This window comes from Acinetobacter sp. ANC_7504 (assembly GCF_056779995.1).
This window is the reverse complement of the sequence record NZ_JBWYIZ010000001.1, coordinates 461,373-692,058: the sequence shown is the minus strand read 5'-3', so window position 1 is coordinate 692,058 and position 230,686 is coordinate 461,373. Positions and strand designations below refer to the sequence as shown.

The window sequence follows — 230,686 nt, the reverse complement described above, 5'->3', positions numbered from 1 at the left end:
TCATCCTGAATATCAGCGCCACGGAAAAACGGCGTAAGGTCCACACCAAGAATGGTCTTGGTATGACTAGCAATCTGCTTATCAACATCCTTGCTGGTATCCATAACCACTTTAGTGGCCAAAGATACCGACACTTCCATGGTGTACTTCACCATCTTTTCACGTAACGCCGTGAATAGGTCTGTCACCCAGCTATCACCAATGTTGTGACCTACCGTAGGTAAAACTAAATCTTTGGTTTGGTCTTGGCAATATTTGGAGATTTCCAAAAGCTGACGTGTATAAAACAACTCAACACGGCGATTGGCCTTGACCGCCTTAGGCTTAGCCTTGCGACCTTTCTTGCGTTTCTTGATCTGCTGAAGCTGAGGCTTAAGGATCTGTATGATCGTCGTCATTTGGCTTCACCATGGTTTCCAGCAATTTGATGTGTTTTTCATCAATGACTGAATAAACGCCGTCGATATTAAGCTGACGAGCGATCTGCGGTTCAGTGATGATGCCCATATTGAGATACTTCTCATCGCGCTCAGCATTGGCTTTTTCCACTTCCGCACGGACTTTCGCATCTAATTGCCAAAGCGGATTAAATACCACATCCAATTCAGGAAATTGACGTCCGAACGTAGACTGACAGATCACGGCGAGGAACTTCATCAAGATCGGCTTGAGGTCCCATTCCTGCTTAGTGGCAATCGAGTCATAATAATTACGAGTGTCATGCTCACCAGTGGCATTCATACCTGCAGGTGATTGGCCAAACAGAATCGTATAAGGGATATCTGCCGCGCCTGCTGTCTGGACTGAGAATTCACGCATCATGTCAGGCAAGCCGCCGAAACTATACGTTTTTGATTCGTACTTTTCTTCAGCATCAAGGACTAACATACCGTTTAGGCTTTTCATCAGCCCCACAGACATGAAACGTTCCATGACGCCTTTCATATCCTCTCTAATCTTATCGACCAAGTTCGGCGTTTGAATGACATCAATCTTTGATTCATGAATAAGGCTAGCAGATCCACGCTTCACGCTGGCATGATCCAGCAGATCCTCATAGACTTCTTGCAGAATGCTTTGTGGCTCTTCATTCACCACATCAGCATGAGCAATGCGAATTAGACGAGTATGGTGAATGCGCTTTTTCGCTTCATTCCCCATTTTCATTTCGTAAAATTCAGGCTGTTTTAGCAATCCACAGCATGCCGACGGCGGTAAATAACTTTTTTTATCCGCCGTGATATATTTCTTTTTCACGACTGTGAAGAATTCCAAACGACCTTGGCCGAGTTTTGAAATATCTAAAGGTTGGTCTAAGGCAGCGCCGTCAGCCGTTCCAAGCAGGATATACACAACGCCGTAGAGGCGAGAAAGGATTAAGCCCGATAAAAGCACATGCTCTAAGTGAAACGCCTTACACGCTTCTTCAAGGCGTTTTAAATCATCACCTTGAATGCCTTCATAGAACCATCCAGCACGCAGCATGTCAGATGCAGGACGATTGACAATACGGCGTGCAAGCCAATTCTGATACACCGCTTCAAGTTGATCATCGTCAATGTCTTTACGGACAAACTTGCCACCTGTGGCTTTGTCACGCTCGGTACCAATATTGGATACCAAGTTTGTATATGCACCAGCATCACCAATAGCGTTTATTGCCTGTTTTACTGCGTCAGCTACAAGCGTTTTAATTTTACCGCCTGTATCAGACTTTTTATCTTTAGCCATAAATACCTCTAATCAAATACAGTCGGCTTTTTCGCAAGTGAGTCATTAATCGCATCGATGGTAGGGTCCCATTGGTCATCATGCTCATGTGTGAAGTCAGCTTTTAGGCCCTCGATTTCTTCAACATAATTCAATAACCATGGTGCACTCACAGGTAGAACAACACGGCGATCTTCAACATAGAACACCACATCCATAGTACGAGTCAGCTTGTCTATATCACGCTGAATCGCTTTGATCGGTAATGTGGTTTCACGCGAAATGTTTTGAATCAGCATCGTTCCAGATGCTTTATCCTCGATGGCCATGTATCGAAGCTTGCCGATCTTGGTATTGCTTTCCTTATGCTTATTGATGAAAGCCTTAGCTTCCTTAATCAGCTCAGGTGCTTCCCATTTGCCACGGCGCACATCGATGATGTACAGGCGATTGTCATAACCAAGCCCTGCACATAAGAACACTGAATAGTCGTTATGCTCTTTGGTTTTTTGCGCCGTATCTGCCCATATCGCACGCCACTTCAGTGGAGGCAATTCAAGATAGCGATCAAACCATTCAGCTTTAACAAGGTCACCGCCAAGCTTTTTAGGTTCTTGCTGGTACTGACTGCGGAACGTATAACGCGACACTGTAGCGCCGTCTTTGTCCTGACCGCCTTTCTCTAACTGCAGTAATGACTGTAACGACTCTTTCAGTGGCCAATAACTCTGACGTCCTTTCTCATCACGCTCGACATCACGTGGTACCTTACGGCGTATATGCTCAGGCAATGAGTTGATATAGTCATCATCAATCAGTGCTGGTATCGAGATCTGATGCCATTTCCCTGGCACGTTGCCAGTCATCACAAAGTTGGTCGGATCCTCAACGTGTAAACGCTGCATGATCAGAATAATCGGAGTAGTTGATTTGGCTTTACGTGAGTTGACCGTGTTCAGAATCTTACGATTTGCCTTGTTACGTGCCGTCTTACTAAATGCATCTTCAGGCTTGAGTGGATCGTCCAGAATAATCGCACCGGTAAAGCCAGCATCTGCCAAAGTACCTGCACGGCGGCCCGTAACTTGACCACCCATCGAAGCAGAATAGACGTGCCCCGCTTCATAGCCATCTACAGTAGTTTTCCAACTTGCCTTAGCATCGGTACTGGTCGAGATCTTTACAGGCCATAAGCCCTGAAATTCGACCGATTTCACGATGTTTCGCGCCGTAGATGACACATCCTCTACAAGTGACTGCGAGAATGACAAATATAAGAATCGTGAACGCTGATTACGTGCGATACCACGTGCGATCAAATTGGTCAGTAATTCAGTCTTGCCTGAACCTGGTGGAACGTTAATGACTAGGTTTTCAATGCGACCAGCAATGACTTCATCAATTGCCCATGCAATATATTCATGGTGCCAATTGACTGAGAACTTAAACCCCATACGAGGCATGAAAAAACGGCGTGTGAAAAACAAATGTTCACGTTCGCATTTCTCACGTTCGATCTTTATCTCAAGCGGTCTAGTATTTACTTTCGAGTTCATCTAACACCTGCTTCACTAATTCAGGGCTAGCATCCACGTAGGTAACATTTTCGCTTTGTAATGGCCCACCACCTGCGCCAGTCAATTCTGTTTTATTGGTGTACTTGCCACCGACGTCTTCAGCCACCTGTTTAAGAATGGTCAGCTGTAAAATAGGGTTACGTTTGTTCTGTGGGTTATTCAGCAAGTTCTCATAATGACGTAAGCGCACGGCGAGATTCGCCAAGGGCATTTCATCTGTGTTTTTACGGAACTGCTCCCGGGTTTTATAAAACTCGTCAGCGAGTGCCTTACTGAGGTTTTGCCCTGTCCGTTTGGTCGGGTCGTATGCCTCACACTGCTGACGTGAAATAGTGATGCCAAACTCTTGTTGGACAAGCTCAACGGTTTCAGTAGGTGTATTCCACTGCGCTAAGCTACGTACGATAAAGAGTTTGTGCTTTTGATTTAGCGTTGCCATTGCTCTTTATCCGTCCAACTTCGTCCAACTTAATGGACAAAAAAATTTAAACGACCTTCAGGAAGCAAGTACCACACGCATGGTAAATATCGGCTCTTGAAATTTCAGGTCGCTGTTTCGCTGCATCAATCATGGTTTGAACTTCTTCGCTTGCACCATAACGGCGTACCACACCAGTGAATTCCTCCACGTCATGCCCTTTGATCTCAAGCTTTGGTAAACCTGTTTCACGGTTAAATTGTGGATTACCCCATTCATCACGCTTATGTGCAATGTGGTAAAGCTCATGCTCAACCAGTGCACAAAAGGCAATATCATTCGCCACTTGGGCAAATTTGGCATCAACCGTAATGAGATATTCAGGAACTTGACCAAACCATTGTTCAAATTGTTCCTCTTGGCGTGCTTTCTTCCATCCACCCACATTGATCATGACTTTCTCAGCTTGACCAACGACAAAACGCCCCTGTTTGATAAATCCGCCGTTTGCCCACATCACGGCGATCTGTGGCCAGTAAAATGAGTCCAGATGAATATGATCAGGGTTAAATACTTCAGAATGTTCATTTAGGAATACAGCTTTAATCCATGCCCATAGTTCTGGTGCAGGCATAAAGTTAGGTGTATCCAAATCGAATATTTCTTTTGGTGGGTATGGTCGAACTGGTATGGCTTGTCCGACTTCATTGCTCATTGCAGTACGTTCCGTAAGTTTCGGATGCGCTCCTTAAGCTCAATCATGATTTCATCAATCGCAATCATTTGATGACGCTTAAGACCTGAACGGCTGAGGTTTTGATATTTCGCCAGCTCCGCACAACAGAACTGTAAATCTTGTTTAGCTTGCACACGATCTGTCATATAAGTCCCTACCGCGTTAATACAATATTTCAAACAAAAGAAACCCCACTAACAATTACGTTAGTGAGGTTTAGTGCCGTAATAAGTTCGGCCAGTACTTCAAAAAGGGCTTGCTCTTACCTGCGAGCCCTTTAGGTTGGCATGGTGCAAATACATGCATGCGTTAGAAATTCAAGTTAGATGTTAAACATCCAAGTTTATTGAAAGGAAAACGCAATTCCGTATTTCAACTTGAACACTTCCGTTTTGCTTACGGTTACAACCCAAGATCACATTAACACCCATTTAAACTTGAAATTTAAAGTTAATGTAAGGGAATTTATTTAGTGTTTTAACTTGCTAATTCAATGAAAGATTAATTATGTAAATAATCCAATCTCAATTTATTTGTGATTTTAAACACAATAAAATTAACTGATAGATATTCATTAACTGTTAATAATTTAAAAGGCAAAAAAATACCTCCTGGGTGAGGAGGTAAAATTGAAGAACAGGTTAGGTCCTGTGCATAAATAATATTCAATTTCTAAAAGCGTAGCATTAGCAATAAGTTACAATATTATATTAGAAGAATTCATTAACCCGAAGATTTTAATTCAAGCTGTCTATCATCTTGAGTAATCTTAATTTTAATATTTTGATAAGTACGCTTACTAGGATTCATAGCGGATCCTACTACCTCTTCAAAAAACCTTCTATCTTTCATTAACTCTGCATATAGCTTGTAGCCTATCAATATTCTTTCAGGTTTTTTATTATTCGCTAATGTTTCTTTAAAAATATTGTTTAACTGGTTTACATCTACCATAAATAAAAATTAGCTCTAAGTTTAAGAAGCCCATTATGCCTTATTTAAAAGTTCAAACAATGACAACTTCCTGTTATTAAAGCTTTCAGAACAAACAAACGTTTAAAACATTATACTTCGTAACTTTATCACCCAAAAAAAGAAATATTGATAACAAAAAAAGCCCACCATTTGGCGAGCTTTTAAATTAACTTCATGTATCAACGTACACTTCGGTCACTATAGCTGAAATATGCCATAACCCTTGTGCAAGGTCAAACATTCATCATTGTTTTTGAACAGTATGTTCGTTAGTATTTTTAGTAACCTCATCTCGCTGCTCAATGATGTCTGATTACAAGCTAACCTTAAGTGAATATTTATCCACTGTTCAAGAAGTTATACGGGTCACCTTTGATGAACCTGTTTGGGTCAAAGCAGAGATAAGAAATTTAAATATTAAAAGCGGACATTATTATCTTGAGCTGGCTGAAAAAGAGGAAGGTTCAGACAAAGTAATCGCAAGTTGTAAAGCGACTATTTGGAAGTCTTCTGCTCAAAAGATGGTTCTAAAGTTCGAACGTGAAAGTGGTATTGAGTTATCTCGAGATCTTAATGTTCTGATAAAAGTTAAAGCCAAGTTTGACCCTCAATATGGTTTCTCAGTTAATGTAGAAGATATTGATTCAAGCTTTACGTTAGGTGACATAGCACGGCGTTATCAGCAGACATTAGAAAAATTACAAACCGAAGGTCTTGCAGATAAAAATAAACAGCTACCTACGCCGTTTGATATTCAAAATGTCCTGGTCATTGCACCTGAAAATGCTGCAGGTTTAGGCGATTTCAAAAAGGATGCTGACGCATTAGACAAATCCGGTGTCTGCCATTTCGTTTATCACAGTGCAACTTTCCAAGGCAATACAGCTCCAACAAGTATCCGAGATTCTTTAATAACTGCCCTTAAGCAATGGGTCAAAGATTATGAAGTTGCCCCTGATCTCATCGTTCTTATTCGCGGTGGTGGATCTGTAAATGATTTAGCATATTTAAATGATTTTGATTTGGCAGCTCTGCTTTGTAAGCGTTCCGTCCCTATCTGGGTCGGTATTGGCCATGAAAAAGACCGAACGATTTTAGATGAAATTGCACATCGATCTTTTGATACACCCAGTAAGGTTATTGGAGGTATACGTAATTTGATTGTAGAGCGTGTCCAAGATGTAACTGATTCTTTACAAATTATTAAGTTGTTATCTCAGCATCAGATCACGGCGTATCAAAGCCAGAATGATCAACACATAAAGTCAATCAAGACACTGGCGAATAATCAAATTAGTTTAACTAATCGAAATTTAGACTTAATTAAAGACACCACTCAATATTTAGCTCAGCAACAGGTTAAGCTGGCTTCTCAGCAAGTTGAATCTCTCATGCGCGAAACATTACTTCAGAATCCCAAAAATGTTATGGCCAAAGGTTTTGGTATCGTCCGTAGCCAAGGCAAAGCCATACGTTCTATTCAACAAATATCAGGTGATAGCATTCAAGTAGAATTACAGGATGGTATTATCAATGCCAATGTGACTCAGGTATCTAGCAATGACTAAGAAAGAATTAACGTTTAAAGAAGGCTATGAAATTCTCAAAAAGAACGCCGAGCTCCTTGAGTCTCAAGATGAACCAGATATTGATAATTTGATGAAAATTGTTGAAGAATCGATGTCAGCATATAAAGCCTGTAAATCACGTGTAGACGCCGTTCAACAAGCTTTGAATGAGACATTTAAGGATTGAAATGCATAATTCACTTGAAAGCTTCTTAAAAAGAATATCTTTTTTCCTTATTTATTTACCAGCACTCATTTATGGTTGCCAAATTGCTTATTTTTCAGGAATAAGTGAACCGTTGGGAATAGACATCTCATCCTTAGGAATGAATTATTTTGAGGTTTCATTTTTTGGTTATTTAAATCTATCTACTACGTTTTTAGATAATTTAAATAAACTAGTATTATTAATTGCATTTTCTATATTGTATTTAGCCATAGCATTTTTATTACATGTTTTGGCGATTCACCCTTCAGAAAAAGAAAATGAAAAATTCAGAGTTGATGCACTATTATCTAGTTTTGAATTTCAGAAACCGATTATTTACTCTAAGTTTGTCAAAATGGTTAATTCATTTTGGTTTACCACTACTATCTATTTCTTTATATTTATTTTTAGTCTATTTCTCATTTTTACATTCTATAATAAAGGTAAAAAAGATATTATTTCTACTGTTGATAAGATTAAGACATCTGAAATTTGTGAATACACTACTGGTTATATCAAACAAAATAACGAACAATTCAGAGTCAAACCTATTCTGTGTGGCAACTATAAATGTTATGGAATTAACTTAGATAGACTTGAAGTAATCACTTACCTCCCTGAAAACTATAGTCAATTTTTAAATGTCCCAAATAAATTTAAATAAATGAATACTTCAATAACGGTTAATAAAGCACCTTATTTGGTGCTTTTTTTATATCCAACAAACCCATACCGACTATGCAAAGCAGCTAAACCGCACTTAACATCCATTCTTGAATCTGCTTGAGTACGATTTTCACGTACCATTTCAGACCAAGAATTCCCATAAAAATATCGATCAATAACTGCATCCATCCAATCATCTAAAATTTCAGATTGTCCCTGCATATCTAATATTAAACGCTGTACGGCGCGTGCTTCATTATCATCAATCTGACACACAATTTTTGTCTGCTTTAATTTTGGTAATTGATAATCACCAGTCAGGAAGTCAACAATGATTTTTGATTCCTGTAGATTGGTCAGTTTTTTCTGTTTTCTTTTCTTAGTGGCATTATCCATGGCCACTGCAATCGGATTAATACTTTGGCTACATGTACCACTAACTGAATTCATCCATGCGCCGAATTGGTGTAACCATCCTTCTAAATCAAAACGTGACCAATCTATTGTTTGTAAAATATGTTGTTTCGTTGCCTCTGCTACAACCATGACTATTCCCCTACCATCTTCTCAATTTGTTGTATTGCTAAACCTGATTTCACTTGTTCTGTACTAAACCGTAATATCTGGTAACCCATCATTGTTGCTGCGTTGTATTTTTCCATATCGTCGATATACCCCTTGCCTCTGGTATGGCGTCCACCGCTCCATATACCGCCTTCGACCTCAATCAATATTTTCTTGCCGATTAGGTGAAAATCAGCTTTCCATTTGCGTTTGGGATGGAACCTAAATTCCTGCTCAAACTGAATTTTCACCGCACGTAATTGCATGGCCAGTTTGGATTCACCCACACTTTCACGTGCTGCTTTAACCGTGGGACGCTTACGCCCCTTTTTCGGTTTTTCGATTCCTAGCATCTTGTGGTATTCAGCCAATGAGTAACTCGTCATTAATCACCACAAGTCCTAATAGTAAAAATTTGTTTTGTTTTTTCTGTCGGCGTAAAACCTGCCGGTGTCGCATCATCTCGGGTTACATAGCCAGCTCTTTCCAACTGATCTAAGTAGCGTTGTGCGGTACGACGTGTTTTTCCAATCCATCCTAAAACATCAGTAGCACTTGTTTTTCCACGTTTAGCCATCATTTGACGCAATACCAGTAGCATCTGCTCACCTTGAGCCACCGCATGTTGTGATCGGCACCAGTCCATCGTTTGGAAGTCATGCACTACTTTTTGCTGTGCCATATCCTTTCCCCATCAACGGATCCAAAACCACAGATCAAACATGCAACGTCATAATCATGTTCACATGCTTCAAGCCCAATTACTTCAACATCACTTGGTGAGCACATAAACGGCGTACCGTCATTCAATCGACCAAATACGTACCCATCTTCAAGGCGATCTATTACGCCGTGGCCAGTGAAGCGATTGCCTGAAAACTCAGTACGTGATTCAGAAACAAAATCCACTTTTACACTATTTCCTACATGCATCGTTTAGCCCCCAAACTGATCTACAACGCATGATTTGATTCGTGCATCTTGCCAATTACACTCAACGATATTTAATCCCTCGTGCTGGAATCTAGACCACAGTCGGTCACCCAAATCTTCTTTAAGTTTTTGAACTGTCAAATTAGAAATTAACATTGTGGGTTTGGCTTCGTCGTACCGTGAATAAAGAACCTTGTGAACCAGCTGGAGTCGATTTTCATGGCGATCATGCAAACCATATTCATCAAGTATTAAAAGATCAGTATCGGTGAATCGATAAATCGCTGCAGCTTCACTGTCATCAGCTTTCTTCCAAGCATTTGCAATTTCATTAGCCATATCTTCTGAAGTTATGTATCTAACAAATAAACCCTTGTTAAGTAGTGTTCTTGCAGTCGCACAGCCCAAATGCGTCTTCCCTGTCCCAGTCTTGCCAGACAAAATCAAGTTTCTTTTTTCACCATCGATCATTGCCTTTGAAAACGATATGCAGCTTTTGAGTGCAAAATTTTGTCCAGGTAATTCTGTCGTATAGTTTCTGAATCCAGAATGTGTGTGACGATGTGGAATCATGGCACCAGCGAAATGAAGTTCACGAACTCGTTGATCAACTTTCTCTTGATGGTTTTTATTTGATTCTGCTACTAATTTTTTGGCACATTCAGGACAAATTTGATTCGGTCCTGCCTGAATTTTTTGGATCTTGTGCACAGTGCAGTAGGCTGCAACTTGCTTGAACTTCATTGAAATCATGTCGTTCATACGAAATCCTCTGGTATTTCAACCGCTGATACTTCACCCTGATACTGTGGAATATCAGCCCAGGCATCATTAACGTTGCGTCCATGATTTTGTGATAGTCGGCTGCCTAATTTTTCAGTCTCTCTCACAGCTTTCGAAATTTGTTTTTCAAACTCCTGAATCAACCAAGCTGCAAATTTTCTCGTTTTTTGGTTTTCAGTGAGATTTATTTTGTTTTCCCAATGAGCATTAAAATTTCCTAGGTGAAAATTGAAATCAGGAAGTGCGATTATTTCATCTGCTCGATTACTGAATTTTGTTTGAAAAATTACTGTCTTCAAAAAATTTAAATTTGGATTCCACTGTTCTGAGAAATCGTTTTTTTCGTGCGCGTTTTCTTGTGTGTGTGTTTCTTTAATATTTTCTTTAAGTGTTTCTTTAATAGGGTCCCGTTTGGCGGTACTAGTCCCGTCACCTTTCACGGTACTAGTCCCGTCCCGTTTAGAGGTACTACCCTTAAATGGTACTAGTCCCTTTTTGCGGTACTGGTTAAGCGTCAAGAAATACTCATTTAAACATCCTGTTTTTCTCTCAACATGAATTAAAAAACAGTCTTCAAGTTCTTTAATCGCTGACATAGCGGTATCACGTTTTTTTAAACCGCAATACTTTTGAAATTGAGTGATTGAAATAGTGTGAGATTCACGCCCAAAACCTAGAGTTTGGCGAACAATGAACATTAAACACTTGAAAGCTTTATCACTTAAATCAGCCATAATCTCGCCATCAATAAGCAAATTAGGCATTCTTGTGTAGCTCTCGTCTTTGTCAGACATAGCATGTCGCTCTTTCTTGGGGAATTGAACCACTTCACCTTGCGAATCAAATGGATCATGTGCTAAATTTGATTTCATATTCATATTTGATTTACCTTGAATTGAATAACCTGAAGAAGCCTGACCTCGACCGTCAGGCTTTTTCGTCTACGCATGCATGAATTTGTGAATCCAGCTTTGCTAAAAATAAGTGCAGTTGATTTATGACTTTGGACATGTCCAAGGCTTCTCCTTGTGTAATTCGTCCATCCGCCATCATTTCTCTAAATACTGCACATACATCCCCTCCGCCCTTACCTATGCTTAAAACTAGATCAGTCAGCGCCGTATCTCTACATTCTGGAATCTGAGGAAGATCAATTGAGACCTTTCCGTGTTCAGCATTAAGTGCTTGCAAAATCCTGCAATCCCCTGTGATCGCGATTAACTTTGAAGCTTCGACTAGCGTTAGATGATGTGTTTCCGTATTTGGATTGACTTTACTGTTCAACACAGCAGGACTTTTAATACCAAGACGTGGCGCGAGTGCATTTGCTCCGCCTGGATAATCGTGAACTGTGTTATATGCAGCATCAGTGATGTTCATTCGTATTCCCTTTGAACGTGTTTTTAGGCAGATGCTTTATTACTATTTTCAGCAGAACGTTTGATAGGTATTTGGCCTTTTGCTAAATCCCTAATTTGATATTCACGTGCCAAAGGAATTTTATGCTCTGACCATTGACTAATGGCTTGTGAAGATACTTCTAACTTTGCTGCCAGATCAGTAACACTGCAATTTAATAAATTCAGTGCTTCTTGTTTTGTCATTGATTTTGCCCCTAAAGGTAACTTTACTTACTTTATTAAACAACATAAAACTTACCCAGTCAAATGGTAAGATTACTTACATCAAACTTGGTTAAAAAATATGGAAACTCTAGGTAGTCGCTTAAAATCGCTTAGAAAGAATAAAAAAATAACTCAACAACAATTAGCTGATGCTATAGGCGTATCTAAGACATCTGTTATTTATTGGGAGAAGGATGACAACACTCCTAAGCATGATAGTCTCATGGCACTTTCTAATTTTCTGTCAGTTTCACCTGACTTTTTATTATCTGGAAATACTACTGTTAATTTGGATTCCAATGTCGCTTCTCCATTCTCCATCATTGGTCGCCTAGTTCCAGTCATTTCGTGGGTTCAAGCTGGATCTTGGACTTCAGTTGACTCAGTACCTAATGGCACACAATTTGAAGAATGGTTACCCCCTAACCCTAAATGCGGAAAGAATGGGTATGGATTGGAAGTCGTCGGAGAATCTATGATGCCTGACTTTAGACCAGGCGATAAGATTTATGTAAATCCTGATTTTCAAACGGCGGATTTGAGAACAGGTGATCTTGTGATCGTTTCCTGTGAAGGTGATGCTGAAGCGACGTTTAAAAAATTAATACTAGAAAGTGGCAATGTTTACCTACAACCTTTAAACCCTCACTGGCCTGAACAAACAATCGCTTTAGTTGATGGGTGTAAGTTAGTCGGTAAAGTTGTTGGGTTGTACAGGGATGTTTAAACGTTGAGTTACTGTTGGCTTGGGGGATATTAGATGTGCAAACGATAGAAATCAATTCCCACAAGATCAGCTATGTGCTTTATCAGCACAACCTTCTGACAGTGGGACTTCAGACGGGTGAAAGATTTCTGTATCGCCTGATTGAATCTAGCACATTTGTTAAATTTATGGATTCGGCCGATAAAGACAGATTTTATAAAACAGAAATTGAAGCGAATAAAAAGTTTAAGCGTATTCAGCTTTTTATTTAATTAAAAAAACCGCTATATACGGCTTGGGTTTTATAATAATGGAGATGGGGTATGCTTAAAGTTCTTTCCGAGAACTCTTATCAAGCAACACTTGCAGAAATTGATTTGGGTCAAATTGGAGCTACTAAAAAAGCGAGCATTCTTTGGGAGGATGGGGTCGCAAGAAGCAGCTATGTAAAAGTTTATCAGCCAGAAGAGCGTTGCAGAAAACTTTGCAATGAGGCGATTGGGTTTATACTTGGCAATAGCCTGGGCTTGTTGCAACCCACCCAAGCTGCATTAATGCCAATTCCCGAATTCATAAAACCTGAATTTGACTTGATTTCAGATATTTACTCAGAAAATCAAGTGTGGGCTTGGGTCACAACAGAGTGTGGAAATTCTCTAAAAGCTCAATTTCGAATTAAGTCCACCCCCCTCCCTCATAAAAAAGAAAAAAATAATATATTTCTTTATGAATGCTTAAATTTTCTAGCCAAAAAGGAAGGCTTGCCGCCCATAATTGCATTTGATGACTATATTGCGAACAACGATAGAAATATTGGAAATCTAGTTATTGACCTGGATGGATCGATTGGGATTATTGACCATGGTGAAGTGTTAGGGAGGATTGATTGGCTGGAATATTTGTCATATCTTTATGATGATGAATATTTTGACAATGTTCTTTTAAAGATTGTGGATGACTTCTCTCCTTCTAAGTTCCAAATACGAGGGGCTTCGGTTTTAGCTAGCAAAGAGCACACCTCTGCTTATAAAAATTCTAAAGATGATTTGGAATACTGGTTGCGAGTACTTTTGCAGCTTAGTAAAAAAGATACGTTATTCCAAGAAAAGTGCTTGGCACGTCTGTTAAAATATTTATCAGTCAGAAGCTTAGAGCCTTCTGAATCATTTGCACAAAGAATAGGATTGGTGGCTTAAATGAATAATCCTAGTTTAAATCAATTAATAAAAAGTGTTACCAACCATCATGTTAATGGTGAGTGGATGGTGATCCAATGGACTCCCAATATTACTACTCGTGAATCATTTAATCTTGGTGTTGCGATCGATGCTGATGGGGCAAAATTTATAAAAACCATAGATCAGGATAACTTTTCAAGATTTGCTTGCATGTTTGGTGAGGATATTCTAGATCACGTTAAAAAAATAACTAAAATTGCAGAGTTAGCTTTTAATAATAATATATACGATCTATCAGATCAGATACGCTTTGATAGACGTGGCCCAATTAAGGGTATTAATGGTGCTTCACTGGTTGAACATCTTTTTGAATTAACTGTACCATTAGGTAGACCTAAACTCCCTTCAAAGCGAGTTAATTCTGGATTTTCGGCTATTAATTTACAAAGCTTAAGCAACAACATAATTGATGAGCTTAAGTTCCAAAATGGATTAAATTACTCCGAAATAGTAGCTCAAAATTCAAATATCACTATTAATGATAAATCCATTTATATGCCTTTAAGACCTAAAAACAAGAGGATTGTGGGCAATTGGGCCTCTGTAGTGTACGCGGATATTAAAAGAGTTAAGACGGATTATTTGCAAGCTTTAAATGACCTTAGAACAGTTTCTAGCAGCTTAGATAGAGCACCTGCCTTATTCATTCTCAAACCAACACAAGAGAATTTTAATAAATTATCTCAGGCGCGAAAAGATGCGTGGGATGAGGCTGTAGACAAGCTTGATAGCTCTCTCAAACCTCAGGGGATTGAGCTTTTTTCCAGAAGCTCTTCAGCTGAATTAGCCCTTGATATTAATAACTGGTATAAAAAAGCAGGTTAAATTTTTAAATACTAAAAACCCCATCCAACCCACCCCCGCGGTGGGTTTTCTTTTATTAACCAGTCTAATAGACTAACAATAATTTAGAAGAACTCAAACATATGGAAACTATCTCATTTTTGTGTCTAATCACTTTTGGAATTTTTGGATGTTATGAAGCTGAAAAAGTAGACCCAGAACGTGAAAAACTACTATTGCAGTTTAAAGATCTCGATTCAACGTTTATGTCGTACCAAGCTCAATTGGTTGCACCTTCAACCCCAAATGAGATTCGTAAACAAATTATTTGTAATGAATTCCCTTTTACCTATGAACAAGAATACATGCCTTTAATGATCAAACTTGACGGTACTCATGAAAATGAGTATTCAACTGATCTAATAAACGCATTTGACACATACAAAACGAAATACAATATTCAATGTTAGTAAGTTTAAAAGGCCTATTATTTTTAATGGGCCTTTTACTTATACATCTTCATGTCTTTAAATTATTTCAAAGAAAAAATTAAACATAACGTGTGAATTATCAGAGTTAATCAAAGAATTAACTCTAACTACAAACCCGACGCAGTCCTTAAGTACAGATGAGTGAGAGTAAATTAAATGTATGGCTTTCCGAAACAACCTAATTTTCAGTCAACTAAAATTCCAAAACTCGATTTAACTTTAGATGAAATTAAATCAAAGTCTGATGAAGAGCTTTTGAGATATTTAAGTGGAGAAAATAGCCCTGGAATAATACCAGCACCTTTACTTCAGGCAATCAGTTACGAGCTAACATCAAGACAGATACAAATAGCAAGTAAACCTCACTGGACGGTGACCCCTACATTTATCGTTGGATGTATTGCATCTATCCTGGCGGCCATATCGATTCTTGTTACTATCTATTTTTCAGTTTTTTATAAGGCAGAAAATAATAATAAACATACAAATCAAAGTTACACTGTTGAAAAAAATAGTAGCCCAAAGCAGGCGCTTAACAACTAAAGATTCATCTTCAGACATCTGAAATAGCTCCAAACAACCCACCCAGTGTGGGTTTTCTTTTGCCTAGTATAAAATAATTAAAGCAAAATAGTAAGTTTAATTACCAATAGTATTGACATTAAAAGTAAGTTATCTTACCTTTATCTCACAGACAACAAAAAAGCACACCGATCTTCGACCCCCGATGTGCTTTTGCAAACTGCGAGATCAATTATGAATCTAAATTTCACCCCATTCAATACCGTCGCCGTAAGTTTATTAGTTTCTAGTGTAACGATTGGTGCATTAGTCTTCACTAAACAACCTCAAGCGACAGATTTGAAGCTTAGCTACTCAAGCTATATACCTAATCAAACATCAGTTGCAGCCCTAAAACTGACCTCTGAAACGACTGGCTACGCTGTAATACGTTTTGATGAATACACACTCGATGTGTCATTTGACTACGAAAAATTTACGAATGATTACGGCGTACCTGGTAGTGAATTTGATGATGCAATGATTACATCGCTGACGATCGACAAAATTCACGATGTATTAGGTAATTCAGTAACAGATTTCACAGATCACAATGACCATTACAACATTAATCAAATGTTGATCACTCACATGCATAAGAATCGCATGTTAGGGGGTGTGTAATGTCGACTGTATTTTTTAAAAAAGCGCAACGTAAAAATGCAAAATTACGCCTTGCTCTTGCTGGGCCTACCGGTTCAGGTAAAACCTTAGGTGCACTTCTTTTGGCTAAAGGAATTGGTGGGAAAATTGCTGTCGCTGATACAGAAAATAGTAGTGCTGAGCTGTATGAAGATATTGTTGAGTTTGAGCATGCGAACATTCAACCTCCCTACACTCCTGAAAAGTTTATTGATGCTATTCATGCTGCAGAAAAAGCAGGTTTCGATACCTTAATTCTGGATAGCATTACTCATGAATGGTCCGGCGTTGGCGGTTGTTTGGAGATTGTAGACAAACTTGCCAGCACAACTTTCAAAGGTAATAGCTGGGGTGCATGGAGCCAAGTTACACCAAGACACCGTAAGTTTATCGATGCAATGCTTCAATCTAGCATCAATATCATTGTGACCATGCGCAGCAAGATGGATACGGTTCAGGTTGATGCAGGTAACGGTAAAAAGAAAGTAGAAAAAGTGGGGATGAAAGCTGAACAGCGTGATGGTATCGAATATGAGTTCACCACCGTTCTGGATCTAACTCACGATAACTATGCAGTTAGAACAAAAGATCGTACCCGCATTTTTAATGAACCCATGCTTCTTTCTGAACAGGCTGGTGTACTACTTAAACAATGGTTGAACTCTGGATCTGCTAATGCGTGTATCAATGGCAATCAATTCTTAGAACTTGAGGCACTTATGCAACAAGCTGGAATTGATATTGAAAAGTATTGTGCCAAACGAGGTCTAAATAGTCTTCACGATGTTCAACAGCAGAAGTTTGATGAAACAAGCGCAGGCATTCACGCAATCATCCAGCGTAACCAACAAGCACAACGAGCTAATGAACAGCAGCTACATGCTGAAAATGAAGCACGTCTAGAAAATGATTATCAGGCTGCGTTGAGAGATATTCGGAATGCTAATCACGTCAATGATCTAAATCGGCCTGCGGACTACTTCAAAGGCACAAAGTACGAACAACAAATTTTAAACGCCTGTCAGGCGAAATCAGATATGGAGGGATGGTCAGCATGAAAATTTTAAATGGTAAAGAAGCCTTTGAAGCAATGATGGCTGGTAAAAAAATTCTGTGCCGTGCCATTGGTGATTTACTTGAATTCAACGATCTGGAAAATTTTCCGGCAACTATCTTTGCAATGCCTGGCTATGAGTTCTCTATCAAAGTTGAAACTATGGAGTTGGCAGGTATTACTTTTGCTAAGCCTCTAACGCTTGATGATGTAGTGGAAGATCAGGAAATCTTTATTGTTCATCCTGATCACGTTTCCCTGGTTAAATACAGTAAACAGAATGAGGAATATTTTGCTTGTGTGCGTAATGGTTTTGCTCAAGCAGATAATAAAAATGCAGTGTTACAACTAGAGGCAATCGGTAAGCTATTTGGTCGAGTCATTTGTTATTCACCAACAATCGATAATACAGGTAAGGCCAAAAAGAAACGATCAACCAAAGCTAAGAATGATGTAGACCAGGTCAACACACCAGTTACCCAACAGCCTGAGCAGGAAATTAAAACCATTTATGGATCTGATGTTAATTCTGAAGAAGTTTTTAATACGTATAAATCAGGTATCACTAACACCAGTAGCACTGAAACTATCGATGGATTGGTTTTCCAGGTCAAAACAGACCCAATATTAAGTGCTGACCAGATAAATGAATTGGTGAATTTTGCTGAAACACATCGAAAACAATTGAGTGATGCAGTTGAGCAAGATGAACCTGTGCTTGATGATACGGATCCTGCGATTCGGAGATTTATCGAAGCTATTGATAAATGTAATTCAGATTATGAGTTGCAAGGTGTTGAGCGCAACCTGGAAGGCAATAAAGACAAACTTGCTGATGATGATTACCAGGATCTGGTCAATCGTATTGCTGGTAAACGTGAAAGTTTCTTTGATACCAAGCAATCAGGTGTACATCATACAGAATCATCAACCGGCAATTTAAGTATTGCTGAACTTAAACGACTGCAGGAAGAAGCTGAAAAGCTAACACAAAACAAGGATCAAGATGCAGATGGAGAATATCAATCATTGCTCGCTGATCTAGTTGATCGTGCCAGTAAGGCCAATACACCTGCTGAAGCCAATACCTTAGTTCGATACACCAAAACATGGACAGAAGAGCAACGCAAACCACTGCTTGATGCCATCCATAAACGCTTAGTTCAGCTGAATGATTCAAATGAACAACCATCACTGGCGGTACGTATTCAACGAGCTGAGGATCTGACTGAACTGGATGTTCTAGAGATTGATGTATCTGCATGTGATCCGGTTATTCAACCTAGATTAATAGATCTTATTGAGCAGCGCCGTATTGAGCTTGAATCACTTACTGAAGCTGGTGAGCCACAATGAAATTCAACTATTCCTCTATTACCCGAACACTCACAGTGTTCGGGACGCGAATGACCCATATTTTCGAAAATGTTGGTATTGGTGAAATTGATTCTTTGGTCATCAATGCAAAGTTTAAAGAAGCAACTTGGAGAAAGTAATGAAAAAAATTTATGTATCAGATTTTCAAAATGAAAAACAAATACAAACAACAGAGGTGTTTTCATGGCTTTGAAAAGTTTAAAAAATATCAATGAGGATGAACGATCTAAATTATTAAAACCTTTTTTAGATGCTCCAGATGATCAAAAGTTTGGACAAGATTTGGTAGCTCTATATTTAGATTGTTCGCCTTGGACTTTAGCTAGAATGCGCTGTGATGGGTCTGAACTTCCCTACACCAAAATAGGTCGTCGAGTTGCTTATAGAAAAGCTGATGTACTCGCTTTCGAAAAAAGGAGAACTGTGACCTGCACTGCTCAATACGTATAATTAAGAAGGCAGGTTTATCCTGCCTTTAATTGTTTGAGTCTTTCATCCCAGACACTTTCGTAGTTAAAACAATCAATTTTTCCTTGGTATACAGCCTCAATCATATTCATGGATGCTCTTAATTCCTCCATCGGGATTTGAACATATCCACCTGTTACATCTAAACGCGGTTTAGCAGTATGGTTAAGCAGTCGTTTAGTCACATAGATATTAAATCTTAGTAAGTTACATATCGTCGCGAAGGTGCGTCTAAAATCATGCATCGATACATAAAAATTAACTTGGGTACCTATTTTCTTGAGTGCAGTATCTACTACAGTAGCGTGAATATTATGAGAAGTTGGAAGTTTAGTCGCTGGGAACACCCAATCATTTTCTTTTAGTAAGTATCTTTCTTTAAGTATGGATAGTAAGTGGTCCCCTACTGGAAACTCATGATTTGAACCATTTTTCGTATCTCTAAAAATAACTATACCTTCTTTAAAATTCACATCTTCCCATTTAAGACCACAGACTTCTTGGCGACGGCAACCGGTATACATGGTAAATAAAATGATATCTCTATGCGTGTTGGATCGTGCAGTATTTTCTAAATTGAGCTCATCCTCATAATTTAGAACGGCGTTGTAGTATTTATGAATGATACTTTTATCTAAATGCCTATTACGACTTTCAATCTTATTCCAACCTTTAGTTACGGCAATAATATCTACCGGATTGCTTTTTAAAATTGGGTTTTCATCGGTTGAATAAAGTACATGAATATATTTCCATACCGTGCCAAGCAATGAAATAGCACCATTGGCTGATGACTTGCTGAGCTCAGATACTTCGATAAATTTATCCAGGACTTCTTTTTTTGTAATTTCAAAGAGCTTTCGATCTGACCACTTTAAGTATAAATCAAAGTATTTTTTATACTGTCTAATTGTTTTAGGTTTGAAATCATTTCTATCGATATAAATCTTTAATGCTTCATCAACAGTGATATTTAAAAAATTATTTACGCTGACTTTTTCATTTGGACTAATGTATTCCCCATTGGAGATTTGAGCCAAGATCATTTGGGCTTTTGCTCGAGCAGAATTTACGGATATTTCATTCGCTTTCCCAATCACGACTCGATAAAGTTTACCCTCGTGTCTACGTTCAACAATATAGGATTTTGATTTCGTGGTGATTCGAATCGCGAAACCGATCAAATCTGTATCTCTGATAATTTTTTGACCAGAATCCGTCAATGGGATAGCATCAACATTAGACTTGTTGAGTTTCATGATTAATCCAATAAACCTTCAGTAAGTTTATTAAATCATGCTTCTCAACAGTCTACAAATAGTCTACACGTGATTTTTTAAGACTTTTATAGCATCGTTAAAATTAATATAAACTACTAATAAATATATAATTTTAAGTTAAGAATAATCCACAATGGTGTTATAGAAAAAGTAGAATCCACCTAACCTACTTTGGATTGGGAATGTTTGGTGCATATTGAACCGTGCTTAATTTCGAATAGAACTATATTATAAAATAGATAATGAATAGTGATGAGAATAAGAAAGGCAGCTCAAGGCTGCCTTTAAATTAATTCAGTGCGATGACTTTAACTAAGATTGTTTGTGATTCTTCAAAGTCATCAAATATTTGCTTTCGATTAAGTTCTTTTGACTTCACTTTAAACTCATGATTCTGGTACTGAATGACTGATGGAATTGAATCGAAATACGCATAGTCTGCCTCGATGGTTTCTTCAAACAATGGAGTGCCCAATTGATAGTCTTTGCTCTTCAGCACCACATATTTCACAGTCGTTTTCATTTCATACTCTTTTATTAACGCTTTATTTTTAGTTATATCACCTTTTGAAAAGTGTTCAATCAAAAATAGAAGCGTTTGACCATAAAGGACTCAATCAATTATTTTTTACCACCTTTAAACTTAATTCAAGCAACCTGACAAGCATCACAAAAAGAAAAATAGCAAAACACGACAATAAATATATATTTTTTGATAACTAGTTAACATTTATATGGATTATATGCTAAATTTAGCATATACAAAAACAACATCTGTTTAACTGGTTGATAATAATGAAAGTTCAATTTATATCTATTCTTACTGCTCTTTCACTGAGTGGGTGTATCGTTGTATCCAATAAACCAAATGCAAGTTCTGCAAAAGCTTATGCATCTAATGTTATTGATTTTAAACCTTCAGAAAATGCCAAGCGAATTGAAACACGTGGTCAGGTGATTTGTGAACCGTCAAAACCATGTACTGAGTTAACATTTGATTGGAAACAGCAGAGCAATAACTTATTTAGAGTACATACCAATCTATTTGATCGAAAATCTTTTGATATCAAGCAAGTGATCTTCACGCTAGATGGTCAAACTTATCCTTATACAACTTTAACTCAAACCAATACACGATCAGTCAACAATTCCGATCTCATTAACTCTTCAAATTACATTGATGTACCAATGAATTTTGTCGTTATGTTTGATCAGTCTAAATCTATCGATATTGCTGTAGTGACAGATCAAGGTGCTATTACGCATAGCATTTTAAAAGATGGGCATGCATCGTTTGCCTATCAAACATTTAAAAGTGGCTACCAACAATTTAAGCAAAAGTAAAAAAAGACCCACTATGGGTCTTTTTTAATCATCGATACAAAACTGCAACGTGTTATTAGACTTCTAGGCATTTCATTTTTTAGAATTTTTCGTTAGATTTAACAAATTGTGTACACAGTTATAATAAACAAGACAATAGGTAAAATCATGAAAATCAAACTAGCGCTTATTTCAGCATTGGTTGTATTAACAGGTTGTGCAGGAAGCTATCCAGAACGTGTTGTAACCAAAGGACCTCTCATCTGTGCTACTGATGAAATTTGTCCTGAACTTGCACTCCGTTGGAATGATGAAAAGCGTAATGGTTTTAAAATAACTGCAGATGTAAATGACACTGTACAGCACGATATAAAACAATTGAACTTTATTGTTGATGGTCAACCTTATGTCTATTCAACAATTCAACCAACCCAATATGCAACTGCAGCCGGTGTAACGAATTCATCTAATTTTATTGTCGTTCCTGTAAGTTTTTTAAACTCATTTAGAGACGCAAAACAAATTGATCTAAAAATCGTGACAGCTAACGGCGAAGTGACTCGTCCCATCCTGCAAGCTGACGGTCAGAAGTCTTCTGCTTACTTAACATTTATCAAAGGTTATACAGGTCAAACTATCGAATAAATGAATTATTCACTAAAAAGCCAGTTCGTTGAACTGGCTTTTTTTTAAGGCTTACAACTTTTTTGATAACTTGTTCCTAAATCTTGGAATGATAACTCAAAAGAATTTCTCATTTTTTTTGCAAATAATGCTTCTTCTTTTGCTTTAGCCATATGAATATTCTTTTGTGCTAATCGTTCTAAAGCATTTAATGCATCTGCATATTCACAAGCTCTTTGAATGATCAACGAAATATTCTGCTTACTATCGACCGATTGATGTAATCGAATTTGACTCGCTTCAATTTCGTTATAAATTGACTTCACTTCAATATCAAACTGAGATTGTGTTAAGCCATTCGCATAACTATACGATAATCCGCATAAGACCATCGCCCCAACCAATATCCTTATTTTCAATTGAATTCCCCATAAAACGTTCAATTGCAATTTTAAAATTATATTAAAAAGCCAGATCAATTATCTGGCTTTTTACATCATACGCTTTTTTACTTTGGTTAAATTGGCTCAAATGGCGCAACAACGTCGGCATTTTGGGCACGATGACGCATAAAGTGATCCATTAACACGATTGCAAGCATCGCTTCAGCGATTGGTGTCGCACGAACACCCACACAAGGATCGTGACGACCTTTAGTAAGAACATCCGTATCTTCACGATTAATGGTAATCGTTTTGCCTGGTGTGGTAATAGAAGCAGTAGGTTTTAGTGCAATTGATACACGAATATCTTGACCACTTGAGATACCACCTAATATACCACCAGCGTGATTCGCTAAGAAGCCATCAGTTGTCAGTTCATCACGTGTTTCATGACCAAATTGTTCAGCCACGCCAAAACCATCACCAATCTCTACACCTTTAACCGCATTAATTGACATCATCGCATGTGCGATATCAGCATCTAAACGGTCGAAAACAGGTTCTCCCCAGCCTACGGGTACTTTAGAAGCAATAATTTCAAGTCGTGCTCCACAGCTTGTTCCTTTTTCACGCAATGATGTCACAAGTGCTTCAAAGCGTGGTACGGCATCAACATCACCACAAAAGAATGGATTATTCGGCACTTCATTCCAATCTAATTTTGCTGTTTTTTCAGTTCCGATTTGAGTTACATGCCCACGGATTTCAATACCAAATTTTTCAAATAAGAATTTTTTAGCAATTGCACCCGCTGCAACACGCATCGCTGTTTCACGTGCGCTTGAGCGACCACCACCACGGTAATCACGGAAACCATACTTTTGTGTATAGGTATAGTCTGCATGACCTGGACGGAAAGTTTGTGCGATATTACCGTAATCTTTAGATTTTTGGTCTGTATTACGAATTAAAAGACCAATGGATGTCCCAGTGGTTTTACCTTCGAACACACCTGAAATTATTTCAACTTCATCTGGTTCTTTGCGTTGTGTTGCAAATTTAGAGGTACCTGGTTTACGACGATCTAAGTCTATTTGTAAGTCCTCAGCTGATAACTTCAGACCTGGTGGAACTCCATCTACAATCGCCATCAAACCCACACCGTGAGATTCACCACAAGTTGTTACACGGAACAATTGTCCAATACTATTGCCAGCCATGTTCAACAACTCCTTTATACTTGAACAGATTGAATGAATAAATCACGATATTGACGGCATTGTGCTGCAGTCAGTGCAAAAATACCTGACCCACCACGTTGGAATTGCAACCAGTAGAAATCAACAGTATTAAAGTTTTGCTTCATCGCCCATTCTGAGTTGCCCACTTCAATGACGATTAAACCATCTTCAGTTAAATAGTCTGCGGCTTGAGCCAGCATTTTACGCACAAGATCCAAACCATCTTGACCCGCTGCCAATGCCAACTCTGGCTCGTGATGAAACTCATCTGGTAAATCTGCCATATCTTCAGCATCGACATAGGGCGGATTAGAAACAATTAAATCATATTGATTTTCGGCAGGTATTTTAGCGAAAAGATCAGATTCCAATAAAGCGACTTGATACTGTTTATTGTGATGCTCACAGTTGATTTGTGCAACTTCAAGGGCTTCTTTTGAAATATCAGTAGCATCGACTTCAGAATCAGGGAATGCATATGCCAAAGCAATTGCGATACAACCAGAGCCAGTACACATATCCAAAATACGCTGTGGAGTTTTAGGATTTGGATTCACTGGCAAATTATTGACCGCCTCACCCATTTCACCATTTTCAGTCAAACAATAAGGTGCAAAACGGTTTTCAATCAGCTCAACGATTGGTGAGCGTGGAATCAGTACACGCTCATCTACATAAAATGGTTTACCAAAGAAATAAGCAAGATTTAATAAATATGAAGTAGGAACACGGTCATTGATACGACGTTCGAGTAAGCTCAAGAATTCCGCAACTTCGCTTGGCAGCAATTTTGAGTCTAAAATCTCAGCATCGGCATTCCAGTCTAGTGACAAAGTTTGTAAAACTAAAGCAGAACTTTCAGCAAAATAATCTTCAGTACCTTGACCTAAGTGTGCATCGTATTGACGTAATGCTGTAACTCCAAAACGAATAAAATCTCGAATAGTTGTTAAGTTTTCAGCGGCTTCCTGTAGATGTTCAGGGCTAATAGTCGGTCGATCCACTTAAGGCGTCTCCAAGGTCAATTTTTTAAAAACGCTCTATGATACCTTGTTTTATCCTATTAATAAAAAGTTCTATCCGTGTTATTCGGCAAATTTGTATTGAAAATTTGAATAGTTAGAATTATCCATTGAATAAGGTCTACTCATTCAGGTTTTAAAATAGCAAGAAAGTTGATTAAAACTAACGATATTGAAAATAATCGTGTATACTCGAAGCCAACTAGAAAATTTATGTTGTTTCATTAAATCTTTTATTTCGCAGTGTTAGTCATAATCCTACGTTTGGTTTCAGATTTTAAGTTTCATTTTTTTTCCAAGTTACATCATTGAGTTCAAACTCATAACATTAAAGTTTTATTAGGATTCCTATTATGTCTAATACTGTTAAAGGTACAGTTAAATGGTTCAACGAAACTAAAGGTTTCGGTTTCATCCAACAAGAAAACGGTCCTGACGTTTTTGCTCACTTTAGCGAAATCAAAGGTTCAGGCTTTAAAACTTTGGCTGAAGGCCAACAAGTTGAATTCAGCGTAACTCAAGGTCCTAAAGGTCCTAACGCTGTTGACATCGTAGCAGTTTAATTAACTGTTAAAAAAAGCGGGCTTTGCCCGCTTTTTTTTGACTCTCGAAAAGCTCACCAGACTTGAAAAAGAAAATTTAGACTCAAACTAATAAAAGTTAAAGTGAATTTCAAAAGTTAAAGTATGAGTTATAAACACAATAATTTAATGGCAATCCGTCAAAATTACTGGAGTGATGATTCTTCCCCTCGTGTCACAACAGAAAAACAATTTCTTAAGCAATTTTTGATGGATCATCAAGTTTTTGAAAATCCAAGTTTGGATGATGTTAAATATTTTGTCTTCAGCTTACCTAGCGTCATTATTATCAAAGCATATGCCCTTGGATTTATTCATGAAACTGTTGTCAACTTAATGAAGTTATTCATCTCTGAGTATCGCGTGCCTCTGTCTAATCGAGCTCAACTCCCAGTTAAATATCGACTTTAAAAAGCTTAGGCTATTTCAGTTTGAATAAATTGACCATTTATACACCTGATATTGAAATACTTGAACTATTTTAATACGTTCATAACATGTAATATTCAATACAATGATTTCTCTGCGCGATTCGCTTAAAGGACCTAAACTTCATGTCAGATCAGAATGAAAAGCTTAAACAATTAAAAACTTCTTCAATGGATCGCCGTCTTTCGATTGCGAAAGCTTCTCTACTGGCTGGCACACGCTGGGCTGCTTCAAGTGCGAGTTCTATTTTTTCAAGCGAAGAAGAAAAAGAAAAAAAACGTAAACAAGCGATGAAAGAACAAGCTGACTATCTCGTTGCTGAAATCGGTAAATTAAAAGGCTCTATCGTCAAAATTGGTCAAATGATGGCGTTATATGGTGAGCATTTTCTACCTGAAGAGATCACGCAAGCTTTAAACACTTTAAATAATCAGACCGTTGCCCTCGCGTGGCCTGCGATCCATGAGCAACTGCGCAACCAACTTGGCTCTAAACTCGATGATCTCACTATTGATCATGAGCCTTTAGGCACCGCATCATTAGCACAGGTTCACCGTGCAACACGTAAGTCTGATGGTCTTGAATTGGTGCTCAAAGTTCAATATCCCGGTGTAGCAAGCGCAATTGACTCAGATATGAGCTTGTTTAAGAACATGCTCAAACTTACACGCATGGTTCCTCAAACTCGTGAATTTGATCAATGGTTTGATGAGGTTCGCGAAATGATGCACCGTGAAGTAAATTACAAAATTGAAGCTGAAACAACACGTCGTTTTAGAGCGCGTTTAAAAGATGATCCGCGTTATGTTGTTCCACAAATTATTGATCAATATTGTACAGATCGAGTGCTTTGTATGACTTTTGAGCGTGGTGTTCCGATTAATAGCCCAGTCATGCTTTCACTCCCTCAGGAACGTCGCAACAAATTAGGTGAAGCATCGCTTGAAATTGCCGTTCGTGAAGTGTTTGAATGGGGCGAGATGCAGACTGATCCTAACTTTGGTAACTACCTAGTACGCTTAGGTGACGGCGTGCAAATTGAAGATAAAATCATTCTTTTAGACTTCGGTGCGATCCGTCAATTTGATGATCAACTCCTCAAGGTAGCTCGTAATTTAATTACCGCGGGCTATCATCATGATGCTCAAGCCATGGTCAATGCTATGACAGGTTATGAGTTTTTCGATGCAATGCCATTAAGCATTAAACCTGACATGGCAAAAGTGTTCCTTCTAGCTACTGAAGCTTTTAGTACTTATAGCAATAATCCAGACCTACCAACAGGCATTATGGATGAACAGCAGCGCTATGATTGGAAACAAAGCCAACTGCATAGCCGTGTGATGCAACGAGCATCCAAGTCGATGGCATCGCGCTATTTTTCAGTTCCACCGAAAGAATTTATGTTCATCAGTCGTAAGTTCATAGGTGCATATACATTCATGACTGTGATCGAAGCAAAAACAAATGTGCGCAAAATGATCCAATCATATGTTTAAGGAACAAAGACCATAGTGATCTATCGTGTCACTATGGTCAATTTATTAAATAAAAAATTTAATTACTAAAAAGAATATATCTTAAATTTCATTAGAATACCTATTCAATTACCATTTATCTGTTTGGTCAAAAAAGTCTTTTAAGCTAGTCATTTTCGACATAGTCATTTCACTAAACACATGTCACGATCTTGTTGTATAACAAAACCATCAGGGAATTTACAACAATGAATGATATCGCAAACAAAGCGCAAGGTTTAGGCTTAGCCTTGATCACTAAGCTCGCAGGCAGTGATTTAATCGATCAATTAAAACTAAGAAAAATTATCGAACGCTCGCTTTATCAAGGTTCTAAGGCTGGATTTAAAACCTTGGGCTCTACACAGAAAATTTTTAAACAAAAATCAAATACTCCGACTCAACGTTTATCCAATCAGCAAAAAGGGTTATTTGATCTCAGCCTTTCTGAAGAACAACAGATGACTGTTGATGCGATGCAACAATTTGCTCATGAAGTTCTCTACCCCCTAGCACATACAGCCGACCACCAAGCTACTTTTCCAGAAAACTTATGGGCTCAATTTAAAGATTTAGGTGTCAATTATTATGCATTGCCTGAACAATACGGCGGCGTTGCTTCAGAAAAGAATGTGGTTACAAATGTGCTGATCGCAGAGCAACTTGCACAAGGTGACTTCTCATTAACAGCTACATTACTCTCCACGTTCTCAGTCATTAATGCAATTACACAGTGGGGTTCAGCAGAGATTCAAAATAAGTATTTGTCGGCATTTAGCGAACAAGATGATCTATTTGCAACTTTTGCTGTTCAGGAAAATACACCTGCTTTCAACCCTTTCCAATTAAAAACAAAAGCGACACGCCAAGGCGATCATTTTGTCATTAATGGTGAAAAAACTATCGTTATTCTAGGTGAGCAGGCAGATCTTTTATTGGTTTCCGCAGATTTAGATGGAACAGCTCAGGTTTTCATTGTTGAGCGAAATGAAACGATTTCATATAAAGCAAATCCAGCAATGGGGCTGAAAGCAACCCAATCTGTGAGCCTAAAATTTAACAACACACCAGCATTTAAACTAAATGAGCAAGATTTTGATTATTCAGCGTTCATTGATCTGGGCAATTTAATGTGGTGTGCAATGGCAGTGGGTACATGCCAAGCGGTTAAACAATATTGCATTCAGTATGCCAATGAACGCACTGCATTTGGTGAACCAATATCCCACCGTCAAAGTGTTGCATTTATGATCGCGGATATGGCTATTGAAATTGATGCTATGAAAATGTTGGTTTTGAATGCTGCAAGCCGCGCAGAATCAGGTTTATGTTTCCATCGTGAAGCATACTTAGCACGAATTTTGTGTGCAGAAAAATCAATGAAAATTGGCACTGATGGCGTACAACTCTTAGGTGGACATGGCTTTACCAAAGAACATCCAGTTGAACGTTGGTATCGGGATTTGCGTGCTACTGCCATTATGCATTCTGGTTTACATGCTTAATCAAATAATAAAAATTTAAGGACAAAGATGATGAATTTAGAAAATCCGAAAAAATTTAAAATGCTTGTTGATCAAGCTCATCAGACAGCGTTAAACGTGCTTCGCCCTATTTCACGCAAATATGATAAAGCTGAACATGCTTATCCCAAAGAACTCGACATGTTAGCATCCCTATTGGATGGTATGAATGAAGGTGGCGATGGCATGAATGCTGGCGCTGCCGTCAATAAACGTGGAGATACGACTCAAGGCAACAAAAATGGCGTGAACATGTCTACTGCTTTGGGTGTAATTGAGATGTGTTATGGCGATACTGGTTTATTACTTACCATGCCTCGCCAAGGATTAGGTAACTCTGCAATTGCTGCTGTAGCCAATGAAGAGCAACTTGAACGCTTCAAAGGAACTTGGGCTGCGATGGCAATTACCGAGCCAGGCTGTGGATCTGATTCTGCAGCAATACGCACCACAGCGACTAAAGATGGTGATGATTATATTTTAAATGGCGAGAAAATTTTCGTCACTTCTGGTGAACGAGCTGATTCAGTCGTGGTTTGGGCAACACTCGATAAAAAACTTGGGCGTGCAGCAATCAAATCATTTGTTGTTCCTAAAGGCACGCCTGGCATGACCGTTGAACGTCTTGAACATAAACTCGGAATTAAAGCTTCAGATACTGCTGTCATTCGCTTTATCGATTGTCGTGTCCCTGCTGCAAATTTATTAGGTAATGCTGAAATCGATGTTGCAAAAGGTTTCGCTGGCGTCATGGAAACTTTTGATAATACACGCCCTCTTGTGGCCGCAATGGCAGTTGGGTGCTCTAAAGCGTCTTTAGAGCGTATCAAGGAAATTTTTAAAGACCAACTAGATGCTGAATATGCCACCCCCTACCTTCAATCCTCAAATATTGCAGCTCAGATTTATCGTATGGAAGCAGAATGGGAAGCTGCTCGTTTATTAACCCTAAAAGCTGCATGGATGGCTGACAATAAAAAGCCTAACTCGCGTGAAGCTTCAATTGCAAAAGCGAAAGCTGGACGAATTTGTAATGAAATTACATTGAAGTGTGTCGAACTTGCTACAAGTGTAGGCTATACCGAAGATGAGTTGTTGGAAAAATGGGCGCGTGATTCCAAAATACTAGATATCTTCGAGGGTACACAACAAATTCAACAGCTTATTGTTGCGCGCCGTGAACTTGGAAAATCATCAAGCGAATTGAAATAAATCACGTTGAATTAAACTCAACTCCGATGAAACTTAGATATACTCTGTGAAGATTTACTAAGTTTCATCGATTATGTACTTTATTCGAACTATTCAACCCCAAGATAATCCCCATATTGCAAAAATCATTCGTGAAGTCTCTGTGGAGTTTGCTCTCGCTGCTGAATCAGGCTTCGCAGTAGCAGATCCAATTCTAGATCAACTCTATGACGTTTATACAAAACCTCACTCCATATATTGGGTTATTAGCAATGACCAACACGAGGTCTTTGGTGGTGGGGGCATTGCACCTTTGCTGGGCCACGAAAACACCCTAGAGATACAAAAAATGTATTTTATGCCCTCAATACGAGGTTTGGGTTTTGCAAAACAAATTCTAGAAAAATGTATCCAATTTGCACGAGATCAGGGTTACACGCAAATTTATCTCGAAACCACAGCATCTCTCTGGCAGGCTGTAAAATTATATGAAAAATTAGGTTTTCAACATCTACAACACCCATTAGGAAATACTGGACATAGTGATGCATGCGAAATACGCATGTTAAAAGTATTATAAAAAAACCGACCCATGGTCGGTTTTTTTATTTTTGAGTGTTAGCCCAATAATTTATCAATAACACCAAATTTTTTAAAAATTTTTGCTCGTCGTTTTGGATGAATATTGGCTTTATTTAAATCGCCACCATAATGGTCAAATACGCGCTTATCCATAATTTTAAACCATAACTTAGGTATTAAAACTGGGATCAACATCGTCGCATATCCACTTGGCAACACTGGCGCTTCTTCAAAGTTTCTCAATGCTTGGAATGGTCGTGTCGGATAAGCATGATGATCCGAATGGCGCTGCAACTGGTATAAGAATAGATTGGTTGTGATGTTATTATTATTCCAACTATGTTCAGGCATAGTGCGCGAGTAACTTCCATCCTCCTTCTTTTCTCGCAATAAGCCATAGTGCTCAAGATAGTTGACCATTTCGAATAAAGTCACACCATAAAGTGACTGAATGGCTAAGAATGGTAAAATTTTCTTACCATACAGTTTTAGCATCGTTGCGTGAAAAGTTGCACTAATGGCTGCGCCGTGAAATAGCTCATTTTTCAGTGAAAAGAACGACTCACCCTTACGATTTAATCGATGTTTTTCAATCTGTATTGCTGACTTCAAGCCACCGCTAATGGTTCTTGGAAGAAACTCATAAAAGGTCTCACCCATCTTAGAGGTCGCTGGATCTTCTGGAGTAGCTGCGCGCTTATGATGCCCATATGGGTGCTCAATACGGAAATGATTGTATCCAAGTGGTGCTAGTGTCACGTGTGACCAATAATGATCTGCACGCTTCGGTCGATGGCATAGTTCATGGGCAGTATTCACACCAATACCGTTGATCAACCCCATAGTACAACCAATCAACAACTGATCCAACAATGGGGTTTCTTTACGAGAGACCACGTACCCAGCAAAAAAATTGGCTGCATATTGTAAAGGAACAAACATTTTTACTATACGATCATAGTAAGGATCACTGACTAATTTTTTGATCTGCTCATCACTCGGATTATTCTCATCAGTACCGACCAAAGCATCAATGGTGGGAATAATTACGTGTAATAATAAAGGTCCACCTAATGCAAACAATTTTTTAGTTGCTTTAGGTCCGTATTGATATCCAGCCAAAAAGCCCATCCCTAATACAGGTAGTGCTGGACTAAGCAACCATAAGTAACGCTTCTTATCCAGTTGTAAGCCTTGCGCTATCGGGTTCTGACTCAATAACTCTTCAACTTTTACCTTTGCATTCACTTGCCATTTTCCTTTTCTATTTCTTATTTTTATCTTTGTTCATTTCAAATTTCAAATACAGTCGTAATCGTCCAAAAAAGCTATTGAGTCGTATTTCCACAACGATTTTGAAGCTAAAATACATTATATAAATCTTTACACATGTTAAGATTCAGCAATTGTAAGCGTATAGGGAATATACGAAAAACATGGATGCCCTCAGTCAAGTTTTTGAAGATATTCACCTCAAAAATACGGAATATCTCTACCTTCAAGCACAAGGTAAATGGGCTTTTGAGTTAAGTCATCAAACAGCCATGATTACCTATATTTTATTATACGGTGAAGCCTTTTTTAAATTTCAAAATGGCGAACAGCTACACTTAAAAGCTGGAGATATGGCAATTATTCCTTCTGGAATGTCACATCAAGCCTATAGCCATCAAGAACAAAGATTAGTCAACATTACTCAAATAGAACATTTATTTAAAGGTTTAAGAGATGATGAAATTATCCTCGGTGACGAAGATGATAAATCTGAGAAATCTCTCATCTTCAGTATACGATCTAACATGGACAGTATTATGGGTGGACCATTGATTCAAGCCTTACCCACTTATATCCATTTAAACAATGCACTGAATGCTAGAGAGCCGGAGTGGTTAAGGATCGGGCTTTATTTCGTGGCTGATGAAACCAAGATGAACCGACCTGGTCGCCATAAGATTATGGATCACGTGGTGAGTATTATGTTAATCGAATGCGTGAGAGATTACATTTCCACGCTTACAGATCAGAATAACTGGTTAAATGCACTTACTCACCCAGAATTGAGCCCTGCATTTTCAGCGATTCACAGCCAACCAGAACGAAACTGGACTGTAGAATCATTGGCAGAAACTTGCTTTATGTCACGTTCAAAATTCGCTCATTTATTTCAAAATATGGTGAATGAAACACCATTAGCATACTTACAGAAACACCGTTTAAGATTAGCCAGTCAACTTTTACGCTTGAGCCAGCTTTCAATCCAACAAATCGCACACAAAGTTGGTTATTCATCAGAGACTGCATTTAGTCAAGCCTTCAAAAAACATTATCTATGCAGTCCAAGCCAATATCGTAATACTTATTTGAATTAATCGAATTGAATAAATCATAGCAAAAAAAAAGCACCGAAGTGCTTTTTTTTATGAAGATAGAATTACTGGTGAGTTACTTGATTTTTGCAACTGACTTTAAATACTCAGTGTAATCTTTAAGTAATTGTGTACCACGATAGTTTTGATAAAGCTGTGCAAGCTGCTGTTTTTCTTCAGCCGAAATCGAATCCATAGATGTTTTTTTTACCTCAGCCACACCGATAATTACCATTTCATTTGGTAATTGAGCTGTAGTCACAGACCACATTCCTGCTTTAGGTGCAGGCACACTAAATGCAGCACGTTCAATTTCTCGTTTAAGACCTTGAGAACGAGTAAAAACACCAGCATTTACGAAAGATTGCTGATGCTTAGTTAAAACCTGCTGTGAAGGTAGTGTTTTAAAATCCTTTAACATTGCAGCAACTTTTGCTTGAGCAGCTTCATATGCCTTTTGATTCAACAGCTTTTCCTTAACCTTCGCTTTGGCTACTGATAAAGGTTGAACACCAGCTTCACGGTATTCACGAACTTTCAACCAAACTGTATCACCATTCGCCAATTGTATATTGCTGGTCGCGTTACGATCACCATTTTTTACATCTTGACTAAAGATCTTAGCTTTTACAGCAGGATCCGCTAGGACTGTATTTTGAGTGGCAAGAGTTACATTATTCGCAGTAACCAATTTAGCCGATTTTAATTCCTGAGGGACTACATCTAATGCATCGCTACTTACAACGAGCTCATTCAAACCATTTACTAGATCAGAATAAGCATTGGCATTTTTAGATTTTAATAAATCAGCCTCAAGACGTGCTTTTTCAGACTCAAAACTAGCAACATTCACTTGAGCAGCTTTAGCTTGAATAATATGTACACCAAAATCGGTTTTTACTGGCTTAGTAATCGTACCTTTTGAAGCTTGAACTGCATTATCAAAAGCATCACCAAATACACCGGCTTCATAACCATCAACTCGACCCGCATTATCTTTGGAACTAGAATCTTCAGAATACTGTTGAGCAGCCTCTGCAAAAGATAATCCTGATTGAATTTTTGCATAGACATCATTGGCTATTTTTTCAGCCTCAAGCGCAGTACGATTATCTGTTGTAATCAAAATATGTTGGACTTCAACTTTGGCATTTTTATTTTGTTGAGTTACATATTGATCATAAGCTTGTTTTAATTCTGCATCTGTAACAGTTGTTGTGGCATTTGCTACCATAGCAGGCGTTACCAATACATAATCAAGATCAACTGAGGCAGGTTGCTTAAACAGCACTTTATGTTTTTCATAATAATCAGCGACTTCAGCATCAGTTATTTTTACAGACGTTTTGTAATCATCCAATTTTACAGATGACATAAATAACGTACGTTGCTCACCTTGTAGATTTGCGATTTGCTGAATATCACTTTGGCTTACCAAAGAATTATCACGAATGCTTGAAACTAACATTTGAAGCGCATGATCTTGTCTTAAATTTTGGATTAGACCCTGGCTCGTCATATTAATTGATCGAAGATAGTTTTCATAAGCTTGTTGTGAAAATTTACCATCAACCTGCAGACTTGGCTGTTGAGCAATCATTTGTTCAATCTGAGCATCACTTAAACTGATGCCTAACTTTTCAGCCTGCTGAACCAATAAAGCACGATCAATTAAACTATCTAGAGCCATTTGTTCAATATACGATTGATTCAGAAGTGATTCATCACCTTGAACCATTTGTAAGAATTGATCTTTATAATTCTTCGTTTGAACTTCTAGCTCTTTATTAGAAATTTCTAAATCATTAACGGTTTTAGCAATCCCATCTTTGTTTCCGCCACCGAAATAGCCTTCAATACCGACCAATGCCAATGGTGTCAAAAATAATACTAGAAGGACTTTGCCGAGCCACCCTTTAATGAGTTTACGAAACGATTCCATAGGTATTCCAATATTTTATTTCAAAGCGATTCTAACTGATAATCTAAACCGAATATATCAGATGAAGCCATAAATTTTCTTTTTAATAAAAAACGCGCCAAGTCGGCGCGTTTTGGACTTAATAAGAATTAAGCTACAGAATCTTTTAAACCTTTACCAGCTTTAAAGCTAGGAACTTTGCTTGCTTTAATTTGTAATTCTTCGCCAGTTTTCGGGTTACGACCAGTGCGTGCAGCACGATCTTTAACGCTGAAAGTACCAAATCCTACTAAAGTAACAGAGTCACCTTTTTTCAGCGCTTCGCCAATAGAAGCAATAGTCGCGTCCAATGCCTTACCAGCATCAGTCTTAGACAATCCCCCTTTCTCTGCAATTGCATCAATCAATTCTGATTTATTCATGAAGATTACGTCCTCTTATATCGTTTGTTTAAAATCCAAGGCTTGTATTTTAAAAGGCCATGACGACTTTATAGCAATGCTTTGGGGGGAAACGCAATACTGCTCGACCTGTTTTGATCAAAATAAGCGACAAAAAATACCAAAATTACAGTTTTATCTCTAAATCCATCATTTTTTTTCGAGTTTAGCTCGTAAAGCTTGATTTTCAGCAATGAGCACATCTAATTTCTGGTGAATATCTAAAATCATATTCTCAAGATGTTGTACATCTTTAGTTGAGACGAGCCCAATACGATTAAGCGAAGTACTCACCCCGTGATCTAAAAGTTTTTCCACCTTATCTTTTTTATCCGTAACAGACTCTTTAGTTTTTTCCGCAACTTTGTTTACTGTTTGATCAGTAAATTCAACCGTTTTAGATTCAAGCTCTTCACCAACTTTGACTAAAGAGTCAAACATTTTATTACCTTCTTCCTCTGCGCGAGAAAAAGCACCTAAACCAGCAAGCCAAATTTGTTTAGTATATTTACGAAAATCAAGTGTGGACTTACGTTGATACTTTGTTTTACGTGAGTTTGCAGGTTGTGAGTTGTCCATTAATTCCTGTTCTTTATTGTTATTTACATCTTGATCCACCGTTACACTCCTGTATATTTTAGCCTCTAAACTGACTATTCGTGCATAAAATACATTGATAATATCAAATATCGCTATTGAACCTTGTTCAAAACTGTTCTACAAAGCAATGATAAATGATGTAATCTTAGACTTAATTTAAGTTTGTGTTAATAGAACTTTTTAGATTTATTAAATTTGAATAGGATTTATTTATGAGTGAATCGCAACAACAACAAGGTCATACCCGTTTGTTGCTTAACATTGTTATGTTAGTTTTAGAGACATTCTATTCTTTCGTCTTGAAACATGACCGTGTTGTTCGCCTTCAAGCAAAAAAATTTGTAGAACAACAAATTACAATTAAAATGAATAGCTATATCCCCTATTTTGACTTTTATATCCAATTTACGGATAAAGGCATCTTATTTGACCTTCAAGCGCCAGAAAAAGAACCTGACCTCAAGGTAAGTAGTACTTTAGTCGATATCATTCAAATTTTCGGGTTTGCAAACCGCAGAAGTTTGAAAAAAATGCGTATTGAAGGTGATCAAACCCTTAAAGACGAATTCAGAGATTTAGCATTGCATCTCTCAACACCGAAATTACTTGCAGATTGGAAAAATTGGTTAACAACAGCTTCTGAAGACCAAGATACAAAGGCTTCGAGAAAACGCATTGCACCATTACTTGAAAAAATTGACTTACAAAGATCTAAAATCAATACACTTCAAGTAGAGGTAAAACAATATAAAAATCGTATTCGTCGCATGCAATCCAACCAAAAACGTATCAACATTGCATTCGGGATAGTTTCGGTTCTATTCGTGGCTTTAATCGTGTATAATTTATTGAATATTTATTAAAATAATAAAGTTTTATCTGTTTGAATCCTCGCCATATTTAATTCCGATTAATTTAGTTGGTTTTTAGAAAAAATACTTGACTAAATTAGTCGGAATTCATAAAATTTCATCATCTAGCCTTTTACACGTGTATCGAATCATGCGCTTAACCACTCGCGGTCGCTACGCAGTGACTGCATTACTTGATCTAGCTTTGCAGCCGACTGAACAAACCATTACTTTGGCAGAAATTGCTACTCGCCAAACTATTTCTGTGGCTTATTTAGAACAACTATTTGCTAAATTAAAGCGTCATGGCTTGGTTTCGAGTGTACGTGGTGCTAATGGTGGATACCATTTAGCGCGTAATGCTTCTGATATTACGGTCTTAGAAATTATTGAAGCTGTAAACGAAACTGTTGATGCAACACGTTGTGACCACAAAGGTAACTGCCAAAATGGCGCAATGTGTCTAACTCACGATTTATGGCAAGAACTCTCCCTCCACATTGCCGATTACTTAGCTAAAATCTCTCTTGCTGATTTAGTTGCTCGCGATAACGTTCAAACTGTTGCGATCCGCCAGAATACAGCTCCATTAGATTCAGCCCTTTTATCGGTTACAGGTATTTGACATGAAACGTCCAATTTATCTTGATTATGCTGCAACGACTCCAGTCGACCCACAAGTTGCTGAGCGCATGATGGAATGCCTTACATTCGATGGGACTTTTGGTAACCCTGCATCACGTTCGCACGCATATGGTTGGCAAGCTGAAGAAAAAGTTGAATACGCTCGTGAGCAAGTTGCAAATCTTGTAAAAGCAGATCCACGCGAAATCGTTTGGACATCTGGCGCTACAGAATCTGACAACCTTGCACTGAAAGGTGTTGCACAGTTCTACGCTTCAAAAGGCAAACACATCATTACGAGTAAAATTGAACATAAAGCAATTTTAGATACTTGCCGTGAATTAGAACAAGAAGGCTTTGAAATTACCTATCTTGAACCAGAAGCTCAAACAGGTCTAATTACTCCTGAAATGGTTCAAGCTGCTTTACGTCCAGATACAATTCTTGTTTCATTAATGATGGTCAATAATGAAATTGGCACTGTGACTGATGTTGCCGCTATTGGTGAATTAACTCGTGCGAATAAGACATATTTCCACGTAGATGCCGCTCAAGCTGCCGGTAAAGTTGAAATCGATTTATCAACCATGAAAATTGATTTAATGAGTTTCTCTGCTCACAAAATTTATGGCCCTAAAGGTATCGGTGCACTTTACGTACGTCGTAGTCCACGTGTGCGTCTTAAAGCTCAAATGCATGGTGGTGGTCATGAGCGCGGTATGCGTTCTGGTACGCTTGCAACTCACCAAATCGTTGGTATGGGTGAAGCATTTGAACTTGCAGGTAAAAACCTAGTTGCTGAACAAACTCGCTTACGCACTCTACGTGACAAACTTTGGAATGGTCTACAAGATCTTGAACAAGTTTTCTTAAATGGTCATCCGACTCAAAACGTAGCAAACTACTTAAACGTAAGTTTTAACTTCGTTGAGGGTGAATCTTTAATGATGTCACTTAAAGATGCTGCTGTTTCATCTGGTTCAGCTTGTACTTCTGCAACATTAGAACCTTCTTATGTTCTTCGTGCATTAGGCTTATCTGATGAGTTAGCACACAGTTCAATTCGCTTCAGTTTTGGTAAATATACGACTGAAGAAGACATTGATCACGTACTAGAAGTGACAAAAGCTGCTGTAGAAAAATTACGTGACCTTTCTCCACTTTGGGATATGTACAAAGAAGGGATTGATCTGTCGAAAGTTGAATGGACAGAACACTAATTTAAACCAAACACATGCATCTTATTAAGCTTAAATATTGAAATTTAATAAGATGCACCCATATTAAATATTATCAGCCGACCCTGAGGTTTGGAGACGCATCATGGCTTATAGCGAAAAAGTGATTGATCATTACGAAAATCCTCGTAATGTTGGTGTTTTAGATAAAAACGCAGAAAACGTAGGTACAGGTATGGTCGGTGCACCAGCTTGTGGTGACGTTATGCGTCTTCAAATCCAAGTGGATGAGAATGGTGTAATTGAAGAAGCTCGCTTCAAAACTTACGGATGTGGTTCTGCAATTGCTTCAAGTTCACTTGTAACTGAATGGCTAAAAGGTAAAACTTTAGACCAAGCACAGCAAATCAAGAATATTGATATTGCAAATGAACTTGCGCTTCCTCCTGTAAAAGTACACTGCTCTGTACTTGCAGAAGATGCAATTAAAGCTGCTGTAGAAGACTACCGTAGCAAAAAAGCGAAAGCTTAATTTAGCGCTTGATGATTGAATGGAGTTTTCATGATCAATTTAACTGAAAATGCTGCAACTCATATCAGCAATTATTTATTGAATCGCGGTAAGGGTGAAGGTATTCGCGTTGGTGTGAAAACTTCAGGTTGTTCTGGATTGGCTTATGTTCTCGAATTCGTTGATGAAGTTGACGAACATGATCAAGTCTTTGAACAGTTTGGGGTTAAAGTTTTCGTTGATCCGAAGAGCCTTGTTTATCTAGAAGGTATGGAAATGGACTATGTTAAAAATGGTCTAAACGAAGGTTTTGAATTCAACAACCCAAACAAAAAAGGTGAATGTGGTTGTGGTGAATCTTTCACTGTTTAAGATAATCATTCTCTTTTTACCTGATTAAAACAGTGCCCTGCACTGTTTTAATTCTATTCAGCGCCCACTTTTATTTTTCACTATTTTGGAATTTCCAATCCATGAATCATTTTGAGTTGTTTAATCTCCCTGTAGCACTCGATATTGATTTAGCAACTTTGAAAGCTAACTTTCTAAAATTGCAGCAACAATATCATCCAGATAAAGCTGAAAATAAAGACCAAGCCTTGATCAAATCTAGCGAAATCAATCAAGCTTATAAAGTTTTATCTCAAGTTGACAGCCGTGCTGGATATTTACTTACACTCAAAAAACAAGACTATCATTTAGATCAATCCATCAATGATTTCGAATTTTTACAATCTGCATTAGAAATTCGTGAACAGTTAGATGAAGCTCAAAGTTCTGAACAACTTTCATCTTTAAAAACTGAAGTGCAACAATGGATTGATGGTTTAGTTCGCGAATTCAAAATAGACTATGAAGCTGAAGATTGGGCTGAGTCTCGCGATACTGTTCGAAAATTACGTTTCTTCCAAAAAGTGATGAATGATATACATCAAGCTGAAGATCGTATTCTCGATGATGAAGATTTTGACTTAGATGACGAATTCTAATTTTATTTTTTTGTTTTATTTTCAAGGGATTTAACACATGGCACTCTTGCAAATTGCTGAACCTGGACAATCAAGTGCGCCACATGAACATCGCATTGCTATTGGTATTGATTTAGGTACGACCCACTCTCTTGTAGCAACTGTGCTTTCTGGCAAACCTAAAGTTCTAAACGATGAACAAGGTCAAGTGTTACTTCCTTCTATCGTACATTATGCTGAAAACTCTACTGTGCTCGGCAATGACGCAAAACCGTTTATAACTCGTGACCCACAGAATACTATTGTCTCTGTAAAACGTTTTATGGGACGCTCAAAAGCTGATATTAAATTTCAACACCCATATCAATTGGTGGGTGAAGACAATCAGATGCCTGCTTTTGAAACAGCGCAAGGTCGTAAAACACCTGTCGAAATTTCTGCTGAAATTCTAATAAATCTAAAAGATCGTGCTGAAGCAAGTTTAAAAAATCCCATAAATGGTGCTGTCATTACAGTACCTGCCTATTTTGATGAAGCACAACGTCAAGCAACACGAGACGCTGCACAGCTCGCTGGTTTAAACGTACTGAGATTATTAAACGAACCTACAGCAGCAGCTGTAGCGTATGGTTTAGATCAAGCAACAAATTTAAGTACAGATCAAAATTATGTGATTTACGACTTAGGTGGTGGTACTTTCGACGTCTCCATCCTACGTTTCTCACAGGGTGTATTTGAGGTACTCGCTACAGGTGGACACACTGCACTTGGAGGCGATGATTTAGATCGTCTTATCGTCAAGTGGGCTAAAAAATCACTCAATATCGAGACCTTAGATGATAACGAGTATGCACACTTCCTTGTTGCAGCACGTAAAGCGAAAGAAGCTTTATCGGACCAAGATCAAGTTAATCTTCAGCTTTTAGAAAACGAATTAACTTTGGATCGTTCAACGTTTGAAAGCATCATTAAAGTTGCTCTAGATAAAACGATTTCAGTGTGCAAACGAGTATTACGTGACGCTAAATTGAAATTAGACGATATAAAAAATGTCGTTTTAGTAGGTGGCTCTACTCGCTCTTATGCGGTACAAAAAGCTGTAGCAGAAGTATTTAGTCAAGAACCCCTGTGTACCATTAATCCAGATGAAGTCGTTGCAATCGGTGCTGCAATTACTGCCAACCAATTAATTGGTAATAGTACAGATGGTTCTCTACTACTTGATGTAACACCATTATCACTTGGTATTGAAACCATGGGTGGACTAGTAGAGCGATTAATTTCACGCAATACTGCAATTCCTGTCGCTCGTCGTCAAGAGTTCACCACGTATCAAGATGGTCAAACTGCGATGTTAATCCATGTTGTCCAAGGTGAGCGCGATTTAGTAGAACATTGCCGTAGTCTCGGACGTTTTGTTTTACGCGGCATTCCACCGATGACTGCTGGTCAAGCACGCATTGAAGTGACTTATCAAGTCGATGCTGACGGTCTCTTATCGGTATCTGCTCGTGAAACAACATCTAACGTCTCAGCTCAGATTGATATTAAACCATCATACGGTTTATCTGATACTGATATGGAGCGCCTACTGGTTGATGGTTTTAAATTTGCAGCAGAAGATAAAGCCCTTCGTCATTTACATGAAACTAAAGTTGAAGCTCAACGAGAACTTGAAGCTCTTTCTCAAGCGCTTAAAGCTGATATTAAACTCTTGACTGAACAGGAAGCTCAGGATTTAATTTCTGCACAAACTCATTTGGCTCAACAACTTGAAACTTCTGATATTGAAGCAATTGAAGCTGCTGTTACTGCGTTAAAAGTTCATAGTGATGCATTTGCTGCAAAACGAATGAATCAACATATTGATCATGCTCTCAAAGGCACTAAGCTTGACGATTGGTCAAACTCAAACTAAACATAGGTAAAAATTTATGCCACGTATTAAAGTTCTTCCACATGCGCAAATTTGCCCTGAAGGTGCTGAGTTTGAAGTTGAGCAAAATGCCAATCTTTGCGAAAGCCTTCTAAAAAATGGTATTAAAATTGAACATGCTTGTGATATGTCTGCAGCTTGCACGACCTGCCATGTCATTGTTCGTAAAGGTTTTGATGGTCTTGAAGAAATGAATGATGTAGAAGCAGATTTACTCGATCGTGCTTGGGGTCTAGAGCCAGATTCACGTCTTTCTTGCCAAGTAAAAATTGAAAATGATGATTTAGAAGTTGAAATTCCGAAGTACACGATTAACCATGCTTCTGAAAATCATTAATCATTTGTAAAACCATATAAAAAAGGTCACTTAAGTGACCTTTTTATTTATGTAGATATAAAATCCTAATTTAGATATTTTACTTCATCAGATAATTTTAACTTCACAATACCAGAAGAGTTGGTTAAATCCTGCTGAAGTTTAATACGTTCAATCATTTTTTCTAAAACTGCGATTAATTCAGCATATTCGTAATTTTGTACTTCTTCCATATTCAGCACCAGTTGAAACCCTTTGTACTCGTAATCAAACCAATGTTGATGGGTTTGCTTGGTGCTATATTTTTCCATGACCTGCCAACTTTTAATTGAACCATGAATCCCTTTCAGCTCTATAGGTTCCTGAGGTGCACAAAGATAATAGTTTTTAACTAACTTATAAGTCTCATCCGAGATTAAAATTTCATCAATTTCTGCAGCATTTTGAAGTCTTGCAGCTAAATTTGCATCCCGCCCAACAATGGTATATGCCATTCGATGAACTGCGCCATAGTTACCAACGTGACAATAACCTGTACTAATGCCCATACGTATATGCAGTGCTGAGTATCCCATTTTCACCCAGCGTTCACGCAAAAATTTCATTTGTTGACGCATTGCCATCGCCATATCGATGCAATTTTTGGCATCCTGCTCAACCCCTTGCGAACCTGGATCTCCAAAGAAAATGAGAATCGCGTCTCCCATAAACTTGTCAATTGTTCCACCATATTGCTTGGCAATTTCAGTCATATGGCTCAGATAGTCATTCAAAACAAAAGCTAAGTCATCTGGAATAAGAGTCTCTGAAAGCTCAGTAAATCCCTGAATGTCAGAGAAAAAAATCGTAATTTTTTTTCGTTTATATTCAAGTTTCGCTTCAGTTTCACCACGCATGATTGATTGCCACAATTGAATTGGTGCATAGCGGCTTAACTGATTCGATAACTCAATATATCGATTCATTTCTTTAAAATAAGTTTGACGTTGAACATCTAATTTTTTTACACGTCGATTCTGATAATAATTAGCAAAATTCACAAAAAGAATCGCACATATACACGAGACTACGGACAATTCGATTGAAGTTTGCTGGAAATAATCTTCAAAACCAAAAATAAAAATTGTACAAATATAAAAAACAATGATCGCAACTAAAATTGCAATCGAACTCACCATCATCGAAATTTTATTATTAACGGCGGTAAACACCAATCCAAACAGGAAAACAAATGTTGGCAACAAACTTAAATGCACTGCTGCTAAGGCGGTAGCTACAACAACAACATCAATAATAAAGAACGCAAAACGTCTGGTTTTACTACCATAACGATATTGGATACTGTGTGAAATTCGGGGTGCCAATAGAATCAGCAAGAAAATAAATAGAGGGTATAAAATCTGATAATTTTGGTTTTGTGAAGTGAAATAATAGATCACAACAAGAATCGCGATCATCACATACCCCATCATCCTGAGGAGTACTTCAAACTGCTGTGGCTCTTTATCCAGCATTCGTTCAAATGGCAATTGCTATTACCTCAATTCACATTATTTTTATTCTTCCTTGAAATTGACGTATTTACTCCATACGCCAATCGAAAGGCATGTCACCTTGACCACGTAGCGCGAGCATGAGCGTTTGACGCATATGCGCTAAAACATCATTACTGTAAGGAACTGCAGGTGAAGCACCCCAAACAGGCTTAGGCCATGCAGAATCATTCTGATAACGAACTACATGATGAAAATGAAGTTGAGGAACCATATTTCCTAGTGCTGCAACGTTCATTTTATCCGCACGGAAAACTCGAGATAATTGACTAGATAACCAGCTAGATTCTCTTAAAAATTGTTCTTGGTCTGCTTGGCTTAATTCATATAATTCAGTTACACCAGGAACACGCGGTACCAAAATCAACCATGGAAATTGCATGTCATTCATTAAACGACAAGTTGAAAGTGGAAAGTCGCCAACAAAAAAAGTATCTTGAGCAAGTTGTGGATGCAAACTAAACATATATTTATAAATGACGCAAAAATTAAATGGATAGCTAATACTAACACAACAGTTTTAGACTGAGTATTATTAGTCATGTGTTTCGATACAAAAAAATATGTATTTCATTGATTTGAATCTCACTCATTCATTGCAATGCATCGCTAAAAAATCAACCTATAAGGTTGACTGTCAGCCAGTGCATTTTGAGCAATGAACAAGTCTAGATTCAAGCCCAACTTAGATCAGTTGAGCCCTCTCATCAACTCATCTAAAAGATCATTAATAAACTGAATTCTTTTATCATTTTCCTCAAGCATAACCATCACTTTCAGACGTTGACCACCGTCCATTCTAAAAAATGTCGGATGTTTTTGCATCATTTGGATAATACTCATCGCTTGAACAGGAGTATCAGGTGAAAATTCAATTTGGCCACCCTGCTTACTCAAATCAATTTTGGTAATACCTAATTTTTCTGCTTTTATACGCACCTGATGAACAGTAAAAAGATATTTCACTTGTTGAGGTAGCACACCAAAACGATCGATAAGCTCCATACGGATATGATCGAGTTTTTCTTGTGTATCCGTATTACTAATTCGCTTATAGAACAATAAACGCTGATGCACATCACCTAAATATTCATCTGGAATTAATGCAGGCATATGTAAACTAATTTCAGCCGTGAGTGACAAAGGGGCATCAAAGTTAGGAGTCTTACCATTTTGGATAGCTTTAGTCGCTTTCTCAAGCATTTCCATATATAGACTATATCCAATTGCATGCATTGAACCACTTTGTTGCTCACCTAAAAGCTCGCCTGCTCCACGTATTTCTAAATCCTCTGTTGCCAATACAAAACCAGCGCCTAAAGTAGAAGCACGCTGAATGGCATCAAGTCGTTTTTCAGCATCACCTTTTAAGCCTTTAATAGACGGAACCATCAGATACGCATAGGCTTGATGATGAGAGCGCCCCACACGACCACGCAGTTGATGAAGTTGTGCCAAACCTAGCTTGTCTGCTCGCTCGATGATAATTGTATTGGCATTTGGTACATCAATTCCCGTTTCAATAATGGTCGAACACACCAATACATTATATTCTTTATGATAAAACTGCTGCATGACCTGTTCTAACTCACGCTCACGCATTTGACCATGCGCAACTGCAACCCGAGCTTCAGGAACTAACAACCGAATATTTTCAGCCGCTCGTTCAATGGTATCCACTTCATTATGCAAAATATAAACCTGACCACCACGTAATAGTTCACGCAAGATCGCCTCTTTCATCGTGGCATCGGTCTGCTCATTGACAAAGGTCTTAACAGCGAGACGGCGTGCAGGTGGTGTAGCAATAATTGAGAGGTCACGCATACCTGAAAACGCCATATTTAAGGTACGCGGGATTGGCGTAGCGGTTAGCGTCAGCATATCTACATCGGCACGCATCGCTTTAATACGTTCTTTATCTCGCACACCAAAGCGATGTTCTTCATCAACAATCATCAATCCAAGTTGTTTAAACTGGACATTTTCCTGCAAAATTTTATGCGTTCCAATGACGATATCAACTTTACCCTCTGCCAAATCTTCGATCGTTTTTAAGTGTGTTTTATTTGAGCCAAATCGAGATAAAACTTCAATACGGATAGGCCAATCAGCAAATCGATCTTTGAAAGATTCATAATGCTGTTGCGCAAGTAAAGTTGTTGGAACTAAAACAGCAACTTGCTTATTGTTCTGTACAGCAACAAAAGCAGCTCTCATCGCCACTTCTGTCTTACCAAATCCAACATCACCACAGACTAAACGATCCATTGGTTTAGCTTGTTGCATGTCGTATAAAGTCGCTTCGATAGCATTCGCTTGATCAAGCGTTTCTTCATAAGCAAAACCACTAACAAACTGCATATAAGTAGTGTGATCTAATTCAAATTGAATACCTGGTTTTGAGTGGCGTCTTGCTTGAATATGAAGAAGTTCGGCTGCAACATCATGTATTTGCTCTAGTGCTTTGCGCTTAGCTTTATTCCAAGCATCAGTACCAAGTTTATGCAGTGGTGCTAAATCAGGATCACCTCCACTGTATCGACTAATCAGATGCAAATTGGTGACAGGAACATAGACTTTGGCATCATCAGCATAATTAAGTTGCAAAAATTCGTGGTCTTGCTCATCAATACATAAAGTCACTAATCCCGCATAGCGACCTACACCGTGATCAATATGAACTACAGGAGCACCTATACTTAATTCAGTTAAACTTTTAACTAAGAACTCTTCAGAAACTTCATGCTGGCGTTTTCTACGGCGTTGTACAACACGATGCTCATAGAGTTGATTTTCTGAAATGACAGATATTTGTCCTTTAATCTCCAAGCCACGTTCAAGTGGTGCATGCGTTACTGCTACTGAATATTGTTGATTAATAAACTCCTGATAATGCTCTACAACAGGAATTTCACCCATACTTGCTCGCAAGGAGTCCTTTAACGATTCACGACGTCCCGCACTTTCAGCGACGAGTAAGACAGGGTGTTGCGCAGCATCAATAAATGATTTTACAGCATGAAATGGCTGTTGATGTTTAGGCTCTACCGCTAAACGAGGTGGCTGTTCAGCAGAGGTATTAATTACACCCGCTTTAGGTTCAAAAACTTCGTCAGATGCGATAATACGAGGAAACTGATTGAGTTGTTCAAAAATTTGATTTTGTTGAAAGAAGATTTGTTCTGGAGCTAATAAAGGTTGATCAACATTATGACGTCGGTCTTCATAACGCTGATAAATATCTTTCCAAAATTGAGTTAATTCACTTTCAATATTGCGATCTGTAATGACAATGGAATGTTTTGGTAAGTATGATGTAATACTACTTTGTTCTAGCATTTCTTTTTTTGAAAAAAACAGCGGAAAGTAATAGTCCAATCCCGGTGAAGATATACCCTCCATTACATCCTGATAAATTGGATTTTTTTTCGGGTTCGCCGTTGGAAACTCTTCAGCATAACGGTCTCGAAATTGAGCTCTACCTTCTTTTAAAGGAAACTCTTTAGCTGGTAAAACCTTAAAATGTTCAAGTTTCGTCGTGGTCCTTTGAGTTTCTGGATCAAAAAATTTTAAAGAATCAATTTCATCATCAAACAAATCTATTCGAATTGGAGCATCTTGCCCTGAAGCAAAAATATCAACTAAACTTCCCCGAACAGCAAATTCTCCATGATCATATACAGTATCGACCAAATGATAACCAGCCTGAATCAGGCGTTGTTTCTGCTTTTCTAAATCAAATTTTTGCCCAACGCTAATATCAAAATGCTCCCCTAACACCCAAGACGTCGGCGCAACACGTTGTGCCAAAGTTGTGCTTGAAATGAGTAGTATCCCTTTTGTTGGCATATTAGAGAGCACTGATAATCTTTCTGAGACAATATCTTGATGCGGAGACAACCGATCGTAAGGTAAGATCTCCCAATCTGGAAAGATGGTGGGCTTCACACCATAAAATTCAAGTTCACTCTCAAGTTGAGCTAAATGTTGATTATTTCTAGCTACCAGAACAAAGAGTCGATCAGAGTTTTGACTTATTTCTTTTAAAAGCAAAGCGATGGCAGAGCCTTTAAGCGCCCCTAACCATCTTTTTTCGCCAGATTTTATTTGTGATAGATTAAGTTGAGAAATTTCTTTTTGGAACATGAAGATCGCTTTAAAAGTCTGGTAGGACATTGCACTATTTTATCATGTTCAAAATCGAGAATGAGTTATTTTTAGATATCACAAACATTCAGTCGCAAACATTAGCGCTCACGTTTGAATTCACGATAATAATCATTGAGCAATATCACGAATTTTTTTAACTGTTCTAGATTCTGTTGATTATTACCTAATCTCGTTGTAAAACGACCTGTATTCAACTCGAGATCTATTTTCTCTTTGATCAACATTCCCCGATAAAATAAATTTTCCAAATCATCAAAACGAGTAACCTTTCGGTTCGAAAAATATGACAATCTTTCATTTAGTTCATTCAAAACAACGTCATCGATAATATATCCTAATTCAGGATCATGACGAATTTGATGAGTCTGTAAATAAACTTGCTCAGCCGATGGTTTTTTTTGAATCAAATCAGAAATTTTTTTAAACATAGTTTGGGAAGAAAAGCTGAAAACTCAAAATGATGGTCTATCTTAGCATCTGGTCACGAATACACCTATATTCATGACCAAAAAGCACTCAAACTAAAATTAACCGTAATTTTTTCTTAAATATTCTACAATCTTCTTCGATTCGAACAATTTTACGCCTGTGTTAGGATCAACTAAGTACGGGACTTGTATATCCTGCCCCTTGCGATTCATTACCTTTACAACCTGCTCGCGTTTACCGCCAGCCAAAGGAATATATTTCCCAGGCTTCAATCGTAAAATCGCTGGTCCTTGATCCTGCCAACGCTCTTTAGCGACATTATGAAACTTAAATGGTAATTCAAGTTCTGTGAGTTCAGCGCGCACGATTCTGGTGTATGGACTCGCTTCAAACCCCCACAGCTCAATTAAATGCTCGGGTTGTGGTCTCTGCTTAATCGCTTTATTTATAAAAATCCCACGAGCACCATTAATCAGTGTTCCAGCTAGAGCAACTACAGGCAATTTGGGGTAATGTGAGAATTGCTTCGGTGTTTGACCTGTCTCACCATAATGCTTAAAAAGATAGTGAATAATATCCTGAGACTCGTAAAGTTTAGCCCCAGTATTTTCATCAATTAAAAAAGGAAATTGAATCTTACCACCAAGTGTTTTTACTTGATCTCGATAGACCCTTCCACCTTTCGGACAAGGATACACTTCGTAGTCAAGATTAAGTAAAGTCAACACCTCTCTTACACGACGACAGAATGGTGATCCTTCAAATTCGTAAAGCTTTAATGCTTTTTCTGGCTGTTTAGGAAACGGTGTACCTGAAGTCCCACGTCCACCTTCTGCAACAGCTGAAGCTAGCGCCTGAGCCACTTTTAATTGATGAATCACCATACTGATTACCTCGTTTTTGTTTTATTTAAATTAATCGACTAATTTTGTCTTGGACACAATAATTCCATTATTGTCTGCATAGATATAATCACCTGGTTGGATTGTGATATTTCCAATCTGAATCGTGATATTGGTTTCGCCCACCCCTTTGCGATTACTTTTTTGAGGTATAGCCGCAAGTGCGTGCACGCCTAGATTTAAACTCGCAATGGCATCAACATCTCTAACACAACCATTAATAATGACACCACTCCATCCATATTTAACGGCAGACTCAGCAATCATATCTCCCATCAATGCACAACGCATGGAAGAACCACCATCTACAACTAAAACTTTGCCTTGCCCATCTGTAGCGAGTAACTCTTTTACTCGTGAATTGTCCTCAAAACATTTAACAGTGACAGCTTCACCCCCAAAGCTTTTTACACCGCCGTAACTTTTGAAGAATTTTCCATCAATAGATGGATACAATACTTGAATATCTAAATCAGGATGGTCATCCAGTAAATCACACGTCACAAATGTTGGCGTTGTCACTTTTTATACCCTCAGTTATGTTTTTGAATCTCTAAATTATCATAAATCTTAATTTTTTCATTTTGAGTTCTTGCGCTCACGACCATAGTATTAGCGACTTGCTCTGCTGTCACTGGCTTATATTTGAATGTATTTGGCAGAAATTGCGATACTCGCTTGAAAATACTCTGAGAAATATCTTCGAGTGTCCTTGTTTCAGCTCTTTCACCAATTAAGAGTGAAGGTCGAATGATCGCCAATTGATAGAGTGATAATGATTTTAGATAATTTTCTAACTTTCCCTTCACTTGATTATAAAAGAAATGAGATCTTTCATTCGCACCTTCCGCACTTACAATTGCAAAAAAAGTATCGGTATTCACAAGCAAATCAGCAAAATGAGCATTTATCTCAAAATCGATATTGTAAAAATTTTCTTTAGAGCCTGCTTTTTTAATTGTACTTCCTAGGCAACTAAACGCATGTGAGAATCCAGAAGCGTCCTCATCATTTAACATTAAAAAGTCATCAATGACCAACTGATCAACTTTAGTGAACTTTTCAAATTGTTCATCATGCTTACGAACAACTACGACAATTCTTTCGCAATCTACCAATTGATTCAAATGATTTACCAAAGATCGACCAACTAAACCAGTTGCCCCTATAACTATTGCACTTTTAATATTTTTAATCATTTTTTCGCCATTCCTTCCAATATTCATATAATCTAACGCGCTAACCGCATTTTATCTGCATCAAAAATGTTGTCAAAGCATGTCAAGACTTGACTTTGCCGCATCATTTAATCACAATATGGCACTTGTTTACGGGCTGGTGTAAATTCTTCTAATGTTTGTATTTAGTTGAAATTTCAGCCCGCCCAGACCAATCAATTTCAAGGAGTGCACGAGTGGCAAACTCTGCTCAAGCAAAAAAACGTGCTCGTCAAAACGTTAAAGCACGTAAACACAACGCAAGCTTACGTTCTATGGTTCGTACTTACCTTAAACGCACAGTAGCAGCGATCGCTGCGGGTGACTATGCAGCAGCTTCTGAAGCTTACAAAACTGCAGTACCTGTAATCGACCGTATGGCTGATAAAGGTATCATCCACAAGAACAAAGCTGCTCGTCATAAGAGCCGTTTAAATGCACAAGTTAAAGCTTTAGCTTCTAACTAAGTTGCGTTAAAAAAAGCCCTTTAAGGGCTTTTTTTATATCTTAAATTTATCAATAATGCTTAAAAAATATTAAAATTACTATCTTTCTTGCTCTATAAATTCACGAATAGACAGCTCATTAGATTCACCACGCCATATCCATTTCAATTTTGCATCTATAAATGCTTCACCTTCAAACCAAACAAACAAACCTTCCATCATTTCTGGCCAATCCTGCTGACTAATCTGTGTTTTACCTGAAATTACAGCCAGAATACCAGCGAGAATAGTGTCATGGCTAACCGCCAAACTTAATCCATGATTCTGTTGAGGGTGAGTTTGATAAAGCAAATGTAAAACATCAATCACACCTGTAATTGGCTGCTTCATCCCAGGTAAAGTATTGTTTACAAAGCTATTGATAAATCCCAAAGCACCTTGTTGCTTAAAATATGGCGCAGCTTGCTCGATATCTAAAACGAAGCTACCAGGCTCGACCAAAAGCCCCTGCTCAACAATTTTAATATGATGGGTATTTGACTTAGGATTGATTTGATCAGCACCTTGAATCATCAGTGCTGCAGTATCAATACAACGTTGAATTGGACTAGAAATACAGTGTTCAATCACACGATCTGTTTGATCAATAAGATAAGCCCCCCAAGCCTGCGCCAGATCCTTACCTTGATCTGTTAATTGCAAATCATATCCAGCGAGTCCTTGGCCCACCACCATTTCACGAATTGAGTGGCGAGTAAATAGTGTAACAGGCACAGCAACATCGGGCAGTAAATCAACCGCTCTGAGCATACTTGGAGGAAGCAACTTCAGCGACATAATAATTCTAATAAATGAAATTAATTTGACTATAACACGATGAAATTATAGTTCCACTCCCCTAAAGTACATTTGACAACGCATCTAAAGCCAATTGCCTCATTTCAGGATCACGATAGGCGATAAAACCATTATTCAAAACAGTATCACGCTGATTATAGGTAAATGGCACAGAATCCAAGGTCAACAAACCACCTCCTATGCTCTCTAGCAAGCCTTGTCCAGCACTAGTGTCCCACTCGGAGGTTGGATGAAATCTTGGGTAAATATCTATTTCACCCTCAAGCATCATACAAAATTTATAAGCACTTCCAGCTTCACGACGTATAACCGGTATTTCTCTTTCAATATAATCAATATAGTGTTGATACTTAGGATTTTTACTACTATGACTCAGCCCAATTTGGATGGCATCGACTGGTGAGGCTTTAAATTTGCAATATTTTTCCCAAATATTGTTCATAAATGAATATTTATAAGGAAGATCTGTCAAATAGCCCATATACATAACTTTCTCAGTCGGTACAACTATGACTGAAAATACAGTTTGATGGTTCTGAATAAGACTCAGATTAATTGTAAATTCATCACGTTCATGAATAAACTCCTTCGTACCATCCAAAGGGTCTAGCATCCAACATTGAGGCCATTCATGTCGCTCTGAATAATCACTTTCTTCAGAAATGATCGGAATATCAGGTGTAAGTTTTGCAAGCTCTCTGAGCAGATATTGATTGACCTTTAAATCTGCTTGAGTTACAGGAGAATGGTCATCTTTTTCGTTGATTTTAAAATCACGTCCAGCACAATAGTTTTGATATTCTTCTAATAATATTTGGCTTGCAACAGCCAAAATCGGAACCAAATTTAACATTTGTTGATCTTGGGGAGCATGCGTTGTGATAAACATGGATAAAACCTATTTTTTCTGGCGCTACACACTCTAAGCACGACGATCATATTAAGAACCTCAGCCTAAAATGCAGCGTGATTTAATTTGCATTGTTGGATTTATATTTATAGTAGCAAACCTATAAAATATAACCACTTTGAAACACATAACCCATTTCAATCATAAGAACTCTAACACTTTTAAAACAAAATCCGAAGCGTGATTGCCAACAACCCTCAATACATCTTAAATAACACCCGCAATAGTTCCAAAAATCAGAGCGCCTTAGAGTCAGTATCAACATAAAAAAACAAGCCTTCTTAAAGAAGGCTTGTTTTTTATTTTTGCTCTTTGACTGGACTTTCAGGCTGTTCATTCGGTTTTTTTACAGGCTCTTTATTTTTAAAAGAGTCCTGATTCCCTTTATCCTCATTAGATTCTTTGTGTGGTTTCGAACTATTATCATGTTTTGTCATACTTCAAACTCCTATGCACCATTTTCAAAAAATATGATGCTTTCATAGCGACTTCTATACTATTTTTGTATTCATTCTTAAGATCTAAATTTGTGACCTTACACATCCAATTCGATATAATACGAATGGAATGAAATATAGAAGTCACCACGCACACCCATTCTTGAAGTTCAATTTTAAAATGCTGATGCGAGTCCAACCTTTTGCATCAAATGATGGTGTAAATCGATATTTAAATAACACCCATTTTGTTGTTTTTATTTGTGCTAAATTGCAACAATACCTGAGGAAAGATGAATGAATAAACCCATCATCATGTTCGACATGGATGGAACCCTACTCGATCTTGCTTTTGACGATTTAATTTGGAATCACAAACTCCCTGAGCGACATGCCAAAACTCATCAAATCAGTTTAGAGCAGAGCAATCAAATTCTATTTAAATTTTATCAAGATCATAAGCACACGCTCGATTGGTATTCTACGCGCTTTTGGACAGCCAAAGTCGGCGTTGATACTTTTCAGCTTCAACACGATCACAAAGAATTCATCAAGCCGAGACAGGGATGCATTGCGTTACTATCAAGCCTTAAGCAAGCTGGATACCGAATATGGTTAGTCACCAATGCTGATGAAAGAGGTTTGGCATTGAAAATGAATCAAGTTGACCTCACCTCTTATTTTGAAGTGATGATCAGTAGTGAAACAATCGGTTTTGCTAAAGAGCGTTTTGAATTTTGGGATCAATTACAGCAAATGCACCCATTTGAACCTCTTCACTGCGTTCTCGTTGATGATACAGCGGTAGTACTCGAAGGTGCTAAATCTTTTGGTATTGAACATCTAATCACAATTACCCAACCATCTAGCGCTCAACCTGAGCGCGAAAGGTCTAAACTTCAGTATCCTGCAATTAATGATCTAAGATCATTAATCCCCTATTTAGACCAAATTAACCATGAGAAAGAAATGAATGTCAAAACAGCATGAAACTAAAATCACAGATTCAATGCGAATTGATAAGTGGCTTTGGGCAGCACGCTTTTTTAAAACCCGCTCAATTGCCAAAGCAGCAATCGAAGGTGGTAAAGTTCATCACAACAATGATCGTGTTAAAGTTTCCAGAGAAGTACGTGTAGGAATGGAGTTAACGATTCAGCAGGGATTTGAAAAGAAAACCGTCATTGTGAAAGCATTATCATCTGTACGAGGCGGGGCACCTACTGCACAATTACTCTATGAAGAAACTGAAGTCAGTATCGCGCGTCGTGAGTTGCTTTCTGCACAAAGAAAATTGCATAATCTTGCACGACCAGATCATCGACCAAGCAAAAAAGATCGACGTGATATTACAAGATTCCGTCAACAAAATGGTCAGCAATATGACGAAGTTTGGTCATACGATGATGAATAAGTTAAAGCGACAAATACTGTCGTTTTGAAGTTTAAAATTATAGAACAGTCCGATTTTTTCTGTCACTATAAATGCCGTGGACATTAGACTTAATTAAAGACATCCACTTAAGTTATCAGTGATTTACATCGTTTTGAGGTTATGAGATGGATGATAATAAAAGCAAAGCACTGAGTGCTGCTTTAAGCCAAATTGAAAAACAATTTGGTAAAAATACGGTAATGCGCCTTGGTGACAATACTGTTCAAGCTGTAGAAGCTGTATCTACAGGCTCTCTTACACTGGATATCGCATTAGGTATTGGTGGTTTACCTAAAGGCCGTATTATTGAAATTTATGGTCCAGAATCATCAGGTAAAACCACCATGACACTTCAAGCGATTGCGCAATGTCAAAAAGCTGGTGGTACTTGTGCATTTATTGATGCTGAGCATGCTTTAGATCCTCAATATGCTCGCAAACTTGGTGTAGATATCGATAACTTATTGGTGTCACAACCTGATCACGGTGAACAAGCACTAGAAATTGCAGATATGCTGGTACGATCTGGCGCTATCGATTTAATTGTTGTCGATTCTGTAGCAGCCTTAACCCCTAAAGCCGAAATTGAGGGTGAAATGGGTGACTCTCATATGGGTCTACAAGCACGCTTGATGAGCCAAGCATTGCGTAAAATTACAGGTAATGCAAAGCGCTCCAACTGCATGGTGATCTTCATTAACCAAATTCGTATGAAAATTGGAGTCATGTTTGGAAGTCCAGAAACCACTACTGGTGGTAATGCGCTCAAATTCTATGCTTCTGTACGCTTAGATATTCGCCGCATTGGTCAAGTGAAAGAAGGCGATGAGATTGTTGGTTCTGAAACACGCGTTAAAGTGGTGAAGAACAAAATGGCACCTCCTTTCCGTGAAGCATTATTCCAAATCATGTACGGTAAAGGTACAAATCAGCTTGCTGAATTGGTCGATCTCGCTGTACAACAAGAACTTGTTCAAAAAGCTGGTGCTTGGTATTCATATCAAGGCAACAAGATTGGACAAGGTAAGAACAACGTGATTCGTCACCTTGAGGAAAATCCTCAACTTGCACAAGATCTTGATCGCATGATTCGTGAACAGTTGTTAACCACAGCGACACCAGCTCCAACTGAAGAAAATGACGAAGAAGCAGATTTATTTGAAGTATAATTTTTCAAAAATTTGAAATCGAAGCGCCCAAATTCTGGGCGCTTTTGTTTAAGTGCATGGATTTAAAATGTCAGAGAAGTTTCCCAAGTTCATTCATTATGAGCAATTAAAATCAATAATGAATGAAGATGAACCTCAACATCTCATCAATGATCAACACTCGGCTAGTCAACACCTAACCGATCAAGCACCAGATGAATGTGATTTAGATGATACTCATTCATCAGTTCTAGCACAGAATAAAGGCTTAACAGGGACTCGTTTGAGATCGTATGCATTTGCAGTCTTAACTCGCAAAGAATACTCAAAAAAAGACTTAATTGATAAACTTGCTTTGTATGCACAAAATAAGGAAGAGGTTTTGAGCTTAGTTGATGAGCTAGCGCGAGAAAATTATCAAAGTGATGCTCGCGTTGCAGAAATGACGGTACGCAGCCAATTACGTAAAGGAAAAGGTCCAAATCGAATAAAGCTAGCGCTTAAAAGCAAACACGTTGATAAAGCCTTGGCTGAACCAGAAATGGAAGAAATAGATTGGTATGAACAAGCATACTTATTGAAGGTCAAAAAATATGGCTATGAAGTTGCTCAGGACGCAAAATTAAAAGCAAAACAAATTCGCTTTTTACAATATAGAGGCTTTGAAATGGATGCGATTATGAAAGCTATAAAAAGAAAAGAGAATGAAGAATAAGAAATAAAATTATTATAATGGTGGCAACCCTACTAGCAAAACTCCGGCACATCATAGTTCTGATACCGTTGCTACCTTCCGGTCCTGGCGGGGTTCTCAGAGTACAATTGCGAAGCCACCAGCAGGGCTACCATTGCAAGAACAGAGTATAGAGATTTTTAACGATCTTGCAAGACCATAATGGGCTTTAAAGGCACTAAAAAAGTTCAAGTGAATATTTACTAATCTATTAACAACAAACTTGATATTTTTCATCTAAATAACTTCAACTTAAATTTCTTCATTTATACAGTTTCATTGTAAATTTATATTGATTTTAAATGCTATGACGTTTTTAATGATCTGATTATTAAGAATTGAAAATACTCAAAGTTCAAATTTGAGTATGGACACAAATGGAATAATGAACATGCTCAATAAGCGTACTTTTCTTGCACTAGCATTGATGAGCTCAACATCAGTTTTTGCCAATATTCCTATCGAATCAAAAGGATTAAGCCAAAATTCGAGTTTGAACCAAACAGCAGTCGCAGCGAATAACACCGCTACAGCCCCTACCAACACCAGTTGGCAGCTTATCCAACAAAGTCAACGCTTAGAAAATCAAATTCGTGCACTTCAAGGCAAATTAGAAGAACAAGAACATCAAATTAATCAACTGACCAACGAATTAAAAAATCGCTATACAGATCTAGATCAAAGATTAGAACTCCTTCAACAAAAAATTGATCCTGTGGAAGAGTCCAATATCGAGGATCCTAATGCTGCACCACCCGTTCCTAATGAGTCAACTGCACCAAGCACTAGCACTAACTCAAATACCACAGCATCACAAAATGCAACGAACTTGAATCAAACCAACCAACAAGAACTTGATAAAGCAGCTTATACAGTTGCCTTAGATGCATACAAACAAGGTGGCGCAAAAAAAGCCATTGCACCTATGCAAAACTTTGTACGTAATAATCCAAATAGTGTGTATACAGGTAATGCCTATTTTTGGTTAGCTGAATTCAATTTAGCAATTGAACCACCCAATTATGAAGAAGCAAGAAAACACTATGAAACTGTCGCGTCGAAGTTTCCAAATTCAGGAAAAGCAGCGCGATCTTTATATCAGCTGTATAGCATCGCGAAAGATGTAAATAAAAACGCTCAAACTGCTGAAATTTATAAAAATAAACTACTGAGCACCTATCCTGACTCTGAAGAAGCTGGATATTTCAAAAAAAGTTGAATAAAAAAAGACATCATAAGATGTCTTTTTTTTCTAGCAAAAGCTCTTAACGAACAATACCGCGCTTAGATTCATTTAGAGAATCTATGAGGAGCTGAGCTTCAGAAACATTTGGTAAAATTTCAGCAGTAATCTGCTCAATGGCTTGTTGTGTCGTTAGACCACTTTTATAAATTAACTTAAATGATTCTCGCAAACCATTGATTACATCTTTTGACCAACCCTTACGACGCATACCTTCTACATTCATTCCAAATGCATGCGCCGGATTACCAGACACCATCACATAAGCAGGAACATCCTTCAAAATCAATGATGCTCCACCAATCATGCTGTATGAGTCGATCTTACAGAATTGATGAATACCGGAGTTGCCACCGACAACAACGAAGTCACCAACATGCACATGACCTGCGACACCAACATTGTTTGCAAAGATGTTGTTATTACCCACCACACAGTCATGCGCAATATGCGTATTGACCATCAACAGATTATTACTACCAATTTTAGTAATACTTTGATCCTGCACTGTACCGCGATGCAGACTGCAATGCTCACGAATTTTGTTGTTGTCGCCAATCTCAAGCCAAGTTTCTTCACCAGCATACTTAAGATCCTGACACACCTCACCCACACTGGCAAACTGGAAAATTTCGTTTGATTTACCGATGCGGGTATATCCACCAACCACCACATGAGAATGTAACACTGTCCCACTATCAATCGTCACATGAGGACCAATAATCGAATAAGGACCAATTTTTACATCAGAAGCAATCGTTGCCGTAGGATCAATAATTGCTGTAGGGTGGATTAAATCACTGTTACTCATGCTTGCTCTAATTTCTGATGAGAAATAATAATTTCAGCTGTCGCTGCAATTACACCATCAACGCTCGCACTACAAAGATACTTGTAAATACCACGTTTCTGCATTACAAGCTCTGATTTTAACACGAGTTGATCACCAGGAACGACTTGTTTTTTAAAACGAACTTTTTCAGCGCCAGCGAAAAGAAAAAGTGAACCAGGTTTGGGTTTTTCATTGTTCATGATAAAGCCAAGCACGCCAGAAATTTGTGCCATCGCCTCAACGATTAAGACACCCGGCATGATTGGATAACCTGGAAAATGACCTTGCATAAACTCTTCATTTATGGAGACATTTTTAAATCCGACAATTCCATTCTCAGTCACTTCTGTAACACGGTCTACCAATAGAAATGGATAACGATGCGGCAAATATTCACGAATTGTTTGAATATTCATCGGCAATTCAGGAATTGAAAAAGATAAAGTAGACTCTGTCATATTATTTACGCAATTTTAAAGTTGATTCGATTGACTCTAACTGAGCCTGCATATCATCTATTTGTTTGACTAATTTGGTCAATGGCACATCTGCTAATTGTCTTAGACGAACAACTGTTCGTTTCCAACGAGAATTTTCGAGCAATCCCATTCCTGAAGAATATGTACCAGCTTCTAAAATGCTACCTGTAACCATTGACATTCCAGTTAGCGTCACATTATCTACAATTTTTAGATGTCCTGAGATACCACAAGCACCTGCAAGGATACAGTTTTTGCCAATCACAGTACTGCCCGCAATACCGCATTTTGCAGCAATTGCAGTATTTTCACCGATTTGAACGTTATGTGCGACTTGCACAAGATTATCAATAATCACACCATCATGAAGTATAGTGTCATCCAAAGCGCCACGATCAATACTACAGTTGGAACCAATTCTGACATCATTTCCAATTTGAACAGACCCGAGTTGAGCAATTCGGTTCCACTTACCTTGATAAGGAGCAAAGCCAAAACCCTCTCCTCCAATTACGGTATTCGCATGGATACGAACACGTTTAGCAATTTTAGATCGACCCGTAATCGTGACATGCGAATCAATGAAACAATCCTCACCGATTTCAACATACTCATCAATTTTAGTTTGCGAATGAATGACTGTATTTGAACCAATCACGGCATGCGGGCCAACCACCACATAATGTCCAATATATACATTATCCCCTATCATAGCACTCGGATCGATTACTGCGGTGGCCTCGATACCACGTTGCACAGTTTTAGATTCGAACACATGAGTTAAAATCGCGAAAGCAAGATACGGATTTTGTACGACAATAAAATTATTATGCTGATTAAGCTGAGCCTGCATCTCAGAAGTGACAATTAAGGCACCTGCTTGAGATGAAATCGCTTCGTCTAAATACTTATCAGAATTTACAAAAGAAATTTGGTTTGAGTTCGCTTGAGTTAAACTTGCAAGACCCTCTAGCAACAGATCTGCATCACCAATAACTTGGCCTTGTACAAGTTTGGCCAAGTGATCGAGACGAAATTGATTTGATTTCATTGACTATTTGATTGCATTAACCTTTTGAATCATTTTAGCAGTTAAATCGTATTTTGGGTCATATGCCAAGGCAGCATTTTTATTTAAAACTAAATCAAGATTATTTTCTTTGCGCAATTGTTCAGCAACTTGTTTAATTCTTGAGTCGAAAACTTTATTTGTATTTTGAATGGTACTTTGAACACGTGATTGAACAATCTGTTGCAAAGATTGAAATTCGTTCATCTTCGTTTGATATTGAGAGGATAGTTTCTGAGCATTCGATTGATTGGCTTGAGCTGATTTAGCCAACGCTTCAATTTCTTTACCCAATTGTTCTAATTTTAACGTTTGCGGTTTAATTGACTGCTCAAGCTGAGTATTCTGCTGTTTTAAGTACGTGCTATTTTCTACCACTTTTTCCAAATCGATTACCCCATATCCTGCTGCATGCGCAAAGCCAACTACAGATGTGAGTAAAACCGTTGATATCATTGTTTTAAATATATTCATTATTATTCCTTAAAGGCAAAAGGCCGTACTAGAAAGTACGACCAATTTCAAACTGAACAGACTTAGTTTCATCACCAGGCTTATCATTCAGTGGGTACGCATAGCTTAATGATAGTGGACCAATCATCGTAATCCATGTGAAGCCTACACCAACACTATAACGCATATTCCCGGCATCGAAGCCAAAGTTATCTTTACAGTATTGTCTCGCACCAACTGGAGTTGCTGGAGAATTACCAAAATATATGTCCCCAGTTGGAACATCACATTGAGTGTCGAACACTTGAGCGCCTTCTGCAAAGATCACAGGACGTACTTGGCGTGCCCAATCACCTTTAAATGGTACTGGTAAAATCAATTCAGTACCAAATTGCACTAATGCATTACCCCCCACTTCTTCAGGGTTTCTATCTTCTCGAGTTAAAGCAGCATCTGTAATACTCGGGTATTTTGGACCTAATGTACTATTATCAAAACCACGGACAGACCCATAGCCACCAGCGTAATAGTTTTTATAGAATGGTAAATCATTACCGAAACCTAACTTACCATAACCACGCCATACAAAATCCTTACCTATCGGAATAAAGGCTTGCGTATCGTATGTAACCTTCTGATATTCAACATCACTACCTGGCAATGCAATCTCAGCATTAACACGATGAGACATCCCAGACGTTGGGAAGCGTGGATTATTTAATGTGTTATAAGACCAACCTAAATTTAAACTATAAGTAAAGAAATCACCTTTGAACTCAGTGCCAATCTCATCAGTTTCATTAACACATAATGTTGGGTCATCTTTACTATACTCGAGACAATATTTCTGAGCTTTCGTTTGTCGACCATCATTTGCAAGCAAATAATCACGCACATATGTAGAAACAAATGGACCAGTCGTTACTTCAGTTTGATCAATATTAATACCAGCACTTAAGCTCTGATTCTCATCAATTGGGTAACCAAAGCTCAGACCACCACCAAAACTATCCGTAACATAGTTGTTAACGTTATAGTCTTCGTCTAATTTCGTCTTACGATAATAGAGATTGTAACCACGGCTGACACCATCAATTGTAAAGTATGGATCAGTAACACTTAGGTTATAATAATCTTGTGTCTCAGAACGAGAAAGATCAATCGCTACACGGTTACCTGTACCTAAAAAGTTAGTTTGACTTAAACCTGCTTGGAACGTGATACCGCCATTTTGCGAATAACCCACAGCTAAAGTACTTGATCCTGAGTGTTGTTCTTCAACAGCGATATTCAAATCAATCTGATCAGGCGCCCCCGGAACACGTACCGGCTTAACATCTACTTTACTGAAAAATCCAGTACGCATTAAACGGACTTTTGAAAGATCAATTTTTTCGTTACTCGCTAATGCACCTTCCATCTGGCGCATTTCACGACGTAAAACTTCATCAGCAGTCTTGGTATTACCTGTAAAATTAATACGTCTAACCGTAACTTGCTGACCCGGATTGATGTAATAATTCAAATTAACTTTTTTTGTTTCATTGTCAATTTGAGGCACAACATTAATTTCAGCATAGTAATAACCAGCATTACCATACTTACGCTGTAACAACTGTTTTACTGCATTCACCAACTCTTGTGAATAAGTTGCATCATCTTTATAAATCTTTAGTGCACGAAGATCTTCGTCTTTATATAAAGCATCACCTAAAAATTTGGTTTCACCAAATTTAAATTGCTCACCCTCATTCATTGAAACTTCAATGAAAATATTTTTTTTATCTTCACTGATATTCAAATTAGAGTTGGTAATTTCAAAATTGATATAACCTTTATTAAGGTATAAAGCTCTTAATGCTTCAAGGCTTGCTGCCATTTTTTCACGCGCGTAGCGATCATTTCTGGAAATGACAGATAACCATCCGCTTTCCTTGACAGCAAAGACTTGCTTAATTTCATCGTCTTTAAATACAGTATTACCAATTAAATTAATTTCAAAAACTTTAGCTGGTTTACCTTCAATGAAATTAATATTGACATCTACACGGTTATTAGCTTTTGCAACAGTTTCAACCTGAATATCAGCATTGTAGCGACCTTGTTGTGAATACTGTTGTTCAAGCTCGGTTTCTAGCGTCTGAAGTGCAGATTTAGTGAGCACCTCACCTTCAGCTAGACCCATTTTCTTCAAGCCCTCTTCCAAGGCTTCTTTTGGAATGAGCTTATTACCCTTGAAATTAATTTTAGAAATAATAGGACGTTCAACGACTTTGAAAACCAAAACATCGTTTTCTTTGAAAGCTTGAATATCATCAAACGAATTAGAGGCATACAACGCACGAATCGCATTCGCAATCACTGGATCATTAATGCGATCCCCAGCATTCACCGGTAACATTGCGAGTACATTAGCTTGCGTTAGTCGAACTAATCCATCAACACGCACATCCCGCGCGATAAACTCGTCTGCTGCATATACTTGTTGTACTGCTGCCATTGCGCTAACGAGTGCCAATGGCATAAATAAATGTTTGTGCTGCATGCCTATTGTTTTCCAGTAAGTTAATTATCCATCTATAACGCTTATAAACGCATAAAATCATTAAATATTGCGAGAAACATCATACTTCCCAGCAACACCATACCAATTTTTAATCCAACCAATTGTATTTGTTCAGAAACAGGTTTACCACGAATTAATTCAATTATGTAATAAACTAAATGCCCACCATCCAACATCGGAATCGGAAGCAAATTTAATATACCCAAACTTACACTCATTAATGCCATAAATGAAATGAAAGTTTGCCACCCCATTTCAGCACTTTGACCTGCAACTTTAGCAATCGTAATTGGACCCGAGAGATTATCCAACCCAATCAATCCACGAATCATTTTGACAATTGAGCCAAGTATCATAGAAGATAATTGACCCGTTTTTTCAACCGCAACCACGAAAGCTTCCGCTGGATTATATTGAATTGTATGCTTATATTCAGCAGGAATATTGATCTGACCAGATTGAGCTTGCACTCCCAACATTCCTGCCGTATTGCCCATATTGTCACGCTTTCCTTGCGGCATGACCTTTAATTGAACAACCTCGCCTTGACGCATCACTTCAATATTCAATAGTTTTTCTGGTGATTTTTGTACTATATCAACAACTTCAAACCAATCGTTAATTTTTTTATTATCAATCGCGACAATTACATCACCTTCCTTCATCCCTTGGCGTATAGCAGCACCATCTTCAGATAATTTATGCACAACTGGTTGAACATGAGGTCGATATGGTAAAAACCCCAAGACATCCAAAGGTGATTGAGACTGATCTTTTAGAAATTGCTGAATCGGTAAATTAAAAGTTTGCACCTGACCATCACGATCAGCTTGAATTTGAATCGTACCAGTTTCACCTACGCGATCAATCAGCGCATAATTCAATTTTTCCCAAGTTGGCGTTGCAGTTCCATCCACTGCTATGATTTTATCACCAGAACGCATCTCTACTTGTGCGGCTGGCGTATTTTCAATCACTTTACCAATTCGAGTGTTTAATTGTTCTTGTGCTGGTAAGAATAGAATCCAAAACAGTAAAACGGCAAAAATTAAATTAACGAGGGGCCCCGCAGCAACGATTGCAATTCGTTTTAAAGGGGATTGCCGATTAAACGCATAAGGTAAATCTTCTGCACTTACATTACCTTCACGCTCATCTAGCATTTTTACATAACCACCTAAAGGCAATGCAGAGAGCTGATATTGAATGCCTGACTTTTTAGAGGTCCACTTTAGAACTGTTGGACCAAATCCAATTGAATAAACAAGAACCTTAACGCCAAGTTTTCGTGCTACCCAGTAATGTCCAAATTCATGAATTGCAATCAATGGACCTAGAAGCAAAATAGCCGCGACGATAATGAAAAGTATATTCATCTTAGGTACCCAGTGAATTCGTGAGTTGAATAGCATAGCGACGTGCAAGCGCATCAGTCTCTAAGATTAGCTCTAAAGAATCAGCATTTGAATTTTGAACATGATTCAAAGTGGATTCAACAACTTTAGGAATATCTAAAAATTTGATTTTATTTTTTAAAAATGCTTCAACCGCGATTTCGTTTGCAGCATTTAAGATCGTAGGCGCCAATCCTCCAGATTTCATTGCTTCACGAGCCAATTGCAGCGCTGGAAAGCGCACAGTATCAGGCTGCTTAAAATTAAGCGTATCGTTTACAAATAAATCTAGCGGAGGAACATGTGTTTCAATCCGATTTGGCCATGCAAATGCATGTGCAATCGGCGTACACATATCAGGATTACCCATTTGAGCCAAAGTACTACCATCAACATACTGAACCATTGAGTGAATAATACTTTGTGGGTGCACAACCACTGTAACAAAATGTTCTTGAATTGAAAATAAATGACAGGCCTCGATCAACTCGAGACCTTTGTTCATTAGCGTTGCCGAATCAACTGATATCTTCTGGCCCATTGACCAATTAGGGTGCTTACAAGCCTGTGCAGGTGTCACCTTACTGAGCTCATCTAGCGTATGATGCAAAAATGGACCGCCAGAAGCAGTCAACAAAATTTGTGAAACACCTAACTGGGGTTTACCACCTGTATCTAATTGTAAATAATTTTGAGGCAGGCACTGAAATATTGCGTTATGTTCAGAATCTACAGGTAATAATAAGGCTTTATTCTCTTTAGCGGCCTTCATCATGATGTCACCAGACATCACCAACGATTCTTTATTTGCTAGAAGAACACGCTTACCAGCTTGAACAGCAGCGAGTGTTGGCAATAATCCTGCCGCACCCACTATCGCCGCCATCACGATATCAACCTGAGGATGCTCAGCAACAGCGATTAAACCCGACTCATCAGAGAGAATTTCGGTTGAAGTGATATTTTTTAATTTGAAAAATTGATGTAGTTCATCCACCTTGCCTGAAGGTACAACAGCATACTGTGGATGATATTGTAGACATATTTCGCTTAACTGCTCTACACGACTAAATGCAGATACCGCAAAAACATTGTACTTCTCTGGATGTCGATCAATGACTTTTAAGGTACTTTGTCCAATTGAACCCGTTACACCTAATATACATACTGATTGAGACATCTATAAATCTACACCAACAAGTTTTAAAACAAATATTCCCGCAGCAAAAATAGGTGCGGCAGCAAGCAATGAGTCAATGCGATCTAATACACCACCATGACCAGGCAAAATACGACCTGAATCCTTAATACCTGCACGACGCTTAATCATTGATTCAAATAAATCACCTTGAACTGAGCTAAATACTGTCAGCACAGATAGGAGTAAAAATAGAATATGCTCTACTGCGGTTAAATCTAAATAGTTAAATTGTACAAATAAGATAACAATGATGACTGTAATTACACCACCGATTAACCCTTCAATAGATTTATTCGGGCTCACCTCAGGTGCAAGCTTACGCTTACCAAGCTTCCTACCTACAAAATACGCCCCACTATCAGCACCCCACACTAAGAGGAATAGATACATGAGCCACCAAGGTGAACTTATCCAGACTTCGTATATTGCCGATACTGCAGCGCTAATAATCACTACACCAATCCAATTCAGTGAAGTGTTATACCACGCATCATAAAGAGGATATTGCTTAACCCAATAAATGGTAATAACCCAAGTAATAATCGAAGCACTCCACAACAGCAGTACTAGATCATCAAAATAAAGCGCAATTGCAGAAAATACCGCAGTGATTACACCAAAGCATCCTGCTTTAAATTTATTCACTTGATCAGTTTGACGAGGCATGAGTTTAAACCACTCATAGCCAGCCCCCCCGGCAGCGATAATCATTAACGCTAACATTGGATAAATGGATGTAGTTGCAAACATACAGCTCAAGACTACAGCCACTAAAATCAATGCGGTAATTATCCGCTCTAACATTATTAGTTCTCTATTTTCTCTTGTTGGACCTGCTCAGAGGTTTTTCCAAAGCGCCTTTCACGCCCTAAAAACACACCAAAGGCATGATCCAATTCTTCTGTTGTGAATTCTGGCCACAACGTCTCAGTAAAATACAACTCAGCATATGCAGATTGCCATAATAAAAAATTAGACAATCGATAATCACCACCAGTACGAATCAATAAGTCGACTGGAGGTAAGTCACCTAAACTGACATGCTGAGCAAACAAATCAACATCAACTTGATCAACATCAATTTTTTGTTCTTTGACGAGTTGTGCGATTGTTTTAGCAGTTTGTGCGATATCCCACATTCCACCATAGCTCACAGCAATTGTGAGCGTCATTTCTGTGAAAGTAGCAGTCCTTTGTTCTGCTTGCAACATTAATTGTTGCAATTCTGGCGATAAACGAGAGCGATCCCCGATGAATCTAAGCCCAATCTGAAACTTTATCATTCGAGGAATTTGTTCATTAATCGTCTCTTCCAACAGTTTCATGAGCAAATCAACTTCGTATTGAGGTCGATTCCAGTTTTCACTTGAGAAGGCATAAACAGTAAGTGCTTTTACACCCACTTTACGACAATGCTCTACAATCGGATCAAGGACATTTTTTCCTTCACGGTGTCCATCACCTTTTTGTAGATGTTTCTTTTTTGCAAAACGATTGTTGCCATCCATAATGATGGCAACATGTTGAGGCAGAAGCTCTGCTGAGATGGTCATTATATAGCTTAGACCTTCATCAACTCTGCTTCTTTTGCTGCTAAACGCTTTTCAACTTCAGCAACAAATTTATCTGTGATTTTTTGGATTTCATCGCCAGCACGACGCTCATCGTCTTCAGAAATTTCTTTTTCTTTCAGCAACGCTTTAATATCACCTAATACATCACGGCGAATATTACGAATCGCAACTTTTGCATTTTCAGCCTCGTTACGTGCCACTTTTTGCATATCACGGCGTGTTTCTTCAGTTAATGCCGCCATTGGTACACGAATTGAATCAGCAGTAATTGGGTTCAAACCTAAATCTGACTCACGAATTGCTTTATCAATTGCAGCAACCATAGTGCGCTCGAAAGGTTGAACAAGCAATGTACGCGAATCTTCAACACCAATGTTAGCAACTTGGTTTAATGGCACATCAGAGCCATAGTAAGGAACCATTACGCCGTTAAGAATTGATGGATGTGCACGACCTGTACGAACTTTAGCAAAACCATGCTCTAATGAGTCCAATGATTTATTCATGCGCTCTTCAGCATCTTTTTTAAGATCGTTAATCATGTGATCTTCCTTACCTAATTCTCAAAATTTAAATCAAAATAGTGTTTAGTATAAATAGCTTTGAAAGCCACGTACATCAATTAGTAACGTGAGTACCTTCTTTTTCACCCATAACCACTGACAATAACGCACCTGATTTATTCATATCGAATACTTGAAGTGGAACATTATGGTCACGGCATAAGCAAATCGCGGTTAAATCCATTACACCAAGTTTCTCATCTAAGACTTGGTCAAATGTTAATGCATCATATTTAACAGCATCTTCGTATTTGCTTGGATCTTTATTGTAGACACCATCTACCTTCGTCGCTTTAAGAATTAAGTTGGCCTCAATCTCAATACCACGTAAGCAAGCAGCGGTATCTGTCGTAAAGAATGGATTACCAGTACCCGCCACAAACACACAAACTTCACCATTATTTAAATGACGAATCGCATCACGGCTAGAATATGATTCTACAACTGTACCGATTGGTAATGCTGACATTAAACGGGTTTTAATATTACGACGTACCAATGCATCTCGTAGCGCCAAACCGTTCATCACAGTTGCTAGCATACCCATTTGATCACCTGTTACGCGACCAACCAAACCATCTTGCTGTAATTGGCTACCACGATAAAGGTTACCACCACCCACAACGATACCAACTTGCACACCTAGACCAACCAAGTGAGCAATAGATAAAGACATTTGATCAAGCACTTGTGCATCAATACCCATATCTTTATTGCCTGCTAGCGCTTCACCCGAAAGTTTTAGCAGAATACGACCAAAGCGTGGTTTTTTAGAATCTAACATCACAAACTCCAATATCCGAATTCATTTATAAGTATTACTTCAAACAATTATGCGGTTTTAATTTCAATCAATTCTGCATAAAGGTCGTATTCATCCGCATCAGTGATTTTAACAACCAGTAAATCACCTGCTTTAATCATGCTCTTATCAATATCTTCCACAAAGACATTTCCATCAATTTCAGGGGCATCTGCATAAGAACGCGCCACTGCAACTGGAAACTCTTCTTCTAGATCATCAACCAGCACAGTCATGGTTTGACCAATACGCTTTTGTAGTTTTGCAGCAGAAATTTCTTGCTGAACCTGCATAAAGCGTTCGTAGCGTTCCTGTTTAATTTCTTCAGGCACATGATCTGGCAGATCATTTGCAGTTGCACCTTCAACTGGAGAGTATGTAAAACAACCAACGCGATCGAGCTGAGCTTCTTTCAACCAATCTAGAAGTTGCACGAAATCTTCTTCAGTTTCACCCGGGAAGCCAACAACAAATGTTGAACGAATGACTAAATCAGGACACTTTTCACGCCAAACTTTTAAACGCTCTAGCGTGTTTTCACTATGCGCTGGACGCTTCATTAGTTTTAAAATTTTAGGGCTAGCGTGTTGGAATGGAATATCTAAGTAAGGCAAGATCTTACCCTGTGCCATCAAATCGATAACCGCATCAACATGTGGATATGGGTAGACATAATGCAGACGCACCCAAATACCCAATTGACCTAATGCTTCACACATATCATAGAACTTAGTTTTTACAGGCTGACCATTCCAAAAATCAAGCTTGTATTTTGTATCTACACCATATGCCGAAGTATCTTGAGAAATAACCAAGACTTCCTTTACACCAGATCGTTTTAAAGCCGCCGCTTCTTCTAATACAGAACCAACTGGGCGAGATACGAGATCGCCACGCATACTTGGAATAATACAGAAGGTACAACGGTGGTTACAGCCTTCAGATATCTTTAAATATGCATAATGTTTTGGTGTTAATCGAATACCTTGTTCTGGCACAAGATCAATAAACGGATTATGTTTAGGAGGTTCAGGAACATATTGATGCACAGCTTCCATTACTTCTTGATAAGCTGCTGCACCAGTAACTTTAAGTACGTTTGGATGCATTTGACGAATTTTTTCTTCATCTTTACCCAAACAACCTGTTACGATGACGCGACCGTTCGCACTCATCGCCTCACCAATCGCGTCTAATGACTCTTGTACTGCAGATTCAATAAAACCACAGGTATTAACAACAACTAAATCAGCACCGTCATAATCCGACGCTACATCATAACCTTCAGTTTTTAACTGAGTAAGAATTCGCTCGGAATCTACCAATGCCTTAGGACAACCTAAAGAAACAAAACCGACTTTGGGGGATTTCATGAATCTGCGCTCCACTAGAATCCGCGTATTGTATGTCTTTTCAATTCATAAAAACAGTTGAAAACCCCACTCTTTGCATAACGCACCAAAATATTCCCATAAATTTTAAAAAATATTGCAATCGCACCAATATGATGCATTATTAAATAAACCCAACTTTGCATGAATATTTTGCAATCGCTTCGCGCTTTTTTTCTTAATAAATGAGTTCATTTTAGTTGTTTTTAACGATTTCAAACAAAGTTGGCTCATATTTTGCTTTATTTGAGGACGTTAAAATTAAATAACTCCCTCTTTGTGAGCAGTGATGGAAAAATACATAGATGCAATTGCTCTATTTTAAGACAGGATTTTAAGGTTAATGAATCAACAACCAACGATTGATTACCGTTTACTCGTAGACAACTTGAGCACTGCGATACTTTTAGTCGATAGTGAATTAAATATTTTTTATTTAAATTCCTCATGTGAAGCACTCTTTGATATCAGCTTATTAAGAGCATCAGGTCAATCTGTGCTCAGTATTTTACAATCTCCAGGTGATTCATTTAACACAGAAGAAGCACTCACGAATACATTACTCACGGGGCAAGCTTATACCCGCCGCGAAGCGACTATTATTGTGAACTTTAAAGATGTACATGTTGACTATTCTGTTGCCCAACTTAACACTGGCAAAAGTTATCACCCCCTCCTTCTGATTGAACTCAATCCAATTGATCGAATGTTGAAAATTTCTAAAGAAGAAAATTTTATTCAACAACATCAGGTCGCACGCCAATTAATCAGAGGTGTCGCGCATGAGATTAAGAATCCATTAGGGGGCATACGTGGCGCAACTCAATTATTGGCACGTAGTTTAAATGATCCTGAATATAAAGAATTTACGGACATTATTATTAGTGAAGTAGATCGCCTGAGAAATCTTGCTGACACAATGCTCGGTTCTCGGCAGTTACCAAGCTATGAACCTGTAAATATTCACGAGCCTTTGGAACGCGTTCGTTCTCTGATTGTGAACCAAACAAAAAAGAAAATTAAAATTACTCGTGATTATGATCTTTCTTTACCTGATGTTGAAGCAGATCGGGATCAACTTATTCAAGTGATGTTGAACATCAGTGTAAATGCTATTCAGGCCATGACTGAAAATAAAGAGTTTTTTCAAGACACTCAACCTGAATTAACCCTGCGTACACGTATTCATCGCCTTGTCACGATTAACGGAACTTTACATCGCTCAACTGTTCGAATTGATATCGAAGATAACGGCCCTGGCGTTCCAGAGGAAATTTTAGAGTCCGTATTTTATCCATTAGTCACAGGACGCGCTAAAGGAACAGGCTTAGGTCTGAGCATCGCACAAAATATTATGCATCAACACAATGGAATGATTGAATGCCAATCCGTTCCGGGCAAAACCGTATTTAGTCTTTATATACCTTGGGAGTTAAACCATGTCGCGAAATAAAATTTGGGTAATAGATGACGATCGCGCCATGCGTTGGGTTCTAGAAAAAACATTTAAAGAAGAAGGTTTAGATGTTACCAGTTTCGAAGAAGCTCAATCTGCACTGGATCAGTTACTTGATGATACACCTGATGTAATTTTGACAGATATACGGATGCCAGGAATTGATGGTCTTAGCTTTCTCGCTAAAGTCAAAGGTCATTATCCTGATCTACCTGTGATCATCATGACGGCACATTCGGATCTAGAGTCAGCAGTATCAAGCTATCAAACGGGTGCTTTTGAATATTTACCAAAACCATTTGATATTGATGAGGCTTTAGCACTTGTCAATCGTGCCATCATGCACATTAATAAGCTCCAACAACAAGAATCTGCGAAATCAACCGTACAGCCAATTCAATCAACTGAGATCATTGGAGAATCTCCTGCAATGCAGGAAGTCTTCCGAGCAATTGGACGTTTGTCGCAATCACACATTACGGTATTAATTAATGGTGAGTCAGGTACAGGTAAAGAGTTAGTCGCTCATGCATTGCATCGTCATTCACCTCGTAGCAGTAAGCCATTTATTGCGCTTAATATGGCTGCCATTCCGAAAGATTTGATTGAAACTGAATTATTTGGTCATGAAAAAGGTGCATTCACTGGCGCTAATACTCAGCGACAAGGTCGTTTTGAGCAAGCCAATGGCGGTACATTATTCCTTGATGAAATTGGGGACATGCCATTCGAAACCCAAACGCGTTTATTGCGTGTTTTAGCTGATGGCGAGTTTTATCGCGTCGGTGGACACATTCCAGTGCGTGTTGATGTCCGCATTGTCGCTGCGACTCACCAAGATCTAGAAAAATTAGTACATGATGGACGCTTCCGTGAGGATCTTTATCATCGTCTGAATGTAATTCGTATTCATATTCCTAAACTTGCTCACCGCTCGGAAGACATTCCGATGCTCGCACAACACTTTCTCGCACGAGCAGGTAAAGAACTTGGTGTAAGTCCAAAGATTTTACGTACAGAAACTATTGAATACATGAAACAGTTGCCTTGGCAAGGTAATGTACGTCAACTTGAAAACACATGTCGCTGGCTGACAGTGATGATTACTGGAAGAGAGGTTTACCCAGAAGATCTTCCTTCTGAGTTAAAACAACTACCAATCCAAAAATCTGATGATCCAAATCATCCACACAATCAAGCAGATCGTATCGCTATTCAGCATTGGGATGAGTTGCTTAGTCAGTGGGCTGTACAAAAACTCAAAAATGGCGAAATGAAATTATTGGATATCGCCACGCCTATGTTTGAACGCACCTTAATTAATGCTGCACTACAACAAACTCGAGGAAGAAAACGCCATGCTGCTGAGCTTTTAGGTTGGGGTCGCAATACCTTGACTCGTAAGCTAAAAGAATTAGGAATGGATACTGCTGAAGATGATGAAGATGAAGCTGTAAGCACTACTGCCGAGTAAACTTCTAGATTTAGGTTAATCAACACATTTGATTAACCTATTCTTCATCATAATTCTAAAATTTTAAATCATGCTCAATATAAAATACAAAAAGATGAGTCCAAATGAACAATAATCACTTAAAGCATAAAACTTATCTAGGTATCATCTTCTGCCTTATTTCTTCACCCTCCTTTGCCACAGTCGGCGGTCCGGAGACAATAGAAGTACTAGGTTCAGATATTAAAGATCAGAAAATATATTATTTACGCCATTACCATGATGAATCTGGTCGACCACCAACACTTTATTATTATTTGCTCAACAGCAGAAACCCACATAAAGCGATTGAGGTTCAATCCATTTATACCCCATTAAATAGCCGAAATCACATTACTGAAACTCAGCATACGCTTCGCAAAATTCAAAGTATTCAAGCTCGCCTTGTCAAACCAGCGCCATTAAGCCCTAAGACTGCTAACCTAAAATTAAATAAACAAAGAGAACAGACTGGAAATTTTTGGTTAAACGTGCCTGAAATTAAAGTAAGTAAATTCCAATCTCAGGTACAACTCAGCCAAAGTTCTAAACCTTCAATGTATGAAAGCCAACAATTCGATAATATTCGATATCATCGTAATTTACCTCAGATCAAAAAACTTTACGCATTTCCTCACACTTTCCCCAATTATCGCGTTGCAGTTATTAGTTATATGGGTATTCCTACTGAAACAGGCTACGAAAAACAAGATGCCATTTTACTCTGCTCAACAAAATAAAAAGCTCCCGAAAGAGCTTTTTATTATGCTTTTCAAACACGCTGTTCAATTGGTACAACTTTGCGTAATTCAGGTCCTGTGTAATCTGCACTTGGTCGAATAATACGGTTGTCCGCACGCTGCTCCATCACATGTGCCGCCCATCCTGTTACACGAGACATCACAAAAATTGGCGTGAATAGCTTCGTTGGTATACCCATAAAGTGATAAGCAGAAGCATGGAAGAAATCAGCATTACAGAATAATTTTTTCTCTCGCCACATGACTTCTTCACAACGTACTGATACTGGATATAAAACAGTATCTCCTACGTCCTTAGCCAAGCGCTCAGACCATACCTTAATAATCCCATTACGTGGATCATTGTCTTTGTAAATTGCATGACCAAAGCCCATGATTTTTTCTTTGCGTTCAAGCATACCCAGCATTTCGCGCTCAGCTTCTTCAGGAGATTTCCATTGCTCAATCATATCCATTGCCGCTTCATTTGCACCGCCATGCAGTGGACCACGCAAAGAACCAATCGCACCTGTAATACACGAATGTAAATCTGATAACGTCGAAGCACACACACGTGCCGTAAATGTTGAAGCATTAAATTCATGTTCTGCATAGAGAATTAAAGAAACATTCATGACTTGTTCATGCAATTCATTAGGTTTTTCGCCACGCAATAAATGCAAGAATTGAGCACCAATTGAGTCGTCATCAGTATTTTCTTCGATACGAACACCATCATGGCTATATCGATACCAATAACAAATAATGGCTGGCAATGTTGCCAAAATACGATCAGCTATATCTTGCTGTTCACCAAAGGACTGTTCTGTTTCTAAGTTACCCAACATAGAAACACCTGTACGCATAACATCCATAGGATGTGAATCTGCTGGAATACGCTCAAGCACTTCTTTTAGTGCTTGTGGTAATGCTCTCAGTGATTTTAGTTTTGCTTTATAGTCCGCAAGTTGTTGCGCCGTAGGTAGTTCACCAAAGAAAATTAAATATGCAACTTCTTCAAATTGGCAATTTTCCGCCAAATCCTGAACATCATAACCACGATATGTTAAGCCTGCACCACTTTTCCCAACGGTTGAAAGTGCTGTTTTACCTGCGACTTGTCCACGCAATCCTGCGCCAGTCAATACTTTTCCTTCAGCCATTTTTTTATTTCTCCTGAGTGAATAGCTTATCTAGTGTGTTTTCGAAAGTATGATAATCAAGGAACTCGTATAATTCTTTTCGTTGTTGCATTTTATCAATAACATTCACTTGCGTGCCGTCTTTACGAATTGAATGCATCACTTCTAATGCTGCTTTCTGCATCGCACGTGTCGCAGACAATGGGTATAACACCATTGAAATCCCCTGTTCTGCTAGCTCTTCGGTTGTATAATAAGGGGTATCACCAAATTCAGTGATATTCGCTAGCACAGGCACACCTACAGCATCACAGACTGTTTTATACATCGTTATATTAGTCATCGCTTCCGCAAAAATAGCATCAGCTCCAGCTTCAACACATGCACATGCACGATCAATGACGGCTTGAAGCCCTTCTTTTTGCAGCGCATCCGTACGTGCCATGACCACAAAATTAGAATCAGTTTTTGCATCAACAGCAGCCTTAATACGGTCTACCATTTCTTGTTGTGACACAATTTCTTTATTCGGACGATGTCCGCAGCGTTTTTGCGCAACTTGGTCTTCAATATGAACAGCAGCAGCTCCAGCAGCGATCATTTGCTTGATACTTCGTGCAATATTAAATGCACCGCCCCAACCTGTATCAATATCCACAAGCAAAGGCGTATCTACACGTTCAGTGATACGACGAACATCTTCAAGCACATTATCTAAACTCGTCATTCCCAAATCAGGAAGACCATAGGAATAGTTTGCAACACCTGCGCCTGATAGATAAATTGCTTTATAGCCAACTTGTTTTGCCATCATTGCTGCATATGCATTTACAGTTCCGATGATTTGTAATGGCTTTTCCACTTCTAATGCTTGTCTAAATCTTAAGCCTGCAGACGATTGTTCTGTCATATTCCTTTCCACAGTGTTTACTATAATTATCGAGTTTTTAGTATATCTATAAATTTAGTTTGATATATGACCGTTTAGTATTTTTGCTCTAAAACTTTAGTCATATAAAAATGAATTATCATTCATTTTTTGATTTTGTTATTATTTTGAGTGTCAGGCGTTAAGTGCTTTAATTTGTTATACTCCATCTCCAATTTCATTTTCGCTATTGATACTGCATGCAACATCCATTTCCGCATATTGAAACTTCTGGTTGTGATATGCCCCATACTCGCCGTGGTCAAGAACGACGTTTAGCATTATTGCTAAGCGCTAATACGCTATTCTTGGAACGTGGCTACGATGCTGTGTCTTTGGATGATATTGTTCAACATGCTGGAGGCTCCAAAGCATCTATTTATAAATATTTTGGCGGCAAAGAAGGCCTTTTTACTGCTATATGTGATTATCGACGTGAACTCTTTTTTAAAGATATCTGTGTTGCATATGATCCAGATCATGGCGATTTTAGATCTTATCTGATACATACACTACTTAACTTTCATCGCCACATTAAAAAAGAAGATCACACTGCCTTTATGCGCCTCGTGATTGAGCAATCCCAAAAAAATCCAGAACTTGCTCTTTATTTGCACGAAAAAGGCCCTAAACATATCCAGTTAGCGATCGCAAATGCATTAGAAAATGCGCATAAACTTGGTGTGTTAAAATGTGAAAATCCTTTATTTTCTGCTCAATTATATTTTGGAATCTTAAGAAATTTAGAATGGAAAATTTTAATGGGGATACCAGTACTTGAAACCGATCAAGAAACCATCGAATACATCAGCTATTCTGTCGATCGCTTCCTAGATGGGCACCAAAAAGTCTAGTTTTTTTGCAATTCTCTTTACATATAGTATATTAGTCGATTCTCGTTTTTTTTCATCAACCAACAATTATTGGTCGTCTCATTCACTATTTTGACGAAACAATGATTGTGGAGTAACCATGGCTCTACGACATTTTCTTACTTTACGTGACCTTTCAACTGCAGAATTAAATCGCATTATTGATCGTGCTATAGAATTAAAACGCATGCAGCATAATCATGAAGTCTACCAACCCTTTGTTGGTAAAGTAATGGGAATGATTTTTGAAAAATCGAGCACACGTACCCGTGTTTCTTTTGAAGCTGGTATGACCCAATTTGGTGGTAGCGCAATTTTCCTCTCGTCCCGGGATACGCAATTAGGTCGCGGCGAACCGATTGAAGATTCAGCTCGCGTTATTTCAAGCATGCTTGATATTGTGATGATTCGTACTTTTGGCCACGATATTGTCACACGTTTTGCAGAATATTCTAAAGTCCCAGTTATTAATGCACTGACCGATGATCACCACCCTTGCCAATTGCTTGCTGATGTTCAAACATTCGTAGAACACCGTGGCTCTATCCAAGGCAAAGCCGTTGCGTGGATTGGTGATGGTAATAATATGTGTAACTCATATATCGAAGCTGCACATATGTGGGGCTTTAAACTTAAGATTGCATCACCAAAAGGTTATGAACCAAAACCTGAATTTCTCTCTGAATTCGCGCACTGCGCCGAAGTTGTAGACTCTGCTGAAGATGCTGCAGTGAATGCCGACCTTATCGTTACTGATGTTTGGGCCAGCATGGGACAAGAAGAAGAGCAAAAAATTCGTGAAAAAGCTTTTGCTGATTTTCAAGTCAATGAACGTCTAATGGATCTTGCTCATCCAGACTGTTTATTTATGCACTGTTTACCTGCCCATCGCGGTGAAGAAATTTCAGAAAATATGCTCGATCACAAAAATGCTGTGGTATGGGATGAAGCTGAAAACCGCCTTCACGCTCAAAAAGCACTTGTTGAGTTCCTCATCAATGAAAGCTTAAAAAAAGATTAATTTCATCCACTAAAAAAGCACCCTCGGGTGCTTTTTTATTTTCTAAATCTTAATGATCATCTTTTAAATATTTAGGTTCTTTGGGAAGTTGCCAACTACAAAAGAAACATACGATTAAAATAATGATCACGTAAATAAAAAATGAATTTTCAATTCCTGCGGCCTTAAACTGCAAGGCAACAGAAGGTGCAGAACCACCAAATACGGCATTACCTATCGCATAAGAGAAACCTACACCCAATGCACGTACATGCGGAGGAAACATTTCAGCTTTTACAATACCGCCAATAGAGGTATACAAACTAAGCAATAGCATCAGGAAAATCAGTAGCATCGCGACAATGAATGGAGTTTCGCTGAAATATCTCATCCCGATTGCCATGACTGGATAGATAAATATAGCCATCAGACCACTAAATAACAGCATAGAATTTCTGCGACCAATACGATCTGACAATGCACCAAAGAATGGTTGCGCCACCATGAGTACAAAAATGCAGGCTGTCATCATCAACCCTACCGTTTTAGGATCTATTCCAATATTGGTAAGGTAAGTTTTTGAGTAAACTGTAATCACATAGAAACTAAGAGAGCCTGCTGAAGTATAACCAACTACCAAAAGGAAAGTTTTCCAGTGATTTTTAAAAAGCTCACGAAGTGTACCAGAATCTTCTTTATCACTTTCATCACCGGATAAAGTCTCTTCTAATCTACTTCTCGCTAATAAAGATAAAATTGCTGCAACACCACCAATAATAAATGGAATTCGCCATCCCCCATCATAAAGCTGCTGTTCAGACATAAAAGCTAAGAATATTACACCCAATAAACTTGCAAGGAGTTGACCACCCGTGAGCGTTACGTATTGAAATGATGAAAAAAAGCCACGTTGACCTTTTAAACCCAATTCACTCATATAAGTCGCCACAGCACCATATTCACCACCAACGGATAAGCCTTGAAGCAATCGAACCATTAATAATAAAAACGGTGCAGCCATACCCACTTGCTCATACGTTGGTAACGCTGCAAACATGAAAGAACTTATAGCCATCAATATAATTGAGATGACCATTGATTTTTTTCGACCGTGTTTATCTGCAATTCGACCAAAAAGCCAACTACCGATAGGTCGCATAAAAAAGCTTGCTGCAAATACACCCCACACATAGATGGCTTGGGTAGAACTATCCATATCTGGCGCAGTTAAAGCTTGGGTAAAATATACAGCAAATACTGCATATATATAAAAATCAAACCATTCAACTAAATTACCAGAAGCTGCACCAATAATTCCTTTGATACGGCTGGTTTTTTCTTGCTTGGAATATGTTGTAGACAAATGAAAAATCCTTATTCTAATTACATTGTTTATTGTCGAATAATGATGAAACTCTGAAGTATTTCAAAATTATAGGCGGAAAATATATGCCTATTTCATGCCAATTTAAAAAGCCTTTATGTAAATTTTATTAAATAGGCTTCTAAATTTTTCTCAAAAATATTCAAGGTCGATTTATTATTAATTTAATTAAACAGACTTTCTCCTATAACAACTCACCGAATTAAGCCTTGTGGCTGTAAAATGATAATCAGCGCCCCGAAAATAACCACTCCGCCACCAATGATATCCCATTTAGTAAGATCCATTTGATCCACAAACTTTAACCACAACAATGCCGAACAAATATAAATACCCCCATATGCAGCATATATTCGACCTGATGCTGCTGGATGCAAAGTCAATAACCACACAAAAGCAGCGAGTGCGACAAAAGTGGGTAGCCACAACCAATGCGAACGCCCTTGATTTAGGATCAAATATGGAAAGTAACACCCTAATATTTCCATCAGTGCTGTCAGAAAAAATAAAGCTGTCGTAGATATTACTTTTGTAACTTGTATGTCCATACTTTCACCCAAAAATTAAAGCCCGTTTAAATAAACGGGCTTTAATACAATTAATAACACACTATGCTGGTTCAGCTGCAGAATCTTCAAATACTTCCAACTTTAATCCAACGGCTTTGCCATCTTCTTTTTTAACTGTTACTGCTACATTACCGCCGTTTTCAGCCAGCTCACCAAATAAAATCATTTCAGCAAGCGGCTTTTTCAAATGCTCTTGAATCAAACGCTGCATTGGACGAGCACCCATCAGACGATCATAACCGTTTTCACTTAACCAATCTCGTGCAGACTGATCTACTTCTAAAACAACTTTTTTGTCATCAAGTTGAGCTTGAAGTTCTGTAAGGAATTTATCTACTACAGAATCGATTACTGTCGTAGGTAGAGCTTTAAATTGAATAACCCCATCTAAGCGGTTTCTAAACTCTGGTGTAAATGCCTTCTTCATTGCTTCCTGATTATCACGACTATTATCTTGCTCTGTAAAACCAATACTTGTACGGGAAATACTTTCAGCGCCAATATTCGTTGTTAACACTATAATGACATTTCTGAAGTCTGACTTACGACCATTATTATCAGTTAATGAACCATGATCCATGACTTGCAGCAATAAATTAAACACATCAGGATGTGCCTTTTCAATCTCATCCAATAACAATACACAATGTGGATTTTTATGTATTGCGTCAGTCAGTAAGCCACCTTGATCAAAACCAACATAACCTGGAGGTGCACCAATTAAACGTGAAACCGCATGGCGTTCCATATATTCAGACATATCAAATCTGACTAGTTCAACACCGAGTAGTTTTGCAAGTTGTTTTGTTACCTCAGTTTTACCTACACCAGTAGGTCCTGCAAATACAAAACTACCAACTGGCTTATCTGGTGCTTTAAGCCCAGCTCGTGACAATTTAATTGCAGAGGATAATGCGGTAATTGCCTCATCTTGACCAAATACAACTCGTTTAAGATCACGCTCTAAGTGCTCAAGTACAGATTTATCATCTTTAGACACAGTTTTAGGTGGAATTCGTGCAATTTTCGAAACAATATCTTCAATATTTTCAACTGTAATCAAAGTGTTATCTTGATCAGCTCTCAAACGTCGTTGTGCCCCTGCTTCATCTATTACGTCAATCGCTTTATCTGGGAGGAAGCGATCATTGATAAATTTAGCCGATAACTCAACTGCAGAAACAAGAGCTGCATCATCATATTGAACTTTATGAAATTCTTCAAATTTAGACTTGAGTCCACGAAGAATATCAATTGTTTCATTAATTGATGGCTCATTAACATCAATTTTTTGGAAACGGCGTGATAATGCATGATCTTTTTCAAAAACTTGACGATATTCTTGAAACGTTGTTGAGCCAATGCAACGTAAAGTACCATTTGCCAATGCAGGTTTGATTAAATTCGATGCATCCATAGTGCTACCCATACTTGAGCCTGCACCAATGATCATATGAATTTCATCTATAAACAAAATTGCTTCGGGCTTCTTCTTTAGGGCATTTAACAATTGCTTTAATCGTTTCTCAAAGTCACCACGGTATTTTGTACCTGCAACAAGTGCACCGATATCCAAACTATAGACTTCCGCATTCAGCAGTGGCTTTGGTGCTTTATTGTTAACAATCAGCCAAGCCAAACCTTCTGCTATGGATGTTTTACCCACACCTGGATCACCCACCAAAAGCGGATTGTTTTTACGACGTCGACATAGAATTTGAGCTGCACGCTCAATTTCTTTTTCACGACCAATCAAAGGATCGGTTTTACCCTTTAAAGCTTCTGCATTGAGATTTAGGGTATAAAGTTCTAATGGACCTGCATTTGCTGAGGCTGAGTTTTCACCATCTAAGTCATCCGTTTCTTCTTCAGCTGGAACATCTTCCTTACGCGCACCGTGTGAAAGATATTGAGTTAAAGTAAGACGATTGATTTGGTGGCGTTTTAGCAAATAAACCGCAAATGAATCTCTTTCTGAGTACATTGCAACCAGTACATCTGCACCTTCAACTGTCCGATCTCCACCACTAGACTGAACATGGAAAATTGCACGTTGCAATATACGATCAAAGCTTTCTGTAGGATGAGGCGCTTGCTCAGCATTATCGCCTAATTTAGGCGTATGTTGCTCTACATACTCTTCAAGTTCTTTACGCAAACTGACAATTTCTGCACCGCAGGCTTTTAGTGCATTCACGGCAGAATCATTATCTAAAAGTGCGAGTAACAAATGTTCAACTGTAAGAAACTCATGTCTCTTTTGACGAGCCATGCTAACAGCCAAACGCAGTGATACTTCTAATTGACGACTGAGCATGTGATCCCCTTATTCTTGTGGCTCGATCTGGCAAAGCAATGGATGACTTTGAGAGCGCGCATAATTGTTGACTTGATTCGCCTTGGTTTCAGCAATGTCTCTAGGATAGACACCTGCGATACCTTTCCCTTGATAATGTACTGTTAGCATTACTTCGGTAGCTTGGTCAAGATTCAATGCAAAGTATTGTTGTAAAATTTCAATTACAAAATCCATTGGCGTGTAATCATCATTCAACAATACCACATTGTATAAGGGAGGTCGCTTAAATTGCGGTGGTGCTGTTGCTACAGCTAAATCGCCATCGGCTTCATCATTTTGTGCATCACTCAATCGTGGATTGAAGTGCCAATCCACCAATCCAGATTGTTGAAATGATAATTTAATGTCATTGAGACATTTATGACGTTTATTACTTCGCATAGCACTCTATAATCTATTATTGAGAATTTGCCGCAGCTTGCGGTACTTCAGCTGCAAATGCAGCAGTTGATTCGATTGCTTCACCACGTTGCCAACTAAAGCGCTTGGTTTGAGCACTTGAGCCTTTTACACGGATTTCAATAAATTGGGGCGTAAAGCCTTTTGGCATCGTCCAACGACCAGTTAATCGCTGATAATGGTCGAAATCGAATGATTTTTCTGAAATTGGAACAACCAAGACTTCCGTACCTTGAATTAATCTGATTTCAATTTCACCAGATGCTTTACGTTTATTCGGACTGACTTGAACTAAATCAACCTGATATTCATATACATTTTCTGGAAGCGACTTAACAGCTAAATTTTGCACTGTTAAACTTAATCCACCACGTTGTCTCAGCACTTCTCGGAAAATCGCACTCTGACCTTCAATTTGAAGTTTTTCAGCGTTGGCTTGATTTAATGCAGCATACATATCATTTGAGTTAGTTACAGCAACATCACGTTCTTGAACTGAGGTATTTAATTTCTTATTCAGCTCAGATAATTCTTTTTTTTGTTTTTCGACAACTTCAACCAATTGTTCCGCGTCAGCATCATAACCAACTACAGTTAGACCTTGACGATGACCAACCGTATAGCCCAGAAGTAAACTGCCTGCACATAAGATGATTCCACCCGCCATAAGGGGTTTATTCGATTGAAAAAAACCGATATTTTTTTCATCTTTATGCTGTGACGTATTATTTGATTCTGAGTTTTGCATCGTCATCTCTAATTTATAAAATCAAAACACACATTTAACTGCAAAGTTAAATGTGTGTGAAGTCAAAAAAGGTTTTTTATGGTAATAAACCAATCACGTTAAGGCCTGCATTTTCCGCAAATCCAAACATTAAATTCATGTTTTGAACAGCTTGTCCTGCTGCACCTTTCACCAAGTTATCTTGGGCAACTAAAATGACTAACTTTGTTGGTTGTGGTTTATACAACGCAATACGTAAATCATTTGATCCACGAACAGAACGAGTTTCTGGTGAACTTCCTACCGGCATAACATCAACAAACTGCTCGTTTTGGTAGAACTGTTCGTAAATTACTTGCAAATCGGCTTGCTGACCTGCTTCTGTTAAGTCGATATATATTGTAGATAACATGCCACGAATCATCGGCACCAAATGCGGAACAAAAAGGATATTGTCAAATACACCTTTCTGTCCCGATATATTTTCAAGCGCTTCAACAATTTCAGGATGATGGCGATGCCCTGCAACACCGTAGGCTTTGAAGTTATCAGCATTTTCAGTATAGATCATGCCTAAACTTGCTTTGCGTCCAGCTCCAGATACACCAGATTTTGCATCAATAATAATACTTTCAGGTTTTACCAATACTTCTGAAGATCTCAGTACAGGCGCCAAACCAATTTGAACTGTCGTTGGATAACAACCAGGATTACCAATCACTTGAGCTTGTTTAATTTTTTCACGATTGAGCTCAGAAAGCCCATACACTGAATTTTTAAGTAGATCTGGACAAGCATGCTCCATACCGTACCATTTTTCAAATTGCGCTAAATCCTGCAAACGAAAGTCAGCGGCTAAATCGATTACTTTTGTATTCGCTGCTACTAATTCTTCAGCGTGTTTCATCGCTACACCATGTGGTGTCGCAAAAAACACAACATCGCAAGACTTTAATAAATCTAAGCTTAAATCTGAAAACTCTAGATCGGTATGACCACGTAAACTTGGAAACATATCATCGACACGACGACCAGCCTCAGTACGAGAAGTCAGTGCTTTCACTTGAACATTTGGGTGTCGCAGCAAAAGACGCAAAAGTTCAACGCCTGTATATCCTGTACCACCAACAATACCAACTGAAATCACGATATCTACCTCTAAATGACTGTATTCGTTACAGGCAGTAGTATGACAGGAACTTGTGACTTTCTGAACCCTTTCATATGGGAATGCTGTTATTTTATAAGTTTAATAATTTAGATGGCTCTGTTAAGCATCTAATAAAGTCTATCATGTGACTTCATTGATTTACCTGCCAACTCAAATAGCATAAATACAGTGCAAATATAAACCCTGGGAGAGCAAGAAATACGATCGGATCCTGTTTCACAACAAAAGGAGTTACTCCCCATACCGAACATAACCCTCCACTCACGGAAAGCAATTTAGAAATCTTTTTTTTGATTTATCTATAAAATTGCCATGATCAATAATATCAACCACGCTATAGCCCCGCCAAAAAGCGATAAATAGTTCGTCCAATGAAAGTGAATAGGATTACTCGGGTTCAGTAGAATATACATGAGGATGCTATAAAGCATTAAAGCAGGTATTGACAAAATTAGAATCAAAAAAACACACACCAATTCGTCTTATGAGCATATTAGAGACAAACTAACCAAACAGAGCAATCATGATAGCCAAAATTTAGAATACCAGTCGCCAGATCAGACTAATTGACTAGCGCTAAACAATTGATTTTTTAATATCGACAAAGCAATCCCAGCATAATAATTAATTATGCATCCACCAATATGGCAACGGCGTTATTTTTAATTTTTTTCGGTTAAGTTTAAAATCTGGATCATACTTCGCCACTTCCGCCCAAAACTGAGCACTATGATCAAAATGCTTTGTATGTGCTAATTCATGCACACAAACATAGCGTGTTATTTCCTGAGGAAAAAGCACCAAAGCACTATTCAACATAATGTCATGACGTGCTGTACAACTTCCCCACCGCGTTTTTGGCTGACGAATCTTACAGCCACGATAAGCTAAACCACACTGATCAGATACTTGAGCCAGATATACAGGCAGATGCTGTTTAGCATAATCAATAACAAAGGCTTTTAAATATTGTTGAGGCTGACGATCACTCACACTCAGCTCATTCATCACTGAATCAAACTTATAGTTTAATTTCTGCTGAATATATTGAATTTGAATAGGATTTTCTAAATTAAATAACTGTAAAGATAAAGGTAAAACGTGATCAATCTGTTGAATTTTACTTTGTTGTGCCTGCCAAGTTTGAACAATCCAAGCTTCTGAATCTTGAACAAACTGTTGTATTTGTTTATGGGTACAAAACCATGGCGCAGTCACACGAATTGACGTTCCATCTATACGTAGACGTAGTCTTTTCGATCGAATACTTTTGGTGATTTCAATATCAGGAAGGTCGGATAAAGTCATTGTTATTCTTTAATTATTAAATCCCCATCTCCCCCTTTAAGAAAGGGGGAAGAAAAGCCCTTCTATTTAAAAGAGGGAGTTTGGGGAGAACAGCTCGTCAAGGAGTTAAAATTAAACTGCTGTACGCTCTTCAATACCATTGTTGGTCGCAACAATCGCAATGTCTGCTTTATTCAAAGCAAAGATACCGTTGCATACCACACCAGGAATATCATTCAATGTTTTTTCAAGCTCAAGTGCATTTAAGATATTTAAGTTATGCACGTCTAAAATCACGTTACCATTGTCGGTCACTACACCTTCACGATACGCTGGGTCGCCACCTAAAGAGACAATTTTACGAGCAACAGCAGAACGTGCCATTGGAATCACTTCAACAGGAAGTGGAAAATCACGCCCCAACTGATCTACCCATTTCGAATCATCTACGATACAGACGAATTTTTTTGCAATCGATGCCACGATTTTTTCACGTGTCAATGCCGCACCACCACCTTTGATCATGTGCATATGACGATCAATCTCATCTGCACCATCTACATATGCATCAAGACCACCCACTGAGTTCATATCTACCACTTCAATACCCAGCTTCTTCAAACGCTGTGCAGTCGCTTCCGAACTTGCAACTGCAGCTTCTAATTGAAGTTCAGGAAGTAAATCAATCAAAAAGTTAACAGTACTGCCTGTGCCTACGCCTAAAATGCCCCCTTTCGGTAAGTGTTTTAAAGCTGCTTGTGCTGCTGCTTGTTTTTTCTCATCTTGGGTTGCATATAGACTCATGACTTCACTCAACTAATTTGGACTTTTGCAGTTATTTTAAACCGCTAAGCCTTATGGTTTGTTACAATAAGCGCCTATTTTAAACTGTTAGATGGAAAATTAACATGCTGTCTCGTTTGGTTCGACAAATTTTACAAGCAACGGTATACGACGTTGCTATCGAAACCCCACTCGAAGCGGCACCACGAATTAGTGAACGTCTTAACAATAATATTCGTTTTAAACGTGAAGACCTACAACCCGTATTCTCCTTCAAACTCCGCGGTGCCTATAACAGAATCAGCCAACTTCCTAAAGCTCACCTAGAACGAGGTGTCATTACCGCTTCTGCTGGTAACCATGCTCAAGGCGTAGCACTCTCAGGAAAAAAATTAGGAATTCGCGCGATTATTGTGATGCCCAAGACAACACCAGACATTAAAGTCCAAGCTGTAAAGCGTTTAGGTGGTGAAGTCGTACTTCATGGTGATTCTTTTGATATCGCAAATAAATACGCAATTCAACGTGCGCAAGAAGAAGGAATGACTTTTATTCCGCCTTATGACGATGAACTCGTTATGGCTGGTCAAGGTACAATTGCCAATGAAATTTTACGTCAATGGCGAGATGTGGATTATGTATTTGTTGCCGTTGGTGGTGGCGGTTTGATTGCAGGCGTTGCTGCTTACCTTGGTGATGTAGCACCGCATGTCAAAGTTATTCCTGTGGAATATGACGAGTCAGCTTGTTTAAAAGCTGCTTTAGAAGTAAATGAACGTGTAATTCTGCCTTCAGTTGGTTTATTCGCCGATGGTACAGCTGTGGCGCAAATCGGTGAAAAACCTTTCGAAGTGATTCGTCTGCAAAAATCTGACAATTCAGGTCCAATCGTAGAACCAGAAGTTGTTCTTGTGAATACTGATGAAATATGCGCAGCAATTAAAGACACCTATGATGAATGCCGTAGTATTGTTGAGCCGTCAGGTGCGATGGCACTTGCTGGTATTAAAAAATATGTGGCTGAGCACGGCTTAGAAGGTAAAAACATCGTTTCAATTGTATGCGGTGCAAATATGAACTTTGACCGTTTACGATATATTGCAGAACGAACTGAATTAGGTGAACGTAAAGAAGCTATTTTTGCTGTCACGATTCCTGAACAAAAAGGTGCATTCCTCAATTTCTGTCGTGCCCTTCAAGGTCGAAATATTACTGAATTCAACTACCGTGCAAGTAGTGCGACTGCAGCGCAAGTATTTGTTGGAATTAGTTTAAAAAGCGGCGAAAAAGAACGTCAAGAAATATTCGAGACATTAAAGTTTCAGTACGATGTGGATGACTTATCTGATGATGAAGTTGCCAAATTACATATTCGCTACCTGATCGGTGGTCATGCTGATATTGAAAATGAACGTTTATTCCGCGTTGAATTTCCTGAACGTCCAGGTGCATTATTAACATTCTTGGAACGTCTTGGTCCAACGCATAACATTACCCTGTTCCATTATCGTAATCATGGTGCGGCTGAAGGTCGTGTATTGGTTGGACTCGAAGCTGAAGATGCACAACAAAACCCTGATGGTTTAGTTGAAACATTAGAAAGTATCAATTATCCATACGAAGAAATTACCAATAATCTTGGTTATCAACGTTTCCTCAAATAAAATCAATACAGCCTGTCATTTTGACAGGCTTTTTTAATTCAATAATTGATATACAATTAAAATCGAAAGATAGAAAAAACGATCACTTTAAAATTTTAGATATTAAGATAAATCATGCAAATATGGTTCAGTTTTGTAGTAATTCCTTTTCTCATGTGGATCATCTTTTCCGCAATTCTGTTTATTTCGAAATATCTATATCCTGAAGTTACCACCGTAAGCAAATTCCTCGAAGTTTTTATTTTTTTAGGTTATGCAGCACTACCCTATATCATGTTGGGATTAGCACCTATTTATCGTTATCGTATGACGTTGATATATATGATGGCAATTGTGCTCATGACAAGTTTCGTTCATGCTAACTTTATGATCGATCATATTCATTTAACTTATATTTACTTAGCACTTTCATGGACATTGATTTCAATTACGATTTACTATTTTTATAGTGATCACAAATAATCCTCAATAAATGAATTGAATCAACTCAGATCAACAAGATAAACTCACTCGAAGCGAAATTAAAATCAAATCATTACTTTCTGATCTTTAAAATTTTAGGATATTCAATGGCGCTATTTGCAGTAATTGGCTTAGGCAGCTTTGGTGGTACAGTTGCATTAGAACTCACTCAATTAAAACATGATGTGATTGGAATCGATACTGAAAAAAAATACGTTGAAAATATCTCTGATAACATCAGTCATGCTGTCATCGCCGATGCCACAGATGAACATGTACTTCGAGAACTGAATGTACAGAATTGCGATGCCGTCGTTGTCGCAATTGGAGAAGATATTGAGGCCAGTATTCTATGTGTCCTCAACCTTAAAAATTTAGGCGTAGAAAAAATCCTAGTAAAAGCAAAATCGAAAGCCCATCATATGATTTTGACGCATCTCGGTATTGGTCAAATTATTCATCCAGAAGAAGACATGGGTATTCGCGTTGCACAATCATTAAGCTACCCAATGGTTAGACGCTATATGGCGTTGAATGATGACCGTTATATTGTCAAAGTGGAAGTGGGTGAAAAACTACAAGGTGTAGAATTTAAAGATATCATGGAGCACAGCGACGGCGTACAAACATTATTATTACAACGTGGCACACATGTAATTTATGACATCGCACCTGGTACATTGCTGCAAAAAAATGACATTTTAATTGTTGAAGGTCCTGTCAATCTTTTACGTAAACTCTCATCGAGATTTATTTCGAAATGATGAAATTTTATGATCAATTGATCAATAAAAAAACGCAAAGTATTAATTTGAGTCCACCAAGTTTGCTTGCTTTGGGCTTTCTCAGTTTTATTATCATTGGAACATTACTGCTAAAACTTCCCTTTGCACACGAAGGAAATGTCTCTTGGCTAGAAGCCTTATTTACCGCCACGTCTGCTGTGACAATTACGGGACTTTCTGTGGTCAATATTGGCGAGGCATATACGACTTTTGGTCAGTTCATCATTATGCTACTCATCCAATGTGGTGGCTTAGGATTCATGACCTTCGCAATTTTGGCTGCTTTGAGCCTTTCCACTAAACTTGGTTTAAAGCAACAAGTGATGGCTCAAGAAACAATTGGTCAAACCAGTTTAGCAAGGGCCTCGTTCACTGTTAAAGCCGTCTTATTGTATTCTCTATTTTTCGAAGGGATTGGAACATTCATCCTGACATTTACATGGCTTCAATACTACGATTTTAGTGATGCTCTGTTTTATGCAGCCTTTTACAGTATCTCAGCATTTAATAATGGTGGTTTCTCTCTTTTTCCAAACAGCTTAATGAGCTTTTCAGGTCAATATGCTGTAACACTGACCATAAGTATGTTGTATATCATTGGTGGAATAGGTTTTGTGGTACTTATGGATATCAAACGCGCTCATAAGTGGAAAAAACTCTCAACAAACAGCAAACTCATTCTTTCTACTATCGCAGGACTCAATCTATTTGCCTTTATTATGATTTGGTGTTTAGAAGCAAATAATCCATTGACCCTCGCCCCAATGTCAATTGGAGACCAAGCATTAAATGCTTGGTTTCATGCCACAGTACCACGATCCTCTGGATTTAATAGTATTGATATGGCCAGTATGAGTGATCCAGCAACCTTGGTGACTATGCTATTAATGTTTATTGGAGGCGGATCTTTAAGTACTGCTGGTGGTATTAAAGTAGGTACATTTATTATTGTTGTATTGAGTGTGATCACGTTTTTGAGACGAGCTGACGAAGTCACTGTTTTTAAACACTCGATTCCCGCAACGGTCACCTATAAAGCTCTTGCGGTCATTAGCATAACTGCTATGCTCATTTTCATTGGTTTCTTTACGCTGTTAATTTTAGAGCCTAATAAACGTTTTCTAGATTTACTATTTGAAGCTGTTTCCGCGGCTTGTACAGTCGGATTATCTAGAGGTATTACTTCAGAATTACAACCTGCAAGTTTATATATGCTCATGATACTGATGTTTGCGGGTCGTCTCGGTCCTTTGACATTGGCTTATTTAATTGCAACCCCTAAAAAAAGCAGGTTGAGTCATCCTAATGCTGAAATCCAAGTGGGTTAGATAGAATTCACTTGGATCTAAGGTGAAGTTGATCGATAAAACACGAACCAATCCAAAAATAGATCAGATGTTTATAGCCATAAGTGCGTTTTATGATAGCCATGATTTCTTTATGCAAAGCATTGAACTTATCATGAATTAACACAAACTTAGAACTTTGCAATCAATAACCCAATATAAAGAAATTAAAAGACTCAAGGTAACTCCAAGTCTTTTCACCATATGCGTGTGATTAAAAAAATTATGATTGGAAACCAATATAACGATTGAGGTTTTCGACACCCAATGCAACTTTATAAATTTTAAACTGAGCTAAATCAGAACGTGTAATCTCAGTAAACACATCCGAGTTTTCATCATCTGCATGAATTTCATCTACTGTGCGAGGCATAGTTGCTTCAAATTCATCTGAAATAAATTCAAATCCCAAGTCCATAGCAATAAACAATGTATGATCACAAGGTTGAATATATTGCTCTTCATTCCAGTCGATAACAGCGTGTTGACAATGCGGGCACTGTACATTTTCTTGAGGATCTTGAAGTTCAATTGTTGTATAAGCCATGTCAACCTTAAGTATTACGTGCTATAAAACATAAGTTTAACCATTGCTTTTAGATTTTTAAATAGCCCTCTTTATTCATTACTACATATAACAACCTTAGATTTTAGAGAAAACACAGCAACTCAATTGACTATTCAGAACAATAATGTATTTTTTAACAAAACGTCGCATATATGGAATGAATCCATGCTTTCAGATTTAGATGATTTTTATTGCTTTGCCCTTGTTGTCGAACATGGTGGTTTTAGCGCTGCCGAGCGAGCAACTGACATTCCCAAATCAAAATTGAGTCGACGTGTTTATAATTTAGAAGAAAATCTCGGTGTAAGGCTTATTCAACGTAGTTCACGTCATTTTGCTGTCACTGATATTGGGATGAACATTTATCGCCATGCGCAAGTAATGATGAATGCTGCCCAATCTGCTCATGATTTGGTAGATCATTTAAGTGAACAACCAAGAGGCTTAATTCGTGTCAGTTTACCCGTATCAATTGCCCAGCATGAAATGACCAAAATACTGCCAAATTTCCTTAAGCAGTATCCTGAAATCAAAGTTCAATTGATGGTTACTAATCGACGTGTCGATATCATCAATGAAGGAATTGATTTAGCGCTTCGTGTTCGCTCAAGTTTAGATGATGACCCAAGTTTGGTCATTCGAAAATTTGAAAATATTGAACAACATCTTTTCGCCAGCCAGGCTTATCTCAATGAATTTGGATCTATCAAAAAACCTGAAGAACTCTCAAATCATCGAATATTAAGTATGGTTGATGAACATACTGATCAACAACTCGTACTACATGATTCAAACAACAAATCGATTAAAGTCAAAGTGAGTCCAGTCGTGATGGGCTCTGACTTACTTATGCTTGCACAACTTGCAAGTGACAATTGTGGGGTAGCATTACTCCCAGACAGTATTGTTGAAGATTATATTAAAGATGGGCGTCTTGTTAAGGTTCTGCCTAACTGGAATGCACCACACGGTATTTTTCATGTGGTTTACCCTTCTCGCCGTGGTTTATTACCAGCTGTACGAGTGTTCATCGACTACTTAGTTGAGCACCTCACCAAAAGATAGTCACAACAGCATAAAGATTTAGAAGAATGTTGGCTTATTATTTGCTACCATTCACTCTGCTTTGTGCTAGTTTTTTTAGATTTTTATGACTTCTATTTATCAACAACAACTTGATGCAAAAATTGAACGTATCCGCAATCAATTTGCTGAATATCAACCACCTGAACTAGAAGTTTTTTCATCTCCTGAAAAACATTTCCGTATGCGAGCTGAGTTCCGTATTTGGCATACAGAAGATGATATGTTTTATGCCATGTTTGAACGCACGGAAGATGGTATTCAAAAGAAAGTTGTACGTGTTGATGAGTTTCCAATCGCGGATAAATCTATTAATGATTTAATGCCAGTTCTCCTGTCTGAACTAAAATCAAATGCAGTGCTCTCTAAGCGTCTGTTTGAAGTACATTTTCTTTCAACGTTGAACGGTGAAATGCTGGTTTCATTGATTTATCGTTGTCCGCTTGATCAAGACTGGGAACAACTAGCAAAAAATTTATCTTCAAAACTCAATATTAAGATTATTGGTCGCAGCCGTGGTCAAAAAATTGTATTGACGGATGAATATGTAGTTGAAGAATTACAAGTATTTGACCGTAAATTCAAATATAAGCAAATTGAAAGTAGCTTCACGCAACCTAATGCGCAAGTTTGTCAAAAAATGCTGGAGTGGGCATGTAATGCAGCTCAAACCAGTGATAAAGATCTTTTAGAGCTTTATTGCGGTAATGGTAATTTTACCCTTCCATTATCGCTAAAGTTTAATCGCGTTCTAGCAACGGAACTGGCTAAATCATCAGTTTATGCAGCGCAATGGAATATTGAGCAAAATCAAATTAATAATATTCAAGTTGCTCGCCTTTCAGCTGAAGATTTTACCTTAGCATTCAATGCAGAACGTGAGTTTAGACGTTTACAAGAAGCCAATATTGATATTCAAAGTTATGACTTCGATACTGTATTTGTTGATCCACCTCGTGCAGGCATTGATGATGATACCTTGAAGCTGCTTCAACGCTTTAACCGTATTATTTATATTTCATGCAATCCAGATACTTTGCACGACAATTTAAAGATGTTATCGGAAACTCATAAAATCACTAAATTTGCGCTGTTCGATCAATTTCCTTATACCCACCATGTCGAGTCAGGCGTTCTTTTAGAGAAAATTTAAACAATTTATTTCTTACTAAATGGACAGTTCTTACACTGTCCATTTTTTATGCTTTTTGAATTTCACTTAAAAATCATATGAATAAAGAAAAATTTAATTTTTCAATGTCATAATTTCGTTAAACTTTAAGTTTATCATCGAAATATTTATTTTAAAATGTGCCTTAAATCACGATTACAAACTTGCATTAAATTTTAAATCGACTATATTTCGACCTATCTTTGGTTGCAAATGAAGGCTCTATGAGTTTTTGGCAAAAGCTGTTTTCATCAGATTCGCAGCAGAACGAGCATAAAAATCAAATTGCTTGTGTTGAAAATGATTGTTCATGTAAGACTAACGATCAGTTGATCGAGGCTTTACAAAAGGCATCAGATGAAGATGTAATCCGCGGAATCAAAAAAGTTCTTATTTCGCGTGGCTATTCAAAAAAAGATCTTACTGATTTATTGAGTAACAAAATCACCCTTCAGTAAAGAAAAAAAGCACTGCATAGACAGTGCTTTTTTTATGATAAATTTTCTGTTCAATTTAAAAATGTTCAATTAAGATAAGCTCATAGGATAATTAAAAATACATTTGGGGATTCAATGAAAAATATTCTATTCATTATTTTAGGGGCGACTTTCATATCGCTTAGTGGTTGTAATAAGCTACCTTCAGCATGTGAGGAAGTTTGGGGCAACATTGAAAAATTAGCGAAAGAGAGCGGTATTCCTCAAACTGCCATAGATCGTCAAAAAATCGAGTTTGAAGAGCAAATTAAACAGCTTCCTAAAGAAGATGCAATTAAAAATTGTGAAGCACAAAATGCTTTCTTCTCATAACTTCATTTGAGTTGAATAAAAAATTTAGGCACCTTTTTTAGGGTGCTTATATTGTATTTATACCTCATTATTTATTTCCAATTCGGTTATACTGTGGACTCTCTTTCAATAAATGTACATCTGTAAAGTTATTGGAATATTTTATAAATGCGGTATAAACACGTCAAAACATTCCCTCTTGGTGCTCACTTAATTGTTAAGCATTTTGGTTATTCACATCATGGTATTTATGTGGGTAAGGGTCGTGTTATTCATTATTCAGGTTTTGCTCATCTCTTTAAAAAACATCCGATCGAAATTACATCTCTGCAAAAATTTGCACATGGCAAAAAAATTACGATTCGGCATTATAGCACCCCCAAATATTCAGGTCGTGCTGTCGTAAGACGAATGCGCTCTCGAATGCATGAAAATAACTATCATCTCATTATTAATAATTGTGAACACTTATGTTCTTGGGCGATCACGGGCATCGAAAGTAGTCCACAAGTCATCAAAATGATGAATAGACTCACCACTATTGGTTATATCAGCTCACTCATGAGCTACTTAAATAGTCTTCTTTTAACTTTAGCAACCACCTGTTTTGCTTTGGTATTTTATATTAAGAAAAAGTTAAATGATCAGCGCAAACTGAAAGGCCCTGTGTATATCGCTTTACAGCAACATCAGAAACTAAATCAAAAAAAAGCCCCGCTTAAGCAGGGTTTCGAGGAAAACAAAGTTTCAAATTAACCTTTCGGTTGAATTAAATATGCGCTTGAAAATCCAAATAGTCAAATATATATTTGAAATATAATGTTATTTTAGTTTTTATTTATAACTTATTAAATTATTCTTAAATACTCACCTTTATCTAATCATGTGAATTTAATCACAAAAATCATTTATTAACCTAAATTTGAATAAAAAAAAGCCTGAATCAATCAGGCTTTTTTTGATATTACCAAACTTTATTTTGCAGGCTTAAAACTATCTTTTAAATCCAAAATACGGTTAAAGACAGGTTTTTCAACAGTATGATCAAATTGATCAGCGACAAAATAACCTTCACGTTCGAATTGGAATCGATCTTCAGGCTTCGCTTGAGCTAAAGCAGGCTCAATTACCGCTTGAACAATTTTTAGAGAATCTGGATTTAAATTCGCTAAGAAATCATCGTCCGCATCAGGTGCGGCTTCAGTAAATAGACGATCATAAATACGAACTTCAGCAGGAATCCCTTTATTTGCAGATACCCAATGAATAACACCTTTGACTTTACGACCTTCTGGATTCTTACCTAAAGTATGCGGATCGATAGAGCATTTAAGTTCAACAACTTCGCCATTTTCATCCTTAATCACTTCATCACATTTAATCACATAAGCATGACGTAAACGGACTTCACCACCAGGAATTAAGCGTTTAAACCCTTTAGGCGGCTCTTCCTCAAAATCTTTACGATCAATATACAATTCAGAAGTCAGTGGAATTACACGATCACCCATATCAACATTTGGATGGCGTGCGTGTGTTAAATCCATATCCTCTGGAAGGTTGGTCAATGTCACTTTAAGAGGATTCAATACCGCCATACCACGTGCAGCAGTATTTTCTAATGATTGTCGAATGCAGAATTCAAGCATTGCAACATCGACAATACCATCAGTTTTAGATACGCCCACACGCTTACAGAAATCACGTAAGCCTTCTGGAGTAAAGCCACGACGACGCATTCCCACGACTGTAGGCATACGTGGATCATTCCAACCATTGACGTAACCACCTTCGACCAGCTTACGTAATTTACGTTTTGAGGTGATGGTGTAATCAACATTCAAACGGCTTGATTCGTACTGGCGTGGAACTGCTGGAGAATTTACCTTAGCGACAACCCAATCATAGAACGGGCGATGGTCTTGGAATTCAAGCGTACATAACGAGTGCGTAATGCCTTCAATCGCATCAGACAAAGGATGAGCATAGTCATACATTGGATAGATTTTCCACGTATCGCCTGTTTGATGATGCTCAGAATGTAAAACACGGTAAAGAATTGGATCACGCATATGTACGTTCGGTGATGCCATATCAATCTTGGCACGAAGTACTGCTTGGCCTTCTCCAAGCTCACCATTACGCATTTGTTCAAAACGTGCTAAGTTTTCTTCAACCGTTGCATCACGTTGCGGAGAATTTTTACCTGGTTCTACAAAATTTCCACGATTCAGCTTAATTTCTTCAGGAGATTGCAAATCGACATATGCATCACCTTGTTTAATTAATTGAATCGCCCATTGATACAATTGATCAAAGTAACTTGATGCGTAGCGTGGTTCACCATTCCAGTCGAAACCGAGCCATTTAACATCGTTCGCAATACCATCTACATATTCTTGTTCTTCTGCATCTGGATTTGTATCGTCAAAACGAAGATTACATAAACCAGAAAATTCTTCTGCAATACCAAAATTCAGGCAAATCGCTTTAACATGTCCAATGTGTAAATAACCATTAGGCTCTGGTGGAAAGCGCGTCACGACTTTATCTGTACGCCCTGCTGCAAGATCTTCTGTAATTACTTGACGTACAAAGTCTAAGCCCGGTTGTTGTTCTTGCTGCGCAGCATCGACTGATGGATTGTTAGTCGTCGGGGTATTTGGCAGGGATGAAACAACATCATTCGGCTTCATAGTTGATAAATCACTTCTATAAGATAAAATAGGATAATTAAAACGCTATCTTCATATTATTAACAAAGAAAATAACGTTTTTGCTTGCCTTGTAGTTTACAGTTTGCTTATGCTTCTCTCAACCACAAACCCATGGCTTTTTGTCCATGATCAGGAGATTATAGAATGAGTTTTCCTCAAGTCGAATTAAACACCAATAAAGGACGTATTGTTCTAGAGCTTAACTCTGAAAAAGCACCTAAAACTGTTGCTAACTTTTTAGAGTACGTTCGTGATGGTTTTTATGATGGCGTAATTTTCCACCGTGTAATTGACGGTTTCATGATCCAAGGCGGTGGCATGGATGAAAACTTCAAAGAAAAAGCAACTCGCGATTCTATTGAAAATGAAGCTGACAACGGTTTAAGCAATGACGAAGGTACGATTGCTATGGCACGTACTCAAGCTCCTCACTCAGCATCTGCACAATTCTTCATTAACGTGAAAAACAATGCTTTCCTTAACCATACGGGTAAAACAGCTCAAGGTTGGGGTTATGCAGTATTTGGTAAAGTTGTAGAAGGTATGGACGTTGTTAATGAAATCAAAAGTGTTCGCACTGGCAACCGTGGCTACCACGCTGACGTTCCACTAGAAAACGTTGTGATCGAATCTGCTAAAATTATCTCTGAATAAAAAACCTACCCCTTAACTTATTAAGTTTTCAAGCACTGCTTTAAAACGAATATCATGTTCAAGGGATCGTTTCCCCATCTAAAGTTGATGGGGATGTAGGCAAATAAGGAATATTAAGTGACCTATCTGTTTATTTCAGATTTACACCTGTCACCTGAACACCCTCGACTCGTTCGAGGGTTTTTAGATTTATTAGATCATTATCAAGACCAGCAAACCCAACTCTATATTTTAGGTGATTGGTTTAATGCATGGATTGGTGATGACTATACAGCTCCTTGGCTCGATGAAATCGTTGAACGCTTAAAAAGATTTACTGCACAGGGAAATCAAGTTCTATTTTCTGTCGGCAATCGTGATTTTGCGCTGAATCAATTTTTTTTAAATAAATTTGATGGCATCTTATTGTCCGAAGTCTCTAACTTAAAAATAAATGACGTCCAAATTCGTATAGAACATGGTGATTCGCTATGTACAGACGATGTCGCCTATCAACGTTTTAAAAAAATAATCAGAAATCCACTCCTCATTTGGATACTGCGGAAAACCCCACTTTCTTTTCGTACTCAACTTGCAAATGGATTTAGAAAAAAAAGCCACGAATCAAAAGAATTTAAATCTTATGATGTCATGGATGTAAATCAAGATGCTGTCCACGATGCATTGAAAGAAGTTGATTTACTAATTCATGGTCATACGCATCGCCCTCAAATCCATATCTCTCAAGATAAAAGAAGAATTGTCTTAGGCGACTGGCGTTTGGATCAAGCTCAAATTTTGGAAATTAATCAATCGAAATTCTCTAAGCAGTCAATCAATGATCTGACACTGAAAACATGGTCTTATTAGTTCCTCTATTTTTATAATGATCTCATCAACCTTTAAATTGAAATTTCACTCAATGTTTGAATATTAATCAGTATGTTTTGCTTTAAGTTTTTCTGCATATGATAATAACGACTCAATTCAATTCGTGAGTTTGTCATGTCTAATTTCAGCAATATTACTGTTCAACACCATGAAGATGATAAAGTGTCATTATTAATCGATGGTAAAGCAATCTCAGAACGTTATGATGTACGCCTAGATGCCACAATTATTGATGAACTCAAAAATCTTGCTGATGGCGCCGCATTGACAATCTTTGAACAATTTATATTTTCCCATCAAGATCTCAACTTTGAGCACTCATATCAATATGTGACTAACATCGTAAACCATAATAACGATTACGAATTGATCACCAACCTTGTCTACAAAATTAAAGCCGCAGACCAAGCACCGATTGAACATAATATCAGCAAGAATGGTCAACCTATGACTGAAGAAGATGTGCGCGCATTTATCAACCAACAAATTGCAATGTCATTAGAAAAATATACTGATTTAAAATATGCCTATTGATTTAAAGACAAGTCAGATTTTTCATATCATTTAACATCAACTATAGAAAATATTTCAGTTCGGATTCATTTAAAATTTTTAGATGAATATATTGTGAATAATCGGAGGATAATATGGATCTGTTAAACATCTCCCAATCTCGCTACACCACCAAAGCATACGATTCTTCAAAAAAGATCCCTCAAGAAAAGTTTGAAAAATTATTGGAATCTTTAAGGCTCGCACCTTCATCTATCAATATTCAACCATGGCATTTCTTTGTTATCGAAACTGATGAAGCCAAACAGCGCATTGCTAAAGCACTGGTTGGTAAGTATGTTTATAATGCACCGAAAGTCCTTGAATCTTCACACACAATTCTGTTTTGTACGCATAAAGACATTACAGACTCTCATCTAGATCAATTATTAAATCAAGATGAAATCAGCGGTCGTTTTAAAGATGACCAAGCAAAACAAGCTCAAAAAGATACGCGCTTAGGCTATGTTGATTATTATCGCAACGAAAAAGGCGATATCCAGCGCTGGTCTGAAAATCAAACTTTTATTGCACTTGGGCAAACCTTATTTGCAGCAGGTTTAGAAGGTATTGATGCCACTCCAATTGGAGGATTCGATGAAAAAATTATCGCTGAAGAGTTAAATCTTGACGCAAAAGGCCTGATTCCATCAGTGTTATTGGCGCTTGGTTATCGAAGTGAAAAAGATTTTAATGCCAAATTACCTAAATCTCGTTTGAATGCAGATCAAGTTTTCACTCGACTATAAATGTATTTGCCACAATAGCTTTCATGCTATTGTGGCTTTTCATTAAGCCGCTATTTTCTGTGAAATTTCTAAACTGATCATTGCAGCAGTTGCAGCTGACAGCGTCCAACCCAGATGCCCATGACCGGTATTATAAAAGACTCTCGGATGCTTCCCTTGTCTTACCACTGGCATCATATTCGGCATCATCGGTCTTAATCCAGCCCAAGGGACACAATGTTCAGTTGAAATATCAAAATTATGATTCACCCAATGAACCAAAGGTTGTATGCGATCCATACGGATGTCTCGGTTATAGCCATTAAATTCTGCAGTACCAGCAATTCTTAAACGATCTCGACCTAATCTCGACGTCACAATTTTTGCACTTTCATCCAATAAACTTACCCATGGTGCATGTTGTTTGCTATGTTCATCATTCAACTGAACTGTAATCGAGTACCCTTTCACTGGATAAACATTGACACGATCTCCAGCCTGTTGTGCTAAATGATAGCTTCCAACTCCACCACAAATGACCATTGCATCAGCTTGAATAAATCCATCGGGTATATCTCTACTTTTAGGATCACAAGCGCGATATTTAGCTGAAACTTGTTCTGTTGAATGATCCAGATTTAAATCTTCAACTTCTACACCGTATAAAAATTTCCCACCTTTATTCGCCACCACTTGGGCTAAATGCGTGGTGTATTTGTGTATATCTCCTGTGGCATCGTCAGGACAATAAAAACCACCGTAATATTCTCCCTTCAAACTTGGTTCAATACTGTGAATTTCTCCATTTGTAACAGCGTGACGCTCTAATCCACCTTTGCATAACAAATCATTCACTCTTATTGCTACATCATAATCCTGCTGATTATGATAAAAGTGCAAAATTCCACGCTTTTCCAAATCGAATTGAATATTTTCTTTCTGTGCAATTTCGAATAGCCGTTTTCTTGCCAATAATGCCAGCCTTACCGTTTCTTGTGTGTTGGCTTCGTAATGCTTGATATTACCCATAAATTCAATCAGCCAAGCGTATTTATGCAAATCAAAAGATGGGTTGAGTAATAATGGTGCATCTTTTTGGGTCATCCACTTGATACCCTTCAGTACCGTTGCTTTCTGATTCCACACCTCTGCATTACATGCAGAGAGTTGACCTCCATTCGCAAATGAAGTCTCCATTGCTGGGTATAAGTTTTTATCCAAAATCGTGACTTGATAACCAAGTTCTAACAATTCGTAGGCAGTGGTTATTCCTGTAATGCCAGCACCAATCACCATAATATGTGACATAAAAGCTCCTTGAAAATTTTATATTTTCAATGCCCCATCTGTCACGGTACCTGAGAGCTTCGGAAATCTTCATAACATATGATTATTTCCATCCCCTTCGGTGAGTCTAAACATCATTAGACTTCTCTCCAGATGATTGAGAATAATTACAGTCCTTTTGCCTGAGAGATTCCGGGGTCGTTGCTCCTTCGGCGGATCTACAGAAGACCTCTCTCCTGCAATATTCGTTTAATTCTTATTCAGCAATTAATATGCCATAGTTAATTTTTTTATACATCTACGAAAATCAATTTTAAAAAATATTTTTATACAAATGGATAACCAAGTTTAAGACAACAGCTAAGACAGGAATTTTTAGCTTGGGAAACGTTACAAAGATCATTGTTTAGCTCAAATTTTCTCTACCATCGATAAAAATTTAGTTATTACAAAAAAATGAGGAAATAAGTTAATTTTTTTAGAGTTACTCTCTCAAATAGCATAGATCAACTTCCATCTACACTTTCATCTTCTTCAGCATAAAAGTGTAATGACTGATTAGAGCAATCATTGAAACTCAAAGTTTCAATAGATGTGAGAGTAAGCAGAATGTGAGTTGAAAATTTGCTGTCAACCCCAGATGTTTTAGCGATGAGTATGTATAGACATTACAATGCCCATACCTGCAAGCGTTGCAATGACTGCCGTACCACCATAACTCATGAGTGGCAATGGATCACCCGTTACTGGAAGTATTCCACTCACCATTCCACTGTTCAAAAACACAAAGAAAAAGAAAGTTAAACCTGCCGCACCCGCATAAAGACGTCCAAAATTATGGAAGCTGTTCATGGAAATAATCAAACAACGAATAATGATCGCAGCAAAAATAACAAATAATACGAACACACCAAAAAAGCCAAATTCCTCTGCATAAGCAGACATAATAAAGTCTGTATGATGTTCGGGGAGATAACCTAAATGAGACTGTGTTCCTTCATTAAAACCTTTACCAAATAGTCCACCAGAACCAATCGCAATTTTAGACTGAATGATATTCCACCCTGCACCTAGCGGATCTGATTCAGGATCAAATAAAGTTAAAATTCGCTTTTTTTGGTATTCCTGTAGAAAGAAATTCCATAATAATGGTGCAACCACTGCAAACCCAGCGACCACAGCCCCAATCAAACGCCAAGAAATACCACTTAAAAAAATGACAAAAATTCCGGGAATAATTAATCCAATGTTTAAGTCAGGCTGTAATGCGACTAAAACAAAAGGAATCATCATCAGAAATAATGCAAAGAGAATATGCATAAATTTGGGTGGTAAAGTCCGCAGACTGAAAAACCAAGCCATCATGAGTGGCATCGTAAATTTCATAAATTCACTGGGCTGCACACTCCCTAATCCAGGAATAGAAATCCAGCGTTTTGCGCCTAAGCGGACATCACCAATTAGCAATACCAAAAGCAGAAGCACAATCGAAAATGCATACAGATAAGGACTGACAATTTGATAAACTTTTGGAGGAATTTGTGCACAAATAAACAGCAAAATAAAGCCGATACCAAAACTGGTCGCCTGACGAATCACCATGCTTGAATCATGATTGGTTGCACTATAAACAACCATGAGTCCAAAAGCTGCGTTTAATATCAAAAAACCAAGTAACCATGGATCTAAATGTAATTTAGTCCAACGTGACGAATCATGTTTGATTGTTCGTCCATCTCTCAAGGCATGACGCAAAAAACGGTACTGTTGTGAAGGTATCATTGGCTGAATTGCATATTCTAAGTGGCGTTATTATAAGACAATGTTTTGGCTATTTAAGCAAAGTCCCAAACATAAAACTAAATTATTTCGAGTCAGACTGTGACTGAAGAATCAGACGAGCAAGTTCTAAATCTTCAGGATAAGTAATTTTAATATTATCAGATCGTCCAATCACCACATCTACTGGATGATGAGCATATTCAAGCGCACTCGCTTCATCCGTGATTGTGATCCTGTGAGTTAAAGCGTGTTCAATGGAAGTTTTTAACAATTTAATGGTCGACAATTGTGGAGTTTGTGCTTGCCACAATGCACTTCGATCTACAGTTTTTTCAATAGCACTCGACGGATCTACTCTTTTTAAAGTATCTCGCACAGGCGTTGCTAAAATTGCGCTATGCTTAGATTCAATAACATGGCAAATTAAAGACTCTAAATTGCTCAAGCTGACACAAGGTCGAGCAGCATCATGCACAAACACCAGATCATTTTCATCTGCAATATTGGTTAAATACTTTAAACCGTTAAGTACAGAATCAACCCTCTCCTGACCACCTAAGCAGAAATGAAGGATTTCCGATTTAGCAAATTGAAGTGTCTGAGCAAATTGGTCATGCTCTGAGATGGCCAATACATAGCCAGCAATAGGCAATTGAGCAATACGTTCTACAGTATGCTCAAGTACAGTTTTATTCTGGATAATTTGATATTGCTTTAACGCTGATTTGGAAAATCGACTACCAGAACCTGCTGCCGGAATAATAGCCCATAATTTACGGTTGTTCAGATTCAGGTTGTCTAGACTCATTGGTTCTTAAATCTACGTTAGCATTTGGGTCGATGTAAATCGGCTTATAATTCGTACTGATTGTACTCATTTGAATAAACGTTTCATGAGGCTTAATTAAGCCAAGATCTAAACGTGCATGTTCTTCAATCGCCTCTACACCATTTTTTAGATCATACACTTCAGCAGCCAGAATACGATTACGCTCTTTTAACTCTTCATTTGTTTCAGCTTGTTGATTCATTTGCTGAAGTAGCGCCTGATGAGGGAAATATCCTCCTTCACCGAGCCAAAAGCGATATTGAAAGATGGCAATTAAAATTATTGCCACCAGCAAAATCACTTTACTTGAAGTAGTTTTAAAGACGTCTAACATTATATTTGAGGCTTAGTTAACATCATGAAATTAGAGCACTAATATACCCTAAAACAAAGAAAGGTAGTATGTGTAACTGTGTTAAATATGCAAATGTTAAACAAATTCACATTGATTGATTTCTTTTAAAAATATGTACTGTTAAATATCAAAAGTTATTGAATATTCTAGAGTCATTATATTTACACTTTTTATTTCATAGCTTAATAACAAAAAAAACCACTCTTTACAGAGTGGTTTTTTGAAATTCAAAATAATCTAAACGATTAATTTAAACCTTTAAACTCAGCTTTACCGCGGTAAATAGCATTCGTTAATTCTTCAATACGAAGTAATTGGTTGTATTTCGCTACACGGTCAGAACGGCAAAGTGAACCAGTTTTGATTTGACCAGCACCAGTACCTACTGCAAGATCCGCAATTGTAGAATCTTCAGTTTCGCCAGAACGGTGAGAAATCACTGTAGAGTAACCATTTGCTTTAGCAAGATAGATCGCATCTAAAGTTTCAGTCAACGTACCGATTTGGTTATACTTAATCAGGATAGAGTTACCAACTTTTTCGTTGATACCACGTTGAAGGATTTTAGGATTTGTAACAAACAAATCATCACCAACCAATTGAATCTTGTCGCCAAGAATCGAAGTTAGGTAAGACCAACCTTCCCAATCAGATTCATCTAAACCATCTTCAATAGAGATAATTGGATATTGGTTTACAAGACCTGCAAGGTAGTCAGAGAATTGGTTGTTTGTGAATGCTTTATTGCCTTCACCAGCAAGGATGTACTGACCATCTTTGTAGAATTCTGAAGATGCACAGTCAAGCGCAAGCATAATGTCAGAACCCGCTTTGTAGCCAGTTTTTTCAATTGCTTCAAGAATAACTGTAATTGCTTCTTCGTTTGAACGTAAGTTCGGCGCGAAACCACCTTCATCACCAACAGCAGTATTTAAACCTTGTTTCTTTAAAACTGATTTTAAAGAATGGAAGATTTCTGCGCCTGCGCGAAGTGCTTCAGAGAATGAAGTGAAGCCAACTGGCTCAATCATGAACTCTTGGATATCAACGTTATTGTCCGCATGTGAACCACCGTTTAAGATGTTCATCATTGGAACAGGCATTGTTAAAATGCTGTTGTTACGAAGGTCTGCGATGTATTGGAAAAGAGGAGTTTTCTTTTCGTCAGCAGCAGCACGCGCAGCAGCCAAAGACACTGCCAAAGTTGCGTTCGCACCTAATTTTTCTTTGTTTTCAGTTCCGTCTAAAGCGATCATCGTATTATCGATGTCTTTTTGTTCGAATACTGATTTACCCACTAACGCGTCACGGATTAACGTGTTTACGTTGTTCACAGCTGTTTTAACACCTTTACCTAAGTAACGTGCTTTATCGCCATCACGAAGTTCTAAAGCTTCACGAGAACCAGTTGAAGCACCAGATGGTGCACATGCACGGCCAACTACGCCAGATGCTAAGATAACGTCTGCTTCGATGGTTGGGTTACCACGAGAGTCCAAAATTTCACGTGCACGAATGTCAACGATTTGGCTCATGAACAATTCCTCAGTTGATTAATAAAACGATGCGTCTAACGCTGCATCAGTGTGTATCTAATTTTTTGAAACCTTTAACCAAGGTATCCAATTCTTTAAGCTGAGCTAAGAATGGCTCAAGTTGAGACATTCGAAGAGCGCAAGGTCCATCACATTTTGCTTTTTCTGGATCAGGATGTCCTTCCAGAAAAAGACCTGCTAGACCTGTAGCCATACCCGCACGCGCTAATGTCGTAATTTGTGCGCGACGACCACCTGCTGAATCTGCACGACCACCTGGGGTTTGAAGTGCATGTGTCACATCAAAGAAGACTGGCACATTCATTTCTTTCATGATGTCGAAACCAAGCATATCGACAACTAAGTTGTTGTAACCAAATGCTGAGCCACGCTCACATAAAATCAGCTTGTCATTCCCGGCTTCCAAACATTTATGCAAGATATGACGCATTTCATGCGGTGCTAAGAATTGCGCTTTTTTGATATTGATAATGGCTTGAGTTTTTGCCATCGCCTCAACAAGATCTGTTTGACGGCTAAGGAAAGCAGGTAATTGAATGATGTCAGCCACTTCAGCCACAGGTGCTGCTTGATATGGTTCATGAACATCTGTAATGATCGGAACATTAAAATGTTTTTTAATGTCAGCTAACCACTCAATTCCTTTTTCAAGACCAGGTCCGCGGAAAGAATTTAAGCTCGAACGATTTGCTTTATCAAAGCTTGCTTTGAAAACATATGGAATATCCAAACGTTTGCAAATATCAACATAAGTTTCTGCAATTTCAAAAGCTAAATCTTTTGATTCAAGTACATTCATTCCGCCGAATAATACAAATGGCAAATGATTTGCCATTTGTATATCGCCTAAACGTACAATTTCTTGTGCTTTTAATTGTGACATTTAAACTTCCTAGTTATGTCCTAAGACATTCATTATTTCGATTTTTGATACTGTTTTTTAGCAGCATCAATAAAACCAGCAAATAATGGATGACCATCACGTGGAGAACTTGTAAATTCCGGGTGGAATTGTACAGCAATAAACCAAGGATGTTGAGGAATTTCAACAGTTTCAACTAAACGTTGGATTGGCGAATAACCAGAAATTTTCATGCCTTTTTCTTCTAAAGCAGGAATATAACGATTATTCATTTCGTAACGATGGCGATGACGTTCAATAATTTCTACTGAACCATACACTTCTGCAGTTTTAGTGCCTTCAACCAATTCTGATTTTTGAGCGCCAAGACGCATTGTTCCACCAAGGTCAGAATCTACAGAACGTTGCTGTACTTCACCACGTTCGTCTAACCATTCCGTAATTAAACCAATTAAAGGCGATTTAGTTGAACGGTTAAATTCTGTTGAGGTTGCATCTGCAATACCAGCAACATTACGTGCGTATTCAATGACCGCAAGTTGCATACCTAAGCAAATACCAAGGAATGGAATTCCATTCTCACGTGCGAATTTAATCGCTTGCATCTTACCTTCAGTACCGCGCTCGCCAAAACCACCAGGAACTAAGATTGCGTCAGCATCTTTCAACACTTCTGCTACATCTTGGCTTTCAAGTTCTTCGGCATTGACATAATCAATTTGAACTTTAACGCGGTTTTGGATACCCGCATGTAAAAGTGCTTCGTTCACAGATTTATAAGCATCTGGAAGTTCAACATATTTACCCACCATCGCAACACGAACAGTGTACTCAGGGTTTAATAATGCTTCTACGACATTATCCCAATCTGAAAGATCGGCTTCTGGTAAATCGTTATAACCAAAACGCTCGCAAATTAAATCATCAACGTCTTGTTCATAGAACGTACGTGGAATTTCGTAAATTGTGCGTGCATCTTTACACACCACAACTGCACGAGCTTCTACGTTCGTGAACAACGCAATTTTACGCTTTGTATCAGCATCAACATCGTGTTCAGTACGACAGATCAAAATATCTGGTTGAATACCGATTGAGAGTAATTCTTTCACCGAGTGCTGAGTTGGTTTTGTTTTCAACTCTGCAGCTGACTTGATATATGGCAACAACGTTAAATGCATCAGCATTGTGCGTTTGTGACCAAGTTCAACCATTAACTGACGAACAGATTCCATGAATGGGAGAGATTCAATGTCACCTACTGTACCGCCAATCTCAACAATAGCAACGTCATAGCCTTCGCCAGCGCGAAGAACACGTTCTTTAATATTGTCTGTAATGTGTGGAATAACTTGAACTGTTCCACCAAGGTAATCACCGCGACGCTCTTTATTTAAAACGTCTTGGTACACGCGACCAGATGTAAAGTTATTAAGCTTGGTCATTTTCGCACGACGCAAGAAACGTTCGTAATAACCCAAGTCTAAGTCAGTTTCCGCACCATCCTCTGTGACAAAAACTTCACCATGTTGGAACGGGCTCATCGTCCCTGGATCGACATTAATGTATGGATCCATTTTCACCATGGTTACTTTTAATCCACGGGCTTCTAAAAGTGCAGCAACTGAAGCAGCTGAAATACCTTTACCTAGTGATGAAACAACACCACCAGTAACGAAAATAAAATGGGTCATTGGGTTTCTCGTACAATCGAGCCTAAATCGGCCTGCAATGTTGCGCAATTTTACTTTACTCTGTACCTATAAAGCAAAGTCAATCCGCATCAATTCAAAGAACAATAAACAATTGGTTATTCTATCATCATTTCCAATAAAGATTCACGCACACTTTCAGTGATTTTCATCTGTTAATTTGCTGTTATACTACGTTAGTCGATCTAGCTAGTTTGTTTTGAGCAACTATGAATAAAAAACTTTTAATCGGTGGTGCAATCTTATCTGCACTCCTCGTTACTGCATGTGTAAAAAAAGAAGCGCCTAAGGAAGAAGAACAGGAACAAACTGTTGAAACAACTGAACAGGCAGAACAAATTGAGAACATAGAGATTTCTGAACCTGAAATCGAACCTGAGCCACCAACTCAAGTTGAAATTGAGCATCAGGAGACAAACAATACGTCAGCGACTATTCGTCGTGAATACCGTGATGCTCCTGCACAAACGAATCCTGCGCCAGCACCAACTGTTGAAAATGTAGAACGCCCTACACCTTCTCCAAGTGCATCAACGGGTGGTTCTCAATCTGAAGATGATGCTGTTGCCGCTGCTATTGCTGCTGCTACCCCTGCTTTAGAAAACTAATTTTCAAATTAAAAAACCGAGTGACATGACTCGGTTTTTTTATGTCAACATGAATGAAAGTCAAATTGTTATTCATTTATAAACAACAAAAATTGTCAAGCTTTCTCTAATTCTAAAAAAAATTCTGCAATTAATTTGTGTGCCCAAGATTCTGGATTTTTATTACCTTCATAGAAACAGCAATGGCTTCCTTTTTTTGTGGTCACTACAGCCATGTTCGGCATATGTTGAATCACTTCTTTATAAGGCTCTAAATTGCGGATATGGCATACTGGATCGTCTTCCGAATTTAAAATCATCAACGGCACTCTAATCTTCTCAAAGACATAGATGGGATTTGTCGCTTTACAATATGCGTCATAATTTTCAAATCCAGCGAACTGATAATATGTTTTTTCAAAATCAAATAAATCTTTAGCAACACTCAGTTGCTTTAAACTTTCTAAATTTCGCCAATGTTGCTCATACGGTTTTAAAAAATGTGCATTTAACTTTTTTGCCATCAAACGGCTATAAAAAGGATGAACATTTGAAAAACCAGTTTCCGTATTGTATCCAGGACAAAGTGCGAAAGCCGCTTGAATTGGTGTGGAGCTTTCTTCCTCACCTAAATATCGAACCAATAATCCAGTTCCTGCTGAAGACCCAACTGCATACAATTTAGAATATGGTAAGCGCTGTTGAATACGTTCGATCTGCTCTCTTAGATCTTGCGTGTTTCCAAAGAGATTAATTTTAGGAACTGAAAGTGGTAGACCTGCATGCCCTCGTCTTAAACACAATGCGATACGCCAACCAGTTACTTGATGTAAGTCTCTGACCAATTCTCTCATACTGGCTGGGCTTCCAGTAATGGTATGTAGCACTAAAATAGTAGGTGTTTCCGCAGGCAGATGCATACCATACCAAGCAATACCCGTCGTTCCCCCATCAGACATTGTTAACTGTTCAATGAAGTCATATTCTAATTTTACGGTTTTCTTTCGAATTTTATCAAAATACACTAAGTGAGCATGCGTATTCGAGAGCCACGGCGTTGGTCTATATTTATAATGCAAACGTTTCAAGTTTGAAATCACATGCGCTAACTCACCTTGCGGATTAAAATAGATTGAAGGTATAGCTGCACCAGTAAAATAATCAAATTGGGTTTGAGTGAATTCCTGCACCCACTTGAAACGCTGATTAAGATTCATACAGACTCCGAATTTACTTATTCCAATTCATAAGCCAAAAACATGCCTAATTTATTTTGGTAGAAATTGAGCCATACGTTGGCCCATTTGCAACGCCAAAGCTTCTAAACCACTTTTAGGCCGAATCATCACCTCAAAGTCAATAATTTGACCTTGCTCATTAAACTGGATCATATCAATGCCTTTTAATGTTTTTTCACCCACATTTGCGGAAAATTCAAGCACAACACTGAGCCCATCTGCTGTATAGAACTCACGGTGATAACGAAAATTTTCAAAGATCTCAATCACATTGGTCAAAATAAAAGTAACAACTTGTTTGCCTGGATAAGGCTTAAATGCGACGGGTGATTTAAATACGACTTCTTCAGACAAAAGCTCATTCAATAGACTTAAATCACGCGTTTCAAGCATATGGTGCCAACGTTGAATAGATTTTTGTGTGGTTTCGAGTGTCATTTTTATGTCCTTTTTGTTGTATCAGTCCAATCTTTTAGAAGAAAAGGGAGAATACTGCGTCAAGGAGAGGTCTCATTCAATTAAGTACCCTCTCCAAATCCTCTTCTTGCACTTTCATCTAGAATACAGGAGAGAAATTTTCTGGCTTAAATCTTGGCAGCCAATTCAGCGCCTTGACGAATCGCACGTTTTGCATCTAGCTCACCCGCCTCTTTCGCCCCACCAATTAAATGAACTTTTTTACCTACCTGCTCGAGTTGATCAAACATAGCCGTATATGATTCTTGACCTGCACAAATCACCACATGATCCACGTCTAAGACGGTTGTTTGTTCGTTGATTGTGATATGTAAACCTTGGTCATCAATCTTGTTATACGTTGCACCTGGAACCATTTTTACATCGCGATTTTTTAATCCAGTACGATGAATCCAACCCGTCGTTTTACCCAAGCCTGCACCAACTGAAGTCGCTTTACGTTGTAATAAGTAGATTTCACGTGATGGCTGTTCAACTTGAGCAGGTTTTAAACCTCCTACATTAGAATATGATGTATCAATTCCCCATTCATCATAAAATTTTTGAGGATTCAAGCTTCCACTTTCCCCCTCATGGGTTAGATACTCAGCAGTATCAAAACCAATACCACCAGCACCAATAATCGCAACACGCTGTCCGACTGGTTTTTTCTCTCTTAAAACTTCGATATAAGACAACACTTTTGGATGATCAATTCCTTCAATATCTAAATGTCGAGGTGTCACACCTGTAGCGACGACAATTTCATCAAACTGATCTGTATTGAGCTCTTCAAAAGTTACTGTATGATTAAGTTTTAATTGAATTAAAGGTTGCAGCTCAATTTTTCGCTTAAAGTAACGCAATGTCTCATAAAACTCCTCCTTTCCTGGAATCGTTTTTGCAATATTAAATTGCCCCCCAATTTGATCGGCTGCTTCAAAGATGGTGACTTGATGACCACGGTCAGCTGCATAAGTAGCAAAACTCAATCCTGCAGGACCTGCACCAATGACAGCAATTTTTTTAGGCGTATGGGTTTCTTTAAAAATGAGTTCAGTTTCATGGCATGCACGTGGGTTAACCAAGCATGACGCAATTCTGAGTGAAAAAATATGATCCAAACACGCTTGGTTACAGCCAATACACGTGTTGATTTCGTCACTTCTACCCTGTTCAGCTTTTAGTACAAATTCTGCATCTGCAAGCATTGGGCGAGCCATAGAAATCATATCTGCATGACCTGAAGCTAACACGTGTTCAGCCATTTCAGGGGTATTGATACGATTTGAGGTAATCAATGGAATATTAACTTCACCTTTTAGCTTTTCTGTCACCCATGTAAATGCTGCTCGAGGTACTTTCGTTGCAATCGTGGGTATACGCGCTTCATGCCAACCAATCCCTGTGTTAATGATAGTCGCTCCGGCTTTCTCAATTTCTTTTGCAAGATGGATGACCTCCTCAAGCGTTGAACCGCCCTCAACCAAGTCGAGCATCGAAAGTCTATAAATGATAATAAAGTTTTCACCCACCTCTGCACGGGTACGTTTTACAATTTCAATCGGCAAACGAATGCGGTTTTCATAACTCCCACCCCATTCGTCATCACGGTGATTGGTACGTGCTGCGATAAATTCATTGATGAGGTAACCTTCAGACCCCATAATCTCAACACCATCATAACCTGCATATTGAGCCAGCTTTGCACAGTTAGCAAAATCATCAATGGTTTGATGAACTTCAGCCGAGCTTAAAGCATGAGGTTTAACTGGATTAATTGGTGCCTGAATTGCTGATGGTGCAACGTTTTCAGGCTGATATGAATATCGACCAGTATGCAAAATCTGCATTGCAATCTTACCGCCAGCATCATGTACTGCTTGTGTAATGATTTTATGTTTCTCAGCTTCAGCAATCGAGTCTAATTTTGACCCTCCCGCAAAAGTCACACCAGCATCGTTGGGTGAAATTCCCCCCGTCACGATAAGACCGACCTGTCCTTGAGCACGCTCAGCATAAAATGCGGCCATACGTTCATAGCCACCTTCAACCTCTTCTAAACCTACGTGCATTGAACCCATCAATACACGATTTTTTAAAGTGGTAAAACCTAAATCTAGTGGTGCAAGTAAGTTTGGATAATTTGACATTCTGACCTCATGGCTCGCGTTTGCTTGCTATTATTGTGTGTTTCATGCAACTTGTTGCATAAATATATATTCTAATTTTGCTTTTTATGCAACATGTTGCATAATTAAGTTGATTCAACATTTTACGATATATGATTTATGTCTTTAGCACATGTTTTGTTGACCAGTCTCATTGAAAAACCAAGTACAGGTATTGAACTTGCACGTCGCTTTGACCGTTCTATGGGATTCTTTTGGAATGCAACTCACCAACAAATCTATCGTGAACTCAATGCTATGCAAAAAAAAGGTTGGATTTCGACTATTGATGAAGGTGATCCCAACTCGAGAAAGAAAAAATATAAAGTTGATGCTCTAGGTCGAACTGAACTTGCCAATTGGATGGTACAGCATAGTGAGCCTGCCCAACTCAGAGAAGAATTGATGGTGCGTTTAAGAGCTGAAGCACAACTAGGTGGTAATAATGTGCTGACAGAATTGGAGTCTCATTTAGAAATTCATAAAAATAAGTTAAAAATATACCAAGCGATTTACGACAAAGATTTTGCCAATAAAAATAATGATGATCGTACACTCTATATTCATAAAATGATTCTTCAATTAGGCATTGAATTAGAGCAAGGTTGGATCAGTTGGTTAGAACGTGTAATTCCACAATTGAAAATAATGAATACAAAATAAAGGATATATCTATGCCATTTTATACCATGCAAGATGACGAAAAATTATATGTTCGTGAAATAGGTCAAGGTGAACCTGTTTTGGTGCTATCTGGTTTAGGAATGCAAAGTTGGCAATGGATTCCTTTTTTTGCATTTAATTTAAAGAAATATAAATTTATTATTCCTGACTGGCGTGGTTTTGGTGGGTCTAAGCATTGTAAAATTCCAGATGCTGATGCTATTTCAAGTCACTGGAACGATATTCAGGCATTGATCAGTCAACGCCCTAGACAACAATATAAAGTGATTGCTTATTCTATGGGGGCAACTACTGCCATGCATGGTATGCAATATGGTCAATTTGCTGATCAAATCCAAGCATACTTGCATATTGATCAAACCCCTAAAATACCTTCTGATGAAACTTGGAGTTTCGGGCTATTGGGCGATCGCTATCCAGAGTTCAAAAAGCTACTCATCGAACTTTCTTCTTTTTTACATCAACATGAAAATTATCAAAACCTGAGTGAATTACCTACTCACTTAAGCCGCGAATTAGTCGAGCTTTGGGTTAAATTTTTATCTTTACAAGATAATCATCAATTGAGCGCTAAAATTTTTAAAACAACACTCAATCAACCGAAAATTCAAAAGTTAATCCTCCCTATGCAACGTCTCGACTATATGCGTTGGTACATTGACAACTATCTAAACCATAAAGAAGATTACAGAGCCGCGATCTCAAAGTTAGAATGTCCAGCAACTTTTTTTATCGGCGCTAAATCCGCACTCTATCCAGCGCAAGGGCAAAAGCTCATTGCTGAATCGGTTAAAAATCATCGTATCGTACTGTTTGAGCGCTCAGGGCATACGCCTTTGATCAATGAACCCATTAAATTCGCACAAGAAATTTCTAAATTTCTGAATCAAACTATATAAGCTCTAATGAATATTTGAATATTAAGTTGATCCAGACGTCATACGTGGGCATAAAATCAATAGGATGGAGATTGGATGAATCAGTCTAAAACAAAGCTTGTGATTTTTTCGGGTGCTGGTATGAGTGCTGAAAGTGGTATCAATACATTTCGAGATAGCGATGGACTTTGGGAAAACCATCGCATAGAGGATGTCGCAACGCCCGAAGCTTGGCGTAACAATCCTGTTTTAGTACAGCGCTTTTACAATGAACGGCGAAAAAAAATTTTAGCATCTGAACCTAATGCAGCACATCTTGCGATTGCAGCACTTGAACAACATTATGATGTACATGTGATCACGCAGAATATTGATGACTTACATGAACGCGCTGGAAGCAAAAAAGTACTACATCTTCATGGAAATATAAGACTGGCCAAAACCTCAGGGCCAGATGCTCAATTCACAGACAAATTTTACACAATTGAAGGTACTGAACTGGATATTTCTCGTGACTTCTGTGACGCTGGATATCCGCTTCGTCCACATGTCGTATGGTTTGGTGAATCCGTTCCCGCTTTTGAAGAAGCAGAAGTGATTTGCCAGCAAGCTGAAATCTTTGTTGTGATTGGAACAAGCTTAGCTGTTTATCCTGTTGCAAGCTTAGTACACAGTATTTCACCAAGCTGTGATGCGTATTATATCGACCCTAAAGCCGATCTCGGCCGTGTGCCACAACACTATACATGTATCTCAAAATCAGCAACCGAAGGAATGCAAGATTTGGCTAAACTTCTTTCTTCAGTTCAGCCAAATTGAGGCATGGGCTTATTTGAGTTTATCAAAATAAGGTTTTAACCATCGATATAACAAGAAGCCAATTAAGACAATCAAATACAAAGGCCAAATCATTAATAAAAACACCAAAAGATCGAGCACAAATTGTCAGCCATATTTGATGCTATTCCAAGCACGCTGAATAAAGTGATCACCATTTAATCGCGCCACTGCATCAATATCAATATCAACCCTTTCTCGGACCAGTGTTGGTTGATTCAGTTGTAAACTGATCGTACTGAATTTAACACGGTCTTGAACTTCGAGTTGAGTGAGCCGTGTGATTTCATTCAAATGAGCTGGTCGTGCTTGACTTGAAATAGTCTGTTCTTGATTCATTTTTTCTTGAAGAAGCTTCAATTCAAAACGTTGTGCACTATAGCGTTGCTGATTCAGAAAAAACATTAAAGGTAAAAGTTGATTAACAACATGTGGGGCACGCTCACTCGGTACACGTAGCACCATAAAAGATATAGGTTCAACTTTTTCAAATACTTTTACTTTACCTTCTGAAATATTCTGACGTTTAAGATCAACCACATTGAAATCAATATCTTTTCTTTCAATAAATCCGCCTGCTTCAAGGGTTATTTTTTCAATCTCTAAACTGCTTTTCACCACATCTTTAACGGTAAAGTTAACTTGCTCCTCTCGAACCATACGACGAGTAAGTTCAACCGGATTAACATCTTGATTTAATATGACCTCAGGTTTTTGCTCCTGGACGGGCAAAGTATTTGGTTCAGCCGCTTCTTGCATATCAACTTGCGTATCAGCAGTATTTTCTTGAACTGCTTCAGCAGAGCGTTCCTCTATTTTTTTGAACAGGATGCCAGCAACATCGAACACAGCAGCGTGCTTATTACTATTCTTTTCATTCATTTTCTCTAAATTATAATTTTGTATTGATGGCTCGTAATTTTAATTATTATAAACATTCAATTAAGAAATTATACTTAAAAGTTTCAATGAAAATGGCATACCTCATTGAATGAAATATGCCATCAATTTATATTCAATTGACTTTCAGATTCTACCTACTCTATTAACTTACTTTGTCCATGTTCATATCATCGACAACATGACCCGCGATCTCAGACACTAAATTTTCAAAAGAGAAAATTTGATTTAACTGCTCTTTCGTCAAAAGATTCTGCTCAATGACAACTTGCTGAATGGTTTTATTTTCTGCAAGACAAACCTTCCCAATTTCATCACATTTGGCATGACCTAGAATCGGATCTAATAATGTGACGATACCAACACTTCGCATCACTGCATCGTAACAAGTCTGTTCATTTGCAGTAATACCTTGAATACACTTGTTTTCAAGTGTTTGCATTGCTTGAATTAATAAATTGGTTGATTCATTCATGGTCAGTGCAATTACAGGTTCCATGACATTTAATTGTAATTGTCCCGCTTCAGCTGCCATGGTCACTGTCAAATCATTACCAATGACTTTAAAAGCAATTTGATTCACTACTTCAGGAATAACTGGATTGATTTTCGCAGGCATAATGGATGAGCCAGCTTGTAATTCAGGTAATCTAATTTCAGCTAATCCCGTACGAGGTCCTGAACTTAATAAGCGCAGGTCATTACAAATTTTTGAGAGCTTGACGGCTAAACGCTTTAAAGTACTTGATAGAATAATAAATACGCCACAATCACTGGTGGCTTCAACATAGTCTTCAGCACCTTGTAATTTCAATCCAGTAATTTGAGAAAGCGTTTGAACCACTTCTAGTGCATATCCATGAGGTGTGTTCACACCCGTTCCAATCGCAGTCGCACCCAAATTTATTTCTAGCAGTAAATGACGCATCTTTTGGATGAGGCGATAGTCTTCTTTTAATAGCGTCGCAAATGCACGAAACTCTTGTCCGAGTGTCATGGGTACAGCATCTTGGAGTTGAGTTCGCCCCATTTTAATTACGTGTTGAAATTCAGATGCTTTGATCTCAATAGCAGCGATTAATGAGCGAACTTGAGACAATAAATCTTCTAAACTGTAATATGTTGCTAGTCTCAATGCAGTTGGATAAACATCATTGGTCGATTGCGATTTATTCACATGGTCGTTTGGATGAATTACATCATATTGACCTTTAGGCAAGCCGAGATGCTCGAGTGCAAGGTTAGCCACCACTTCATTACTATTCATATTAATAGAAGTTCCAGCCCCACCCTGATAAATATCAATTGGAAATGATGATTTCCAACTTTCAGGCTGCTCAATCAGTTGATCACAAGCCCATTGAATCGCTTGGCTGACATCTTGACTTAATTTGGAAAATTTTAAATTTGTCTGTGCTGATGCTTTTTTTACCTGTGCCAATGCACGAATAAAATGTATGTTTTCACCTATTTGTTGATGCGAAATCTGAAAATTCTCCATCGCACGCAGGGTATGAATCCCATAGTAACGATCGAAAGGAACCGCTTTTTCACCGAGCAGATCATGCTCTATTCTTGTTTTATCAAATTGAACCGTAGACACTTTTATTACTCAACAATAATGCACCATTATCGTGCAATATCGATAATAGGCTTCATGCTTATTTTCACTATTGATTTAATACTTCTTTATGCAATAAAAAATTACAACTTCGCTGTTTAAGTGACAAATGTAACTTTATGTTAAAAATAATCATTTATAGAATTGTTTTAAACCTCAAAGTAAACTTTTTTGAAAAAATAGTCTTTGTAACCAAAATTACATTCAGTTTCACTAAACAACTATAAATCTCACTCAAATGTAACAGAGCGTAATTTTCAAAACGTGCTTGAATCAGCTCCTCGAATAATTCGATTAAAAATTCATCTCGGAAAGATGGTCATTTAGGACAGACAAAGGATGGCATAGCAATGAGCCAATTAAATCCTACGCTAATCACATTTATTTTTTATATTGTGGCGATGCTTGGCATTGGGCTTTATGCCTACAAAGCCACGAATAATTTTGATGATTATATTTTAGGTGGTCGGAGTTTAGGCAGTGTCGTCACTGCATTATCCGCAGGTGCATCAGATATGAGTGGCTGGTTACTCATGGGCCTACCTGGTGCAATTTATCTCTCAGGTTTATCCGAAGCTTGGATTGCCATTGGTTTAATTATCGGTGCTTGGTTGAACTGGCTGTTGGTCGCGGGTCGTCTACGTGTTCATACCGAAATACAACATAACGCATTGACTCTCCCCGACTATTTCACCAGCCGCTTTGGTGATCGGAAAAAAGTTCTTCGTATCATCTCAGCTTTTGTAATTTTGATTTTCTTTGCAATTTATTGTGCCTCTGGCATGGTCGCAGGTGCACGTTTATTTGAAAGCCTATTTGGTTGGGATTACAACACAGCCCTATGGATTGGAGCAGTGGCAACGATTAGTTATGTCTGTATTGGCGGTTTCTTAGCCATCAGTTGGACAGATACATTCCAAGCAGGCTTGATGATCTTTGCGCTTTTACTTGCTCCAGTAATGACTTATTTAGCCATTGGTGAAAATGCTCAGCAAGTTAGTGTCATTGTGGAATCCGCACGCCCATTAGCGAATAATTTACTTTCAGATCTCAGCACTGTAGCAATTTTATCTTCAATGGCATGGGGACTTGGCTACTTTGGTCAACCACATATTCTTGTGCGCTTTATGGCAGCAGATTCCGTGAAGTCTATTCCAGCAGCACGTCGAATTGGAATGACATGGATGATTCTATGTCTTGGTGGTGCAGTCGCTGTCGGTTATTTCGGAATCGCTTACTTTGATACGTTTCCTCAACTCAGTGCTGCAGTCAATGCAAATCCTGAAACTGTTTTTATGGAATTAACTAAAATTTTATTTAATCCATGGGTTGCAGGAGTGATTCTTGCAGCGATTCTTGCTGCAGTAATGAGTACCCTAAGCTGCCAACTATTGGTATGCTCTACCACGCTTACAGAAGACTTATACAAAGCATTTATTCGTAAATCTGCCTCACAAACCGAGCTGGTTTGGGTAGGTCGTTTGATGGTATTAATCGTTGCGATTATGGCGATCTTCCTTGCAATGAATCCGAACAGCAAGGTACTCGGTTTAGTTGCTTATGCGTGGGCTGGCTTTGGTGCAGCATTTGGACCACTGATTATCCTTTCTCTCTTCTGGAAGCGAATGACCATCAATGGTGCATTGGCAGGTATGATTGTTGGTGCTGTTACCGTCATTGTATGGAAAAACACCATGGCTGATACTGGCGTCTACGAAATCATTCCTGGCTTTATTTTATCTTGGGTGAGTATTATGGTGGTGAGTTTATTAGGCCGCCCGCCAGCGCAAGATGTGACTGACCGTTTTGATGAAGCTCAACAGAAATATGAAATTGAAATGCAAGAAATCAAAAATGGAAGGTAATGAGAAATAAAAAATTAAGGGGCTTATAGCCCCTTTCTTATACATTTACTTTTTAAATGTTTGCTTAAGTTGCACTTGCGAAGATTCCTTAATAACTTCCATCACTGGATAGCTACGGGTTTCTTTGATGCCAGGCAGTTGCCATAAAACCTGTCCAGAGATCTTACGAAACTCTTCCATGTTGGCGCAACGAATTTTAACTACAAAATCAAACCCACCGCTGATCATGTGACATTCAACAATTTCAGGGTAACTTCTGACTGCATCAGAAAATTCTTCTAATACATTTGGAGTTGTTTTATCTAATAAAATTTCGACAAATACCACAAAACTTCGATTCAGCAGATCTGGATTTAACTTGGCTTCATAACCTGTAATATATCCATCTTTGGTTAGTTTTTGTACTCGAGCAAGCGCTGCTGTGGGAGAAAGATTGACCATTTCAGAAAGTTTTATATTTGATAGACGCCCATCTTTTTGCAAGATATCTAAAATTTTTAAATCTGTACGATCCAAGGTCATCATTTGAGTCTGCATGCGAATTATTCTCTAAATTTAACTCTAATTATAGTGAGTTATGCACCATATTTTCTGTAATTATAAATTAAATAAACCTTAAAGATAAATCTATTTCATTGTCACAGGACGCTGGCGTATATCTCATGGAACAACTTAGCTCACCCCTTTCTCGCCCAATAGACATTCAAGACATTACTGAATTTAAAGATAAATCAGATCTAGAATTAGAAATAAATCGTGCATGGCGCCGTGATGAATCTGAATGTGTCGAAACACTTCTCGAACAGACCGAGATTGATCAAGAAATTTCAGACAAAATTTATCAATTAGCCTTCAATTTAGCGCATTCATTACGTGAACGTAAAGGGTCAGCGGGCAAAGCAGGCATTGTACAGGGTTTATTACAAGAATTTTCATTATCTTCACAAGAAGGTATTGCGCTCATGTGTTTAGCTGAAGCGCTGTTACGTATCCCTGATAAAGCAACACGTGACTTATTGATCAAAGACAAAATCAACCAAGGCAATTGGAAAGATCATTTAGGTCAAAGCAGCCTAATGTTTGTAAACGCGGCAGCATGGGGCTTAATGTTAACTGGTAAGTTAATGGAAACACCTAAAGCAAATAGTCTATCTGGTCTTCTCACAGGCATCTTGGCACGAAGTGGTCGTGGCATTATTCGCAAAGCCGTTGATGTTGCTATGCGTATGATGGGTGAACAGTTTGTGACAGGTGAAACCATTGATGAGGCGTTAAATAATGCCGAACGATTAGAAGAACAAGGCTTCCGTTACTCATATGATATGTTAGGTGAAGCAGCACTTACAGATCATGATGCGGAGCGCTATTATCAAGATTATACAAATGCGATTCATGCGATTGGTAAGGCATCGTCTGACAAAGATGTTTACGAAGGCCCCGGTATCTCAATCAAACTTTCAGCACTTCATTCACGTTATCAACGCTCGCAAATTGACCGTGTACACGATGAGCTTTATCACAAAGTCTTTAATCTAGCGGTTCTAGCGAAACAATATGATATTGGTCTAAATATCGATGCTGAAGAAACTGATCGGCTGGAAATTTCATTGGAACTTCTTGAACGCTTATGTTTCGAACCAAAATTGAATGGCTGGAAAGGCATTGGATTTGTGATTCAAGCTTATCAAAAAAGATGTTTTTACGTGGTCGATTACATCATTGATTTAGCTAAGCGTAGTCAAAAACGTTTAATGGTTCGTTTAGTCAAAGGCGCCTATTGGGACAGTGAAATTAAGAAAGCACAAGTTGAAGGCATGACCGATTATCCTGTCTTTACTCGAAAAGTGCACACAGATTTATCTTATATTGCATGTGCTCGCAAACTTTTAGCCGAACCAGACTTTATTTATCCACAATTCGCAACACATAATGCACAAACCTTAGCCACTATTTATCATTTGGCAAATCCTGAACAATATTATAAGGGACAATACGAATTCCAATGTTTACATGGCATGGGTGAACCACTTTATGAACAAGTCGTCGGTTCTAAAGCAGATGATAAACTTGGCGTACCTTGCCGAATTTATGCACCTGTCGGAAATCATGAAACCCTTTTGGCTTATTTGGTTAGACGATTGCTTGAAAATGGGGCAAACACGTCTTTTGTAAATCGTATTGCTGATAAAACACTCAAAATTGATGACTTGATTGAAAATCCACATCAAACCATTGATGTCACAAGTCGAATCGAAGGCAAAGTTGGATTAAAGCACCCTGCTATTCCATACCCGAAACATTTATATGCTGATCATCGCCCTAACTCTCTTGGAATTGATCTTGCAAATGACCAAGACCTTGAACATTTGAATCATACTTATCAACAATGGTCTAAAGTTCAAATTAAAGCCACCCCAATGGGTCTGAGATTAGATGAATCCGTACACGATACAGAGTCAATTGCAATTCTCAATCCTGCAAACCATCAAGATATTGTCGGTGAAGTGACGGAAACTCATGCCATGCAAGTGGAAATGGCGTTAGTTAATGCGACTGAAGCACAGCAGGATTGGCAAAATTTAGATAAAGATCAACGTGCAGAATATTTAATTACCGCATCCAATGTGATGGAGTCTCGACTTGAAGAGCTGATGGTTCTGCTCAGTCGTGAAAGCGGTAAAACATTTGCCAATGCGATTGCTGAAGTACGCGAAGCAGTAGATTTCTTACGCTACTACGCAGCACAAGTGAAAGATCTAGAACACAAAGCCGTTATTCAACCCTTAGGTACAGTACTGTGTATTAGTCCTTGGAACTTCCCATTGGCAATTTTTACAGGTCAAATCGCGGCGGCACTTGTAACAGGGAATACTGTAATCGCCAAACCAGCGGAGCAGACCCCTTTAATTGCCTCAATTGCAGTTCAGATCCTTTGGGAATCTGGCGTACCACAATCTGTCTTACAGCTCTTGCCAGGACGTGGTGAAACAGTGGGTGCACAACTCAGTAGTGATCATCGTATTCAAGGTATTATGTTTACAGGGTCAACTGAGGTTGCGAAAATTTTGCAGAAAACCGTTGCAAAACGACTGAATCAATTTGGTCAATCAATACCTCTCATTGCAGAAACCGGCGGTCAAAATGCCATGATCGTAGATTCTTCTGCCCTGACTGAACAAGTGGTATTAGATGTTGTCAGCTCAGCATTTGATAGTGCAGGTCAGCGTTGTTCAGCACTGCGAATTTTATGTGTTCAAGAAGATAATGCGCATACCGTGATCAAAATGCTCAAAGGTGCAATGAAGCAATTGCGTGTCGGTATTCCAAGTTTATTAAAAACTGATATCGGACCTGTAATTGATCGAGAAGCAAAACAATCCATTGATCAACATATCAATAAAATGAAATCTTTGGGCTATCCCGTTCAACAACTCATGTTGGATGAAGATGACTCTCATCTCAAGCAAGGGACATTTGTTAAACCGACTTTGGTTGAGTTACCACATTTAGATGATCTTGAACGTGAAGTTTTTGGTCCAGTACTGCATGTCATTACTTATAAATATGGCGAACTTGATCGACTTATTGATCAAATCAATGCCAAAGGCTATGGTTTGACTATGGGCTTACACACGCGTATCGATGAAACCATACAAACCGTAATTTCAAAAGCAGAAGTTGGAAATCTCTATATTAACCGCAACATTGTAGGTGCTGTTGTCGGTGTACAACCCTTCGGTGGAGAAGGTTTATCTGGTACAGGTCCCAAAGCTGGTGGACCGATGTATATTTATCGGTTAATGCATGAATGTACACATAAAAAAATTGAACAACCTTATGCAACGAGCAAAGGCGTTGAATTGACTGAACATCAAAACTTATTGAATCAATATAAAGATTGGGTCAATAAGTCATTTCCTCATTATCAAATGAAGGTGTTGCAACCAAGTTGTGTCGGACATAGCTATGAATTACAAGGACCAACAGGTGAAAGCAATCAATATGTTGTGTTACCGAGACATCGTGTTTTAAGCTTGGCAGATCAAGAAATAGATCAGATTCATCAACTTCATGCCATTCTCACGGTTGGCTCTCAGCCAACTGTTCTAGGTGAGAATACGTTTGTTTTAAAATACTTACAGTCTATGCCTAAAGAGGTCGCTCAACGTATCGCCATTATTGCTGATATTGAGACAGGTAGTTTTGATGCAATTCTACATCATGGCACCAAAAATCAACTGTTAAAATTGCAAGATAAAGTGGCTCAGCGACAAGGTCCGATCATCGGAATAACACATCTAGAGCCTGGTAATTATGACATTCCTTTAGAACGCTTCTTTATTGAACGTGCAATTAGTATTAATACCGCAGCTGCAGGTGGTAATGCGAGTCTAATGACCATGCAAGCTTGATTCTGTTGAGTCAAAAAAACCAGTGCATTGCACTGGTTTTTTATTTGTGATTTAAACAGCAAGCATACTATTTAAAGTTTCAGATACATTTTTAGATTTCACGATAGGTTTCAATGCTTCGAGTTTCGCTTTGACTTCGGCTTGTTGAGGATGGGCTAACGTGTACCAACGTGATAAAAGTTGTAACAAACGTGAGCCTACAATCGGATTCTTTTCATCCAAATATTGAGCCAACTGAATAATATGATCTACCCCAAAACTCCAAGTATTGACAGGGTTTGAATTTAAACCACCAGTTACAGCACGGATTCGATTAGGTACTTTAAGATCGTAATCAGCATGTGATGTCAGTTTTTGAATCGTTTCTGCTGTCGCTTTCGGATGAGCTGCTTGGATCATAAACCACTGATCCATTGATAGAGCCTCATCTTTAAAACGCGTATAGAAATCTTCTAAAATCTCAACAGCTTGCGGTGCATCATTCCACACCAACACTTTTAAAGCACCTAAACGTTCAGACATATTACGTGTTTGACGATACTGTTGCTCAGCTAAATCAAATGCAGCCTCATCTCCTTGACGCGCAATAAATGAAAGCATGATGTTCTTTAAAGCACGTGTACCCATAGCTTGGGAAAAATCTGACTGTATTGCTGGATCTAATGATAAATAAGTCTCTTTAGCAAAATCACCTAAACGGCGAGACAAAGTATCTAATAGAGCGTTACGCTTTTCATAGATCGCTGTCGGTTGATAATCGTAGTCAATACGGCTACCCAAATAACCTTCACTCGGAACATCAAATAAACGTGAAGCTAACAGCGGATCTTGCTGAATTACTCTAGGTAGCGTTTTTAACATCGCTTCAATATATATGTCAGCAGGTTGGTCATTTAATAAGATGCGCTCAAGCAATGTTTGCGTCGCTTGCCACTGATTAAAGCCATTGGTTTCGTACTGTAATAAGAACGCAAGCTGTTCATCAGTATAATTAAACTCTAAATTCACGGGTGCAGAGAAATTTCGTAATAGTGAAATTACAGGCACCTTCTCCACATTTTTAAACTCGATCGTTGCTTCATCATTCGTGAATAAGTAAACACCATCTTTGACTTTATCTTCAACCAAAGCCGAGCATTCAAGTTGAAGTTGCTCACCAGTGTGTTCATCAAACAAAGCCAAAGCGACAGGAATTGGAACCGCTTTTAAGTTTGGATATTTTGGATGTGGTTTTAAACTTTGCTTAAATTTTAAACGATAAGTTTTTTGCTCAGCATCATACTCACCTTTAGCTTCAAGCTTAGGTGTGCCCGGTTGGTTATACCAACTTAAAAATCCTGATAAATCCACACCAGAACCTGCTGATAATGCAGCAACCCAATCTTCCACAGTCACAGCTTGACCATCATGGCGACGGAAATACTCATCCGTTCCTTTACGGAATTTTTCTTTACCTAATAAAGTCGCCATCATTCGGTTAATTTCTGCACCTTTTTCATACACAGTCGCTGTATAGAAGTTATTAATTTCTACGAAATGATCTGGACGTGGAGGATGAGACAATGGGCCTGAATCCTCAGGGAATTGGTGCGCTTTAAGCACTGCTACATCATCAATTCGTTGAACAGCAGCAGACTGCAAATCCTCAGAAAAAGATTGATCACGGAAAACGGTTAAACCTTCTTTCAAACAAAGTTGGAACCAGTCTCGGCAAGTGATTCGATTACCCGTCCAGTTATGGAAATATTCATGAGCGATAACAGATTGAACACGCATAATCGCAGCATCAGTCGTGTATTCTTCATCAGCTAAAACACATGATGTGTTAAAAATATTAAGCCCTTTGTTTTCCATTGCACCCATATTGAATGCACTGGTCGCGACAATCATATAATTGTCTAAATCATAAGGTAATCCATAGTGCTCTTCATCCCAACGCATAGAATGTTTAAGTGCTTCCATGGCAATATGGCACTTAGGAATATCTTTTTCTTCAGCATAAATTTCTAGAGCTACATCACGACCTTCAGAAGTGACGTAACGATCTTTTAAAACCGCTAAGTCTCCAATGACACATGCAAAGAGATAGGCTGGTTTCTTGGTTGGATCTTGCCAAATGGTATAATGACGTCCTTCGCCTACTTCACCCGCTTCAGTTAAATTACCATTCGCCAGTAGGACTGGAAATTTCTTATCCGCTTCGACACGTGTTGTGAAAACAGACAGCACATCTGGACGGTCTGGATAGAACGTAATTTTACGAAAGCCTTCTGGTTCGTTCTGTGTAACAAACAGATCAGATGCTGCTTGGTATAAACCTTCAAGTTGTGTGTTTGATTCAGGATGAATTTCAACGACTGTAACGATGCATGCATCATCAGGTGCATCTTTAATCACTAACTGTTCATCATCTAGATGATATTGCGAAGAATCTAACTCTTGACCATTCAGTGTAATTGACTTCAACTCAAGCTCACGACCAAGCAACACCAAATCACCTTCAGTCTGACGTTGCATTTTTAGTGTGCCTGTCACCATCGTATGATCGTCATAGACTTGGATATTTAAATCAATCGAATCCACGACAAATGCTGGCTTCTGATAATCTTTCAAAAAAATCGTTTGATCTGCTTCGATCACTGGATTTGCCGCGATATTCATAACTCGTCCTATAAGCTGTTCTTTACAGCGATTATGCTTTTATGTGAAGTCAATTGATCATAGGTCAAAATTGACGAATTGTCTGTGTTTGACGCTCTATTTAATATGGGTCTATTCATGTTTTTTTCAATTTAATTTATTTGTAGTAACAACAGTTTGCTTCTTTATTACCCGTTTCAAATATCTTGTCTAAGTACGATAGAAATGTAACAAAAATTCACTTCTTTATTTTCAAGCATAATTATTGCTTCAGTTTAAGAGCGGTAATCATCAAAAAACTTATAAATCATAAATGAGGTGAAATATGCTCATCAGGGACCACATAGTCAGAGTAGAAAACATCAAAACCATGCAGATGATGGATGCTGCTAAAATTGATCATCGCGTGATTGCAGCATTTTTAACCAGCGAGGGAATGCCTATTGAAACATCAGAAGTCACAGCTGTATTGAAAAACTATGATGCACTCGGAATCAAGAGATTATCTCAAAAGAAATCTCAGGTACTGATCCAAGCTAAAATGCAACATTTTTCCGATTCAGAGCTCCCTTGCCCTTTAACCTATTAAATCCTCCATCTAGGTCGATCTAACATTTGAGGAAATGATTTTCCGGTTCGATCTATTCATATATTTCACATAAGCAGGCATTCACCTGCTTATTTTATTGATCGCAACACCAGTCAGATTTGTTTTCAATACTGACTCAATCAAGCGATGTTGAACAATCGTGTGTATAATTCTTTCATCTTGAAATTAAAGTGCTACCATGTTGCAAATTCTCCAAAAAAATGCTGATGAAAGTAGTTTCTGTCCACTTTGTCAGGCCAGTATGTACTTTATTGAAGCAGAAGAATTTGATAAAGAAATCCTATTCCATCAATGCTCTCACTGCCACCATCAAGTCTTTCAAGATGAAAACCGCAACTGTCATTGTGAGCGTTGCACAGCAAAACGAAAGAAAATGATGCAGGAAACTCGCATTCAAGAACAACGTAAAATTGCATCGAAGAATAAAGACATACAAGAACTCGATTTGCATCAACTGAGCTTTATGCACAAGTTGTTTTTACTCTCAATATTAGATCAACAAGTCCATGAGCATACCCAACATCAAGAATTCATTGATTGGGAAAATATTAAATATCACACCATTACCCCAAGTTATTTATTTCAAAATTATTTGATGAAACAACTTTTGAAAGACAATATTCTTGTCCCACGTGACTTTTCGAGTGAACTCAGTCAATACTATATTAATGTCCGTCTTGACGGCTATTCTGAGCCGAGCTTGTTTAGTATTACTCAAGCATTACGTCAGCTCTTTTATGAAAATCTGAGCCAAGGTGTACCATTTAAAAATAGTGATGAAGTCAAAAGTGCACTCTATACTCTGTTGTACCAAGAAATTATTCAATTTGCGCAATACTACTGTCGTACTTGGGGCGTTCAAATTGCTGGAAATCAGAGTTTTCAAACCTTTTGTTTTAGATTATTAGACTCACTCGCTGTGGGTCAAATCTATTATTTAGTTCAAACTGCGCTTGAATATTTGCACCATAAGAAAGCACTCCAAGCCCGTAATGAAAATTTTATCAATACCAACCTTTTAAAAAAGACCTTACAGCAATATCGTGAACGTTCTTTAGCTGAAAAATGGGAAACCTCAACACTGCCAAGGCTACCTAACTTACCTTTAAGTAAAATGAGCGAAATCTTATTTTTTCATTTTATGGGCTATGATGAATCAATCTTTTTTCAACCCGTTTGGCGATCGTGGAGTAAAATTGAGCCACGTTTAAATTTCTACTCACAAAAACGTTGTATGAATTGTGGCTCAAATGAACTTTCTGTGGATTATGATGCAGATGACTATGTCAGTTTAATTTGTCGTAATTGTAATCACCAAGACCACTATTTTACACGCTAGCGAACGACTATGAATCATCCAGAAAACTTGATAGCAAATGCTCCAAAAGATATTGAGGTTCAAACCCAAGAGATTCTTAAACAGGTCATTGAAGCATGGAATCTGTTAAAAACCACTCAACCTTTAGTGCATTGTATGACCAATCAGGTTGCTGCCAACTATGTCGCAAATGTACTGTTAGCTGCTGGTGCCTCACCTGCCATGATTGATAATCCTTTTGAAGCTGAAAGTTTCGTGAGTATTAGTCAAGCTTTAAGTATCAATTTAGGGACTCCTCATACAGAACAAGTTGCCGCAATGAAAATTGCCACAGAAACTGCTCACAAAAAAAATATACCTTGGGTATTAGATCCTGTTGGCTATAGTGCTGTTTTGCCATGGCGCAGTGAAATTACAAATGATTTATTGCGGTTTAAACCCACCATTATCCGAGGTAATGCTTCAGAAATTGGGAGCTTAGCTGGACAACAAAATCAATCTAAGGGTGTAGACAGTACCCTCGATAGCGCTGCCGTAGTAGAACAGGCAAAAACTTTATTAGATTACTCTGAATGTATCGCAATTTCTGGCGAATCTGATTTTATTCTTTCTAAGTCTTATGGATGTATGGTTAAGATTAATGGAGGTTCACATTTACAGCCAAAAGTTACCGCTACAGGATGCGCCTTAGGTGCATTAATTGCTGCTTATGCTGGCGTAACAAACCCAACCATTGCATGTATTGCTGCCCATGTACACTTTGCCATCGCAGGTAAGCTCGCTTATACGCAGGCTCAAACTGTCGGAAGTTTTAATGTCGCTTTCATCGATGAACTCTATAGCTATTCGGCTGAAAAAATTCAAAACAGTGCAGATATCGAAATACTGACTTTTGCTGCATAACGATAGGCTGAAGATCACTTCAGCCTTTTTAGTCTTACTTCTGAACTCTACCTTTACGATAATGCTCTTTTGGCATTTCCGCTAACTCAATGATCAATTGAACCGTTAAGCCTTGAGCATGATAACCATTAAAGCTATGAAGATACTCATTTAAGCGATCTGAAATAAGATTCTTTTGCTCTTCATTACGCCCCGTCATGATCCCTAAACGAACATGAATATAGGCTTGAGGCTCTTCGCCAAAACCAATCAGGAAATCACTATTAGCACGAATACGTGATTTGATATCAGAAGGATGCCCCACTAGACCTGTATCAAATAAAGCGTGGTTTAAGCCTAAAAGTAACGCTTGCGCATCTAAATTTTGGATATTATCCGAATACTCAACGATCATCTGTGGCATCTTAATTCCCTTTGCTTGTGTGTTAAAAAATCAATTTCAAATGCGTAACTCATTATTCAATGAATAATAAGGCTAATCTCACTTGGTCATAGCCCATACGCGGATTGGTATTTTCCACGATCGGACGCAACTTGATCGCACCATCTTCACCGAAATGTTCAGGACTCTGTCTTTTAAGTAATTTTTTATAGATTTTACGTACTTGTTCAACGACTTCATCCCCAGGATGAGCAACCGAGATATCTAACCCCTGCTCACGATGGAGTTTGCCTAAGTGGTTAATAATGGTTGCTGGCGTTAAACCACGCTCAACCGCAATATCCTGAATTTCATAACCATTTTCAAAGAGTTCGCGAGTTTCATCGAGAGTCGCGGTGGCATAATTGGCTTTGCCTGCATTTTTGGCAATTTTTTTCTCATTACGACTAATCTCAAGCTCATTGAGTGTGCCACCACAGTGCCGAATAAATGCCTTATGTTGCGCTTCTAAATCAGCATCACCAAAATGCGCTTCTGCTTCATCAGAGAGTTCTTGAAATCTTCGGTCGGCTTTAATTGCTAAACTGTCTAATTCTAATGCTTGCTCATTGAAGCCGAGCAACCTCAGACCATCAATAGATTTCAAACGAGATAAGGCGACATAGCCCTGACCCTTTTCAAAGGTATTCGCCAAATTGATTTCCGCCGCCGATAAAGTCATCCCTTGAGACTTATGAATAGTAATCGCCCAAGCTAACCGCAAAGGAACTTGGGAAAAACTCGCGATTGTCTTTCCTGCATCATTATCAACAGACCAGGTTTCAGGTTCGACCACCAGAACAGTGCCGTCTGTTAATTTAACTTTAGGTAATACCCCGTGATCATCTACTTCTTCAAAGCCAATGACTTCACCAAGGCTGCCATTGATATAACCCACATCAAAATTGTTTTTTACAAACATGACTTTGGCATGTTTCTTTAAGGTCAATTCTTCTGGTGCACGTACGGAAGATTTTAATGTCTCGATTAATTTTTCATTACCATCCATTTGTGCACAAAATTGATGACCATCCCCATCAATCTCATTTAAATGACGGTAATTAATGGCATCAACATCCATATTATGGGTATACAAACGTGTAAATGTTTCACCAATATCTTGCTCACGGGTTTGTTGTAAAGCTTGAATATGCTCAGCTTGAATATTTTGTGCACGAATTGCATTCAAAATATCATTCAAGGCTGAGTCATCTTGTCGATGTTGTTCAGTTAAATAACAAACACGAAATTTCGCCTCTACCCAAGCTTGGGACATAAAACAGAATTTATCTCGATTTTTTTCGTCATTGCGTCCGACTGGTGGTAACTGGAAGAAATCTCCAGCGGCAATCACCTGTATGCCACCAAATGCTTCATCAGACTCTTTAAAAAACTTGAGCACTTGATTAACTAAATTAAGCTGCTTCGCATGTAGCATCGAAATTTCATCAATGATCAATACCTGCGCATTTTCTAAATGCTCTTTAAGATATTTGCGCTCTTTCATGCGCTTTAGATCATCATCTGATAAAAAATCTTTGATCCCGATCCCCGCCCACGTATGAATGGTCATCCCATTCATGTGTGTGGCTGCAATGCCTGTAGATGCAGTAATGGCGACTGAAACTTTTCGTGCCTTAAGATAATTAATATATTGATTAAGCGTATACGTTTTTCCTGCACCCGCAGAACCTGTCAAAAAGACATTTTCTCCTGCTTTCATTAACTTCAGTGCAGTTTCTTGTTTCATATGTGCTTAACCTAATTTAAACGCTCATAGCCTAACGACATTTCATCAAAAAGTTAAGCCAAAAATCAGTCTTATGATCATGTTAACGCGTGAATACGTCCATTTAAGGCGCATCAGTTGTTGATTTGTTCAGGATCTCCAAAATTCCAAATCAACATTTCATTGACTTGATGTACAAACTCTTTGGCTTCCCTCACAACCTTTAGATCAGCAACTTCGTTATTGGGCAAACGCAGTTGGTCAAAATGAAGCTGATCGAATTTAAAAAAACAACCGAGTGTCAAATGCTGTGAGGGATCATGTAAATTTGACATATGGAACGCCACATATTCACCATCAATAATTCTTTGGGTATAAGATAAAGCCAGACAATGTTGATAATTTACAGACTCTTGAATAATTTGCTCTAATTCATTCAACTCCACAAATTTCCAATTCTCTGTATACATGACTGCTTGAGGTGATACTCGTTTCCAATGACTTTCAGCATGTCTCAATTTCAAAGTCGTCAATGTATCCACATAATGTAAATGCTGATGCCAACGTATTGCTTGCTGATACCATGCGGGCCATGTCATATTTTTCGAAATAGTTCTATCTTGTTGGAAAAAATCAATGAGATAATCTGCGACATAAGAGTCAAAAATACTATTGCTTCGATTATATTGAGAGTTTGGATGTTTAAAGCGCTGCCTAAACTCATCTAGATTGATATGATACTGCTGCATCAAGAAATGAAAATGCGTTTGATGTTGTGTTGAGGGCTCAATAAATTTGATGATTTCATCAGGTAGATCTTTAACTAAGTCATTTAAAAACAACATATAAGACTGCATCACTTGAGAAATACGTTTAAAGACATATTTCACTGAACTCAATCCTTGCTGATCCAATGACCATAACAAGTCCAACCATTCATTAAGATATAAAATAGAAGCCGTGAGAGGTTGTGATTTTTTAGAATATTGAACATTTAGCGGCTCATGCTCAGCAGATAGTTCAAACCATGATTGTTGCTGTGAAATACGTAAACACTCAGAAATAAATAAACGACCGATAACCTGTTCAAAATATTGAATCGAGAGTTGTATGACATGCGGATGTACTTTAGAGCAATCCACAAAACTTAAAGCGGTGACGGCCAATCGAATATTGGGATCTTTTAAATTTTCACTTACCCAGTCGATGACAAGATAATCTTGTTTAAATAACCAATTCACTGCTCTTTTGTGTATAAACAGTGGCGACTGTTGCGCTATATCTTCTACCCAATACTGCACATCTTTATTTAAAAAATTTTGTTTATTGAAAATATCTTGATACTGCCAATACCCTCGTTTGATCCAACGTGTAAAACCTAATAAATGCGGTGTTTGCTCGTTATGCTGTTTGAGTAAATTGAAATCAGGCTCTAAGTCTACCAATTGAGATAAGCTAAATTGTTCTTCGAAAGAAATTTGTGCCATACGATATAACCGTTTTGGCAACATTAATTCTGCTGAAGTGCTTAACCGATCGTATACTGGAATCAATTTTTGCACTGCAAGAAAATTATCTCCCATGACTGAATTGACCAAACACAGATGTTTAAAATTTAGTTCAACTTCCAGAGGTATTTCAGCACCAAATCGACTGAAATTCAGCAAATGAGGTTCATCATAATACTCACTTTGCATCATGATTCGATCTAACTGCATCGCTTGCTGATCGGTCAAATTATAGAGGCACTGTTCAACACGATTTTCTCCATCGACCCATTTAAAGACTTCTTCAACCAGCATTTGACGAAATAACTGCACTTTCGTTTTTAAATATAAAGAATGATGTGAGGCCTTATGATTAAAGATAAAACTAAAATCATTGAACATAAAATCCGCAATTTTTTGAATCTCGACATTTGTGCAAGATGTATAAAATTGAATTTTATAATCATCGATACACTCAACTGTGAGCAGTCCATCTGCGATCACTAAGCTATTATTTTCCTGATCAATTACGAATAAATTTTCAGGCGTAATCGTCCATAGATATAACCACTGATCCTGAAATACAGCTTTGAGTGTATCGCAATGATCAATTAATGCCTGTGCAGTATATTGATGACGTTGCTTTGGATTTTGCGGAGGACACGCCAGCATACAGTTTGCCTAAATATGAAAGACTGGAAGATTTTTAAAAATAACAACGATATAACCACATTATTCTATCTTAAAATGAGTTGTGCTATTCAGATTCTGTAACTTTTGTATGAGTCACATTAGCAGTTCGTATCATGCAGCAATTATATGAAAATTTCTTGAAAGTAGGTTTGACTCACTGCTCTGACTGTATTAAAACAATTTCATACTAAGAACTTTAGAGACAATAATGAAAACAGTGGTGATTACAGGTGGAAATACAGGAATTGGATTAGCGACAGCAAAAAAATTTGTTGAAGATGGTCATCACGTCGTGCTTGCTTGTCGTAATTTGGATAAAGCTCAGAAAGCTAAAGCAGAAATCAGCACCAAAGGTCATGGTCAAATTGATATTGTAGAATTAGATTTAAATGATTTAAATCAAGTCAAATCTGCAGCACAAACTTTAAAAGAAAAATATTCACAGATTGATATTTTGGTCAACAATGCAGGTCTGATGACGCCTAAATTAGAAGAAACGGCTAATGGTTTTGAAAAACAAATAGGTGTCAATTATCTAGGACATTTTGTGTGGACAATACAATTGTTACCTTTACTTCAAAACGCGCCTTCAGGCCGTATCATTCATCTTGCATCCATGATGCATGTTCTGGGTAAAATTGACACACATCAATTTAAATTTCATTCTGTTAAAAAGTATAACGGTGTACTCAGCTATGGAAATAGTAAATTAGCAAATTTACTATTTAGTCATGCCTTAGCTGAAAAGCTCAGAGGCACATCTATCACCAGTAATGCAATTCATCCAGGTGGTGTGGATTCCGAAATTTATCGCGAGCTTCCTAACTATCAATATCGCGCTTTAAAATTGTTCTTAATCTCACCCAACAAACCAGCAAATCTTATTCATCAAATTGCGTTATCACCTGAATGGTCTAAGAAAACAGGTCAATACAAAAGTTTGCAAACACCAGCTTTTCAATCTGCACATGCAAAAAATCGTAGTTTAGCTCAGCGATTGTTTGACGAGACAGAACAACTTTTAAAAAAATATTTATAATCAACCTAAACAGTTTTAAATCAGGGATTGAATCAATAGATGATCGAAAAAAAGAGTGCTGAGACAACGCTACACTACCAACCCGACATTTTAGGTGAAAAATTTGAGCAACATATTTTCAAATTTTCGCCTGATTATGATGGTGAGGTTATTGCAACATTAGTACGTCGTCCATCAGATATTCCATCAACTAAAGCTGTGCTGTATATCCATGGCTTTATTGATTATTTCTTCCAACAAGAAATGGCGAAAAAATTTAATGCCCAAGGTTTTCATTTTTACGCCATTGACCTTAGAAAATACGGTAGATCACTACTTCCGCATCAAAAACCTTATTTTGTGAAAGCCCTAACCGAATATGATGAAGATATTCATGCCGCATTGAATACAATTCAAAGTGAGGGAAATGAATCGGTATTATTATGCGGTCATTCTACAGGCGGTTTAACTGCCACTTATTTTTCAATTCGACACCCTGATCATCCATTGATTAAAGCAATCTGGGCCAACAGCCCATTTTATGATTTCAATATGAATGTCTTGAAAAAAAAATATGCGCTTCCAATGATTGCAAAATTAGCTCAGCAATTTCCGTTGATGCAACTACCAAGTGAATTAAATAAATTTTACGTGAAGAGTTTGCACGAAAATTTAAATGGCGAATGGAGTTTTGATCTCAAGCTTAAACCTAAAACCTACACCAAAGTGTATTTGAGTTTTATCGGTGCTGTTGTGAAAGCACAACAGAAAATTCAATCTGGTCCTAAAATTTCAGTTCCGCTTCTTGTTATGCACTCAAGTCGCACGACCAATCCCAAGAAATATAATATTGATGTTCAGACCTCTGATGTGATTTTAGATGTAAAAACTATCGAAAAATATGCTAAAGCATTACAAGGTGATGTCACTGTAATGACAATTAAAGATGGTCTGCATGATTTGGTTCTTTCAAAAAAACTGGTTCGTCAGCAAGTATATGACCAACTCTTCGCTTGGCTTGCTTCAAAAAATCTCTAAATTCTGTTCATCTAAGACCTCATTTTACTGGTCTTGATTGTTAATGTGTATTGATCAAGCTGAATGGACTTTCTCTTGGTCATACAATATTTCTATTCTTCAACCTTCCCATCTCTTCACAGACCTTTGCGACCAATCTCCTTTTCACCCATTTGAAATATTATTTCTTGCTTGCTGTTTCTTGTTTTGAGCCATGGAGAAATTGGGTTGGTATTTGGTAGGTACACATCTTCTCAAGCGTGTCCAATACTGCAAACACGGTAAATATCGCCGAACACAACAATAAATGGTAAAAGGAATCTCACCATGGCTTTTAAAAATATTGCAGACCAAACAAACGGGTTTTATATCCCTTGTGTTTCACTTTTCGGACCAGGTAGTGCTAAAGAAGTTGGAAGCAAAGCTCAAAATTTGGGCGCTAAAAAAGCACTGATTGTGACTGATGCAGGTTTATACAAATTTGGTGTCGCAGATATCATCGCTGGCTATTTAAAAGAAGCGCAAGTGGAGAGCTACATATTTGCAGGTGCTGAACCTAATCCGACTGATATTAATGTTCACGATGGTGTGGAAGCCTACAATAATAATGCTTGTGATTTTATTATTTCTTTAGGTGGTGGCTCTTCACATGATTGTGCTAAAGGTATTGGTTTAGTGACTGCAGGTGGTGGGCACATTCGCGACTATGAAGGAATCGATAAAAGTACCGTTCCGATGACACCTCTTATTGCAATCAACACAACTGCAGGAACTGCTTCGGAAATGACGCGTTTCTGTATTATTACCAATACAGAAACTCATGTAAAAATGGCAATCGTCGATTGGCGTTGCACTCCACTCATTGCCATAGATGATCCTAAACTGATGATCGCAAAACCTGCAGCATTGACAGCTGCAACAGGTATGGATGCGCTTACTCATGCCGTCGAAGCCTATGTTTCAACAGCAGCAAACCCAATTACAGATGCCTGTGCTGAAAAAGCCATCAGCATGATCAGTCAATGGCTGAGTCCTGCGGTTGCTAATGGTGAGAATATTGAAGCACGTGATGCAATGAGTTATGCACAATATTTGGCAGGCATGGCATTTAATAACGCCTCTCTAGGTTATGTACATGCCATGGCTCACCAATTAGGCGGTTTTTATAATCTTCCGCATGGTGTGTGTAACGCGATTTTACTCCCACATGTCTGTGAGTTCAACTTAATTGCCTGCCCTGATCGTTATGCCAAAATAGCTGAATTAATGGGTGTAAATATTGAAGGATTAACCATTAATGAAGCTGCATATGCAGCAATTGATGCGATAAAAATCCTCTCTCAATCTATTGGCATTCCAACAGGATTAAAAGAGCTTTCGGTTAAAGAGGAAGATTTAGAAGTGATGGCTCAAAATGCACAAAAAGATGCCTGCATGCTCACTAACCCACGTAAAGCAGATCTCCAACAAGTCATCAACATTTTTAAAGCTGCAATGTAAACTTTTGAGTTGCTAGATCTAAAAGAGAATCTGGATACACTTCAGATTCTCTTTTTTACTCTTTGATTCTCAATCGAATCTGATAGTGCATTACATCAGGAACGGCGGCGTTAAATTTTTGTAGGTATAAATAAATGAGGATAAAATACGTTAACAATACGAAGAATATGCTTTAGGCCGTTGTGTTTTACTTTAATTCGGCTCAATTACGATAGTGCTGTAAAAGTTGTTGCGTTGAATAATCTTGCGGTGACAACTCCATTAAACGCTCCATTGCATCAACTGCATCAGGATTTCGTGCAATGTATTTTAAAAGCACTTCAACATCACAATAGTTAAAAATTGCTTCACTCAAACGCGAATCTAAACAATTTCGCCAAGAACATAAGAATGGGCTTTCTGTTTTTGCGAGCATTACACCATTGACCTGCTGTAAAGCTTTATCAATAAATCCAACGTCTAAAGCATTTTCGATTCGGAGGAAATCAGCCTCAATATGAGCCAGTAATTTATAGGGTCTTGAGCCTAACATTCCACCCAATAAATCTCGAAGCTGCGACATTTCAGCTTTTAAAGTTCCCATGCTTACCTTTCGCTCCCCATACAAAGCTTGATGAAGCGAATCTAAGCTAAGCCCTTGAGGACATAATGCCAATATTGTCAAAATTTCAATCTGTCTAGGTGTAACCACCAAGGTACGTCCGTTAAATATGACTTGAGGAATTCCAAAGGTACGAATAAATAAATGTTGGCGTTGATAATTCAGTAATGCTGATTGTATTAAAGATGCACAACGTTCTGCTGCGAGTAGTCCAAAACTATTGTGATGATCCCATGTCGTTGATAAATCTAATACACCAATGAGTTGCTTCGAAAATGGATCAACAATTGGTGCTGCATAGCACACCCAATCATGAATAGACTCCATATAGTGTTCATTTGAAAACACACAACTCGATTTTTCAGTTTTCAAGGTTAATGCTAAAGCATTGGTTCCAACCACTTCCTCCCGCCATTGACCGCCTTCAATAAAGTGAACACGTTCTGCAGCCTTACGCATTTGTTGACTAGCTTCCGTCCAAATAATGGTGCTGTTGATATCGCCTACCGCAAGTACCATAGATGATTGTTGTGCAACATGTTTTAACTCTTGTTCACATATTTTCAATGCTTGATTTAGGCTGTGACTTTCAACAGTACTCGTTGTGATCAACGGCGCTACCATTCGCTCTTTCGGAATTTCTGCCAACTTCGATCTTTGCCAAGACTTTAAAATATGCTGACCAAGTTGTTTCGCCTGTACAGTTGAAAGACTGATTTTCTCTCTAAGTGTTTCTATTTGTTGTCTTTGCTTGATAAGAGTCTGCATTGAGTTCATTCCTTATTATCTCAACATTTCCCAATATGCATATGTTGTACTTATTATAGTTATAGTATTTGTTGATCAGTTGTAAACCTTCATCATTCCAACCTTTTTCCAACCTTATTGTGGTTATGTTAACTCATCAATAATAGAAGATATCTAATACCAAAGACGAAGATATTTTCCATAACTTTACAGCACAACCAAAGGATGGACACTATGCGCTACGCTGATCCCAATCAACCAGATTCTAAAGTTCAATTTAAAGCACAATACGAAAATTTCATTGGTGGGAAATGGGTTCCTCCAGTAAAAGGTGAGTATTTTGATAATCTTTCTCCCGTAGATGGGAAAGTTTTTACTCGAGTTCCCCGTTCTTCAGTCGAGGATATTGAACTCGCTTTGGACGCAGCTCATGCCGCTAAAACTGAATGGAACAAAACGTCTGCAACAACTCGCTCTAACATTTTATTAAAAATAGCAGATCGCTTAGAAGAGAATCTAGAATTACTTGCTGTGGCAGAAACATGGGACAATGGTAAACCTATCCGTGAAACCTTAGCTGCAGATATTCCACTGTGTATTGACCATTTCCGCTATTTTGCTGGCTGTATCCGCGCACAAGAAGGTGGTATTTCAGAAATCGATGAAGATACTATCGCTTACCATTTTCATGAGCCGTTGGGTGTCGTTGGACAGATTATTCCATGGAACTTTCCGATTTTAATGGCGGCGTGGAAACTTGCGCCTGCATTAGCAGCGGGGAACTGTATTGTCTTAAAACCAGCTGAGCAAACTCCTGTCAGTATTCTAGTTTTAGTTGAACTGATACAAGATATTTTACCACCAGGTGTGCTGAATATCGTCAATGGTTATGGTGTTGAAGTAGGACGCCCTCTTGCCACAAATCCACGTATTTCAAAAATTGCATTTACCGGCTCAACTGCAGTCGGTCAATTAATTATGCAATATGCCACCGAAAATATTATTCCAGTGACATTAGAACTGGGTGGCAAATCTCCAAATATTTTCTTCGAAGACATCATGGATAAGGATGATGAATATCTAGATAAAGCGCTTGAAGGTTTTGCCATGTTTGCCCTGAATCAGGGAGAAATTTGTACTTGTCCATCACGCGCTTTAGTCCAGGAAAGTATTGCTGATAAATTCTTAGAGATGGCTGTAGAGCGCGTGAAGCGAATTAAAACAGGACATCCACTTGATACAGAAACCATGATTGGTGCTCAAGCCTCGCAAGAGCAACAAGATAAAATTTTAGGTTGTATTGCGACAGGTCGTGAAGAAGGTGCTCAAATTCTTACAGGTGGTCAAGCACGTGAAGAAATTGGACAAGGTTTTTATATTGAGCCGACGATTTTCAAAGGCAATAACAGCATGAAAACATTCCAAGAAGAAATTTTTGGACCAGTTTTGGCTGTGACAACATTTAAAGATTTCGACGATGCCATCAAAATTGCCAATGACACCATTTATGGATTAGGTGCTGGTGTTTGGTCACGATCAGCGCATACTTCATATCGTGCAGGACGTGCAATTCAATCAGGTCGAGTCTGGACAAATTGCTACCATATCTACCCTGCTCATGCTGCTTTTGGTGGTTATAAAAAATCAGGGATTGGTCGTGAAAATCATAAAATGATGCTGGATCATTACCAACAAACTAAAAATTTATTGGTGAGTTACTCAACTAAACCAATGGGTTTCTTCTAAAACAATAGCTAAAGAAGCGGCTGATTGCCGCTTCTTTTCTGCTACAGGAGCTTAATGGATTAGCTGGCTTGTAGACTTTTCATATCAATCACAAAACGATATTTCACATCACTTTGAAGCATTCGCTCAAATGCCTCATTAATATTTTGCATATCAATGACTTCAACATCTGACACGATATTGTGCTGACCACAAAAATCAAGTAGTTCTTGAGTTTCTTGAATCCCACCAATCACCGATCCAGCGATTGATCTTCTTCCCATAATCATGGGCACGGAATTGCTGCTAAATTCTCCGAGATAGCCTACCAATACTAGTGTCCCACTCAATGAAAGTGTCGGAATATAAGGCTTTAAATCATGATCATATGGCACAGTATCAATAATTAAATCGAACTGATTTTTCACTGATTTCATTTGTGTTGGATCTGTTGATAACACGACATGATCTGCACCTAAATCTCGTGCATCCTGTTCTTTATTTGCTGATCGTGTAAATAAAGTCACTTCAGCACCAAGTGCATGAGCAAGTTTAATCGCCATATGACCTAAACCACCGAGTCCAACAACAGCCACTTTAGAGCCTTCACCGACATTCCAATGTTTTAACGGCGACCATGTAGTGATCCCTGCACATAAGATAGGTGCAATGGATTGAGTATCTAAATTTTCAGGTACTTTCAATACAAAATCTTGGCTCGCAATGATCATTTGTGCGTAGCCACCATAAGTAGGTGTTTGATCATGACGATCTAAACTACCATACGTTTGTGTATTGCCAGCTTCACAATATTGCTCCAAACCTTGGTGACAAGCTGAACAAGTACGACATGAATCTACCATACACCCGATTCCGACCAGATCTCCAACCTTAAACTTAGTTACAGATGTTCCGATGCTTTTTACACGACCAATTACTTCATGACCCGGTACAATTGGGTAACGACTAAAACCCCAATCATTACGCGCTTGATGTAAGTCAGAATGACATACACCGCAGTATTCAATATCAATAATGACATCATCGGGGCGAGCTTGACGTTGCTGGAAAGTATATGGAACCAGTGGACTTTTAGAATCAAGCGCTGCGTAAGCTAAAACATTATGGGTCATCGTGAATTCCTCAAGCTATTAATTTCGTACTCTCTTATTCGTTATATCACATCAATATTTTTAATAAATTTAGCTGAGTCTCAATCTAATTTCTTTTTCACTTATTTTTGTAATTCGCGCTCTACGAAATGCAAGCGATCTTGCCCCCAGTACATATTTTCCCGTACAAAAAATGTAGGTGCTCCGAATACCCCTCGTTGTACGACATGGTTTGTTTCATCAATCAATTTTTGTTTTACTACCTGATCTTGGCTTAAATCCAAAAGTTGCTGACCGTCGATTGCATCCCCTTGAAATAAATTTATCAGAACTTCTGGATCGGCTAAATTCAAGGGCTTTCTAAACATCGCATCGAAAAGCTTGGTCAAAATCACTTCAAAATATTCATCATGATAGATTTTGACTCCCGTTAATATACGCATTAAAGTCAATGTATTCATTGGAAAATATGGATTCATCTGCATCGGGATCTGATAATAATCTGACCAACGACTTAAGTCTTGCATTGAATAGATCCCTTTAGCAGGCACCTCAATTGGACTCTTGTTACCAGTCAATTTAAAAATTCCACCCAATAAAATTGGTGTGTAATCAATCACTGCATTATATTTTTTGGTGATTTCTTGTAGCTTGTAAAAAGCCAAATAACTAAATGGACTGCCAAGGTCGAAATAAAATTCAACTTTTTGTTGTTGTGTAGTCATGTCTTATCCTTATTAAATATGATTACCACTGTTCAGACCATGGACGCAAATCCAATTCATGTGTCCAAGCATCTCGTGGTTGATGAGCAATATGCCAATAGTTATCAGCTATATGTTGAGGATTTAAAATACCGTCATGCTGTTTTTTTTCATACAAATGAGGGAAAGTATCTTTAATAAAATCAGTATCAATCGCCCCATCAATAATGACGTGCGCAACATGAATATGATGAGGCCCTAACTCTTTTGCCATACTTTGGGCTAATGCTCTTAACGCATGTTTAGCGCCAGCAAAAGCGCTGAAATATGATGAACCACGGATGCTTGCTGTTGCACCAGTGAAAATGATAGTGCCGCGCTGCCTTGCGACCATCCGTTTAGCGACTTCACGACCATTTAAAAAAGCACTAAAACAAGCCATTTCCCAGATTTTAAAATATTTACGTGCTGTTTCCTCTAGAATGCTACACGGCACATTTGCTCCAATATTAAAGACCAATACTTCAATCTGACCAATGTCACGTTCAATTGTGTCAATCAGTTGAATCACTTGATCTTCTTTTCTTGCATCTGAAGCAAATCCATAAGCTTTACCACCGTGTGCTTCAATCTCTCGGATGACAAGTGCAAGCTTGTCTGCATTGCGTCGAGTCATACAAGCAGTATATCCACCTCGTGCAAAGCGTTTTGCGATCTCACTGCCTGTGGCATCTCCTGCACCAATGATCAGTGCGACCTTGTTATATGTTGATTTTTCTTCTGAATGATTAATTTCTGACTGCTGATCGTTCATCATCTCTCCATTAAATAACGATCGTTATTATAACGATCACTATGTTATAGTTTTGAGGCACAGTCAATGGTTATTGAATATTCAATATGAGATATAAAGCAGGATATAAAGAAGAAAAACGTCGTGATATTTTAAAAACCAGTGGTGAACTTGCAAAAAAACAAGGTTTTAACAATACTGGGGTTGATGGTTTTATGCACGCTGCAAATATGACCAGCGGTGCTTTCTATTCTCACTTTTCTTCAAAAAACGACTTATTTAAAGCCTTAATCGAATCTGAAATCGGAGCAAGTATTCAACAGTGGGAAATGAATCCTCATCAAGATCCAGAATCTTGGTTAGATTTTGAAATGAACCGATATCTTTCTCTATTACACGTTCAACACCCAGAAAAAGGCTGTGTTTTACCCTCACTTGCTGCTGAAGTTTCACGCGCTGATGTTGACATTAAACAATGTTTTGAAAAAGAACTTCAGCGTGGTTACAAACTATTTGCGCAGCATGCTCCAGAACCTGATTTCGCTTGGGCAATACTCTGTCAAATGGTGGGCTCCGTACTATTAGCGCGTGGAGTTCAAGATGAACGCTTAAAAAAAGATATTCTCAATTCTAGTCTAGCGATGCTTAAGAAATTATTAAAAAAAGAGATTGCGAAATAAATCGTTTTATATTGTTTTATGGACGAAACCTTAGTTCCAAAAGTTCTATACTATAATCTCCTCATCATTCTTTTAAGAACGTCACATCATGAGAAAGCTTCCTGAAACAGTATATGCAATACAGCATTTAGCCTTTGAAGATCTAGGTTCTTTTGAGGAGACACTATATCAACTGGGTTATCGGGTCAGATATTTTGATGCAGGTGTGGATGATCTTTCAGTAGCCTTAAAGTACGAAGGTCTGACCATTATTTTGGGTGGACCGATTGGTGTTTATGAGACAGAAGATTACCCTTTCCTACAAACAGAAATAGACTTACTTAAAGAAAGATTAAAACTCCAACGCCCTACGCTTGGCATCTGTCTAGGTGCTCAACTCATTTCAAAAGCCTTGGGCGGTGCAGTATATGCTGGCCACACTAAAGAAATTGGCTGGAGTACGGTAGATATTATAAATGAACAAGACAACCTTCTAAATTCTTTACATGGTGTACCAGTTTTGCATTGGCATGGTGATACCTTTGATCTTCCCTCGCAATCGAAACTTCTGGCGAGCACTCAAATTTATAAAAATCAGGCTTTTCAAGTTGGATCTAATATTTTAGCACTCCAGTTCCATCCTGAAGTGACCTCAGATAGTTTAGAGAAATGGTTGATTGGTCATACTTGCGAATTGCGTAAAGCGGGTATAGATATTACTCAATTACGTGCAGATAACCACCGTTATGCTGAAAAGCTAGAATCTGTGGCAGGTTCAATCTTAAGCCGTTTTATTGAACAGATTAAAATGATTTTGATTTGATAGCCTTGAACCCAACTGTAGATCAGGATATTGGGTTGTGCTATACCTAAATTCAATATCCAAAAATTATAATGAAGATATAAATGTCACCACTGTTCAGTTTAGCCATCATTCATTTCTTTGCACTTATTAGTCCTGGACCAGATTTTTTATTTGTCACGCAAAGTGCGGTTCGACAGTCTCGCATACATGCACTTTTTGCAGCATTAGGAATTTCTCTTAGTATTTTAGTTTGGGCAATTTGTGCTATGAGTGGATTACACTATCTATTCCAAAAAATGGCTTGGCTCCAAACAATTATGATGATTTTAGGAGGGGTTTATCTCATTTATTTAGGCATTCAACTCTTTAAATCAGGGCTAACGAAATTAGAACCTGCTTCAGCTTACGTTACAAAAGGCATAGTCAAGAAAAAATACAGTTCTTTACTGATTCAAGGCTTTCTCACCAATATGGCAAATCCTAAAGCATTAGTTTACTTCAGTAGTGTTTTCGCGCTTGCGATGAATAGTGATGCAACTCTGATACAGCAGAGTTCACTGTTAATGTTAATTTTTGTTGAAAGCTTGATTTGGTTTGCGATAGTTGCTTTTATTTTTTCTGCTAAACAAGTAAACACAATATATCAAAAAATCAGCAAGAAGATTGATCTTATAACAGGTAGTATTTTTATCAGTTTTGGATGTTTCTTAATTTTTAATCGTGATTAAAAAAGCACCCGTAGGTGCTTTCTAAAATGTACTGTTTTTGAAGAATATTATTTCTTATCAGTTGCGACTGAAGCTTCAGTCGTAATATTCACCGTGATTTTGTCGCCTACATTAGGCACATATGCTCCAACACCGAATGCAGAACGGTCAAATGAAGTCGTTGCATTGAAACCAATAGACTGCGCTTTCGTCATAGGATGTTCAGCTTGTTTATTCAAAACAGCATCTAGTACGACAGGCTTAGTAACATTTTTAATCGTTAGATCACCTGTGATCTTATACTTGTTCTTACCATTTGGTTGAACTTTAGTACTTTTAAAAGTGATATTCGGATATTTTTCAGCATCAAAGAAATCTGGTTTCAATAAATGTTCATCTAATGCTTTGACATTTGTATTGATACTTGAAAGTGGAATTGTGACATTCACCGCTGAATTCGCAGGCTTTTCATTGTCTACTTTGATCGTTCCTTGGATATCGCTAAAATTACCTGATGGTGTAGAAAAGCCAAAATGATCCCAAGTAAATACTGTCGCTGTATGAGTTGGATCAATTTTATACTCAACTGGTTTAGCAAATGAAACTGTTGCTACAGAAAGCACTACGGCACTTAACGCTATTGTTTTAAAGTTCATCAATTTTTCCTCAAATTTTTTAAAACATTTATGAAATGGATAGTGAATAATGTATAGCATTCTGAAATTCTTGCATCAGTACAGATAGAACAGTTTGTTGCAAGATTAGAACGCACCTTAAGAAGGTGTCACTTTTATCAAATCAATTTGATCAGATTATGACTATTACTTGTGTATAGATCATGTTTTTCATCTTTAAGCTTTCTCCTAATAAGCAGTTAACATCAACTCATATCTTAAATATGAGATTAAATTAAAAATTTATACAATATACTAATATTTTGTCTCATTTATAATACTAAAATTACCACTTTGAACTGGAGAATAATGATGAGTGAACAACAACAAGCGATTGATAAAGCGCTTAAAACTAAAGCACCTAAAGATGTCGTATTGGCTTTTTTATATAATACTGATAAATCAAGAGTAGCGATTGCTTCAGAAAAGTTAGTGGCTGAAGATGCCATTTATACTTCGCTAAATTTCAACAATCCTGAACTTAAACAAATTGAACCTTGGGCTGGTACTTCTACAGGTCGTGATGTCTATATATATACTTTTTCTAATGTCGGAACTTATTGGACGATCGATGATTTTCAAATCACAGATATTTTAGCTGAAGATGAAACAGTGGCTGTATTCGGACAATTTACCTATACATCTGTTCACGCTAAGCGCACTTTTACTTCACCATTTTCAATTAAAGCAATAGTTAAAGATGGCTTAATCACGTATTTCCAGTTTATGGAAGATACTTATGCTTCAGCTGCATCTTTCAGAGTAAGTGGTGAATGGACAATTCAACAAAATGCTGATCCAAAATTAAATTTTACCGTGTCTGAAACTACGGCTAATTAATAAAAATAGGCTATTAAAAAAGCCTCATAGGAGGCTTTTTTATGACTGTTAAAGCTTTTCAATCAGAATACGATCAATCTGTTTTAATCCTGAAGTTTTTTCACGATTTTTTCGACGTACTTTAATGATTTTCTCTTCTGCCATATCTTGTAGCAATAACTCTACTGCTACCATCGCTTCAAGTGGTAAGTCTTCACCAATCCACTTTTGCTCACCCGCATCCATTAAAGTAATTTCATCACTAATTTGCTCATACAAACTCATTGCGCTACTCACTTCCAATCTGAAATCTAGGGAATGAATGTATCTATATAGATACATAAAAATAAAAAGACGCCCCACAGTTGGGACGCCTTTTAAAAAACTTAATTCTAAGAATTAAGCAGTAATTTCTTTCACTGCTGCGACAACTGCTTCAGTCGTAATACCAAAGTGTTGGAACAAATCTTTCGCTGGTGCAGATTCACCATACGTAGTCATACCAATCACACGACCATCAAGACCTACAAATTTCCACCAGTAGTCAACATGCGCCGCTTCAACCGCTACACGCGCACGGATATTAGATGGAAGAACTGCCTCACGGTAAGCAGCATCTTGCTTAACAAATTCTTCAGCACATGGCATAGACACAACACGCACACCTTCAAGCTGTGCATAAGCTTCCATTGCCAATGCAACTTCCGAACCTGTTGCAATGATAATCGCTTTCAATTCGCCTTTTTCTTCAGCCAATACATAACCACCTTTCGCAACATCAGCAATTTGTGCCTCTGTGCGTGTTTGGAATGCTAAGTTTTGACGAGAGAAGATCAACGCAGTTGGACCTTCAGAACGTGTTAACGCAGATTTCCAAGAAATTGCTGCTTCAACTGTGTCACATGGGCGCCATGTGTTGAGGTTTGGTGTACCACGTAAAGATGCGATTTGTTCAATTGGTTGGTGTGTTGGACCATCTTCACCCAAACCAATAGAATCGTGTGTGTAAACATGAATCACACGTTGTTTCATCAATGCAGACATACGTACTGCGTTACGTGCATATTCCATAAACATGAGGAATGTTGCTACGTAAGGAATGAAACCACCGTGAAGTGCAACACCGTTTGCGATTGCAGTCATACCGAACTCACGTACACCATAGTGTACGTAGTTACCTGCAGCATTGTCTTGAACGCCTTGTGCGCCTTTCCAAAGTGTTAAGTTAGAACCTGCTAAGTCAGCAGAACCACCTAAGATTTCAGACAGCATTGGGGCAAATGCTTGGATTGCATTTTGGCTTGCTTTGCGTGTTGCGATGGTTTCAGCTTTTGCGTTTACTTCAGCAATATACGCATCCGCTTTTGCAACGAAGTCAGCAGGTAATTCACCGCTTAAACGACGTTTAAGATCAGCCGCTTCAGTAGGATATTTTGCTTCATATTGTGCAAATACTTCGTTCCAAGCTGCTTCTGCTTGTTGACCTTTTTCTTTCGCGTCCCATGCAGCATAAACGTCAGCAGGAATTTCGAATGGACCTTCAGTCCAACCCAACGCTTCACGTGTTAATGCGATTTCGTCGTTACCCAGTGGTGCACCATGGCAATCTTCTTTACCTTGTTTGTTTGGTGAACCTAAACCAATAATCGTTTTACAGATAATGATTGTTGGTTTCTTCGTTTCAGCTTTAGCTTCTAAAGTTGCCGCACGTAATGCATCTGCATCGTGACCATCAACTTTCAATACTTGCCAGCCGTAAGCTAAGAAGCGTTGTTCTGTATCGTCAGAGAACCAACCTTCTACTTCACCATCAATTGAAATACCATTGTCGTCATAGTAAGCAATTAATTTACCTAGACCTAAAGTACCTGCCAATGAACATGCTTCATGAGAAACACCTTCCATTAAACAGCCGTCACCTAAGAAACAGTAAGTGAAATGATCAACAACTTTAATGTCTTCTTTGTTGAATTGCGCTGCTAAGGTTTTTTCAGCCAAAGCAAAACCAACAGCATTCGCGATACCCTGACCCAATGGACCAGTGGTTGTTTCGATACCAGGTGCATAACCTAATTCTGGGTGCCCCGGTGTTTTAGAATGCAATTGACGGAATGCTTTTAAATCTTCAATTGAAAGATCATAGCCAGTCAAATGTAATAATGCATATTGAAGCATTGAGCCATGACCATTTGACAATACAAAACGGTCACGGTTAGCCCACTGAGGGTTTGTCGGATTGTGATTTAAGAATTCACGCCATACAACATCAGCAATATCAGCCATCCCCATTGGTGCACCTGGATGTCCAGAATTTGCTTTTTGCACAGCATCCATTGCAAGTACACGAATTGCGTTAGCAATGCGACGTTCATTCAGCGGGGTTGTCATAGATCAGTGTCCGATAAATTAAAGATGGGAAATGAATAAAATTCAAAAACTGGGTGTATTGTCTTAAAAAAATCAAACAGCGTAAAGCCCAGAAACGTATATTTCAGCCCTAAAGCGAAAAAATTCATACAAAGCGAGTCGGTTTTATCGATATTCAATTCAATCCAATATTTTTTGGTCGCTTGGCCTATTTTTAAAGTACTGATGTTGAATCATATATTCACAATCTTTCGAAGCGACTTAAGCTGTTTTTTATTTCAGTTCAGTTTTAAAAAGAATAAGTCTTGTACAAAAGTTTTCGCTTATCAATTTAACAGATGATGATATCAATTAAAAAAACACAAAAATGACATAAATTCATGCTTTTTAGTCAGGTTGAGCTAGTCCTTAACGTTAAGTCGATGTACCATATTGCGTCTTTAGAAATAACTGTGATAGGACTTATGCGCGAGTACGCTGTATTTACTTCAGAATCTGTAAGCGAAGGCCATCCAGATAAAATGGCTGACCAAATCAGTGATGCTATTTTGGATGCAATCTTAAAAGAAGACCCTTATGCGCGGGTTGCTTGTGAAACGCTTGTAAAAACAGGTGCTGTTGTTCTTGCAGGTGAAATCACAACAACTGCAAATGTAGACTTTGAAGCAATTGTACGCCAAACCGTAAACGGCATTGGATACCATCATTCTGATTTAGGTTTCGATGGTTCAACTTGTGCTGTTATCAACATGATTGGCAAACAATCTCCTGAAATTGCTCAAGGTGTAGATCGTCAAAAACCTGAAGATCAAGGTGCTGGCGATCAGGGTTTAATGTTTGGCTACGCGAGTCGCGAAACAGATGTTTTAATGCCTGCTCCTATTTCGTATGCGCACCGTCTTATGGAAAAACAAGCAGAACTTCGTCGTAACGGAAATCTGCCCTGGTTACGTCCAGATGCGAAAAGCCAAGTGACTTTTGCATATGAAAATGGCGTACCTGTTCGTTTAGATGCGGTCGTATTATCGACTCAACACGATCCTGAGATTTCACAGACTGATTTAAAAGAAGCTGTCATTGAAGAAATCGTGAAAAAAGTGATTCCAGCAGATATGTTCCATGCGGATACCAAATTCCACATCAACCCTACTGGTATGTTTGTGATTGGTGGTCCAGTCGGTGACTGTGGTTTAACAGGTCGTAAAATCATTGTAGATACATATGGTGGTATGGCTCGTCACGGTGGTGGTGCTTTCTCTGGTAAAGATCCATCTAAAGTAGACCGCTCTGCTGCTTATGCTGGTCGATATGTTGCAAAAAATATTGTTGCCGCTGGTTTAGCCGATAAATGTGAAATTCAAGTGTCTTATGCGATTGGTGTTGCTGAACCAACATCTATCTCAATCAATACATTCAATACTGCTAAGGTTTCTGAAGAATTGATTATTGCATTGGTACGTGAGCATTTCGATTTACGTCCATATGGTATTACACGTATGTTGAATCTCATTCAACCGATGTATAAGCAAACTGCTGCATATGGTCACTTTGGTCGTGAAGGTTCTGATACTGCATTCACTTGGGAAAAGACTGACAAGGTTGAAGCGCTTAAAGCATCAGCTGGTTTGTAATTTCCAAATAAAAAAAGCCCACATCAATGTGGGCTTTTTTTATAGATTCAATTTGCTTTATCACTTTGATGAAGCGTGTCCAAAAAGGACTGCTTCACAGGAACATTTTGGTTATCTTGTAAATATAAATGGGCCACTTTAAACACAATGGCTGCGGCTAAACACGCAATAATACAAAATATCCAAAAACCATAAGGTGTTCTGATATTTTGTGATCCGCATTCAGAACACACTTTGTCTGTCGAAGCAACCACCTTGTCGCAACACGCACAATGATACTGATACAGCATACTCATCCTCCCGATTTGACTGTCTTTTTTATTTTTATCCACATCACCTTAGAGGCTAATATTTATACTATATAAGCCTTCACCAATAATCAACCTCATGATGTAGCTATAAAACAGCAACCATCTATGACTTCATTCAATATTTTGTATTATCAGATATCTATGTGAATTTTTTTTGACAACCTGCTCTATCATTCTTTTTTCTTCTAGATATTATGCATATTTTATTCACACACTCGCCCATCAAATCTGCATAGAAATCATAAATTGAAGTAAAATAATCGTAGTGAAAAATGATGATATGACTATGGTTCAATTAATTAAGAAAGGCGGCTTGAGAGAAAGAGCAAATAGAAGTCGCTCTTATCAAGGTTCTGAAAATACTGAAGCAACTTTGCGACCAAGACGTTATCAGCAAGACACGCTCGTTCTGACTCAAACAGAAGAGTTAGATCAGGATTCAGTTAAGCAAAATAAGCGCATCGATCCACAACCAGACTGCAAAGATCAAAAATAGACCACCCGATGCCATATCTATGTAATGCCCTGAACGCTGGTAGAGCTGTTTAATTTTAGGTCGTGCTAAAACGACCATCAAAAACGTAAAGGTTAAAAACGTTTGAATCGGAATAATGACTGCCAGTTGTATTTTCAACATCTCTGGTGCTGAAGCAGTTAAGGCAAGTGAAAATACACTACTAAAATAAATCAGTGTTTTAGGATTGGATAGGTTTGTAAACAACCCCATCAGAAAGTATTTTTCAGCTTTTAAAGGTAACTGATTTTCATCAATTGCATCAAGTTTGAAAGACTTATAGGTTTGCCAACCACCCTTTAGCATCGCCCAGCCCATTTTTGCCAAAAATAAACCACCGACTAACATTAAGACTTGTTGAATCCATGGGAATTGGGCAATCAAAAGTGCAAAACCTGATAAAGTTAAAATCACCCAAAATAAAATTCCAATAGAAATACCTAAAATAACTTTCAACATGTTTGCGATTGTGGTTGACGCTGCGCATTTGGCAATCAACAAAATATCAGGTCCAGGACTCAATTGAGCAACAAGATGTAGGACACAGATGGTAAGTAATAGAGACATAAATCAAAAATGAATAAAAATTGTTTGAATTATACTGTTTTTTAGAAAAATCGAGATACAAAAATAAAAAAACCAGACATTACATCTGGTTTTGAACATGCGCAATTTACTTTTGATTAACGTCTTTCATTTCAATTTTCTTTGCTTCAGGTGTAATTTCTCTTGCTTCACCATCAATGATAGTAGAGTCATTTGAACCACGACCGTGCTGCTGGCTTTGCATTTCTTGCATTTGGCGCATTAAATCTGCAAATGGATTCTGACCATTTGCTTGACCACCCATGCCGCCCATATCTCCCATCATACCACCCATCATTTTTTCCATCATGACTTGCTGACGCTTCATCATGGTTTTCATCATCACCGCTTTAAATGCTGTTTGAACAGGTGGAATTAGAATAAGTAAGGCGAATAGATCGGAAATTAACCCCGGAATCAAAAGGAAAATACCCGCAATAATTTTAGGTAAGTTATTGGTCAAATTCGGATCAGCACTCATATGACCTTGTTGCATTTGCTGCATCTGTGGCATTAAACCTGATGCATGAGAACGAACCATATTTAAACCAATAAAGAATGCAGCAATAAACCAGAAGAATACATACCACATACTTCCGACTAGATCACCCACACCGACCCATACGAAGATTTCAAGGACTATACCGATTAAAACAATAAGAGCTAATTTCATGAAATGTAATCTAATCTCAAAAATTTAAATATAGGGTCGTAATCATCTGCTCAATCTGTATCAAGCTTTTTTCATACGCTTATGTAACAATATGGGCATTATTTTATTTTTAAAGTCATGGAATGTCATTAATTATCGGAATTGATCCTGGTTCACGTCTAACAGGTTACGGTATTATTCAAAAAGAGGGGCAAAAACTCACTTTTGTTGATGCTGGAACAATTCGCACTGAAACACCTGACATGCCTGAGCGTCTAAAACGAATTTTTTCAGGCATTGAAAGAATCGTTAAATTTCATGGTCCTACCGAAGCTGCTGTGGAACAGGTCTTTATGGCGGTCAATCCTGACTCTGCCTTAAAACTTGGTCAAGCACGCGGTGCAGCTATAGCGGCATTGGTCAATTTAGATCTACAAGTGGCTGAATATACTGCGCGTCAAATTAAACAATCTGTTGTTGGCTATGGCGCTGCTGATAAAGAACAGGTTCAAATGATGGTTATGCGCATACTTAATTTAAGTATTAAACCACAAGCCGATGCTGCAGATGCACTTGCCGCAGCAATTTGCCATGCACATGCCTCTGGCAGTATGAGTAAATTGGCTGTCTTAAATGCTTTAGGTGGAATGGCACGTGGACGAAGCCGCAGCAGTAGTCGTCGACGTTAAAAGTCTCTCGACACTCAATGCACTTATTGGCGAATTTGAAAGTTATCGAAATCACGCTCTTTGATGTCAATTAAGTCTTCATAGAAGATTTGCTTAACTTTACTATTATGAGGCCCTGCCATGGCCAGTTTGATCATGTCATTGACATCTTTATATGTGCCAACAATGATAGCTTCCACATCCCCATTATCCATATTTTTAACGTAACCAGTTAAATGCAACTTTAAGGCTTGTTCCATAAACCAGCGACGAAATCCGACCCCTTGAACAAGACCTTGTATCGTTAATTTTAAATATCGCATATCTATCCCTGAATTTTATTTTAGATTTACTATTTGATAAATCGCTTGAGCCATATTCTGAGCTAACAAACCACGTTCACCCTGTTGAGCCAATACATCACCTGCCATGGCATGTAAGTTAACAATTTCATGAAGTTGAATGGAATTAGACAATTGTCCTTTAAGACTAGCAATCATTCCTGCAAGGATATCCCCCATTCCACCTGTACCCATTCCTGGATTACCTTGAGTGCAAATCCAAATGGTTTGCTGCGCGTCAATCGTTAAACTTCCTGCACCTTTTAATACCCATTCACCAGCATACAGTGTTTGTAATCGTTTAATTGCTTTGATGCGGTCATGCTCAACTTCCGCCACGCTAGAGTGTAAAAGTTTTGCAGCCTCACCAGGATGTGGCGTTGCGTAAGTTCTCTCATTGAGTCGAATGGGCTTTTCAGATAAGAACCACAATGCATCAGCATCGAGTACAGTCGGTTTGTTCGTAGAGGACAGAATACTCATCCATTGATCATATTGCTCAGCTGCCCAATCATCGCGTCCCAACCCCATTCCAAAACAAATCGAATCGACTTGCTGTAGCAAATTTTTTCGTTGTAATGGATCGAAACGATTAATATCCTGCACCATTACATTGGGAGATCGTGACAAAATTGCTGAATGATGTTTAGCATCACACACGATCGTGACTTTACCCGCCCCAGCGGCAAATGCAGCTTCAGCCGCCATAATCACCGCACCTCCCATTTGTGCATGACCGCCAATCACGAGCACATGCCCATACGTCCCTTTATGTCCTGTAGAGTGTCGTCGCGGCAAAATTGTTTTGACTGGGCTTAATCGGGCCACAGGTTTTAAATCTGAGTCACATGGTAAAATGGGAATGAGTTTTAGATGACCCATAAAATCCTGTGCACGCCCTACAAATTGCCCTACCTTATATGCGAGTGCGGTAAGCGTATGCTGAGCATGAATAGCCATTGGTAATGGTTGACCTGTATTTGCATCTAAACCACTCGGCATATCAATCGCAATTTTAACGCCATCTTGCTCATTAATATGATGGATAATTCTCTGCCAATCTTCACTTAAAGTACGATTAATTCCAATTCCAAACAATGCATCAATATAGACATCATAACCCTGACACAGGTTCAGATCGGTGAACTGCTTTAATGGTACGGATTGACTCATTTTATAAGCACTCTGTAAGGAGTCAGCCGAGTGATGATCGACTTGTGAAAAAGAAAAAATATCGATTTCTAGATTTTGATTGAATGAACAATGTTGTGATAAAGAGTGCCGTGCTAAATAGTATGCAACAAGATAACCATCCCCAGCATTATTTCCTTTACCACAACATACTGCGATACGGATTTTCTTTTTTTCAATACCTTGAAGAATTGTGATGATTTCTTGTGCCATCATCCAAGCAACTTGCTGCATAAGACCAAAAGCACTATTTTGATCGTCAAACCAGCGCTGTTCCCAAGCTTGAATCTCACTGCTGTGATAAACTTGTTGATGCATCATCGTTCCTTTTTTTATTTATGACTCAATCTCTCTCATCTATACCAGCTCGTATTCCAACACAGCAATTTGATCCTCATGCGCTTAAAGCTTGGATTAAATCTCAAGCATTGGAACTGGGCTTCGCTGATTGTGTCATTGCCCGACCTGATGCTCAAGATGAATTGCCTCGATTAAAAGCATATTTAGATCAAGGATTTCATGGTGACATGAAGTTCCTCGAAGAAAATTTGGAAAAACGTGCTAATCCAACACTCTTGGTTCCCCATACAAAAAGTATTATCTGCGTCAGAATGAATTATTTGGTTGAACGACCTCAACCTCGAACAGTACCAGATTTCCCCAATTCTGCCGTTATTGCGCGATATGCACGCGGACGGGATTACCATAAAACCATGCGCGGTAAATTAAAAACACTTTCAAACCTTATTCGTGAAAAAGTCGGCCCATTTGAATCAAGACCTTTCGCCGATTCAGCCCCTATTTTTGAAAAATCACTCGCTGAATCTGCAGGTATGGGTTGGACAGGTAAACATACCCTGCTCATCCACAAAAAATCGGGCTCCTTTTTTGTACTCGGTGAACTGTTTAGTTCCCTTGAATTACCCTTTGACGAGCCTGCCAGTTCACATTGCGGCACATGTACAGCATGTATTGATATTTGTCCAACGCAGGCGATTGTAGCGCCATATCAATTAGATGCCCGTAAATGTATTGCCTATCTGACCATTGAATACCAAGGGGTGATTCCTGAAGAACTACGCCGTGGCATAGGTAATCGCGTATTTGGATGTGATGATTGCCAGCTGATTTGTCCTTGGAATAGTTTCGCACAAACTACAACGGTTGCTGATTTCCATCCCCGTCATGGGCTGGATCGTCTTTCTTTAATTGAATTATGGCAATGGGACGAAGCAACATTCTTAGCCAACACAGAAGGCAGTCCACTGCGTAGAACAGGCTATGAAAGCTTTATGCGGAATATTGCGATTGGAATCGGGAATGCACCGTATCATCCAAACAATATTGAGCAATTGATACTAAAAAGAAATCAGTCTAGTGAGATTGTGCAAATCCATATTGACTGGGCAGTACAAGAACAACAATCAAAAAGAAATAATTAATTGTACTTTTCCAAGATGACTTGACAGCGCAAAAACACCGTTTTGAGCATGATTTGAAATTTTAAGCACACGTTAGCAACAAGTTCTCAGCATCAAGTTCCCAAAAAATAATTTTGCGGCGAAAAATGCATAAAAATAGTTAAGTTTGTAACTAAATCAACAATGATTAATTTCTATTGAGTTGGCGAATTTGATAATTTTTTTGAGTCATTATTGTCATATTTTACGATTTTGCATTGTTAAAATTACAGTATGATCAAATAAGTAGCTTTTTAATTGATGGATAAATTATGCAAGTACGCAATGATTGGACGCGTGAAGAAATACAAAAAATCTATGAACAACCCTTCATGGACTTAGTTTTCGAAGCACAACGCGTGCATCGTCAATACTTTGATGCAAATACCATTCAGGTCAGCACATTACTATCGATCAAAACGGGTAAATGTCCTGAAGATTGTAAATACTGTTCTCAATCTGCACGTTATGATTCCAAACTTGAAGCTGAAAAAAGAATTGCTGTTGAAAAAGTAATTCATGAAGCCAAAGAAGCTCTCGCTTCTGGATCATCTCGTTTTTGTATGGGTGCTGCATGGCGAAATCCTCATGAACGCGATATGCCCTATGTACTTGAAATGGTACGTGAGGTAAAAGCCCTAGGACTTGAAACCTGTATGACCTTAGGGATGCTTAATCAATCACAAGCGGAACGTTTAAAAGAAGCGGGGTTAGATTATTACAACCACAATTTAGATACCTCTCGTGAGTACTATCCAAATGTGATTACCACACGCACTTATGATGATCGTTTAAATACTTTAGACTTTGTGCGCCAAGCAGGCATGAAAGTGTGTAGCGGTGGAATTGTTGGCTTAGGTGAAGATACTCAAGATCGTATTGGTCTATTACATGAACTTGCGACCTTAGCTATTCATCCAGAATCGGTACCAATCAACATGCTTGTGCCGATCGAAGGCACACCCTTAGCAGATGTTGAAAAACTCGATGTGACTGAATGGATTCGCACCATTGCCGTAGCGCGCATTATCATGCCAAAAAGTTATATAAGACTTTCAGCGGGTCGTGAATCTCTTTCTGATTCTGATCAAGCTTTAGCGTTTATGGCAGGTGCTAACTCTTTGTTCTCAGGTGAAAAGCTTTTAACGACACCTAATGCTGGTGAAGGCAAAGATAAGCAGTTATTCGATAAGTTAGGTCTAAAAGCCGAAAAAGCGAAGCCGACTGTATCAGAGCTGACTATAGATGCAATGGCAAGTTAATTTATAAGATTCGCTCAATCAAAAACCGAAGCTTTGCTTCGGTTTTTTATGATGTGATCAATATGCCATAACTGGCATTAAGATACTGTCCCGGCTTAATTTCATCTGTTCCATTGGCATGGTGTACCGTTATTTTTTGACTAAATGCATCAAACTCAAAGCGATCATAACTATCTTGATGGTGCATCAACCAATAAATCGTATCTATGACATGATCATCACAAATATAAGTATTCGATTTAAAATCTTTACCCATTTAATTTAAACCCTTTCTCCAATCACAATATGATTATATCTCAATTCATTTTATTGAATATCATTCTCTTTATTTAAGATAATATCTAATTTTTTATTAATCCAATATATTATATTTATATATCACAATAAATCAATTTCCACACATTTTATAAGCGCTATTATTTTATTTTAATTTAGAATAAAGACTGATTATTATGAGTATTATTAATTTAAAACCTAAAACTGCATTGCAACACCGCCCCAGCGCACTGACCACACAAATTAATGCTGTATGGGGACAAGGACCTTCTTCACGTTATGAAAGCCTCGCCTCGTTATTCAGACCTACATTTGAAAAAATCAAAGCTTCGCTATCAGAACGCGAAGAAAAACGAATTTTAGCTTTTGAACAGATTCAATGGTTAAAAGACATCGGTTTTACGAAACTTCGCTTACCCAGTTCGCAAGGGGGATTTGATGCAACTATTCCAGAATTATTTAATCTATTAATCGAACTTGCCGAAGCTGATGCAAATTTACCGCAGGCACTTCGCGTACATTTTGGCTTTGTGGAAGATTTACTGCTCAGCCGCGACCCACAGTTTAAATCTGTATGGCTTCCTAGAGTGGCTCAAGGTCAAATTATTGGAAGCGCATGGTCTGAAGGTGGAAATGAGTCCATTCATGAATTTAAAACCAGACTTTCAAAAGATGCTGAGGGACGTACGGTATTGAATGGAAAAAAATTTTATACCACAGGAAGCTTGTATGCAGACTGGATTGATGTGGGTATTACTGATTTGTATGGAGAATCAGCCAGTATTCTAATCCCTCGACATGCTGAAGGTGTTGAGATTGTGGATGACTGGAATGGTTTTGGTCAAATTCTTACAGCAAGCGGTACTACTAAGTTCAATCATGTTGTTGTGAATCAACAAGATGTCATCGGAGACCAACAGCGCTTTAAATATTCAGCAGCATTCTATCAACTGATTCAATTGGCAATTATTTCAGGGCTTACAAGAGCAGCAAGCTATGAAGTATCAGCTGAGGTTTATAAACGTGAAAGAAATTATACGCATGCCAATGCTTCCTTCGTCCGTAATGATGCTCAAATCCTACAAGTGGTGGGTCAAATTCGCGGTGTCGCCTACACCACTGCAGCAATTATTGAAAAAAATGCACAGGCTATACAACGTGCTTTTGAAGCTGGGTTGAATGATAATGAACAACTCGAAGCAGATCAAAATGCCATAGCAGAATTAGAGGTTGCTCAATCTCAAACCATTATCACCACACTTGCATTAAATGCTTCGACCATTATTTTTGATGCTCTAGGAGCATCAGCCACTGATAAAAACTTAGCTTTAGATCGTTTCTGGCGAAATATTCGTACGCTCGCATCACACAACCCAAGAATTTATAAAGATCGAATTGTCGGAGACTTTAGCGTAAATGGTGCATTACCCCCTTATCAATGGCGTATCGGTAAAGTTGATGAATCAGGGCTTCTGCAAACAGATAAGGCTTCTTGAGCTCGCTTTAAATCGTTAAGACACTATTTTTTAGTGTCTTTTTTTAGTGTTTTTTCAAGTGATCTATCTAAATCGCTTAGGCTATTAGAGCTCTTATTTACGAAGCTAGAAAAAAGGTCCTTAACAGGACCTTCTTAGCAGCATCATAGAAATTACATCAATTAAGCCACTTGAGCTTTCAAGTGTTTCGCCAAAGGACTATTACCAATTTGCCATACAAATGGCAATTCAGTTTGATTCACGACAAAAGCCCCCACCACTTTCTCCTTATAAATAATCGGATTATGTGAGGATACGACACGTGCATTACGCCAGAAACGATCTAACTGCTTCGATGAAGCGCTGGCTGAAGCACCCAAACTATTGAATAGTTTAGTTGTTAAATCAAGTACAAGATCTGAAATGACTACCTGCCCTTGAGCAGATTCTAGTTCCGCAATTTGGTTAATCTCATGATCTTTTTCAGATGAAGCATTAAAGTGACCTAAATATGCATCATCCAGTGCCGCAGCTGTTTTTAAAGTAATGGCTTGACTGGCAAATGCTTGGGAAGATGCCTTACCAATCACTTGTAGAATCTGAGCATCATCACGGACAAGATCAGCATTCCCGTGGCTAAAGATTCGAGTACGCTTACGCACTTCCTCACTAAAGGTCTCAACCGCAGAAAATGCGATGCCGGTCAGTGTTGCTAGATGTACAACTTGATAAAAAGCTGTTTGATATTTAAAACGCTGATCAAAAGGATAAATATGATCTCGTTCGATCGCCACTTGGTTGATTTTTAGAGTCCCGCTTCCAGTGGTTTTTTGACCAAATCCATCCCAATCATCATGTACTTTAATTCCATTAGCTTTAGTTGAGACCGCTGCAATCACATGCTGATCAGTGGTCTCATCATAGGCAAAAAGATCAATCCAATCGGCAAAAATAGTACCTGTAGAATAGAACTTTTCTCCTGAAACTTCATATTCGCCTTGTTGATTTTGTTTCACTCGGGTAATGACGTCGCCTATCTCAACATTACCGACTTCTGTCCAAGCGTTTCCTGCGATTTCACCATTTACGAATCGCTTAAACCAAAACGCTTGTGATTGATCTTTATGGGCCACTAAACGGTCTTCGACAAATGCAAAATGTCCACGTAAAGCTTGCACAATATTTGAATCCGCTGTCGCCAACTCGATTAAGATTTGGAAAAGTTGCTGTTGGGTAAAACCTGCACCGCCATATTTTTTTGGTACACGTAATGCACCAAAACCTACATCGTTTAACCATTTAATTTGTTCATGAGGCAAATCACGATCGGTTTCTCGTTGAACGGCCCCTTCTGCAATCCGCTTAAAAATCGGTCGAAACTTTGCTGCAACCTCTTCATAGTTGGCACCAAGTGAAAGTTCTTCATTCTGATTTAATATAGTCATAATAAATTTCTCCTTAGCTCCATGGATGACGTGGTGGTGGGACATCATTTAGAAAATAATTTCCTACAATGTTGTATTTCCAACGCACGGGATCATGCAAAGTGTGTGTTCTGGCATTGCGCCAATAACGATCTAAATTTAATTCTGATAAGGTCGAACGCGTGCCAGAAAGCTCAAATAATTTATTCGCTGCTAAAATCGCAATGTCAGTCGTTAAGACTTTTGCTTCAGCCACGAGCAATGTTGCTTCATTAATATGATCTTCGGTCGGTTCAGCAAGTGCTAAATCAATCGCTAATCCTGCCAAATCCAGAACGGCTTCAGCAGCACGCAGCTTAATTTTCAATTCACCAATATTGGCAATGGTATATGGATCTGAACTTGCTTTATCTAAACCTGAATCAATCCATGGACGTGCAAAGTTACGAACGTAATGAATCGTTTCTTGAATCGCACCACGTGCAATCCCAGCATCTACAGCAGCTTGAATAAATTGAGAAATTGCTCCAGCTGCTGTCGGTCTTACAAAAGCTTGATAAATTGGAACGATATATTTTGCATCTACTTTAACGTTGTTTAATTCGACTGATCCACTGACCGTTGTACGCTGACCAAACCCACTCCAATCATTGGTAATTTTTACACCTTCTGTCCCTTGTGGCACGATTGCAGCAAATGGTTTTCCTTCAGCATCAATCGCAACAACTGGAATGCGGTGTGCCAGTAAAGCTCCAGTCGCAAAGAATTTTTGTCCATTCACAATCCCATTACCAAAAGCATCAAATTCTATTTTTGTGGTGAGATCGGCAACCGTCTTAGACCCTTTTTCTGAGAAAGCATTCCCCAAACGCTCTCCACCCAGTACGGCTTTAAAAAAGAATTGTTTTTGTTCTTCGGTGGCATCTAAACGGATATGCTCGAGAAACACCCAATGATTTTGTGCGATTTGACCTAGTGATGGATCAGCGCTAGAAATGGTTTTTACAACTTCAGCTAGAGTCTTGTAACTCACTCCTGAACCTCCATATTGCTTTGGAATGTTAATTGCCCAAAGCCCTGATTGAGAATACTTGTTTATTTCACTCAAAGGTAAACGGCGTTCATGATCACGAATGGAGGCTTCCTTTGCAAAATCTTCAGCGAGCTGTTGTGCGATTTGAATCGCTTCTTCATCTGTCTTAATCACATGCGCTGGCTGATGAATTTGGTAGAATTCTTTTGAAATTTCAGCCTCATGCAATTTTATATCTATTTGTGCAGTCATTTTATTCTCTTCAAAAAAATTGAATAAAATTAAACTAGCACTAATTATTTTAATTTTTTATACGATTATTTTATTTACTAATCTAATTTCAAACAAAATAAATCATTTATTTTTTTATTATGTATATTGCAGTTTTTCTCATTAAATAATAAGTATGATATTTCATATAATGAGAATATAAACATTTAATTATTTTATATTTTCATTATGACTAAACATATACGATTTAATGCTTTTGAAATGAATTGCATTGCACATCAGTCCCCAGGCTTATGGCGTCATCCGCTCGATCGCTCTACGGAATATAAAGATTTGGAATATTGGACTGATTTAGCAAAAATATTAGAAAAAGGTATTTTTGACGGTATTTTTCTTGCAGATGTTTTGGGTATTTATGATGTGTATCATCAATCGACTCAACATGCTTTAAATGGTGCTGTTCAAGTTCCTGTGAATGATCCAATTCAGATTGTTCCAGCAATGGCAGCAGTCACCCAACATTTAGGCTTTGGTGTAACCACCTCTATTTCATTCGAACATCCTTATCCCTTCGCACGACGTATGAGCACATTGGATCATCTCACCAAAGGTCGCGCGGGTTGGAATATTGTGACTTCATATTTAGAAAGCGGATCTAAAAACTTAGGTTTAAAAACCCAAGTGAGTCACGACAATCGTTATGATATTGCAGATGAGTATCTGGAAGTTTTATATAAACTTTGGGAAGGTTCTTGGGAAAATGATGCGGTACGACGCGACAAAGCCGCTGGTATTTTTGCGGATCACACCAAAGTTCATCCAATCCAACATGAAGGTAAATATTTTAGCGTGCCAGGTATTCATATCTGTGAACCTTCTCCGCAACGCACACCTGTTTTATACCAAGCAGGTGCATCAAAGCGTGGACAAAAATTTGCCAGTCAAAATGCAGAATGCGTATTTATATCTGCACCAACGAAAGTTGCTGTAAAAAAGTTAGCACAAGGAATTCGCCATAATCTTATTGAAGAAGGTAAAGATCCAAACGCTGTTTTAATCTATACGATGCTTGCGATTGTGGTCGATGAAACTGATGAAAAAGCACAGGCTAAATTTGCAGAGTATCAATCTTACGGTAGTTATGATGGTGGATTAACACTCGCTTCAGGGTGGTCTGGTGTAGATTTTTCACAATTCAAAGCTACAGACCAGGTTGAATATATTCATACCAATGCCATTCAGTCTATGTTGCAATCTTACGTAGAAGCAGATCCAGATAAAGTTTGGACCATTGAAGAAATTGCAAAATGGACCAGTGTAGGTGGAAACGGCCCCGTGATTGTCGGCTCACCAAGCACAGTAGCCGATCGTCTTCAAGAATGGGTGGATGAAACTGGCATTGATGGATTCAATTTGGCTTATATTTTGGCACATCAATCTTTTGAAGACGTGGTCGAATACGTCGTTCCTGAGTTACAACGTCGCGGTGTTTACCCTACAGAATATACCAAGGGGACACTGAGAGAAAAGTTGTTTGGTAATGGACCATTACTTCCAGATGATCATCGTGGTGCTCAATACCGTAAGTCATCAACGAATGGGCTGCACACTTCAACCCAAACCGCATCACTTGAATCTGTGTAGATCAATTTAAATTCTCTATATGTAAAAAAGCGCTTTTCGGGGCTTTTTTTAATGCTGATGTTCTAGTTCATGGTGATATGCATCATCTTCTATCTGCAAGGTCATTTCAGTAATATGGTGATCATGACTTAACATTTCAAAAGCTTGTTGATGTAAACGTTTAGGATCGACATTCGGTGCAACCAAATGAACTGTGAGCATGACTTTTTTGGATGTGATCGCCCAAACTTTGAGTTGGTGAATGTCCTTAACTCCTTCAAGCAATAATAAATCTGTACGGAGCTTTTCAATATCAATCTCATCAGGTACACCTTCAAGTAGGATATTTACACTTTGCTTGGCGAGAATCCAAGCACGTGGTAAGACCCAAAATCCGATCAGGACTGCGATAATCGTGTCAATAAGTACCCAGCCTGTAAAATAAATAATCACAGCACCGATGATCACACCTACAGAACCAAGTGCATCACTTAATACTTCTAGATATGCACCTTTGACATTGAGGCTATCTTTACTACTCGAAAAAAGAATCTTCATCGAAATTAAATTAATGATTAAGCCAATGACGGCGACTATCATCATTCCAACACTCTGAAGTTCAGGAGGATTACTTAATCGATGAATCGCTTCTATCAAAATATAAATTGCAACGATAAATAACATCACCGCATTAAATAGAGCTGCCAAAATTTCAAATCGCTGGTAACCAAAAGTTCGCTTATTGTCTGCAGGCTTTTGACCAATCTTAATTGCAACCAACGCGATGGCTAGAGCAGCAGCATCAGTAAACATATGTGCAGCATCTGACAGCAAAGCTAAACTTTGAGTAATAAATGCAGCAACAACTTCAATAATTAAAAATGTCGTGGTTAAGGCTAAAGCAAAAGTTAGTTTCTTTGCATTGTCTTTACTGACTTCCACATGACTGTGATCATGATTATGCGAACTACCCATTTTATACTCCTCATCAGAAGCCTCACTTAAAATAAAGTGAGGCTTCTGATTCATATACATAATGTTATTGTTTAATTTATTGTTCTGCTTTTGCTTGATTCATCCACCTATACAATACAGGTAAAAGTAGTAGCGTCAGTATGGTGGATGAAATAATTCCACCGATAACCACTGTCGCAAGCGGTCGCTGTACTTCAGCACCCGTACCCGTAGCAAGCGCCATTGGAACAAATCCTAAAGACGCCACAAAAGCAGTCATCAGCACAGGACGTAATCGCAACATTGCACCTTGCCAAATGGCATCTTTTAAACTGTATTCACTTCTTAGCTCCTTAATAAAGGTCAACATAACCAGTCCATTCAGAACAGCGACACCTGATAAAGCGATAAAACCAATACCCGCAGACATTGAGATGGGAATATCACGTAACCATAAAAATAAGACTCCCCCCGTGAGAGCAAAGGGTACGCCCGTGAATACCAATAAACTTTCTCTTATATTTTTGAATACAGCCATCAGCAGGATAAAAATCGTAATCAAAGCCAATGGAATCACGATAGTCATTCTAGCTTTGGCAGATGCCAAATTCTCAAACTGTCCACCATACTCAATCCAATAGCCACTCGGTAATGCATATGTCGTGAGGCTAGATTGCAACTCTTGGACAAATGAACCCAGATCTCGCCCTTCAACATTTGCCGTCACAATAATCCTACGCTTGCCATTTTCACGACTCACCTGATTCATACCATCAATATTTGAAACTGTAGCCACATCTGCCAGTCTTACTGTCCCACCATTGGGGAGTTGTATGGGTAATTGTGCAATCCCCATGACTGTCCGATCTTGATCAGTAAGTCGAATAACAAAATCAAAACGGCGGTCGCCTTGTAGAATTTCACCGACTTGTTGACCACCGATACTTGAAGCGACTAAATTTTGTATCTCACGAACCGAAAGACCATATTGCGCTGCTAAAGAACGATTTACGTCTATATTTAATAAGGGTAAACCTGAAGTCTGTTCTACTTTGACTGCGGTACTGCCACTGATTTTTTGCACAATCTTGGCAATTTTGGCAGCTTCATCGTTTAACACCTGCATATCATCGCCAAAAATTTTTATACCTATGTCACTGCGGACTCCAGAAATGAGCTCATTAAAACGCAATTCAATGGGTTGAGAAAATTCACTATTGTTGCCAGGCAAAGTCTCCAAAAAAGTTTCAATACGTGACCTTAAATCATCTAAGCTTTCTTTGGGATTCGGCCACTCTTGACGAGGTTTCAACATAATGAATCCATCTGAGATATTGGGTGGCATCACATCTGTCGCCACTTCAGCAGTACCCGTTCGTGCGAAAACATTTTTAATTTCTGGAAAATTTTGAAGCAAAAGTTTCTCAGTCATTTCCTGCATTCTTAATGATTCTTCTAAGCTGGTACTGGGTGAACGCATTTGTTGAATAGCAAAATCACCTTCGCTTAATTGCGGTACGAATTCACTTCCTAGACGTGTCGCCAACAACCCTGTTAAAACCAAAATACTAACTGCGAGCGTTAACATGACCGTTCGATATAAATAAGTCATATCTAATGCTTTTAGATATTTTTTCTTTAACCATAACATCCATCTACTTTCAGTTTCTTTGACTTCACCTGTTACAAATAAAGCCACTGCAGCAGGAACAAAAGTAATGGATAAAATGATCGCAGCAATAAGAGCTAATACTACGGTGAGTGCCATAGGGTGAAACATTTTTGCTTCAACACCACTTAAAGCAAATATAGGCAAGTACACCACTAAAATAATCGTTTGACCAAAAATTAAAGGACGGCGCGCTTGACGAGCGGCAAGGAATACTTCTTTAAATCTCTCTGAACGTGTTAAAGGTCGTCTTAACTGTTCTTGGGCATGAGCTAATCGGCGAATACAGTTTTCGACAATTACTACCGCCCCATCTACAATAATTCCGAAATCTAGCGCACCTAAACTCATAAGGTTGGCACTAATTTTCTGCTGTGCCATACCTGATAATGTAAATAACATCGAAAGTGGAATCACGCATGCTGTAATTAAAGCTGCTCGAATATTTCCCAAGAAAATGAATAAAATCACAATCACCAAAATCGCCCCTTCGACTAAGTTCTTTTGAACTGTCTTAATGGCTTTCTCGACTAAGGTGGTACGATCGTAAACAGTTTCAATTTTTACGCCTTCGGGCAGTGTGGTTTGAATTTCTTGAATTTTTTGATCAACAGCTTGTGCAACACTACGGCTGTTTTCACCCATCATCATCATGGCGATGCCGAGTACGGTTTCTTCTCCATTATAGGTAGCTCCACCTGTTCTAAGGTCATGCCCGATCGACACTGAAGCAATATCTGAAACACGGACAGGATTTCCATTTAAGGTAACCACCGTTGTATTTTCAATATCCTGTATCGTGTTCAGTGTTCCAGGAACTCGTACTGTCAGTTGTTGACCTCCATCTTCAATAAATCCTGCTCCACGATTTTCATTGTTCTCAGTGAGAACCTGTTGAAGTTGCGTCAAACTGACTTGTAGTTGTTGCATACGATTCAAGTCTGGCGAAACAACATATGTTTTATTGAATCCTCCAATACTATTTACCTCAGCAACGCCTTTTACGCGTTGCAATTGTGGACGCACGATCCAATCTTGAATTTCGCGTAAATCCATTGCTGTGTATGAAGAACCATCAGGTTTTTTAGCCTTTCGCTCAGCTTTTAGTACCCATTGATAAATTTCACCCAGCCCCGTAGATACTGGAGACATGGTAGGTGTGATATCATCAGGTAATTCGGGTTGAACCTCTTGCACACGCTGATTGATTTGTTGACGTGCCCAGTAAATATCAATGCCATCTTTGAAGACAATAGTCACCTGAGATAAACCATACCTAGAGATCGAACGTGTTAATTCAAGATCTGGTATCCCCGCCATGGCATTTTCAATTGGATACGTAATGCGTTGCTCAACTTCAAGCGCAGTAAATCCATTAGCTTGAGTATTAATTTGAACCTGTGTATTGGTAATGTCTGGAACTGCATCAATTGGCAATTTTTGATAACTATAAACTCCAACAGCAATCCAAGCACAGGCAAACAGCATGATCCAAATCGCATGTTGAATTGAAAACTGAATAATTCGCTCAAATAGCCCTTCAGCCTTCGGCATGTCATGATTAGTGCCCATGGTCAGCTTCTCCTTTTTCTAACTCCGATTTCAGTAAGAAGCTGCCTTGATTGACATATTTTTGCCCCGTTTGAAGACCAGACTTAATTTCTGTCCATTGACCATCTGAAGACATTTCACCTACTTCAATGGGTTGTGCTTTAAAGTGGAGTTTTCCATTTTTTTGTTCTGTAACAATAAATACTGCTAATTTACCTCCGATTTGTTGCACTGCATTTTTTGCAACGCGTAATACATTCGATGCATCGGGACTTTGAAGTTCAACATTTACCATCAAATTTGGTCTAAACTCACTTGCTTTTCCTTGAACTTTAGCGCGAACAATCAAGCGACCAGTCTGCGCATCTGCTTGCGGCGTTAACGATTGCACAAGTGCTGTATAGGTCTGACCTGACTGTAAAGATTTAAATTGAATATTTTGTTGTGCACGAATTTGATTATTCGCATCTGCAGGCAACACAAATTCCAGCCATAAATCTTTTAATTGTTCGATGATGAAAATCTGATCTGCAAGTTGCACATTTTCACCCACCACAATGTCTTTTTGGCTGATCACGCCCGAGATTGGCGAACGAATGGTAAAACGACCATTCGAACCTGCTGAGGCACCCAAAGCTTGTAAACGTGCATTGGCACTTTGCACTGTGATTTGTGCTTGACGATATGCATTTTCAGCACGTTGCAAATCCTGTTTTGCGGAGATCCCCTGCGACCACATCTGTTGTTCACGCTGCAAATCTTGACGTGCCAAATCTAAATTGGATTGCGCCATTCTCAAATTCGCTTGTTGGTCAATGAGCTCTGGGACACTTAATACTGCAAGTACTTGACCTTTAGTCACTTCTTGTCCCAGTGCCACATTCACTTGTTCAACATGACCAGCAAAATTAGGGGAAATATGCGCTTGTTGATCTGTATTTACCATCAATTTTGCAGGCAAGTTTGTGTATCGCGGAATTGCACCTAATTGAGCTGATTCTATTTTTATACTATGTTCGACTAGCTGTTTAGATGTGAGTTCAATCTCACCTTCTTCTGCATGATCAGCTTCTGCGCCATTCGACGTTTCAGCTTGCTCTTCACTCTCAACAATTGCTGTTTTCTTATTATCTTTGAAAAAAATCCAAATCCCGAAAACTACCGTCACCCCAATAATCAGGGCGATGAGGAATGCTTGGTTTATTTTTCCTTGTTGTATAGATCTCATTTTATTCTGCCCCTATATTGATGAAATTTTCTGACTGTGACACAGCCTCTTTGAGTAATTGGGTATAGGCATCCGAACGACTAATTTGTTCATAACTGGTACCAATACTTAATGCCTCAGCAGTAAGTGCGGTTTGCCATGCCTCTCTTAAGAGCTGAATTTGACTGAGCCGAATATTTTGTAATTGTGTCGTTGCTTGTTGCACCTCAGTGATTGAAAGTTTTCCATTTTTAAAACCGAGCAAAGAGCGCATCTGTACTTTTTCAGACAAGCCTTTTTGTCTCAGTACAGCGTCATACTGTAGTTTTAAGCCACGCACCTGATGAAATGAGTTTGCAATCTCTAAAATTTGTTGTTTGAGTTCTCTTTGTTGTTGACGCTCAAGTAGAGATTGCTGACGTTGGGCAAGCGGAATTTGGTATTGCTGACGATTAAAAATATTGAACGGAATATCTACACCCACAGATAAACTAGTATCGTTTGTCTCATTGGGCGCTTTTGTTCGCGTCATCCCTACATTCAAATTTGGATTTGGTTTTGCTTTTACTTTAAGTTGCTCAATTCGTTGATTAGCCTGTACAACATTGAGTGCATAAAGCTTTTCTAAATAACCTGCAGAAATATAATTTTGAACATTCTGTTCAACTTGGTCAGGCCAATAAATCCGATTTGAATCAACCTTCACCTCTGCTTCAGTTTCTCCCCAGAGATTAGAAAGATTACGTTTTGCAATTTCTTTATTTAAAATGGCTTGCTGATAATTGCGTTCATTTTCTGCCGCTTCAATCTGCGCTCGTTCATACTCAACCAAGGCTATGCTTCCTGCCTGATATCGTTTTTTAGCGCTGTCTAAAGTTTCACGACTGACTTGCAGTTGAGACTTTTGAATTTGTGCTTCAGATTGCGAAATTAAAAACTGTGACCAAGCATACTTCACGATTAATTGGCTTTGTGCTTCCCACAACTTTTCTTGCAATTCATTTTGTTGCCCAGCCAAACGCGCTATATTTTTTTGAATCCGTCTTTGACCAAAAATGTCGATCGGCTGACTAATACCAAGACTCAATTCTTGATCTTGACTCGAACCAAAACCATCTCGAGAGAGATTGATAGTCGGGTTTTGCCAAAGTCCACTTTGCTTGACTGCAAGTTCTGACATTTGTTGTCGTTGCTGCCAAATCTGTTCTGATTGTTGATATTGAGACACTTGAACGAGTGCTTGTTCAAGCGAATTGACTGTCATTGCTTGAGCATTTGCACCCAAACTAAGCGAACCTAAAACCAGCCATAATCGAATAGAATGTTTTAATTTAAAAGACATGTGAATTTCCCACTAATTTAAAAATAAGTGGTGGGAAATTTTTAGGCTACCCCACCAATAGCGGGGTTAATTCAGGAGGCGGAGGGATTTTACCTAAATGAGGCGATTGATAGGCATTAATCCAAAGAAAGTGATTTTGGTAAATCTTTTCGATGTGTTGTGATGAAGGCAAATTCTCGTTTACAGCAAGAATAAACTGAGACATTGACGGCAGATGATCTTGATGATCCAAAACATCGATTTGCGCTTTTTCTTCTAGCGTCACGCTTTGATCATCACCAAGCACGAAGCCTTTTTCAATTTGGGACTTCGGACTTTTATTTGAAAGATCGGCTTGGCAAAGTACAGGTTGATGATGACCAAAGTGAAAACTTTGTGTCGATGTTGAGTCGCTTTCATGAACACAAAAAGCCGCCGCCACATTCCAAAGGCTTTGGAACATGAACATACATGCTAAGAATGTCACAAATTTAGCCGATCTCATTTAAGCAGGCTCTCATCTTTTCTATCTGCATTTAAAACGTGATAGTGATCACCATCAAGTGAAGAGTTGTAATTCTCCATCATATTTTGATGATCGAAACCTTGATATTGAAAGAATGTACATAAGAAAAATGAATGAAAACTTAAAAATTTAGCGCTTTTAAAGCACGCTTCGAAAATGGCATCGATTTTGCAATCTAATCATACGAATTTTATTTTTTGTATTACTGAGGTGGCAACGATGAGCTATGTTGCACGAGAATTGAGTCAAAAGCATAAATTTTTGCTTGGTTTTGGATCGTTTTTAATTCCAATTTTAATCTGGTGTGCAGTGAGTTATTTGCCTTTTATTTGGCATCCCCAAGTTCAAATCACAGATTCTGGTAGCACAACATTTTTACAACTCGATAGCCGTGTCAGTAGAGAAGTTTATTATGCTGAAGCGCAATTGGCAGTCGATCAAGGACTGCCACCACCTCGGGGAATTTTGGTCAATCCCATTTACCTACCCGCACCAGATGAAGTCGCTACAGCCTTAGTGACCGCATTTACAACGCCACCCGCTCAAGCAAATGCACCATGGTTTCATGAAAGTTTATGGCACAGCATTAAACTGGTGTTTACCGCATTTTTTATTTCTTCTTTGATCGGGATTCCTTTGGGTATTCTTTGCGGTTTTTCTCTTAAAATTTCTCAGTTAACTGAACCTTTTGTAGAGTTCTTTCGCTATCTGCCTGCACCAGCCTTTGGCGCTCTTGCTGTTGCGATTTTGGGCATTAATGATGCACCTAAAATTGCCATTATTGTGATTGGTACCTTGTTCCAACAAATTCTGATTATTGCCAATACCACCCGTCTGGTCGACCGCAGTCTTATTGAAGCTGGATTCACCTTAGGAACTAATAAAATCAAAAGTTTATTTTATGTGGTCATCCCTGCTGCACTCCCAGAAATTTATCGAAACCTTCGTGTACTTTTAGGTTGGGCTTGGACCTATTTAATCGTTGCAGAACTCATAGGAAGTACATCCGGTATCACGTGGTTCATCACTCAACAAGCTCGCTATCAAAACTTTGACAATGTTTTCGCCGCAATTTTGATTATCGGGATGATTGGTCTGATTTGCGACGTGATTTTAATGAAAGTAGGACAGCACTTATTTAAATGGAAAACGGGAGTTCGCTAATGTCTTCATCACTTCAACCCTCATATTTTGATGCCCGCGCTTACTTTGACAAAATTTACGCTCGTCCCGTCATTTTAGAAGCAAAAAATCTCACCCAAAAGTTTAGCCACGGAAAAACTGAGCGCACCATTTTAAATGCTTTAGATTTAAAAATTCATAAACGTGAATTTATCTGTGTTATTGGTCCTTCAGGATGCGGTAAGTCTACCTTTAGCCGTATTGTGGCAGGTCTTGATCCATATACCAGTGGTGAATTACTGGTAGACGGTGAAACCATCACAGGACCGAGTCCAGAGCGTGGCATGGTTTTCCAAGGCTACACACTGTTTCCATGGAAAACGGTAAAAGAAAATGTCATGTTTGGTCCACTCATGCGAGGTGCCAGCAATGCTACAGCTGAGGCGCAAGCCCGCGAATGGATCAACATTATCGGACTTGAAAAATTTGAGCAGCAATACCCTCATGAACTTTCAGGAGGGATGAAACAACGCGTTGCCATCGCTCGCGCGCTCGTGAATCAGCCAAAAATTCTCTTAATGGATGAACCCTTTGGGGCTTTAGATCCTCATACGCGTCAAAAAATGCAAAAGCATCTGATCGATCTTTGGGCCAATATTGATATCACGATTATTTTTGTGACACACGATATGGACGAGGCGATTTTACTGGCCGATCGGATTGTGGCATTGAAGGCCAATCCTGGCGAAATTAAGGAAATCATTGAGGTTGATCTACCAAGACCACGTCAGCATGAATTGATGCTCACTGAAAAGTTTAAATATTTAAGACAACGTGTAGATGCTTTGGTACATGCTGAAGAAGATGAACTTGATCCAGCACTCGCCGACTTACCTAAAATTCCAAGAATGACTAAGGTCAGTCATTCTAAATAAGGCGCTATATCCTGATCACACAAACGGTCAGGATAAAGCATGCAACATCAATCCTTTTGACCACACCATTTTAAATGCAGACTTGGATTAATCACGACTTCATTTCATCACGCTCAATTCGCCCATCTACCAATTGAATGGTTCGATCACATGTAGCGGATAATCGTGGATCATGGGTCACTAACAATACCGCACAATTTTGTTGCTCATTTACTTCACGAAACAGCTCAAAGACTTCGCTCGCTGTTTGACTGTCTAGATTACCTGTAGGTTCATCAGCGAGGAGTAAAGCAGGCTGAGTGATTAAAGCTCTGGCGATTGCGACACGTTGTTGCTGCCCACCAGAAAGTTGACTGGCTTTTCGTTGTGCAAATTTACTCAATCCTACCGCTTTTAACAAATCATGTGCCCGATCTAAAGCTTGCTGATTGGGTTTACCATGCACCAACATTAGAGGCATCAAAACATTCTCAATAACGGTGAACGCTTGAATCAAATGATGAAACTGAAACACAAATCCTATGCTCTTCCCACGCAATTCCGTTCTTTGTTGATCTTCCATTTGACTGGTTGGTTGACCAAGTAAATAAATTTCACCACTGGTGGGTTGATCGAGTAAACCTAAAATATTTAATAACGTACTTTTACCTGAACCTGAAGGTCCAATTAACGCAGCAAAATCTTGACGATGTATCGCAAAATCAATCCCATGCAGCACTTCAATTTCATTGGGTTGTCCAATGTTATAAGACTTTTTCAAAGCCTCTAAACGTAGTACTTCATCATGATTAGACATGACGGATTGCCTCCACAGGATCTAAACGCGCTGCACGACGGGCAGGAATCGCCGCTGCAATTAAACCGCTCAATGTTGCAAGTAATAAAGCGGATCCAATCAAATAAGGTGAAATTGGAATGTAGAATAACCCTGGGCCAAATTCATTAAATGACCAAACCAATGCATAACTGGTCAGGATTCCGACAATAGAACCAAGTAAGCCGAAAATCGCACCTTGAATGAGAAAGATTATCAAAATCTGTTCTCGGCTCGCACCTGTCGCACGCAAGATTCCGATCTCACGTGTACGCTGTACCACTGTAATGGAGAGTACGCTGGCGATCGCAAATGCAACAGATATTCCAACAAATATAATAATCATATTGGTTGAAAGACTTTGCGCTGAAATCGCATTCATCAATTGCGCATTACTTTCAATCCAACTTTCAGCTTTTAATCCAGTGAGACGATGAATTTGCGTTGCGACCTGATCTGCGGAGAAAATATGAGAAATACGAAGATCAATAATGGTAACCCCACCCGGCAAACCCAATAAAGACTGTGCCCGCTTTAGATCGATATACATATAGCGTGAGTCTAGTTCTTTGACCCCGAGTTCAAAAATACCCGTTACATTCATGACGGCGTTAATATCTTGACCGTTATCAACGCGAATTTTACTGCCTACGCGCACACCAAGGTCTTTGGCCAACTCACTTCCGATGAGTACATCATCTGCTTTTAAACGAAGCTGACCAGTTTTTAGATACTCTTGCAAAGGTACAATACGTTGATACCGTGGTAAATCAATCCCCATAATCGCAACTGACTGAATCGCTTCCCCCCGTTTTACCAGTGCAGGCCCTGAAACCATGGGAGAAACGGCATTGAGCGTCTTGATATTGTCTAGATTTTCAAGAACTTCTTGCCAGTTATTGATCGACTTGAGTCTTTGAGCCCTTTGATCTTCATGGATGATGTGTGCTACGCCCTCAGGCACTTTAACGACGCGATTAACCTCATCTGGTGCATGTAAACTAATATGTGCCTGAGTACCCAACGTACGCTCAATCAAATTGGACTGAAGCCCCTGAATTAATGCACTAATAAAGACAATAACGGCAACACCAATAGCAACACCACCAATAATCATCAGTGTTTGACTGCGACCCTCGCGTAAAAACCCAACAGCGATGAGCCAATTGGTCCATAAACGCTTCATCTTCAAAGTGCTTGTACCTGCTTAGTTCTGACACGCTGATCCGCTTTTACTTGATCAGGCTTTATAACGACCTGATCATTGTGATCCAACCCTGATAAGATTTCAGACATGGCAGTCCCACGCAACCCTAATTTTACAGATTGACGTTGGACCTTGCCCTCTCTTACCACCATAACTTCAGCTTGCGTGGTTGAAGGGTCAATAAGCGCGTCATTGGCTATTACTTTGGTTTTATTTCGACGTGCTGTTTCGACATTCACTGAGACTGTCATATCTTGCTTTAAAAAATTGGGTACAGAGTTCACCGCCAATTTGACTTCAACCGTACCACGTTGAGGATCAATATTAGGTGCAATAAAGTTAACTTCAGCTGGAAATGCTTGCTCTGGATAAGCATCTGCAATCACTTCCGCTTTTTGACCCAATTTCAGATAAGGTAAATTTTGCTCATCCACCGCCACTTTAATTTGCGTTGGACTATCAACTGCGACTGTAAAGAGCACCTTTCCAGGTTGAATCGCATCCCCTTTTTCGACTTCACGCGTCAAGATCGTACCCGATACTTGTGCCCGAATTTCACTTTTTGCCAATTGGGCACGTAGTGCATTTAATCTTTCACTTAAGGTTTTTTCTTCCACTTGACCTGGAGCAAGGCTTTGCGCCTTCAGTTTTGCCGCAGATAATTGATTTCTCGCTAAGCGTTCAGCTTCTAAGGCTTGTTCTTTTTCCTCTACAGAAAGCACTCCCGGTTCCGTTTGCTGACGACGTCTTGCTTCGCGACTGGCTTGTTGTAATTGGAATTCTGCCGTTTTCAATTCAACCTGCGCTTGTGGATAGCGAATTTTCCGCAATTCCTCTAGCGCAACTTCTGCTTCACGGACTTGTGCTTTTAAATCATCAGATTGAATAATTAACAGTACATCTCCTGCTGCTATTCGTTGACCTTCTTGCACGCGTCGCTCAATCACCACACCCGAAATTTCACTTCCAATTTCACTACGTGCTACATTTTCAGCACGACCTGAAGCGACCACTGTTTGAATCAGTGGTTTTTCTTCGATTAGGTAAGTTTCGACTACAGGACCTTGCCACCAACGGAAAATGAAATATATCCCACCCATCGAAATGAGCAGAATGAGAATCCACCATTTTCGTTGTTTTAAAATACGCAAAGCTTTATCTCCCAATAGGCCTACTTCGGTTTATATTGTCGAGTACAGTAAGCTCTTAAAATATCTGGTGAGCGCTTGTGAAGATGCTTGGTATTTCGCCCCGCAACACGTTTACGCCACATTTCAAAACTACTTTTTTTTAATTGTTGTCGCATCAATCGAATAACTGCACTTTCGTTTAATCCGTATTCCAGCAGAATGGCTTCAAAGGGTGTCCGATCTTCCCAGGCCATTTCAATAATTCTAGAAATATCAGCTGTTGTATACAACGCACATGATCCTTTTTTATACGTATCAAACTTTTATGTTAATTGTTGATTCGTGAAAAATATGTGATTTTTTGTTGATTTATAGACACTTCTTACACGCTAACGCATTCATCGTATAAAACGATTGATTTTATAATTTTAATCCGCTTCCTAGTTTTTCCATTTTTATCTATTCTTAATCCATACAAGGTAGGCAACTCTGTTGCTCTACCGACCAATCATTCAGTCCAACTTTGTGCCCAGTGCAAGCCCCTCTGCACTGGGCTTTTTTTTATTTAAATGATTCAACCAATTTTGGATAAATCAGCCCATCAATATCTAGTTTTACCGTATAAACTCCATTTTCAAGATTAAACTTATTAACGTGATAAGTTGATCCATAAATAGAATCTAAAGTGGAGGAACGTTTAAATACCTTTTGATTTGCCTCAAGATCTAACAAATGTGTGCCTTGAATGAATTGTTCATATTGCTCAGGATCTACACCAACACGTTTGGACATAATCATCAAAGCATCGTTTCTCGTCACAGGATCTTGAATAAATTTGACGGTTCGATCCCATACTTGAAGCACTTTTTTCCACTCTGCTTGATGCCTAGATAAATGCGTCATATTTACCGTCAACGTATCATAGATCAATCCTGGTTTATCTTGAGAACTATAGATGATTTTGGACCCAGCTACGCTTTTTAAAGCTTGATTTGCTACAGGTTGCCATACAGCGATGGCATCCACATCAGGGCTGCTAAACACTTGGGGTAATTCGTTGGTTGCTGCATTAATAAGTTTGATTTCATTGGCTGATATATTTTGATCTGAAAGTGCGGTATTCAATAAATTATGATCGACCAGCCCTTTTTCGACTGCAATCGTTTTACCCTTAAGATCTGCCACACTATGAATGCCTTGTTTTGCAAGAATGACATCATTCCCTGATGAATAATCAGTTGCTAAAATCATAATGCCACGCGTTCCACCTGAGGCGATGACCAAATTATCCCCATGAGAAACAGAAACCGCATCCAATTGGTTTGCTGCAAAAGCATTCATAGAGGCTGAATAATCAAACCATTTAAACTCTACGTTTAATCCAGCTTCTTTAAACCACCCTTTCTCAATAGCAACTTGCCATGCCACCCATCCTGGCCAATCACTGTAACCAATACGAATCGGTTGCATTGATTTTTCGGCTTGAGCATGTTGACTTGGTTCTGGAATTTTTGCGGTTTTATCACAACCCACGAATAACAGTGCAGTTCCAATGACTCCCCAGACCATCGTTTTCATTGCACCACCTCACCAATGCTCGTGCACTTAAATTTAGTATTGGTAAAATTTGAGGCTTGAATATAATCACGCCATCCACCAAAGTGACTGATATCAAGTGCATCTGCTAAAGCATGTTTTTCACATATAAAGCCTTTCACCCATGTTCCATCAATGAGTTGTACATTGCCAATACCAAGTGGTGCTGGGACTTCAGCAACAATGTCACCGAACAATGCTCTTGGTACATCCCACACTTCCACTTCAATAGAATGACCTGATGTATCTCGTTGTAGCCCCGGCTTAGGTGGCTGAGTATTTTTTAAAGCAAATAGTTTGTAATACGGCGCAGTACGCGTTTTTTTAACCAAGTTGGCTTGTCTGCTCGTTAACTGAAAATTCAGCGGCATGCCTGTGAGATGTGCTCCCACCACTGCCAATTTAACGGTGTGCTCAGATCCTATTGATTTATGAATTTGATAACCTTTCTCTGACGTTGCTAAATTTAATCCTGAAGTCGCTTGCCATTGCTGACCGAAGTGTGCCAAAGCTTGATCCATCCAAGCACCAGCAATTAAGGTGATACCACTTGGCAAACCATCATCACGGATGACATTTGGGAGTGCCAATGCAGATAAATCAGCAAAATTAACAAAATTGGTATAAGCCCCCATATGCGAATTCTTTTGGATCGGATCTGCTTCAACATCTGCAATGCGATAAATCGTAGGTGCGGTAGGCACCATCAACGCATCATAATTTTCTAATTGAAGATTGATCTGCCTAGCCCATTCTGCACGCTGATACTCATCTTGCATCACGTCTACAGCATTGAATTGATCAGCTTGATCAATAATTTGCTTAATTACCGGATGACATTGCTCACGTCGAACTTTGTGTTCGACGGCATGCGTACGCTCCGCAACCCATGAGCGGTTATACAATGCAGCAGCCAATTGATTAAATACTGTGAAATCAATCTCTTCAACTTGAAATCCGAGCGATTTCATTCGAGCAATGGCTGTTTGAAATGCTTGCTCACTTTGAGTATCACCATAAAATTCTAAGTGATCTGGGATTGCAATCTTGCCCTTCGAAAATTGTGTCGGGACTGTTCTCGGATGCTGTCTTGAATAAGCATCGGTCGCATCATAACCTTGGATCAATTGCGCTACCGTCCAAGCATCATCCACTTGAGTTGCAAAAATTGAGATCACATCAATACTTCGACATGCAGGGATTAAACCTGTGGCTGAAAACCAGCCTTTGGTTGGTTTGAGTCCGACAATATTATTGAAACCCGCGGGAACTCTGCCAGAACCTGCTGTATCAGTACCGAGGGCGAATGGTACATACCCATTTGCTACTGCAACCGCTGAGCCAGAGCTTGATCCACCGCTGATATAATCCGGATTGAAACTGTTTTTTACTGCCCCATAGGGTGAACGTACGCCAACCAATCCCGTGGCAAATTGATCTAGATTGGTCTTGCCCACCACGATTGCACCAGCAGATTTAAGCTTAGCCACTACGGTTGCATCTTGCATTGCTAAATAAGCAGCATCTGGACACGCCGCAGTGGTATAGAATCCAGCAACATCAATATTGTCTTTGACAGCAAATGGCACGCCATATAACGGAAGATCAGCAATATCCTGATGGGCCAATGCATCAATCTGCGCCTGTATTTGCTCAGCACTGGCTATTGAAATCCAAGCGTGATTATCATTGGAGAATTCAGCAACATAACGCTTTAAGTCATTCAGTTGAATAGTTTGATTTGCATAAGCCTGTTGCCAATCTTGTATAGTCCATAATGTCTGCACGGCGGTGCTCCTTATACGTGTTCCGAATTTTGAGGAATAGGTGGCATGACTGCATCCATCAGCTCTAAATGCCCCTTAATTACCCCTTTTAATGCTTTAAATTGCTCACTGATGGCTTTTAGGTCACTGCTGACCCCTTGCATCAACATCACCTGCATGACTTTGTCATCATCTAATTGGATATGTAGTGAACTAATCACCTGAGTCAAAAACTGTTGCTGTAAATCTATAAGCTGTGTTCTTAATGGCTTTAAACTGACGTCATACAATAAGGTTAAAGTACCGACCATGACTTCATTTCGGCTGACGAGGTCATTGATCAAATGGTGGTTAATCATGTCAACAATGGCTTGAGATCGGCTTTCATAATGTTGATCTACAATTTTTTGATCCATAGCCTGCAATGTATTTTCAGGTAAGGTGATGCTGATCCGCGCCAGCTTCTGTTTAGGCACGTTTGAGCTCCTTAGGTTTTTGAGATTGTTGTAAGTGTAAACCGGCACGGACACTCATCAGTTCAATGAAGAATTGAAGGATGGGATGCTTCGATTGTTTGGATTGATTTGTCGTCATCTGTAGCACCTCTAGGTATTACAAAAAAAAGAATTGGTAATACTAGGTAAATGCAGAAAACGTGCCAAAACTTTTCTTGAGATATATAAAAGAGAGCTAGGAAAAAGTCGTCGGAAAGATTCAAAAATGTGCATGAATCAAAATTGTGCACTTGATTTGTTCAATGTTCAGAAATGCAAAAAGACCGCCTTTCTGGAGATAGACGGTCAACTCGAATAGTTATTATTTTGTCTTCTTGTTCTAATGAAATACTTTACTGGATATCAGTGACGAACTCCTCACGCGGAATACGGAATTTCTTCAATCCAATTAACCAATCTTTTTCTGGATTACGGCGACCTAGTGCCAATAGCACCACAGACTTTAAGCCTTTTTCTTTTAAACCTAATAATTCATCCAGACCATCTTTATCAAAACCTTCCATTGGCGTTGCATCTACACCTAACTCAGCTGCTGCCGCAATTGCCATACCAAAACCAATATGAGCCTGTTTTGCAGTATGGTGGTATTGCTGCTCTTCAGTAAACGTCGAGAACAGGTTCTTTAAGTTTTGCACCACATCCATGGTCGTATCTAAAGGTAAATGACGCTCACGATTCATTGCCTTATAGCGTTCATCAATACGCTCGTCTGGAATCGTATCCCAAGCCATAAATACCAAAAGATGCGATGACTGGGTAATTTGCGGTTGATTCAATGCAACTGGTGAAATTTTCTCTTTAAGTTCTTGGTTGCTGATCGAGATAATATGGAACGGTTGTAAGCCCGCTGAGGTCGGTGCTAAACGCGCAGCTTCAAGAATTTGATCGACTAATTCTTGCGGTAGTTTTTCACCAGTCATTTGTTTGGTTGCATAACGCCACTGTAAAGCTTCTAATAATTTCATGTATTTACCTATAATGTTTAAATGTGAATATTTTTAATTCTTTAAGCGTATAAACTCGCCAACATTGATTTGAGTGATTGGCTTGGACGACCTAAAAGTTTTTCTAAATCTTGGCTTTGAACTTCATACTGTTGATGTTTAATATCTACGACTGTGCCATGTGTGAGATAGATCAGAAATTCGGGCAAACCGATTCTTTTTAACAGCTGTTGATAGGCTTCTTCAGTGAGATCGTGATATTCCACTGATATTGTTTTGAGTTGACTTAGCTCATCAGCGATATCTTGATAACTATAAGCTTGGCTGCCGACTAACTCATAGACCTTATTCTCATGATCATTTTGAATTAAGGTATTTGCTATTGCTTCTCCTAACTCTGCTCTTTGCACATAAGGCACTTTTCCTGCACCTCCAGAGAGCTGGATGCCTGTATCGATTACTCCCTCACCGATAATTTGTGGAATCGCTTCTGCATACATGGTGTTGCGTAGAAGTGTATATTTCAGTCCGCTTGCTTTGAGGTAATCTTCAGTTTGAAAATGACTGATCATCAAATCTTTCACCGCTGAATTTTCAATATTTTGAATGGACAAACCTGTGTAATACACATGTTGAACACCTGCTTCACGCGCAGCATCGATGACATTCTTATGTTGTTCAAAGCGATTCATTTCCATCGTTGAAATGAGAAGTAACTTGTCGATACCATGAAAGGCTTTGATCAAACTTTCAGGTTGATTGAAATCTCCTTCACGGACTTCAATATGTTCATTGACATAAGGTTTGGCTTTTTCTAAGTTTCTCGCCAATACAGCAAACTCATTGTTTTGTAGCTGTTGCTTTAATTGTTGCACTACACTTCGCCCTAAATGGCCAGTAGCACCAGTAACTAAAATCATTCAATAACCTTGGATTATTTTTGCAATGATGTAATTTATAGGCGAGTTAAAAAACGAGATCACTATACTGTTGTATAGTGAATTTAGGATTTCATTTGATTAAATTTTATGACGAGATGGGAGGATAGATGGCTGATTTTATGAAAGAGAATGCTGAAACATTAAGCGAGGATGACCAATGTAATTTGATGTTTATTGTGGCACTTAAAAATGCCATGAACGTCATTAATGGCAAATGGAAACTTGCGATTGTTGCAACCATGATTAAACAGCCACGCCGTTTTAATGAGATTGAACGTCTGCTGCAAGGCATTACACCCAGAATGATTTCTAAAGAGCTCAAAGAACTTGAATTGAACAATGTTGTTGAAAAAATTGAGTCTCTTGATGAAACCACGGGTAAAACGACCTCAATGTATGATCTTACGCCATCAGGTCGTGGCCTAGAAAAGTTGATGGTGCAAATGGCGGTTTGGGGACAAGAGCATAGAGAAGCGTGATAGCCTAATTTTCTTTTAAAAGCATAGTATTACTGATAAATTAGCCTCTATATTTAGGGGGCTATATGACAGAAAAACTATATTATTGGGCGGAAAATTTAGAGAATTACACATCAGACAATGATAGAGAAACTGGCTATGATGAAGTTATAGAAATCAAACGACTTAACTTCTTTATTGGTAAAAATAATGCAGGTAAAAGCAGATTTTTACGTGAATTATATAAAACACCTCAAGGCCAGCAAATTTATACTTCTCTTCAATTTAGAAACTTACAGGGTTTCAAAAAAAAGCTTATTCAAAGTAAAAAATATGGTCAAGCAGACACTTACTATATGCATTTTTTGAATGCTGTAAATGAAATTAAGCCCTCGAATATCGGTTCTGCAAAATCCAACTTTTCTAACGCACTTAATTACTTATCAAAATTTGGTCAATTGTCTGGTCTTCTTTCAAATAATAATACACCCCAAGCTGAAGCTTATTTTAGTAAAGAAATTGAGCAAAATTTAAATCCTATTTTTACTAATACCAAATTTTACATCCCTATTCTACGAGGAATGCGTCCAGTAACAGATTTGGACGAAAAATATCCTTATATCGAGCGTGCTCAAAAAGACTATTTCAAGTATCAGAATAAATTTAATAAGGAGAACATAATTACTGGGGAGCGCTTATATTATGAGCTTAAAGTCCACTTATTAGGTGAGCCTAAGCAACGTGAGCTGATACAAGCCTATCAAGAAAAATTAAGCCAATATTTTTTCGATAATGAGCCTGTAACCTTAATTCCTAAATTTGGTAAAGACGAACTAGGAAGTGAAATTGATGTTGTACATATTAAAATTGGGAAAGATGCTCAACGCCCTATATTTGAATTAGGTGATGGTTTACAACAAGCCATTATTTTGACTTATGAGGCATATATAAAAAGTAAAGATAAAGATGGAAATTTTGAAACTCATGCGTTTTTTATTGAAGAACCTGAACTCCACATGCATGCAGGTATGGTTCGTCAATTGATGAATTTCTACTTAAACGAAACACCACATTATTATTTCTTTACCACACATTCAAATCACTTACTTGATATGGCTGACGAATCTGACCAAGTCATGATTCAAAAATTTGTTAAACAACCTAAAAAAGATAGTTCAGGTGAATTTGAGTTTAAAATTTACCGCTGTGACCGAGATCGTGACTTACTTGCTTCTCTCGGTGTACGCCCTTCTTCGGTTTATTTGGCAAACTGTACAATTTGGGTCGAAGGGATTACAGATCGGCTCTATATCACTAAATATATGCAGAAATATTTAGATGTATTAAAACAAGAAGAAGCTTTAAAGCTTGAAGAAAAACCTAATAATTTAGATTTATATAAATTTAGGACATCAGATATTCAAAGATTAATGCCGAATTATCATTACACATTTGTGGAATATGCTGGTAGTAACCTAACACATTGGGATTTTAGTGACGAATTTACTGATCATTTAGATGATTGCGGTATGAATGCTCTCTTAACTTCTAGTAGTGTGTTTCTTATAGCTGATGGTGATATTAAAACTAAAAATAAAGGCATGAAAGCTACAAGTTTAGAAGAAAAACTAGGAAAAAAGTTTTTTCTTTTAGAGTGTAAAGAAACTGAAAATACCCTGCCATCAAACATTATTTATCATGTTTGCCGTATTAAATTTTTAGGTTTAAATGATGCTTTTCAGGATGATGAAACAAAAAGAGATGCTCTTTCCAATCATCTATCCATAGATGGTATGCAAGCAGATACCAAAGAAGGTTTCGAGATTGCAAAGCTAGATTTTTCTAAAAATTATTTCCATGCTAAAAATGGAATTGGAAAAATTATCGATGATCAAATTAAAGATGGTGATCCTAAAACTGACGATGGCAAACCTAAAAAATGTTTTTCCGATCAATCAGGCACTATTAAAGAAAAACTTAAATTTTGTCGCTTAGTTCTAACAGTTATGGATCATGTTGAATGGGAATTAACTGATTCTGCTAAAGAATTATGTGAGAAAATATTCGAACACATTATTTCGGAAAATCCTTTACCAAATAAAAAGACCGCCTAAGCGGTCTTTTTTATTCCAATTTCATCAAGCCACTGGCGCTAACGTAAACAACACCTGCCCTGTTTTCACAGTTTGCCCTTTTTCAATGGTAATCGCTTCAACCTTCATACGTTCAGGCGCAATAATTGGAATCTCAATCTTCATCGCTTCAATGACAGCTAACGTTGCACCTTCTTCCACAATATCCCCTGACTGACATTCAATCTTCCAAATTGAACCCGGCATATGCGATTCCACCGCACAGCCCCCTTCAGGCACTTCTACGCCTTCATCATCATCCACAGCATCTAAACTTTCAGAGACATATTCTGCAAGTCCTGCTTCATGCCAGCGACGGCGTTCAGCATCAAAGTTCGCTTGTTGCACTGACTTAAATGCCGAAATGGACTCTTGGTTTTCAGTTAAGAAGTCGTTGTACTCTTTTAAGTTCAATACACCTTCTTCAATACGAAGTTTTAATCGACCGGCTTTAAAGTCCTCACGCATCTGCATGAGCTCGGACTCAGACACTTCATAGAATTTAATTTGGTCAAAGAAGCGCAGTAACCACGGTTTGCCTTGTTCAAAGTCGGCATTTTTACGGTAGCGTGACCACATTTGTGTAGTACGACCGACAAACTGATAGCCCCCCGGACCTTCCATACCATAGACACACATATAAGCACCGCCAATACCCACGGCATTTTCAGGAGTCCATGTGCGTGCAGGGTTATATTTGGTCGTCACCAAACGCTGACGCGGATCAAGTGGTGTTGCGACAGGTGCACCCAAATACACATCGCCCAAGCCCATGACCAAATAATTTGCGTCATACACCACGTCTTTTACGGCTTGTTTGTCTTTTAAGCCATTAATCCGACGGATAAATTCAATGTTGTCCGGACACCAAGGTGCATCAGGTCGCACGGTTTGCATATAGCGTTCGGTTGCCAATTGGGTTTGTGAATCTTCCCAAGCAAGTGGTAAATACACGGTACGAGATGGTACTTGCATCTCGGTCACATCAGGCAGTTCAGCTTCAGCCACTTGTAATAAACGCAGTAAATCAAGTTGATCGAGTTTTAATGAGTCAAAATGGATTTGTAATGAACGAATCCCCGGGGTCAGGTCGATAATGCCCTGAATATTTTGCTTTTGAACCCATTGCATCAGCGCATGAATACGGAAACGTAAGTTCAGATCAAGTACTAACTCACCATATTCCACCAACATGTAGTTGTTACCCGCAGGACGATACACCACATCAGGTGTACCATCTTTACCTTTTAAGGTATCAAGCACGGCGTTTTTCAGTGTAGATAGCTCAGGATAGAACGACTCATCAAATGCCACCGCTTGTGTATCTGAAGCTTCTAACTGTGCATGATATTTTTCATTTAAGAGTTTAGCTTGGTGATAGCTGACAGGTACAAATTTCACTTTATCACCCGCTTTAAGCTGACCGAGTTTCCATAGCTCAGAGTTGATCACCACCGCAGGACATACAAAGCCGCCCAAACTTGGGCCATCTGGACCCAAAATAATCGGCATATCACCGGTGAAATCAATCGCACCAATCGCATAGGCATTGTCATGAATATTCGATGGATGCAGACCCGCTTCACCACCATCCTCACGTGCCCATTCAGGTTTTGGACCAATGAGACGAATACCGGTACGGCTTGAGTTAAAGTGAATCTCAAAGGTACTGGCAAAGAAAGTATCAATGTCATTTTTGGTAAAGAAATCAGGCGCACCATGCGGGCCATACATCACCGCAATTTCCCATTCATGGCTAAATGACGGCACTTGTTCAGGTGCAAGAGCTTTAATTTCATCGCTTGTGAATGCTGTAATTGGGAGCATATCGCCAATCAGTAAGTTACGCCCGGCATGACCACCAAACTGACCCAAGGTAAAAGTCGCTTGTGAGCCGAGATATTCAGGCACATTCAGACCACCTTTGATGCCGATATAAGTCCGGCAACCTGTCGCGATTTTGCCACATTTGAGAATCTGACCTTTACGCACATTCACGGTTTGCCACATCGGAACTTGAGCACCATCTAGTGTTGATGGCATATCACCACCGGCAAGCACGATTTGACTGTCACAATGGAATTTTAGAGTTGGACCTTGTAACGTACATTCAAGCCCTGCGGTGTTATAGGCGTTGCCAAGTAATTGGTTTGCAACATTCAGTGATAATGGGTCAATCGCACCGGATGGTGGCACACCGACATCCCAATAGCCCAAACGCCCTGTGACATCTTGCACGGCAGTTTGAATACCCGCTTGCAACACTTCAACCTTTTGGGTTTTCCACTCAAAGGTATTGAGGAAGCGTGTGGTTTGTGTCCCTGCTTTAAACACATCACAGTCGATAATGTTTTGTAAATATTCAAGATTGGTTTCAATCCCTGCAACTGAAGTTTTCGCCAAAGTATACGTCATGGCTTGAATCGCAGAAGCACGATCGCCTGCTGTGACAATGATTTTAGCAATCATCGGGTCATAGAAAGACGATACATTCGAGCCTGTTTCGACCCATGTTTCATTTCGGGCATTAGCATCAAACTCAACATGTGTCAGTAAACCGGCACTGGGTTGGAAGTTTTTAATTGGATCTTCAGCGTATAAACGCACTTGAATCGAATGACCTTTGGATTCGAGTTTTTCAGTTGGCGCAGTCCAGTCACCGCTGGCCAATGTCACCATCCATTCGACCAAGTCCACACCAAAGACTTGCTCAGTCACGCCATGTTCGACTTGTAGACGGGTATTCACTTCCAAGAAATAGAATGCTTGTGTGTCAGTATCCATCACAAATTCAACCGTACCGGCAGAACGGTAGTTCACCGATTGCATCAGTTGAATGGCAACATTTTGGATATAGGCACGTTGTTCATCATTGATATGCGGTGCCGGGGTTTCCTCAATCACTTTTTGGTTACGACGCTGTACCGAACAATCACGCTCACCGAGTGCGATCACCTGCCCTTGGCCATCACCAAAAATTTGCACTTCGATATGACGGGCATTTTGTACAAATTTTTCAAGATACAAACCGGCATCTTTAAAGTTGGCTTGGGCTAAATAGGATACGGTTGCATAGGCATCTTTCAGTTCAGCTTCGTTCCAGACCAAGCGCATGCCGATCCCACCGCCACCTGCGGTACTTTTCAGCATCACAGGATAACCAATACGATTCGCTTCCGTTAAGGCTTCAGCTTCATCTGCAAGTAATTGACTACCCGGTAATAATGGCACATTGGCTTGAATTGCAAGCTCACGCGCCGTGTGTTTCAGACCAAAGGCACGCATCTGCGCAGAATTTGGTCCAATAAAAGCAATACCCTGTGATTCACATAGGTCGCAGAATTCAGCATTTTCAGACAAGAAGCCATAACCTGGGTGAATCGCTTGTGCGCCGGTTTGATTAGCCACTTCTAAAATTTTATCGACATTTAAATAGCTTTGGCTCGCTGGTGCTTCACCGATATAGACCGCTTCATCGGCCAAAGTCACATGCAATGAATCACGATCCGCTTCCGAATAGACTGCAACAGATTGGATACCTAATTTTTTAAGGGTACGAATGACACGACACGCAATTGCACCACGGTTGGCGATTAGAACTTTATTCAGTCCATATTTTTTAGTCATGGTTATGCGTCCTCGCCGTCACGAATGATCAATTGAATTTTGGTTGGGTTATAGGCATTACAAGGATTATTCAGTTGTGGGCAGTTGGAGATCAGCACGATCAAATCCATTTCCGCTTTAATTTCCACATATTTACCCGGTGCAGAAATACCATCATCAAACTTTAGATGTCCCTCAGAGGTCACGGGCACATTCATAAAAAAGTTAATATTTGGACCGATGTGACGCACGTTTAAGCCGTGTTTTTTGGCAATTGGATGCTGAGACAGCGCAATCATGAAATTGTTACGGCAACTGTGCATTGGATATTTGTCATGTGCATAACGAACGGTGTTACTTTCACATGAACAAGCACCGCCTAAGGTGTCATGGCGACCGCAGTTATCATCATGAATGGTGGCAATTTTGTTGCCAAAGTTGGTGTATAAAGCTGTACCTTTTTCTAAATAGATTTGTTTATTAATCGCTAAGGTATCAGTTGCGCTATAGCGTTCTTCAGGGTTTGACGCAGAGATAAAGAGCGTATCTACCGCTTGGTTGCCTTCTAAATCCACAATACGGAAATATTGCCCTTTTTTGACTTCGCACATCCATGCTTCACCAGCTGGACAAACTTCGCTTAAAACTGATTTTTCTAATTTTACGAGTGCAGTCATGTTGTATTCTCCCAATTAAGCGCTGAGTGCGTAGTAACGATTATTGTTTTGAAATGCACGCTGATTTTGCGGGCATGAATCACGACATACATCGCTGTCGCTTAAAGGAAGTGCTTTGTATAAAGACAATTGAACATCGGCAGGCGCATATTCCGTGCTGTTATCTAAAGCATGCGGTGCGGATGATATGAACACCAAGCAATCCATTTCAAAGCGGAGTTCAATCACTTGATTCGTATTGTCAGATGCTACATAGTTAAGATTGCCACTGTCATCCGGTTGCACTTTAGAAAACAGATTTAAAGTACTGCTCAGATCTGTTGCAGATAAGCCAAATTTGGTCATTTCAAGCAGTAAAGAATCTTTGCCGTTACGGTACATGTCGTTGCGTGCATCTTGAAAGGTTTTTGAACCAAATTGTTGTTCAATTTGTTGTGCGGTACTTGGTGCACAAAATGCATCATTCCAACCGTGGTCGTCTTTGACAATGGAAATCATCGCGCGACCTAGGTCAGATGCAAGGATATGTCCTGTACTTAAAAATGCCGTATGTTGCCCTTTTAAGCTGTCTGGCATGTTGTAGCGTTCGAGCTTATCTTCGCTATTGATGCAGTACAGTGCCACATTGGCATTTTTGCCTAAGGATTTAACTTGTAGTACTGCGCCACGCTGAATACGTGCTGACCAGTGGTGTCCACCCGGTAAACGTTCTGTCCAAAGGACTTGATCTTCGTGATAGTTTATTGTGCTCATATGCATCCATCCCAATCTTTTACGGTTTACCTCCCGGGCTTTTATCCCTCCGTGTAGCTTGAGCTTGCAACTTAAGCCGTGAACTCTCGGTCGCAGACCTACATGAAACTTCATGTATCGGAACCCTAGATCACTTTATGATGATGTAGATAGATGCAAAGGCTGTGCCAAAGTAATACTTTTTTTTATTTTAGTATTACTATCGCTTGATATATAACATTTCTCTTAGAGCTGATTGTATTGAACGGAACTTTATTGAAGTAAACCTGTTGAATCAGTCGGAGTAAAGAATACTCGGTAAGCACCGAAATTAACCTGCGTGCAATTTTCTTGTGCAAAGAAAAAAGCTAACTCGTGATTCTATTCTGTTTGTTATGAGCGTTTATTTTCTGATTGCTTAAGTAGGTTTAGACTCTGGTTGATATCACGCACAGTGATTAACTTAAAAATCATAACTAAGCTTCCAAGTGCTACGAACAAAAGAAATACAAGTAAAATGATTAAAGTCATCCCTGTGTTTAATGCGCTATCTGAGGTATAACGAGCTAAAAACCAAGTAAAATTTGAAAATATAAAAAAAGCTAAAGAACCGGTGACGGTATATAAGGCACCATACGCTAACCCTTTAAAGACTAATTCCCGTTCTGAATAAATACATTGAATTTCTCCATTTTCAACTTTAAAAAACTTCCAAGTAGTGCGAAGGGACTTCACTAAGTAAAAATAGTAATCTGCATATTTACGTATAAGTATATCGGTTAAAAATGAAGGAATCTCGACACCGCCATTGAGTTGATCACTGGCAATTTTCTTCAAAAAAGGATCTATTGTTTTATTCGGGCTTACAGAGATAAATTCTCGAATGTAAAAAGATGCAGCCTCATATAAATTTTTATTTTCATTAAAACTTTTCAGACTCACAAAATACGTTTTTCGACCGTAAAAGACAGCAACGATGCCTATCAGCGTCGTACAGATAATCGAAAATAAGCTGAGATAGTCTGAAACTGAAAAAGAAGGTATGAGTTGTATCATGGATATAATCTTAAATTTATAATGTATTGAGTTTTATAATTAAAAAACCACTTAGATAAATGACCAAAATAATGGACAATGGACTGAGATCAAATCGTTTACTTTCTACAAACAGATGATGAGTCCAATGTCTCGATGTCAGACATCAATCTTAGTTAAAAAAGTATAATCAAAAGCAAAAAATTCGTCTTCATACAAATAATAGCGTCTATCTAATTTTCATCTTAACTTCGCTCATTATTGATATGAAGATTCATTCGAGGTTCAATCTTCACTTTATTCAGAATGATTAAACTTTCTTACATGTAATAGAGTTTTCTTGATTCTGAAAATTTAGCTAATTTTTTTATAAATGAATCGAAATAATCTTTTTCCTTATCTTCAGTTCGAAAACCTGCATATAAAGTACGCCTTAACCCCTCTGGTGCAACGCAATCTAGGCGACGTGAAGTGACCCACCCTTTGGTTTCATATTCGTTTACCACCCAATCTGGTAAAGCTGCGATTCCACGCCCACTTGCGACTAACTGAATCAGCATCTGGGTCAGATCTGTGGTTCGAATATTTTTTGGAAGAATATTTGCAGGAATGAACAACTTCGACATGATATCTAAACGATGTTTGTCTACTGGAAATGTAATCAGCGTTTCATCAGCTAAATCTTGAACAGTAATGTTTTTTGCACGTACCAAAGGATGTGTTGTAGATAAAACAAGTCGTGATTCATATTCAAATACTGGGAAATATTCAACTCCCTTTAATGCAATTGGGTCTGCAGTAATCAACAAATCAAATTCGCCATTTTGTAGCAATTCATGAGGATTTGCTTCAAACCCTGATGCGAAATCTAAATCAACATCAGGATATTGGTTTCGATACTGATTTAATATCGGCATGAGCCAATCAAAACAACTATGGCATTCTGAAGAAAATGTAATTCTACCAGTTTGCCCATGGATAATACGCGTGATATCGCTTTGAGCAATCTGAACTTGCGGTAAAATTTCATCCGCTAACTGCAACAGTCTTAAGCCAACATTAGAAAAAGTAATTGGTCTCGTCTTGCGGTTGACGACTTCAACCCCCATCCACTGATCAAGCTCACGTAACTGATGAGATACGGCTGAAGGTGTAATGCAGAGATCACTCGCTGCAGCGACTAAAGAGCCATGCTCTCTCAAAGCCAATAGCATTTTCAAATGTTTTAGTTCGATCATATGGGAAAAAACTCAAATCATGATCCCTCTAGGGACATATTAAAATCTTCGCTTTAGCCCACATTAAGTGAGCTATCTAGGCTGATAAGACATTTGGGTGAAATTAAATCAATCCTTTTACAAGGAAGATACTTCCTATGATAACCAACAAGACAGCGAAACATTTCTTTAACATTGCTGGCGATAAGGCATGTGCAGTTTTGGCACCAAATTTTGCTGTTATAAAACTCATCACACTAATGCCAATGAAAGCATAAATATGAACATACCCGATGGTATTCGGCACATTGATCTCAGCAGTCATACCAAAAACCATAAACCCTATAGCACCAGCTAGAGCTATTGGTAATCCACAAGCAGCAGATGTACCGACAGACTTTTGCATCACCACCCCATAACGATTCAGATATGGAACGGTCAGACTACCACCACCAATTCCAAAGAGTGCCGATGCAATCCCAATGACACTACCTGCTGCAACTTGCTGACTTGATGAAGGAAGAGTCATTGTTGAATTAATTGCTTTGTTCGAGCCTGTAAACATAGTATACGCCACCCAAATCAAAAATAAGCCGACCATGATTTGAAGATGTAATCCCGATAACAAACCAGCAATTCCAGCACCTGCAAAACAGCCGATGGCCATGGGTAGAGCTAGATTTTTAAATACAGGCCATATCACAGCACCATTTTTATGGTGTGCCATTAATGAGCTAATCGAAGTGACAACGATTGTTGCTAAAGATGTTCCTAGTGCCAGATGCATAATGACATCAGGATCATAACCCATTTGGGTAAAGACAATAAAAAGTAGTGGCACAATAATCGTACCACCGCCTACACCAAACAGCCCAGCCGCAAAACCAGCAAATGCACCGATGATTAAAAAGGTTATAAGTTCCACAATAGACTAACTTTTAAAAAGATGAAGGGATTAAGGGGTTGAGTTAAGCGTGTTCCAACTGACCCACTTGATGATAAGCACGGTTAAAGTACACCAAACTTTCTTCTTGATTACTTTGCTTTACTGCAGTCACACGGCATAAAAAAATACTATGTGTACCGACTTGTTGAATATTCTCAATCTCGCAATCAAAACTGACTAAAGCATCTTCTAAAATCGGCGACCCAGTTTTTAAATCACTCCAATCACCTAGTCTGAAACGATCTTCTGAGCTGAGCTTGCTTGAAGCAAAAGCATTCGAAAGCTGTTCATGCTGAGTACTCAGTACGTTTACAGCTAAGATTTTATTTTCAACAAAATGTACATGTGAACGAGAGGACTGATTCATACAGACTAATAGTGTTGGCGGAGTATCTGTGACACTACATACCGCAGATGCAGTAAAGCCATGCATCCCTGCTTCGCCTGTGGTTGTAATCACATTTACCGCAGTTGTAAGTAAAGACATTGCATTTCTAAAGTCTGTTGCTTCAATCATCTCTTTCATCTCAAATATACATATGACGTGTCGTACATTAGACAGAACAAATGATCTTGCGACGATTTGCCCTGATTAATACAAGACTACGTTTGATTAAGCTTCTAGCTCTTTACGGACAATGGCAGCTCCAGCACTTAAAGCCTCAAGCTTGCCACGTGCCACTTGACGAGAGAGCGGCGTCATACCACAGTTCGTTGATGGATAAAGCTTATCCGCGTCCACAAATTGCAAAGCTTTACGCAGGGTATTCGCGACTTCTTCTGCGGTTTCAACTTGATTAGTTGCCACATCAATTGCACCGACCATGACTTTCTTACCACGAATCAATTCAATCAAATCCATTGGCACACGTGAGTTTTGGCATTCAAGCGAAATAATATCGAGCTTAGATTGTTGTAGCTTAGGAAATGACTCTTCGTATTGACGCCATTCATTACCCAAAGTTTGTTTCCAATCGGTATTGGCTTTAATACCGTAACCGTAGCAAATATGAACCGCAGTTTCACATTTTAAACCTTCAAGTGCACGCTCTAGGGTTGGTACCCCCCAATCATTTACTTCATCGAAGAATACGTTAAACGCCGGTTCATCGAATTGGATAATATCCACGCCTGCTGCTTCAAGCTCTAAAGCTTCTTGGTTTAAAATTTTGGCAAATTCCCAAGCCAATTTTTCACGGCTCTTGTAGTGACCATCAAATAAAGTATCAATCATGGTCATTGGACCAGGCAACGCCCATTTAATTGGCTGATTGGTTTGGCTACGCAAGAATTTCGCATCTTCAACAAATACCGCTTGTTTACGAGAAACTTCGCCCACAACAGAAGGTACACTTGCATCATAACGATTACGAATACGCATGGTTTCACGCTTTTCGAAATCCACACCTTCAAGATGCTCAATAAATGTAGTGACGAAGTGCTGACGGGTTTGTTCACCATCACTCACGATATCAATACCAGCAGTGACTTGCTCATGTAATGATAATTTCAATGCATCACGTTTTGCCTCAAGAAGCTCTTCCCCTTCGAGTTTCCATGCAGACCATAGTTTTTCAGGCTCAGCTAACCAAGATGGTTTCGGTAAACTACCCGCAGTTGAAGTTGGGAGTAATAATTTCGGTGGTGTAAGTGCCATGTCTAATCTTCTTTCTCTAAATTCGTGAATCTGTATATCAATTGGATGTTTTAAGCAGCTGTTTCGACTTCGAAATTTTCAGCCCATTCATTTAAAATGTCTTGATAAGGCTTAATGAAATTTTCTTCTGTCCATTTACCTTGTTTGACTGCTAACTCAGCACGTTCTACACGGTCATAAACAATACGAGTTAGTGAGTAGTCGCCATAGCTTAAGCTTGGTTTATATTCCACGCCTGCTGGTGAGTTAGTATTGTAAATTTCAGGACGGTAGATTTTTTGAAAGCTTTCCATAGTTGCAATCGCACTGATCAATTCAAAATCAGTGTAATCACGAAGTAAATCTCCAGCGAAATAGAATGCGAGTGGTGCGTTACCACCTTCAGGTTTGAAATAACGTACACGTAAGCCCATTTTGGCAAAATATTCATCGGTACGTGAATATTCATCATTTTTGTATTCCACACCCAAAATAGGATGTACGTTGGTGGTACGGTAATAGGTTTTAGAGGTTGAAACACTTAAGCAAATTACCGGTTCTTTGTTGAATTCTGCTTTAAATACTGCTGAATTCACCAGATGTTTATACAATTTGCCATGTAGATTACCAAAATCTTCAGGTTTTTCACCCACGCCACAACCCAACTGAGGCAATACCACACTGAAGTCATAATCACGCACATAAGATGAGAAGCTATTGCCAATCATACCTTCAATACGTTCACCTGTTTGGTGATCAATCACCACACTTTTCAGTGTTTCAATAAATGGGAAAGTTTGTCCATTGCCTTCGATATCAATTTCTGCAGAAATGATGTCGATCTCAAGTGAATAGCGATCACCTTTAGGATTATCGACAGTCGCCAAGCTATTAAAACGGTTGTTGATCATCGCAAGTGTACGGCGCAGATTTTCCTGACGACTTTCACCACGAGCCAAATTAGCAAAGTTCGTAGTCAAACGTGTACTTTCTGCTGGCGTATAGTTTTCATCAAAACGGATACGTTTAATTGAACACTCAAATGCTGTACTCATGGAGATTGCCACCTAAAATTTTATAAAAAGCTAAATTTCTGAATGGCTGTATTTAAACGTGAATAATAAAGTGAGTAAAACGATATAAATTCAGCTTAAGATGAGAATCCCTCATGTTAAAGCATATTCGCTATTTCAAAGCGATTTAGAATAGATGAGCTAACTTATCCATGCAGTTAATGAGTAGATCACTGGTATACGGATGCGATTCCGTTCACTCAAATGGTGCTCAAGTGAATTTATCTCAACCTAACCTTAGAAAATATCAGCTTATAAGAGGTTTAATTATCTACTCAATCTTTAAAATATAGGGTTTAAATTTAAACCTATATAACCATGTCAAACAAACTTGAACGTCAAAAACTGTCTCTCCCAGCAGGTCACGACAAACTTCTACTTCATTCCTGCTGTGCACCATGCTCGGGTGAAGTGATGGAAACCCTGATTGAATCAGGCATCAACTTTTCGATCTTTTTTTATAACCCCAATATTCATCCTGTCAAAGAATATGAAATTCGTAAAGAAGAAAATATTCGCTTTGCCGAAAAACATAACATTCCTTTTATCGACTGTGATTACGATACAGACAATTGGTTTGCACGCGCCAAAGGTATGGAAAATGAACCTGAAAAAGGCATTCGTTGTACTATGTGTTTTGACATGCGTTTTGAACGTACAGCTTTATATGCAGCTGAAAATGGCTTCAGTCTAATAAGTAGTTCGCTTGGTATTTCCCGTTGGAAAGATATGAAGCAAATCAACGACTGTGGTCATCGTTCAGCTTCACATTATGAAGGGATAACTTATTGGGATTACAACTGGCGTAAGAATGGTGGTGATGTGCGTATGCTCGAAATCAGCAAAAAAGAGGAGTTTTACCAACAGGAATATTGTGGTTGCGTCTATTCCTTACGTGATACTAATCGTTGGCGTATGAGCCAAGGGCGTGATCGCATCAAAATAGGTGTGAAATTCTATTCAAATGCTCTGGATGATCTAGACTGATTACTTCAGTATTTAGCTATAATCTATATAAATAATCAAGCTTATGGCTAAATTTCAAAATTGTTGATCAGATTTTATAGTTTTTAACATATGAATGGTATCGTAAGTTTTTAACCATTCACGTTTAATCACGTCGAAACCTTGTAAACGCCAAAATTGCTCCGCTGCAGGTAAAAAGGGATGTGTATGCAAATACAAGGTTTCTATGCCGTGTTGCTCGGCATGTGTAAATAATAACTGACACAGTTGCGTGGCAATGCCTTGTCGACGATATTCAGGCAGTACAAAAAGTTTGACCACCTCAACAGCACCTTCAGCAATATCCAAATCAAAACGTCCGTCATAGGCACGGTAAGCAAGCGTTGCAATAATTTTGGCTTGATTTTTGACCACGATAAAACAGCCTAAAGGACTGTCCACATAGTACTGCTCAAACTGGGCAATATCTTTTGGAATACAAGCACCATACAGTTCTGGAAATAAAAGCTGCCGTGAATCTAAAGCAAATTGAATGACAGATTGATCAGCGGATTGCAGTGTTTCATAGGATAAATTCATTTTACAACCAAGAATGATCAGGGATAACAATGGTCTTGTCTTGAATCATGGCTTCATGAAACTCCACATCGTAGACGCTTTTTAAAAATTTCGGATCGGTGAGACGCGCTTTTGAATCAGGGCGAATCACTTCATGTTCACGCATAAAGAACAAATGATCGGCAAATAAAAATGCCAAATTCGGGTCATGCATAATGGCGATCACAGTAAAATTCTGCCGTGACAATTGACGCAGTTTTTTCATCAAATAAGATTGATAATAGACATCCAAATGATTGGTCGGCTCATCTAATAAAATCACTTTTGGTGCTTGCACCAAAATACGGGCAATCATCACCAATTGACGCTCTCCGCCTGACAGCTCGGTATAAGGGCGTTCTTTTAAATGTTCGATATCGAGATCAATTAAAGCCTGATCGACCATGTCCCAATCTTGTTTAGATGGACGAAATCGACTAAATGCAGCCCGACCTGTAATCACCACATCTTTAACTAAAAATGGGAAAACCGTTTTATGGAACTGCGGTAAAAATCCAAGTAGCGCGGCCCTTTCTTTACCTTTTATGTTTTCTAAAGCTCGACCTGCATAAAGTACTTGCCCATCTGTGGTCTGTTCTAAACCTGCCATCAGTTTAAATAGGGTCGATTTGCCACAACCATTGCGACCTAAAATCACCGAGAACTGATGGGCTGGAAATTCAAGCTGAATATTTTTTAACACGTGTTTATGCCCATAGGCATAGTTCAACTGTTCAATATGAATCATGCCCAAGCCGTCCTTTGTGTTTTGATTAATAATAAGAAAAATGGCGCACCGAGGAGCATGGTGAAAATGCCAATTGGAATTTCAAAGCTGAGTAAAACTCGTGAAAAATTATCAATCAGTAGCAAAAAACTGCCGCCTAAAACCATGTTGGCAGGAATACTGTAACGATGGTCAGGGCCAACCAACATACGCACAATATGCGGCATAAATAGTCCGTATAGACTGATAATGCCTGCGGCAGCTACTGAAGTGGAGGTGCATAGCGTCACCAATACAATCAGTATGAGTTGCTCCCACTTCGGATTCACCCCCACCGCTTGTGCTTCATCAGCTCCCAATGCCATCAGATTCAAGCGCCAACGCATGGCGTATAAGCCCATTAAAGCCACCGTAATCGGCACAACCGCATATTGGACTTTTTGCCACGATGCCTGATGTAAATTCCCCATGGTCCACTGCACGATCGCTTGTAATTTAAAAGGATCACTTAAATATTGAATAATGGTCAGTCCTGCTAAAAACAGACCTGAAACAATCATGCCGGATAAAATCACCATCACCAATGAAGTTTGGCTTTCATGCTTTTGTTGGGCAAACACATAGGTTAATGCCACTGCACATACGCCAAAAATAAATGCTGATAAATTGGGCGATAACCAACTCAAAGATAATGCTAAAGCCGCACCAAAGGCGGCACCTGAAGAAATCCCTAGCACATAGGAATCCACTAAGGGGTTGCGGAATAAAGCTTGCAATCCATTGCCGGCTGTTGCCAAAGCCGCCCCAACCATAAAGGTTAATAAGATGCGTGGTAGGCGAATATTGAAGACAATATTGTGCATCAAGCTAAATTGTTGCGCATCAAAATACGCTGTACCAAATATCCACTGGATAAACCATAGTGCATAATCCCCTGCGCTTAATGTTTGACTGGGGCCGAGCAACAGCGACACAAAAATCAGCAGAATCGGCAATGGATAAAACCAGGTGTATTTCAATTTTGCCTTATTCATGACATCAACTCCTTGGCAATTTTCTGACCATAGAGTTTCTCTAAAATTTTGAGTTGCAAGGCTTCAACTGCTAATCCTGAGGTGTCAGGGTAAATGTGATGATGCAGATAAATCGCAGTCACAATAATTTTGATGGTATGTGGGTTATAGATAAATGCAGGGCTGAGATTAAACACTTTCTGTTGTTGTACTGCTTTTAGACCTTGCAATTCTTTACGCTGATAAATCAGGTTTGGGTCGGTATTCCACAGTACAATATTGTCAGGATTCCACTCAATCAACGTTTCTGGATTGACATTCGGTTGATTGGTCTCCGTTTTAACCACGTTGTAAGCCCCTGCCAATTCAATAAAATCATTGGTAATCGATTTACGGCCTGAGGTTGAATAAATTCGTCCACCTGACCATGCGTAATATATTGATTGCTTATATTTTTGCTTTGAGGTTTTGAGTGCCACTTCAGCCAGAAGCACATCTGAAAAATCCAGAATTTCTTTAGCCCGTTGCTCAGCACCTGTAAGCTGTGCAATTTCATACAGCTCTTCTTTCACCTGATCGTAAGTGCCTGATTCCATCACATAGACTGCAATACCAAATTGTCGAAGCAATTGAATGGTTTGTGTTTGCCCACTACCTAAAATCACCAAATCTGGCTTTAATAGCATTAAGCTTTCAATGTTGGTGGCATTTGTACCTTGTGAAGGTGTGGCGAGTTGCTTATTGGCAATACGTGAGTCCATTTTAGAATAAGCATTAAATAACAAGGGCTGTAAATACACCTCAGCAGGAATCCCCACGACCTTTGCACCCTGCCCCAACATATGTAGCCCGTCTAAACCTGACTCAAATAAGGATACAATGCGCTGTGCCGGCTGAGCTAGGCAGACTTCGGTCTCTGAACTATCAACCACACAATGCGATGTTGGGCTTTGTATTTTTGCTGGTATCGGTTGCTCTGTTGCCGTACAAGCCAACAGTACACAGCTCAGTAAAAGGACAATAAATCTTTGCATTAGTATTGCCACTGTACCGATAACGCTGCTTTGATCGGCTCACCGGGTTGAATCCATACATGGCTATAACTGGATAGATAATATTCCTCGTTTAACAAATTATGAATATTCAATTGATAGCGTAAATTTGGATTTGCTTGGTAATAAGCCCCAAGGTTAAATACGGTATAGGCAGGTAAGCTGAAACCATTAGCCGTATTGGTTGGGCTGTCCCCACTGCGTTGCCCGACATAATGGAGATTGAAATTTAGACCTGCCGCTTGTTGCGCATTTTGCCAAAGGTCATAGCTTGCCATGACATGTGCGCTATGTTTGGGTACGTTGCTCAGTGCTGAGCCTGCAGGCAACACATCATCTTTGCTGACTTTGGCATCCATATAGGCGTAGCCTGCTGACACCAGCATCTGGTCATTGATACGATGGTTGAAGTCAATTTCAAGTCCCTTGCTTTTCACTTCACCGACTGCAGCTTCAAAGTTTGGGTCAATCGCATCCGTCATCAGAACATTTTTTTTGCCCATATCAAACAAGACGATGCTAAGCATGCTGTGATCTTGCCAATGGTATTTCGCGCCGATTTCATAGCTTTTCGCTGTTTCAGGTGCAAACGTCTCCCCTGTGCGACCCATGCCATTATTCATGGAAAATGTTTCGCCATAATTGGTGTAAAAAGAGAGTGCTGGCGTAAGACGGTAATTGAGGCCTATACGTGGGCTAAACTTTTGTGCTGTACTCTGATCCTTGAACTGCGTGCGATGGTTGATGAAGCGCTGTTCGACACGATCGAATCGACCTCCGAATAACACATTCCATTGGTCATTAAAAAAGACCTGATCTTGTACATTCACAGCCATGTACTGCTGACGTTCATCGGAATCGGTATGTAAAGGTAGTTCAGAGCTAAATTGCCCATAAGTGGGATTGTAAATGTTGATCCAATTTGGCTGAGCAGCCGAGTGATTAAGACGCAATTGACGTTGCATAAAGTCCAAACGCCCTGTTTCTGCACCGAGTACCCATTCATGCTGAACATGACCGAGTTGCAGTTGACCAAGTAATTCACTTTGGAGCAGCATATCCTCGGTCTGATAATCACGATGACGACGCTGACGCTCTAATGTTTCAAGGTCGGCCTGTAATTTGCGTGGTTCTGTTGAATAGCCGACCATTTGCGCATCTTTATAACTGATCGCAGCATTCATCTGCCATGCGTCATTGAGCTGATGCTTTAATCGTACTTGATAGAGATTGTCTTTGACGCGCATATCACCATCAGAAGGCTCACCCGTAAAGGTCTTTGGATCCATCAATAACTGGTTGTTGACAGCCGTGATACCACGGTCAAATGTGCCTAGATGCTGGGTAAATTCAGTATCTAAATCCACTTGGGTATTTTCAGATAATTTCCATGAGAATTGTGGCGCGACAAATAAACGTTGGCTACTGACATGATCACGGAAAGACTGGTTATCTTCCATTGCAGCGGCTATTCGATACGCCAACGCATCGCTGATTGGCGCGGTCTGTTCAAGACTTAAACGATATTCATCTTGTGTTGTCCCACGAAGATTAAGCGTTGTTTCAGACGTCCATTTTGGTTTTTTTGTGGTGACATTCAATGCCCCACCGACCTCACCACGTCCATACAGTGCGGCACTGGGACCTTTTAAAAAATCCAGTGATTCAATATTGACCATATCTTTAGGTGCAGAAATGCCACGATTGACACTCAGCCCATTACGAATGGCATCCACCCCCATATTGGGATTGCCTTGGAATCCTCGGAATGAATAGTTATCCCAAAAGCCCCCACCATAATTATTTTGATGCAATACCCCACTCACGATGCTGAGGGCTTGATCCATGCGCTGAATATCTTGCTGCTGGATAACGTCTTGCGACAAATGGCTTTTATTAAACGGGATATCCAATAGATCATGCTGAAATTTGGTAAGTGCTTGAGCGTGCTGTGTAGATTCTGAGGCTAAAGCTGTGCTGAGATAAATCGTATCTAGGGTTTTGACCTGATCTGTTGCAAACACCCCTTGATTGATGCCAGTTAAACCTATTAATAAAGTTACACGAGATCTCAAAAAAACTATCCTCATTTATACGCACAATATTGATGCGTTTACAAATATTGAATTCAAATTGGTGCACTATTCATTAAATCTATGCACTAAAACTAAACAAATGTTGTTCTGGCATCGCTGGATTAGTTTTGTGTACATTCTTGTATACAAGATATGAATTAGAGGCAAAAAAAATGCCAATTTTTTAAAATTGGCATTTTTTTAATAATTTATCCTAAACAGTCGAAAATATTTTAAGAGTAATTTTCTTCACGTCCTCAATACTATGTAAGACATGATGTTCTGCTAAATGGATCGCCCCATCAGCATCACGAGCTAAAATACATCTAAGTATTGCAGCATGATCTTGATAAGCATGCTGGATATCGAATTCACGCATGGCGCCTAGACTGAGCACAATTCGGATTTTTTCACTGATTTCATGATGAATCTTGGCGATTTGACGATTTCCTGCAGCTCTAACCAAGGCACAATGAAAATCTTCACTTTGCAGCACCAATGCTTTGGTGTTCTGGTTATAGTCCTGTTCGTCTACAAGCCATAATCGCTTTAAATTCTGTAATTCTTCAGATTGCTCATGATCCATTACGCATAAACGTTTAACAGCCTCTTTTTCCAAGATCATACGTAAATCAAAGAGCTCCTGATAAAAGGTAAAATCTAAAGGCTTAATTTCCCAACCACTGCGGAAATGCACATTCACATAGCCTTCCTGTTCAAGACGATACAGTGCTTGCCGTGTTGGGGTACGGCTGACCTCATACTTTTCAGAAAGGTCCGTTTCAGTAAAACGTTGTCCAGGTTTGAGCTTAAAGCTAAAAATATCATCCTTTATTTGTTGATAAATCACATTAGCTAAATTGCCAGTGCCTGACTTAATGGGCGTTATGCTCATCCTTAATTCTCGTTTTACATCTATGTAATAAATAAATTATAGAGTCATCATGAGAATTTAAGAATCAGTAAATATTGATATATAGGAAAATAGATTAAATTTTGGCTTTTAGATTTATAGGATAATTTAATTTAAGCCCCTATATAACGCTAATTAATAATTGCATTTCAATACTATAAATCAACCCATACAAGAAATTGAAAAGACTTAAACTTTTCCCAAAAACCAATTTTTCCAAGAACTGGTTCCACGAACTTCAACGGGTACGGTTGCAATCAGGGTATCTTTTAAAACGTCAGTTTGTCCTACGGCTTTGGCTAATCGGGCTTTTACAGAGTGAATGCATTCCCGATCTCCAAACTCACATCGATCTAATGTGGTGCCACCGCAAGGACCATTTGCAAGTCCTTTAGGACATGTTTCAGAGCAAATATATAAAGTATCAGCCAATCTACATTGACCACAATTTTCGCAGCCCACAACCATATGTTTTGACTTAAATTCGGTTTTTAACAAAGTTTTTGATGCCAACTCATTATCCCAAAAGGACGCTTTAAAAATAAACCTACCTACACCTTTAGAGATTTTGGACTCAAAAAGGGCTTTATGCATGACATGCAAATGATGATATTTAATCAGCTGACCTAATGTCGGTTGACGCGCATCATAAGTTAATTCTGGAACAAACTCATCTCCAGTCTTAATCTGCCAAAGAGATTTCCAGCGTGCTTCAAGTTCCTCTAAATCATCATGTTGATATTGCTCAATATAATTTTGCTGAACCTTCTGTTCTTCTGAATTTTCGCATGCTGAAAGATGAACACCATTAAAACCTAAAAGCCAAAAAGCCAAAAAGCCAAAAAGCCAAAAAGCCAAAAAGCCAAAAAGCCAAAAAGCCAAAAAGCCAAAAAGCCAAAAAGCACTGTAAACTAGATCCTGAGCTAAAAGTTTACAATCAAGAAATCAATAAAAGAAGAATTGGGATTGAGCATGTATTTAGGACTTTGAAGACCTTCAAAATCCTTGCCGAGCGATATCGTAATCGAGGCAAAAGATTAGGCTTAAGATTCAATTTAATTGCTGGGATCTATACCATGGAACTGAATAAAAAATGACTTATGATAGAACTCTATTATTAAAACCAAGCCCTAAACCAAAACCAAATTGAAATAACTCCCCTGTATCAATCCAAACAAAATTATCACCATCCAAAGATGAAAAATCAATTTCATTAATAGGCTTTTCTCCAAAATCTTTTTTTAGATTATTAATCACTTCAATGTTACTGACCAAAGTATAAAAAATAGAGTTCAAAGTGATATTAATTCCTTTCCCTGGATAACATTTATCCTGAATCCAAAAACTAAATATTCCTAAATTTAATCCATCATTTAATGCAAAAATTACATCCCATTGAACAAAAAAATCATCATTAAACTTTAAAATCATTCTAGTGCCTCTGACTTCCATCCATTTTTACGCAAAATGGCTTTGGTTTTATTATCTAACTTTAAAGAATTTCTGGCACCATCTGAACTGCCAGCCCAATGGTAAGTATTTGAGCCAGTCCTTCATATGTGAACTGATGAATATTTCCTTTGAAAAGTCAGTCAAACGCCCTTTATTAAAAAACAGCAATCTAAACGAAATTAGTATAGTTTTTTAAGTTAAATCTATTTCCATTTCTTTATGTAGCCCTTTGTCGCACTCTAAAATAAATGGATAAATTTTTTCGGGTTCAGCGTAAATATATTCTAAATAGCTTGCTGGTAACCAATAATATATTTCATAATCACTTTGCCTATTATGAGTCGGAACTAGAAAAGATACATAATATTTTTTCATTCCTTCTTCAATCCCAACACTAAATTTTAATTCTTTTGATACATATATATCTCTAAAATTAAATTTCATTTTAATTTCCTATTTTTCTGACCTTTAACATGTCTTTCCTGACCTTTGTTGCATCAATAACAGCCTCTAAACTACCATTAGTAATTTACCCTCAGGAATCCACTGACTATTTGCACCAGCCTCGTTACCAGATGGTAGTCTTAAACCTGCAGATCTTGGATTAGATATATCAATCCTTACTAAACTGCCATTTTTAAGTTGACTTTGTGGTATGCCTATTGAAGCGATTGCAAGTTGTCTTTCATTCTCTGTAATTTCCTGACCTGTTAGGAAATCATTCTTCAAACCAACTGCAGCCCAAATTTGTTTCAAAGTAAGCTCATTAGCCAAAGCAAGAGTTCGCTTACCTAAAGTTTTTTCAGGTGTGGGCCCAATACAATTTGTAGTAGCACCACTGACGGAACCTACATCCTGACCTGAACGGACGGCTTCTATATCTTTTATTGCTTGACTTGTGTAACCAATGGTTTCATTGAATAAGCCTGTTACCTGTCCTGATATTTTTAATCGTTATAATTATTTCACCATTTCTTTCATTTCTGGTGAAGCATCACTTGCCAAAATATTTTTTAGATGTTGTTCTACACAAGCAGAATTACCCGTTTGCACACAATCATTGAAGGCTTTATCAAGCATTTTATCGGTCTTTCTTAATATTGAAATTCCTTTCTCAATACATGCTCTATCATTCGAACTACATTTTTGAAGGTGTTTATTTACAGCTTTAAGAGTAGCTCTGGTTTGATAATTATTCTCCACCGCATTTTGAGCACTTTGACCACTCTGTACAGTCGAAGCCACATCACCAGTACTTGCACCCACGCCAGATGCAACCAAACCAGTAATCGCACTTACCGTTCATTTTTCATCCACTGTTAAATCTTTTGATTCTTTACCATATAGGTATTTAGCTAGTAGAGGTGCTGATGCTTCTGCTCCACCTGCTGCCAAACCTGCCGTTAAAGCATCATTGCCACCTGCTGCTGCAACTGCCGCACCCAATACAGTATGCGCTAGAATATGTGTTGCACTTCCTTCACTATCATTTGATTTGAAATATTGCCCAATCTCATAGCTGAGTTTAGAACTTGCTGTTGCGGCTGCTATTCCTAAGCCACTGTTAGTCGGAGCTGATAATCCTGCTGAAATGCTATCGACTAATATGCCTAATGTTTGAAGTTGTTGTTTCTTGTCGAACTCAGCTTGACTCAATGTTCCTGCTTCATTAGCTTTTTAGGCTTCGTCTAGCTTTTTATAAACTGTACTTTTTGAATATTTTCTCAATTTCATCTCTTCTAGATGGTTGTTCTTTTAGAACACTCTCTAATCCTTGTCGAATATAGTATTTAACCGTTTTTTCATCATACCACCCTTCAGTTGGCTCTATTCCTATCATTTCTTCATCGACCCAAGCATAATATAGTTCTGTACCATCTTCCTGAACTTCTGAATAGAGCTGCCATCCTGGATCGCCTCCAACTGGCTCCATTGGGTCTTTACCTATCGTTCCACGTAAATAATATTCTAAATCTTTACCGCCATGTATCATTTCATAAATACAATACAACAATGGTGCCTGAAGATCATCATGTTCAAAACTAAAATAATCACTTTTATAGGTAAAACTCATTCAAAAATCCTCTCAATTGATACAATTTATTTTGAATTAGGATTAATAGGAAATGATGTTGGTACTTGAGGTACTCCACTTCGCGTAACGACAGGCACTCTAAAAGTAATTCCATTTATCACGACATTTTGTTGAGTTTTACCACTAGCTCCATAATTCACTATTGCTTTTGCAGCAGCTTGATTTGCCATACTTGCCATTTGCGCATTACTGTAGACTTTAGGATCATAAACAGTTTTTGCTTCAATCCTTCCATTTGGCAATTGATATCTTACTTCCGTAATTCCTTTGGATATTTCTGTTGGCTGCCCAACTACTTTACCACCATTGGCATTTAAAATTTCATAAAAATTATCTGCATTATGTCCACCAGAGATCACTTTTGATTTCTTATTAATTGTCGCATCAATTAAATGTTTCCCTAAAGGTGTATCAATTTGGTTTGTACCAACTTCAGTATAGCCATCTCTAGGTCGAACAGGAATTCGACCAGCAAAATCTGCCTCAGGTTCTTTTAATAATTTCGTAATGTCACTACCATATTTTTTCCCAATATTCTCAAATGCTTCATCCGTTAATTTAATCGGTCCACTTAACGTTTTAGAAAAACCTAAACCTAGCATTGCAACTTTAGCTTCTTGTATTTCCTTTGGCGTAAAATGCTCCTTAGTTATAGGGTCATATTCTGCACCCATTGCAGCTGCTAGCTGTCTTATTGTTAAATCATTAATAACCAGTAGAGTTTTTTCACCCAAAGTTTTCTCGGGTATTGGACAAACATATCCTGTCGGACAAGAAAATTTCTCTTTAGTATTTTCTTTAACTACCTGCCCATAATTCTCATCAATAATTGAAAATCCATTATTTTCTACCGCATTCTGAGCTAATTGACCACTCTGTACAGTCGAAGCCACATCACCAGTACTTGCACCCACGCCAGATGTAACCAAACCAGTAATCGCACTTACCGTTCCTTTCTCATCTGCAGTTAAGTCTTTGGCTTCTTTTCCATACAAATATTTTGAAAGTAACGGTGCTGATGCTTCTGCTCCACCCGCAGTAACTCCTGCAAGGAGTGCATCATTATCACCAGCTGCTGCAACCGCCGCGCCCAACACAGTGTGCGCTAAAATATGCGCTGCACTTCCTTCACTATTATTGGATTTGAAATATTGCCCAATCTCATAGCTAAGCTTAGGACTCACTGTTGCGGCTGCTATACCTAAGCCACTGCTCGTTGGGGCTGACAAGCCTGCTGAAATGCTATCGACTAATATTCCTAAGGTTTGAAGTTGTTGCTGTTTCTTGTCGAACTCAGCTTGACTCAGTGTTCCTGCTTCCTTGGCTTTTTTAGCTTCATCTAAATTTTTATTAATTTCAGTACGTACTTCTTGGCGGTTCGCATCAAACTTCTTCGTCACATCCATTTGTAAATTAATTTCGCTTTTAACTTGATCTCGATCAAAGTTATTTTGCAATGCGCCACTGTTTTCACGTGCTGTATCTGTTGTGACATGTGTGAGGATTTCTGACTTGATCTGCTCAGCAGAGTTTCCTGTCAGCTCTTCTTGACGAACTGTTTCTCTAATCGTGATATTAGACGTATTAATACCACTTTGCGTCACACTACTGTCTTTATCACTGTCCAAACCAAAACCAATCGACTTGCTTACACCTTGGATTGTGGAAGCATGTTGATCAATTTTTTCAGGCGCTGATATTACAGTGCCGGGTTTACCCTGATCAGATTTAGTCGCATTTAATCCAGCACTCAGTGAAATCCCTTTAGCATCATATTGTCCCGAATAAAGGCGTACCTCATTTGGACTGGTTTGCCAAGTACACCGCGACCTCTTTAATATAGCCCTTTCTTCGCTGAGTCATTGCAATTATTTTTTTAAATTTGTTAATTATGCACTTGGATCATTAGATTCTGTGATCTTGGGCTGCTGTGGATCATAACGTTTAATCTATGCATAAAGACTATGTGTAGTTATACCTAAAAGTGATGCGATATCAGCAACACTATGACCTTTCTCTGTGACCTGTTTTACTGCTTCAATTTTAAATTTTTCAGGGTATGGTTTATTGCTCATAAGCACCTCGTTAATTTGCCATTTTATCTAACTAAAAGGTCTCTATAAAATAGGCGGCTAATCACTCAATCAAAAAATATCATACTTTGCATCTTCAACTGAATGGGTTTTCAAGAAATACCCTTTTAAATCCGTTACACAATATCATCGTCGCGCTTGAGTATATTCTGTCCAAATTAAATTCGGTGTACCATCATATATACAAAAACACAAATCAGGCCAATACAAATCATTAGTAACCATTACTCCAAACCCTTGAAAATTAGGAAAATCACCATAATAAGGAGAATGTATATACCAATCTTCTTTTCCGATCTTAGTTAAGTTGATTAGATCTTTTGGAATAATTAATTGATGTCTTAAACTACCATCCGAATTGTATACAGCAGCGTTGTTTGGTCTTAAGAAGTACCAAGGATATTCTATTTTTTTACTTAACTTAGAAGGCTGGTTATTAAAAATAATCAAAAAGCATTTACAATCTAATAAAACATGAACACTCTCCGCAATAGGTAAAATATACTCACTACCATCACTATAAATAATTTTTTTTTCTAAAGCAGTAATTTGCTCATTCTTCAATAATAAATTATTAAAAATATTGAGCGAAATATCAGAATCATATTCAGGATAATTCATAAATTCATAAATTTCTCCATTTTCAAAAACATTTGTCTCTATTACTTTCTGTATTGTTTTCATTATTTAATCTCTCTTGTCGAGCTAATTTTAAATAGCTCAGGGTTCGTGTAAGGAGATTTATCTACGAAATTAATCTGATGAGCATTACCTGGTAGAGTTTTACCAGTCTTATAATCATACATAGAGCCTGCTCTTCCTTCTCGTATACCCACACTTGGCTGTACTTCAAATTCAACCACATAAAATTTATTTGGCTTACCAGATGATTCATTAATACTAGGCTTAAACTCTTCAGTTATTGCAAGTTTATTTCGCATATCTGCAACAGAATTAACCTGTTCTTTTGTCGCCCAACCACCTAATTTCTGTGCCGGATTTTCTCCTTTTTTGATAGCTTCTACCATGTTAGAGTATTGAACTTCATCAATCACCATTCGCATTTTTTCGGATTGAATTACTCTTCGATCAGTTACAGTTGTGCCTGCTTTCCATGCTGGATAACCTGTAGGATGATAACTACCACCAACCTGTTGATCATTCAATGTTTTTGGATTATTTCCAATAAGATTTTCATTTACTCGTACTAATCCATCTCTATCTGTTACTTGTCCAGCATTAATATTTTCCGCCCTATACGTTGTACCGGATTGAAAGTCACGTACTGATGAGTCTCCAAAACTAGGATTCTCCACATTAGCGTTATTCTCAATTTTTTGTCGCTGAATTAAACCATCTGTTACTTTTGCCTCCTTATTGGCTAGACTGACTCCTTTAGCTGTTCCACCACCTACTGCCATTAAAGCTAGATCTGTTGCACTTTCAGGGAAAAATATTTCTGTCGCAACATAACCAAAACCAGCAATATAGTAACTTGCTCCTGTTCTTGGTTTTTCCCCTACCATATAATCTAAAACAGCTGATTTTGCTGGAATCAATATTTTTTCTGCTGCGCTTTGCTTTAAACCATTATATTTTGTACTGCAAGCACCATACGTCATGTTTTGGCAACTTCTTTGTGCATATCTCAAGAAATCTAATTGCTTCGTTGCTTGTATTGAAAATCCACTAGTTTCATTGAGAAGCCCTTTTGCTTCAATTGAAACTTTTAGTCTTCTTAGCTGTTGTTCAATCTCTTTCATTTCCGGTGAAACATCACTTGCCAAAATATTTTTTAAATGGTGTTCTACACAAGCAGCATCAGCTTTTTGCACACACTTATTGAAAGCTTTATCAAGCATTTGGTCGGTCTTTCTTAATATTGAAATTCCTTGCTCAATACAAGATCTATCATTCGCACTACATTTTTGCAGATGTTTATTCACAGCTTTAAGAGTAGCTCTGGTCTGGTAATTATTATCCACTGCATTTTGGGCCACTTGCCCACTTTGCACAGTCGAAGCCACCTCACCAGTGCTTGCACCTACACCAGATGCAACCAAACCAGTGATTGCACTAATCGTTCCTTTCTCATCAGCTGTTAAATCTTGTGATTCTTTACCATACAAATATTTTGAAAGTAACGGTGCTGAAGCTTCTGCTCCACCTGCAGAAACTCCTGCAAGGAGTGCATCATTACCACCTGCTGCAACTGCCGCACCCAATACAGTATGCGCTAGAATATGTGTTGCACTTCCTTCACTATCATTTGATTTGAAATATTGCCCGATCTCATAGCTAAGCTTAGGACTCACTGTTGCGGCTGCTATACCTAAGCCACTGCTCGTTGGTACAGACAAGCCTGCTGAAATACTATCGACTAATATGCCTAATGTTTGAAGTTATTGCTGTTTCTTGTCAAACTCAGCTTGACTCAGTGTTCCTGCTTCTTTTGCTTTTTGCGCTTCATCTAACTTTTTATTAATTTAGCTCTAACTGCCAGTAGATTTACGTTCAATTGAGTCATACTAAGCACAAATCATAAAGATCATTCCGTAATTTGGAAAATTTGTCATTTTCATAAAGTGGATATTCTCCATTTTTTTCTAAAACGATGTCATTAAATGAGCCCATTCCAGCATAATTCCTTAAAATATCGTGCTTAACTTGAGAAAAATTTGAATCAATTTCCGTCAAAAAACGTTTAAATGCTGTTGACCAATATGTTAAGTCAAATTCTTCAAGCAAATTAATTATTTCACTTATGATTAATTTTATAGATTGAACTTCATTCATTTTAGAGGCTTCTCACTGATTACTTTTACTCCAGGAATTTTCCAAGGTTCAACTACAACTATCTGCTGAGTTCCACCAAGATAAAAACCATTTTGTGTACCTACTTCCCCTGAATAAACTTTCGTTCCTTTGGGAATTAATATACCGTATGTTGTATCTAATGGTGATTTAGCACCTCCCGGCCAAACAGGTAAAACAGCTTTATCAATACGAGTTTGAATTACACTTTCAGGTATTTCTCTAGTGAAAAATTGACCTAAACTGGTACCCTTAACACCGGCTCTATACAGAATAGTGTCTTGCTGCAACTCAAATTCAGTGTACTTACCACCTGCGAATGTTCCAGCTAAATTGTTAGATAACGGACCCGTATTTACTGCATTATAGGTACCTAAATTTTTCCCTAAGGGACTTTTTATTTCAACGGAATTATAAGCAGGTTTATTAACTTTCGTTGACAGTTTCCCTCCAACCTTAGCTAATAACACAGATTCTGCGACTGTTACTGCCCCGTCTAAAGCATCTTGAGTTAATGGACTTAGTTGATCTTTACGATTCGGACTAAATGAGTTAAGTACATTTTGCCCTACTTTAGATTGATATGATCCAAATAAAGCATCCTTACCCTCACTTGCAGTGCTAACTCCACCGTATGTACTTAATCCAGCTAAAGGTGCGCCGATAGCACAACCAACACCTGTTGTACACAAACCCACTCCTGCAGCTCCACCACCAATTGCAGTTAAGCCTCCTCCTACTATTTTTCCAGCTCCACCCGCTCTTGTAACAATTTCATCATTTCTTGTTCTAAGATCATTTGCTTTATCCCAGTTAGTGTAGGTATATAACCCTGTCGCTTCAAGTGCTTCGATTTCTTTTTCATTCTTAGCTCCTAAATCTTGTAATTTTAATAATGTAGAATAATTTGGATCATCTTCTGGCACACCTTCTGCACACTTTACAAGATAACAAGCAGCCTGATAAAGTTTATTCTTTTCAGTTTGAGTCTTGTTTTTAATTAATGCTTGTAGAACTTGTGCTTCGCGTACATTAAGCATTCGATTATTTTCCACCGCATTCTGAGCATTTTGACCACTTTGCACTGTAGAACTTACATCACCTGTAGTCGCTCCTAAACCTGATGCCACCAAACCTGTAATCGCACTAATCGTACTCTTTTCATCTGCGGTTAAGTCTTTTGCTTCTCTACCATACAGGTATTTAGCTAGTAGAGGTGCTGATGCTTCTGCTCCACCTGCAGAAATACCCGCAGCCAGTGCATTATTGCCTCCTGCTGCTGCAACTGCCGCACCCAATACAGTATGCGCTAAAATATGCGCTGCACTTCCTTCACTATTGTTGGATTTGAAATATTGCCCAATCTCATAGCTAAGTTTAGGACTCACTGTTGCGGCTGCTATACCTAAGCCACTGCTCGTTGGGGCTGACAAGCCTGCTGAAATGCTATCGACTAATATTCCTAAGGTTTGAAGTTGTTGCTGTTTCTTGTCGAACTCAGCTTGACTCAGTGTTCCTGCTTCCTTGGCTTTTTTAGCTTCATCTAAATTTTTATTAATTTCAGTACGTACTTCTTGGCGGTTCGCATCAAACTTCTTCGTCACATCCATTTGTAAATTAATTTCGCTTTTAACTTGATCTCGATCAAAGTTATTTTGCAATGCGCCACTGTTTTCACGTGCTGTATCTGTTGTGACATGTGTGAGGATTTCTGACTTGATCTGCTCAGCAGAGTTTCCTGTCAGCTCTTCTTGACGAACTGTTTCTCTAATCGTGATATTAGACGTATTAATACCACTTTGCGTCACACTACTGTCTTTATCACTGTCCAAACCAAAACCAATCGACTTGCTTACACCTTGGATTGTGGAAGCATGTTGATCAATTTTTTCAGGCGCTGATATTACAGTGCCGGGTTTACCCTGATCAGATTTAGTCGCATTTAATCCAGCACTCAGTGAAATCCCTTTAGCATCATATTCACTGTTATTTTGAATGTTTGAATAAGTCAAAGTCCCTGTATTTAGACTATTATTTTTTAAGTTTTCAGCTTTTTGCGTCGATGTGATCAAAGCACCTTTTAAATCAGTATTAGTCTTCACATTGATTTGGTAACCATCATCTCCAGCAAAGATCCCTGATTGCTCATTGACTGAGGCGTAATTGGCATCAACATTCGACTTACTAAAGCTACCCGATGCATTACCGCCATTGGTACCAACACTGATTTGACCTGAAATATCTTGTTGTTTGCTCTTATATGTTGCAGTATCTTGCAAACTTTCAATATTCAGTTCATTGGCATCTATCTGGATGCCCTTACCTTGAACTTGTCCACCAATAATATTGGTTGTATTACCGCTGCTAATTGTCGTTAAACTGTCTTTTGAACCGACATGACTATTGACATAGCTTGTATCAGTGCCATCGCCTTTGCCTTTTCCAAGATTCCCACCTGCCGTAACACCCAAACCTGTTTGGTTGCTGATGGTTACACCTGCATTCCAGCCTGAACTCTTGTTATTTGATTGTTCAATACTACTTTGTTCAGCGGCTTTGATGTTGACATCGTTATCTGCTACCAAGTGGGTACCTTTCAATCCAACAACATCAGAACCAAGGATATTAATGTTGGAATCTCCCCCTGCACCACTTGCTACAATGTTTGTTGTGCCTCCAGCGCTCACTTTACTTTGAGCAGCTGTATTACTTTGTGTATGGCTTGTTTCTACACTCTTTTGTTCGCCATAGGTTAAACTCACCCCAACTTCTACCGATTGGTTCAAAGTAGCAGAGCCAGTAAGAACATCATTTAATTTGCCTATGGACTGTCCTGCTTTGTAGGTATCGAAGCCTGCATTGGCTGCTGCCATTGCATTAACACGATCATTTTTACTTTGACCCACTTGTTTTGATGAATCTAAAACAGATTCAACTTGTTGCACGATTGGCACATTTACAGCAAGTGTTAAGCCTTTTTGTTCCATTTCACGCTTATAATCATTGATATTTTGCTCGTTGGCTGCTTCTATATTGACACGTTGTGCCAAGATATTTACATCACCTTCTTGTGCTAATACTGTGCTCCCCGTTTGTTGATAGGTGTTACTAGCGATAATGTTTGTATGACCAGCTAAACTTCCAACTGATGAAGCATTGCTTGTGAATTGTTGATTGTTGTTATCTGTACTTTCTTTTATCTGACCTACAGTAACACCTATACCACCACTGCTAAATAGTCCTGATTTTTTCTTACTATAAAAACTCTCTTCAGTAGACTGAGTAAGTGCCGACTCCACTTTTATGTTATTTTTTGCGCTTAAATTGGTATCTTGATCTGCAATAACATGACTACCTTTTACAGAGATATCTTTTTCAGCATTTAAGTAAATATTCTCACCACCAATGACACTAGCTACAGCTTGTGTTTGTTCAGAGCTGTCCTTGAATATTCGAGTCGTTGTACTCGCAAAGCCTTTACTCTTCGTTTTTAAAGCATCATCAGCAACTTTTGTATATTCACCAGATTCAATATTGATATTTTGTGCTTGAGCAACAACATTCCCTGTTGCACTATTGACTTCAGATGCACGTAAATTAATATCATTTCCTGCATTAAGCTGAATATCGTTATTTGCCTGAATCTGACTACCAATTTCTCCAGACTCACTACGTTTAATATAATTATTTGAATCTTTAATATTTTGTTGTTTCTGACTGACTTGTGTCGTTCCCAAGTTAATATTATTTTTGGCATTAAGTTGTGTAATACCCTCTTCACTGGCATTTGAAATAACACCAGCATTGAGTTGTATATCTTTTCCTGCATTTAATGCAAGTATGCCTTGTCCACCTTTAGCTGTTACATAAACACCAGCTTGACGGTTTAAATGCGTGTTTGAACCCTGATCACTTTCTGTTGTATTGGTTTCAGTGACAATATTGATATTTTCACCAGCATCTAAGAATAACTTTTGCTTAGCATCAATGGTCCCACTTAAATTATTAATATCTTTCTTAGCTTTAGCCGAAAGCTGATCTGCTGTTAATCGTCCACCGAGGTTTTGGATACCATCTGCTTGAATCACTAATGCATTTCGACCTGCTATTGTACCGCTGTTAACAAGACTATTTTCAACATTCAGGGCGGTATTACTGCCTGCTAGTAATGCGCCATTGCCATTAATATCTCCATTCTGCAACCTTACATAGACCTGTGGAGCTAGTACAGTTTCAATACTTCCATCACTCAAAGTGATCTGCTTTTCCACCAACCAAATAATATCACTGGTTAATTTAGCAATTTGTTCTACACTTAAAGCTATCCCGACTTTAAGTTGCATTTCTTGTGCAGTTGTTACGCCATTCAGCATCAATTGCTGAAATTGTTCTTCACTGCTATTGAAACCATCTAAAAAGCGTCGACCAGTTAACTGACTCACTTGTTCAGTCGTGATTTTTTGTTCATAGTAACCATCGCCTAAACGTTTATGCAGATTTTGAGGTTCTAAACTCAATAATTTGAGCATATAATCACTGCCTAGCCATTTTTTATAATTTGTGAAAGCTGGATCAGTTTCTATTAAATATTCAGGATTAGCTGGATTAGTATTAAATAAACTACTACTTGGTAAAGACGTATTTACATCAATTGTGCGAACCGTAATATCATTTTCAAGTGTTGAATTTGTATTAAGTTGGGTATTAGGATTCGTCGTTGATAATCCCTGAACATGTTCTTGATAACTCAATACACCTAAATTTAACTCTGTAATCATTGGTGCAGGTCTATATGCAGAAGTATTTGACCCTGTTACATCCGTGCCTTTTTTATGATCTCTCCAAAAATTTGTTAAAGTTCCCTCATCACGTATAATTGTTTGACCTAATGTTTCATGATTGTCTAAATCACCAACCTTAACATCTAGTAATCCCCCAGCCAGTATTTGACTGTCCGAATTCAATAATACGTCACCCGTAATTTTAATATTTCCTCCAGCGAGGATTTGACCAGGGGCAGAATTTACAACTTGTGTTTGGTCTTTAATTTTTTCGTAATTATAGCGATGCCAATTTTCATGCCATTGACCATCTGGTGTCACAAGATGATCCGACTCATCATTGCCAATCTTCCAACCTAGTTCAGCTTGGCTACCTTCTAGATAGCGTTGATTCTGCCCCTGTGCTTCATATTCAACTATATATTGACGATCAACTTCTTTTATTTGAGTTTGCAAATGCTCATTGGTATTTCTCAACAATCGACTTGAAATCGTTAAGTCGGCACCTGCTTCAATTTTAGCACTGTTATTATTGATACTTTGTGCTTGTCCAACCGCATGTTTGTTTTCATCTAAAGTGCCAGCAATCACCATATTGCCTTCACTTGAGATCAATGCTTTTTCTTTATTGACAATATCTTGCGCTGCCAAATCTAATCGATCTCGTGCTGCAATCACAGCAGCTATTGTTTCATCAACAGTTTCTTCTTGGTTGAGCACTTTATTTGCAGCTACTGCAACATGGTCACCATAAATACGACCTGTGCCAATATTATTTAAAGTACTCGTCAGCTCAACTAATGTTTGACCATTACTGTTAATTTCACCACGGTTGGTTAAGTTTTCACTTTGAATAAGGGTACCGTTATTGGCAATGATTCTACCTGTATCTTTATTATCAATATCACTGGCTTTAAGTTCTAATTTTGATCCTGCTTGTAATTCTGTTGTATTTACCAAATTACCCACAGTCTCAATTTTTAAATTGTTTCCTGCTTCAATTTTATTTTTCGTCGTGAAGCTCTCTTTTAACTTCAGCTTTAAATCATTGCCTGCACTGAGTTGCCCATCAGCTGTAATTGATGTTGCATCAATCGCTACATTTTGATTCGCTAAAATTTTACCTGCTGTATTCTGAACATCATTCGCTTGAATCTCTAAGTCTTGTGATGAAAGAAGCTCACCTTCGTAATTATTTAAGTCACCTGTACGAATACTTAATGTTTTACCCGTAAGGATTTGTCCTTGTGTATTTTTAAGTTGTTCACTCTCAATACTCAGGTGCTGAACAACTTTAATTTTACCTGTAGTGTTATCAACATCTTTTGTTTTAGCTCTGGCATCTTGTGCTGTAATCACACCGTGATTATTCTTAAAATGCTGTCCCTGGACATTCAAAGTATTTAAGTTTAATGTCGCATCACTGTTATCCAAACCTTGATTGAGCGTTAAACTTACCCCACCATTTGCCGTGATTTTCCCTGCATCATTTTCAATGCTGTCTGCCTTAATTTTACCTTGGGCAAAACTCGCTGTAATAGACGTATTGGCTGAACTGGTACTACCACCGCCTGTCGCAGTGCTTGGGGCTTCTGTTTCTGCACCTGAGCCACCTGTATTTCCACCACCTGTGCCTGTACTAGGGTTTGTTCCTGTGTCTTGATCAATTTCGGTATAACCAATTAAGCCTTTGTTTTTATTATTAAGTGTTTTCGCATCAATCGCTAAGTCCTGTAAGCCTGTTTGAACAACTTTACCTGAACTGTTCTTCAGATCTTTTGTTTCTAGATCAACACGACCTGCATTGAGTTCGCCTTGGTTTTGAATGGTTTCTTTATTTCGAATATTCAATTCAGCAGAAGTTGCTATCAAACCAGTGTTATTCAGGTTTGTCGTTTGTATGCTTTGCTTACCCAAACTCGAAATACTGCCACTGTTATTTAACTCTGTAGCTTGAATATCTAATGTTGCTTGTTGAGGATCTTCTTTATGTTGTGCAACAACTGAACCACTGTTTTGTAGTTGTCCATCTGCACTAATTTTAATACTGCCAGCAGAAGCAAACACTTGCCCTGCATTATTAATACCCACACCTTTGTCTGTACTAATCAGGCTAATCTTCCCTGCGTACATTCCCCCTAAGCTACCTGTATCTATGGCAAATTTTGGTGTGTTGTTCGTTGTACCGCTGCTTGCATTACCTATACTTTTAATATTACTTTGTGCATCAATGTCATTTTGACCTGTGACTATTTGCAAGTCTTTTGCCCATACACCTGCATTAATTTGTGCTGCATGACTAAGTAAACGCGTGTAGTCTGCTGTACTGCTATCTAATCCTTGTCCTGTAATATTGATTAAACCATCGCGAACTTGAAAGCCTGTAACCGCACCATTATTTAGTAACGGATTACCCGTACTTAACGTAACTGCACCAGCATTGATGAATCCACCACCATCAACATTAATTCCAGATGGGTTGGCAATAATTACATCGGCTTTACGTCCACCCACTTCAATATAGCCATTAAGGTGACTGGCATTGGTTGAGTTAACTTGATTCACAATGACTTTAGCTTCACCGACTGCAAGCCAAGGGTTACCTTGGATATAACCACCCAATTGCGTTTGAGCATTTTGACGGCTGTTATTGAGGATCACCCCATTTTTATTCACATCAAATTGTTCGTAGTGGTTCATTGAAACACCAGCTTGGCTTGGCGTTTGAATATTCACCTGGGTTGTACCATTAGCGCTGTTAATAATCGTCGGTCTTTGATTCCCTGCTGCATTTGGGTCTGCAATCACATTGGCTTCTGCTAAATCTGTGGTCATACCAATGCTTGCAACGCCCGTCAAAAGCATGATGGAAAATGATAGAACTTTTAAGCCTAAACTTTTTTCAGCTGTAGATTCTGTGTCTAGCTCTAAATGTGTGATGTTTGAATTACTTGTTTGTCCTTCTGCAGACACATTTTCTGCAACAACGACCATTTCACCACGTGTTTTACTGAAAATCGTTTTATAAAAGTTCTTATTCATTTTTCAATTACCTATTCTTTAATCTTTTAAATAAATTATTCAGCAAGTGCGTATTTGTTTTGCCAATCGTTAAAATCTTGCTCACTCATTAAATCGCCTTTGAATGTCATAACTCTTAAACCTGTCTCTCTACCTCTGTGATAAAGCGATCTCATACCATTTTTAGGAAACAGTTGTTGTGCGACTAGATTCTTCATTGTTTTACTACGGCCAAATGGACTAAACCAATCTATAATCCATAAACGATCACCACTGTTACTTTCATTGATTGACAACGGTAGACCTTGGCTTTGTATATATTTTTTTTCAGTTTCATTATTTAAAAATGCCCAACTGACATAGCCAATGACTCGACCATTTTCAACACACACAACAAATTGCTTATTCTGTATATAAGGCACAACTCTCGTCATTAAGTAACTTAAGGGTGCATCCTTTAAGCTGGGCACGTATTGCCATAACCACATCAATGAACCCAATACTTCAGCTTCACTCCAATGCTCATGAGGGTAATGTGATGGTGCAATTAAACTAATATTTCCAATTTTCATAATGGCCTCAACTAGAATGAGTAATTCACACTAAAACCATAGTTCATGTCATAATTTTGAAAGTACTCAGGCTTCTTAATCGGCTTACCTGCAAATACGTCATAATAGAAATTCCCACCGACTTTGAACTGTCCTCTGAAACCCATTGCACCACCAATTAAGGTTTTACCCAGTAGCAATTCTGCTGACTGTCCATCGACATGCCCTGCATCTAATGCAATATAAAATTGGTGTGCTGGGAAAATTGACATCGCTAAATCATTACGCCAGTAATAACCACGGTCAGCAGCTAAAGTCATGTTCCCGTCAAAACCACGTACTGTATAACGCCCACCAATTGACATACGATCTTGCATGGTTAATGGTGTATCGTTGTACTGTGCTCTGATTGAACTTGAGTAGTTATAGTTTTGTTTTTCAAATTGAAATGGGACATTTAGATTGGCATCTAATGTCCAAATTTTCATGCGTGAAGAACCTTCATCAAAGGCTTCTTCCGGGGCACGTAAAGCACTAAAAGCACCTGTCCCGCGTTTATACCCAAGACTCAAATCAAGTACCGATGATTTTATATATTCTCGATGATCTATATTGAATTGCCAGCCTGAAACATCACGTCTTTGAATGCTCACCTCTGCATCATCAATGAAGCTTTTTGATTCTCGATGCCAACCTTTAAAGCTTGCTGAAGTTTTTCTTTTCGCATCGCGATATAACAATCGTGTTACACCTAGATCTTGTGTTTTACTTTCACCATTGTAGTTATAGACGTTATTCGCTCCGGCAACGGCTTGGTCGTAGTTGTATTGGCTTGCATTAGCACTAATGAGCCAGTTTTTATACGGTACTGAGTAATGCAGTGCATAGTTATTAGTACCACTTTCTACAGTCGTACCATGCTGATCTGTGATTTTTTGTTGATCCGCTAAGTTGCGACCAACTGTGATATAAAATAAATCACTTCGGAATAAAGGGTTATCTAACGAGACTGTTATATTACCTTGATATTTACCTGTTTGGCGACTTCCTGCATCATCCGCACTTAGAGTCACACGGATTGGAATTTTTCTTTGTTTCCATTTGACGATGACATCACTCTGATTCGGTGCATCAGCAGGGACAATTTGAATATCAGCCTCTGTAGTAGGCACACGTTTTAAATTTTCTAAGCCTTGTTCTAAATCTCGTAGATTCAGCACATCACCATTTTTAATTGGGAATATGTTTTTCGCATATTGAATTCGGCCGGCGCGGGTATTATCTTCATCACTTAAATCGAGTTTGATTTCTCGAACCAAACCAGGAATAACAGTCAGTTCTAACCTACTCGTACTTAGGTTTTGTGGGGCTACCAAAATACGTGTTGTGGTATAGCCACGACCAATAATGATGTTTTGTGTTTTAGTCATGAGCAAATTAACAGCTTGCTCACCTATACACATGCCAGACTTAAATTCGAGTTCTTTTAAAGCTTGTGTTAAGTATTTACTAAACTTATTACTCATTTCACCATTGAGTTTTACTTCATTAATATCAAAACATTTTTCTTCTTTTATTTCGTGAAGTTTCAAGCTTTCTTTTTGGCGTACAGCATCTAAATTTACATCTGCTGAAGGTTGTATGATTTTTTCTAATTCTGCTTGGCGTTCTTGATTTCGTATAAGTCCATCAATCGCAGGGTCAAAATTTTGTGCATGTGCAGATGAAATAAATATCCCTCCACCAATACTTAGAAGTATCCCCTTGAACAATAATTTTTCTGTAAACATGTTGTCACTTTGTATTAAATTTGCGATAAATCTAACAATTAAAAGTTTATTTTACAACATCTGTAAACCCTTTGTTTAATAGATATTTATAATCAAATGATTCTTATAATAATTTTAAAGCTTTAATTGATTTTTATTCGTAATAGCATCATTTTAAAATATTCTTAGCTTAGAGGGGCTTTGTTGCAGAAAGCTATTCTTAAGGGCTTCTTCAGCCATATAATTTTCAAATGAAGAAGCCTACACACAAAATCTACCGCACAACCAATTGGCCCGCATATAACCGAGCACTCATTAATCGCGGAAATATTGCCATTTGGTTTGATCCTACTACGCAATGGTATGCTCTATCAAAAGGCAAACAAGGACGAAATCAAACCTACTCCGACGCAGCCATCCAATTCAGCTTAATGATTAAATCCTTATTTCGTCTGTCTTTACGTATGGTCACTGGCTTTGTGCAAAGTCTGATTAAACTTTGCGGATTAAATTGGACAGCGCCAGATTACAGTACGCTTTGTAGAAGACAAAAGTATATTGATATTGCAATCAGCTACCAAAAAAGTAGCTATGGGCTGCATCTACTCATGGACTCTACAGGCTTGATGTTTCTAGGTAAGGGCGAATGGAAACGCAAAAAACATGGACCTGGATATCGTCGCCAATGGCGTAAGCTACATATTGCTATAGATGCTGAAACTCTTCAAATACGAGCTATTCAGCTCACAACCAATAATATCAGTGATTCACAGGTACTTGGTGATTTACTTGATCAGATTCCACAAGATGAGCAGATTGACTCTGTTTATACCGATAAAACTTATGACACCAAGCAATGCCGTCAGGCCATTGCAGATCGGCAAGCGCATGCGGCGATTCCACCTAGAAAAAATGCGAAACCATGGAAAGATACAAAGAGCAGCTCGCTAGAGCGAAATGAATTACTTCAAACAGTTAATCGTTTAGGTAGGACTCTATGGAAAAAATGGTCAGGCTATCATCGCCGAAGTTTGGTTGAGACTAAAATGCAATGCATCAAATTATTAGGAGGTAAACTAAGTGCAAGGAGCTTTGATAGCCAAGTCAATGAGGTTCATGCACGTGTAGCGGTCTTCAACAGATTTACGGAGTTAGGTCGACCACTTACCCAAGTTACGCCTTAAATTTGGCTCAATTAGGGGCTCTTTGCCTTTCAAATCTTTGTGCAACAAAGCCATTTAGGATACAAACAAGGATACACAGAGCGTGTTCCCATATGAAGTTATATGACGTTAAACAAAGCAATAAAAAACCCTTAACTCTTTTAGAATTAAGGGTTCGGATCTTATATAAAGCTATATAAGTATAAAATTTGGTGGGCCCAACTACCATAAAACAATAGGATAAGTTATTGTTTTTATAGTTTTTATTTTTAAGAAATTAGAAAAGATACAAATTCGGATACAAGTATTATTTAATATTGCATCTTTACTATATATTTTAATTTTTTTCCTTTTAATTCCGTTTAATTTTACAGATAAAATGACTAATTGACTAAACTAGATATAAACCTTTTTTTGTAAAGCATATACTTATGTTAGTCATCTAATAATTAACGACTAAATGACTAATCAAAAAGGTATTTAGTCACTTAGTCGCTAAGTAATTAGAAACTGATAATTTAAAAGACAAGTTGATTAAACACTTCATCACTATTTAGTCATTTAGTCATTTCTGTAATAATTTTGGATTTAAAATGACTATACGTTTTTTATTGAGCATTTCTATTTTTAAATAATTCGAGTCCTCAAGCTGCTGCATAATCATACTCAATAGCTTTGAATTCTTCTGCATAGGTCTTGGGCAAGATGTTTGAATATAAGAATATTGAAGACACTTTTCATTATATTTTTTACATTTATCGAGCATCCATTTAATCAAACGTTCAGCTTCATTTTCTACATTAGCTTCAACATCAGCGTACTTTAACCATTCGTTTAATGAATGATTGATGATCTCATAAGCTCCTCGTAATAATTGACCATTAATAATTTGTGAGCCTTCAAAATATGCAAAAACTGTAGCTAAGCGCCTTGCCAGTTGGCTAGCGCGGCTAGCAAACGCCTGTAGATATTGATAACGCTTCCCTGCTGCCTGTAATGATTCAATTAAATTATAAAAATATATATCTACATCTATAGCTTCAACATTCATATGCATGACATGACGGCCATTAAATTGAGGCTGATCTGTTAGTGGACGCGGGTATTCATCAAGCAGATACTTACATCTTGCCCAATAAGCCACTAAACGGGGATCAGTGTCAGCATTTTTAGTTCTATAAGCTGCATCTTGTAAGCGTGTTCCTGCAATGTTCTCTGGTACAGTTAAAATAAATCTAGGCAAAAAGCCTTGCCCTCTGAGAATTGGATCTTGCAATGCGTCAGCTAAAATTTCGTGTTGTCCTTGTAAATTAAAAGTTAAACGAACATCATATGCTCGTCCACTACCATTTATATTCGACTTTGAACGCGTTCGTTCCACAAAACCATCGTCAAATAGCTTCACATAGGCACTTATGGCATTAGTTCTTGTATCCATTTTCATGTTATATCCACCAAAAAATTGTCCTGCCTCGTCGCTAGCTATTGACGCATTATTAATTACTCCTTCTACATACATACTAGCAATCGATTCTAGTGTTATATCGCTATAAATTGAACTAGGATCTTGAGGTACTGAGTTTTCACTACAATAAGACTCTCGATCTTTTTTATTTAATCCTGCTTGTTCATTTTTCCATCTCTCTAGCTCATGGCGATATAATTCATATTGCTTGTATTCATGCTGAAGAATGGCTTTATCCGCTAAATTTCGAGTTGTACTTTTTCTGCTTCCACTTTGCCCTTCAGTAAGAAGATAGAGACTACATGGCTCTCCTTTAGGATTTGAAGGATGTGGTGCATTAACTCTAGCTTGTGAAATATGCGACATAGCTCCTATAACACATTGAGCACTCATAGCAATTGGTGCTTGTACATGTTCAGAAATGGCTATAACAGCCTCTCTGGCTAATGATGGCAGTGCATTTATAGGATATGGAGTATTAACTATTGAGCCCTTTTGTGATAATGGTAATAAATCACCCCATTCGTTGATTGTTTCTTGAAGAAATGTATCTGAATCAATTGCTTGTTTTAAATAATTAATTTTTTCTAAGTAAAAATTTCTTATTTGACCAGGTAGAATTGCCGAAAAGTGCTTATCTAATCCTATAAATAAGTCTTGATTAAGCTTCGGCTCATTAAATCCTGTAATTGCTCTAAATATTGTTTCAGGCATACCTGCATTTATAATTTGATAGGCTTGATCGATGTCTTTATGAAACACGATGGCTTCTCCAGCTCTAGCAAGCTGCAAAAATAAGTCGACATTATCAGTACCCAACACATGTGATATGTAAGCTTTATTCGTATTTGCTGAAATTTGACCTTTCCCTATCGAAAAAGCTACTACTTGGGTATCAGTCAATGCATGAGGTATTTGATGCTTATCATATTTTTTTGCATTTCCCTCAATTCTATAACCTTGAATGTCAGTTAATTTTTCAGGATTGGCTAAAGGAAATGCGTAACATCCTTCGCAGTCATAATCAGTATATTCAGAGCAAATATAACTTTCTGATTTGACTTTAAAGTTTGTTACATCAATACAGCTTTGAACAAAATCATTGATTGAGTAAAAATCTGTCTTGTAGCCTGTCAAAGGATCTAAACTAGATGCAAATGGAGAGCTACTAATAACGTTTGCAATCATTATTTAGTCTCCAAATTTGAATCTTTTGGACTTAAGTTTAAAACCCAATTTTTTATATCATTTTCACGAAAAAAAATTCTTGCTTGTTTTTTTTCCCCAAATTTTATTGGTTTTGGGAACGACGAGTCTTTTTCGCGCAGCTGATATAATGTATTTCTACTAATATTCAAAATACGACAAACATCCTTAATTTTTATCAACATTTTTTTCTCTCACTTTGTCGAGAGAAAATCGAAAGAAATACTATAAATGAACTCTTTGTAAGTTCGGATACAGTCTTGTTTTGAATACTTGAACTAAGTTTCATATATCTACCTCAAAAAAGGCAGAAAGCGCTAAAGAGATTGAAGGACGTCTCAATCTCTTATAAAATAAGTTTGTCTTGGAATACTAATTTAAAGACAAATATAAAGACTCATGTTACCGCATGGGTCTTTATGCTTTCTGCAAACAAAAAAATATTAACTATTAATTTTTAATCATCTTTAAGTCCTAATTTAACAGCAATTTTATGACTCTCACCTCGGATAGGAAGTCGATGAGCATTTAGAACTCTGTAGACCAAATCCTTTGAAAAATTATTTTCCTTTGACCAATCTGAAAATGATAAACCTTGTTTTCCAAACTCGTATCTGACTTGTTCGATCGATTTAGCCATATTGTAAAAACCTATAGAAATTTCGATGAAATAGTATTTCATAACTTGAAAAAATCAAGCTATTTATCAAACATAACCAATTGTTTTTTAATAATATTTATATAAACATTTAGTAAATCATTTATTAATCATGCCCAAAAAATGGGCTAACATATTGAGTCTCTGTATATTTTTTAACTTCTCAAATTCGATCTTTTGATCTAGATTAATAATCTCAGAATCAATTTCTGGGTATTTCAAAACTAATTCACACAAATACTCTTTTTGGAGTTTATAATTATCTAAAGTATTGGTTATTAATTCTTTTTCAACATCTATAATATTTTTTAAACTATCATTTAAAAGACAATTTCTTAAGTACTTAAGCTTTTCAGTTTCACTATATAAAAATAAACGGTTGTTACTTTTTGACCGTTTAGTGTTTAAAAAATTATGACGTATCAATATTTTTAGAGCACCGTATATGTACGTTGGACAAGTGGTTAATTTTTCACCGTTCATACCATTTATAAACTTAATAAACATTTTCGCTTCCCAATCACAAATTTCATTGTTAAGAAGAAGTTTTTCAAAACTTGCAGCATACGGAAGATAAAATTCAAACATAATCGGAACTTTTAAAAAAAAGAGGATTATAGTCCGTGGATATATAATCCTCAATTGATGATATTTCTGTTTTTGAGCAGTTATATTAAAATGTCAGAATTATCAAAAAATATTGGTCGACTAATTCGTGATACACGTATATCTAAAAAAATTACTCAAGAGTCTTTGGCACTTCAATGTGGCATTGATCGCAGTTATCTAGGACGTATAGAAAGAGGAGAAGTCAACCTTACTGTTGAAAAACTATATGAACTTGCTAATACTTTAGAAGTTAATGTTAAAGAACTACTGCCATAGGCTACACAAAAGTAAGGCTAAAAATTCGAAATGTGCAGAATATTTGTCTACACAAATGGTACTAGGTGTAAATTTCAGATTAAACTTCAAAGAAATGGCAATGGGTGAACTTGAAAAAGCTCACCTCTACATCAATATGACTAGCAAATTTAGAAAGAGTAAATGTGAGTCTATTCAGAATAAATTTTAGCTCTGGAGTCAATTAACTATGTACGATCAAAATTAAAAAAACTCTATCCAAGCATCTCACTTAACCTTAGAAATGTTCAATCGAATTAACTAAACGATAGAAGAAAAAACTAAAATGAAGCAATAAAAATCATAAAAAAATTAGACAAATACTTGATAAATAACTTACAGGATATATATTTAGTCTATTCAACTTACAAAATATTTGATTGTGAAAACATTACGACAACAAGTAAAAAAAGATCTTCATGAGACTTTATATAAGAATTCTCTATATATAGATACAAAGTGGAATTCTATTGAAAAAATGATCATCAGATGGTCAACTTATTATAGATTTTACTGTTTAATATTTTTTCTTATATTCATCATAATCACATATTTTTTGATTTTATTATTGGATTATAAAAATATATATTTTAATACCAATTTCTTTATCAGTTGGAAAAATTTAATGGCTTGGCAAGATATTTTTCTTGCGTGTCAACTGACAATCATTGCAATCCTCTACCCTTTAGTTGTTGGCTTCATTAGTGTTTTATTTCAAGATAAAACAGCTAAGACTATAATTTTCCCTGTTTACAAAAAATACTCTGGTTTCATGTTTGCAGGCTTAAGTGGTTTAACCTTATCACTTTTTATAGTAGTTAGTAATTTTCTAAGCACCTTTCTTACAGAAATTAGCTATTTGGCCTTTTGCATTTCTTCTGCAATTTGGTTTTCATTTAATTTACTCTTAACCGCATGGTTCTTTACTAAAACTTTCAATATTTTGAACGATGAATCTAGAAATGAACTTATTACTAGATTTTCAATACAGGAAGCATGTGTAGCAGATATATCTAAACGTTATACTGAACAATTGATTAGACATGCAAAGAAATTTAATCTTCTATCTGAAATAAATAAAGAAATATTAAGTGTAGAAAGCTATTCTTTAAGTGATGAACGCTTTGAAAGAGTATTAAAAAAAGTTAAAGATAAATATCAACTAATTGATATAAACTATAGCATTATCAGTATTGCAGTTAAATTTCAAACCTTTATTCTAAAATTAAAAAAAATTAAATCTTGTAAAATTACAATATATCCACACAAAATGAACAGAAAAACATATAGTTTATTTAATTACCAAGGATTTAAAATAAATCTATTGGTTAAGTTTTTGATTGTAAAATCATTTAAATTTAAAAAAATACAACCACTTGAAAACGATCAAATCTTACTAAAAAACTTTGATAGCTTTATACAACCAGCTTACGAAGCTCTTAGAAATAACAATTTGAAGGGCTTTGAACAATCGATAGATAACCTATTGAACTACCACGTTACAATAGCGGATAGTCTCTCATTTAACCATGACAATCGTATTCCAGATAACTGGTTACTACTATCAAATGGAATTTTGTTGGGTAGATCTTATTTTAATGAACTTTTACTCGAATATTATCAAATAGCGAAAGATGCTATAGATAAAATGCCAAGTAATAATGGTTACTATAAAAGTGTTTTAAGTTTACATAGATATATTTTCCAAAGAAGGGTCAATATAAGTACAGAAGAAGCTGAACAATTAATCCAAGGTAGTTATTATTTATGGGAATTATTGCTTCAATGGAGATCATTTGAGAATAATAATAATCTTAGAACAAACAACAGTTACGAAGATATTATTTATGATTTCGTATCATCATGGGAAAGTTGGATTAAATATAGCATAGAACTAAAAAATAAACGAACCGATGACATTGATATTGTATTGTTATCTGTTTTAACACATTTAAAGTTCACATCAGCTACTTGTATAGCAGCTATAAGATTCAATAATTTCGATGCAGCAGGTTGGGGCATTGATATGTTAAACCATTGGTTAGAGCTTTTAGGTACTAAAGATTATATTCATGAAGAATATTCTTGGAAAAGTGTACTCATCAATCAATCAATTCTAAAATTAAGTTCAAGTGATAACGTATGGAAAGAAATTCTTAACAATGAAAAATATAGTTTAGAGGCAGCTTATGATCTTGCTCTTAAAAATGCACATATCGATTTGAGAGTTATGTGTGCTTGCTATTTATTAATCAAACCAATTAAAGATGAAGAAGTCACCCTGAGAAATTATGTTTTAGCTTTATTAAGTGGGCGAAGAATACATCCTTCTACAGATTTGTACTCAGTAAATGAAATTTCTAATGCAGGAGAATTATTAGGTATTTATATAAGACTAAGGGATTATGCAATTTGTGGCGATAAATCATATAGTGCATGGCTGAATTCAGTTTTAGAATATTACGGACAGATATTTAGTGAACGTGTTGTAAAAGGTCGTATCTATAGTGGCTGGGGTGCAAATAGTGTAAAGAGCCTTGATAATGCATTTATTGAGATAGCACTTAGCTTTTCTCAACATCAATGGCGATTACCACGAGAATGGCATGAGGTTTTTAATTCAAATTACTATAATCGTAACAATATTGAATCTATAATTAACGATCTAAATGACTGGGTCATTAAGGTAGAGAGTATTAAAGAATTTATTTTACTTGAAGTTAAAGATTTAGATAATTTGAAAGAAAACTTCAAAAAATCTATTAACGAAATTATTTTGGAAATTAAAAAAACTTCTGACAATTCTATTATAGAAGCTCATATTGATGATAATAAATTGTATGAGATGGCACTTAATGCATCATCTGTATTTATTAAAAAAAATCAATCATTTCCTATAAATTTATTTACTATTGAACACAAAAAAGCATTACTACCAATAAAACCATCAGGTGGATTGAACTTTAGACAATACCATAAAAAATATATCGCAAAAGGAATTAAGTCTATTAGATCATCAAATGAAGATAGTATTATTAAAGATGATATTAAAAACAATTTACAGCTAAATGTTTTTAGAGAAATTCTAAAATATCCTACACAGAGTATAAAAACTTTTAATAGTTTTGAAAATATCATTTTAGGACTATTGCAAGAAATTAGATTGATTGATAAACCAGTTTTATTTATTGGTAATCAACAACTAAAAAATAAATTAAGACAATTAAGAGACCAAACGCAAGGTAATAATTTTGACTTTATACAATATAAAGAAAATTTTGGAAATCGCTATATATGCCATATCGGCCAATGTGAAGTGTATAGCTTACCATTTACTGATATTGAGTATTGTTTACTGACAAGTAAAAATTTATTTGAAAAGATAATTTTCTATCAAATTAATGATAATCAGTATGTCAACGTAGAATACTTAAGTGATAATGATAATAAACTAATAGGCAATCTGAAATTTGATTATCAAGTAGATGTGATACTGAAAAAAGATCAACCACTCATTAGATTTGTACTTTTAGAAACTGCAGATCCAAGTGACCACACATGAATAAAAGATTAATGATGCTATTAAAGAGAACGATTTATTGGATCTCTTGCAAAGTTTAGTCAGATATAAAAATTCTGAAAGCAAAGATATGCACTTTATGTAATAAGCCTATATTTAGACTTGTAGGTACATAATGAGACAATGCAAATTACTATACCTCCCTACTCTTTTAACATGATATCAATTACACAGAATTGCTATGATTAAATTAGCTTAAACATTGTATGTATCCTTGTTTCCGTAATGCTATATCATCGGTCAATAGCAAAATTAGTCAAAGGAAATCGTATAGAATTAATGTAGCAAGGCTTAACCACTTCAGGATATAATCATAGTGGAAAGAAAGC

219 protein-coding genes, 1 other RNA gene, 8 pseudogenes and 2 riboswitches (1 of these 230 running past the window's edge) are annotated in these 230,686 nt (G+C 38.2%); of the genes and pseudogenes, 88 read left to right on the top strand and 140 right to left on the bottom strand.

From position 1 onward, the window contains the following. From AC1M9F_RS03410 to AC1M9F_RS03380, 7 genes are all read right to left on the bottom strand, one after another. A protein-coding gene (locus AC1M9F_RS03410) for a phage head morphogenesis protein (RefSeq protein ID WP_481597056.1) crosses the window boundary here: on the bottom strand, positions 1-398 show its beginning. Its footprint begins 412 nt before the window's first position; only the first 398 of its 810 coding nucleotides appear in the window; it begins with the start codon at positions 396-398; its stop codon lies beyond the left edge, outside the window. Next, complete coding sequence (locus AC1M9F_RS03405) at positions 373-1,731, bottom strand: DUF1073 domain-containing protein (protein WP_481597055.1); 1,359 nt, start codon at positions 1,729-1,731, stop codon at positions 373-375. Before AC1M9F_RS03405 ends, AC1M9F_RS03410 begins: the two co-directional genes overlap by 26 nt. An 8-nt stretch (positions 1,732-1,739) precedes the next feature. Continuing rightward, a complete protein-coding gene (gene terL, locus AC1M9F_RS03400; protein WP_481597054.1) occupies positions 1,740-3,266 on the bottom strand; it encodes a phage terminase large subunit in 1,527 nt (508 codons plus the stop codon). Next, positions 3,244-3,726: a DUF2280 domain-containing protein gene (locus AC1M9F_RS03395; protein WP_168396906.1), complete on the bottom strand. Its 483-nt coding sequence runs from the start codon at positions 3,724-3,726 to the stop codon at positions 3,244-3,246. Before AC1M9F_RS03395 ends, terL begins: the two co-directional genes overlap by 23 nt. Before the next feature lie 46 nt (positions 3,727-3,772). After that, a complete protein-coding gene (locus tag AC1M9F_RS03390) occupies positions 3,773-4,420 on the bottom strand; it encodes a putative metallopeptidase (RefSeq protein WP_481597053.1) in 648 nt (215 codons plus the stop codon). Then, positions 4,417-4,587, bottom strand: coding sequence for a hypothetical protein (locus AC1M9F_RS03385; RefSeq protein WP_171319224.1), 171 nt, complete (start codon positions 4,585-4,587; stop codon positions 4,417-4,419). Before AC1M9F_RS03385 ends, AC1M9F_RS03390 begins: the two co-directional genes overlap by 4 nt. Positions 4,588-5,164: 577 nt before the next feature. Then, positions 5,165-5,395: a hypothetical protein gene (locus tag AC1M9F_RS03380; RefSeq protein ID WP_481587460.1), complete on the bottom strand. Its 231-nt coding sequence runs from the start codon at positions 5,393-5,395 to the stop codon at positions 5,165-5,167. Positions 5,396-5,721: 326 nt separating this feature from the next. On the opposite strand from AC1M9F_RS03380, the gene xseA reads away from it, so the two are divergent. Genes xseA through AC1M9F_RS03365 form a run of 3 tightly spaced genes read left to right on the top strand, consistent with a single transcriptional unit; the run spans position 5,722 to position 7,856 of the window. Next, entirely contained in the window at positions 5,722-6,984 is a 1,263-nt protein-coding gene (gene xseA / locus AC1M9F_RS03375; protein ID WP_481597052.1) for an exodeoxyribonuclease VII large subunit, read from the top strand. Beyond that, positions 6,977-7,171, top strand: coding sequence for an exodeoxyribonuclease VII small subunit (gene xseB / locus AC1M9F_RS03370; protein ID WP_481591012.1), 195 nt, complete (start codon positions 6,977-6,979; stop codon positions 7,169-7,171). Before xseA ends, xseB begins: the two co-directional genes overlap by 8 nt. A gap of 1 nt (position 7,172) precedes the next feature. Beyond that, positions 7,173-7,856, top strand: coding sequence for a hypothetical protein (locus AC1M9F_RS03365; protein ID WP_481597051.1), 684 nt, complete (start codon positions 7,173-7,175; stop codon positions 7,854-7,856). A 32-nt stretch (positions 7,857-7,888) separates the two neighbouring features. On the opposite strand, the gene AC1M9F_RS03360 is transcribed toward AC1M9F_RS03365, so the two are convergent. The 8 genes from AC1M9F_RS03360 to AC1M9F_RS03325 are packed head-to-tail and all read right to left on the bottom strand — an operon-like array spanning position 7,889 to position 11,742. Beyond that, positions 7,889-8,404 carry a hypothetical protein gene (locus AC1M9F_RS03360; RefSeq protein WP_481597050.1) on the bottom strand — a complete coding sequence of 172 codons (516 nt, stop codon included), beginning with the start codon at positions 8,402-8,404 and terminating at the stop codon, positions 7,889-7,891. Positions 8,405-8,406: 2 nt separating this feature from the next. Next, positions 8,407-8,808 (bottom strand): DUF559 domain-containing protein, encoded by a 402-nt coding sequence (locus AC1M9F_RS03355; RefSeq protein WP_481597049.1) that lies wholly within the window; start codon positions 8,806-8,808, stop codon positions 8,407-8,409. After that, positions 8,808-9,104: a hypothetical protein gene (locus AC1M9F_RS03350; RefSeq protein WP_346792898.1), complete on the bottom strand. Its 297-nt coding sequence runs from the start codon at positions 9,102-9,104 to the stop codon at positions 8,808-8,810. The genes AC1M9F_RS03355 and AC1M9F_RS03350 overlap by 1 nt, the downstream gene beginning before the upstream one ends. Next, positions 9,086-9,355, bottom strand: coding sequence for a hypothetical protein (locus AC1M9F_RS03345; protein ID WP_481597048.1), 270 nt, complete (start codon positions 9,353-9,355; stop codon positions 9,086-9,088). The genes AC1M9F_RS03350 and AC1M9F_RS03345 overlap by 19 nt, the downstream gene beginning before the upstream one ends. Before the next feature lie 3 nt (positions 9,356-9,358). Then, positions 9,359-10,117 (bottom strand): ATP-binding protein, encoded by a 759-nt coding sequence (locus tag AC1M9F_RS03340; RefSeq protein WP_481597047.1) that lies wholly within the window; start codon positions 10,115-10,117, stop codon positions 9,359-9,361. Next, positions 10,114-11,016, bottom strand: a complete 903-nt coding sequence (locus AC1M9F_RS03335; protein WP_481597046.1) for a replication protein — start codon at positions 11,014-11,016, stop codon at positions 10,114-10,116. Before AC1M9F_RS03335 ends, AC1M9F_RS03340 begins: the two co-directional genes overlap by 4 nt. Positions 11,017-11,065: 49 nt before the next feature. After that, positions 11,066-11,518 (bottom strand): phage regulatory CII family protein, encoded by a 453-nt coding sequence (locus AC1M9F_RS03330; RefSeq protein WP_481597045.1) that lies wholly within the window; start codon positions 11,516-11,518, stop codon positions 11,066-11,068. 23 nt (positions 11,519-11,541) lie between these two features. After that, positions 11,542-11,742: a Cro/CI family transcriptional regulator gene (locus AC1M9F_RS03325; protein ID WP_481597044.1), complete on the bottom strand. Its 201-nt coding sequence runs from the start codon at positions 11,740-11,742 to the stop codon at positions 11,542-11,544. Between the two features lie 100 nt (positions 11,743-11,842). On the opposite strand from AC1M9F_RS03325, the gene AC1M9F_RS03320 reads away from it, so the two are divergent. The 11 genes from AC1M9F_RS03320 (at position 11,843) to AC1M9F_RS03270 (ending at position 19,065) form a co-directional block, all read left to right on the top strand. Beyond that, entirely contained in the window at positions 11,843-12,490 is a 648-nt protein-coding gene (locus AC1M9F_RS03320) for a LexA family protein (RefSeq protein ID WP_481597043.1), read from the top strand. Positions 12,491-12,525: 35 nt separating this feature from the next. Continuing rightward, a complete protein-coding gene (locus AC1M9F_RS03315; RefSeq protein WP_481587472.1) occupies positions 12,526-12,741 on the top strand; it encodes a KTSC domain-containing protein in 216 nt (71 codons plus the stop codon). A 51-nt stretch (positions 12,742-12,792) separates the two neighbouring features. Further along, positions 12,793-13,665 carry a hypothetical protein gene (locus AC1M9F_RS03310; RefSeq protein ID WP_481597042.1) on the top strand — a complete coding sequence of 291 codons (873 nt, stop codon included), beginning with the start codon at positions 12,793-12,795 and terminating at the stop codon, positions 13,663-13,665. Beyond that, positions 13,666-14,532, top strand: a complete 867-nt coding sequence (locus AC1M9F_RS03305; protein ID WP_481587474.1) for a hypothetical protein — start codon at positions 13,666-13,668, stop codon at positions 14,530-14,532. 101 nt (positions 14,533-14,633) lie between these two features. Next, positions 14,634-14,960, top strand: coding sequence for a hypothetical protein (locus AC1M9F_RS03300; protein WP_481597041.1), 327 nt, complete (start codon positions 14,634-14,636; stop codon positions 14,958-14,960). A gap of 177 nt (positions 14,961-15,137) precedes the next feature. Then, a complete protein-coding gene (locus AC1M9F_RS03295) occupies positions 15,138-15,524 on the top strand; it encodes a hypothetical protein (RefSeq protein WP_481597040.1) in 387 nt (128 codons plus the stop codon). A 213-nt stretch (positions 15,525-15,737) separates the two neighbouring features. Further along, complete coding sequence (locus AC1M9F_RS03290) at positions 15,738-16,166, top strand: hypothetical protein (protein ID WP_481597039.1); 429 nt, start codon at positions 15,738-15,740, stop codon at positions 16,164-16,166. Then, a complete protein-coding gene (locus tag AC1M9F_RS03285; protein ID WP_481597038.1) occupies positions 16,166-17,242 on the top strand; it encodes an ATP-binding protein in 1,077 nt (358 codons plus the stop codon). The genes AC1M9F_RS03290 and AC1M9F_RS03285 overlap by 1 nt, the downstream gene beginning before the upstream one ends. Then, positions 17,239-18,594 carry a hypothetical protein gene (locus AC1M9F_RS03280; RefSeq protein ID WP_481597037.1) on the top strand — a complete coding sequence of 452 codons (1,356 nt, stop codon included), beginning with the start codon at positions 17,239-17,241 and terminating at the stop codon, positions 18,592-18,594. Before AC1M9F_RS03285 ends, AC1M9F_RS03280 begins: the two co-directional genes overlap by 4 nt. Continuing rightward, positions 18,591-18,734 carry a hypothetical protein gene (locus AC1M9F_RS03275; protein WP_179998060.1) on the top strand — a complete coding sequence of 48 codons (144 nt, stop codon included), beginning with the start codon at positions 18,591-18,593 and terminating at the stop codon, positions 18,732-18,734. Before AC1M9F_RS03280 ends, AC1M9F_RS03275 begins: the two co-directional genes overlap by 4 nt. 64 nt (positions 18,735-18,798) lie before the next feature. Next, positions 18,799-19,065 carry a helix-turn-helix domain-containing protein gene (locus tag AC1M9F_RS03270; RefSeq protein WP_179998061.1) on the top strand — a complete coding sequence of 89 codons (267 nt, stop codon included), beginning with the start codon at positions 18,799-18,801 and terminating at the stop codon, positions 19,063-19,065. Positions 19,066-19,079: 14 nt separating this feature from the next. Here AC1M9F_RS03270 and AC1M9F_RS03265 read toward each other — a convergent pair whose 3' ends face one another. Together AC1M9F_RS03265 and AC1M9F_RS03260 are read right to left on the bottom strand one after the other, a co-directional pair. Further along, positions 19,080-20,342, bottom strand: a complete 1,263-nt coding sequence (locus AC1M9F_RS03265) for a tyrosine-type recombinase/integrase (protein ID WP_481597036.1) — start codon at positions 20,340-20,342, stop codon at positions 19,080-19,082. A gap of 310 nt (positions 20,343-20,652) precedes the next feature. Continuing rightward, positions 20,653-20,886 (bottom strand): hypothetical protein, encoded by a 234-nt coding sequence (locus AC1M9F_RS03260; protein WP_035270711.1) that lies wholly within the window; start codon positions 20,884-20,886, stop codon positions 20,653-20,655. Between the two features lie 272 nt (positions 20,887-21,158). On the opposite strand from AC1M9F_RS03260, the gene AC1M9F_RS03255 reads away from it, so the two are divergent. Together AC1M9F_RS03255 and AC1M9F_RS03250 are read left to right on the top strand one after the other, a co-directional pair. Next, positions 21,159-21,707 carry a hypothetical protein gene (locus AC1M9F_RS03255; protein ID WP_092766323.1) on the top strand — a complete coding sequence of 183 codons (549 nt, stop codon included), beginning with the start codon at positions 21,159-21,161 and terminating at the stop codon, positions 21,705-21,707. A gap of 147 nt (positions 21,708-21,854) precedes the next feature. Further along, on the top strand, positions 21,855-22,331 hold the full coding sequence (locus AC1M9F_RS03250) for a hypothetical protein (protein ID WP_481589971.1): 477 nt from the start codon (positions 21,855-21,857) through the stop codon (positions 22,329-22,331). 44 nt (positions 22,332-22,375) lie between these two features. Here AC1M9F_RS03250 and AC1M9F_RS03245 read toward each other — a convergent pair whose 3' ends face one another. From AC1M9F_RS03245 to prmB, 3 genes are all read right to left on the bottom strand, one after another. Then, positions 22,376-22,729: a hypothetical protein gene (locus AC1M9F_RS03245; RefSeq protein WP_481589970.1), complete on the bottom strand. Its 354-nt coding sequence runs from the start codon at positions 22,727-22,729 to the stop codon at positions 22,376-22,378. A 98-nt stretch (positions 22,730-22,827) separates the two neighbouring features. Then, on the bottom strand, positions 22,828-23,913 hold the full coding sequence (gene aroC / locus AC1M9F_RS03240; RefSeq protein WP_092766326.1) for a chorismate synthase: 1,086 nt from the start codon (positions 23,911-23,913) through the stop codon (positions 22,828-22,830). A 14-nt stretch (positions 23,914-23,927) separates the two neighbouring features. Continuing rightward, positions 23,928-24,938: a 50S ribosomal protein L3 N(5)-glutamine methyltransferase gene (prmB, locus tag AC1M9F_RS03235; protein ID WP_035263595.1), complete on the bottom strand. Its 1,011-nt coding sequence runs from the start codon at positions 24,936-24,938 to the stop codon at positions 23,928-23,930. A gap of 371 nt (positions 24,939-25,309) precedes the next feature. Here prmB and AC1M9F_RS03230 point away from each other — a divergent pair, with 371 nt between their 5' ends. The 6 genes from AC1M9F_RS03230 to AC1M9F_RS03205 all read left to right on the top strand — a co-directional run bounded on the left by AC1M9F_RS03230 (position 25,310) and on the right by AC1M9F_RS03205 (position 30,777). Then, the gene (locus AC1M9F_RS03230; RefSeq protein WP_035263597.1) at positions 25,310-25,519 is read left to right on the top strand and encodes a cold-shock protein; all 210 of its coding nucleotides are present in this window, start codon (positions 25,310-25,312) and stop codon (positions 25,517-25,519) included. A 123-nt stretch (positions 25,520-25,642) separates the two neighbouring features. Then, positions 25,643-25,948 carry a hypothetical protein gene (locus AC1M9F_RS03225; RefSeq protein ID WP_481595328.1) on the top strand — a complete coding sequence of 102 codons (306 nt, stop codon included), beginning with the start codon at positions 25,643-25,645 and terminating at the stop codon, positions 25,946-25,948. Between the two features lie 143 nt (positions 25,949-26,091). Beyond that, the gene (locus AC1M9F_RS03220; RefSeq protein WP_481597035.1) at positions 26,092-27,465 is read left to right on the top strand and encodes an ABC1 kinase family protein; all 1,374 of its coding nucleotides are present in this window, start codon (positions 26,092-26,094) and stop codon (positions 27,463-27,465) included. Positions 27,466-27,692: 227 nt separating this feature from the next. Further along, positions 27,693-28,988, top strand: coding sequence for an acyl-CoA dehydrogenase family protein (locus AC1M9F_RS03215; protein ID WP_481597034.1), 1,296 nt, complete (start codon positions 27,693-27,695; stop codon positions 28,986-28,988). Between the two features lie 30 nt (positions 28,989-29,018). Then, the gene (locus AC1M9F_RS03210) at positions 29,019-30,218 is read left to right on the top strand and encodes an acyl-CoA dehydrogenase family protein (protein WP_481597033.1); all 1,200 of its coding nucleotides are present in this window, start codon (positions 29,019-29,021) and stop codon (positions 30,216-30,218) included. A gap of 73 nt (positions 30,219-30,291) precedes the next feature. After that, positions 30,292-30,777 carry a GNAT family N-acetyltransferase gene (locus AC1M9F_RS03205; protein WP_180027823.1) on the top strand — a complete coding sequence of 162 codons (486 nt, stop codon included), beginning with the start codon at positions 30,292-30,294 and terminating at the stop codon, positions 30,775-30,777. Between the two features lie 38 nt (positions 30,778-30,815). Here AC1M9F_RS03205 and AC1M9F_RS03200 read toward each other — a convergent pair whose 3' ends face one another. Beyond that, positions 30,816-32,027, bottom strand: a complete 1,212-nt coding sequence (locus AC1M9F_RS03200) for an alkane 1-monooxygenase (RefSeq protein ID WP_035263607.1) — start codon at positions 32,025-32,027, stop codon at positions 30,816-30,818. 188 nt (positions 32,028-32,215) lie between these two features. On the opposite strand from AC1M9F_RS03200, the gene AC1M9F_RS03195 reads away from it, so the two are divergent. Further along, complete coding sequence (locus AC1M9F_RS03195) at positions 32,216-33,148, top strand: AraC family transcriptional regulator (RefSeq protein ID WP_179998072.1); 933 nt, start codon at positions 32,216-32,218, stop codon at positions 33,146-33,148. 73 nt (positions 33,149-33,221) lie between these two features. Here AC1M9F_RS03195 and AC1M9F_RS03190 read toward each other — a convergent pair whose 3' ends face one another. The 3 genes from AC1M9F_RS03190 to AC1M9F_RS03180 all read right to left on the bottom strand — a co-directional run bounded on the left by AC1M9F_RS03190 (position 33,222) and on the right by AC1M9F_RS03180 (position 36,085). Then, on the bottom strand, positions 33,222-35,087 hold the full coding sequence (locus AC1M9F_RS03190; RefSeq protein ID WP_481597032.1) for a SurA N-terminal domain-containing protein: 1,866 nt from the start codon (positions 35,085-35,087) through the stop codon (positions 33,222-33,224). Positions 35,088-35,215: 128 nt separating this feature from the next. Further along, entirely contained in the window at positions 35,216-35,488 is a 273-nt protein-coding gene (locus AC1M9F_RS03185) for an HU family DNA-binding protein (RefSeq protein WP_035263613.1), read from the bottom strand. Between the two features lie 168 nt (positions 35,489-35,656). Further along, the gene (locus AC1M9F_RS03180; protein WP_481591128.1) at positions 35,657-36,085 is read right to left on the bottom strand and encodes a phasin family protein; all 429 of its coding nucleotides are present in this window, start codon (positions 36,083-36,085) and stop codon (positions 35,657-35,659) included. 233 nt (positions 36,086-36,318) lie between these two features. Here AC1M9F_RS03180 and AC1M9F_RS03175 point away from each other — a divergent pair, with 233 nt between their 5' ends. From AC1M9F_RS03175 to fdx, 8 genes are all read left to right on the top strand, one after another. Then, positions 36,319-36,969: a hypothetical protein gene (locus AC1M9F_RS03175; protein ID WP_481591030.1), complete on the top strand. Its 651-nt coding sequence runs from the start codon at positions 36,319-36,321 to the stop codon at positions 36,967-36,969. 139 nt (positions 36,970-37,108) lie between these two features. Next, entirely contained in the window at positions 37,109-37,582 is a 474-nt protein-coding gene (locus AC1M9F_RS03170) for an Rrf2 family transcriptional regulator (RefSeq protein ID WP_035263618.1), read from the top strand. A 1-nt stretch (position 37,583) separates the two neighbouring features. Further along, entirely contained in the window at positions 37,584-38,801 is a 1,218-nt protein-coding gene (locus AC1M9F_RS03165; RefSeq protein ID WP_035263620.1) for an IscS subfamily cysteine desulfurase, read from the top strand. Between the two features lie 103 nt (positions 38,802-38,904). Then, the gene (gene iscU / locus AC1M9F_RS03160; RefSeq protein WP_035263622.1) at positions 38,905-39,291 is read left to right on the top strand and encodes a Fe-S cluster assembly scaffold IscU; all 387 of its coding nucleotides are present in this window, start codon (positions 38,905-38,907) and stop codon (positions 39,289-39,291) included. 30 nt (positions 39,292-39,321) lie between these two features. Further along, a complete protein-coding gene (gene iscA / locus AC1M9F_RS03155) occupies positions 39,322-39,642 on the top strand; it encodes an iron-sulfur cluster assembly protein IscA (protein ID WP_035263624.1) in 321 nt (106 codons plus the stop codon). Positions 39,643-39,743: 101 nt separating this feature from the next. Then, entirely contained in the window at positions 39,744-40,259 is a 516-nt protein-coding gene (gene hscB / locus AC1M9F_RS03150) for a Fe-S protein assembly co-chaperone HscB (RefSeq protein ID WP_092766335.1), read from the top strand. 37 nt (positions 40,260-40,296) lie between these two features. Beyond that, positions 40,297-42,156 carry a Fe-S protein assembly chaperone HscA gene (hscA, locus tag AC1M9F_RS03145; protein ID WP_481597031.1) on the top strand — a complete coding sequence of 620 codons (1,860 nt, stop codon included), beginning with the start codon at positions 40,297-40,299 and terminating at the stop codon, positions 42,154-42,156. A gap of 16 nt (positions 42,157-42,172) precedes the next feature. Beyond that, positions 42,173-42,511, top strand: coding sequence for an ISC system 2Fe-2S type ferredoxin (fdx, locus tag AC1M9F_RS03140; protein ID WP_035263630.1), 339 nt, complete (start codon positions 42,173-42,175; stop codon positions 42,509-42,511). Positions 42,512-42,576: 65 nt separating this feature from the next. Here fdx and AC1M9F_RS03135 read toward each other — a convergent pair whose 3' ends face one another. From AC1M9F_RS03135 to AC1M9F_RS03105, 7 genes are all read right to left on the bottom strand, one after another. Further along, positions 42,577-44,019: an adenylate/guanylate cyclase domain-containing protein gene (locus AC1M9F_RS03135; RefSeq protein ID WP_481597030.1), complete on the bottom strand. Its 1,443-nt coding sequence runs from the start codon at positions 44,017-44,019 to the stop codon at positions 42,577-42,579. A gap of 52 nt (positions 44,020-44,071) precedes the next feature. Further along, a complete protein-coding gene (locus AC1M9F_RS03130; protein WP_035263634.1) occupies positions 44,072-44,509 on the bottom strand; it encodes an HIT domain-containing protein in 438 nt (145 codons plus the stop codon). 224 nt (positions 44,510-44,733) lie between these two features. After that, a complete protein-coding gene (gene mfd / locus AC1M9F_RS03125) occupies positions 44,734-48,192 on the bottom strand; it encodes a transcription-repair coupling factor (RefSeq protein ID WP_481597119.1) in 3,459 nt (1,152 codons plus the stop codon). Between the two features lie 101 nt (positions 48,193-48,293). Beyond that, positions 48,294-48,644 carry a hypothetical protein gene (locus tag AC1M9F_RS03120; protein WP_481597029.1) on the bottom strand — a complete coding sequence of 117 codons (351 nt, stop codon included), beginning with the start codon at positions 48,642-48,644 and terminating at the stop codon, positions 48,294-48,296. A gap of 99 nt (positions 48,645-48,743) precedes the next feature. Further along, entirely contained in the window at positions 48,744-49,529 is a 786-nt protein-coding gene (locus AC1M9F_RS03115) for a glutathione S-transferase N-terminal domain-containing protein (RefSeq protein ID WP_481597028.1), read from the bottom strand. A gap of 30 nt (positions 49,530-49,559) precedes the next feature. Continuing rightward, positions 49,560-50,069 carry a ribonuclease E activity regulator RraA gene (gene rraA / locus AC1M9F_RS03110; protein ID WP_035263643.1) on the bottom strand — a complete coding sequence of 170 codons (510 nt, stop codon included), beginning with the start codon at positions 50,067-50,069 and terminating at the stop codon, positions 49,560-49,562. An 11-nt stretch (positions 50,070-50,080) separates the two neighbouring features. Then, positions 50,081-50,746: a Rossmann-fold NAD(P)-binding domain-containing protein gene (locus tag AC1M9F_RS03105; RefSeq protein ID WP_481597027.1), complete on the bottom strand. Its 666-nt coding sequence runs from the start codon at positions 50,744-50,746 to the stop codon at positions 50,081-50,083. Positions 50,747-50,961: 215 nt separating this feature from the next. On the opposite strand from AC1M9F_RS03105, the gene rpsT reads away from it, so the two are divergent. Continuing rightward, complete coding sequence (gene rpsT, locus AC1M9F_RS03100) at positions 50,962-51,231, top strand: 30S ribosomal protein S20 (protein WP_035263646.1); 270 nt, start codon at positions 50,962-50,964, stop codon at positions 51,229-51,231. Between the two features lie 78 nt (positions 51,232-51,309). On the opposite strand, the gene AC1M9F_RS03095 is transcribed toward rpsT, so the two are convergent. The 3 genes from AC1M9F_RS03095 to AC1M9F_RS03085 all read right to left on the bottom strand — a co-directional run bounded on the left by AC1M9F_RS03095 (position 51,310) and on the right by AC1M9F_RS03085 (position 53,415). After that, positions 51,310-52,047, bottom strand: coding sequence for a histidine phosphatase family protein (locus AC1M9F_RS03095; RefSeq protein WP_481597026.1), 738 nt, complete (start codon positions 52,045-52,047; stop codon positions 51,310-51,312). 61 nt (positions 52,048-52,108) lie between these two features. After that, positions 52,109-52,957, bottom strand: coding sequence for a 3'(2'),5'-bisphosphate nucleotidase CysQ family protein (locus AC1M9F_RS03090; protein WP_180027811.1), 849 nt, complete (start codon positions 52,955-52,957; stop codon positions 52,109-52,111). Between the two features lie 320 nt (positions 52,958-53,277). Further along, on the bottom strand, positions 53,278-53,415 hold the full coding sequence (locus tag AC1M9F_RS03085) for a hypothetical protein (RefSeq protein WP_171076720.1): 138 nt from the start codon (positions 53,413-53,415) through the stop codon (positions 53,278-53,280). A 297-nt stretch (positions 53,416-53,712) separates the two neighbouring features. On the opposite strand from AC1M9F_RS03085, the gene AC1M9F_RS03080 reads away from it, so the two are divergent. From AC1M9F_RS03080 to AC1M9F_RS03065, 4 genes are all read left to right on the top strand, one after another. Beyond that, a complete protein-coding gene (locus AC1M9F_RS03080) occupies positions 53,713-54,405 on the top strand; it encodes an HAD-IA family hydrolase (protein ID WP_481591038.1) in 693 nt (230 codons plus the stop codon). Then, the gene (locus AC1M9F_RS03075) at positions 54,389-54,829 is read left to right on the top strand and encodes an RNA-binding S4 domain-containing protein (protein ID WP_035263651.1); all 441 of its coding nucleotides are present in this window, start codon (positions 54,389-54,391) and stop codon (positions 54,827-54,829) included. The genes AC1M9F_RS03080 and AC1M9F_RS03075 overlap by 17 nt, the downstream gene beginning before the upstream one ends. 146 nt (positions 54,830-54,975) lie before the next feature. Further along, complete coding sequence (gene recA / locus AC1M9F_RS03070) at positions 54,976-56,019, top strand: recombinase RecA (RefSeq protein WP_035263652.1); 1,044 nt, start codon at positions 54,976-54,978, stop codon at positions 56,017-56,019. 67 nt (positions 56,020-56,086) lie between these two features. Next, entirely contained in the window at positions 56,087-56,713 is a 627-nt protein-coding gene (locus AC1M9F_RS03065; protein WP_035263653.1) for a regulatory protein RecX, read from the top strand. Positions 56,714-56,740: 27 nt separating this feature from the next. Here AC1M9F_RS03065 and ffs read toward each other — a convergent pair. After that, an RNA gene (gene ffs / locus AC1M9F_RS03060) (signal recognition particle sRNA small type) lies at positions 56,741-56,837 on the bottom strand. 285 nt (positions 56,838-57,122) lie between these two features. Here ffs and AC1M9F_RS03055 point away from each other — a divergent pair. Beyond that, positions 57,123-57,950, top strand: a complete 828-nt coding sequence (locus AC1M9F_RS03055; RefSeq protein WP_481597025.1) for a YbgF trimerization domain-containing protein — start codon at positions 57,123-57,125, stop codon at positions 57,948-57,950. A gap of 46 nt (positions 57,951-57,996) precedes the next feature. On the opposite strand, the gene lpxA is transcribed toward AC1M9F_RS03055, so the two are convergent. The 12 genes from lpxA to rimO form a co-directional block, all read right to left on the bottom strand. Next, complete coding sequence (gene lpxA, locus AC1M9F_RS03050) at positions 57,997-58,785, bottom strand: acyl-ACP--UDP-N-acetylglucosamine O-acyltransferase (RefSeq protein WP_035263657.1); 789 nt, start codon at positions 58,783-58,785, stop codon at positions 57,997-57,999. Beyond that, positions 58,782-59,264: a 3-hydroxyacyl-ACP dehydratase FabZ gene (fabZ, locus tag AC1M9F_RS03045; protein ID WP_035263658.1), complete on the bottom strand. Its 483-nt coding sequence runs from the start codon at positions 59,262-59,264 to the stop codon at positions 58,782-58,784. Before fabZ ends, lpxA begins: the two co-directional genes overlap by 4 nt. Before the next feature lies 1 nt (position 59,265). Then, positions 59,266-60,336, bottom strand: a complete 1,071-nt coding sequence (gene lpxD / locus AC1M9F_RS03040) for a UDP-3-O-(3-hydroxymyristoyl)glucosamine N-acyltransferase (RefSeq protein ID WP_092766345.1) — start codon at positions 60,334-60,336, stop codon at positions 59,266-59,268. Between the two features lie 3 nt (positions 60,337-60,339). Further along, complete coding sequence (locus AC1M9F_RS03035) at positions 60,340-60,828, bottom strand: OmpH/Skp family outer membrane protein (protein ID WP_481597024.1); 489 nt, start codon at positions 60,826-60,828, stop codon at positions 60,340-60,342. Between the two features lie 28 nt (positions 60,829-60,856). Next, on the bottom strand, positions 60,857-63,352 hold the full coding sequence (gene bamA, locus AC1M9F_RS03030) for an outer membrane protein assembly factor BamA (RefSeq protein WP_481591041.1): 2,496 nt from the start codon (positions 63,350-63,352) through the stop codon (positions 60,857-60,859). Positions 63,353-63,393: 41 nt separating this feature from the next. After that, positions 63,394-64,749, bottom strand: a complete 1,356-nt coding sequence (gene rseP, locus AC1M9F_RS03025) for an RIP metalloprotease RseP (protein ID WP_481597023.1) — start codon at positions 64,747-64,749, stop codon at positions 63,394-63,396. Between the two features lies 1 nt (position 64,750). Continuing rightward, positions 64,751-65,947, bottom strand: coding sequence for a 1-deoxy-D-xylulose-5-phosphate reductoisomerase (gene ispC, locus AC1M9F_RS03020; protein WP_481597022.1), 1,197 nt, complete (start codon positions 65,945-65,947; stop codon positions 64,751-64,753). Next, on the bottom strand, positions 65,948-66,772 hold the full coding sequence (locus AC1M9F_RS03015) for a phosphatidate cytidylyltransferase (protein WP_035263666.1): 825 nt from the start codon (positions 66,770-66,772) through the stop codon (positions 65,948-65,950). Positions 66,773-66,774: 2 nt separating this feature from the next. Next, complete coding sequence (gene uppS, locus AC1M9F_RS03010) at positions 66,775-67,521, bottom strand: polyprenyl diphosphate synthase (RefSeq protein WP_481587503.1); 747 nt, start codon at positions 67,519-67,521, stop codon at positions 66,775-66,777. 8 nt (positions 67,522-67,529) lie between these two features. Next, the gene (gene frr, locus AC1M9F_RS03005) at positions 67,530-68,084 is read right to left on the bottom strand and encodes a ribosome recycling factor (RefSeq protein ID WP_035263669.1); all 555 of its coding nucleotides are present in this window, start codon (positions 68,082-68,084) and stop codon (positions 67,530-67,532) included. A 76-nt stretch (positions 68,085-68,160) separates the two neighbouring features. Beyond that, the gene (gene pyrH, locus AC1M9F_RS03000) at positions 68,161-68,889 is read right to left on the bottom strand and encodes a UMP kinase (RefSeq protein WP_035263670.1); all 729 of its coding nucleotides are present in this window, start codon (positions 68,887-68,889) and stop codon (positions 68,161-68,163) included. Between the two features lie 47 nt (positions 68,890-68,936). Beyond that, positions 68,937-70,280 (bottom strand): 30S ribosomal protein S12 methylthiotransferase RimO, encoded by a 1,344-nt coding sequence (rimO, locus tag AC1M9F_RS02995; protein ID WP_179998097.1) that lies wholly within the window; start codon positions 70,278-70,280, stop codon positions 68,937-68,939. A gap of 361 nt (positions 70,281-70,641) precedes the next feature. Between rimO and glnL the strand changes: the two genes are divergently transcribed. The 3 genes from glnL (at position 70,642) to AC1M9F_RS02980 (ending at position 73,986) form a co-directional block, all read left to right on the top strand. Then, positions 70,642-71,751, top strand: coding sequence for a nitrogen regulation protein NR(II) (glnL, locus tag AC1M9F_RS02990; protein WP_180027802.1), 1,110 nt, complete (start codon positions 70,642-70,644; stop codon positions 71,749-71,751). Further along, complete coding sequence (gene glnG / locus AC1M9F_RS02985) at positions 71,738-73,228, top strand: nitrogen regulation protein NR(I) (protein ID WP_481597021.1); 1,491 nt, start codon at positions 71,738-71,740, stop codon at positions 73,226-73,228. The genes glnL and glnG overlap by 14 nt, the downstream gene beginning before the upstream one ends. A gap of 104 nt (positions 73,229-73,332) precedes the next feature. Further along, the gene (locus AC1M9F_RS02980; protein WP_481597020.1) at positions 73,333-73,986 is read left to right on the top strand and encodes a hypothetical protein; all 654 of its coding nucleotides are present in this window, start codon (positions 73,333-73,335) and stop codon (positions 73,984-73,986) included. Positions 73,987-74,018: 32 nt separating this feature from the next. Here AC1M9F_RS02980 and prpC read toward each other — a convergent pair whose 3' ends face one another. Both prpC and prpB read right to left on the bottom strand, forming a co-directional pair. Then, positions 74,019-75,149, bottom strand: a complete 1,131-nt coding sequence (prpC, locus tag AC1M9F_RS02975) for a bifunctional 2-methylcitrate synthase/citrate synthase (RefSeq protein ID WP_481597019.1) — start codon at positions 75,147-75,149, stop codon at positions 74,019-74,021. Between the two features lie 4 nt (positions 75,150-75,153). Beyond that, positions 75,154-76,038: a methylisocitrate lyase gene (gene prpB, locus AC1M9F_RS02970; RefSeq protein WP_481597018.1), complete on the bottom strand. Its 885-nt coding sequence runs from the start codon at positions 76,036-76,038 to the stop codon at positions 75,154-75,156. A 218-nt stretch (positions 76,039-76,256) separates the two neighbouring features. On the opposite strand from prpB, the gene AC1M9F_RS02965 reads away from it, so the two are divergent. Next, a complete protein-coding gene (locus AC1M9F_RS02965; protein WP_092766355.1) occupies positions 76,257-76,910 on the top strand; it encodes a TetR/AcrR family transcriptional regulator in 654 nt (217 codons plus the stop codon). A 118-nt stretch (positions 76,911-77,028) separates the two neighbouring features. Continuing rightward, a complete protein-coding gene (gene argF, locus AC1M9F_RS02960; protein WP_481597017.1) occupies positions 77,029-77,949 on the top strand; it encodes an ornithine carbamoyltransferase in 921 nt (306 codons plus the stop codon). A 49-nt stretch (positions 77,950-77,998) separates the two neighbouring features. Here the strand turns inward: argF and AC1M9F_RS02955 are convergent, their stop codons facing one another. The 8 genes from AC1M9F_RS02955 to rpiA form a co-directional block, all read right to left on the bottom strand. After that, entirely contained in the window at positions 77,999-79,291 is a 1,293-nt protein-coding gene (locus AC1M9F_RS02955) for an MFS transporter (RefSeq protein ID WP_481597016.1), read from the bottom strand. A 215-nt stretch (positions 79,292-79,506) separates the two neighbouring features. Next, the gene (locus AC1M9F_RS02950) at positions 79,507-79,860 is read right to left on the bottom strand and encodes a YnfA family protein (RefSeq protein WP_092766358.1); all 354 of its coding nucleotides are present in this window, start codon (positions 79,858-79,860) and stop codon (positions 79,507-79,509) included. 61 nt (positions 79,861-79,921) lie between these two features. Next, complete coding sequence (gene clpA / locus AC1M9F_RS02945) at positions 79,922-82,198, bottom strand: ATP-dependent Clp protease ATP-binding subunit ClpA (protein WP_035263687.1); 2,277 nt, start codon at positions 82,196-82,198, stop codon at positions 79,922-79,924. Positions 82,199-82,207: 9 nt separating this feature from the next. Further along, positions 82,208-82,621, bottom strand: coding sequence for an ATP-dependent Clp protease adapter ClpS (gene clpS / locus AC1M9F_RS02940; RefSeq protein ID WP_035263688.1), 414 nt, complete (start codon positions 82,619-82,621; stop codon positions 82,208-82,210). Between the two features lie 16 nt (positions 82,622-82,637). Next, positions 82,638-83,387 carry a DUF6776 family protein gene (locus tag AC1M9F_RS02935; protein ID WP_481597015.1) on the bottom strand — a complete coding sequence of 250 codons (750 nt, stop codon included), beginning with the start codon at positions 83,385-83,387 and terminating at the stop codon, positions 82,638-82,640. Positions 83,388-83,463: 76 nt separating this feature from the next. After that, entirely contained in the window at positions 83,464-84,513 is a 1,050-nt protein-coding gene (gene argC / locus AC1M9F_RS02930) for an N-acetyl-gamma-glutamyl-phosphate reductase (protein WP_481597014.1), read from the bottom strand. Between the two features lie 648 nt (positions 84,514-85,161). Continuing rightward, the gene (locus AC1M9F_RS02925) at positions 85,162-85,845 is read right to left on the bottom strand and encodes a M48 family metallopeptidase (protein ID WP_481597013.1); all 684 of its coding nucleotides are present in this window, start codon (positions 85,843-85,845) and stop codon (positions 85,162-85,164) included. A 111-nt stretch (positions 85,846-85,956) separates the two neighbouring features. Continuing rightward, positions 85,957-86,628, bottom strand: a complete 672-nt coding sequence (gene rpiA / locus AC1M9F_RS02920; protein WP_035263693.1) for a ribose-5-phosphate isomerase RpiA — start codon at positions 86,626-86,628, stop codon at positions 85,957-85,959. Between the two features lie 104 nt (positions 86,629-86,732). On the opposite strand from rpiA, the gene ilvA reads away from it, so the two are divergent. The 4 genes from ilvA to AC1M9F_RS02900 all read left to right on the top strand — a co-directional run bounded on the left by ilvA (position 86,733) and on the right by AC1M9F_RS02900 (position 90,846). Beyond that, positions 86,733-88,271, top strand: coding sequence for a threonine ammonia-lyase, biosynthetic (gene ilvA / locus AC1M9F_RS02915; protein WP_481588202.1), 1,539 nt, complete (start codon positions 86,733-86,735; stop codon positions 88,269-88,271). 114 nt (positions 88,272-88,385) lie between these two features. Beyond that, positions 88,386-88,733, top strand: coding sequence for a hypothetical protein (locus AC1M9F_RS02910; protein WP_481591053.1), 348 nt, complete (start codon positions 88,386-88,388; stop codon positions 88,731-88,733). Positions 88,734-88,840: 107 nt separating this feature from the next. Continuing rightward, positions 88,841-89,497: a potassium channel family protein gene (locus tag AC1M9F_RS02905; protein WP_035263698.1), complete on the top strand. Its 657-nt coding sequence runs from the start codon at positions 88,841-88,843 to the stop codon at positions 89,495-89,497. Next, entirely contained in the window at positions 89,497-90,846 is a 1,350-nt protein-coding gene (locus AC1M9F_RS02900; RefSeq protein ID WP_481588561.1) for a TrkH family potassium uptake protein, read from the top strand. The genes AC1M9F_RS02905 and AC1M9F_RS02900 overlap by 1 nt, the downstream gene beginning before the upstream one ends. 241 nt (positions 90,847-91,087) lie before the next feature. Here the strand turns inward: AC1M9F_RS02900 and AC1M9F_RS02895 are convergent, their stop codons facing one another. After that, positions 91,088-91,411 (bottom strand): hypothetical protein, encoded by a 324-nt coding sequence (locus AC1M9F_RS02895; RefSeq protein WP_481592687.1) that lies wholly within the window; start codon positions 91,409-91,411, stop codon positions 91,088-91,090. A gap of 186 nt (positions 91,412-91,597) precedes the next feature. Between AC1M9F_RS02895 and AC1M9F_RS02890 the strand changes: the two genes are divergently transcribed. The 5 genes from AC1M9F_RS02890 to AC1M9F_RS02870 all read left to right on the top strand — a co-directional run bounded on the left by AC1M9F_RS02890 (position 91,598) and on the right by AC1M9F_RS02870 (position 95,230). Beyond that, positions 91,598-92,497 (top strand): LysR substrate-binding domain-containing protein, encoded by a 900-nt coding sequence (locus tag AC1M9F_RS02890; RefSeq protein ID WP_035263702.1) that lies wholly within the window; start codon positions 91,598-91,600, stop codon positions 92,495-92,497. 85 nt (positions 92,498-92,582) lie between these two features. Next, positions 92,583-93,668, top strand: a complete 1,086-nt coding sequence (gene trmA / locus AC1M9F_RS02885) for a tRNA (uridine(54)-C5)-methyltransferase TrmA (protein ID WP_481597012.1) — start codon at positions 92,583-92,585, stop codon at positions 93,666-93,668. Positions 93,669-93,910: 242 nt separating this feature from the next. Beyond that, the gene (locus AC1M9F_RS02880; RefSeq protein ID WP_035263705.1) at positions 93,911-94,144 is read left to right on the top strand and encodes a hypothetical protein; all 234 of its coding nucleotides are present in this window, start codon (positions 93,911-93,913) and stop codon (positions 94,142-94,144) included. A 114-nt stretch (positions 94,145-94,258) separates the two neighbouring features. After that, positions 94,259-94,495 (top strand): hypothetical protein, encoded by a 237-nt coding sequence (locus tag AC1M9F_RS02875; RefSeq protein ID WP_092766368.1) that lies wholly within the window; start codon positions 94,259-94,261, stop codon positions 94,493-94,495. Positions 94,496-94,642: 147 nt separating this feature from the next. Further along, the gene (locus AC1M9F_RS02870) at positions 94,643-95,230 is read left to right on the top strand and encodes a lecithin retinol acyltransferase family protein (protein WP_481597011.1); all 588 of its coding nucleotides are present in this window, start codon (positions 94,643-94,645) and stop codon (positions 95,228-95,230) included. Between the two features lie 218 nt (positions 95,231-95,448). On the opposite strand, the gene AC1M9F_RS02865 is transcribed toward AC1M9F_RS02870, so the two are convergent. After that, the gene (locus AC1M9F_RS02865) at positions 95,449-97,170 is read right to left on the bottom strand and encodes a glutamine--tRNA ligase/YqeY domain fusion protein (RefSeq protein ID WP_035263709.1); all 1,722 of its coding nucleotides are present in this window, start codon (positions 97,168-97,170) and stop codon (positions 95,449-95,451) included. A 165-nt stretch (positions 97,171-97,335) separates the two neighbouring features. On the opposite strand from AC1M9F_RS02865, the gene AC1M9F_RS02860 reads away from it, so the two are divergent. From AC1M9F_RS02860 to nfsB, 4 genes are all read left to right on the top strand, one after another. Beyond that, positions 97,336-97,845: a peptidylprolyl isomerase gene (locus tag AC1M9F_RS02860; protein ID WP_481597010.1), complete on the top strand. Its 510-nt coding sequence runs from the start codon at positions 97,336-97,338 to the stop codon at positions 97,843-97,845. Positions 97,846-97,962: 117 nt separating this feature from the next. Continuing rightward, positions 97,963-98,694: a UDP-2,3-diacylglucosamine diphosphatase gene (locus AC1M9F_RS02855; RefSeq protein WP_481592692.1), complete on the top strand. Its 732-nt coding sequence runs from the start codon at positions 97,963-97,965 to the stop codon at positions 98,692-98,694. A gap of 135 nt (positions 98,695-98,829) precedes the next feature. Next, positions 98,830-99,249: a hypothetical protein gene (locus AC1M9F_RS02850; protein WP_481597009.1), complete on the top strand. Its 420-nt coding sequence runs from the start codon at positions 98,830-98,832 to the stop codon at positions 99,247-99,249. 113 nt (positions 99,250-99,362) lie between these two features. Further along, complete coding sequence (gene nfsB, locus AC1M9F_RS02845; RefSeq protein ID WP_179998114.1) at positions 99,363-100,016, top strand: oxygen-insensitive NAD(P)H nitroreductase; 654 nt, start codon at positions 99,363-99,365, stop codon at positions 100,014-100,016. Positions 100,017-100,058: 42 nt separating this feature from the next. Here the strand turns inward: nfsB and AC1M9F_RS02840 are convergent, their stop codons facing one another. From AC1M9F_RS02840 to AC1M9F_RS02810, 7 genes are all read right to left on the bottom strand, one after another. After that, the gene (locus tag AC1M9F_RS02840) at positions 100,059-101,303 is read right to left on the bottom strand and encodes a D-amino acid dehydrogenase (protein WP_481597008.1); all 1,245 of its coding nucleotides are present in this window, start codon (positions 101,301-101,303) and stop codon (positions 100,059-100,061) included. A 139-nt stretch (positions 101,304-101,442) separates the two neighbouring features. Beyond that, positions 101,443-101,531, bottom strand: a riboswitch (glycine riboswitch). A gap of 396 nt (positions 101,532-101,927) precedes the next feature. Beyond that, complete coding sequence (rodA, locus tag AC1M9F_RS02835; RefSeq protein ID WP_092766373.1) at positions 101,928-103,064, bottom strand: rod shape-determining protein RodA; 1,137 nt, start codon at positions 103,062-103,064, stop codon at positions 101,928-101,930. Between the two features lie 82 nt (positions 103,065-103,146). Then, positions 103,147-103,872, bottom strand: a complete 726-nt coding sequence (ispD, locus tag AC1M9F_RS02830) for a 2-C-methyl-D-erythritol 4-phosphate cytidylyltransferase (RefSeq protein ID WP_481597007.1) — start codon at positions 103,870-103,872, stop codon at positions 103,147-103,149. Continuing rightward, the gene (gene ftsB, locus AC1M9F_RS02825) at positions 103,838-104,227 is read right to left on the bottom strand and encodes a cell division protein FtsB (RefSeq protein ID WP_035263725.1); all 390 of its coding nucleotides are present in this window, start codon (positions 104,225-104,227) and stop codon (positions 103,838-103,840) included. Before ftsB ends, ispD begins: the two co-directional genes overlap by 35 nt. 266 nt (positions 104,228-104,493) lie before the next feature. Next, the gene (gene eno, locus AC1M9F_RS02820) at positions 104,494-105,783 is read right to left on the bottom strand and encodes a phosphopyruvate hydratase (protein ID WP_092766375.1); all 1,290 of its coding nucleotides are present in this window, start codon (positions 105,781-105,783) and stop codon (positions 104,494-104,496) included. Positions 105,784-105,829: 46 nt separating this feature from the next. Next, positions 105,830-106,687 carry a 3-deoxy-8-phosphooctulonate synthase gene (gene kdsA, locus AC1M9F_RS02815; protein WP_035263729.1) on the bottom strand — a complete coding sequence of 286 codons (858 nt, stop codon included), beginning with the start codon at positions 106,685-106,687 and terminating at the stop codon, positions 105,830-105,832. A gap of 32 nt (positions 106,688-106,719) precedes the next feature. Further along, complete coding sequence (locus tag AC1M9F_RS02810; protein WP_179998118.1) at positions 106,720-108,360, bottom strand: CTP synthase; 1,641 nt, start codon at positions 108,358-108,360, stop codon at positions 106,720-106,722. A gap of 227 nt (positions 108,361-108,587) precedes the next feature. Here AC1M9F_RS02810 and AC1M9F_RS02805 point away from each other — a divergent pair, with 227 nt between their 5' ends. Next, positions 108,588-108,986, top strand: coding sequence for a hypothetical protein (locus AC1M9F_RS02805; RefSeq protein WP_035263733.1), 399 nt, complete (start codon positions 108,588-108,590; stop codon positions 108,984-108,986). 95 nt (positions 108,987-109,081) lie between these two features. On the opposite strand, the gene AC1M9F_RS02800 is transcribed toward AC1M9F_RS02805, so the two are convergent. The 3 genes from AC1M9F_RS02800 to AC1M9F_RS02790 form a co-directional block, all read right to left on the bottom strand. Next, positions 109,082-110,182 carry a YheT family hydrolase gene (locus AC1M9F_RS02800; RefSeq protein WP_481597006.1) on the bottom strand — a complete coding sequence of 367 codons (1,101 nt, stop codon included), beginning with the start codon at positions 110,180-110,182 and terminating at the stop codon, positions 109,082-109,084. Positions 110,183-110,233: 51 nt separating this feature from the next. Then, a complete protein-coding gene (locus tag AC1M9F_RS02795; RefSeq protein ID WP_035263736.1) occupies positions 110,234-110,641 on the bottom strand; it encodes a nuclear transport factor 2 family protein in 408 nt (135 codons plus the stop codon). Positions 110,642-110,787: 146 nt separating this feature from the next. Then, on the bottom strand, positions 110,788-112,812 hold the full coding sequence (locus AC1M9F_RS02790) for a 2,4-dienoyl-CoA reductase FMN-binding domain-containing protein (protein ID WP_481597005.1): 2,025 nt from the start codon (positions 112,810-112,812) through the stop codon (positions 110,788-110,790). Between the two features lie 138 nt (positions 112,813-112,950). Between AC1M9F_RS02790 and AC1M9F_RS02785 the strand changes: the two genes are divergently transcribed. The 3 genes from AC1M9F_RS02785 to AC1M9F_RS02775 all read left to right on the top strand — a co-directional run bounded on the left by AC1M9F_RS02785 (position 112,951) and on the right by AC1M9F_RS02775 (position 115,211). After that, entirely contained in the window at positions 112,951-113,493 is a 543-nt protein-coding gene (locus tag AC1M9F_RS02785) for a PadR family transcriptional regulator (RefSeq protein WP_092766380.1), read from the top strand. Between the two features lie 11 nt (positions 113,494-113,504). Next, entirely contained in the window at positions 113,505-114,413 is a 909-nt protein-coding gene (locus AC1M9F_RS02780; protein ID WP_481595358.1) for an alpha/beta fold hydrolase, read from the top strand. Between the two features lie 75 nt (positions 114,414-114,488). Further along, on the top strand, positions 114,489-115,211 hold the full coding sequence (locus AC1M9F_RS02775) for an SIR2 family NAD-dependent protein deacylase (protein WP_035263745.1): 723 nt from the start codon (positions 114,489-114,491) through the stop codon (positions 115,209-115,211). Positions 115,212-115,337: 126 nt separating this feature from the next. On the opposite strand, the gene AC1M9F_RS02770 is transcribed toward AC1M9F_RS02775, so the two are convergent. Together AC1M9F_RS02770 and AC1M9F_RS02765 are read right to left on the bottom strand one after the other, a co-directional pair. Continuing rightward, positions 115,338-116,111: a DUF4349 domain-containing protein gene (locus tag AC1M9F_RS02770; RefSeq protein WP_481597004.1), complete on the bottom strand. Its 774-nt coding sequence runs from the start codon at positions 116,109-116,111 to the stop codon at positions 115,338-115,340. A gap of 163 nt (positions 116,112-116,274) precedes the next feature. Next, a complete protein-coding gene (locus AC1M9F_RS02765) occupies positions 116,275-117,732 on the bottom strand; it encodes an aspartate ammonia-lyase (protein ID WP_481597003.1) in 1,458 nt (485 codons plus the stop codon). A gap of 368 nt (positions 117,733-118,100) precedes the next feature. On the opposite strand from AC1M9F_RS02765, the gene putP reads away from it, so the two are divergent. Beyond that, positions 118,101-119,615, top strand: a complete 1,515-nt coding sequence (gene putP / locus AC1M9F_RS02760) for a sodium/proline symporter PutP (protein ID WP_481591069.1) — start codon at positions 118,101-118,103, stop codon at positions 119,613-119,615. Positions 119,616-119,660: 45 nt separating this feature from the next. On the opposite strand, the gene AC1M9F_RS02755 is transcribed toward putP, so the two are convergent. Continuing rightward, positions 119,661-120,152, bottom strand: a complete 492-nt coding sequence (locus tag AC1M9F_RS02755; RefSeq protein ID WP_481597002.1) for an Lrp/AsnC ligand binding domain-containing protein — start codon at positions 120,150-120,152, stop codon at positions 119,661-119,663. 125 nt (positions 120,153-120,277) lie between these two features. Between AC1M9F_RS02755 and putA the strand changes: the two genes are divergently transcribed. Further along, complete coding sequence (gene putA, locus AC1M9F_RS02750) at positions 120,278-124,027, top strand: trifunctional transcriptional regulator/proline dehydrogenase/L-glutamate gamma-semialdehyde dehydrogenase (protein WP_481597001.1); 3,750 nt, start codon at positions 120,278-120,280, stop codon at positions 124,025-124,027. Positions 124,028-124,078: 51 nt separating this feature from the next. Here the strand turns inward: putA and pepN are convergent, their stop codons facing one another. Beyond that, entirely contained in the window at positions 124,079-126,688 is a 2,610-nt protein-coding gene (gene pepN / locus AC1M9F_RS02745; protein ID WP_481597000.1) for an aminopeptidase N, read from the bottom strand. A gap of 304 nt (positions 126,689-126,992) precedes the next feature. On the opposite strand from pepN, the gene AC1M9F_RS02740 reads away from it, so the two are divergent. The 3 genes from AC1M9F_RS02740 to thiM all read left to right on the top strand — a co-directional run bounded on the left by AC1M9F_RS02740 (position 126,993) and on the right by thiM (position 129,498). Then, entirely contained in the window at positions 126,993-127,256 is a 264-nt protein-coding gene (locus AC1M9F_RS02740) for a hypothetical protein (RefSeq protein WP_035263756.1), read from the top strand. A 199-nt stretch (positions 127,257-127,455) separates the two neighbouring features. Continuing rightward, entirely contained in the window at positions 127,456-128,616 is a 1,161-nt protein-coding gene (locus AC1M9F_RS02735; protein WP_481596999.1) for a hypothetical protein, read from the top strand. Between the two features lie 9 nt (positions 128,617-128,625). Then, positions 128,626-129,498 carry a hydroxyethylthiazole kinase gene (thiM, locus tag AC1M9F_RS02730; protein ID WP_481596998.1) on the top strand — a complete coding sequence of 291 codons (873 nt, stop codon included), beginning with the start codon at positions 128,626-128,628 and terminating at the stop codon, positions 129,496-129,498. A 34-nt stretch (positions 129,499-129,532) separates the two neighbouring features. Here the strand turns inward: thiM and AC1M9F_RS02725 are convergent, their stop codons facing one another. The 3 genes from AC1M9F_RS02725 to AC1M9F_RS02715 all read right to left on the bottom strand — a co-directional run bounded on the left by AC1M9F_RS02725 (position 129,533) and on the right by AC1M9F_RS02715 (position 133,807). Beyond that, positions 129,533-129,901 (bottom strand): 5-carboxymethyl-2-hydroxymuconate Delta-isomerase, encoded by a 369-nt coding sequence (locus AC1M9F_RS02725; RefSeq protein WP_035263762.1) that lies wholly within the window; start codon positions 129,899-129,901, stop codon positions 129,533-129,535. A 52-nt stretch (positions 129,902-129,953) separates the two neighbouring features. After that, complete coding sequence (locus AC1M9F_RS02720; RefSeq protein WP_481589920.1) at positions 129,954-131,669, bottom strand: AAA family ATPase; 1,716 nt, start codon at positions 131,667-131,669, stop codon at positions 129,954-129,956. Between the two features lie 113 nt (positions 131,670-131,782). After that, positions 131,783-133,807: a hypothetical protein gene (locus AC1M9F_RS02715; protein WP_481596997.1), complete on the bottom strand. Its 2,025-nt coding sequence runs from the start codon at positions 133,805-133,807 to the stop codon at positions 131,783-131,785. 229 nt (positions 133,808-134,036) lie between these two features. Here AC1M9F_RS02715 and AC1M9F_RS02710 point away from each other — a divergent pair, with 229 nt between their 5' ends. The 3 genes from AC1M9F_RS02710 (at position 134,037) to mdh (ending at position 137,363) form a co-directional block, all read left to right on the top strand. Beyond that, the gene (locus tag AC1M9F_RS02710) at positions 134,037-134,867 is read left to right on the top strand and encodes an SDR family oxidoreductase (protein ID WP_481596996.1); all 831 of its coding nucleotides are present in this window, start codon (positions 134,037-134,039) and stop codon (positions 134,865-134,867) included. A gap of 39 nt (positions 134,868-134,906) precedes the next feature. Continuing rightward, positions 134,907-135,884, top strand: coding sequence for an alpha/beta hydrolase (locus tag AC1M9F_RS02705; protein ID WP_481596995.1), 978 nt, complete (start codon positions 134,907-134,909; stop codon positions 135,882-135,884). Between the two features lie 306 nt (positions 135,885-136,190). Continuing rightward, positions 136,191-137,363: an iron-dependent methanol dehydrogenase gene (gene mdh / locus AC1M9F_RS02700; protein ID WP_035263769.1), complete on the top strand. Its 1,173-nt coding sequence runs from the start codon at positions 136,191-136,193 to the stop codon at positions 137,361-137,363. Positions 137,364-137,565: 202 nt separating this feature from the next. On the opposite strand, the gene AC1M9F_RS02695 is transcribed toward mdh, so the two are convergent. Further along, positions 137,566-138,741, bottom strand: a complete 1,176-nt coding sequence (locus AC1M9F_RS02695; RefSeq protein ID WP_481596994.1) for a sigma-54-dependent transcriptional regulator family protein — start codon at positions 138,739-138,741, stop codon at positions 137,566-137,568. Positions 138,742-138,945: 204 nt separating this feature from the next. On the opposite strand from AC1M9F_RS02695, the gene exaC reads away from it, so the two are divergent. After that, positions 138,946-140,457 (top strand): acetaldehyde dehydrogenase ExaC, encoded by a 1,512-nt coding sequence (gene exaC / locus AC1M9F_RS02690; protein ID WP_180027767.1) that lies wholly within the window; start codon positions 138,946-138,948, stop codon positions 140,455-140,457. Between the two features lie 59 nt (positions 140,458-140,516). Here the strand turns inward: exaC and AC1M9F_RS02685 are convergent, their stop codons facing one another. The 3 genes from AC1M9F_RS02685 to AC1M9F_RS02675 all read right to left on the bottom strand — a co-directional run bounded on the left by AC1M9F_RS02685 (position 140,517) and on the right by AC1M9F_RS02675 (position 143,066). Continuing rightward, positions 140,517-141,569, bottom strand: a complete 1,053-nt coding sequence (locus tag AC1M9F_RS02685) for an NAD(P)-dependent alcohol dehydrogenase (RefSeq protein WP_481596993.1) — start codon at positions 141,567-141,569, stop codon at positions 140,517-140,519. A 101-nt stretch (positions 141,570-141,670) separates the two neighbouring features. After that, positions 141,671-142,273 (bottom strand): 2-hydroxychromene-2-carboxylate isomerase, encoded by a 603-nt coding sequence (locus AC1M9F_RS02680; RefSeq protein ID WP_481596992.1) that lies wholly within the window; start codon positions 142,271-142,273, stop codon positions 141,671-141,673. Between the two features lie 22 nt (positions 142,274-142,295). Further along, on the bottom strand, positions 142,296-143,066 hold the full coding sequence (locus tag AC1M9F_RS02675) for an SDR family oxidoreductase (RefSeq protein WP_481588229.1): 771 nt from the start codon (positions 143,064-143,066) through the stop codon (positions 142,296-142,298). Between the two features lie 86 nt (positions 143,067-143,152). Between AC1M9F_RS02675 and AC1M9F_RS02670 the strand changes: the two genes are divergently transcribed. The 3 genes from AC1M9F_RS02670 (at position 143,153) to AC1M9F_RS02660 (ending at position 145,237) form a co-directional block, all read left to right on the top strand. Then, positions 143,153-143,725, top strand: coding sequence for a TetR/AcrR family transcriptional regulator (locus AC1M9F_RS02670; protein WP_481591084.1), 573 nt, complete (start codon positions 143,153-143,155; stop codon positions 143,723-143,725). An 88-nt stretch (positions 143,726-143,813) separates the two neighbouring features. Then, positions 143,814-144,527 carry a glutamine amidotransferase gene (locus AC1M9F_RS02665; RefSeq protein ID WP_481596991.1) on the top strand — a complete coding sequence of 238 codons (714 nt, stop codon included), beginning with the start codon at positions 143,814-143,816 and terminating at the stop codon, positions 144,525-144,527. A gap of 83 nt (positions 144,528-144,610) precedes the next feature. Next, positions 144,611-145,237, top strand: coding sequence for a LysE family transporter (locus AC1M9F_RS02660; protein ID WP_035263786.1), 627 nt, complete (start codon positions 144,611-144,613; stop codon positions 145,235-145,237). 47 nt (positions 145,238-145,284) lie between these two features. Here AC1M9F_RS02660 and AC1M9F_RS02655 read toward each other — a convergent pair whose 3' ends face one another. Beyond that, positions 145,285-145,872, bottom strand: a complete 588-nt coding sequence (locus AC1M9F_RS02655) for a YceI family protein (RefSeq protein WP_481595376.1) — start codon at positions 145,870-145,872, stop codon at positions 145,285-145,287. Between the two features lie 330 nt (positions 145,873-146,202). On the opposite strand from AC1M9F_RS02655, the gene AC1M9F_RS02650 reads away from it, so the two are divergent. Next, positions 146,203-146,730 (top strand): nuclear transport factor 2 family protein, encoded by a 528-nt coding sequence (locus AC1M9F_RS02650; RefSeq protein ID WP_481596990.1) that lies wholly within the window; start codon positions 146,203-146,205, stop codon positions 146,728-146,730. Positions 146,731-146,778: 48 nt separating this feature from the next. Here AC1M9F_RS02650 and AC1M9F_RS02645 read toward each other — a convergent pair whose 3' ends face one another. Both AC1M9F_RS02645 and tkt read right to left on the bottom strand, forming a co-directional pair. Continuing rightward, positions 146,779-146,994, bottom strand: coding sequence for a hypothetical protein (locus AC1M9F_RS02645; RefSeq protein WP_035263790.1), 216 nt, complete (start codon positions 146,992-146,994; stop codon positions 146,779-146,781). A 114-nt stretch (positions 146,995-147,108) separates the two neighbouring features. Then, positions 147,109-149,097, bottom strand: a complete 1,989-nt coding sequence (gene tkt / locus AC1M9F_RS02640; protein ID WP_481589912.1) for a transketolase — start codon at positions 149,095-149,097, stop codon at positions 147,109-147,111. Positions 149,098-149,540: 443 nt separating this feature from the next. Between tkt and metK the strand changes: the two genes are divergently transcribed. Beyond that, on the top strand, positions 149,541-150,707 hold the full coding sequence (metK, locus tag AC1M9F_RS02635; protein WP_481597118.1) for a methionine adenosyltransferase: 1,167 nt from the start codon (positions 149,541-149,543) through the stop codon (positions 150,705-150,707). 47 nt (positions 150,708-150,754) lie between these two features. Here metK and AC1M9F_RS02630 read toward each other — a convergent pair whose 3' ends face one another. After that, positions 150,755-150,997: a hypothetical protein gene (locus AC1M9F_RS02630; RefSeq protein ID WP_035263796.1), complete on the bottom strand. Its 243-nt coding sequence runs from the start codon at positions 150,995-150,997 to the stop codon at positions 150,755-150,757. A gap of 307 nt (positions 150,998-151,304) precedes the next feature. Here AC1M9F_RS02630 and AC1M9F_RS02625 point away from each other — a divergent pair, with 307 nt between their 5' ends. Further along, entirely contained in the window at positions 151,305-151,514 is a 210-nt protein-coding gene (locus tag AC1M9F_RS02625; RefSeq protein WP_180027759.1) for a hypothetical protein, read from the top strand. Here AC1M9F_RS02625 and AC1M9F_RS02620 read toward each other — a convergent pair. Both AC1M9F_RS02620 and AC1M9F_RS02615 read right to left on the bottom strand, forming a co-directional pair. Continuing rightward, entirely contained in the window at positions 151,458-152,099 is a 642-nt protein-coding gene (locus AC1M9F_RS02620; RefSeq protein ID WP_481596989.1) for a LysE family transporter, read from the bottom strand. The two genes, AC1M9F_RS02625 and AC1M9F_RS02620, sit on opposite strands and share 57 nt — an antisense overlap. A gap of 106 nt (positions 152,100-152,205) precedes the next feature. Beyond that, positions 152,206-152,790, bottom strand: a complete 585-nt coding sequence (locus AC1M9F_RS02615; protein ID WP_481596988.1) for an FxsA family protein — start codon at positions 152,788-152,790, stop codon at positions 152,206-152,208. Positions 152,791-152,912: 122 nt separating this feature from the next. Between AC1M9F_RS02615 and ruvC the strand changes: the two genes are divergently transcribed. Next, positions 152,913-153,458 carry a crossover junction endodeoxyribonuclease RuvC gene (ruvC, locus tag AC1M9F_RS02610; protein WP_035263804.1) on the top strand — a complete coding sequence of 182 codons (546 nt, stop codon included), beginning with the start codon at positions 152,913-152,915 and terminating at the stop codon, positions 153,456-153,458. A gap of 23 nt (positions 153,459-153,481) precedes the next feature. Here ruvC and AC1M9F_RS02605 read toward each other — a convergent pair whose 3' ends face one another. Together AC1M9F_RS02605 and AC1M9F_RS02600 are read right to left on the bottom strand one after the other, a co-directional pair. Beyond that, a complete protein-coding gene (locus AC1M9F_RS02605; protein WP_092766403.1) occupies positions 153,482-153,760 on the bottom strand; it encodes an acylphosphatase in 279 nt (92 codons plus the stop codon). A 15-nt stretch (positions 153,761-153,775) separates the two neighbouring features. Beyond that, on the bottom strand, positions 153,776-155,287 hold the full coding sequence (locus AC1M9F_RS02600) for an NAD(P)H-hydrate dehydratase (RefSeq protein WP_481596987.1): 1,512 nt from the start codon (positions 155,285-155,287) through the stop codon (positions 153,776-153,778). 20 nt (positions 155,288-155,307) lie between these two features. Here AC1M9F_RS02600 and queG point away from each other — a divergent pair, with 20 nt between their 5' ends. Together queG and bioB are read left to right on the top strand one after the other, a co-directional pair. Next, on the top strand, positions 155,308-156,411 hold the full coding sequence (gene queG, locus AC1M9F_RS02595) for a tRNA epoxyqueuosine(34) reductase QueG (protein ID WP_481596986.1): 1,104 nt from the start codon (positions 155,308-155,310) through the stop codon (positions 156,409-156,411). Positions 156,412-156,701: 290 nt separating this feature from the next. Continuing rightward, positions 156,702-157,691, top strand: coding sequence for a biotin synthase BioB (gene bioB / locus AC1M9F_RS02590; RefSeq protein WP_481596985.1), 990 nt, complete (start codon positions 156,702-156,704; stop codon positions 157,689-157,691). A gap of 46 nt (positions 157,692-157,737) precedes the next feature. Here the strand turns inward: bioB and AC1M9F_RS02585 are convergent, their stop codons facing one another. Further along, the gene (locus AC1M9F_RS02585; protein ID WP_481591093.1) at positions 157,738-157,947 is read right to left on the bottom strand and encodes a hypothetical protein; all 210 of its coding nucleotides are present in this window, start codon (positions 157,945-157,947) and stop codon (positions 157,738-157,740) included. Positions 157,948-158,143: 196 nt separating this feature from the next. Between AC1M9F_RS02585 and AC1M9F_RS02580 the strand changes: the two genes are divergently transcribed. Then, the gene (locus AC1M9F_RS02580; RefSeq protein WP_481596984.1) at positions 158,144-159,463 is read left to right on the top strand and encodes an acyl-CoA dehydrogenase family protein; all 1,320 of its coding nucleotides are present in this window, start codon (positions 158,144-158,146) and stop codon (positions 159,461-159,463) included. A 161-nt stretch (positions 159,464-159,624) separates the two neighbouring features. Here the strand turns inward: AC1M9F_RS02580 and AC1M9F_RS02575 are convergent, their stop codons facing one another. Both AC1M9F_RS02575 and AC1M9F_RS02570 read right to left on the bottom strand, forming a co-directional pair. Beyond that, complete coding sequence (locus tag AC1M9F_RS02575) at positions 159,625-160,887, bottom strand: acyl-CoA dehydrogenase family protein (RefSeq protein ID WP_481596983.1); 1,263 nt, start codon at positions 160,885-160,887, stop codon at positions 159,625-159,627. A gap of 13 nt (positions 160,888-160,900) precedes the next feature. Next, on the bottom strand, positions 160,901-162,151 hold the full coding sequence (locus AC1M9F_RS02570; RefSeq protein WP_481596982.1) for an SfnB family sulfur acquisition oxidoreductase: 1,251 nt from the start codon (positions 162,149-162,151) through the stop codon (positions 160,901-160,903). A 207-nt stretch (positions 162,152-162,358) separates the two neighbouring features. On the opposite strand from AC1M9F_RS02570, the gene AC1M9F_RS02565 reads away from it, so the two are divergent. Continuing rightward, complete coding sequence (locus AC1M9F_RS02565; protein ID WP_481596981.1) at positions 162,359-163,774, top strand: LLM class flavin-dependent oxidoreductase; 1,416 nt, start codon at positions 162,359-162,361, stop codon at positions 163,772-163,774. A gap of 48 nt (positions 163,775-163,822) precedes the next feature. Here AC1M9F_RS02565 and AC1M9F_RS02560 read toward each other — a convergent pair whose 3' ends face one another. The 5 genes from AC1M9F_RS02560 to AC1M9F_RS02540 form a co-directional block, all read right to left on the bottom strand. Beyond that, entirely contained in the window at positions 163,823-164,728 is a 906-nt protein-coding gene (locus tag AC1M9F_RS02560) for a cation diffusion facilitator family transporter (RefSeq protein WP_481596980.1), read from the bottom strand. Between the two features lie 76 nt (positions 164,729-164,804). After that, entirely contained in the window at positions 164,805-167,948 is a 3,144-nt protein-coding gene (locus tag AC1M9F_RS02555) for an efflux RND transporter permease subunit (protein ID WP_481596979.1), read from the bottom strand. Next, a complete protein-coding gene (locus AC1M9F_RS02550) occupies positions 167,938-169,155 on the bottom strand; it encodes an efflux RND transporter periplasmic adaptor subunit (protein WP_481596978.1) in 1,218 nt (405 codons plus the stop codon). Before AC1M9F_RS02550 ends, AC1M9F_RS02555 begins: the two co-directional genes overlap by 11 nt. Position 169,156: 1 nt before the next feature. Then, a complete protein-coding gene (locus AC1M9F_RS02545; protein ID WP_481596977.1) occupies positions 169,157-170,476 on the bottom strand; it encodes a TolC family protein in 1,320 nt (439 codons plus the stop codon). A gap of 46 nt (positions 170,477-170,522) precedes the next feature. Next, entirely contained in the window at positions 170,523-170,960 is a 438-nt protein-coding gene (locus tag AC1M9F_RS02540) for a cation efflux protein, CzcI-like (RefSeq protein WP_481587099.1), read from the bottom strand. 240 nt (positions 170,961-171,200) lie between these two features. Here AC1M9F_RS02540 and AC1M9F_RS02535 point away from each other — a divergent pair, with 240 nt between their 5' ends. Together AC1M9F_RS02535 and AC1M9F_RS02530 are read left to right on the top strand one after the other, a co-directional pair. Then, the gene (locus tag AC1M9F_RS02535) at positions 171,201-172,145 is read left to right on the top strand and encodes an ABC transporter permease (protein ID WP_481596976.1); all 945 of its coding nucleotides are present in this window, start codon (positions 171,201-171,203) and stop codon (positions 172,143-172,145) included. Next, positions 172,145-173,038: an ABC transporter ATP-binding protein gene (locus AC1M9F_RS02530; RefSeq protein ID WP_481596975.1), complete on the top strand. Its 894-nt coding sequence runs from the start codon at positions 172,145-172,147 to the stop codon at positions 173,036-173,038. The genes AC1M9F_RS02535 and AC1M9F_RS02530 overlap by 1 nt, the downstream gene beginning before the upstream one ends. Positions 173,039-173,129: 91 nt before the next feature. Here AC1M9F_RS02530 and AC1M9F_RS02525 read toward each other — a convergent pair whose 3' ends face one another. The 10 genes from AC1M9F_RS02525 to AC1M9F_RS02480 form a co-directional block, all read right to left on the bottom strand. Next, a complete protein-coding gene (locus AC1M9F_RS02525) occupies positions 173,130-173,834 on the bottom strand; it encodes an ABC transporter ATP-binding protein (protein ID WP_481596974.1) in 705 nt (234 codons plus the stop codon). Beyond that, a complete protein-coding gene (locus AC1M9F_RS02520) occupies positions 173,827-175,038 on the bottom strand; it encodes an ABC transporter permease (protein ID WP_481596973.1) in 1,212 nt (403 codons plus the stop codon). The genes AC1M9F_RS02525 and AC1M9F_RS02520 overlap by 8 nt, the downstream gene beginning before the upstream one ends. A 2-nt stretch (positions 175,039-175,040) precedes the next feature. Then, positions 175,041-176,210: an efflux RND transporter periplasmic adaptor subunit gene (locus AC1M9F_RS02515; RefSeq protein ID WP_035263863.1), complete on the bottom strand. Its 1,170-nt coding sequence runs from the start codon at positions 176,208-176,210 to the stop codon at positions 175,041-175,043. Between the two features lie 20 nt (positions 176,211-176,230). Further along, complete coding sequence (locus AC1M9F_RS02510; protein WP_035263835.1) at positions 176,231-176,479, bottom strand: TIGR03643 family protein; 249 nt, start codon at positions 176,477-176,479, stop codon at positions 176,231-176,233. A 271-nt stretch (positions 176,480-176,750) separates the two neighbouring features. Then, complete coding sequence (locus AC1M9F_RS02505; protein WP_481596972.1) at positions 176,751-177,767, bottom strand: ABC transporter substrate-binding protein; 1,017 nt, start codon at positions 177,765-177,767, stop codon at positions 176,751-176,753. Further along, the gene (gene atzF, locus AC1M9F_RS02500) at positions 177,764-179,572 is read right to left on the bottom strand and encodes an allophanate hydrolase (RefSeq protein WP_481596971.1); all 1,809 of its coding nucleotides are present in this window, start codon (positions 179,570-179,572) and stop codon (positions 177,764-177,766) included. Before atzF ends, AC1M9F_RS02505 begins: the two co-directional genes overlap by 4 nt. Before the next feature lie 11 nt (positions 179,573-179,583). Then, complete coding sequence (locus AC1M9F_RS02495) at positions 179,584-180,027, bottom strand: CopG family ribbon-helix-helix protein (protein WP_035263841.1); 444 nt, start codon at positions 180,025-180,027, stop codon at positions 179,584-179,586. Continuing rightward, positions 180,020-180,145, bottom strand: a complete 126-nt coding sequence (locus tag AC1M9F_RS02490) for a hypothetical protein (RefSeq protein WP_257219874.1) — start codon at positions 180,143-180,145, stop codon at positions 180,020-180,022. The genes AC1M9F_RS02495 and AC1M9F_RS02490 overlap by 8 nt, the downstream gene beginning before the upstream one ends. A gap of 253 nt (positions 180,146-180,398) precedes the next feature. Further along, entirely contained in the window at positions 180,399-181,031 is a 633-nt protein-coding gene (locus tag AC1M9F_RS02485) for an NAD(P)H-dependent oxidoreductase (protein WP_481596970.1), read from the bottom strand. Between the two features lie 41 nt (positions 181,032-181,072). Further along, positions 181,073-181,930 carry an SDR family oxidoreductase gene (locus AC1M9F_RS02480; RefSeq protein WP_481596969.1) on the bottom strand — a complete coding sequence of 286 codons (858 nt, stop codon included), beginning with the start codon at positions 181,928-181,930 and terminating at the stop codon, positions 181,073-181,075. 128 nt (positions 181,931-182,058) lie between these two features. Between AC1M9F_RS02480 and AC1M9F_RS02475 the strand changes: the two genes are divergently transcribed. Both AC1M9F_RS02475 and AC1M9F_RS02470 read left to right on the top strand, forming a co-directional pair. Further along, positions 182,059-182,430, top strand: a complete 372-nt coding sequence (locus tag AC1M9F_RS02475) for a winged helix-turn-helix transcriptional regulator (protein ID WP_481596968.1) — start codon at positions 182,059-182,061, stop codon at positions 182,428-182,430. 65 nt (positions 182,431-182,495) lie between these two features. Then, on the top strand, positions 182,496-184,523 hold the full coding sequence (locus AC1M9F_RS02470; protein WP_481596967.1) for an AAA family ATPase: 2,028 nt from the start codon (positions 182,496-182,498) through the stop codon (positions 184,521-184,523). A gap of 24 nt (positions 184,524-184,547) precedes the next feature. Here the strand turns inward: AC1M9F_RS02470 and uca are convergent, their stop codons facing one another. The 9 genes from uca to AC1M9F_RS02425 all read right to left on the bottom strand — a co-directional run bounded on the left by uca (position 184,548) and on the right by AC1M9F_RS02425 (position 195,445). Beyond that, complete coding sequence (gene uca / locus AC1M9F_RS02465; protein ID WP_481596966.1) at positions 184,548-188,168, bottom strand: urea carboxylase; 3,621 nt, start codon at positions 188,166-188,168, stop codon at positions 184,548-184,550. Between the two features lie 2 nt (positions 188,169-188,170). Further along, entirely contained in the window at positions 188,171-188,824 is a 654-nt protein-coding gene (locus tag AC1M9F_RS02460) for an urea amidolyase associated protein UAAP2 (RefSeq protein WP_481596965.1), read from the bottom strand. A gap of 15 nt (positions 188,825-188,839) precedes the next feature. Beyond that, complete coding sequence (locus AC1M9F_RS02455; RefSeq protein WP_481596964.1) at positions 188,840-189,577, bottom strand: urea amidolyase associated protein UAAP1; 738 nt, start codon at positions 189,575-189,577, stop codon at positions 188,840-188,842. A gap of 28 nt (positions 189,578-189,605) precedes the next feature. Continuing rightward, a riboswitch (guanidine-I (ykkC/yxkD leader) is annotated at positions 189,606-189,717 on the bottom strand. A 232-nt stretch (positions 189,718-189,949) separates the two neighbouring features. After that, complete coding sequence (locus tag AC1M9F_RS02450) at positions 189,950-190,612, bottom strand: hypothetical protein (RefSeq protein ID WP_481596963.1); 663 nt, start codon at positions 190,610-190,612, stop codon at positions 189,950-189,952. Positions 190,613-190,911: 299 nt separating this feature from the next. Beyond that, the gene (locus tag AC1M9F_RS02445; RefSeq protein WP_092766426.1) at positions 190,912-191,829 is read right to left on the bottom strand and encodes a LysR family transcriptional regulator; all 918 of its coding nucleotides are present in this window, start codon (positions 191,827-191,829) and stop codon (positions 190,912-190,914) included. A 103-nt stretch (positions 191,830-191,932) separates the two neighbouring features. Further along, entirely contained in the window at positions 191,933-192,733 is an 801-nt protein-coding gene (locus AC1M9F_RS02440) for a sulfite exporter TauE/SafE family protein (protein ID WP_481596962.1), read from the bottom strand. A 43-nt stretch (positions 192,734-192,776) separates the two neighbouring features. Then, positions 192,777-193,271, bottom strand: a complete 495-nt coding sequence (locus AC1M9F_RS02435; RefSeq protein ID WP_481597117.1) for a flavin reductase — start codon at positions 193,269-193,271, stop codon at positions 192,777-192,779. Between the two features lie 96 nt (positions 193,272-193,367). Further along, complete coding sequence (locus AC1M9F_RS02430) at positions 193,368-194,411, bottom strand: methionine synthase (protein ID WP_092766429.1); 1,044 nt, start codon at positions 194,409-194,411, stop codon at positions 193,368-193,370. A 50-nt stretch (positions 194,412-194,461) separates the two neighbouring features. Then, positions 194,462-195,445, bottom strand: a complete 984-nt coding sequence (locus tag AC1M9F_RS02425) for a putative oxygenase MesX (protein ID WP_481589884.1) — start codon at positions 195,443-195,445, stop codon at positions 194,462-194,464. Between the two features lie 336 nt (positions 195,446-195,781). Here AC1M9F_RS02425 and AC1M9F_RS02420 point away from each other — a divergent pair, with 336 nt between their 5' ends. Next, on the top strand, positions 195,782-196,450 hold the full coding sequence (locus AC1M9F_RS02420) for an epoxyqueuosine reductase QueH (RefSeq protein WP_481596961.1): 669 nt from the start codon (positions 195,782-195,784) through the stop codon (positions 196,448-196,450). A gap of 54 nt (positions 196,451-196,504) precedes the next feature. Here AC1M9F_RS02420 and AC1M9F_RS02415 read toward each other — a convergent pair whose 3' ends face one another. From AC1M9F_RS02415 to AC1M9F_RS02385, 7 genes and pseudogenes are all read right to left on the bottom strand, one after another. Then, the gene (locus AC1M9F_RS02415; protein ID WP_481596960.1) at positions 196,505-197,008 is read right to left on the bottom strand and encodes a GNAT family N-acetyltransferase; all 504 of its coding nucleotides are present in this window, start codon (positions 197,006-197,008) and stop codon (positions 196,505-196,507) included. A gap of 1 nt (position 197,009) precedes the next feature. Further along, the gene (locus AC1M9F_RS02410; RefSeq protein ID WP_481587081.1) at positions 197,010-197,774 is read right to left on the bottom strand and encodes an ABC transporter ATP-binding protein; all 765 of its coding nucleotides are present in this window, start codon (positions 197,772-197,774) and stop codon (positions 197,010-197,012) included. Then, positions 197,771-198,787: a FecCD family ABC transporter permease gene (locus AC1M9F_RS02405; protein ID WP_481596959.1), complete on the bottom strand. Its 1,017-nt coding sequence runs from the start codon at positions 198,785-198,787 to the stop codon at positions 197,771-197,773. Before AC1M9F_RS02405 ends, AC1M9F_RS02410 begins: the two co-directional genes overlap by 4 nt. Continuing rightward, a complete protein-coding gene (locus tag AC1M9F_RS02400; protein ID WP_481596958.1) occupies positions 198,784-199,800 on the bottom strand; it encodes an ABC transporter substrate-binding protein in 1,017 nt (338 codons plus the stop codon). The genes AC1M9F_RS02405 and AC1M9F_RS02400 overlap by 4 nt, the downstream gene beginning before the upstream one ends. Continuing rightward, the gene (locus AC1M9F_RS02395; RefSeq protein ID WP_481596957.1) at positions 199,800-201,893 is read right to left on the bottom strand and encodes a TonB-dependent receptor; all 2,094 of its coding nucleotides are present in this window, start codon (positions 201,891-201,893) and stop codon (positions 199,800-199,802) included. The genes AC1M9F_RS02400 and AC1M9F_RS02395 overlap by 1 nt, the downstream gene beginning before the upstream one ends. Positions 201,894-202,107: 214 nt before the next feature. Next, a complete protein-coding gene (locus tag AC1M9F_RS02390) occupies positions 202,108-202,788 on the bottom strand; it encodes a GntR family transcriptional regulator (RefSeq protein ID WP_481589877.1) in 681 nt (226 codons plus the stop codon). A gap of 207 nt (positions 202,789-202,995) precedes the next feature. Further along, a pseudogene (locus tag AC1M9F_RS02385) lies at positions 202,996-203,625 on the bottom strand (methylenetetrahydrofolate reductase C-terminal domain-containing protein); the annotation flags it as partial. Positions 203,626-203,669: 44 nt separating this feature from the next. Here AC1M9F_RS02385 and AC1M9F_RS02380 point away from each other — a divergent pair. Beyond that, a pseudogene (locus tag AC1M9F_RS02380) lies at positions 203,670-203,903 on the top strand (transposase); the annotation flags it as partial. Between the two features lies 1 nt (position 203,904). Here AC1M9F_RS02380 and AC1M9F_RS02375 read toward each other — a convergent pair. The 14 genes and pseudogenes from AC1M9F_RS02375 to AC1M9F_RS02310 form a co-directional block, all read right to left on the bottom strand. Beyond that, positions 203,905-204,237, bottom strand: a complete 333-nt coding sequence (locus tag AC1M9F_RS02375) for an Imm42 family immunity protein (RefSeq protein WP_481595413.1) — start codon at positions 204,235-204,237, stop codon at positions 203,905-203,907. 213 nt (positions 204,238-204,450) lie between these two features. After that, a complete protein-coding gene (locus tag AC1M9F_RS02370; RefSeq protein WP_481596956.1) occupies positions 204,451-204,702 on the bottom strand; it encodes a hypothetical protein in 252 nt (83 codons plus the stop codon). Positions 204,703-204,768: 66 nt separating this feature from the next. Next, on the bottom strand, positions 204,769-205,014 hold the full coding sequence (locus tag AC1M9F_RS02365; RefSeq protein ID WP_481595415.1) for a hypothetical protein: 246 nt from the start codon (positions 205,012-205,014) through the stop codon (positions 204,769-204,771). Positions 205,015-205,359: 345 nt separating this feature from the next. Further along, positions 205,360-205,896, bottom strand: a pseudogene (locus AC1M9F_RS02360) (VENN motif pre-toxin domain-containing protein); the annotation flags it as partial. 58 nt (positions 205,897-205,954) lie between these two features. Continuing rightward, a complete protein-coding gene (locus AC1M9F_RS02355) occupies positions 205,955-206,332 on the bottom strand; it encodes a hypothetical protein (protein WP_481595416.1) in 378 nt (125 codons plus the stop codon). A 26-nt stretch (positions 206,333-206,358) separates the two neighbouring features. Continuing rightward, positions 206,359-208,131: pseudogene (locus AC1M9F_RS02350) on the bottom strand (VENN motif pre-toxin domain-containing protein); the annotation flags it as partial. A 174-nt stretch (positions 208,132-208,305) separates the two neighbouring features. Then, a pseudogene (locus tag AC1M9F_RS02345) lies at positions 208,306-208,428 on the bottom strand (transposase); the annotation flags it as partial. A 144-nt stretch (positions 208,429-208,572) separates the two neighbouring features. Continuing rightward, positions 208,573-209,130, bottom strand: coding sequence for a hypothetical protein (locus tag AC1M9F_RS02340; RefSeq protein WP_481596955.1), 558 nt, complete (start codon positions 209,128-209,130; stop codon positions 208,573-208,575). A gap of 1,288 nt (positions 209,131-210,418) precedes the next feature. Then, positions 210,419-210,932: pseudogene (locus AC1M9F_RS02335) on the bottom strand (VENN motif pre-toxin domain-containing protein); the annotation flags it as partial. Between the two features lie 37 nt (positions 210,933-210,969). After that, the gene (locus tag AC1M9F_RS02330) at positions 210,970-211,242 is read right to left on the bottom strand and encodes a DUF6966 domain-containing protein (protein WP_481596954.1); all 273 of its coding nucleotides are present in this window, start codon (positions 211,240-211,242) and stop codon (positions 210,970-210,972) included. Between the two features lie 995 nt (positions 211,243-212,237). Then, positions 212,238-215,162 (bottom strand): annotated as a pseudogene (locus AC1M9F_RS02325) (hemagglutinin repeat-containing protein); the annotation flags it as partial. A 2,907-nt stretch (positions 215,163-218,069) separates the two neighbouring features. Further along, positions 218,070-219,083, bottom strand: a pseudogene (locus AC1M9F_RS02320) (two-partner secretion domain-containing protein); the annotation flags it as partial. Between the two features lie 35 nt (positions 219,084-219,118). Next, positions 219,119-219,634 carry a toxin-activating lysine-acyltransferase gene (locus AC1M9F_RS02315; RefSeq protein WP_481596953.1) on the bottom strand — a complete coding sequence of 172 codons (516 nt, stop codon included), beginning with the start codon at positions 219,632-219,634 and terminating at the stop codon, positions 219,119-219,121. Positions 219,635-219,645: 11 nt separating this feature from the next. Next, positions 219,646-221,403, bottom strand: a complete 1,758-nt coding sequence (locus AC1M9F_RS02310; protein ID WP_481596952.1) for a ShlB/FhaC/HecB family hemolysin secretion/activation protein — start codon at positions 221,401-221,403, stop codon at positions 219,646-219,648. Positions 221,404-221,633: 230 nt separating this feature from the next. Between AC1M9F_RS02310 and AC1M9F_RS02305 the strand changes: the two genes are divergently transcribed. After that, positions 221,634-222,566, top strand: a complete 933-nt coding sequence (locus AC1M9F_RS02305; RefSeq protein ID WP_481596951.1) for an IS5 family transposase — start codon at positions 221,634-221,636, stop codon at positions 222,564-222,566. 544 nt (positions 222,567-223,110) lie between these two features. On the opposite strand, the gene AC1M9F_RS02300 is transcribed toward AC1M9F_RS02305, so the two are convergent. The 4 genes from AC1M9F_RS02300 to AC1M9F_RS02285 form a co-directional block, all read right to left on the bottom strand. Further along, complete coding sequence (locus AC1M9F_RS02300) at positions 223,111-225,198, bottom strand: DUF3987 domain-containing protein (protein WP_481596950.1); 2,088 nt, start codon at positions 225,196-225,198, stop codon at positions 223,111-223,113. Beyond that, a complete protein-coding gene (locus tag AC1M9F_RS02295; protein WP_481596949.1) occupies positions 225,198-225,401 on the bottom strand; it encodes a helix-turn-helix transcriptional regulator in 204 nt (67 codons plus the stop codon). The genes AC1M9F_RS02300 and AC1M9F_RS02295 overlap by 1 nt, the downstream gene beginning before the upstream one ends. A gap of 272 nt (positions 225,402-225,673) precedes the next feature. Then, entirely contained in the window at positions 225,674-225,856 is a 183-nt protein-coding gene (locus tag AC1M9F_RS02290) for a DNA-binding protein (protein ID WP_481596948.1), read from the bottom strand. Between the two features lie 117 nt (positions 225,857-225,973). Further along, a complete protein-coding gene (locus AC1M9F_RS02285) occupies positions 225,974-226,462 on the bottom strand; it encodes a hypothetical protein (protein ID WP_481596947.1) in 489 nt (162 codons plus the stop codon). Between the two features lie 90 nt (positions 226,463-226,552). On the opposite strand from AC1M9F_RS02285, the gene AC1M9F_RS02280 reads away from it, so the two are divergent. After that, on the top strand, positions 226,553-226,759 hold the full coding sequence (locus AC1M9F_RS02280; RefSeq protein WP_481596946.1) for a helix-turn-helix domain-containing protein: 207 nt from the start codon (positions 226,553-226,555) through the stop codon (positions 226,757-226,759). A 643-nt stretch (positions 226,760-227,402) separates the two neighbouring features. Continuing rightward, positions 227,403-230,339: a hypothetical protein gene (locus AC1M9F_RS02275; RefSeq protein ID WP_481596945.1), complete on the top strand. Its 2,937-nt coding sequence runs from the start codon at positions 227,403-227,405 to the stop codon at positions 230,337-230,339. Positions 230,340-230,686: the final 347 nt, after the last annotated feature.

Bases quoted from the DNA above. Each gene is read 5' to 3' on its own strand.
- AC1M9F_RS02355 (WP_481595416.1), bottom strand. From the start codon at position 206,332: ATGAGTTTTACCTATAAAAGTGATTATTTTAGTTTTGAACATGATGAT.
- lpxA (WP_035263657.1), bottom strand. From the start codon at position 58,785: ATGAGTAACAGTGATTTAATCCACCCTACAGCAATTATTGATCCTACG.
- AC1M9F_RS03225 (WP_481595328.1), top strand. From the start codon at position 25,643: ATGAGTTATAAACACAATAATTTAATGGCAATCCGTCAAAATTACTGG.
- AC1M9F_RS02450 (WP_481596963.1), bottom strand. From the start codon at position 190,612: ATGATACAACTCATACCTTCTTTTTCAGTTTCAGACTATCTCAGCTTA.
- AC1M9F_RS02775 (WP_035263745.1), top strand. From the start codon at position 114,489: ATGAATCAGTCTAAAACAAAGCTTGTGATTTTTTCGGGTGCTGGTATG.
- AC1M9F_RS02545 (WP_481596977.1), bottom strand. From the start codon at position 170,476: ATGTCTTTTAAATTAAAACATTCTATTCGATTATGGCTGGTTTTAGGT.
- AC1M9F_RS02770 (WP_481597004.1), bottom strand. From the start codon at position 116,111: ATGAATGAAAAGAATAGTAATAAGCACGCTGCTGTGTTCGATGTTGCT.
- AC1M9F_RS03380 (WP_481587460.1), bottom strand. From the start codon at position 5,395: ATGGTAGATGTAAACCAGTTAAACAATATTTTTAAAGAAACATTAGCG.
- AC1M9F_RS03335 (WP_481597046.1), bottom strand. From the start codon at position 11,016: ATGAATATGAAATCAAATTTAGCACATGATCCATTTGATTCGCAAGGT.
- AC1M9F_RS02405 (WP_481596959.1), bottom strand. From the start codon at position 198,787: ATGAATAAGGCAAAATTGAAATACACCTGGTTTTATCCATTGCCGATT.
- ilvA (WP_481588202.1), top strand. From the start codon at position 86,733: ATGCTGTCTCGTTTGGTTCGACAAATTTTACAAGCAACGGTATACGAC.
- AC1M9F_RS02900 (WP_481588561.1), top strand. From the start codon at position 89,497: ATGAAATTTTATGATCAATTGATCAATAAAAAAACGCAAAGTATTAAT.
- rodA (WP_092766373.1), bottom strand. From the start codon at position 103,064: ATGATACCTTCACAACAGTACCGTTTTTTGCGTCATGCCTTGAGAGAT.
- AC1M9F_RS02725 (WP_035263762.1), bottom strand. From the start codon at position 129,901: ATGCCACAGATGATCGTTGAGTATTCGGATAATATCCAAAATTTAGAT.
- hscB (WP_092766335.1), top strand. From the start codon at position 39,744: ATGAATCATTTTGAGTTGTTTAATCTCCCTGTAGCACTCGATATTGAT.
- AC1M9F_RS02420 (WP_481596961.1), top strand. From the start codon at position 195,782: ATGTCAAACAAACTTGAACGTCAAAAACTGTCTCTCCCAGCAGGTCAC.
- pepN (WP_481597000.1), bottom strand. From the start codon at position 126,688: ATGAATATCGCGGCAAATCCAGTGATCGAAGCAGATCAAACGATTTTT.
- AC1M9F_RS02655 (WP_481595376.1), bottom strand. From the start codon at position 145,872: ATGAACTTTAAAACAATAGCGTTAAGTGCCGTAGTGCTTTCTGTAGCA.
- AC1M9F_RS02430 (WP_092766429.1), bottom strand. From the start codon at position 194,411: ATGGCACTTACACCACCGAAATTATTACTCCCAACTTCAACTGCGGGT.
- AC1M9F_RS02575 (WP_481596983.1), bottom strand. From the start codon at position 160,887: ATGACTATATTAAATCAGAATGAAGAACTTTCACTTGGTGCCAACTAT.
- AC1M9F_RS02705 (WP_481596995.1), top strand. From the start codon at position 134,907: ATGATCGAAAAAAAGAGTGCTGAGACAACGCTACACTACCAACCCGAC.
- AC1M9F_RS02805 (WP_035263733.1), top strand. From the start codon at position 108,588: ATGAATAAAAAACTTTTAATCGGTGGTGCAATCTTATCTGCACTCCTC.
- AC1M9F_RS02625 (WP_180027759.1), top strand. From the start codon at position 151,305: ATGGTTCAATTAATTAAGAAAGGCGGCTTGAGAGAAAGAGCAAATAGA.
- AC1M9F_RS02280 (WP_481596946.1), top strand. From the start codon at position 226,553: ATGTCAGAATTATCAAAAAATATTGGTCGACTAATTCGTGATACACGT.
- AC1M9F_RS03130 (WP_035263634.1), bottom strand. From the start codon at position 44,509: ATGTTTAGTTTGCATCCACAACTTGCTCAAGATACTTTTTTTGTTGGC.
- AC1M9F_RS02490 (WP_257219874.1), bottom strand. From the start codon at position 180,145: ATGACGACAAATCAATCCAAACAATCGAAGCATCCCATCCTTCAATTC.
- nfsB (WP_179998114.1), top strand. From the start codon at position 99,363: ATGGATCTGTTAAACATCTCCCAATCTCGCTACACCACCAAAGCATAC.
- AC1M9F_RS02480 (WP_481596969.1), bottom strand. From the start codon at position 181,930: ATGATTTTAGTTACTGGTGCTACTGGCCATTTAGGGCGAAGTGTAGTG.
- trmA (WP_481597012.1), top strand. From the start codon at position 92,583: ATGACTTCTATTTATCAACAACAACTTGATGCAAAAATTGAACGTATC.
- AC1M9F_RS02505 (WP_481596972.1), bottom strand. From the start codon at position 177,767: ATGAAAACGATGGTCTGGGGAGTCATTGGAACTGCACTGTTATTCGTG.
- xseB (WP_481591012.1), top strand. From the start codon at position 6,977: ATGACTAAGAAAGAATTAACGTTTAAAGAAGGCTATGAAATTCTCAAA.
- AC1M9F_RS02860 (WP_481597010.1), top strand. From the start codon at position 97,336: ATGAGTTTTCCTCAAGTCGAATTAAACACCAATAAAGGACGTATTGTT.
- AC1M9F_RS03175 (WP_481591030.1), top strand. From the start codon at position 36,319: ATGAGTGAATCGCAACAACAACAAGGTCATACCCGTTTGTTGCTTAAC.
- rseP (WP_481597023.1), bottom strand. From the start codon at position 64,749: ATGAATATACTTTTCATTATCGTCGCGGCTATTTTGCTTCTAGGTCCA.
- exaC (WP_180027767.1), top strand. From the start codon at position 138,946: ATGCGCTACGCTGATCCCAATCAACCAGATTCTAAAGTTCAATTTAAA.
- AC1M9F_RS02485 (WP_481596970.1), bottom strand. From the start codon at position 181,031: ATGAAATTATTAGAAGCTTTACAGTGGCGTTATGCAACCAAACAAATG.
- AC1M9F_RS02740 (WP_035263756.1), top strand. From the start codon at position 126,993: ATGCTCATCAGGGACCACATAGTCAGAGTAGAAAACATCAAAACCATG.
- AC1M9F_RS02585 (WP_481591093.1), bottom strand. From the start codon at position 157,947: ATGGGTAAAGATTTTAAATCGAATACTTATATTTGTGATGATCATGTC.
- AC1M9F_RS02715 (WP_481596997.1), bottom strand. From the start codon at position 133,807: ATGCTGGCGTGTCCTCCGCAAAATCCAAAGCAACGTCATCAATATACT.
- AC1M9F_RS02455 (WP_481596964.1), bottom strand. From the start codon at position 189,577: ATGAGCACAATAAACTATCACGAAGATCAAGTCCTTTGGACAGAACGT.
- AC1M9F_RS02425 (WP_481589884.1), bottom strand. From the start codon at position 195,445: ATGAGTACAGCATTTGAGTGTTCAATTAAACGTATCCGTTTTGATGAA.
- AC1M9F_RS03340 (WP_481597047.1), bottom strand. From the start codon at position 10,117: ATGAACGACATGATTTCAATGAAGTTCAAGCAAGTTGCAGCCTACTGC.
- AC1M9F_RS02285 (WP_481596947.1), bottom strand. From the start codon at position 226,462: ATGTTTGAATTTTATCTTCCGTATGCTGCAAGTTTTGAAAAACTTCTT.
- AC1M9F_RS02565 (WP_481596981.1), top strand. From the start codon at position 162,359: ATGACTAAACATATACGATTTAATGCTTTTGAAATGAATTGCATTGCA.
- AC1M9F_RS02370 (WP_481596956.1), bottom strand. From the start codon at position 204,702: ATGAAATTTAATTTTAGAGATATATATGTATCAAAAGAATTAAAATTT.
- AC1M9F_RS02905 (WP_035263698.1), top strand. From the start codon at position 88,841: ATGGCGCTATTTGCAGTAATTGGCTTAGGCAGCTTTGGTGGTACAGTT.
- AC1M9F_RS02645 (WP_035263790.1), bottom strand. From the start codon at position 146,994: ATGAGTTTGTATGAGCAAATTAGTGATGAAATTACTTTAATGGATGCG.
- AC1M9F_RS02275 (WP_481596945.1), top strand. From the start codon at position 227,403: ATGGCTTGGCAAGATATTTTTCTTGCGTGTCAACTGACAATCATTGCA.
- clpS (WP_035263688.1), bottom strand. From the start codon at position 82,621: ATGCGAAGTAATAAACGTCATAAATGTCTCAATGACATTAAATTATCA.
- AC1M9F_RS03285 (WP_481597038.1), top strand. From the start codon at position 16,166: ATGTCGACTGTATTTTTTAAAAAAGCGCAACGTAAAAATGCAAAATTA.
- AC1M9F_RS02615 (WP_481596988.1), bottom strand. From the start codon at position 152,790: ATGAAATTAGCTCTTATTGTTTTAATCGGTATAGTCCTTGAAATCTTC.
- AC1M9F_RS02300 (WP_481596950.1), bottom strand. From the start codon at position 225,198: ATGATTGCAAACGTTATTAGTAGCTCTCCATTTGCATCTAGTTTAGAT.
- AC1M9F_RS02980 (WP_481597020.1), top strand. From the start codon at position 73,333: ATGAACAATAATCACTTAAAGCATAAAACTTATCTAGGTATCATCTTC.
- AC1M9F_RS02670 (WP_481591084.1), top strand. From the start codon at position 143,153: ATGAGATATAAAGCAGGATATAAAGAAGAAAAACGTCGTGATATTTTA.
- AC1M9F_RS02535 (WP_481596976.1), top strand. From the start codon at position 171,201: ATGAGCTATGTTGCACGAGAATTGAGTCAAAAGCATAAATTTTTGCTT.
- AC1M9F_RS02865 (WP_035263709.1), bottom strand. From the start codon at position 97,170: ATGAAGCCGAATGATGTTGTTTCATCCCTGCCAAATACCCCGACGACT.
- AC1M9F_RS02680 (WP_481596992.1), bottom strand. From the start codon at position 142,273: ATGACTACACAACAACAAAAAGTTGAATTTTATTTCGACCTTGGCAGT.
- AC1M9F_RS02605 (WP_092766403.1), bottom strand. From the start codon at position 153,760: ATGCGATATTTAAAATTAACGATACAAGGTCTTGTTCAAGGGGTCGGA.
- AC1M9F_RS03065 (WP_035263653.1), top strand. From the start codon at position 56,087: ATGTCAGAGAAGTTTCCCAAGTTCATTCATTATGAGCAATTAAAATCA.
- AC1M9F_RS02620 (WP_481596989.1), bottom strand. From the start codon at position 152,099: ATGTCTCTATTACTTACCATCTGTGTCCTACATCTTGTTGCTCAATTG.
- AC1M9F_RS03345 (WP_481597048.1), bottom strand. From the start codon at position 9,355: ATGCATGTAGGAAATAGTGTAAAAGTGGATTTTGTTTCTGAATCACGT.
- AC1M9F_RS03265 (WP_481597036.1), bottom strand. From the start codon at position 20,342: ATGAAACTCAACAAGTCTAATGTTGATGCTATCCCATTGACGGATTCT.
- pyrH (WP_035263670.1), bottom strand. From the start codon at position 68,889: ATGTTAGATTCTAAAAAACCACGCTTTGGTCGTATTCTGCTAAAACTT.
- tkt (WP_481589912.1), bottom strand. From the start codon at position 149,097: ATGACAACCCCGCTGAATGAACGTCGCATTGCTAACGCAATTCGTGTA.
- fabZ (WP_035263658.1), bottom strand. From the start codon at position 59,264: ATGACAGAGTCTACTTTATCTTTTTCAATTCCTGAATTGCCGATGAAT.
- AC1M9F_RS03195 (WP_179998072.1), top strand. From the start codon at position 32,216: ATGGATGCCCTCAGTCAAGTTTTTGAAGATATTCACCTCAAAAATACG.
- AC1M9F_RS02850 (WP_481597009.1), top strand. From the start codon at position 98,830: ATGTCTAATTTCAGCAATATTACTGTTCAACACCATGAAGATGATAAA.
- AC1M9F_RS02710 (WP_481596996.1), top strand. From the start codon at position 134,037: ATGAAAACAGTGGTGATTACAGGTGGAAATACAGGAATTGGATTAGCG.
- AC1M9F_RS03165 (WP_035263620.1), top strand. From the start codon at position 37,584: ATGAAACGTCCAATTTATCTTGATTATGCTGCAACGACTCCAGTCGAC.
- iscA (WP_035263624.1), top strand. From the start codon at position 39,322: ATGATCAATTTAACTGAAAATGCTGCAACTCATATCAGCAATTATTTA.
- AC1M9F_RS03395 (WP_168396906.1), bottom strand. From the start codon at position 3,726: ATGGCAACGCTAAATCAAAAGCACAAACTCTTTATCGTACGTAGCTTA.
- argF (WP_481597017.1), top strand. From the start codon at position 77,029: ATGGCTCTACGACATTTTCTTACTTTACGTGACCTTTCAACTGCAGAA.
- AC1M9F_RS02755 (WP_481597002.1), bottom strand. From the start codon at position 120,152: ATGCAGACTCAAATGATGACCTTGGATCGTACAGATTTAAAAATTTTA.
- AC1M9F_RS02410 (WP_481587081.1), bottom strand. From the start codon at position 197,774: ATGATTCATATTGAACAGTTGAACTATGCCTATGGGCATAAACACGTG.
- uppS (WP_481587503.1), bottom strand. From the start codon at position 67,521: ATGACCATCTCAGCAGAGCTTCTGCCTCAACATGTTGCCATCATTATG.
- AC1M9F_RS02550 (WP_481596978.1), bottom strand. From the start codon at position 169,155: ATGAGATCTATACAACAAGGAAAAATAAACCAAGCATTCCTCATCGCC.
- AC1M9F_RS02875 (WP_092766368.1), top strand. From the start codon at position 94,259: ATGAAAAATATTCTATTCATTATTTTAGGGGCGACTTTCATATCGCTT.
- AC1M9F_RS03080 (WP_481591038.1), top strand. From the start codon at position 53,713: ATGAATAAACCCATCATCATGTTCGACATGGATGGAACCCTACTCGAT.
- AC1M9F_RS03095 (WP_481597026.1), bottom strand. From the start codon at position 52,047: ATGTCGCTGAAGTTGCTTCCTCCAAGTATGCTCAGAGCGGTTGATTTA.
- AC1M9F_RS03230 (WP_035263597.1), top strand. From the start codon at position 25,310: ATGTCTAATACTGTTAAAGGTACAGTTAAATGGTTCAACGAAACTAAA.
- AC1M9F_RS02675 (WP_481588229.1), bottom strand. From the start codon at position 143,066: ATGAACGATCAGCAGTCAGAAATTAATCATTCAGAAGAAAAATCAACA.
- AC1M9F_RS02290 (WP_481596948.1), bottom strand. From the start codon at position 225,856: ATGGCTAAATCGATCGAACAAGTCAGATACGAGTTTGGAAAACAAGGT.
- AC1M9F_RS02810 (WP_179998118.1), bottom strand. From the start codon at position 108,360: ATGACCCATTTTATTTTCGTTACTGGTGGTGTTGTTTCATCACTAGGT.
- AC1M9F_RS03320 (WP_481597043.1), top strand. From the start codon at position 11,843: ATGGAAACTCTAGGTAGTCGCTTAAAATCGCTTAGAAAGAATAAAAAA.
- AC1M9F_RS02540 (WP_481587099.1), bottom strand. From the start codon at position 170,960: ATGAGATCGGCTAAATTTGTGACATTCTTAGCATGTATGTTCATGTTC.
- fdx (WP_035263630.1), top strand. From the start codon at position 42,173: ATGCCACGTATTAAAGTTCTTCCACATGCGCAAATTTGCCCTGAAGGT.
- AC1M9F_RS02555 (WP_481596979.1), bottom strand. From the start codon at position 167,948: ATGGGCACTAATCATGACATGCCGAAGGCTGAAGGGCTATTTGAGCGA.
- AC1M9F_RS02315 (WP_481596953.1), bottom strand. From the start codon at position 219,634: ATGAAAATTGGAAATATTAGTTTAATTGCACCATCACATTACCCTCAT.
- AC1M9F_RS03360 (WP_481597050.1), bottom strand. From the start codon at position 8,404: ATGGTTGTAGCAGAGGCAACGAAACAACATATTTTACAAACAATAGAT.
- AC1M9F_RS02435 (WP_481597117.1), bottom strand. From the start codon at position 193,271: ATGATTGAAGCAACAGACTTTAGAAATGCAATGTCTTTACTTACAACT.
- AC1M9F_RS03205 (WP_180027823.1), top strand. From the start codon at position 30,292: ATGTACTTTATTCGAACTATTCAACCCCAAGATAATCCCCATATTGCA.
- AC1M9F_RS02780 (WP_481595358.1), top strand. From the start codon at position 113,505: ATGCCATTTTATACCATGCAAGATGACGAAAAATTATATGTTCGTGAA.
- AC1M9F_RS03290 (WP_481597039.1), top strand. From the start codon at position 15,738: ATGAATCTAAATTTCACCCCATTCAATACCGTCGCCGTAAGTTTATTA.
- thiM (WP_481596998.1), top strand. From the start codon at position 128,626: ATGAATCATCCAGAAAACTTGATAGCAAATGCTCCAAAAGATATTGAG.
- AC1M9F_RS03075 (WP_035263651.1), top strand. From the start codon at position 54,389: ATGTCAAAACAGCATGAAACTAAAATCACAGATTCAATGCGAATTGAT.
- AC1M9F_RS02570 (WP_481596982.1), bottom strand. From the start codon at position 162,151: ATGACTGCACAAATAGATATAAAATTGCATGAGGCTGAAATTTCAAAA.
- AC1M9F_RS02475 (WP_481596968.1), top strand. From the start codon at position 182,059: ATGGCTGATTTTATGAAAGAGAATGCTGAAACATTAAGCGAGGATGAC.
- AC1M9F_RS02800 (WP_481597006.1), bottom strand. From the start codon at position 110,182: ATGAATCTTAATCAGCGTTTCAAGTGGGTGCAGGAATTCACTCAAACC.
- AC1M9F_RS02925 (WP_481597013.1), bottom strand. From the start codon at position 85,845: ATGACTTTATCCGACCTTCCTGATATTGAAATCACCAAAAGTATTCGA.
- rimO (WP_179998097.1), bottom strand. From the start codon at position 70,280: ATGAAATCCCCCAAAGTCGGTTTTGTTTCTTTAGGTTGTCCTAAGGCA.
- AC1M9F_RS02415 (WP_481596960.1), bottom strand. From the start codon at position 197,008: ATGAATTTATCCTATGAAACACTGCAATCCGCTGATCAATCTGTCATT.
- AC1M9F_RS03270 (WP_179998061.1), top strand. From the start codon at position 18,799: ATGGCTTTGAAAAGTTTAAAAAATATCAATGAGGATGAACGATCTAAA.
- AC1M9F_RS02935 (WP_481597015.1), bottom strand. From the start codon at position 83,387: ATGCAAAACTCAGAATCAAATAATACGTCACAGCATAAAGATGAAAAA.
- AC1M9F_RS02785 (WP_092766380.1), top strand. From the start codon at position 112,951: ATGTCTTTAGCACATGTTTTGTTGACCAGTCTCATTGAAAAACCAAGT.
- AC1M9F_RS02630 (WP_035263796.1), bottom strand. From the start codon at position 150,997: ATGCTGTATCAGTATCATTGTGCGTGTTGCGACAAGGTGGTTGCTTCG.
- AC1M9F_RS03115 (WP_481597028.1), bottom strand. From the start codon at position 49,529: ATGGTGATTCATCAATTAAAAGTGGCTCAGGCGCTAGCTTCAGCTGTT.
- ftsB (WP_035263725.1), bottom strand. From the start codon at position 104,227: ATGTTAGACGTCTTTAAAACTACTTCAAGTAAAGTGATTTTGCTGGTG.
- mdh (WP_035263769.1), top strand. From the start codon at position 136,191: ATGGCTTTTAAAAATATTGCAGACCAAACAAACGGGTTTTATATCCCT.
- mfd (WP_481597119.1), bottom strand. From the start codon at position 48,192: ATGTTCCAAAAAGAAATTTCTCAACTTAATCTATCACAAATAAAATCT.
- AC1M9F_RS03210 (WP_481597033.1), top strand. From the start codon at position 29,019: ATGAATTTAGAAAATCCGAAAAAATTTAAAATGCTTGTTGATCAAGCT.
- AC1M9F_RS02840 (WP_481597008.1), bottom strand. From the start codon at position 101,303: ATGTCACATATTATGGTGATTGGTGCTGGCATTACAGGAATAACCACT.
- AC1M9F_RS03405 (WP_481597055.1), bottom strand. From the start codon at position 1,731: ATGGCTAAAGATAAAAAGTCTGATACAGGCGGTAAAATTAAAACGCTT.
- AC1M9F_RS03325 (WP_481597044.1), bottom strand. From the start codon at position 11,742: ATGACAAAACAAGAAGCACTGAATTTATTAAATTGCAGTGTTACTGAT.
- AC1M9F_RS03260 (WP_035270711.1), bottom strand. From the start codon at position 20,886: ATGAAAACGACTGTGAAATATGTGGTGCTGAAGAGCAAAGACTATCAA.
- AC1M9F_RS02685 (WP_481596993.1), bottom strand. From the start codon at position 141,569: ATGACCCATAATGTTTTAGCTTACGCAGCGCTTGATTCTAAAAGTCCA.
- AC1M9F_RS03355 (WP_481597049.1), bottom strand. From the start codon at position 8,808: ATGACGAGTTACTCATTGGCTGAATACCACAAGATGCTAGGAATCGAA.
- frr (WP_035263669.1), bottom strand. From the start codon at position 68,084: ATGATTAACGATCTTAAAAAAGATGCTGAAGAGCGCATGAATAAATCA.
- AC1M9F_RS02310 (WP_481596952.1), bottom strand. From the start codon at position 221,403: ATGTTTACAGAAAAATTATTGTTCAAGGGGATACTTCTAAGTATTGGT.
- AC1M9F_RS02600 (WP_481596987.1), bottom strand. From the start codon at position 155,287: ATGCATCAACAAGTTTATCACAGCAGTGAGATTCAAGCTTGGGAACAG.
- AC1M9F_RS02790 (WP_481597005.1), bottom strand. From the start codon at position 112,812: ATGTCAAATTATCCAAACTTACTTGCACCACTAGATTTAGGTTTTACC.
- prpC (WP_481597019.1), bottom strand. From the start codon at position 75,149: ATGGCTGAAGGAAAAGTATTGACTGGCGCAGGATTGCGTGGACAAGTC.
- AC1M9F_RS03090 (WP_180027811.1), bottom strand. From the start codon at position 52,957: ATGTTTATCACAACGCATGCTCCCCAAGATCAACAAATGTTAAATTTG.
- AC1M9F_RS02460 (WP_481596965.1), bottom strand. From the start codon at position 188,824: ATGACTGCACTCGTAAAATTAGAAAAATCAGTTTTAAGCGAAGTTTGT.
- AC1M9F_RS03305 (WP_481587474.1), top strand. From the start codon at position 13,666: ATGAATAATCCTAGTTTAAATCAATTAATAAAAAGTGTTACCAACCAT.
- AC1M9F_RS02375 (WP_481595413.1), bottom strand. From the start codon at position 204,237: ATGATTTTAAAGTTTAATGATGATTTTTTTGTTCAATGGGATGTAATT.
- AC1M9F_RS02390 (WP_481589877.1), bottom strand. From the start codon at position 202,788: ATGAGCATAACGCCCATTAAGTCAGGCACTGGCAATTTAGCTAATGTG.
- AC1M9F_RS03105 (WP_481597027.1), bottom strand. From the start codon at position 50,746: ATGATTAAAAATATTAAAAGTGCAATAGTTATAGGGGCAACTGGTTTA.
- AC1M9F_RS02400 (WP_481596958.1), bottom strand. From the start codon at position 199,800: ATGCAAAGATTTATTGTCCTTTTACTGAGCTGTGTACTGTTGGCTTGT.
- hscA (WP_481597031.1), top strand. From the start codon at position 40,297: ATGGCACTCTTGCAAATTGCTGAACCTGGACAATCAAGTGCGCCACAT.
- ispC (WP_481597022.1), bottom strand. From the start codon at position 65,947: ATGTCTCAATCAGTATGTATATTAGGTGTAACGGGTTCAATTGGACAA.
- metK (WP_481597118.1), top strand. From the start codon at position 149,541: ATGCGCGAGTACGCTGTATTTACTTCAGAATCTGTAAGCGAAGGCCAT.
- AC1M9F_RS02910 (WP_481591053.1), top strand. From the start codon at position 88,386: ATGCAAATATGGTTCAGTTTTGTAGTAATTCCTTTTCTCATGTGGATC.
- AC1M9F_RS02950 (WP_092766358.1), bottom strand. From the start codon at position 79,860: ATGGACATACAAGTTACAAAAGTAATATCTACGACAGCTTTATTTTTT.
- lpxD (WP_092766345.1), bottom strand. From the start codon at position 60,336: ATGAAATCAAATCAATTTCGTCTCGATCACTTGGCCAAACTTGTACAA.
- glnL (WP_180027802.1), top strand. From the start codon at position 70,642: ATGAATCAACAACCAACGATTGATTACCGTTTACTCGTAGACAACTTG.
- rpiA (WP_035263693.1), bottom strand. From the start codon at position 86,628: ATGAGTCTATATGCAACCCAAGATGAGAAAAAACAAGCAGCAGCACAA.
- AC1M9F_RS02580 (WP_481596984.1), top strand. From the start codon at position 158,144: ATGAGTATTATTAATTTAAAACCTAAAACTGCATTGCAACACCGCCCC.
- AC1M9F_RS03180 (WP_481591128.1), bottom strand. From the start codon at position 36,085: ATGGACAACTCACAACCTGCAAACTCACGTAAAACAAAGTATCAACGT.
- AC1M9F_RS02530 (WP_481596975.1), top strand. From the start codon at position 172,145: ATGTCTTCATCACTTCAACCCTCATATTTTGATGCCCGCGCTTACTTT.
- AC1M9F_RS03215 (WP_481597034.1), top strand. From the start codon at position 27,693: ATGAATGATATCGCAAACAAAGCGCAAGGTTTAGGCTTAGCCTTGATC.
- AC1M9F_RS02520 (WP_481596973.1), bottom strand. From the start codon at position 175,038: ATGAAGCGTTTATGGACCAATTGGCTCATCGCTGTTGGGTTTTTACGC.
- AC1M9F_RS03170 (WP_035263618.1), top strand. From the start codon at position 37,109: ATGCGCTTAACCACTCGCGGTCGCTACGCAGTGACTGCATTACTTGAT.
- AC1M9F_RS03385 (WP_171319224.1), bottom strand. From the start codon at position 4,587: ATGACAGATCGTGTGCAAGCTAAACAAGATTTACAGTTCTGTTGTGCG.
- AC1M9F_RS03250 (WP_481589971.1), top strand. From the start codon at position 21,855: ATGAAAATCAAACTAGCGCTTATTTCAGCATTGGTTGTATTAACAGGT.
- bioB (WP_481596985.1), top strand. From the start codon at position 156,702: ATGCAAGTACGCAATGATTGGACGCGTGAAGAAATACAAAAAATCTAT.
- AC1M9F_RS03300 (WP_481597041.1), top strand. From the start codon at position 14,634: ATGGAAACTATCTCATTTTTGTGTCTAATCACTTTTGGAATTTTTGGA.
- AC1M9F_RS02870 (WP_481597011.1), top strand. From the start codon at position 94,643: ATGCGGTATAAACACGTCAAAACATTCCCTCTTGGTGCTCACTTAATT.
- AC1M9F_RS03310 (WP_481597042.1), top strand. From the start codon at position 12,793: ATGCTTAAAGTTCTTTCCGAGAACTCTTATCAAGCAACACTTGCAGAA.
- iscU (WP_035263622.1), top strand. From the start codon at position 38,905: ATGGCTTATAGCGAAAAAGTGATTGATCATTACGAAAATCCTCGTAAT.
- uca (WP_481596966.1), bottom strand. From the start codon at position 188,168: ATGACTAAAAAATATGGACTGAATAAAGTTCTAATCGCCAACCGTGGT.
- aroC (WP_092766326.1), bottom strand. From the start codon at position 23,913: ATGGCTGGCAATAGTATTGGACAATTGTTCCGTGTAACAACTTGTGGT.
- AC1M9F_RS02340 (WP_481596955.1), bottom strand. From the start codon at position 209,130: ATGAAAACAATACAGAAAGTAATAGAGACAAATGTTTTTGAAAATGGA.
- AC1M9F_RS02735 (WP_481596999.1), top strand. From the start codon at position 127,456: ATGTTGCAAATTCTCCAAAAAAATGCTGATGAAAGTAGTTTCTGTCCA.
- AC1M9F_RS02795 (WP_035263736.1), bottom strand. From the start codon at position 110,641: ATGACACTCGAAACCACACAAAAATCTATTCAACGTTGGCACCATATG.
- AC1M9F_RS02965 (WP_092766355.1), top strand. From the start codon at position 76,257: ATGCAACATCCATTTCCGCATATTGAAACTTCTGGTTGTGATATGCCC.
- queG (WP_481596986.1), top strand. From the start codon at position 155,308: ATGACTCAATCTCTCTCATCTATACCAGCTCGTATTCCAACACAGCAA.
- AC1M9F_RS03015 (WP_035263666.1), bottom strand. From the start codon at position 66,772: ATGTTAGAGCGGATAATTACCGCATTGATTTTAGTGGCTGTAGTCTTG.
- AC1M9F_RS02560 (WP_481596980.1), bottom strand. From the start codon at position 164,728: ATGGGTAGTTCGCATAATCATGATCACAGTCATGTGGAAGTCAGTAAA.
- ispD (WP_481597007.1), bottom strand. From the start codon at position 103,872: ATGAGTCTAGACAACCTGAATCTGAACAACCGTAAATTATGGGCTATT.
- AC1M9F_RS03185 (WP_035263613.1), bottom strand. From the start codon at position 35,488: ATGAATAAATCAGAATTGATTGATGCAATTGCAGAGAAAGGGGGATTG.
- AC1M9F_RS02665 (WP_481596991.1), top strand. From the start codon at position 143,814: ATGAGAAAGCTTCCTGAAACAGTATATGCAATACAGCATTTAGCCTTT.
- AC1M9F_RS02695 (WP_481596994.1), bottom strand. From the start codon at position 138,741: ATGAACTCAATGCAGACTCTTATCAAGCAAAGACAACAAATAGAAACA.
- AC1M9F_RS02895 (WP_481592687.1), bottom strand. From the start codon at position 91,411: ATGGCTTATACAACAATTGAACTTCAAGATCCTCAAGAAAATGTACAG.
- AC1M9F_RS02525 (WP_481596974.1), bottom strand. From the start codon at position 173,834: ATGTCTAATCATGATGAAGTACTACGTTTAGAGGCTTTGAAAAAGTCT.
- AC1M9F_RS02305 (WP_481596951.1), top strand. From the start codon at position 221,634: ATGAAGAAGCCTACACACAAAATCTACCGCACAACCAATTGGCCCGCA.
- AC1M9F_RS03255 (WP_092766323.1), top strand. From the start codon at position 21,159: ATGAAAGTTCAATTTATATCTATTCTTACTGCTCTTTCACTGAGTGGG.
- terL (WP_481597054.1), bottom strand. From the start codon at position 3,266: ATGAACTCGAAAGTAAATACTAGACCGCTTGAGATAAAGATCGAACGT.
- AC1M9F_RS02330 (WP_481596954.1), bottom strand. From the start codon at position 211,242: ATGAATGAAGTTCAATCTATAAAATTAATCATAAGTGAAATAATTAAT.
- AC1M9F_RS03120 (WP_481597029.1), bottom strand. From the start codon at position 48,644: ATGTTTAAAAAAATTTCTGATTTGATTCAAAAAAAACCATCGGCTGAG.
- putP (WP_481591069.1), top strand. From the start codon at position 118,101: ATGAGCCAATTAAATCCTACGCTAATCACATTTATTTTTTATATTGTG.
- AC1M9F_RS03085 (WP_171076720.1), bottom strand. From the start codon at position 53,415: ATGACAAAACATGATAATAGTTCGAAACCACACAAAGAATCTAATGAG.
- glnG (WP_481597021.1), top strand. From the start codon at position 71,738: ATGTCGCGAAATAAAATTTGGGTAATAGATGACGATCGCGCCATGCGT.
- AC1M9F_RS03190 (WP_481597032.1), bottom strand. From the start codon at position 35,087: ATGGAATCGTTTCGTAAACTCATTAAAGGGTGGCTCGGCAAAGTCCTT.
- AC1M9F_RS03280 (WP_481597037.1), top strand. From the start codon at position 17,239: ATGAAAATTTTAAATGGTAAAGAAGCCTTTGAAGCAATGATGGCTGGT.
- AC1M9F_RS02890 (WP_035263702.1), top strand. From the start codon at position 91,598: ATGCTTTCAGATTTAGATGATTTTTATTGCTTTGCCCTTGTTGTCGAA.
- ruvC (WP_035263804.1), top strand. From the start codon at position 152,913: ATGTCATTAATTATCGGAATTGATCCTGGTTCACGTCTAACAGGTTAC.
- AC1M9F_RS03295 (WP_481597040.1), top strand. From the start codon at position 15,138: ATGTATGGCTTTCCGAAACAACCTAATTTTCAGTCAACTAAAATTCCA.
- AC1M9F_RS02445 (WP_092766426.1), bottom strand. From the start codon at position 191,829: ATGATCGAACTAAAACATTTGAAAATGCTATTGGCTTTGAGAGAGCAT.
- AC1M9F_RS03220 (WP_481597035.1), top strand. From the start codon at position 26,092: ATGTCAGATCAGAATGAAAAGCTTAAACAATTAAAAACTTCTTCAATG.
- AC1M9F_RS03365 (WP_481597051.1), top strand. From the start codon at position 7,173: ATGCATAATTCACTTGAAAGCTTCTTAAAAAGAATATCTTTTTTCCTT.
- AC1M9F_RS03275 (WP_179998060.1), top strand. From the start codon at position 18,591: ATGAAATTCAACTATTCCTCTATTACCCGAACACTCACAGTGTTCGGG.
- AC1M9F_RS03350 (WP_346792898.1), bottom strand. From the start codon at position 9,104: ATGGCACAGCAAAAAGTAGTGCATGACTTCCAAACGATGGACTGGTGC.
- AC1M9F_RS03330 (WP_481597045.1), bottom strand. From the start codon at position 11,518: ATGAACATCACTGATGCTGCATATAACACAGTTCACGATTATCCAGGC.
- AC1M9F_RS02660 (WP_035263786.1), top strand. From the start codon at position 144,611: ATGTCACCACTGTTCAGTTTAGCCATCATTCATTTCTTTGCACTTATT.
- AC1M9F_RS03055 (WP_481597025.1), top strand. From the start codon at position 57,123: ATGCTCAATAAGCGTACTTTTCTTGCACTAGCATTGATGAGCTCAACA.
- eno (WP_092766375.1), bottom strand. From the start codon at position 105,783: ATGAGCCAAATCGTTGACATTCGTGCACGTGAAATTTTGGACTCTCGT.
- AC1M9F_RS02720 (WP_481589920.1), bottom strand. From the start codon at position 131,669: ATGAAACAAGAAACTGCACTGAAGTTAATGAAAGCAGGAGAAAATGTC.
- putA (WP_481597001.1), top strand. From the start codon at position 120,278: ATGGAACAACTTAGCTCACCCCTTTCTCGCCCAATAGACATTCAAGAC.
- AC1M9F_RS02650 (WP_481596990.1), top strand. From the start codon at position 146,203: ATGAGTGAACAACAACAAGCGATTGATAAAGCGCTTAAAACTAAAGCA.
- AC1M9F_RS03035 (WP_481597024.1), bottom strand. From the start codon at position 60,828: ATGAATATATTTAAAACAATGATATCAACGGTTTTACTCACATCTGTA.
- kdsA (WP_035263729.1), bottom strand. From the start codon at position 106,687: ATGTCACAATTAAAAGCACAAGAAATTGTACGTTTAGGCGATATACAA.
- AC1M9F_RS02470 (WP_481596967.1), top strand. From the start codon at position 182,496: ATGACAGAAAAACTATATTATTGGGCGGAAAATTTAGAGAATTACACA.
- AC1M9F_RS02295 (WP_481596949.1), bottom strand. From the start codon at position 225,401: ATGTTGATAAAAATTAAGGATGTTTGTCGTATTTTGAATATTAGTAGA.
- bamA (WP_481591041.1), bottom strand. From the start codon at position 63,352: ATGCAGCACAAACATTTATTTATGCCATTGGCACTCGTTAGCGCAATG.
- clpA (WP_035263687.1), bottom strand. From the start codon at position 82,198: ATGCTCAGTCGTCAATTAGAAGTATCACTGCGTTTGGCTGTTAGCATG.
- prpB (WP_481597018.1), bottom strand. From the start codon at position 76,038: ATGACAGAACAATCGTCTGCAGGCTTAAGATTTAGACAAGCATTAGAA.
- xseA (WP_481597052.1), top strand. From the start codon at position 5,722: ATGTCTGATTACAAGCTAACCTTAAGTGAATATTTATCCACTGTTCAA.
- AC1M9F_RS03390 (WP_481597053.1), bottom strand. From the start codon at position 4,420: ATGAGCAATGAAGTCGGACAAGCCATACCAGTTCGACCATACCCACCA.
- AC1M9F_RS02880 (WP_035263705.1), top strand. From the start codon at position 93,911: ATGAGTTTTTGGCAAAAGCTGTTTTCATCAGATTCGCAGCAGAACGAG.
- recA (WP_035263652.1), top strand. From the start codon at position 54,976: ATGGATGATAATAAAAGCAAAGCACTGAGTGCTGCTTTAAGCCAAATT.